At 62.6% G+C, this 192,817-nt stretch carries 168 protein-coding genes, 1 tRNA gene and 3 pseudogenes (1 of these 172 running past the window's edge); 95 read left to right on the top strand and 77 right to left on the bottom strand.

Annotated elements, in window-relative coordinates; translation table 11 throughout:
* From FEM01_RS15745 to FEM01_RS15760, 3 genes are all read left to right on the top strand, one after another.
* Positions 1 to 286 carry the final stretch of a putative bifunctional diguanylate cyclase/phosphodiesterase gene (locus FEM01_RS15745; protein ID WP_138220414.1) on the top strand. Its footprint begins 2,408 nt before the window's first position, so the window shows 286 of its 2,694 coding nt (coding positions 2,409-2,694); its start codon lies beyond the left edge, outside the window; the stop codon is at positions 284 to 286.
* Between the two features lie 169 nt (positions 287 to 455).
* Positions 456 to 1,124 carry a peptide-methionine (S)-S-oxide reductase MsrA gene (msrA, locus tag FEM01_RS15755; RefSeq protein WP_138220415.1) on the top strand — a complete coding sequence of 223 codons (669 nt, stop codon included), beginning with the start codon at positions 456 to 458 and terminating at the stop codon, positions 1,122 to 1,124.
* Between the two features lie 3 nt (positions 1,125 to 1,127).
* Positions 1,128 to 1,742: a glutathione S-transferase gene (locus FEM01_RS15760; RefSeq protein WP_138220416.1), complete on the top strand. Its 615-nt coding sequence runs from the start codon at positions 1,128 to 1,130 to the stop codon at positions 1,740 to 1,742.
* Between the two features lie 210 nt (positions 1,743 to 1,952).
* Here FEM01_RS15760 and creD read toward each other — a convergent pair whose 3' ends face one another.
* From creD to creB, 3 genes are all read right to left on the bottom strand, one after another.
* Positions 1,953 to 3,281, bottom strand: coding sequence for a cell envelope integrity protein CreD (gene creD / locus FEM01_RS15765; protein ID WP_138220417.1), 1,329 nt, complete (start codon positions 3,279 to 3,281; stop codon positions 1,953 to 1,955).
* A gap of 110 nt (positions 3,282 to 3,391) precedes the next feature.
* A complete protein-coding gene (creC, locus tag FEM01_RS15770; protein WP_138220418.1) occupies positions 3,392 to 4,828 on the bottom strand; it encodes a two-component system sensor histidine kinase CreC in 1,437 nt (478 codons plus the stop codon).
* Positions 4,828 to 5,508, bottom strand: coding sequence for a two-component system response regulator CreB (creB, locus tag FEM01_RS15775; protein WP_138220419.1), 681 nt, complete (start codon positions 5,506 to 5,508; stop codon positions 4,828 to 4,830). The genes creC and creB overlap by 1 nt, the downstream gene beginning before the upstream one ends.
* 359 nt (positions 5,509 to 5,867) lie before the next feature.
* Between creB and glnA the strand changes: the two genes are divergently transcribed.
* The 4 genes from glnA (at position 5,868) to ntrC (ending at position 10,759) form a co-directional block, all read left to right on the top strand.
* On the top strand, positions 5,868 to 7,274 hold the full coding sequence (glnA, locus tag FEM01_RS15780; protein WP_054884259.1) for a type I glutamate--ammonia ligase: 1,407 nt from the start codon (positions 5,868 to 5,870) through the stop codon (positions 7,272 to 7,274).
* Between the two features lie 150 nt (positions 7,275 to 7,424).
* On the top strand, positions 7,425 to 7,973 hold the full coding sequence (aroQ, locus tag FEM01_RS15785) for a gamma subclass chorismate mutase AroQ (RefSeq protein WP_138220420.1): 549 nt from the start codon (positions 7,425 to 7,427) through the stop codon (positions 7,971 to 7,973).
* Positions 7,974 to 8,240: 267 nt separating this feature from the next.
* Positions 8,241 to 9,326, top strand: a complete 1,086-nt coding sequence (gene glnL / locus FEM01_RS15790) for a nitrogen regulation protein NR(II) (RefSeq protein WP_138220421.1) — start codon at positions 8,241 to 8,243, stop codon at positions 9,324 to 9,326.
* Positions 9,323 to 10,759, top strand: coding sequence for a nitrogen regulation protein NR(I) (gene ntrC / locus FEM01_RS15795; RefSeq protein WP_138220422.1), 1,437 nt, complete (start codon positions 9,323 to 9,325; stop codon positions 10,757 to 10,759). The genes glnL and ntrC overlap by 4 nt, the downstream gene beginning before the upstream one ends.
* A 485-nt stretch (positions 10,760 to 11,244) precedes the next feature.
* Here ntrC and FEM01_RS15800 read toward each other — a convergent pair whose 3' ends face one another.
* Positions 11,245 to 11,682 (bottom strand): hypothetical protein, encoded by a 438-nt coding sequence (locus tag FEM01_RS15800; protein WP_138220423.1) that lies wholly within the window; start codon positions 11,680 to 11,682, stop codon positions 11,245 to 11,247.
* Here FEM01_RS15800 and trmL point away from each other — a divergent pair.
* Positions 11,681 to 12,142 carry a tRNA (uridine(34)/cytosine(34)/5-carboxymethylaminomethyluridine(34)-2'-O)-methyltransferase TrmL gene (gene trmL / locus FEM01_RS15805; RefSeq protein WP_138220424.1) on the top strand — a complete coding sequence of 154 codons (462 nt, stop codon included), beginning with the start codon at positions 11,681 to 11,683 and terminating at the stop codon, positions 12,140 to 12,142. The two genes, FEM01_RS15800 and trmL, sit on opposite strands and share 2 nt — an antisense overlap.
* A 61-nt stretch (positions 12,143 to 12,203) precedes the next feature.
* Here the strand turns inward: trmL and secB are convergent, their stop codons facing one another.
* Genes secB through FEM01_RS15820 form a run of 3 tightly spaced genes read right to left on the bottom strand, consistent with a single transcriptional unit; the run spans position 12,204 to position 13,396 of the window.
* The gene (secB, locus tag FEM01_RS15810; RefSeq protein WP_138220425.1) at positions 12,204 to 12,686 is read right to left on the bottom strand and encodes a protein-export chaperone SecB; all 483 of its coding nucleotides are present in this window, start codon (positions 12,684 to 12,686) and stop codon (positions 12,204 to 12,206) included.
* A gap of 40 nt (positions 12,687 to 12,726) precedes the next feature.
* Positions 12,727 to 12,981, bottom strand: coding sequence for a glutaredoxin 3 (gene grxC, locus FEM01_RS15815; protein ID WP_138220426.1), 255 nt, complete (start codon positions 12,979 to 12,981; stop codon positions 12,727 to 12,729).
* 1 nt (position 12,982) lies between these two features.
* A complete protein-coding gene (locus FEM01_RS15820) occupies positions 12,983 to 13,396 on the bottom strand; it encodes a rhodanese-like domain-containing protein (RefSeq protein ID WP_138220427.1) in 414 nt (137 codons plus the stop codon).
* Between the two features lie 207 nt (positions 13,397 to 13,603).
* Between FEM01_RS15820 and gpmI the strand changes: the two genes are divergently transcribed.
* The 4 genes from gpmI (at position 13,604) to FEM01_RS15840 (ending at position 18,782) form a co-directional block, all read left to right on the top strand.
* Positions 13,604 to 15,139 carry a 2,3-bisphosphoglycerate-independent phosphoglycerate mutase gene (gpmI, locus tag FEM01_RS15825; protein WP_138220428.1) on the top strand — a complete coding sequence of 512 codons (1,536 nt, stop codon included), beginning with the start codon at positions 13,604 to 13,606 and terminating at the stop codon, positions 15,137 to 15,139.
* A 148-nt stretch (positions 15,140 to 15,287) separates the two neighbouring features.
* Positions 15,288 to 16,586, top strand: a complete 1,299-nt coding sequence (locus FEM01_RS15830) for a murein hydrolase activator EnvC family protein (RefSeq protein ID WP_138220429.1) — start codon at positions 15,288 to 15,290, stop codon at positions 16,584 to 16,586.
* A gap of 85 nt (positions 16,587 to 16,671) precedes the next feature.
* The gene (locus FEM01_RS15835; RefSeq protein ID WP_138220430.1) at positions 16,672 to 18,006 is read left to right on the top strand and encodes a S41 family peptidase; all 1,335 of its coding nucleotides are present in this window, start codon (positions 16,672 to 16,674) and stop codon (positions 18,004 to 18,006) included.
* An 8-nt stretch (positions 18,007 to 18,014) separates the two neighbouring features.
* Positions 18,015 to 18,782: a divergent polysaccharide deacetylase family protein gene (locus FEM01_RS15840; RefSeq protein WP_138220431.1), complete on the top strand. Its 768-nt coding sequence runs from the start codon at positions 18,015 to 18,017 to the stop codon at positions 18,780 to 18,782.
* A gap of 5 nt (positions 18,783 to 18,787) precedes the next feature.
* On the opposite strand, the gene FEM01_RS15845 is transcribed toward FEM01_RS15840, so the two are convergent.
* From FEM01_RS15845 to FEM01_RS15855, 3 genes are all read right to left on the bottom strand, one after another.
* Positions 18,788 to 23,452, bottom strand: coding sequence for a dermonecrotic toxin domain-containing protein (locus FEM01_RS15845; RefSeq protein ID WP_138220432.1), 4,665 nt, complete (start codon positions 23,450 to 23,452; stop codon positions 18,788 to 18,790).
* Between the two features lie 152 nt (positions 23,453 to 23,604).
* Entirely contained in the window at positions 23,605 to 27,900 is a 4,296-nt protein-coding gene (locus FEM01_RS15850; RefSeq protein WP_346763674.1) for a dermonecrotic toxin domain-containing protein, read from the bottom strand.
* Positions 27,901 to 28,370: 470 nt separating this feature from the next.
* The gene (locus FEM01_RS15855; RefSeq protein WP_240791766.1) at positions 28,371 to 30,317 is read right to left on the bottom strand and encodes a BCCT family transporter; all 1,947 of its coding nucleotides are present in this window, start codon (positions 30,315 to 30,317) and stop codon (positions 28,371 to 28,373) included.
* Between the two features lie 534 nt (positions 30,318 to 30,851).
* Here FEM01_RS15855 and betI point away from each other — a divergent pair.
* The 7 genes from betI (at position 30,852) to trxC (ending at position 42,240) form a co-directional block, all read left to right on the top strand.
* Positions 30,852 to 31,508 (top strand): transcriptional regulator BetI, encoded by a 657-nt coding sequence (gene betI, locus FEM01_RS15860; protein WP_138220435.1) that lies wholly within the window; start codon positions 30,852 to 30,854, stop codon positions 31,506 to 31,508.
* 38 nt (positions 31,509 to 31,546) lie between these two features.
* Positions 31,547 to 33,019, top strand: coding sequence for a betaine-aldehyde dehydrogenase (gene betB / locus FEM01_RS15865; RefSeq protein ID WP_138220436.1), 1,473 nt, complete (start codon positions 31,547 to 31,549; stop codon positions 33,017 to 33,019).
* Positions 33,020 to 33,175: 156 nt separating this feature from the next.
* The gene (gene betA / locus FEM01_RS15870; RefSeq protein WP_138220437.1) at positions 33,176 to 34,867 is read left to right on the top strand and encodes a choline dehydrogenase; all 1,692 of its coding nucleotides are present in this window, start codon (positions 33,176 to 33,178) and stop codon (positions 34,865 to 34,867) included.
* Between the two features lie 265 nt (positions 34,868 to 35,132).
* The gene (locus FEM01_RS15880) at positions 35,133 to 36,875 is read left to right on the top strand and encodes a potassium/proton antiporter (RefSeq protein ID WP_138220438.1); all 1,743 of its coding nucleotides are present in this window, start codon (positions 35,133 to 35,135) and stop codon (positions 36,873 to 36,875) included.
* 35 nt (positions 36,876 to 36,910) lie between these two features.
* Positions 36,911 to 40,216 carry a mechanosensitive channel MscK gene (mscK, locus tag FEM01_RS15885; RefSeq protein WP_138220439.1) on the top strand — a complete coding sequence of 1,102 codons (3,306 nt, stop codon included), beginning with the start codon at positions 36,911 to 36,913 and terminating at the stop codon, positions 40,214 to 40,216.
* 84 nt (positions 40,217 to 40,300) lie between these two features.
* Positions 40,301 to 41,761 (top strand): protein adenylyltransferase SelO, encoded by a 1,461-nt coding sequence (selO, locus tag FEM01_RS15890; RefSeq protein ID WP_138220440.1) that lies wholly within the window; start codon positions 40,301 to 40,303, stop codon positions 41,759 to 41,761.
* A 44-nt stretch (positions 41,762 to 41,805) separates the two neighbouring features.
* Positions 41,806 to 42,240: a thioredoxin TrxC gene (trxC, locus tag FEM01_RS15895; protein ID WP_138220441.1), complete on the top strand. Its 435-nt coding sequence runs from the start codon at positions 41,806 to 41,808 to the stop codon at positions 42,238 to 42,240.
* On the opposite strand, the gene FEM01_RS15900 is transcribed toward trxC, so the two are convergent.
* Both FEM01_RS15900 and FEM01_RS15905 read right to left on the bottom strand, forming a co-directional pair.
* Positions 42,237 to 43,010, bottom strand: coding sequence for a ParA family protein (locus tag FEM01_RS15900; protein WP_138220442.1), 774 nt, complete (start codon positions 43,008 to 43,010; stop codon positions 42,237 to 42,239). The two genes, trxC and FEM01_RS15900, sit on opposite strands and share 4 nt — an antisense overlap.
* A gap of 52 nt (positions 43,011 to 43,062) precedes the next feature.
* Positions 43,063 to 43,968, bottom strand: a complete 906-nt coding sequence (locus FEM01_RS15905; protein WP_138220443.1) for a LysR family transcriptional regulator — start codon at positions 43,966 to 43,968, stop codon at positions 43,063 to 43,065.
* Between the two features lie 122 nt (positions 43,969 to 44,090).
* Between FEM01_RS15905 and FEM01_RS15910 the strand changes: the two genes are divergently transcribed.
* Entirely contained in the window at positions 44,091 to 45,332 is a 1,242-nt protein-coding gene (locus tag FEM01_RS15910; RefSeq protein WP_138220444.1) for an MFS transporter, read from the top strand.
* Between the two features lie 49 nt (positions 45,333 to 45,381).
* Here FEM01_RS15910 and FEM01_RS15915 read toward each other — a convergent pair whose 3' ends face one another.
* From FEM01_RS15915 to pilM, 11 genes are all read right to left on the bottom strand, one after another.
* Positions 45,382 to 45,729 (bottom strand): YgiW/YdeI family stress tolerance OB fold protein, encoded by a 348-nt coding sequence (locus FEM01_RS15915; RefSeq protein WP_138220445.1) that lies wholly within the window; start codon positions 45,727 to 45,729, stop codon positions 45,382 to 45,384.
* Positions 45,730 to 45,870: 141 nt separating this feature from the next.
* The gene (gene hemE / locus FEM01_RS15920) at positions 45,871 to 46,935 is read right to left on the bottom strand and encodes a uroporphyrinogen decarboxylase (protein ID WP_138220446.1); all 1,065 of its coding nucleotides are present in this window, start codon (positions 46,933 to 46,935) and stop codon (positions 45,871 to 45,873) included.
* Positions 46,936 to 47,152: 217 nt separating this feature from the next.
* Positions 47,153 to 48,571: an FAD-dependent oxidoreductase gene (locus tag FEM01_RS15925; protein ID WP_138220447.1), complete on the bottom strand. Its 1,419-nt coding sequence runs from the start codon at positions 48,569 to 48,571 to the stop codon at positions 47,153 to 47,155.
* A 108-nt stretch (positions 48,572 to 48,679) separates the two neighbouring features.
* Positions 48,680 to 53,125, bottom strand: a complete 4,446-nt coding sequence (gene gltB / locus FEM01_RS15930; RefSeq protein WP_138220448.1) for a glutamate synthase large subunit — start codon at positions 53,123 to 53,125, stop codon at positions 48,680 to 48,682.
* Between the two features lie 375 nt (positions 53,126 to 53,500).
* Positions 53,501 to 55,102 carry an AAA family ATPase gene (locus FEM01_RS15935; RefSeq protein ID WP_138220449.1) on the bottom strand — a complete coding sequence of 534 codons (1,602 nt, stop codon included), beginning with the start codon at positions 55,100 to 55,102 and terminating at the stop codon, positions 53,501 to 53,503.
* A gap of 15 nt (positions 55,103 to 55,117) precedes the next feature.
* Positions 55,118 to 56,215: a 3-dehydroquinate synthase gene (gene aroB / locus FEM01_RS15940; protein WP_138220450.1), complete on the bottom strand. Its 1,098-nt coding sequence runs from the start codon at positions 56,213 to 56,215 to the stop codon at positions 55,118 to 55,120.
* Between the two features lie 98 nt (positions 56,216 to 56,313).
* On the bottom strand, positions 56,314 to 56,832 hold the full coding sequence (gene aroK, locus FEM01_RS15945; RefSeq protein ID WP_138220451.1) for a shikimate kinase AroK: 519 nt from the start codon (positions 56,830 to 56,832) through the stop codon (positions 56,314 to 56,316).
* Positions 56,833 to 56,836: 4 nt separating this feature from the next.
* Complete coding sequence (locus tag FEM01_RS15950; protein ID WP_138220452.1) at positions 56,837 to 58,045, bottom strand: type IV pilus secretin PilQ; 1,209 nt, start codon at positions 58,043 to 58,045, stop codon at positions 56,837 to 56,839.
* Entirely contained in the window at positions 58,005 to 59,027 is a 1,023-nt protein-coding gene (locus FEM01_RS15955) for a pilus assembly protein PilP (RefSeq protein ID WP_138220453.1), read from the bottom strand. Before FEM01_RS15955 ends, FEM01_RS15950 begins: the two co-directional genes overlap by 41 nt.
* A complete protein-coding gene (locus tag FEM01_RS15960) occupies positions 59,024 to 59,563 on the bottom strand; it encodes a PilN domain-containing protein (protein WP_138220454.1) in 540 nt (179 codons plus the stop codon). Before FEM01_RS15960 ends, FEM01_RS15955 begins: the two co-directional genes overlap by 4 nt.
* The gene (gene pilM / locus FEM01_RS15965) at positions 59,560 to 60,441 is read right to left on the bottom strand and encodes a type IV pilus biogenesis protein PilM (protein WP_138220456.1); all 882 of its coding nucleotides are present in this window, start codon (positions 60,439 to 60,441) and stop codon (positions 59,560 to 59,562) included. The genes FEM01_RS15960 and pilM overlap by 4 nt, the downstream gene beginning before the upstream one ends.
* A 171-nt stretch (positions 60,442 to 60,612) precedes the next feature.
* On the opposite strand from pilM, the gene FEM01_RS15970 reads away from it, so the two are divergent.
* Complete coding sequence (locus tag FEM01_RS15970; protein ID WP_416780984.1) at positions 60,613 to 63,063, top strand: penicillin-binding protein 1A; 2,451 nt, start codon at positions 60,613 to 60,615, stop codon at positions 63,061 to 63,063.
* 146 nt (positions 63,064 to 63,209) lie between these two features.
* Here the strand turns inward: FEM01_RS15970 and FEM01_RS15975 are convergent, their stop codons facing one another.
* From FEM01_RS15975 to rpmE, 3 genes are all read right to left on the bottom strand, one after another.
* Positions 63,210 to 64,478, bottom strand: a complete 1,269-nt coding sequence (locus FEM01_RS15975; RefSeq protein ID WP_138220458.1) for a malic enzyme-like NAD(P)-binding protein — start codon at positions 64,476 to 64,478, stop codon at positions 63,210 to 63,212.
* A 179-nt stretch (positions 64,479 to 64,657) separates the two neighbouring features.
* Positions 64,658 to 65,479: a thermonuclease family protein gene (locus FEM01_RS15980; RefSeq protein ID WP_138220460.1), complete on the bottom strand. Its 822-nt coding sequence runs from the start codon at positions 65,477 to 65,479 to the stop codon at positions 64,658 to 64,660.
* A gap of 2 nt (positions 65,480 to 65,481) precedes the next feature.
* Positions 65,482 to 65,697 carry a 50S ribosomal protein L31 gene (rpmE, locus tag FEM01_RS15985; protein ID WP_023378219.1) on the bottom strand — a complete coding sequence of 72 codons (216 nt, stop codon included), beginning with the start codon at positions 65,695 to 65,697 and terminating at the stop codon, positions 65,482 to 65,484.
* A gap of 168 nt (positions 65,698 to 65,865) precedes the next feature.
* On the opposite strand from rpmE, the gene FEM01_RS15990 reads away from it, so the two are divergent.
* From FEM01_RS15990 to FEM01_RS16000, 3 genes are all read left to right on the top strand, one after another.
* Positions 65,866 to 68,085, top strand: a complete 2,220-nt coding sequence (locus tag FEM01_RS15990) for a primosomal protein N' (protein WP_138220461.1) — start codon at positions 65,866 to 65,868, stop codon at positions 68,083 to 68,085.
* 189 nt (positions 68,086 to 68,274) lie between these two features.
* On the top strand, positions 68,275 to 70,011 hold the full coding sequence (gene argS, locus FEM01_RS15995; RefSeq protein ID WP_138220462.1) for an arginine--tRNA ligase: 1,737 nt from the start codon (positions 68,275 to 68,277) through the stop codon (positions 70,009 to 70,011).
* A gap of 1 nt (position 70,012) precedes the next feature.
* Positions 70,013 to 70,705 carry an SPOR domain-containing protein gene (locus FEM01_RS16000; protein WP_138220463.1) on the top strand — a complete coding sequence of 231 codons (693 nt, stop codon included), beginning with the start codon at positions 70,013 to 70,015 and terminating at the stop codon, positions 70,703 to 70,705.
* A gap of 195 nt (positions 70,706 to 70,900) precedes the next feature.
* Here FEM01_RS16000 and FEM01_RS16005 read toward each other — a convergent pair whose 3' ends face one another.
* Positions 70,901 to 71,326, bottom strand: a complete 426-nt coding sequence (locus tag FEM01_RS16005; RefSeq protein WP_138220464.1) for an NINE protein — start codon at positions 71,324 to 71,326, stop codon at positions 70,901 to 70,903.
* 157 nt (positions 71,327 to 71,483) lie between these two features.
* Between FEM01_RS16005 and FEM01_RS16010 the strand changes: the two genes are divergently transcribed.
* On the top strand, positions 71,484 to 72,122 hold the full coding sequence (locus FEM01_RS16010) for a C40 family peptidase (protein WP_138220465.1): 639 nt from the start codon (positions 71,484 to 71,486) through the stop codon (positions 72,120 to 72,122).
* Between the two features lie 24 nt (positions 72,123 to 72,146).
* Here the strand turns inward: FEM01_RS16010 and FEM01_RS16015 are convergent, their stop codons facing one another.
* Positions 72,147 to 73,139 carry a type IV pilus twitching motility protein PilT gene (locus FEM01_RS16015; protein ID WP_138220466.1) on the bottom strand — a complete coding sequence of 331 codons (993 nt, stop codon included), beginning with the start codon at positions 73,137 to 73,139 and terminating at the stop codon, positions 72,147 to 72,149.
* Between the two features lie 65 nt (positions 73,140 to 73,204).
* Between FEM01_RS16015 and FEM01_RS16020 the strand changes: the two genes are divergently transcribed.
* The 9 genes from FEM01_RS16020 to FEM01_RS16060 all read left to right on the top strand — a co-directional run bounded on the left by FEM01_RS16020 (position 73,205) and on the right by FEM01_RS16060 (position 79,766).
* The gene (locus FEM01_RS16020; protein WP_138220467.1) at positions 73,205 to 73,891 is read left to right on the top strand and encodes a YggS family pyridoxal phosphate-dependent enzyme; all 687 of its coding nucleotides are present in this window, start codon (positions 73,205 to 73,207) and stop codon (positions 73,889 to 73,891) included.
* Positions 73,892 to 73,929: 38 nt separating this feature from the next.
* Positions 73,930 to 74,748 carry a pyrroline-5-carboxylate reductase gene (gene proC, locus FEM01_RS16025; protein ID WP_138220468.1) on the top strand — a complete coding sequence of 273 codons (819 nt, stop codon included), beginning with the start codon at positions 73,930 to 73,932 and terminating at the stop codon, positions 74,746 to 74,748.
* 11 nt (positions 74,749 to 74,759) lie between these two features.
* Entirely contained in the window at positions 74,760 to 75,350 is a 591-nt protein-coding gene (locus FEM01_RS16030; RefSeq protein WP_138220469.1) for a YggT family protein, read from the top strand.
* Between the two features lie 87 nt (positions 75,351 to 75,437).
* The gene (metX, locus tag FEM01_RS16035; protein ID WP_138220470.1) at positions 75,438 to 76,577 is read left to right on the top strand and encodes a homoserine O-succinyltransferase MetX; all 1,140 of its coding nucleotides are present in this window, start codon (positions 75,438 to 75,440) and stop codon (positions 76,575 to 76,577) included.
* Between the two features lie 7 nt (positions 76,578 to 76,584).
* Entirely contained in the window at positions 76,585 to 77,205 is a 621-nt protein-coding gene (gene metW, locus FEM01_RS16040; protein WP_138220471.1) for a methionine biosynthesis protein MetW, read from the top strand.
* Positions 77,206 to 77,230: 25 nt separating this feature from the next.
* A complete protein-coding gene (locus FEM01_RS16045; RefSeq protein WP_138220472.1) occupies positions 77,231 to 77,665 on the top strand; it encodes a DUF4426 domain-containing protein in 435 nt (144 codons plus the stop codon).
* Entirely contained in the window at positions 77,662 to 78,258 is a 597-nt protein-coding gene (gene rdgB, locus FEM01_RS16050; RefSeq protein ID WP_138220473.1) for an RdgB/HAM1 family non-canonical purine NTP pyrophosphatase, read from the top strand. Before FEM01_RS16045 ends, rdgB begins: the two co-directional genes overlap by 4 nt.
* On the top strand, positions 78,255 to 79,430 hold the full coding sequence (gene hemW, locus FEM01_RS16055) for a radical SAM family heme chaperone HemW (RefSeq protein ID WP_138220474.1): 1,176 nt from the start codon (positions 78,255 to 78,257) through the stop codon (positions 79,428 to 79,430). The genes rdgB and hemW overlap by 4 nt, the downstream gene beginning before the upstream one ends.
* Positions 79,431 to 79,439: 9 nt before the next feature.
* On the top strand, positions 79,440 to 79,766 hold the full coding sequence (locus FEM01_RS16060; protein ID WP_138220475.1) for a DUF3392 family protein: 327 nt from the start codon (positions 79,440 to 79,442) through the stop codon (positions 79,764 to 79,766).
* A gap of 255 nt (positions 79,767 to 80,021) precedes the next feature.
* On the opposite strand, the gene trmB is transcribed toward FEM01_RS16060, so the two are convergent.
* From trmB to FEM01_RS16080, 4 genes are all read right to left on the bottom strand, one after another.
* The gene (gene trmB, locus FEM01_RS16065) at positions 80,022 to 80,744 is read right to left on the bottom strand and encodes a tRNA (guanosine(46)-N7)-methyltransferase TrmB (protein WP_138220476.1); all 723 of its coding nucleotides are present in this window, start codon (positions 80,742 to 80,744) and stop codon (positions 80,022 to 80,024) included.
* Between the two features lie 9 nt (positions 80,745 to 80,753).
* A complete protein-coding gene (locus FEM01_RS16070) occupies positions 80,754 to 81,566 on the bottom strand; it encodes a thiazole synthase (protein WP_138220477.1) in 813 nt (270 codons plus the stop codon).
* A gap of 53 nt (positions 81,567 to 81,619) precedes the next feature.
* Positions 81,620 to 81,820: a sulfur carrier protein ThiS gene (gene thiS, locus FEM01_RS16075; protein ID WP_138220478.1), complete on the bottom strand. Its 201-nt coding sequence runs from the start codon at positions 81,818 to 81,820 to the stop codon at positions 81,620 to 81,622.
* Between the two features lie 103 nt (positions 81,821 to 81,923).
* On the bottom strand, positions 81,924 to 82,295 hold the full coding sequence (locus tag FEM01_RS16080; protein ID WP_138220479.1) for a DUF423 domain-containing protein: 372 nt from the start codon (positions 82,293 to 82,295) through the stop codon (positions 81,924 to 81,926).
* 64 nt (positions 82,296 to 82,359) lie between these two features.
* Here FEM01_RS16080 and mtgA point away from each other — a divergent pair, with 64 nt between their 5' ends.
* On the top strand, positions 82,360 to 83,070 hold the full coding sequence (gene mtgA / locus FEM01_RS16085) for a monofunctional biosynthetic peptidoglycan transglycosylase (RefSeq protein ID WP_138220480.1): 711 nt from the start codon (positions 82,360 to 82,362) through the stop codon (positions 83,068 to 83,070).
* 122 nt (positions 83,071 to 83,192) lie between these two features.
* Here mtgA and rpoH read toward each other — a convergent pair whose 3' ends face one another.
* The 4 genes from rpoH to ftsY form a co-directional block, all read right to left on the bottom strand.
* On the bottom strand, positions 83,193 to 84,047 hold the full coding sequence (rpoH, locus tag FEM01_RS16090) for an RNA polymerase sigma factor RpoH (protein WP_138220481.1): 855 nt from the start codon (positions 84,045 to 84,047) through the stop codon (positions 83,193 to 83,195).
* Between the two features lie 108 nt (positions 84,048 to 84,155).
* Positions 84,156 to 85,184 (bottom strand): permease-like cell division protein FtsX, encoded by a 1,029-nt coding sequence (ftsX, locus tag FEM01_RS16095; RefSeq protein WP_138220482.1) that lies wholly within the window; start codon positions 85,182 to 85,184, stop codon positions 84,156 to 84,158.
* Positions 85,181 to 85,852 (bottom strand): cell division ATP-binding protein FtsE, encoded by a 672-nt coding sequence (gene ftsE, locus FEM01_RS16100; protein WP_011531723.1) that lies wholly within the window; start codon positions 85,850 to 85,852, stop codon positions 85,181 to 85,183. The genes ftsX and ftsE overlap by 4 nt, the downstream gene beginning before the upstream one ends.
* Positions 85,849 to 87,309, bottom strand: a complete 1,461-nt coding sequence (gene ftsY / locus FEM01_RS16105; RefSeq protein ID WP_138220483.1) for a signal recognition particle-docking protein FtsY — start codon at positions 87,307 to 87,309, stop codon at positions 85,849 to 85,851. Before ftsY ends, ftsE begins: the two co-directional genes overlap by 4 nt.
* A 234-nt stretch (positions 87,310 to 87,543) precedes the next feature.
* On the opposite strand from ftsY, the gene FEM01_RS16110 reads away from it, so the two are divergent.
* From FEM01_RS16110 to FEM01_RS16135, 6 genes are all read left to right on the top strand, one after another.
* Entirely contained in the window at positions 87,544 to 88,899 is a 1,356-nt protein-coding gene (locus tag FEM01_RS16110; RefSeq protein ID WP_138220484.1) for a M16 family metallopeptidase, read from the top strand.
* Complete coding sequence (locus FEM01_RS16115) at positions 88,892 to 90,367, top strand: M16 family metallopeptidase (protein WP_138220485.1); 1,476 nt, start codon at positions 88,892 to 88,894, stop codon at positions 90,365 to 90,367. The genes FEM01_RS16110 and FEM01_RS16115 overlap by 8 nt, the downstream gene beginning before the upstream one ends.
* Complete coding sequence (gene rsmD / locus FEM01_RS16120; RefSeq protein WP_138220486.1) at positions 90,367 to 90,960, top strand: 16S rRNA (guanine(966)-N(2))-methyltransferase RsmD; 594 nt, start codon at positions 90,367 to 90,369, stop codon at positions 90,958 to 90,960. Before FEM01_RS16115 ends, rsmD begins: the two co-directional genes overlap by 1 nt.
* A gap of 95 nt (positions 90,961 to 91,055) precedes the next feature.
* The gene (locus FEM01_RS16125; protein ID WP_138220487.1) at positions 91,056 to 92,339 is read left to right on the top strand and encodes a M16 family metallopeptidase; all 1,284 of its coding nucleotides are present in this window, start codon (positions 91,056 to 91,058) and stop codon (positions 92,337 to 92,339) included.
* Positions 92,332 to 93,669, top strand: coding sequence for a M16 family metallopeptidase (locus tag FEM01_RS16130; protein ID WP_138220488.1), 1,338 nt, complete (start codon positions 92,332 to 92,334; stop codon positions 93,667 to 93,669). The genes FEM01_RS16125 and FEM01_RS16130 overlap by 8 nt, the downstream gene beginning before the upstream one ends.
* A gap of 62 nt (positions 93,670 to 93,731) precedes the next feature.
* The gene (locus FEM01_RS16135; RefSeq protein ID WP_138220489.1) at positions 93,732 to 94,724 is read left to right on the top strand and encodes a hydrolase; all 993 of its coding nucleotides are present in this window, start codon (positions 93,732 to 93,734) and stop codon (positions 94,722 to 94,724) included.
* 21 nt (positions 94,725 to 94,745) lie between these two features.
* On the opposite strand, the gene FEM01_RS16140 is transcribed toward FEM01_RS16135, so the two are convergent.
* Positions 94,746 to 95,600 (bottom strand): sulfurtransferase, encoded by an 855-nt coding sequence (locus tag FEM01_RS16140; protein WP_138220490.1) that lies wholly within the window; start codon positions 95,598 to 95,600, stop codon positions 94,746 to 94,748.
* Positions 95,601 to 95,636: 36 nt separating this feature from the next.
* Complete coding sequence (locus FEM01_RS16145; protein ID WP_138220491.1) at positions 95,637 to 96,302, bottom strand: TetR/AcrR family transcriptional regulator; 666 nt, start codon at positions 96,300 to 96,302, stop codon at positions 95,637 to 95,639.
* Between the two features lie 169 nt (positions 96,303 to 96,471).
* On the opposite strand from FEM01_RS16145, the gene FEM01_RS16150 reads away from it, so the two are divergent.
* The 5 genes from FEM01_RS16150 (at position 96,472) to FEM01_RS16170 (ending at position 100,986) form a co-directional block, all read left to right on the top strand.
* The gene (locus FEM01_RS16150) at positions 96,472 to 97,902 is read left to right on the top strand and encodes a coniferyl aldehyde dehydrogenase (protein WP_138220492.1); all 1,431 of its coding nucleotides are present in this window, start codon (positions 96,472 to 96,474) and stop codon (positions 97,900 to 97,902) included.
* 13 nt (positions 97,903 to 97,915) lie between these two features.
* Positions 97,916 to 98,401 (top strand): twin-arginine translocation pathway signal protein, encoded by a 486-nt coding sequence (locus FEM01_RS16155; protein ID WP_138220493.1) that lies wholly within the window; start codon positions 97,916 to 97,918, stop codon positions 98,399 to 98,401.
* A gap of 34 nt (positions 98,402 to 98,435) precedes the next feature.
* Positions 98,436 to 100,034, top strand: coding sequence for a GMC family oxidoreductase (locus FEM01_RS16160; RefSeq protein ID WP_138220494.1), 1,599 nt, complete (start codon positions 98,436 to 98,438; stop codon positions 100,032 to 100,034).
* A 111-nt stretch (positions 100,035 to 100,145) separates the two neighbouring features.
* The gene (coaD, locus tag FEM01_RS16165) at positions 100,146 to 100,625 is read left to right on the top strand and encodes a pantetheine-phosphate adenylyltransferase (RefSeq protein ID WP_138220495.1); all 480 of its coding nucleotides are present in this window, start codon (positions 100,146 to 100,148) and stop codon (positions 100,623 to 100,625) included.
* Between the two features lie 109 nt (positions 100,626 to 100,734).
* The gene (locus FEM01_RS16170) at positions 100,735 to 100,986 is read left to right on the top strand and encodes a YfhL family 4Fe-4S dicluster ferredoxin (protein ID WP_011531711.1); all 252 of its coding nucleotides are present in this window, start codon (positions 100,735 to 100,737) and stop codon (positions 100,984 to 100,986) included.
* Positions 100,987 to 101,071: 85 nt separating this feature from the next.
* On the opposite strand, the gene FEM01_RS16175 is transcribed toward FEM01_RS16170, so the two are convergent.
* The 3 genes from FEM01_RS16175 to FEM01_RS16190 form a co-directional block, all read right to left on the bottom strand.
* Positions 101,072 to 102,376, bottom strand: coding sequence for an OprD family porin (locus FEM01_RS16175; protein ID WP_138220496.1), 1,305 nt, complete (start codon positions 102,374 to 102,376; stop codon positions 101,072 to 101,074).
* A gap of 839 nt (positions 102,377 to 103,215) precedes the next feature.
* On the bottom strand, positions 103,216 to 104,322 hold the full coding sequence (gene aguA, locus FEM01_RS16185) for an agmatine deiminase (RefSeq protein WP_138220497.1): 1,107 nt from the start codon (positions 104,320 to 104,322) through the stop codon (positions 103,216 to 103,218).
* Positions 104,323 to 104,522: 200 nt separating this feature from the next.
* Positions 104,523 to 107,423: an aminotransferase gene (locus tag FEM01_RS16190; RefSeq protein WP_138220498.1), complete on the bottom strand. Its 2,901-nt coding sequence runs from the start codon at positions 107,421 to 107,423 to the stop codon at positions 104,523 to 104,525.
* Positions 107,424 to 107,560: 137 nt separating this feature from the next.
* On the opposite strand from FEM01_RS16190, the gene rfbB reads away from it, so the two are divergent.
* From rfbB to FEM01_RS16225, 7 genes are read left to right on the top strand one after another with little or no spacing between them, the layout of a single operon-like run.
* Positions 107,561 to 108,643 (top strand): dTDP-glucose 4,6-dehydratase, encoded by a 1,083-nt coding sequence (rfbB, locus tag FEM01_RS16195; RefSeq protein WP_138220499.1) that lies wholly within the window; start codon positions 107,561 to 107,563, stop codon positions 108,641 to 108,643.
* Entirely contained in the window at positions 108,640 to 109,515 is an 876-nt protein-coding gene (gene rfbA, locus FEM01_RS16200; protein ID WP_138220500.1) for a glucose-1-phosphate thymidylyltransferase RfbA, read from the top strand. Before rfbB ends, rfbA begins: the two co-directional genes overlap by 4 nt.
* Positions 109,512 to 110,060: a dTDP-4-dehydrorhamnose 3,5-epimerase gene (rfbC, locus tag FEM01_RS16205; RefSeq protein ID WP_138220501.1), complete on the top strand. Its 549-nt coding sequence runs from the start codon at positions 109,512 to 109,514 to the stop codon at positions 110,058 to 110,060. The genes rfbA and rfbC overlap by 4 nt, the downstream gene beginning before the upstream one ends.
* The gene (gene rfbD, locus FEM01_RS16210) at positions 110,057 to 110,917 is read left to right on the top strand and encodes a dTDP-4-dehydrorhamnose reductase (RefSeq protein ID WP_138220502.1); all 861 of its coding nucleotides are present in this window, start codon (positions 110,057 to 110,059) and stop codon (positions 110,915 to 110,917) included. Before rfbC ends, rfbD begins: the two co-directional genes overlap by 4 nt.
* Positions 110,918 to 110,956: 39 nt before the next feature.
* Positions 110,957 to 112,771 carry a sensor histidine kinase gene (locus FEM01_RS16215; RefSeq protein ID WP_138220503.1) on the top strand — a complete coding sequence of 605 codons (1,815 nt, stop codon included), beginning with the start codon at positions 110,957 to 110,959 and terminating at the stop codon, positions 112,769 to 112,771.
* Positions 112,768 to 114,180 (top strand): sigma-54-dependent transcriptional regulator, encoded by a 1,413-nt coding sequence (locus FEM01_RS16220; protein ID WP_138220504.1) that lies wholly within the window; start codon positions 112,768 to 112,770, stop codon positions 114,178 to 114,180. Before FEM01_RS16215 ends, FEM01_RS16220 begins: the two co-directional genes overlap by 4 nt.
* A complete protein-coding gene (locus tag FEM01_RS16225; RefSeq protein ID WP_138220505.1) occupies positions 114,177 to 114,632 on the top strand; it encodes a YiiD C-terminal domain-containing protein in 456 nt (151 codons plus the stop codon). Before FEM01_RS16220 ends, FEM01_RS16225 begins: the two co-directional genes overlap by 4 nt.
* A gap of 68 nt (positions 114,633 to 114,700) precedes the next feature.
* Here the strand turns inward: FEM01_RS16225 and cysQ are convergent, their stop codons facing one another.
* Together cysQ and nudE are read right to left on the bottom strand one after the other, a co-directional pair.
* Positions 114,701 to 115,540 carry a 3'(2'),5'-bisphosphate nucleotidase CysQ gene (gene cysQ / locus FEM01_RS16230; RefSeq protein ID WP_138220506.1) on the bottom strand — a complete coding sequence of 280 codons (840 nt, stop codon included), beginning with the start codon at positions 115,538 to 115,540 and terminating at the stop codon, positions 114,701 to 114,703.
* Positions 115,537 to 116,103, bottom strand: a complete 567-nt coding sequence (gene nudE, locus FEM01_RS16235; RefSeq protein ID WP_138220507.1) for an ADP compounds hydrolase NudE — start codon at positions 116,101 to 116,103, stop codon at positions 115,537 to 115,539. Before nudE ends, cysQ begins: the two co-directional genes overlap by 4 nt.
* Before the next feature lie 64 nt (positions 116,104 to 116,167).
* On the opposite strand from nudE, the gene yrfG reads away from it, so the two are divergent.
* The 13 genes from yrfG (at position 116,168) to FEM01_RS16300 (ending at position 129,824) form a co-directional block, all read left to right on the top strand.
* Positions 116,168 to 116,830, top strand: coding sequence for a GMP/IMP nucleotidase (yrfG, locus tag FEM01_RS16240; RefSeq protein WP_138220508.1), 663 nt, complete (start codon positions 116,168 to 116,170; stop codon positions 116,828 to 116,830).
* Positions 116,831 to 116,999: 169 nt separating this feature from the next.
* Positions 117,000 to 117,827, top strand: coding sequence for a formate dehydrogenase accessory sulfurtransferase FdhD (gene fdhD, locus FEM01_RS16245; protein WP_138220509.1), 828 nt, complete (start codon positions 117,000 to 117,002; stop codon positions 117,825 to 117,827).
* A gap of 8 nt (positions 117,828 to 117,835) precedes the next feature.
* Entirely contained in the window at positions 117,836 to 120,181 is a 2,346-nt protein-coding gene (locus FEM01_RS16250; protein WP_138220510.1) for an FdhF/YdeP family oxidoreductase, read from the top strand.
* 231 nt (positions 120,182 to 120,412) lie between these two features.
* Positions 120,413 to 120,892, top strand: coding sequence for a glycine zipper domain-containing protein (locus FEM01_RS16255; RefSeq protein WP_138220511.1), 480 nt, complete (start codon positions 120,413 to 120,415; stop codon positions 120,890 to 120,892).
* 325 nt (positions 120,893 to 121,217) lie between these two features.
* On the top strand, positions 121,218 to 122,294 hold the full coding sequence (locus FEM01_RS16260) for a methyl-accepting chemotaxis protein (RefSeq protein ID WP_240791764.1): 1,077 nt from the start codon (positions 121,218 to 121,220) through the stop codon (positions 122,292 to 122,294).
* Positions 122,295 to 122,315: 21 nt separating this feature from the next.
* Positions 122,316 to 122,681, top strand: coding sequence for a response regulator (locus FEM01_RS16265; RefSeq protein WP_138220513.1), 366 nt, complete (start codon positions 122,316 to 122,318; stop codon positions 122,679 to 122,681).
* Positions 122,681 to 123,013 carry an STAS domain-containing protein gene (locus tag FEM01_RS16270; RefSeq protein WP_138220514.1) on the top strand — a complete coding sequence of 111 codons (333 nt, stop codon included), beginning with the start codon at positions 122,681 to 122,683 and terminating at the stop codon, positions 123,011 to 123,013. Before FEM01_RS16265 ends, FEM01_RS16270 begins: the two co-directional genes overlap by 1 nt.
* Positions 123,014 to 123,017: 4 nt before the next feature.
* Positions 123,018 to 125,000 (top strand): chemotaxis protein CheA, encoded by a 1,983-nt coding sequence (locus FEM01_RS16275; RefSeq protein ID WP_138220515.1) that lies wholly within the window; start codon positions 123,018 to 123,020, stop codon positions 124,998 to 125,000.
* Positions 124,991 to 126,613, top strand: a complete 1,623-nt coding sequence (locus FEM01_RS16280) for a methyl-accepting chemotaxis protein (RefSeq protein WP_138220516.1) — start codon at positions 124,991 to 124,993, stop codon at positions 126,611 to 126,613. The genes FEM01_RS16275 and FEM01_RS16280 overlap by 10 nt, the downstream gene beginning before the upstream one ends.
* Positions 126,614 to 126,626: 13 nt before the next feature.
* Entirely contained in the window at positions 126,627 to 127,139 is a 513-nt protein-coding gene (locus FEM01_RS16285) for a chemotaxis protein CheW (protein ID WP_138220517.1), read from the top strand.
* A gap of 5 nt (positions 127,140 to 127,144) precedes the next feature.
* The gene (locus FEM01_RS16290) at positions 127,145 to 127,945 is read left to right on the top strand and encodes a CheR family methyltransferase (protein ID WP_171030976.1); all 801 of its coding nucleotides are present in this window, start codon (positions 127,145 to 127,147) and stop codon (positions 127,943 to 127,945) included.
* Entirely contained in the window at positions 127,942 to 129,015 is a 1,074-nt protein-coding gene (locus tag FEM01_RS16295) for a protein-glutamate methylesterase/protein-glutamine glutaminase (RefSeq protein ID WP_138220519.1), read from the top strand. The genes FEM01_RS16290 and FEM01_RS16295 overlap by 4 nt, the downstream gene beginning before the upstream one ends.
* A gap of 155 nt (positions 129,016 to 129,170) precedes the next feature.
* Positions 129,171 to 129,824: a response regulator gene (locus tag FEM01_RS16300; protein WP_138220520.1), complete on the top strand. Its 654-nt coding sequence runs from the start codon at positions 129,171 to 129,173 to the stop codon at positions 129,822 to 129,824.
* On the opposite strand, the gene FEM01_RS16305 is transcribed toward FEM01_RS16300, so the two are convergent.
* From FEM01_RS16305 to hslO, 3 genes are all read right to left on the bottom strand, one after another.
* Positions 129,814 to 130,248: an acyl-CoA thioesterase gene (locus tag FEM01_RS16305; RefSeq protein ID WP_138220521.1), complete on the bottom strand. Its 435-nt coding sequence runs from the start codon at positions 130,246 to 130,248 to the stop codon at positions 129,814 to 129,816. The genes FEM01_RS16300 and FEM01_RS16305 overlap by 11 nt on opposite strands.
* 125 nt (positions 130,249 to 130,373) lie before the next feature.
* Positions 130,374 to 131,921 carry a phosphoenolpyruvate carboxykinase gene (locus FEM01_RS16310; RefSeq protein WP_138220522.1) on the bottom strand — a complete coding sequence of 516 codons (1,548 nt, stop codon included), beginning with the start codon at positions 131,919 to 131,921 and terminating at the stop codon, positions 130,374 to 130,376.
* 179 nt (positions 131,922 to 132,100) lie between these two features.
* Positions 132,101 to 133,003, bottom strand: a complete 903-nt coding sequence (gene hslO, locus FEM01_RS16320; protein WP_138220523.1) for an Hsp33 family molecular chaperone HslO — start codon at positions 133,001 to 133,003, stop codon at positions 132,101 to 132,103.
* 108 nt (positions 133,004 to 133,111) lie between these two features.
* On the opposite strand from hslO, the gene FEM01_RS16325 reads away from it, so the two are divergent.
* Entirely contained in the window at positions 133,112 to 133,912 is an 801-nt protein-coding gene (locus FEM01_RS16325) for a phosphatase PAP2 family protein (RefSeq protein ID WP_138220524.1), read from the top strand.
* 213 nt (positions 133,913 to 134,125) lie between these two features.
* Here the strand turns inward: FEM01_RS16325 and FEM01_RS16330 are convergent, their stop codons facing one another.
* A complete protein-coding gene (locus tag FEM01_RS16330) occupies positions 134,126 to 134,527 on the bottom strand; it encodes an RNA-binding S4 domain-containing protein (RefSeq protein ID WP_138220525.1) in 402 nt (133 codons plus the stop codon).
* 109 nt (positions 134,528 to 134,636) lie between these two features.
* Here FEM01_RS16330 and FEM01_RS16335 point away from each other — a divergent pair, with 109 nt between their 5' ends.
* A complete protein-coding gene (locus tag FEM01_RS16335; RefSeq protein ID WP_138220526.1) occupies positions 134,637 to 135,119 on the top strand; it encodes an ATP-dependent zinc protease family protein in 483 nt (160 codons plus the stop codon).
* Positions 135,116 to 136,021, top strand: coding sequence for a 30S ribosomal protein S6--L-glutamate ligase (rimK, locus tag FEM01_RS16340; RefSeq protein WP_138220527.1), 906 nt, complete (start codon positions 135,116 to 135,118; stop codon positions 136,019 to 136,021). Before FEM01_RS16335 ends, rimK begins: the two co-directional genes overlap by 4 nt.
* A gap of 45 nt (positions 136,022 to 136,066) precedes the next feature.
* Here the strand turns inward: rimK and FEM01_RS16345 are convergent, their stop codons facing one another.
* Together FEM01_RS16345 and ompR are read right to left on the bottom strand one after the other, a co-directional pair.
* Positions 136,067 to 137,380 (bottom strand): ATP-binding protein, encoded by a 1,314-nt coding sequence (locus FEM01_RS16345; RefSeq protein ID WP_138220528.1) that lies wholly within the window; start codon positions 137,378 to 137,380, stop codon positions 136,067 to 136,069.
* Positions 137,381 to 137,498: 118 nt separating this feature from the next.
* The gene (gene ompR / locus FEM01_RS16350) at positions 137,499 to 138,239 is read right to left on the bottom strand and encodes an osmolarity response regulator transcription factor OmpR (RefSeq protein WP_138220529.1); all 741 of its coding nucleotides are present in this window, start codon (positions 138,237 to 138,239) and stop codon (positions 137,499 to 137,501) included.
* Between the two features lie 228 nt (positions 138,240 to 138,467).
* Between ompR and FEM01_RS16355 the strand changes: the two genes are divergently transcribed.
* The 5 genes from FEM01_RS16355 (at position 138,468) to FEM01_RS16375 (ending at position 149,292) form a co-directional block, all read left to right on the top strand.
* On the top strand, positions 138,468 to 140,795 hold the full coding sequence (locus FEM01_RS16355) for a Tex family protein (RefSeq protein ID WP_138220530.1): 2,328 nt from the start codon (positions 138,468 to 138,470) through the stop codon (positions 140,793 to 140,795).
* Positions 140,795 to 141,178, top strand: a complete 384-nt coding sequence (locus FEM01_RS16360; RefSeq protein WP_138220531.1) for a PaaI family thioesterase — start codon at positions 140,795 to 140,797, stop codon at positions 141,176 to 141,178. Before FEM01_RS16355 ends, FEM01_RS16360 begins: the two co-directional genes overlap by 1 nt.
* A gap of 350 nt (positions 141,179 to 141,528) precedes the next feature.
* Positions 141,529 to 143,106, top strand: coding sequence for a glutamate--cysteine ligase (gene gshA / locus FEM01_RS16365; protein ID WP_171030977.1), 1,578 nt, complete (start codon positions 141,529 to 141,531; stop codon positions 143,104 to 143,106).
* Positions 143,106 to 143,741, top strand: coding sequence for a TetR/AcrR family transcriptional regulator (locus tag FEM01_RS16370; RefSeq protein WP_138220533.1), 636 nt, complete (start codon positions 143,106 to 143,108; stop codon positions 143,739 to 143,741). Before gshA ends, FEM01_RS16370 begins: the two co-directional genes overlap by 1 nt.
* Before the next feature lie 82 nt (positions 143,742 to 143,823).
* Positions 143,824 to 149,292 carry a dermonecrotic toxin domain-containing protein gene (locus FEM01_RS16375; protein ID WP_138220534.1) on the top strand — a complete coding sequence of 1,823 codons (5,469 nt, stop codon included), beginning with the start codon at positions 143,824 to 143,826 and terminating at the stop codon, positions 149,290 to 149,292.
* A gap of 44 nt (positions 149,293 to 149,336) precedes the next feature.
* On the opposite strand, the gene FEM01_RS16380 is transcribed toward FEM01_RS16375, so the two are convergent.
* The 8 genes from FEM01_RS16380 to FEM01_RS16415 all read right to left on the bottom strand — a co-directional run bounded on the left by FEM01_RS16380 (position 149,337) and on the right by FEM01_RS16415 (position 156,477).
* Positions 149,337 to 149,552, bottom strand: a complete 216-nt coding sequence (locus FEM01_RS16380) for a TOBE domain-containing protein (protein WP_008095172.1) — start codon at positions 149,550 to 149,552, stop codon at positions 149,337 to 149,339.
* A gap of 32 nt (positions 149,553 to 149,584) precedes the next feature.
* Positions 149,585 to 150,397 (bottom strand): aliphatic sulfonates ABC transporter ATP-binding protein, encoded by an 813-nt coding sequence (gene ssuB / locus FEM01_RS16385; protein ID WP_138220579.1) that lies wholly within the window; start codon positions 150,395 to 150,397, stop codon positions 149,585 to 149,587.
* Positions 150,397 to 151,194, bottom strand: a complete 798-nt coding sequence (ssuC, locus tag FEM01_RS16390; protein ID WP_138220535.1) for an aliphatic sulfonate ABC transporter permease SsuC — start codon at positions 151,192 to 151,194, stop codon at positions 150,397 to 150,399. Before ssuC ends, ssuB begins: the two co-directional genes overlap by 1 nt.
* A gap of 10 nt (positions 151,195 to 151,204) precedes the next feature.
* Complete coding sequence (gene ssuD, locus FEM01_RS16395; protein WP_138220536.1) at positions 151,205 to 152,353, bottom strand: FMNH2-dependent alkanesulfonate monooxygenase; 1,149 nt, start codon at positions 152,351 to 152,353, stop codon at positions 151,205 to 151,207.
* Between the two features lie 61 nt (positions 152,354 to 152,414).
* Positions 152,415 to 153,380, bottom strand: a complete 966-nt coding sequence (locus FEM01_RS16400) for a sulfonate ABC transporter substrate-binding protein (RefSeq protein WP_138220537.1) — start codon at positions 153,378 to 153,380, stop codon at positions 152,415 to 152,417.
* Positions 153,381 to 153,467: 87 nt separating this feature from the next.
* On the bottom strand, positions 153,468 to 154,061 hold the full coding sequence (gene ssuE / locus FEM01_RS16405; protein WP_138220538.1) for an NADPH-dependent FMN reductase: 594 nt from the start codon (positions 154,059 to 154,061) through the stop codon (positions 153,468 to 153,470).
* A 268-nt stretch (positions 154,062 to 154,329) separates the two neighbouring features.
* Positions 154,330 to 154,968, bottom strand: a complete 639-nt coding sequence (locus tag FEM01_RS16410) for a peroxiredoxin (protein WP_138220539.1) — start codon at positions 154,966 to 154,968, stop codon at positions 154,330 to 154,332.
* A gap of 165 nt (positions 154,969 to 155,133) precedes the next feature.
* On the bottom strand, positions 155,134 to 156,477 hold the full coding sequence (locus FEM01_RS16415) for an OprD family outer membrane porin (protein WP_138220540.1): 1,344 nt from the start codon (positions 156,475 to 156,477) through the stop codon (positions 155,134 to 155,136).
* Positions 156,478 to 157,001: 524 nt separating this feature from the next.
* Between FEM01_RS16415 and tauA the strand changes: the two genes are divergently transcribed.
* The 4 genes from tauA (at position 157,002) to tauD (ending at position 160,532) form a co-directional block, all read left to right on the top strand.
* Entirely contained in the window at positions 157,002 to 157,973 is a 972-nt protein-coding gene (gene tauA, locus FEM01_RS16420) for a taurine ABC transporter substrate-binding protein (RefSeq protein ID WP_138220541.1), read from the top strand.
* Positions 157,974 to 157,997: 24 nt separating this feature from the next.
* Positions 157,998 to 158,786, top strand: coding sequence for a taurine ABC transporter ATP-binding subunit (gene tauB, locus FEM01_RS16425; RefSeq protein WP_138220542.1), 789 nt, complete (start codon positions 157,998 to 158,000; stop codon positions 158,784 to 158,786).
* Positions 158,783 to 159,622: a taurine ABC transporter permease TauC gene (tauC, locus tag FEM01_RS16430; protein ID WP_138220543.1), complete on the top strand. Its 840-nt coding sequence runs from the start codon at positions 158,783 to 158,785 to the stop codon at positions 159,620 to 159,622. Before tauB ends, tauC begins: the two co-directional genes overlap by 4 nt.
* A gap of 76 nt (positions 159,623 to 159,698) precedes the next feature.
* Positions 159,699 to 160,532: a taurine dioxygenase gene (gene tauD, locus FEM01_RS16435; RefSeq protein WP_138220544.1), complete on the top strand. Its 834-nt coding sequence runs from the start codon at positions 159,699 to 159,701 to the stop codon at positions 160,530 to 160,532.
* A gap of 57 nt (positions 160,533 to 160,589) precedes the next feature.
* On the opposite strand, the gene betT is transcribed toward tauD, so the two are convergent.
* Entirely contained in the window at positions 160,590 to 162,551 is a 1,962-nt protein-coding gene (gene betT / locus FEM01_RS16440) for a choline transporter BetT (RefSeq protein ID WP_171030981.1), read from the bottom strand.
* Between the two features lie 251 nt (positions 162,552 to 162,802).
* Positions 162,803 to 163,735 carry a serine O-acetyltransferase EpsC gene (gene epsC, locus FEM01_RS16445; RefSeq protein ID WP_138220546.1) on the bottom strand — a complete coding sequence of 311 codons (933 nt, stop codon included), beginning with the start codon at positions 163,733 to 163,735 and terminating at the stop codon, positions 162,803 to 162,805.
* A gap of 301 nt (positions 163,736 to 164,036) precedes the next feature.
* Here epsC and tcyJ point away from each other — a divergent pair, with 301 nt between their 5' ends.
* The 9 genes from tcyJ to FEM01_RS16495 all read left to right on the top strand — a co-directional run bounded on the left by tcyJ (position 164,037) and on the right by FEM01_RS16495 (position 173,087).
* Positions 164,037 to 164,831, top strand: a complete 795-nt coding sequence (gene tcyJ, locus FEM01_RS16450; protein WP_138220547.1) for a cystine ABC transporter substrate-binding protein — start codon at positions 164,037 to 164,039, stop codon at positions 164,829 to 164,831.
* Positions 164,828 to 165,496: a cystine ABC transporter permease gene (gene tcyL / locus FEM01_RS16455; protein ID WP_138220548.1), complete on the top strand. Its 669-nt coding sequence runs from the start codon at positions 164,828 to 164,830 to the stop codon at positions 165,494 to 165,496. The genes tcyJ and tcyL overlap by 4 nt, the downstream gene beginning before the upstream one ends.
* 1 nt (position 165,497) lies before the next feature.
* Positions 165,498 to 166,253: an L-cystine ABC transporter ATP-binding protein TcyN gene (tcyN, locus tag FEM01_RS16460; protein ID WP_138220549.1), complete on the top strand. Its 756-nt coding sequence runs from the start codon at positions 165,498 to 165,500 to the stop codon at positions 166,251 to 166,253.
* A gap of 356 nt (positions 166,254 to 166,609) precedes the next feature.
* Positions 166,610 to 167,851: an SfnB family sulfur acquisition oxidoreductase gene (locus FEM01_RS16470; protein ID WP_138220551.1), complete on the top strand. Its 1,242-nt coding sequence runs from the start codon at positions 166,610 to 166,612 to the stop codon at positions 167,849 to 167,851.
* 128 nt (positions 167,852 to 167,979) lie between these two features.
* Positions 167,980 to 169,161 (top strand): SfnB family sulfur acquisition oxidoreductase, encoded by a 1,182-nt coding sequence (locus FEM01_RS16475; RefSeq protein ID WP_138220552.1) that lies wholly within the window; start codon positions 167,980 to 167,982, stop codon positions 169,159 to 169,161.
* On the top strand, positions 169,161 to 170,549 hold the full coding sequence (locus FEM01_RS16480; RefSeq protein ID WP_138220553.1) for an LLM class flavin-dependent oxidoreductase: 1,389 nt from the start codon (positions 169,161 to 169,163) through the stop codon (positions 170,547 to 170,549). Before FEM01_RS16475 ends, FEM01_RS16480 begins: the two co-directional genes overlap by 1 nt.
* Positions 170,542 to 171,342 (top strand): MetQ/NlpA family ABC transporter substrate-binding protein, encoded by an 801-nt coding sequence (locus tag FEM01_RS16485; protein ID WP_138220554.1) that lies wholly within the window; start codon positions 170,542 to 170,544, stop codon positions 171,340 to 171,342. The genes FEM01_RS16480 and FEM01_RS16485 overlap by 8 nt, the downstream gene beginning before the upstream one ends.
* Position 171,343: 1 nt before the next feature.
* Positions 171,344 to 172,453, top strand: coding sequence for a methionine ABC transporter ATP-binding protein (locus FEM01_RS16490; protein ID WP_138220555.1), 1,110 nt, complete (start codon positions 171,344 to 171,346; stop codon positions 172,451 to 172,453).
* Positions 172,443 to 173,087 (top strand): methionine ABC transporter permease, encoded by a 645-nt coding sequence (locus tag FEM01_RS16495; protein ID WP_138220556.1) that lies wholly within the window; start codon positions 172,443 to 172,445, stop codon positions 173,085 to 173,087. The genes FEM01_RS16490 and FEM01_RS16495 overlap by 11 nt, the downstream gene beginning before the upstream one ends.
* A 160-nt stretch (positions 173,088 to 173,247) precedes the next feature.
* On the opposite strand, the gene dibA is transcribed toward FEM01_RS16495, so the two are convergent.
* Positions 173,248 to 175,143 (bottom strand): phosphodiesterase DibA, encoded by a 1,896-nt coding sequence (dibA, locus tag FEM01_RS16500; protein WP_138220557.1) that lies wholly within the window; start codon positions 175,141 to 175,143, stop codon positions 173,248 to 173,250.
* Between the two features lie 151 nt (positions 175,144 to 175,294).
* Here dibA and desA point away from each other — a divergent pair, with 151 nt between their 5' ends.
* The gene (desA, locus tag FEM01_RS16505) at positions 175,295 to 176,479 is read left to right on the top strand and encodes a delta-9 fatty acid desaturase DesA (protein WP_138220558.1); all 1,185 of its coding nucleotides are present in this window, start codon (positions 175,295 to 175,297) and stop codon (positions 176,477 to 176,479) included.
* Between the two features lie 141 nt (positions 176,480 to 176,620).
* Positions 176,621 to 177,604, top strand: coding sequence for a GGDEF domain-containing protein (locus FEM01_RS16510; RefSeq protein WP_138220580.1), 984 nt, complete (start codon positions 176,621 to 176,623; stop codon positions 177,602 to 177,604).
* Between the two features lie 19 nt (positions 177,605 to 177,623).
* Here the strand turns inward: FEM01_RS16510 and FEM01_RS16515 are convergent, their stop codons facing one another.
* The 3 genes from FEM01_RS16515 to gabD all read right to left on the bottom strand — a co-directional run bounded on the left by FEM01_RS16515 (position 177,624) and on the right by gabD (position 182,012).
* Positions 177,624 to 178,976 carry a response regulator gene (locus FEM01_RS16515; protein ID WP_138220559.1) on the bottom strand — a complete coding sequence of 451 codons (1,353 nt, stop codon included), beginning with the start codon at positions 178,974 to 178,976 and terminating at the stop codon, positions 177,624 to 177,626.
* A 131-nt stretch (positions 178,977 to 179,107) separates the two neighbouring features.
* On the bottom strand, positions 179,108 to 180,385 hold the full coding sequence (gabT, locus tag FEM01_RS16520; protein WP_138220560.1) for a 4-aminobutyrate--2-oxoglutarate transaminase: 1,278 nt from the start codon (positions 180,383 to 180,385) through the stop codon (positions 179,108 to 179,110).
* Between the two features lie 184 nt (positions 180,386 to 180,569).
* The gene (gabD, locus tag FEM01_RS16525) at positions 180,570 to 182,012 is read right to left on the bottom strand and encodes an NADP-dependent succinate-semialdehyde dehydrogenase (RefSeq protein ID WP_138220561.1); all 1,443 of its coding nucleotides are present in this window, start codon (positions 182,010 to 182,012) and stop codon (positions 180,570 to 180,572) included.
* 460 nt (positions 182,013 to 182,472) lie between these two features.
* Between gabD and FEM01_RS16530 the strand changes: the two genes are divergently transcribed.
* A tRNA-Arg gene (locus tag FEM01_RS16530) sits at positions 182,473 to 182,549 on the top strand.
* Between the two features lie 271 nt (positions 182,550 to 182,820).
* On the opposite strand, the gene FEM01_RS16535 is transcribed toward FEM01_RS16530, so the two are convergent.
* From FEM01_RS16535 to FEM01_RS16575, 8 genes and pseudogenes are all read right to left on the bottom strand, one after another.
* On the bottom strand, positions 182,821 to 183,282 hold the full coding sequence (locus FEM01_RS16535) for a hypothetical protein (RefSeq protein ID WP_138220562.1): 462 nt from the start codon (positions 183,280 to 183,282) through the stop codon (positions 182,821 to 182,823).
* A gap of 3 nt (positions 183,283 to 183,285) precedes the next feature.
* Complete coding sequence (locus FEM01_RS16540) at positions 183,286 to 183,534, bottom strand: hypothetical protein (protein ID WP_138220563.1); 249 nt, start codon at positions 183,532 to 183,534, stop codon at positions 183,286 to 183,288.
* 252 nt (positions 183,535 to 183,786) lie between these two features.
* Complete coding sequence (locus tag FEM01_RS16545) at positions 183,787 to 184,134, bottom strand: hypothetical protein (protein WP_138220564.1); 348 nt, start codon at positions 184,132 to 184,134, stop codon at positions 183,787 to 183,789.
* Positions 184,135 to 184,273: 139 nt separating this feature from the next.
* Positions 184,274 to 185,377 (bottom strand): IS5 family transposase, encoded by a 1,104-nt coding sequence (locus FEM01_RS16550; RefSeq protein WP_138220565.1) that lies wholly within the window; start codon positions 185,375 to 185,377, stop codon positions 184,274 to 184,276.
* A 350-nt stretch (positions 185,378 to 185,727) separates the two neighbouring features.
* Positions 185,728 to 185,982, bottom strand: coding sequence for a MafI family immunity protein (locus FEM01_RS16560; protein ID WP_138220567.1), 255 nt, complete (start codon positions 185,980 to 185,982; stop codon positions 185,728 to 185,730).
* 6 nt (positions 185,983 to 185,988) lie between these two features.
* Positions 185,989 to 186,347: pseudogene (locus FEM01_RS24810) on the bottom strand (EndoU domain-containing protein); the annotation flags it as partial.
* Positions 186,348 to 186,371: 24 nt separating this feature from the next.
* Entirely contained in the window at positions 186,372 to 186,665 is a 294-nt protein-coding gene (locus tag FEM01_RS16570; protein WP_138220569.1) for a contact-dependent growth inhibition system immunity protein, read from the bottom strand.
* A 2-nt stretch (positions 186,666 to 186,667) separates the two neighbouring features.
* Complete coding sequence (locus tag FEM01_RS16575; RefSeq protein ID WP_138220570.1) at positions 186,668 to 187,288, bottom strand: RNase A-like domain-containing protein; 621 nt, start codon at positions 187,286 to 187,288, stop codon at positions 186,668 to 186,670.
* Between the two features lie 33 nt (positions 187,289 to 187,321).
* On the opposite strand from FEM01_RS16575, the gene FEM01_RS16580 reads away from it, so the two are divergent.
* Complete coding sequence (locus tag FEM01_RS16580; protein WP_138220571.1) at positions 187,322 to 187,576, top strand: hypothetical protein; 255 nt, start codon at positions 187,322 to 187,324, stop codon at positions 187,574 to 187,576.
* A 74-nt stretch (positions 187,577 to 187,650) separates the two neighbouring features.
* Here FEM01_RS16580 and FEM01_RS16585 read toward each other — a convergent pair.
* A pseudogene (locus tag FEM01_RS16585) lies at positions 187,651 to 187,752 on the bottom strand (transposase domain-containing protein); the annotation flags it as partial.
* Here FEM01_RS16585 and FEM01_RS24185 point away from each other — a divergent pair.
* The 4 genes and pseudogenes from FEM01_RS24185 to FEM01_RS16600 all read left to right on the top strand — a co-directional run bounded on the left by FEM01_RS24185 (position 187,717) and on the right by FEM01_RS16600 (position 189,390).
* Positions 187,717 to 187,878 (top strand): hypothetical protein, encoded by a 162-nt coding sequence (locus tag FEM01_RS24185; protein WP_171030972.1) that lies wholly within the window; start codon positions 187,717 to 187,719, stop codon positions 187,876 to 187,878. The pseudogene FEM01_RS16585 and the gene FEM01_RS24185 sit on opposite strands and share 36 nt — an antisense overlap.
* Before the next feature lie 151 nt (positions 187,879 to 188,029).
* Positions 188,030 to 188,590: an RNA 2'-phosphotransferase gene (locus FEM01_RS16590; RefSeq protein ID WP_138220581.1), complete on the top strand. Its 561-nt coding sequence runs from the start codon at positions 188,030 to 188,032 to the stop codon at positions 188,588 to 188,590.
* Between the two features lie 144 nt (positions 188,591 to 188,734).
* Positions 188,735 to 189,085 (top strand): annotated as a pseudogene (locus FEM01_RS16595) (IS66 family transposase); the annotation flags it as partial.
* Entirely contained in the window at positions 189,082 to 189,390 is a 309-nt protein-coding gene (locus FEM01_RS16600; RefSeq protein ID WP_138220572.1) for a hypothetical protein, read from the top strand. The pseudogene FEM01_RS16595 and the gene FEM01_RS16600, both read left to right, overlap by 4 nt.
* 604 nt (positions 189,391 to 189,994) lie before the next feature.
* Here the strand turns inward: FEM01_RS16600 and FEM01_RS24425 are convergent.
* The 5 genes from FEM01_RS24425 to FEM01_RS16620 form a co-directional block, all read right to left on the bottom strand.
* Positions 189,995 to 190,339 carry a hypothetical protein gene (locus tag FEM01_RS24425; RefSeq protein ID WP_240791765.1) on the bottom strand — a complete coding sequence of 115 codons (345 nt, stop codon included), beginning with the start codon at positions 190,337 to 190,339 and terminating at the stop codon, positions 189,995 to 189,997.
* A 236-nt stretch (positions 190,340 to 190,575) separates the two neighbouring features.
* Positions 190,576 to 190,746 (bottom strand): hypothetical protein, encoded by a 171-nt coding sequence (locus tag FEM01_RS24190; RefSeq protein ID WP_171030978.1) that lies wholly within the window; start codon positions 190,744 to 190,746, stop codon positions 190,576 to 190,578.
* A gap of 619 nt (positions 190,747 to 191,365) precedes the next feature.
* Complete coding sequence (locus FEM01_RS16610; protein ID WP_138220573.1) at positions 191,366 to 191,614, bottom strand: hypothetical protein; 249 nt, start codon at positions 191,612 to 191,614, stop codon at positions 191,366 to 191,368.
* A 285-nt stretch (positions 191,615 to 191,899) separates the two neighbouring features.
* Complete coding sequence (locus FEM01_RS16615; RefSeq protein WP_138220574.1) at positions 191,900 to 192,256, bottom strand: hypothetical protein; 357 nt, start codon at positions 192,254 to 192,256, stop codon at positions 191,900 to 191,902.
* Positions 192,253 to 192,817, bottom strand: a 565-nt coding sequence (locus FEM01_RS16620; RefSeq protein WP_138220575.1) for a cysteine peptidase family C39 domain-containing protein, incomplete at its 5' end; no start/stop codon positions are given. The genes FEM01_RS16615 and FEM01_RS16620, both read right to left, overlap by 4 nt.

Here is a 192,817-nt window from a genome sequence, read left to right on the forward strand (position 1 = left end):
GAGCTACCTGAAGAAGTTTCCGATCGACATCATCAAGATCGACCGCAGCTTCATCAACGAGATCCCCGACAACCAGGACGACATGGAAATCACCTCGGCGGTGGTGGCCATGGCCCACAACCTCAAGCTCAAGGTGGTCGCCGAAGGTATCGAGACCCCCGCGCAATTGGCCTTCCTGCGCCGCCACCGCTGCGACGTCGGCCAGGGCTACCTGTTCGACCGTCCCATTCCCGGGCGCGAACTGAGCGAAAAGCTGCGCCGCTACCCACGTGGCCCACTGGCCTGACAGCGGCGTAAAGCTCGGGCACTATAGAGGCCATTCGGGCCCCTTCGCGGGCAAGCCCGCGCCCACAGGAAGAAGCACTGCACTTGAGGGCAGCGATGACCCTGTGGGAGCGGGCTTGCCCGCGAAGAAGTCCACACCTATCGCACTGAAAAACACAGAGGAAGCGGCCATGGTCCTGCGTTCGGAAATCCTGGTGAACAAAAACGTCATGCCCACTGCGGAGCAGGCCCTGCCTGGCCGCGAAACCCCGATGAGCCTGCCTGAGTTCCACTACGTATTCGAAGGCACGCCGCTGCTCGGCCCCTTCTTCGAAGGCAACATCGACTTCGCCATTTTCGGCCTGGGCTGCTTCTGGGGCGCCGAGCGCCGCTTCTGGCAGCGCGAAGGCGTGGTCAGCACCGCGGTCGGCTATGCCGGTGGCTTCACCCCGAATCCCACTTACGAAGAGGTCTGCTCGGGCCTGACCGGTCACACCGAAGTGGTCCTGGTGGTATTCGACAAGGACCGGGTCAGCTATCACGAGCTGCTGACGATGTTCTGGGAGCTGCACAACCCGACCCAGGGCATGCGCCAGGGCAACGACATCGGCACCCAGTACCGCTCGGCAATCTACTGCACCTCGCCGCAGCAACTGGAAGAGGCCAAGGCCAGCCGCGACGCCTTCCAGGCCGAGTTGAACAAGGCCGGTTTCGGCCAGATCACCACCGAGATCGACCAGGCGCCGACCGTGTACTTCGCCGAGGCCTATCACCAGCAGTACCTGGCCAAGAACCCGAACGGTTACTGCGGCATCGGCGGCACCGGTGTTTGCCTGCCACCTAGCCTGCAAGGTAACTGAGCGATGATCCTGTTCCATTCGCCCTTGTCGCCGTTCGTGCGCAAGGTGATGGTGGTGTTGCACGAGACTGGCCAGCTTGAGCGGGTCACGTTGCAGCCGGTGAATATCAGCCCGGTCAGCGGCGACGAGCAGCTCAACCACGGCAACCCGATCGGCAAGATCCCGGCCCTGCGCCTCGACGACGGCGTTGTGCTGCACGATAGCCGAGTGATCTGCGAGTACCTCGACAGCCAGCACGTCGGCAACCCGCTGCTGCCGCGCGAAGGCTCGGCGCGCTGGCGTCGGCTGACCCTGGCCTCCCAGGCCGATGCGATCATGGATGCCGCCGTCGGCACCCGCTACGAAACCTTCCTGCGCCCGGCTGACAAGCAATGGGACGACTGGGTTCAGGCACAGAGCGAAAAGATCCGCCGTAGCCTGGCCAACCTGGAGCAGGAGCACCTGGCAGAGCTGGCCTCGGGCTTCGACCTTGCCGCCATCGGTGTGGCCTGCGCGCTGGGCTACCTGGACCTGCGCCAGCCGGCGTTTGGATGGCGTGAACGCCAGCCGGGGCTGGCAGCGTGGTATGCCGAGGTGAGCCAGCGGCCGTCGATGCTGGCAACCAACCCGGCCACCTGACCGCGCCACGCCTTCCTGTAGGAGCGGCCTCGTGCCGCGAAAGGGCCGCATAGCGGCCCCAGCTGTTTCAGCTTTTGCGCTAAAAACCTGGGGCCGCTGCGCGGCCCTTTCGCGGCGCAAGGCCGCTCCTACAAAAGCCTCACCTCGGTCTTGCCGGAAACAACTGGCCGATTCTCAGGGCCAACCATCGCCCGATCTCACGATCCTCCCTCATACCCCTCTCCCCACCCGCGACCAGTCCAGCCGGCGGGTCAGCACCATGAACACACCGAGCAGCCCGAAGCACAGCAGCGAGCCCATCAGCAGCGCGTAATCCTCAGCGCTGAGCAATCCGTAGAGCATGCCGTACAGCGCCGCCAGCCCCGCCGCGAAACCCACCCCGCGCCCCAGACTGCGCAGCACGTGACACAGGTAGAAGCCGATCAACAGCACGCAGGCCGAAGCCGATATGCCATACGCCAGGCCAAAGCCCAGGTGCTCGGACAACGACAGCAACAGCAGGTAGAAAAACGCCAGGGCCACGCCCACCAGGATGTACTGCACCGGATGCACGCACAGGTGCTTCAATACCTCGAACAGGAAGAAGCCAGCGAAGGTCAGGGCGATGAACAGCAGCGCGTACTTGATCGCCCGCTCGCTCTTGAGGTACTGGTCCACCGGGTCGACGAAGCTCACGCCAAAACTCGGATCGGTGAACGCCGCGCAACGCTCGACCGTCGTGCACTTGCGCAGGGCCTCCTCCAGGTTGGTGGCGAAGAACGAGGTCTGCCAGTGGGCACTGAAGCCCTTGTCGTCGATGGCCCGACGCGTGGGCAGGAAGTTGCCGACGAAGCTTGGGTGCGGCCAGTTGGCGCGCATGTCCACGGTGCTGGTGCGCCCCACCGGCAACACGTACAACTGGCCGGTGCCTTGCAACGCGAGGTCGAAGCTGTAGCTGAACGCGCGGGCCTGCTGAACATCGAGCGAGGCCAGCGCCACGCGGACTCCGCCTGGCATCCAGTCCAGGCCCGTGCCGGCCTCGAAGGCCAAGCGCTGCTCGTTCAGGCTCAGCTCCAGGTTGTTCTCGATACCGCGGATGTCGCTGATGCCGACCACCAGGTACGGCTTGTCGAAACGGTAGTCGTCGTAATCCTTGTCGATTCCCCAGCGCTCAGGCAGCGTGAAGCGGCCACTGATACGGCTCTTGGCGTGGAACAAGCGGGCTTGGTAGATGCCGCGTGCGCGCAGTTCGGTTTCGACGCCGACATCGGCCTGGAAGGTTTCTGGGAGAAAGTACAGGTTACCGGTGACCGTGGTGGTTTCCTGGGTGCTGTGCCCGTCCTTGTCGATCCAGCGGCGCTCGTACTTGCGATACGGCACCACCACCAGCGGGCCACTGATCTGCTGGGCGAAGGCCGAACTGCGCGCGATATCTTGCAGGACTACGTCACGCAGGCGCTGACGCTCATCGATCAGGCCGCCGATCATCAAGAGTGGAATGAGTAGCAGCAGGATGAGCACGGCGATGATGCCGAGCTTGAATCCGAGGGTTTTGTTCATGGGTAAGGCTCCGTTTGCGATGAGGGCAGTGTCTGCCCGCTGCATGGAGCCTTCGAGGTGGGTGTGTGGGATTTGTGTGGAGAATCAGCCGCGCAGGCGCGCCCATATGCTCATGAGCCTAACCGCCGTGCCGGCAGCCACAACCTGACGCGCACCCCACCCTCGACGTTATCCACCGCCAGCGTCCCGCCATGCAGCTGCATCACCTCGGCGACAAAATTCAGTCCAAGCCCCGTACTCTTGCGCCCAGTGCCGGGCCTTGGCAGCGAATAGAACCGCTCGCTGAGCCGCCCAAGGGCGTACCCGGGGATCGCCTGGCCCTGGTTGAACAGGCTCAGCGCCACCCGCTCGCCCTCGCGCTCCAGCTCGAACAGCAGCTTCCCTCCGGGCGGGGTGAAATCCAGCGCGTTGTCCAGCAGATTGGCCAGCGCCTGGCGCATCAGGAAGGGGTCGCAGCGCAACGAGGTACCCGCCGCGATGCGCTGGTTTACCTGCAATCCAGCGCCGTGGATGCGCGCGGCCTGAGCCAGCAGCAACTCATCCACCAGCCCCGCCAGCGCCACCTGCTGCTCGTCCTCCAGCGCCTGCATCTGCTCGACCCGGGCAAGGTCCAGCAGGCGCTCGATCATCTGCTGCAAGCGCTCGCTCTCGCGCTCGATATTGCCGGCGAAACGCGCCCGCTGCTCGGTCGGCATCTCGCCTTGAAGCAGCTCGCTGGCCCCGCGAATGGCCGCCAACGGGCTCTTCAGCTCATGGGTGAGGGTATGCACGTATCGCTCAACGTAGGCCTTGCCCTCCAGTTGCGTGCGCATGCGCTCCACCGCCTTGGCCAAGTGCGCCAGTTCACCTCCCTTGTAGTAGGGCACCGCAGCCCGCTCACCCTCGCTGACCGCCTGGGCATAGCGCGCCAGCCGGCGCAGCGAGCGCACCAGCCACCACGACAACCCGGCACCGACCAACAGACCCAGGCCGATCAAGCCCAGACCAAGCGTCAGCAGACGCTGTTCGGAGCGGTCGATGTAGGGCTGCAACGAGCGGTTGGGCTTGGCCACCGTCACCACACCGATGATCTGCCCATCGTCGAGGATCGGCGCCGCCACGTGCATCACCGAGGTGCTCTCGTCATCCGCCACGCTGCGAGTGGAACGCGCGCCGTACTGGCCACGCAGGGTCAGGTAGACGTCGTTCCACTTCGAATAGTCCTGGCCCAGGTCCTGCCCGCTGGAGTCCAGCAGCACGATGCCGTGGGCATCGGTGACGTAGATACGGTGGCTGACCTCGGTTTTGGCCAGGCCCCAGATCTGTGCACCAGGGCTGCGCAGGCCGTAGGCCTTGAGCACCTCGGGCAAGCGGCTTTGCCCCAGCGTGCCGTGCTTGACGTCATCGTGGAGGATTTCAGCCAGCAGGTTGGCGGTGTCCACCAGGGTCTCTTCCGAGGACTGACGCACCACCGGGCGGATTTGCTCGCGCACGGTGTTGAGCAAGAAGTAACCGGCCAGCCCGACGAACAGGAAGTACACCAGAAAGATACGGATGCCCAGGCGCATCAGGCGTGTTCCGGGCTGTAGCTGTAGCCCAGGCCGCGATGAGTCTGGATCGGCTCGGCGTCAGCAGCGACCTGGCGCAGCTTGGCGCGCAGGCTCTTGATGTGGCTGTCGATGGTACGCTCGTAGCCCACATCCGAGGCCACGCCCAGGCCATCGAGCAGTTGCTCGCGGCTGAACACCCGGCGCGGTTGCTCCAGCAGGCATTGCAGCAGGCGGAACTCGTGCCGGGTGAGGGTCAGCGCCTGGCCTTGGTAGCGGATGCGCATCGCCAGGGTGTCGAGCTGGAACGGCGATGACTCACCAGCCGGCTCGGGGCGTGGCGCCATGCGCTTGAGGATGGCGCGCACCCGCGCAGCCACCTCGCGCGGACTGAACGGCTTGACCACATAGTCATCGGCACCGATCTCAAGTCCCAGGACGCGGTCGATCTCAGCGTCCCGAGCACTGAGGAACATCACCGGCACCTCGCTGAAACGGCGCAGTTGGCGGCAGGTCTCGAAGCCGCTGATATCCGGCAGACCGATATCCAGAATCACCAGATCTGCGGGGCGCAGGCGCTGCTGTTCGACGGCAGCACTGCCCAGGCTCACCCAATCGGTGCTGTGACCGTCGGCCTGCAGGGCGTAGACCAGGGTGTCGGCGATGGAAGATTCGTCTTCGACGATGAGGATATGGGGCATGGCATCCGGCCTTGCAGGAGCAAAGCTGGATTTTCAGGGGGATTCGACAAAGGTGGCAAGCAGCGCGCTGCGCGCGGTGTTACCCAGCGCTGTGCCCTCAAACAAAACACGCCACGCACAAGGCGCACCATTTAAGTGCGCATAGCCAAAATAACGCCTCTTAAGTGTGCGTTTTCTCCACGCACCCTCCGCATAGATGCCCGTAAACGCCCCCTTTTATCCCGCACTCGCCATTTTCGGGCACTGGCATGCAATTTGCTCCCTTGTGAGGCAGGTAAGCTTGGCCGACTATCCGCGCCCGGCGACACCCTTTTTCCAGGGCAGCGTTCTGTCGCACCCTAGACCATCCGGAGGACAACATGTCGAAGTCGGTTCAACTCATCAAAGATCATGACGTCAAGTGGATTGATCTGCGTTTCACGGACACCAAAGGCACTCAGCATCACGTGACCATGCCGGCGCGTGATGGCCTGGACGAAGACTTCTTCGAAGTCGGCAAAATGTTCGACGGTTCCTCCATCGCTGGCTGGAAAGGCATCGAAGCATCGGACATGATCCTGATGCCGGTCGACGAAACTGCCGTACTGGACCCGTTCACCGAAGAACCTACCCTGATCATCACCTGCGACATCGTCGACCCGTCGAGCATGCAGGGCTACGATCGCGACCCACGTGCGATCGCCAAGCGCGCCGAAGAGTACCTCAAGAGCACCGGCATCGGTGACACCGTATTCGCAGGTCCAGAGCCAGAGTTCTTCATCTTCGACGAAGTGAAGTTCCAATCCGACATCTCCGGCTCGATGTTCAAGATCTTCTCCGAGCAAGGCTCGTGGATGACTGGCGCTGACGTAGAAGGCGGCAACAAAGGCCACCGCCCAGGCGTCAAAGGCGGCTACTTCCCGGTTCCGCCGTTCGACCACGACCACGAAATCCGTACTGCCATGTGCAACGCACTGGAAGAAATGGGTCAGACCGTCGAAGTTCACCACCACGAAGTGGCAACTGCCGGCCAGAACGAAATCGGCGTCAAGTTCAACACCCTGGTGAAGAAAGCTGACGAAGTACAGGCCCTGAAATACGTCGTGCACAACGTTGCCGACGCCTACGGCCGCACCGCTACCTTCATGCCGAAGCCGCTGTACGGCGACAACGGCTCGGGCATGCACGTGCACATGTCGATCTGGAAAGACGGCAAGAACACCTTCGCAGGCGAAGGCTACGCCGGCCTGTCCGACACCGCCCTGTACTTCATCGGCGGTATCATCAAGCACGGTAAGGCCCTGAACGGCTTCACCAACCCGTCGACCAACTCCTACAAGCGTCTGGTCCCAGGCTTCGAAGCCCCGGTCATGCTGGCCTACTCGGCCCGCAACCGTTCCGCCTCGATCCGTATTCCATACGTCGGCAGCCCGAAAGCGCGTCGTATCGAAGCCCGCTTCCCGGACCCATCGGCCAACCCGTACCTGGCCTTCGCAGCCCTGCTGATGGCTGGTCTGGACGGTATCCAGAACAAGATCCACCCAGGCGATGCTGCCGACAAGAACCTGTACGACCTGCCGCCTGAAGAGGCCAAGGACATCCCGCAGGTTTGCGGCAGCCTGAAAGAGGCCCTGGAAGAGCTGGACAAAGGCCGTGCGTTCCTGACCAAAGGCGGCGTGTTCTCCGACGACTTCATCGATGCCTTCATCGAGCTGAAGAGCGAAGAAGAAATCAAGGTCCGCACCTTCGTGCACCCGCTGGAATACGAGCTGTACTACAGCTGCTGATCCCATCGGCGCCTGGCGCCGGTGACATCAGAAAGACGGCCTTCTTCGGAAGGCCGTTTTTATTTGTACCTACCCGCGTTTCAGAAACTGCCTACAAGCAGTTCCCACACCAGCGCCCACACTCAGACCTCCCAGCACAAGGAGATCTGCATGTCTGCCTGCCACGCCCTACGCGCGCTTTGCCTGCCCCTGCTACTGGGCAGTTGCAGCGCCTCGACAGCACCGCACAATGAACTGCTGCCACTGCTCGTCGCCATCGAGCAACGTCTGGAACTGGCACGCTCGGTCGCCCACCACAAATGGGAACACGCCTTAGCCGTGGATGCTCCAGCGCGCGAACAACAGGTGCTCGCACAGGTTCGCCGCGCCGCCCCCGACTACGGCCTGAGTCCCGAACGCGCCGAAACCTTCTTCGCCGACCAGATCGAAGCCAACAAGCTCGTGCAATACGCCCTGCTCGATCGCTGGGCAGCGCGCGGTCAGAACAGCCTGTCGAGCACACGCGACCTGACCCATGAACTGCGCCCGCGACTGGACAGTTTGCAGTTCACCCTGCTCAACGAGCTGGCAGCATTGGACCGCCAGCCGCCAGCGGACTGCCCGCGCGCACTCGCCAACGCACTGATTCGGCGCACCCAGGACCCGCTGCGCCACCTGGCCCTGATCCGCGCCACCGGACAGCTGTGCAAAAAACATTGAGGCCGGCAATGCTCTATATTGGTGCATGAAAATCACCAAGCACTCAGGGTGCACACCAAAAAGGGTCGCATGAAACGATAAACCCATGAATCTTGGTCCGAATTTGCGCATTTCGAGGGGTTTATCAGGAAATTCCGCTTCTTTTCGGAGCCTTGGTTTGTTTCTTGCATTTTTTCTGTGAAGAGACTGGCATCAGCGGATTCACCGCATGCGCGGCATTGGCCGCGCCATTGCCTAGCAAGCGCCAAAAGAGGTCAACGACGCCTTATGACCATCAGCGATGCACAGCACCGTCTGCTTCTGGACAACCTGACCACGGCCACGCTCCTGCTCAACGCCGAGCTACGCCTGGAATACATGAACCCGGCGGCCGAGATGCTGCTGGCCGTGAGCGGCCAGCGCAGCCACGGGCAGTTCATCAGTGAACTGTTCACCGAGTCTGCCGAGGCGCTCAATTCACTGCGCCAGGCGGTCGAGCAGGCTCACCCGTTCACCAAGCGCGAAGCCCAGTTGACCTCGCTCACCGGCCAGTCGATCACCGTCGACTACGCCGTCACGCCGATCCTGCATCAAGGCCAGACCCTGTTGTTGCTGGAAGTCCACCCGCGTGATCGCCTGCTGCGCATCACCAAGGAAGAGGCACAGCTGAGCAAGCAGGAAACCACCAAGATGCTGGTGCGCGGCCTGGCCCACGAAATAAAGAACCCGCTGGGCGGCATTCGCGGCGCGGCGCAACTGCTATCGCGGGAATTGCCCAACGACGGCCTGCGCGACTACACCAACGTGATCATCGAGGAGGCCGACCGCCTGCGTAACCTGGTCGACCGCATGCTCGGCTCCAACAAACTCCCCTCGCTGGCCATGACCAACATCCATGAGGTGCTGGAGCGTGTGTGCAGCCTGGTCGAGGCCGAAACCCAGGGCGGCATCACCTTGGTGCGTGATTACGACCCAAGCCTGCCCGACGTGCTGATCGACCGCGAGCAGATGATCCAGGCGGTGCTCAACATCGTGCGTAACGCCATGCAGGCGATCAGCGGGCAGAACGAACTGCGCCTGGGCCGCATCACCCTGCGCAGCCGCGCGGTGCGCCAGTTCACCATCGGCCATGTGCGCCATCGCCTGGTCGCCCGCGTCGAGCTGATCGACAACGGGCCAGGAATCGCGCCGGAACTGCAAGACACCCTCTTCTATCCCATGGTCAGTGGTCGCCCGGACGGTACCGGGCTGGGCCTGGCCATCACCCAGAACATCATCAGCCAGCACCAGGGGTTGATCGAGTGTGAAAGCCACCCCGGCCACACCACCTTCTCGATCTTCCTGCCGCTGGAACAAGGAGCCAACGCCTCATGAGCCGCAGTGAAACCGTCTGGATCGTCGATGATGATCGCTCTATCCGCTGGGTGCTGGAAAAAGCCCTGCAACAAGAGGGCATGAACACCCAGAGCTTCGACAGTGCCGATGGCGTCATGGGCCGCCTGGCTCGCCAGCAGCCGGATGTGATCATCTCTGACATCCGCATGCCCGGTGCCAGCGGGCTCGACCTGCTGGCGCAGATCCGCGAGCATCACCCGCGTCTGCCGGTCATCATCATGACCGCCCACTCGGATCTGGATAGCGCCGTGGCGTCGTACCAAGGCGGCGCCTTCGAGTACCTGCCCAAGCCGTTCGACGTGGATGAGGCAGTATCGCTGGTCAAGCGCGCCAACCAGCACGCCCAGGAACAACAGGCCCTGGAAGTACCCCAGGCGTTGACCCGCACCCCCGAGATCATCGGCGAGGCGCCGGCGATGCAGGAGGTGTTCCGTGCCATCGGCCGCCTGAGCCACTCCAACATCACCGTGCTGATCAACGGCGAGTCGGGCACCGGTAAGGAGCTGGTGGCTCACGCCCTGCACCGCCACAGTCCCCGTGCGGCCTCGCCGTTCATCGCCTTGAACATGGCGGCGATCCCCAAGGACCTAATGGAGTCCGAGCTGTTCGGCCATGAAAAAGGCGCCTTCACCGGCGCGGCCAACCTGCGTCGCGGTCGATTCGAGCAGGCCGACGGCGGTACGTTGTTCCTCGACGAGATCGGCGACATGCCAGCCGACACCCAGACCCGCCTGCTGCGGGTATTGGCTGACGGCGAGTTCTACCGCGTAGGCGGCCATGTGCCGGTCAAGGTGGATGTGCGCATCATCGCCGCGACCCATCAGAACCTCGAATCACTGGTGCAGGCCGGCAAGTTCCGTGAAGACTTGTTCCACCGTCTGAACGTGATCCGCATCCATATCCCGCGCCTGGCTGATCGCCGCGAGGACATCCCGGCCCTCGCCCGTCATTTCCTGGGCCGCGCCGCCCAGGAACTGGCCGTCGAGCCCAAGCTGCTCAAGCCGGAAACCGAAGAGTTCATCCGCAACCTGCCGTGGCCTGGCAACGTACGCCAGTTGGAGAACACCTGCCGCTGGATCACCGTGATGGCCTCCAGCCGTGAAGTGTTGGTGGGCGACCTGCCACCGGAACTGCTCAACCTGCCGTCGGATGCCGCGCCTGTGACCAACTGGGAACAGGCCCTGCGCCAGTGGGCTGACCAGGCCCTGGCACGCGGCCAGTCGAGCCTGCTCGACAGCGCCGTACCCAGCTTCGAACGCATCATGATCGAGACCGCGCTCAAGCACACCGCAGGCCGGCGTCGCGACGCCGCCGTGCTGCTGGGTTGGGGGCGCAATACCCTGACGCGCAAGATCAAGGAGCTGGGGATGAAGGTCGATGGCGCCGATGACGATGAGGGCGACGAGCACTGATTCTCAGCGTTCAGCTGCCTGAACTGGCCATTCGCGGGTAAACCCGCTTCCACAAGACTGCGCAGCATCTGTGGGAGCGGGTTTACCCGCGATGCGTTTAAAGGGCCCTTGATTCACCCTCCGATGCACCGATCCTGTGCCTTCTGCACCTTGCGAAGGCATAAATCCCCTCGAAACCCGGCCAAATCCCCCTCAAAGCCCTGTGTTTCCGGGTTTTTCAAAACTGGCACGCCCCCTGCAATAGGTATTGTATCTCCAGTTTCGGGGGCCTCGGTACAGGCAGGCCGGGATATCCCCCTCTTTAATTCGTAGCGACACCCGCTTCGGGGACCTTGGTACAGGCAGGCCAGGAAATCCCCTTTTTATTCGCAGCCATGCAGCAGCTTCGGGGACCCTGGTACAGGCAGGCCGGGTGATCCCCCTTTTATTCCCAGCGGTATCCGCCTTTGGGGACCTCGGTACAGGCAGGCCGGGACTCCCCTCTTTTATTCGTGCAGGCGCACCTGCACCTTCCAACGCCCCGCGTCCTCTGCACCGGCCCACTCGCCACGCAGGGGACGCGCGGCCACCAGGGTCAGCAGCAAGCCCTTCTCACTCTTCTGCAAGCGCCATCCCACCGGTTTGCCCTGCAACATCAGTTGCCCACGCTGGGGCTTGCCTGAGGCCTGGAACAGCACAGCCACGCTACCCTCGACATTCTCACCATGCAGTTGCGGCTGTTCGTTGAACCACAGGTCCAAGCCGTCCTGCACCACCGCCACCTGTTCGAGCGCACGTTCCTGTGGCACGGTCAGGCGACCTATCATCAGGCCGACCATCACCCCGACGATAGCCAGCGACAGGATCATCCGCGGGAAGGCCTTCGATCGCACGTCCGCTTCGGGGGTAGAATGCTCGTCATCTTCACGCTTGGAGCCGTGCATGTTTCACGTCATCCTCTTTCAACCTGAAATTCCGCCGAATACCGGCAACATCATTCGCCTCTGCGCCAACAGCGGCTGCGCCCTGCACCTGATCGAACCGATCAGTTTCGAGCTGGACGACAAGCGCCTGCGCCGTGCGGGCCTGGACTACCACGAGTATGCCACGCTCAAGCGCCACGAAAGCCTGGCCGGATGCCTGGAAAGCCTGGGCAACCCGCGCCTGTTCGCATTCACCACAAAGGGCTCGCACCCATTCAACGAGGCGGCCTACAAGCCGGGCGACGCGTTCCTGTTCGGCCCTGAAAGCCGCGGCCTGCCGGCCGAGGTCCTGGACAGCCTGCCAGCCGAACAGCGCCTGCGCCTGCCAATGCGGCCAGGCTGCCGGAGCCTGAACCTGTCCAATACCGTGGCGGTGACCGTTTACGAAGCCTGGCGACAGAACGGCTTTGCCGGGAGCTGAGGGTTAACCACCGAACAACAAAAAAGCGCCTCGAGGGGCGCTTTTTCGTGTCCGGCAAACGTTACTGCACGGTTGGCGCTTCGCCAGCCTCCTGCATGCGCTGCATCTCTTGCGCGTACAGGGCGTCGAAGTTGACCGGCGACAGCATCAGGGCCGGGAACGAACCACGGGTCACCAGGCTGTCCAGGGTCTCGCGGGCGTAAGGGAACAGGATGTTCGGGCAGAACGCACCCAGGGTGTGGCTCATCGAAGCTGCGTCCAGGCCTGCGATCAGGAAGATGCCAGCCTGTTGCACTTCGGCGATGAACGCCACTTCGTCACCGTTCTTGACGGTCACCGACAGGGTCAGCACCACTTCATGGAAGTCGCCTTCCAGGGCTTTCTGGCGGGTGTTCAGGTCCAGCGAAACGCTCGGTTCCCACTGCTGGCGGAAGATCTGCGGGCTTTTCGGAGCCTCGAACGACAGGTCGCGCACGTAGATGCGCTGCAGGGAAAATTGAGGAGCGTTCGCGTCGGCTGCGCCGTTGTTCTGTTGATCAGTCATGGCAGATCCTTTTCCTAATGTTCTTGAATGCAGAGCGAATTCAGGCCGCCAGCAGCGCGTCGAGCTTACCCGCGCGCTCCAGGGCATAGAGGTCATCGCAACCACCGACGTGCGTACTGCCGATCCAGATCTGCGGTACCGAAGTGCGGCCGGCCTTCTGGCTCATTTCGGCGCGCACCTGGGGTTTACCGTCGACCTTGATCTCTTCGAACGCCACGCCTTTGCTCTGGAGCAGGTGTTTGGCGCGCATGCAGTAGGGGCAGTAGTCGCTGGAGTAGACGATGACGGGCTTCATATCACTTCACCAGGGGCAGGTTATCGGCTTTCCAGCTGGACACGCCACCGCTGAGCTTGGCAGCGGTGTAGCCAGCCTTGAGCAGTTCGCGACAAAGGGTGCCGGACTGCTGGCCCATTGCGTCGACGACGATCAGGGTCTTTTCCTTGTGTTTTTCCAGCTCAGCCATGCGGCTGACCAGCTTGTCCTGCGGGATGTTCAGCGCGCCGACGATGTGCCCAGCAGAGAATTCCTTGGACGGGCGGACATCGATCACCACGGCCTTGTCGGCGTTGACCAGCGCGGTCAGCTGGCCGGTGCTCAGGCTCTGGCCGCCACGACGCACTTCGTTGACCAGCAACAGGACCAGAAGAACGACGAAGATCGCCACCAGAATGAAGTGATCTGTCGCGAATTGAATCAGGTGAGCAACCATCGGCGGTGTTCCAGGCGATTGAAAATGGCGGCCAGTATACACAGCCCCTTATGACCACCAAAGCCCGCCAGGGCGCCCATGAACCCGGCTGCATGGCGCAAGTCCGAGTGCGCCGGTCGGGCAATGGGGAGGAATATTCGCCGCAGGTGGCGTATTTGCCCTAAAATGCGTGTCTTTATCATCTTTGAACAACCGTGAGTTTGATTGATGACGAGCACGCCTAAACCTCTGGTCCTGATCATCCTGGATGGCTTCGGTCACAGCGAAAAACCCGAATACAACGCCATCTATGCCGCCAACACACCGGTCTACGACCGCCTGCGCGCGACCCAGCCGCATGGGCTGATCTCCGGTTCCGGCATGGATGTCGGCCTGCCAGACGGGCAGATGGGCAACTCAGAAGTCGGTCACATGAACCTCGGCGCCGGGCGCGTGGTATACCAGGACTTCACCCGCGTCACCAAGGCCATCCGCGACGGCGAGTTCTTCGAAAATCCCGTGCTCACTGACGCTGTGGACAAGGCCGTGGGTGCCGGCAAGGCCGTGCACATCCTGGGTCTGCTCTCCGAAGGCGGCGTGCACAGCCACCAGGACCACCTGGTCGCCATGGCCGAACTGGCTGCGCAACGTGGCGCCGAGAAAATCTACCTGCACGCCTTCCTGGATGGCCGCGACACGCCACCACGCAGCGCCCAGTCGTCGATCGAGCTGCTCGACGCGACCTTCGCCAAGCTTGGCAAGGGCCGCATCGCCAGCCTCATCGGCCGCTACTACGCCATGGACCGCGACAACCGCTGGGACCGCGTGCAGGCCGCCTACGACCTGATCGTCGACAGCGCTGCCGAGTACACCGCAGACAGCGCCCTGGCGGGCCTCGAAGCCGCCTACGCGCGTGATGAGAGCGACGAATTCGTCAAAGCCACGCGCATTGGCGAGGCGGTGAAGGTCGAGGACGGTGACGCCGTGGTCTTCATGAACTTCCGCGCCGACCGTGCCCGCGAGCTTTCGCGCGTGTTCGTCGAGGCCGATTTCAACGAATTCCCGCGTGCGCGTCTGCCCAAGCTCGCCGCCTACATCGGTCTGACCCAGTACTCAGCCAAGATCCCGGCGCCCGCCGCCTTCGCCCCGGCCAGCCTGGACAACGTGCTCGGCGAATACCTGGCCAAGCACGGCAAGACCCAGCTGCGCATCGCCGAGACCGAGAAGTACGCCCACGTGACGTTCTTTTTCTCGGGTGGTCGCGAAGAGCCGTTCCCCGGCGAGGAGCGCATTCTGATCCCATCGCCGAAAGTCGCCACCTACGACCTGCAACCGCAGATGAACGCACCCGAGGTCACTGACCGCATCGTCGAGGCCATCGAGCAGCAGCGCTTCGACGTGATCGTGGTCAACTACGCCAACGGCGACATGGTCGGCCACACTGGCGTGTTCGAAGCGGCCGTCAAGGCGGTCGAGGCCCTCGACACCTGCGTCGGGCGCATCGTCGAAGCATTGGCCAAGGTCGATGGCGAGGCACTGATCACCGCAGACCACGGCAACGTCGAGCAGATGGAAGACGAGTGCACCGGCCAGGCACACACCGCCCACACCACCGAGCCGGTGCCGTTCATCTACGTCGGCAAGCGCCCGCTCAAGGTCCGCGAAGGCGGTGTGCTGGCCGATGTCGCCCCGACCATGCTCAAGTTGCTGGGCCTGGAGAAACCGGCCGAAATGACCGGCACCTCGATTCTGGTCGATCTTTAAGCGGCAAGCTGCAAGCTGCGAGTGAAGCGCACCCGGCTTTTTCTTGCAGCTTGCCGCTCGCAGCTTGCCGCTTGTACTACTAAGCGTTTTTTTTGCCGCGACGGGCGGGCATACTAGGCCAGTCTCCATCCCTGGTACGCCCAACCCCATGCTTCGCGCCCTCTTCCTACTCGCCTTGTCATGCCTGCTCGCCCCGGCCTTCGCTGCCGACGAGCGCGCACAGACCCAGCAACAGCTGGACGCCACCCGCCAGGACATCGCCGAGCTGAAAAAAATGCTGGGCAAGCTCCAGGAGGAAAAGTCTGGCGTACAAAAAGACCTCAAGACCACCGAGACCGATATCGGCAACCTCGAGAAACAGGTGGAGGTACTGCAACAAGAACTAAAAAAGACCGAGGGCGAGCTGGAGCGCCTTGATCACGAGAAAAAAAAACTCCAGAGCGCCCGCGTTGAACAACAACGCCTGATCGCCATCCAGGCACGCGCGGCCTACCAGAACAATGGACGCGAGGAATACCTCAAGCTGCTGCTCAACCAGCAGAACCCCGAGAAGTTCGCCCGCACCCTGACCTACTACGACTACCTGAGCAAAGCCCGTACCGAGCAACTACGCACGTTCAACGAAACCCTGCGCCAGTTGGCCAACGTCGAGCAGGACATTGGCCAGCAGCAGACGCAATTGCTCACCCAGCGTGCCGACCTCGACAGCCGCCGTCAGGCGCTCGAAGCCGAACGCGCGAAACGCCAGCAGGTACTGGCCAAGCTCAACAGCGATTTGCAGGCGCGCGACCAGAAGTTGCAGGCCCGCGAGCAGGACCAGGCCGAGCTTGCCCAGGTGCTCAAGACCATCGAGGAAACCCTCGCCCGCCAGGCGCGCGAGGCCGAGCAAGCACGCCAACGCGCGCTGCTGGCCAAGCAGGAAGAAGAACAGCGGCGCAAGGCCCAAGCCCTGGCCGCCGCCCGCGACGATGCGCCCGAAGAGGCCCCGAAAAAGGCCCGCTCCACGCTCGGCCCAGTGGTTTCCAGCGACGGCGCCAGCTACGGCGGTGCATTTTCTGCGGCCCGCGGAAAACTTCCATGGCCCGTCAATGGTCGACTACTGGCACGTTTCGGTGATGCGCGCGGTAGCGATGCACGGGCCAAATGGGATGGCGTGATGATCAGCGCCAGCGCCGGCACTCAAGTACACGCCGTACACGGTGGGCGCGTGGTATTCGCCGACTGGTTGCGTGGCGCCGGACTTCTGGTCATTCTCGACCATGGCAACGGTTACCTGAGCCTGTACGGGCACAACCAAAGCCTGCTCAAGCGTGCCGGCGACGTGGTCAAGGCCGGCGAGGCCATCTCCACCGTCGGTGACAGCGGCGGCCAGGATTCCGCTGGCCTGTACTTCGCGATTCGCCAGCAAGGCCGGCCTACCGACCCTGCGCAATGGTGCCGGGGTTAGGCACCGACTACTTTTACGGCGCGCCGTCACACACCGCGCCGATGCTCCGGCAAGGAGCGCCAACAGGATCAGGAGTTCGTTCGACATGCTGCACTCGCCCCGCCTTACCCAGCTGGCCCTGACCATCGCCCTGGTCATCGGCGCGCCCCTGGCCACTGCCGCCGAGCCGGCCAAGCCAGCCGTTGCCGCCAAGCCGGCGGCGGTCCCGGCCACCGAGGTGACCGCCAAGGCGCCGCTGCCGCTCGAAGAGCTGCGCACTTTCGCCGAGGTCATGGACCGCATCAAGGCGGCGTACGTCGAGCCTGTGGATGACAAGACCCTGCTGGAAAACGCCATCAAGGGCATGCTCAGCAACCTTGACCCGCACTCGGCCTACCTGGGCCCAGAAGACTTCCAAGAGTTGCAGGAAAGCACCAGTGGCGAATTCGGCGGCCTGGGCATCGAAGTGGGCATGGAAGACGGCTTCGTCAAGGTCGTTTCGCCGATCGACGACACTCCCGCGTCGCGCGCCGGCATCGAGGCCGGCGACCTGATCGTCAAGATCAACGGTGCCCCGACACGCGGCCAGACCATGACCGAAGCGGTCGACAAGATGCGCGGCAAGATCGGCGAGAAGATCACCCTGACCCTGGTACGTGACGGCGGCACCCCGTTCGATGTGACCCTCGCCCGCGCGGTGATCCAGGTCAAGAGCGTGAAGAGCCAACTGCTGGAGAACGACTACGGCTATATCCGTATCACCCAGTTCCAGGTCAAGACCGGCGACGAAGTAGGCAAGGCCCTGGCCAAGCTGCGCAAGGACAACGGCAAGAAACTGCGCGGCGTGGTGCTGGACCTGCGCAACAACCCCGGCGGCGTGTTGCAGGCGGCGGTAGAAGTGGCTGACCACTTCCTCACCAAGGGCCTGATCGTCTACACCAAGGGCCGTATCGCCAACTCCGAACTGCGCTTCTCGGCCGATCCGGCCGACGCCAGCGAAGGCGTGCCGCTGGTGGTGCTGATCAACGGCGGTAGCGCCTCGGCCTCGGAAATCGTCGCCGGCGCCCTGCAAGACCAGAAGCGCGCGGTGCTCATGGGTACCGACAGCTTCGGCAAGGGCTCGGTGCAAACCGTGCTGCCACTAGCCAATGACCGTGCGCTTAAACTCACCACCGCCCTGTACTTCACCCCTAACGGCCGCTCGATCCAGGCCCAGGGCATCGTGCCGGACATCGAGGTGCGCCCAGCCAAGCTCACCGCCGAGGCCGACACCGAGAACTTCAAGGAAGCCGACCTGCAAGGGCACTTGGGCAACGGCAATGGCGGCGCCGACCGCCCGACCGGCAGCACCAAGCGCAAGGAACGCCCACAGGACAACGACTTCCAGCTCAGCCAGGCCCTGAGCCTGCTCAAGGGCTTGAACATCACCAAGGGCGACTGATACTCCCCATGCGTTATCTGTTGTGTCTGCTGTGCTGCCTGTTGGCCGGCGTCGCGCAAGCGGCCCCGGCCAGCAAGGCCTACATGAGCATCATCATTGACGACCTAGGCCAGAATACCGAGCGCGACGCACGCACCCTGGCACTGCCGGGGCCGGTTACCCTGGCAATCATGCCCGATACCCCGCATGCCACGGATTTCGCTCGCCAGGCCCACAAGGCCGGCAAGACGGTGATCCTGCACATGCCCATGGATCCGGCCACCGGCCCCTACGCCTGGCACCCCGAGTTACCCTTGCCGGAACTGGCGAGCCGACTGGACGCAGCATTGGCCAAGGTGCCCTATGCCGCCGGCATCAACAACCACATGGGCAGCCGCATGACCTCACAACGCGAGGCCATGGCGTGGTTGATGAGTGAGCTGCAACGCCGCAAGCTGTTCTTCGTCGACAGTCGTACCAGTGCCTCCACGGTGGCCGGCGCCCAGGCCCAAGCTGTGGGCCTGGCGCACGTCTCCCGCGATGTCTTCCTGGACGACGAACGTACGGTCGAGGCCATCGACCGCCAGTTGCGTCTAGGCGTCGAACTGGCGCGGCAGCAGGGCTCGGCCGTACTGATCGGCCACCCCTACCCCCAGACGCTGCAAGTACTGGAGCGTGCGCTGCCTCGGCTGAAGGCTGAAGGGATCGAACTGGTGAGTATTGCGCAAATGATTGCCGAGCGTGCCAATCAGGCCATGCCTGCCCATGGCAAGCATGGCCGCTATAGCAATCGCTAGGCACCTCAGTCGAACGGGATGATGCCTTCGGCCTGCTCCAGGGTGAGCTTGCCTCGGTGCACCCTTACGCCACTGCCGGGTTGGCTGCTATGGCGTCGCTGACCCCAGGTTTTCAAATGGCCAACGGTAAATTCCCGTGCCAGGGCATCATCCGTAGCCACATGGAAGTGCGCTGCCCAGATACTTCGCCCTTTGGTGTCTCCAGGCTGCATCAAACGCTGGATTTCATACTCGTCGAACTTCGTGTGGTTAGCCATGGACCGACGCTCTACGTAACGCACCTTGAGCAGTTTCTGGTCATGCAGAAAACGCAGGGCTTCGGCAGTCGGGTATTTGGTATTGGTGTACAACGTGATCAGCTTCAACTGTTTCTCAGCGTTCAGCTTATCTGCTGCGGCCTCCAGGCTTTTGATCAACGCAGGATTGGCGTTTTCCTCATTGAGCCTAACCGACTCACGGTTGAGCTTTTTCATCTGCTGGTCGAAAAGCTTGATGATCAGCGAGGCCTTGATATCGTTATTGACATAATCAGCCGCCTTGAGCACGAGTGCGTCATTTTCATCCAGCAAGCGTTGCACTTGCATGGCCGTATCGTCGGATAGACCTTCAGGCTCAAGCGGGACTGCCGGTTCCTGACGCTCCTGCCACTCGCCATCACGCCAATCGAAGATGGCAGATACGCTCCGATCGACCGGATCAAGCACTTCAAGCAGGCGCTCCCCCTCTACCTCCCGCTCGGTACCGATCAGAAGCTGCCCTTCGGCGTTGCGCACTATCTGCTGGTGCTCATGCGTGACAGCGTAGGCAACCCGCCTAGGCGTAACTACACCACCCTCTTGCTCCTGGATCGCATCGACCAAACGCGTGCCCGCATCGAGTTTGAGCTTTTCCAGCTCGATGAAATAACCTTCCAGAATTTGAAAGTCAACGAGCTCAGCGTCTTCGTTGACAATACCGCTGTAGTTGAGCAGGGCTGCGGTGTATTCGTCCCAGGCCTCCTGAAGGATGGAAATGCGGTCTTCGACCGACAAGTTGGTGAAATCAAGTTCGCCATGCGCACCTGCCGCATTACGCAGGGCAGTTCCGATCAGTTCATCACGGAGTTGGGCGATACGGCGCTGGCCCATAGGTGCATCGAGGTGCAGGGCCAAGTCTGCAATCACCGTTGCCTGATGATAGCGCAACTGCACAGTGCTGACTCTGCGCTCCTTGGTCAGCTCTGCCGCAGTCACGATCTTCGTATTGCCCAACTTGATCTGTAGATCAGCAGGCGTGTCGCTCAATAGCACATCCAGGTTCTCGGACGCTTTAAGCATGCGATCCTGGAAGGCCCTCATGTTCTCTAGTTTCTGGCGATAAAGGCCATAGGCCTCACGCACCTCGCCTATCGGCTGCCCCTCCAGGCGCTGCTGTAGATCAAAATACTCCTGGTAGTCAATCAGCTCGGTCAGCTCATTGAAAATTAAATGGTTGTTGGCAATTTGCCGGCTCTGACTGTCCTTTTTCCGCGCCACCAACTGCTCATCCAGGCCGACTCGAAAACGTGTGAACTTGGGCTCTTTTAGCCGCTCATAACTCGTCAGCAGTTGTGCATCAAGAGATACATTCCCCTCGATCAGATGAACTGCCTGATCGCGCTTGGCAAGCAGCTGAGCACTGTCTTGGGCGAGACGCTCATCGTAGAGGGCCACCATCGCCACCGAATTATCCAGCGCCTGCCCCTGACCTAGCGACGCTTGCTTGGCCTGCTCTCTGCTCCGCAACGCTTTTAGATTGGAGACTTGCCCTTGCAACTTGAGTACTGCAGGGGATAGCGCGTCGAACTGGTCCGCGTTGCTCCGGATTTGATCAGCGAGCCGGTCGGTTTCTTGTATCAGATTCTCATAACGCTCTTTAAGTCTCGCACGCGCATCGCGTCTTGGCGGCATGCCTCCCGCGAGACGCAGCGAACCATCCACTCGCCAGACACCCGTCGTCGAGGTCAACCACGGCCCGTATCCGCCTTTACCATCCTGCACGCGCACGCCCTCATCAGACACCTCGACGGGATAGGCATACCCTGTCATGGTTGCATACAACTGACCGTCGATCAGGTACAAGCCCGCGTTATCACCGGTGGTCAGCAATGCCGATTGGGACAGCTCAACCCCCGAGCGCATGGCCAGCAGGGCCTGTCGCTGCGCAGGGGGTATCCAGTTGAGCCCTTGGTTGCCACGCCAAGAAAGATCGAGCTGGCGCCCCGGCAATTCCATCAGCGCGCCAACGGTGGCGGCAGGCTCAGTGCGCGGCAACACCGACATTTCGGCGAAGGCACCGCGCTGGGCGGCTCGCCCCTCGAACGCAGAGGCCTCCACAGGTCTGGCGCCACCCTCGACGGGGATGTTGGGTTGTCGGAGGTGCAGCAAACTCATGCCCAGGTTTAAGAGCAAATCCACCACCGCCGCCGATCGATTGAATTCGTTTTGTCGCTCAAGCGCTTGTAGGTCACTTTGCAGCGAGCCCAGCAACTGCGCCAGCCACGCCACGCTGGCCACCGGGCCGCTCAGCACCTGGGTCACGACATCAAACAGCAGCCAGGCCCCTTCGGTAAGTGTCTCCCAGCGCCGTTCTGCGTTGGACGTGGACTGCATGTCCGCGATCTCCACCAGCAAGTCGCGGTTAGCGTCGTAGAGTCTTGCGTCAAGGTCGCGGATCCAGTACTGCACGTGAATCACGGGTGGCTCGGGGCGCTCGGGCAATGCGTAAGGATCGATGCCAATGCTGCTCAGGTGCGGCTCGCTGAAGCCGCCGCGGTCATAAATATGGCGAACCTGCGGATCCATCCAATCCAGGATGCTGTCCTGCAACAGCGGAGACTGCTGAATGTGCTCGAGCAATGCGCCCAAACTTGCGTACTGGCGAAGCGTGTCCTGCTTGTACAGCGGTCGATACAGCAGCACCAGACGAGGCTCAGCGCAGTACAGCAAATACATGCCACGCACCTGCTCATGCCGCGTGGACTGCGGCTGACGCTTGAACGCCAGGGGTATTAGGACCACACGCGGCGATAACGAGTCCTGATGACCGTTGCAGAAATCAACCACCGCCTGCAGACCATCATCGGTGATTTTGCCGTTGAGCTTGGCTGTAAGGGCGCTGAACCACAAGCTGCTGCGCCACTCCCTGGCAAAGCGCTGTAGCCGCAGCGGACGATGCTGCGGGTCATCCAAGTGTTCGGCGACATACACCGGGTAAGTACCGCCAATATCGACCTGACTTACCAAGCGCCTGGCGGCATCGGCATCCAGCCATGCAGGCCCGGCCTCGCCGTTGGCATGACGAATACGTGAAATCGAAGCATTTTTTAGCGCGCCAAGATTGCCGATGGCGAACTCGGTCAGGCTTTTTTCGCCCACGATTTCGATGGGCTCACCACCACCGCTCCCCCCCCCGGATCCGCCAGGCATACCGTGCGCCACGAAGAACTCGAGCATCAGGTCATCGGGCGACGTTTCTTCGTTGTAGTCAAGACGCATCCGGTCGACCAAACGCTGCCTGGCGTAGTGCTGCAAGCTATGCACCCCATCCAACGCAGCAACGCCGTCAGCGTCCAGATTAGCGATTGCCAGCTGATGCAATGCGTACTGGTAAGCGAAGCTGTCACGGCTTGAGCCGGCACTTATCCCCGGGGGCACATGGACCGCTGGAGTATCGTCGGGGTAAGCCGCGAACCACTGCGCCGGGTCGCTCAATTGGGCGAACAGCCGCTCAAGTGCGGCAACGTCGACCAAGCGCCCGTAGCACACCTGCTCGACCTGGGTGAACATAGTCTCCAGCAACAACGCGGCTTGCTGTGCGAACACATCACCCTCGACCGGGAACGCCTGCCAAGCCATTTCATCGAACCGGTAGTTGAGAGCCAATTCGTTGCGCAGGGCCACGGCGAAGGCGCTCATCGACTCAAACCTGCGCACCGTTCCCGAGGGAGCGCACCACAACACCACCTGACGCTCGTCCCACTCACCGGTTACCAGCAAATGGCAGAGCATGTGGTCCCAACGCTCATCACCCGCCTTGAGGCTGGCCTGCACGAAACTCACCGGCGGCTGATCGCTGCCGCCACGCAGCACGCCACGGATACAAGCCTGCTCCTGCGCATCCAGGCCCTGCAAAGACAAACCACGCAACAGAGACGTCCTCAACAACAGCTGGATCCAACGGTCTCGGCTGACACCCGCTTCACCGATTCCTTTCCAGTAATCGAGTTGCGCGTTGCAGAAGTGTTGCGGCAATTGCTCGATCAACGCATTGAGCGATGCGCTCAGGTCAGGGAGCTGGCGCGTATCCAGAGCATGTGTGGAACCGTAGAAGCGGTAGGGCTCGACTAAGCCGAGGTTGTGATGACGCCCTTGCACAGGCTGCAGGTCAACGCTGTAGCTCTGTAGAAAGCCTTGGAGTAGCCAGTCGACGATTGGCTGTGTGGTCCAGTAGGGCGTCGAAGGGTCGGGACTGTCTAACATGAACACATCGGCAGAGGGCAGGGTCGGCTGCGCGAAAGCGAGCCATGGCAGTTCCGCCTGCAAGGCCTTGAGCAACTGTTCGCTGGCGACTTGGCGCAGCGTGGGGCGAGCGCTGAAATGCAACGCAACTGCTCGGTTGAAATCAAATGTAGGGGCGCTGGAAGTAGGCATGCGTATGCTCCTGATTGATGAACAGCCAGCATCACGCTCCAGTTCGCGCTTCAGGTGTTACATATTGCATGCAGAATCGAAAAGGCCCTGCTTGTGGCAGGGCCTTCTTCCAGGGCTTATCACGTGTACACACGCCCAAACAACTGGCTGAATCAGGCTGGGCTGTTCCACAGCTCAGCGAACACAGCCTGCGCCTGCGTCAAACGGCCTCGATGCAACCGCTCGCCACGCTCAGCCAGTGCCTGAGCATCCTGCCAACCCATGAAACGCTGCTCCCACGTTTTCAGATGACCTGCGGTGAACGCCGCCGGCAGCGCATCGTGAGTTGCAAAATGAAAGTGCGCAGCCCAGATGATCTTGCCGGGCTTACCGCCCGGAGCGCCGCGCAGTTGGATCGAATATTCGTCCATGGCTGAACCGTCCTTGAGCAGTTGGCGATTACCTTTGCTCTTGATCAGCAACCGTTTTTGTTCGTGCAAGTAGAGCAAGCCGTCCGCTTCAGGGTAAGGCGTGTTGGCATAAGCCTTGACCAACAGGTCCTGACGCCGCTGCGGCCAACTGCCCAGAACCTCGACCAGTTTTTTGTGGGAGAAACCGCCTTCTTCGGCCAAGGCACCAGCAAGCCTTTCGAGACGATCAATATGATCGTCAACCGTGTTTTTCAGGTCGCGAATGTTCAGGCCTTGGCGGGTGAGTGCCTCCAGTCTCTGCTCCAGCGGTTTATCCAGGGCAAGCTCATCGAGCGCTTGCTTGACCAATTCCGCCCGAGCACCGTCGGGAACCACGGGGACCGGCACACGCTCGATCCAGACCCCCTCCACCAGGTCGAAGCGTTTGAGCACGGCATGCTCAAACGTTCGACCGGCTACCTCGACAACAGGGACACCATCGACATCGACCTCGCGACCTATGGCAATCTGGCCATCGCGGCCATACACCACGCGTTGCTGGGACTGTTCGATGGGATAAGGACGACGCTGGGGCGCCAAGGGGACTCGGCTTTCCAACGCCCGTGTCGCGTCGATCAGCATGGCATTGGCCGACTGCTTCAACGCCTTCATATCCCGCTCGAAGGCCTCCAGCATTGCCAGGTCAACGAACGCACCCCCCTCACGCTTGATGTCGATGGCGTTGATGATCGCGGTGCTGTACTCATCCCACGCCACCTGCAACACTTCGATCCGGTCGGCTGCCGACAGATTGCTCAACGGCAGTTGCGCGTGGGCATTGGAGGCGACACTCAGCGCTGGGCTCATCAGCCGCTCGCGATAGCCCAGCAGCGTCTCGTATGCCCCTTCCTGCTCAAGCCCTAGGGACAGTTCCATGTGGTAAGCAGCCAGTTCGAAGATCATGTCTTGCGTCGTGATCGTACGGTTCGCGATCCAATCGCCGAGGGTAACGGCCTGACCATTACCCTCGGCGGCCGGGACCATTACATGATTTTCAGGCACCTGCACGATGTACTCATCCAACACGGCACTGGCTTCGACCATTTGCTGGCTAAACTCGGCGGCTAAGGGCAAATGCCGCTTGTACTCCATGTAGAGATCCCGCACCTCGCTGATCCGATGGCCGTGGATCGCTTTTTCGAGGCGAAGTAGCTCAGGGGAATCGGCAATCGTCGCCAGCCGCGCGATTATATTGTTGCCGTATCTGACGATCTCGACGCACGAATCCAGTCGCAACGCCGCCAGCATCTCTTTCGAGTGACGAGAAACAAGCGCAGGATGCCGGGTTTTCAACTCGATCGCGCTATCAAGCCGCGTGATCAATTGCTTGTTCTGGTCGATCAACTCCCTTAGCGCTTTCACGTAATTCAGTGTTGCCTCTCGGTATTCAGCCTGCTTGCCGGCGATACGTCCCTGGACATCTGCTACCAACTGAGCACGTTGCTCGGCTTTCTCATCCGGCAACTGACTGAACCTGTCCAGCAGGGCGGCGAGCCTATCGAGCTCAGTTGTCAACTGCTGGATCTTGAGTTGCAGCCCCTGGGTTACCGGATGGCGCGCCTGCAAATCCTTGATCTGCGCATAGCAATCACTCAGCACGCGGTCAAATTGCCCTTGCGGCGCACCCCGTACGCGCCGCCCAGAACCACCAAACAGGAAGCCATCGGCCCTGACACGCCAAACGCCATCATCCACCAGCAGCGGGCCTGGTTCTCCGTGCGGACCAACGATGCGTCGCCCATGATCGTCATGCAACACCTGGTAGGACTTACCGCCGATCACGACATAAAACCGATCGCCCACACGCGCAAGACCGTTGGCCCGAATAGCATTCGTCAAATCAACGTTCGCCACGTAGGGCTCCAGAGTCTTGCTTTGTGCGGCAGGCCCCTGCCCCCAGCCATGGCCTTGCGAAACAGGACCTACCTGCTCGTAGAGCGAGCCAATGGTCTGACTCAAAGCGAATTCAGCCTGGGTCAAGGGTAGAGTGGCCAGGTCACCACGCGGGATGGCCCTGTAGACCGACTCGCCATGCAATACCCGACTGGGGGCGGCAACCTCAGGCTGGCGTTCGTGCAACAACGCCATTGCCACGGCCACGGCGACGTTCGCGCCCAGCAGCGTATCGGAAACACCACGCTCGGCATCGGAGGTTCTTTCGAGAAATGGCGAGAGCAAGCCCACCAAAGCGGCCACGCGCCCTAACAGCCCCGGCAACACGGGTGCGGCCAAGTCGAAGCACAGCCAGCCGAACTGCTTCAGCACTGCCCAGCGATGCTCTGCGTTGGACACCGACTGCCGATCCGCCAGTTCGACCACCGCAGCCCGCTTGCTGGCGAACATGCGCACGTCGATATCGGCCAAATAAGGGTTGAGCCTCAACCTTGGTGGCTCAACGCGCCCAGGCAGGATCGACGTGTCGAAAATCGGTCGATGCAAGTGTGGTTCGAGAAAACCGCCATTGGCATAGATGGCGCGCGCGTCTTCAGGTAACCAGGCCAGCACGCTGTCCTGCAACTCTCCAGGCTGGCTTACGGCAGCCATCAGTCCCGCTTGATCGTTGAACTGCAACAGTGTGCGTTGCGCATACAGCGGCCGATACAGCAACACCACCGACGGTTGTTTCAGCACGATTGCGTACATGCAGGCCACCGTGTCCAGTTGCGGGCGGTCTGACTGCGCCTGAAAGGCCAGTGGGGCGATATCCACATTCTCCTTCAAGTCCCTTGCGCTGCGGCAAAACTCCGCCAGCGCAGACCAGGCACTTTCGCTCAATTGGCCCTCGACCTTCGCCTTCAGGGCATCGAACAACAAGCCCGAGCGCCATTCGCGACCAAACAGCTGAGCGCGCAAGAGGAGTGTGCTGGGCTCATTGAGCACTTCGGCAGCGTGTTGCGGATAGGTACCGCCAATATCCACCTGTTCGATCAGCCGCGTGATGTAGACCGGGTTCATCCAGTCCATGATTTCCTGTTCCTGCCGGTGCCTGATGCCACTGACGACACCGCCAGAGAGGGCGTCCAGATGGCCGATGGCAAGCTCGGTAAGGGTCATGCTGCCCGCATCCTTGAGCGTGACAGGCAATTCTGGGTCCACAGAGGGATCAGGGATGGACACCGAGAGAATCAGGTCGTCCGGGAAGTAGTTGGCTTCGACCGGGTAGTCGGCAAGCAGCTGTTCACGCAGCCGACGCGCCGCATAGGCATGCAGATCTTCCAGATCACCCAGGGAGCTCTGCCCCTTGCTCAGCGCCTGCTCGATCGACGCATCCAGTAAAGCCTGCTGATACTCGAAGCGGTCACGACTGCTGGCGGTGAGCAGCCACTCGGGCAAGGCTGCGGCTGCGCCGATGGGGGCAGAGCGGTCCTCGTTGAGGAACAGTCGCGAGGGGTCACTCAACATCCCCATCACCGCTTCCAGCTCGGCACCGTCGGCCAATGCCGACAACTGAACACCCTCGATATCTTCAAGTAGCAGGTTCAGCAACATGCCTGATTGCTGCATGAAGACATCACCGTCCAAGGCACAACGGCGCCACGTGAGCTTGTCGAACCGGCAACCCCGTGCAAGAGACTCATGCAGGGCCGCGCTCAACGCAGCCAGATCGCCGAAGACGCTGATCGCGCCAGCAGGCGTACACCACAGGATCAGCTTGCGTTCGTCGCGCTCGGCCTCGATCAGCAAGTCCCCCGGCATGAACACCTGCTCGCTGTCGTCAGCGTCCCAGGAAAACGTCAGCGCACTGACTTCAATCCCGGTCCTGCCGAGCAGCACCTCGTTCAAGTAAGAGCGCTCGTCATCCTCCAGCCTGGCCCGCTTGACGCTATCGGCCAAGGTCATGCGCAGCGCCTGCTGCATCCAGCGGTGCCGGCCAACGCCATGCTCATCGGGGTTCGGGCGGGCCTCGGCGTTCCAATAGTCGAGTTGCGCTCGCTGAAAAGCCTCGATCAGCGACGCCAGGATGTCATCGAAAACCGCATTCATTTCAGACAAGCGCATGTTCAAGGCCTGCAAGCCACTGTGCTCGACCACTTCGTCGAGGCCCTTGGCGGGTGCCCCGGTACTCAGGTATTGCGACTCAGTGAATGCCGTAGCCCGGCCTTGCACCAGCCCGTCAAGTAGCACAGAGCCCAAGCCCTGGAGCTCGATCTTGTCATCACGGATGAAGGCCACGCTGAAGCCTGCGACTGAGTCGATCTCGGGAAAATACGTGGGTAACTGCGGATAGCGCTCGACGAGCGCCTGGAATAGTTTGGCATCGAGCACCTGGCGCAACGTCGGGCGAGTTGCGAACTGCAGGGCGATAGCGTCTCTGAGCGTGAGGGTGGCAGGGTTTTCGGTGGGAAGGGTCATGCGCTTGGCTCCAGCCAGATAAAGAAGCCAGTACCTTGTGCAACCCTGCCACCGAACAGGTGCTACATAAGTCTTCACCTGCCAGGCACGCTACCTGGCAGGTGAAAGGTGCATCCTCAGCTGTACACGCGCCCCAGCAACTGTCGGTGGCTTTCGAACTGATCCAACACATCGCGCACGATCTGCTCGCGGGTAAAGCCCATCAGGTCGTACTCCTGACTGCCATCGTGCAGGTACACCTCGGCGCGGTAGAAGCGCTGGCGCACTTCAGGCTCGCCTTCGACCGGCGCCTCGCTCGGCGCAGCCAGGTAACCGTCTAGGCTGGCTTCATAGACGAACGGGTTGCCCTCCTCCATCAGCACCCGCAGGCCCATCATGCTGCGCGCCTGACCAACCCGGGTTTCCACTTCGAAGCCCAGGGTGCGCAACTGTTCCGCCGCCTCCTTGAGCGCAGGGCTGACCTGCTTGTCCATGAAGCGCTGTACCACTGCCTGGGTCGGCTGCAAGTCGAGCTGGCTCAGGCGCTCGCTGAAACCGCGCCGGCCACGCGCGGCCAACTCGGCGCGCTCGCTTTCGACGGCGACGTCCTGCTTCATGGCCTTCATCAGGCCGAACATGAACAGCACCAGCACCACCGAGAACGGCAAGCCGGCCAGCACCACCATGGTCTGCATGGCCTCGAAGTTGCCGGCGAACAGCAGGCCAATGGTCACCAAAGTGATCACCACCGACCAGAACACCACCATCCAGTGCGGGGCGTCTTCGTCCACCTGGCCGCCTTTGCACGACAAGTTGGCCATCATCACAGCGCCGGAATCGGCTGGGGTGAGGAACAGCACGAAGCCCACGAATACCGCCACACCAATCACGATCTTGGCGGCTGGGAAGTACTCCAGCAATTGGTAGATCGACATCGACGGCTGTTCGAGCGCGGTCTTGCCCAACTCCACCGCCCCTTGGTTGATCACCAGGTCCAGCGCGGTGTTGCCGAAGATCGACAGCCACGCCAGGGTGAAGCCCAGCGGGATCAACAGCACGCCGCTAACCAGCTGGCGCACGGTACGACCCTTGGAGATACGCGCGATGAACATGCCCACGAACGGGCCCCAGGAAATCCACCAGGCCCAGTAGAACACGGTCCACAGACCCAGCCAGCGCTCGGACTTGTCGCCCGAGCCTTCGTATACGTAGAGGTCGAAGGTCTTGAGCACCAGGCCGTTGAGGTAATCGCCGATGTTCTGCACGAAACCATTGAACAGGTGCAGGGTGTTGCCGGCTAGCAGGACGAAGATCAGCAGACCGCTGAAGAGCAGGATATTCAGGTTGGACAGGCGACGAATGCCGTTCTCCACACCCGACACCGCCGCCACGGTGGCAACGCCGGCCATCATCAGGATCACCACCAGCAGGTTGGTCTTGCTGTGGTCCATACCGAACAGGTATTCCAGGCCTGAGGCCACCTGCATCGAACCAATACCCAGGTTGGTCACCAGGCCCAGCAGGGTCACGAACATGCCGAAGATGTCCACGGCATGCCCGGCACCGCCTTTGACCCAACGCTCACCGACCAGCGGATACAGCGCCGAACGCAATGCCAGCGGCTGGTTATGGCGATAAGCGAAGTAGCCCACGGCCAGGCCTACCAGGGCGTAGATCGCCCAGCCGTGCAGACCCCAGTGCAGGAAGGTCAGTTGCAGGCCCTGACGCGCAGCTTCGAGGCTGGCGGGCGTGCCCTCGGGCGGATTGAAGTAGTGATCCAGCGGTTCGGATGCACCGAAGTACAGCAGCGAGATACCAATACCGGAAGAGAACAGCATGCCGGCCCAGGCGCCGTAGCTGAAATCGGGGGTGTCGTCCTTGCCGCCAAGCTTGAGCTTGCCGAAATCGGAGAAGGCCAAGTAGATGACGAACAGCAGGTAACCGCAGATCACCAGCATGTAGTACCAGCCGAACGTGCGCGTCAGCCACTTCTGGGCAACGCCAAGCACTTGGCCTGCGGTTTCGGGTACAGCGATCAGCAAGGCAGTCAGAACAAGGATCATCATCGCCGAGGTGAAGAACACCACGCGATTGACCCGTACCCGCTCGGCGGGGGGCTTAGTCAGGGAGGCAGAACTCATTGCACGAATGCTCCGGGGAGTGCGGCAGTGGAGGCTAATCAGTCTTTTCCCGAGCAATTGGTGCCATAGCCCCACTGCTACAGGTGTTATAAAAGCACCCTGAAAACCGTGATCCCGAATAGAACGCTGCAAAAAAACCAGACCGGAGGACTGCCGCGATGCCGCACCCTGCATCAACAGTGCGCGCATTCGCCACAGCCACCTGGCCCGCTCCAAGGGCCGACCGCGCAGTCGATGACCGCTCGGCAGAATCTGTCATTCGCAGCGCCCGTGCCCGTCAACGCCTTGTATTCCGGGGGTTACGCGATTTTCCGGGGTGCCAATCCGTGTCCCTTTGACCGCCTGAAAAACTGTCAATGGCACAAATTGTCGCAGAGCTTATTCTTTATTGATTGAACGTTCAATCAAAACAAAATAGACTGGTCTTCGCCGAGTCAGCCGCTGGTCGTCTGCTCGCAGGCCTGAGGAGAAAGCAAGATGCCCAAGGTCGGTATGCAACCCATCCGCCGCCAGCAGTTGATCGAAGCCACCCTGCAGGCGGTCGATCAGGTCGGACTGGGAGATGCCAGCATTGCGCTGATTGCCCGTTTGGCCGGTGTGTCGAACGGCATCATCAGTCACTACTTTCAGGACAAGAACGGCCTGATCGCAGCGACGATGGGCTACATCATGAGCATGCTCAACGAGGGCGTGGCCGCACGCCGCCAGGCCCTGACGGACGACAGCCCGCGCGCCCACCTGAAAGTGATCATCGAGGGCAACTTCGATGCCAGCCAGGTGAATGGCCCGGCGATGAAAACCTGGCTGGCCTTCTGGGCCTCCAGCATGCACCAGCCGGCTTTGCACAGGTTGCAGCGGATCAACGATCACCGCTTGTACTCCAACCTGTGCTGCCAGTTCCGCCGCGCCTTGCCGCTCTACCATGCGCGCAAGGCCGCCCGCGGCCTGGCAGCCTTGATCGACGGACTCTGGTTGCGTGGCGCCTTGTCGGGTGATGAGTTCGACACCGATCAGGCGATACGCATCGCTTACGAATACATGGATCTACAACTGGCTAAACAGCACACCCTGGGCACTCATGGCCAGGCCGCTGATTCAACGCGCACGGCGAACGCCAACCCGGCAGGAGCCTGACGCGCCAGCCAACCACTCACTGCACTTGCGAGGACACTATGGCCCGTTTCGGAACGCAAAAACTCTACATTGATGGTGCTTACGTCGACGCTGGCAGCGACGCCACCTTCGAAGCCATCAACCCGGCCACCGGCGAAGTCCTCGCCCATGTGCAGCGTGCGACCCAAGCCGACGTCGAGAAGGCCGTCGAAAGCGCCGAGCGCGGCCAAAAAGTCTGGGCAGCGATGACCGCCATGCAGCGTTCGCGCATTCTGCGCCGCGCCGTCGACATCCTGCGTGAGCGCAACGACGAGCTGGCCATGCTGGAAACCCTGGACACCGGCAAGGCGTACTCCGAAACCCGTTATGTCGACATCGTCACCGGCGCCGATGTGCTTGAGTACTACGCAGGCCTGGTGCCGGCCATCGAAGGCGAGCAGATCCCGCTGCGCGAATCCTCCTTCGTCTACACCCGCCGCGAGCCGCTGGGCGTGACCGTGGGTATCGGCGCCTGGAACTACCCGATCCAGATCGCCCTGTGGAAGTCCGCCCCGGCGCTTGCCGCCGGCAACGCGATGATCTTCAAGCCGTCGGAAGTCACCTCGCTGACCACCCTGAAACTGGCCGAGATCTACACCGAAGCTGGCCTGCCGAACGGCGTATTCAACGTCCTGACCGGCAGCGGCCGTGAAGTCGGCACCTGGCTGACCGAGCACCCACGCATCGAGAAGGTTTCCTTCACCGGCGGCACCACCACCGGCAAGAAAGTCATGGCCAGCGCCTCGAGCTCGTCGCTCAAGGAAGTCACCATGGAACTGGGCGGCAAGTCGCCGCTGATCATCTGCGACGACGCCGACCTGGACAAGGCCGCCGACATCGCCATGATGGCCAACTTCTACAGCTCCGGCCAGGTCTGCACCAACGGCACCCGCGTGTTCGTACCGGCGACCATGAAAGCGGCATTCGAAGCCAAGATCGCCGAGCGTGTAGCGCGTATCCGCGCGGGCAACCCGGAAGACGAGAACACCAACTTCGGCCCGCTGGTCAGCTTCGCCCACATGGAAAACGTGCTGGGCTACATCGCCAAGGGCAAGGCAGAAGGTGCCCGCGTGCTGTGCGGCGGCGAGCGCCTGAGCGAAGGTGACTTCGCCAAGGGCGCCTTCGTGGCCCCGACCGTGTTCACCGACTGCACCGACGACATGACCATCGTCAAGGAAGAGATTTTCGGGCCGGTGATGAGCATCCTCAGCTACGAGACCGAGGAAGAAGTCATCCGCCGTGCCAATGACACCGAATACGGCCTGGCCGCGGGTGTGTGCACCAACGACATCACCCGCGCCCACCGCATCATCCACAAGCTCGAAGCCGGCATCTGCTGGATCAACGCCTGGGGTGAATCGCCGGCAGAAATGCCGGTCGGTGGCTACAAGCAGTCCGGCGTCGGTCGCGAGAACGGCATCAGCTCGCTGGCTCAGTACACGCGCATCAAATCGGTCCAGGTCGAACTGGGCGGCTACTCGTCGGTCTTCTGACAGACCGCTGCAAGCCGCTAGCTTCAAGCTGCAAGAAAGAGCCGGTCGGCGTCAGGCCACCGGCCCTTGCAGCTCCAATCCATCGCGAGCTTCACCTGGCTGCTTTTTCTTGCAGCTTGTCGCCCGAAACTCGCCGCTGCTTCCGGAGGAAGCCTCATGGAATACGATTACATCATCGTCGGTGCCGGTTCCGCCGGTAACACCCTGGCCACCCGCCTGACCGAAGACGCAGGCGTCAAGGTCCTGCTGCTGGAAGCCGGTGGCCCCGACTACCGCTTCGACTTCCGCACCCAGATGCCAGCCGCGCTGGCCTTCCCGCTGCAAGGCCGGCGCTACAACTGGGCCTACGAGACCGACCCTGAGCCGTTCATGGACGGCCGCCGCATGGAATGTGGCCGTGGCAAGGGCCTGGGCGGCTCCTCGCTGATCAACGGCATGTGCTACATCCGCGGCAACGCCATGGACTTCGACGGCTGGGCAGAGCTGCCAGGCCTGGAAGACTGGACCTACCTGGACTGCCTGCCGTACTTCCGCAAAGCGGAAACCCGAGACATCGGCCCGAACGACTATCACGGCGGCGACGGCCCAGTCAGCGTGGCCACGCCGAAAGCCGGCAACAACCCGCTGTTCCACGCCATGGTCGAAGCTGGTGTACAGGCCGGCTACCCGCGCACCGAAGACCTCAACGGCTACCAGCAGGAAGGTTTCGGCCCGATGGACCGTTCGGTGACCAAGAACGGCCGCCGCTCCAGCACCGCCCGAGGCTACCTGGATCAGGCCAAGAAACGCCCGAACCTGACCATCGTCACCCACGCCCTGACCGACCGTATCCTGTTCGACGGCAAACGCGCCGTTGGCGTGACCTATCTGGTCGGTGACAGCGAGGAGCGCATCGAAGCCCGCGCGCGCAAGGAAGTCATCGTCAGCTCCGGGGCCATCGCGTCGCCGCAGTTGCTGCAACGCTCCGGCGTTGGTCCGCGCGCCCTGCTCGAAAGCCTCGACATCCCGGTGGTCCACGACCTGCCCGGTGTTGGCGAGAACCTGCAGGACCATCTGGAGCTGTACCTGCAGTACGCCTGCACCCAGCCGGTGTCGCTGTATCCTTCGCTGCTGTGGTGGAACCAGCCGGCCATCGGCGCCGAGTGGCTGTTCAACGGCACCGGTATCGGCGCCAGCAACCAGTTCGAGGCAGGCGGCTTCATCCGTACTCGCCCCGAGTTCAAGTGGCCAAACATCCAGTACCACTTCCTGCCGGTCGCGATTAACTACAACGGCTCCAACGGCGTGAAGGAGCACGGCTTCCAGGCGCACATGGGTTCGATGCGCTCGCCTGCCCGTGGGCGTATCCAGGCCAAGTCGAAGGATCCGCGCCAGCACCCAAGCATCCTGTTCAACTACATGTCCACCGAACAGGACTGGCAGGAATTCCGTGACGGCATCCGTCTGACCCGCGAGATCATGGCCCAGCCGGCGCTGGATCCGTACCGTGGCCGCGAGATCAGCCCAGGCGAGCACGTGCAAACGGACGAAGAACTGGACAAGTTCATCCGCGAGCATGCCGAAACCGCTTTCCACCCATCCTGCTCGTGCAAGATGGGCACCGACGACATGGCCGTGGTCGATGGTGAAGGTCGCGTGCATGGCATGCAGGGTCTGCGTGTCGTCGATGCCTCGATCATGCCGCTGATCATCACCGGTAACCTCAACGCCACCACGATCATGATCGCCGAGAAGATTTCGGACAAGATTCGTGGCCGCAAGCCGCTGCCACGCAGCACGGCCAAGTACTACGTGGCAGGTGATGCACCGGTGAAGGGCAAGCCGATGCGTGAGGTGAAGCAGGCGTAAGCCTGTACTGGCCTCTTCGCGGGCAAGCCCGCTCCCACAGGGACTGCACTGCCCTTGAGGCCAGTGGTATTCCGGTGGGAGCGGGCTTGCCCGCGAAAGGGCCCACTCCGGCAACACAAGAAAAGGCACCCTTCGGGGTGCCTTTTTTCATATGCAGAAACGCTTTACAGCCTGCCAATTCATCAGGTTAGAATCGATTGGCACGCGACCTGCTAGTTCATCTTTGCAGGTCGTCACCCCCCGCGATGTATCGGAGTAATTGCCCTTGGATGCGAGCACCATCAACAGCCTGTTCCTGATCGGCGCACTGCTGGTCGGAGCAAGTATTCTGGTCAGCTCGCTGTCATCGCGCCTGGGCATCCCCATTCTCGTCATCATCCTCGCCGTCGGCATGGTCGCCGGGGTGGACGGTGGCGGCATCATCTTCAACAACTACCCGACCGCCTACTTGGTGGGTAACTTGGCCTTGGCCGTAATCCTGCTGGACGGCGGCCTGCGCACCCGGGTAGCGAGCTTTCGCGTCGCCCTGTGGCCAGCCCTGTCGCTGGCCACGGTTGGCGTGCTGATCACCACCGGGCTGACGGGCATGATCGCCGCCTGGCTGTTCAACCTGAGCCTGATCCAAGGCCTGCTGATCGGCGCCATCGTCGGTTCCACCGACGCGGCGGCAGTGTTCTCGCTGCTCGGCGGCAAGGGCCTGAACGAGCGGGTCACCGCGACGCTTGAGATCGAATCGGGCAGCAACGACCCAATGGCGGTATTTCTCACCGTCACCCTGATCGACATGATCGCCAGCGGCCAGACCGGCCTGCACTGGAGTTTGCTCACCCACCTGGTTCGCGAGTTCGGCATCGGCAGCCTGCTGGGCCTGGGCGGCGGCTGGCTGATGCTGCAACTGGTCAACCGTATCAACCTGGCGGGCGGGCTGTACCCGATCCTGGTCGTGGCGGGCGGGCTGGTGGTGTTTTCGCTGACCAACGCCCTGCACGGCAGCGGCTTCCTGGCCGTGTACCTATGCGGCCTGGTGCTGGGCAACAAGCCGATCCGCAGCCGTCACGGCATCCTGCATATGCTCGATGGCATGGCCTGGCTGGCGCAGATCGGCATGTTCCTGGTGCTGGGCCTGCTGGTCACGCCCCATGACCTGCTGCCCATCGCTGTCCCCGCGCTGTGCCTGGCCCTGTGGATGATTCTGGTGGCGCGCCCACTTTCGGTGGTCGCGGCGCTGTTGCCGTTCAAAGCGTTCCATGGCCGCGAGAAAGCCTTCATCAGTTGGGTAGGCCTGCGCGGCGCGGTGCCGATCATTCTCGCAGTGTTCCCGTTGATGGCCGGCCTACCGGACGCGCAGCTGTTCTTCAACCTGGCGTTCTTCATCGTGCTGATCTCGCTGCTGGTGCAAGGCACCAGCCTGCCGTGGATGGCCAAGCTGCTGAAGGTCACCGTACCGCCGGACCCGGCGCCGATCTCGCGCTCCGCACTGGAGGTGCACATCACCAGCGAGTGGGAGCTGTTCGTCTATCGCCTGGGCGCCGAAAAGTGGTGCATCGGCGCCGCCCTGCGCGAGCTGAAAATGCCCGAAGGCACGCGGATTGCCGCGCTGTTTCGCGGTGAGCAGCTGTTGCACCCTTCGGGCAGCACGGTGCTGGAGGTCGGCGACATGCTCTGCGTGATCGGCCACGAACACAACCTGCCGGCACTGGGCAAGCTGTTCAGCCAGGCGCCACAGCGCGGCCTGGACCTGCGCTTCTTCGGCGACTTCGTGCTCGAAGGCGATGCCGAGTTGGGTGCGGTGGCCACCCTGTATGGCCTGAAACTCGATGGCCTGGACGCGAAAATGCCGCTTGCGCAGTTCATCCGACAAAAGGTCGGAGGCGCTCCAGTGGTAGGCGATCAGATCGAATGGCACGGCACGATCTGGACGGTCGCGGTCATGGACGGGAACAAGATCCAGAAAGTCGGCGTCAGATTCCCCGAAGGAACCCGGCCAAGCCCTGGGTTGTTCCTCTAAACTCCGATTGGCCTTGTCGTACAAGAATGCTGCCTATGTCCCTGCGCGTTTATTGCCACGCAGCCCTGCTTGGGCTGTGCCTGACCCTGTCGTTCGCCGCCACCGCGGCGCAGGTCCCGACTACCCCTGGCATCCAGAACAGCCTCGACAAGATCGCCGAGCGCAAACTCCCTGAAGCCGAACAGAAAGCCGTGCAGCAGGTGCTGGAACAGACCCTGGCACTGCTGTCGAGCAAGGAAGACAGCGAGCAGAAGCTCGCCGACCTCAAGCAGCAGTTGGCCGGTGCGCCACAACAGATCCGCGAAAGCCAGCGCGAGCTGATCAAGCTCAAGGGCGCGGTCAGCGTACCGGTGACCCAGCGCTACGCCAGCCTCAACGTGCCGCAACTGGAGCAGATGCTCAGCGAGCGCAGCACCCAGCAAGGCGAGCTGCAAAAAGCCCTGACCGATGCCAACAGCCTGATCATCAACGCCCAGACCCGCCCAGAGCGCGCCCAGGCCGAGATCAGCGCTAACCAGACGCGCATCCAGCAAATCAACAACAGCCTCAAGTCCGGCAAGGACAATGGCAAGCCGCTGACCAGCGACCTGCGCAACCAGCTCAACGCCGAGCAAGCCTCGCTCAACGCCCTGACCCTGCTGCGCCGCCAGGAGTTGGCCGGCAACAGCCTGCTGCAAGACCTAGGCAACGCCCAGCACGACCTGCTGATTGAGCGTGCCGCGCGTCTGGAACAAGAAATCCAGGACTTGCAGACGCTGATCAACGACAAGCGCCTGGCCCAGTCGCAACAGACCGTCACACAGCAATCGCTGGAAGCGCAAAAGGCTGGCGGCAGCACCCTGCTGGCCAATGAAAGCGCGGCCAACCTCAAGCTCTCCGACTACTTGCTCAAAAGCACCGACCGCCTCAACGAACTGACCCAACAGAACCTCAAGGCCAAGCAGCAACTCGACAGCCTGAGCCAGGCCGACCAGGCGCTGGATGAGCAGATCAACGTGCTCAAGGGCAGCCTGCTGCTATCCAAGATCCTCTACAAGCAGAAACAGGCCCTTCCGCACCTGAAACTGGACCGTGACCTGGCCGACCAGATCGCCGACATCCGCCTGTACCAGTTCGAGATCAACCAACAGCGCGAACAAATGAGCAGCCCGTCCAGCTATGTCGACAAGCTGCTGGCCGCCCAGCCCCAGGAAGATGCCACGCCAGCGTTGCGCAAAGCCCTGCTGGAAGTGGCGATCACCCGCAGCGACCTGCTCGAACGGCTGAACCGCGAGCTGTCGGCCCTGCTCAACGAGTCGATCACCCTGCAACTGAACCAGAAACAACTGCTCGGCACAGCGCAGAACCTGCGCACCACGCTTGAAGAGCAGATGTTCTGGATTCCCAGCAACAAGCCACTGGACTGGGAATGGCTCAGCTACGTGCCGCAACGCCTGGCTGATCAGGTCGCCAGTCTGCCGTGGGGCTCGGGAGTCAGCGAAGTAGCCGATGGACTGATTCAGCGGCCGCTGCTGTTCCTGCCGCTGCTGCTAGTGATCGGCGCACTGCTTTGGCGGCGCAAGGCGCTGTACCGGCGCCTGGGCAAGGTCCACCAGGACATCGGCCACTTCAAGCGCGACAGCCAGTGGCACACGCCCCAGGCGATTCTCATCAACATCCTGCTGGCCATGCCGCTGGCCCTGGCCCTGGCCCTGGGCAGCTACGCCCTGCAAATCGACGCCCGCGGACAAAACGCCAACCTCGGTGCGGCGCTGTGGCAACTGGCCCAAGCCTGGCTGGTGTTCTACACCGCCTACCGCATCCTCGCCCCCGGCGGGGTCGCCGAGATCCACTTCCGCTGGCACAAGCCGCAGGTCGAATTCCTACGTGCCTGGGTGCGCCGGTTGGGGACCGTGGTCATGGCCCTGGTGGGCGTGGTGGCCGTGGCCGAACATCAGCCTTCGGCGCTGGCCGACGACGTGCTGGGCATCGGCGTAGTACTCGCTTGCTACGCCCTGATGGCCTGGTTGCTGAGCCGCCTGCTGCTGAGCAGCCCGGCGCACCGCAATACCTCGCTGTTCCGCAAGGCGGTCGGGGTGGCCTTTACCGCATTGCCCATCGCGCTGTTCGTGGCGGTGTGCTTCGGCTACTACTACACCGCGCTCAAGCTCACCGACCGGCTCATCTACACCCTGTACCTGCTGCTGTTCTGGCTGGTGATCGAGGCGGCCTTCGTGCGCGGCCTGTCGGTCGCAGCGCGGCGCCTGGCCTACCAACGCGCCCTGAGCAAGCGTCAGGCGGCCAAGGAAGGGCTCGATGGCGAAGTGGTGGTCGAAGAGCCGACGCTGGACATCGAACAAGTCAACCAGCAGTCGCTACGCCTGATCCGCCTGGCCTTGCTGGGTGGCTTCATCGGCGGGCTGTACTGGGTGTGGGCAGACCTGATCACGGTGTTCGCCTACCTGAACAACATCACCCTCTACGAATACACCAGCGGTACAGGCGCGGCGGCCAGCATGGTGCCGATCAGCCTGGGCGACCTGCTCGGCGCACTGGTGATCGCCGGCATCACCATGGCCTTGGCCAGCAACCTGCCGGGCCTGCTCGAGGTGCTGGTGCTGTCGCGCCTGAACCTGGCCCAGGGCAGCGCCTACGCGATCACCACGTTGTTGTCCTATGTGATCGCCGGGGTGGGCATCGTCAGCACCCTGGCCACCCTCGGCGTCAGCTGGGACAAGCTGCAATGGCTGGTGGCGGCATTGTCACTGGGCCTGGGCTTCGGCATGCAGGAGATCTTCGCCAACTTCATTTCCGGCATCATGATCCTGTTCGAGCGCCCGGTACGCATCGGCGACACCATCACTATCGGCAATTTGTCCGGCACGGTGAGCCGTATCCGCATCCGCGCCACCACCATTACCGACTTCGACCGCAAGGACATCATCGTCCCCAACAAGACCTTCATCACCGGCCAATTGATCAACTGGTCGCTGACCGACACAGTCACCCGGGTCACGCTGAAGCTGGGCATCGACTACGGCTCGGACCTGGACCTGGTCCGCGACCTGCTGCTCAAGGGCGCCCACGAAAATCCACGGGTACTCAAGGACCCGGAGCCGATCGTGTACTTCCTGAACTTCGGCGAAAGCTCACTGGACCATGAGCTGCGCATGCATGTGCGCGACCTGGGCGACCGCAACCCGACCCTGGATGAGCTGAACCGCTACATCAATCGCGAGTTCAAGGCCCACGACATCAAGATCTCAGTGCGCCAGGTGGAGGTATTCCTGATGGATACCAAGAACGGCAAGCAGCAGTTGATCCCCATGGACGGCAAGCCTGATAGCACACCTGGGGCCTGAAACGCCTCGAATACTTTATTCTGTGGTCATTCCGCGCGAGGGGCCTTACCGCCAGCCCTTGGCATCGATTTCCAGGAGCAGCCCGTGACGACCCTCGACCACCTGACCTTCGACAACCGCTTCGCCCGCCTGGGCGATACGTTCTCCACCGAGGTTCTGCCCGACCCCATCGCCGAACCGCGACTAGTGGTCGCCAGCGAGGCCGCCATGCGGCTGCTCGACCTCGACCCAGCCGAAGCCGAACTACCGGTCTTCGCCGAGCTGTTCAGCGGCCACAAGCTGTGGGCCGAGGCCGAGCCTCGGGCAATGGTCTATTCCGGCCATCAGTTCGGCGCGTACAACCCACGCCTGGGCGATGGCCGCGGCCTGTTGCTGGGCGAGGTGGTCAATGACCTGGGCGAGCACTGGGACCTGCACCTCAAGGGCGCAGGCCAGACGCCTTACTCGCGTATGGGTGACGGCCGTGCGGTGCTGCGCTCCTCAATCCGCGAATTTCTCGCCAGCGAGGCGCTGCACGCCCTGGGCATCCCCAGCAGCCGCGCCCTGTGCGTGATCGGCTCAAGCACCCCGGTGTGGCGCGAAACCCGTGAAAGCGCCGCCATGCTGCTGCGCCTGGCCCAGAGCCACGTGCGCTTCGGCCACTTCGAATACTTCTACTACACCAAGCAGCCCGAGCAGCAGCGCGTGCTGCTCGAGCATGTGCTGCAACAGCATTACCCCGAATGCCTGGATGCCGAGCAGCCGTTCCTGGCCATGTTCCGCACCATCGTCGAGCGCAACGCCGAGTTGGTCGCGCGTTGGCAGGCCTATGGTTTCTGCCATGGGGTGATGAATACCGACAACATGTCGATCCTTGGCATCACCTTCGACTTCGGTCCCTACGCCTTCCTCGACGACTTCGACGCTAACTTCATCTGCAACCACTCCGACGACCGTGGCCGCTACAGCTACGCCAACCAGGTGCCGATTGCCCACTGGAACCTCAGCGCCCTGGCCCAGGCGCTGACCACAGTGATCGAGGTGGAGCCACTCAAGCGCACGCTGGAGCTGTTCCTGCCGCTGTACCAGGCCCACTACCTTGACCTGATGCGCCGTCGCCTGGGTTTGACCTGCGCCGAGGACGACGACATGGCGCTGGTCGAGCGCCTGTTGCAACGCATGCAGAGCGGCGGCGTGGACTACACCTTGTTCTTCCGTCGTCTGGGCGATCAGCCGGTGGCGGAGGCGTTGCAGCAGGTGCGCAATGACTTTATCGACTTGGCCGGCTTCGATGCCTGGGGCGCCGAATACCTGGCCCGTTGCCAGCGCGAGCCGGGTAACGCCGAAGGCCGGCGCGCGCGCATGCATGCGGTCAACCCGCTGTACATCCTGCGCAACTACCTGGCCCAAAAAGCCATCGAGGCCGCAGAAGGTGGTGACTACAGCGAGGTACGGCGACTGCATCAGGTGTTGAGCAAGCCGTTCGAAGAGCAGGACGGCATGCAGGCGTATGCCGAGCGGCCGCCTGAGTGGGGCAAGCACCTGGAGATCAGCTGTTCATCCTGAATCCTGGGGCTGCGCAACAACCCCAACATTATCAAGGAGATAAAATGTCCAACCCCCTGGTAATCCCCTGCCCCCACTGCAACGGCCTGAGCCGACTGCCCGCCGACCGCCTGGGTGACAGCCCAAAGTGCGGTCGCTGCAAGCAAGACATGCTGCTAACCCGCCCGTTCGACCTTAGCCAAGGCAACTACAGCGCCCAGATCAAGGGCGACCTGCCACTGCTGCTGGATGTCTGGGCCGACTGGTGCGGCCCATGCAAGAGCTTCGCGCCGGTGTTCGAGCAAGCCGCCCGCCAACTCACCGGCCGCTGCCGCCTGGCCAAGCTCGACAGCGAAGCCAACCGCAACCTGGCAGGAGAACTGGGCATCCGCTCGATCCCCAGTCTGATCCTGTTTAAAAATGGCCGCGAAGTGAGCCGCCAGGCCGGCGCGTTGCCACTCCCGTCATTGCTGGAGTGGCTGCTCGGGCAGGGAGTCTAGGCGCTACGTTCGAGCAGATCGTGCAGTTCAACGAACTGCTGCGTCAGCTTGTGCCGGGGTTCCAGGTGGATCAGCGGCAGGCTGGCATGGTGGGATTCGCGCATCTTCACCGAACTCCCCAGGTACACCGGCAGTACCGGCAAGCCTTCGGCCAGCAGTTCGTCGAGCATTTGTTGCGGCAGGCTAGCCCGCGACTGGAACTGGTTGACCACGATGCCTTCGACGACCAACTCGTCGTTGTGATCTTCCTTGAGCTCGTCGATCTCAGCCAGCAGGCCATACAGTGCCTGACGGGAAAAACTGTCGCAATCGAAGGGAATTAGCACGCGATCAGCGGCAATCAGCGCAGAAACCGCATAGAAATTCAGCGCAGGTGGCGTGTCGATGTAGATCCGATCGTAATCGTCGTCGAGCGCTTCGAGCAGTTTGCGCAGCTTGTTGATCTTATGCTTGGCCTCAAGCTTGGGCTGTAGGTCAGCCAGCTCCGGTGTGGCGGTGACGACATGCAGATTGTCGAACGGGGTTTCGTAGATATCGACCGTGTTCTTCTTGGCGAACGGCCCGCTGGACAACGACTGCTTGAAGAAATCGGCGATGCCCATGGGGATATCGTCGCCAGTGAGCCCCGTCAGGTACTGGGTCGAGTTGGCCTGGGCATCCAGGTCGATCAGCAGGGTCCGATAGCCTTCGCTGGCACTCACCGCGGCCAGGTTGCAGGCAATGCTCGACTTGCCCACGCCACCTTTCTGATTGAATACCACGCGCCGCATGATTGACCTCCGTGTTTCAACGAATGCCCGAGTATGTGACCAGTGCTGCGGTTTAGCCAGCACCTTCGGGCATTTCCAGAGCCGCCAGCAGCTCGACGAACGCACGGGCCATAGCCGATGCCGACGCCTCACGGCGCACCAGCCAGACCGCCGTCATTGCCTCCTCGTCCAACAGCGTGCGGTACACCACGCCCTCGATGCGCATGCGCTGGAACGACGCCGGTAGCACCGACACCCCAAGCCCTGCCGACACCAGGCCGATAATCGTCATTGCCTCACCGGCCTCCTGGGCGAAGTGCGGGCTGAAGCCTGCCTGGCGCGCCAAATGCAGCAATTGCGCATGCAGACCACTGCCGTAGCTACGCGGGAAGAACACGAACGGCTCATGTGCCAGTGCCTGCATGTACAGCCCTTGCGCGCTACCAGCTGCCAACGGATGCGAGGCGTTCAGCACTGCTACCAGCGGCTCGCGGAACAGTTCGGTACAACGGATGCCAGCCGGCAAAGGCATCGGACGCATCAAACCGACTTCGATGGATTCGTCGAACACCGCCTCCACCACCTCACGGCTGCTCATTTCCTTGAGGTTCAGGTGCACCGAAGGGTAGCGCTGGCGGAACGCGTGAATCGCCCGGGGAATACGCGAGGTGAACGGCGCCGACGAGGTGAAGCCGATCTTCATCTCACCCAGCTCACCCAATTGCGCGCGGCGCGCCACGTCGGCCGCCTTCTCTACCTGCGCCAGCACCTGGCGGGCTTCCTCAAGGAACAGCCGCCCGGCCTCGCTGAGTTCGACGCGACGGTTGGTACGCTCGAACAAGCGGGCACCCAGCTCCTGCTCCAGGGCCTGGATCTGCTGACTCAACGGTGGTTGTGAGATGCCCAGTTGCTGGGCCGCGCGGCCAAAGTGCAGCTCCTCGGCCACGGCAATGAAGTAACGCAGGTGACGCAGCTCCATGATTGGCTCCGAACAAGTCGTATAACGTCTTAAACAGGTCGAACAATATATTGGATCTAATCATTAGCCAGCTATATGCTTTTTTCATCGCAGCACCGGCCCCGCGCCCGAGGTACCCTTTCGTGAGAACCGCCGCAGCCCCCTTTGCCCCCGAACCCGAACCTGCCGTGAACGACAGCTGGATCGAAAAAGGCACCCCCGCCTTCATGAAGACCGTACTGGCGCTGTTCAGCGGCGGTTTCGCCACCTTTGCCCTGCTCTACTGCGTACAGCCGATGATGCCGCTGCTGTCGCAGGAGTTCGCCATCAACGCAGCCCAGAGCAGCCTGGTGCTGTCGGTATCCACCGCCATGCTCGCCATCGGTCTGCTGATCACCGGGCCTATTTCCGACCGTATCGGGCGCAAGCCGGTGATGGTCTTCGCGCTGCTGTGCGCGGCGTTGTCGACCCTGGCCAGCGCGGTGATGCCAAGCTGGGAACTGGTGCTGGCCACGCGCGCCTTGGTAGGCCTTTCGCTGAGCGGCCTGGCGGCAGTCGCGATGACCTACCTGAGCGAAGAGATCCACCCACAGCACATCGGCCTGGCCATGGGCTTGTACATTGGCGGCAATGCCATCGGCGGGATGAGCGGACGGCTGATCAGCGGCGTGCTGATCGACTTCGTCAGCTGGCACACCGCGATGCTGGTGATTGGCGGCCTGGCGCTGGTAGCCGCGCTGGTGTTCTGGAAGGTGCTGCCCGAATCGCGCAATTTCCGCGCCCAGGCCATGAACCCACGCAGCCTGCTGGATGGCTTCGTGATGCACTTCAAGGATGCCGGGCTCCCATGGCTGTTCCTCGAAGCATTCCTGCTGATGGGCGCCTTCGTCACGCTGTTCAACTACATCGGCTACCGCCTGTTGGCTGGCCCTTACCACATGAACCAGGCGCTGGTCGGGCTGCTGTCGGTGGTCTACCTGTCGGGTATCTACAGCTCGGCCCAGGTCGGCGCACTGGCCGATAAGCTGGGTCGGCGCAAGGTGTTCTGGGCCAGTATCGTGGTAATGGCTGGCGGCCTGCTGATGACAATGACCAACCCGCTAACGCTGATCATCCTTGGCATGCTGGTGTTCACCTTCGGCTTCTTCGGCGCGCATTCGGTAGCCAGTAGCTGGATCGGACGCCGGGCCTTCAAGGCCAAGGGGCAGGCCTCATCGCTCTACCTGTTCTGCTATTACGCAGGATCTAGCGTGGCGGGGACCGCCGGCGGGATGTTCTGGCACCAGTGGGGCTGGAACGGTATCGGGCTGTTCATCGGCAGCTTGCTGGCCGTGGCGTTGGCAGTAGCCGTGCATCTGAGTCGATTGGCGCCGAAGTCGGCATAAGGCATTCGCGGTGCTCCGGCATTGCGACCACCGCGACTAGGCCCTCGGATCAGTTGATGATCTCGACAATATCCACATCCACTTCACGGCTCATCAAGTGCTTCTCCACCTCACCGGTCAGCTTGACGCGGGTCTTCTCGTTAAACGGCGTGGGTGGCAAGTCTTCATCGTCGATCTCGACGGTGATGGTGCCGGTGTTGTCCTTGAACTCGTACTTGTCGTCGTTGTTGATCTTCTTGGTGACGAAGCCTTGCAGCACGACCGGGGTATCGTCGGCAGCGTCGTTGGCCGCAGCGACGGTGGTCACGGCCTGGGCGCCAGGGCCGGTGTAGCCGGCAGCCAGGGCGGCCGTGCTGAACAGCGGGGCGAGGATCAGGGGCAGGTAACGGGCTTTCATGATGATCGGGTCCTGTTTGCGTTTTGATGCGCCCAGATTACCGACGATCGCTGAATTCAAACTTAATCCAAACAAACGCGGGACCAGCCCGCTTCCACGCCTGTACGTGGAAGCGGGCTGGTCCCGCGATAGGTAAGCGGTTTACCCGTGGTACTGCGCCGACAGCTCGTGCACGGCGTTGATGAACACGCCAGCGTGCTCAGGGTCGACTTCCGGCGTGATGCCGTGGCCGAGGTTGAACACATGGCCGCTGCCGTTGCCGTAGCTGGCCAGGATACGCGCCACTTCCTTGCGGATAGCCTCGGGCTTGGCGTACAACACGGTCGGGTCCATGTTGCCCTGCAAGGCCACCTTGTCACCGACGCGGCGGCGCGCATCGCCGATCTCGCAGGTCCAGTCCAGGCCCAAGGCGTCGGCGCCGGCTTCGGCGATGCTTTCCAGCCACAGGCCACCGTTCTTGGTGAACAGGATGACTGGCACCTTGCGCCCTTCGTGCTCGCGGATCAGGCCGCTGACGATCTTGCGCATATAGTTAAGCGAGAACTCCTGATAAGCCGCCGCCGACAGGTTGCCACCCCAGGTGTCGAAGATCTGCACCGCCTGCGCGCCCGCCAGGATCTGGCCGTTGAGGTAGCTGGTGACCGACTGGGCCAGCTTATCCAGCAGCAAGTGCAGGGCTTCGGGGTTGTCGTAGGCCATGGCCTTGGTCTTGCGGAAGTCCTTCGACGAACCGCCCTCGACCATATAGGTGGCCAGGGTCCAGGGGCTGCCGGAGAAGCCAATCAGCGGCACGCGGCCATTGAGTTCGCGGCGGATGGTGCTGACCGCGTCCATGACGTAGCCCAAGTCCTTCTGCGGATCGGGGATCGGCAGTGCCTCGATATCCGCCAGGGTGCTGACGACCTTCTTGAAACGCGGGCCTTCGCCGGTTTCAAAATACAGGCCCTGACCCATGGCATCGGGGATGGTGAGGATGTCCGAGAACAGAATCGCCGCATCCAGCGGGTAGCGCTCCAGCGGCTGCAAGGTGACCTCGCAGGCGAACTGCGGGTTCATGCACAGGCTCATGAAGTCACCCGCCTTGGCACGGCTGGCGCGGTACTCCGGCAAGTAGCGGCCGGCCTGGCGCATCATCCAGACTGGGGTGACGTCTACGGGTTGCTTGAGCAGCGCGCGCAGGAAACGATCGTTCTTCAGGGCAGTCATGTCGGCATCCGGAAAAAAAGTGCGGGCATTTTCTCAGACGCAGACGCAAAAGGCACGGCCAAGGCCATGCGTTTTGTCTATTGGGTGCCGTAGATCAAACGATCTTGTATACAAAAAATGGCTTTGGGGGCCGCTTCGCAGCCCTTTCGCGGCACCAGGCCGCTCCTACAGGGGTAGGACCGGCCCGAAAGGGCTGCAAGGCAGCCCGCAGGATGGATCAGACTTCGAGGTAATCCAGGATGCCTTCGGCAGCGTTACGCCCTTCGAAGATCGCCGTCACCACCAGGTCCGAACCGCGCACCATGTCGCCACCCGCGAAGATTTTCGGGTTGCTGGTCTGGTGCTTGAACTTGCCCTTCTCCGGCGCCACCACGCGGCCTTGGCTGTCCAGCTGGATACCGTGCTGCTCGAACCATGGCGCCGGGCTTGGACGGAAACCGAAGGCGATGACCACGGCGTCGGCCGGCAGGATCTCCTCGGAGCCTGGGATCGGCTCGGGGCTGCGACGGCCACGGGCATCCGGCTCGCCCAGGCGCGTTTCGACCACCTTGACGCCTTCGACCTTGTCTTCACCGACGATGGCGATGGGCTGGCGGTTGTAGAGGAACTTAACGCCTTCTTCCTTGGCGTTCTTCACCTCTTTGCGCGAGCCCGGCATGTTGGCTTCGTCGCGGCGATAAGCACAGGTCACCGACTTGGCGCCCTGACGGATTGAGGTGCGGTTGCAGTCCATGGCGGTGTCGCCGCCGCCCAGTACCACGACCTTCTTGCCCTGCATGTCGACGAAATCTTCCGGCGACTTCTCGAAACCGAGGTTGCGGTTGACGTTGGCGATCAGGAAGTCCAGTGCGTCGTGCACACCCGGCAGGTCCTCACCTGGGAAGCCACCTTTCATGTAGGTGTAGGTGCCCATGCCCATGAACACGGCATCGTATTCAGCGAGCAGTTGCTCCATGCTGATGTCCTTGCCCACCTCGGTGTTCAGGCGGAACTCGATGCCCATGCCGGTGAAGACTTCGCGGCGATTGCTCAGCACGGTCTTTTCCAGCTTGAACTCGGGGATGCCGAAGGTCAGCAGGCCACCGATCTCGGGGTTCTTGTCGAACACCACCGGGGTCACCCCGGCACGCACCAGCACATCGGCGCAGCCCAGGCCCGCAGGGCCGGCACCGATGATCGCGACACGCTTGCCGGTCGGCTTGACCTTGGACATGTCCGGGCGCCAGCCCATGGCGAACGCGGTGTCGGTGATGTACTTCTCGACCGAGCCGATGGTCACCGCACCGAAACCATCGTTCAGCGTACAAGCCCCCTCGCACAGGCGGTCTTGCGGGCACACGCGACCACAGACTTCCGGCAGGGTGTTGGTCTGATGGGACAGCTCGGCCGCTGCCAGGATGTTGCCTTCGGAGACCAGCTTCAACCAGTTGGGGATGAAGTTGTGGACCGGACACTTCCATTCGCAATACGGGTTACCGCAGCCCAGGCAACGGTGCGCCTGCTCGGCGGACTGCTGCGGCTTGAACGGTTCGTAGATCTCGACGAACTCTTTCTTACGCTGGCGCAGCAGCTTTTTCTTCGGGTCCTTACGGCCCACTTCGATGAACTGGAAGTCGTTACTCAGACGTTCAGCCATTTTTTCAAAACCTCTTAACAGCAGCTGCGAGCTACAAGCTGCAAGCCGCAAGACGATCACTTAAGCCGGGCAGGCCCCGCGCACGGGGCTTGCCACTTGCAGCTGCTTTTACTGCGGGTTGGCACGGGTGCTGGACAGCAGTTGCTTCAGATTGGCCGCCTTGGGCTTGACCAGCCAGAAACGTCGCACGTAGTCGTCCAGGTTCTCGAAGAGCTCACGCCCCCACGCGCTGCCAGTCTCTTCCACATACTCGCCCAGGACCCGCGCCAGGTGGCTGCGGTAGGCTTCCATCGCCTCACCACTGATGCGCTGGATTTCCACCAGCTCATGGTTGAGTTTGTCGACGAAGGTGTTGTCCATATCGAGCACGTAGGCGAAACCGCCCGTCATGCCAGAACCGAAGTTGTAACCGGTCTTGCCCAGGACGCAGACAAAGCCGCCGGTCATGTATTCGCAGCAGTGATCGCCGGTGCCCTCGACTACAGCGTGGGCGCCGGAGTTACGCACAGCGAAGCGCTCGCCAGCGGTGCCGGCGGCGAACAGCTTGCCACCGGTGGCACCGTACAGGCAGGTGTTGCCGACGATGGCGCTGTGCTGGGTTTCGAACGGGCTACCGGCAGGTGGCACGATGGTCAGCTTGCCACCGGTCATGCCCTTGCCGACGTAGTCGTTGGCGTCGCCTTCCAGGTGCAGGTTCAGGCCACCGGCGTTCCACACGCCGAAGCTCTGGCCCGCGGTGCCCTTGAAGCGGAAGGTGATCGGCGCAGCGGCCATGCCCTGGTTGCCGTGCAGCTTGGCGATTTCGCCCGAGATGCGCGCACCGATGGAACGGTCGCAGTTGCAGATGTCGAGGTTGAACTCGCCACCGGCCATGTCACGGATGGCTGGCAGCGCCATCTCGACCATTTTCTCGGCCAGCTCGCCCTGGTCGAACGGCGGGTTCTTGTCCACCTCGCAGAACTGCGGCTTGTCAGCCGGAATGTGCGCGCTGCCCAGCAGCGGGCTGAGGTCCAGGTACTGCTGACGCTCGGTGTCGCCCGGCAGCACGTCGAGCAGGTCGGTGCGACCGATCAGCTCGCCGAGGCTGCGTACACCCAGCTTGGCCAGCCACTCACGGGTCTCTTCGGCGACGAAGGTGAAGAAGTTGATCACCATGTCGACAGTGCCGATGTAGTGGTCCTTGCGCAGCTTGTCGTTCTGGGTAGCGACGCCGGTGGCGCAGTTGTTCAGGTGACAGATACGCAGGTACTTGCAGCCCAGGGCGATCATTGGCGCGGTGCCGAAGCCGAAGCTCTCGGCGCCGAGGATGGCCGCCTTGATCACGTCCAGGCCGGTTTTCAGTCCGCCGTCGGTCTGTACCCGCACCTTGCCGCGCAGGTCGTTGCCGCGCAGGGTCTGGTGGGTCTCGGCCAGGCCCAGCTCCCACGGTGCGCCCGCGTACTTGATCGAGGTCAGTGGCGAAGCGCCAGTGCCACCGTCGTAGCCGGAGATGGTGATCAGGTCGGCGTAGGCCTTGGCCACGCCAGCGGCGATGGTGCCTACGCCAGCTTCAGCGACCAGCTTGACCGAAACCAGCGCCTGCGGGTTGACCTGCTTGAGGTCGAAGATCAGCTGGGACAGGTCTTCGATCGAGTAGATGTCGTGGTGCGGCGGTGGCGAGATCAGGGTCACGCCCGGCACCGCGTAGCGCAGCTTGGCGATCAGGCCGTTGACCTTGCCGCCTGGCAGCTGGCCGCCTTCACCGGGCTTGGCACCCTGGGCGACCTTGATCTGCAACACCTCAGCGTTGACCAGGTATTCCGGGGTCACACCGAAGCGGCCGGTCGCGACTTGCTTGATTTTCGAGCTGCGGATGGTGCCGTAGCGCGATGGGTCTTCACCGCCCTCACCGGAGTTCGAGCGCGCGCCGATGCGGTTCATCGCCTCGGCCAGTGCTTCGTGAGCCTCGGGAGACAACGCGCCCAGCGAGATACCGGCGGAGTCGAAGCGCTTGAGGATCGCCTCCAGCGGCTCGACTTGATCCAGGGCCAGCGGCTGGTCGGCGACCTTGACCTTGAGCAGGTCGCGGATCATCGACACCGGGCGCTGGTCAACCAGCGTGGTGTATTCCTTGAACTTGGCGTAGTCGCCCTGCTGCACGGCGGCTTGCAGGGTATTGACCACATCCGGGTTGTAGGCGTGGTATTCGCCACCGTGGACGAACTTCAGCAGCCCGCCTTGCTGGATCGGCTTGCGCGCGCTCCAGGCTTCAGCTGCCAGCAGCTTCTGATCGCTTTCCAGGTCGACGAAACGCGCGCCCTTGATGCGGCTCGGAACGCCACGGAAGCTCAGCGCGACCACTTCTTCGGACAGGCCGATGGCTTCGAACAGCTGCGCGCCACGGTACGAGGCGATGGTGGAGATACCCATCTTCGACAGGATCTTCAGCAGGCCTTTGGAAATACCTTTGCGGTAGTACTTGAAGACCTCGTCCAGGTCACCCAGCACTTCGCCAGTGCGGATCAGATCGGCCAGCACTTCGTAGGCCAAATACGGGTAAACCGCCGAAGCACCGAAGCCCAGCAACACCGCGAAGTGGTGCGGGTCGCGTGCGGTGGCGGTCTCGACCAGGATGTTGCTGTCGCAACGCAGGCCCTGCTCGGTCAGGCGGTGGTGCACTGCACCGACGGCCAGCGAGGCGTGTACCGGCAGCTTGCCAGGGGCGATGTAGCGGTCGCTCAGTACCAGTTGGGTCTTGCCGCTGCGCACAGCCTCTTCGGCCTGATCGGCGATGTTGCGGATGGCCGCTTCCAGGCCGACGCTCTCATCGTAGTTGAGGTCGATCAGTTGACGGTCGAAGCCTTCGCGCTCCAGGTTCATCAGCGAACGCCACTTGGCGGGCGAGATGACCGGCGAGCTGAGGATTACCCGCGAAGCATGCTCGGGAGACTCCTGGAAGATATTGCGCTCAGCCCCCAGGCAGATTTCCAGCGACATCACGATCGCTTCGCGCAGCGGGTCGATCGGTGGGTTGGTCACCTGGGCGAACTGCTGGCGGAAGAAGTCGTACGGCGAACGTACGCGCTGCGACAGCACAGCCATCGGCGTGTCGTCACCCATCGAGCCGACTGCTTCCTGGCCCTGCTCACCCAACGGGCGCAACACCTGGTCACGCTCCTCGAAGGTGACCTGGAACATCTTCATGTACTGCTTGAGCTGGTCAGCGTCGTAGCTGGCCACGCCCTGGTCGTCGGTCAGGCTCGCCTGGATACGCGTGGCGTGCTGACGCAGCCAGCGCTTGTACGGGTGGCGCGACTTCAGGCGGTTGTCGATGGCATCGGTGTCGAGGATCTGGCCGGTCTCGGTGTCGACCGCAAAGATCTGGCCTGGACCAACACGGCCTTTGGCAATGACGTCTTCAGGCTTGTAGTCCCACACGCCGATTTCCGACGCCAGGGTGATGTAGCCGTTCTTGGTGGTGACCCAACGCGCCGGGCGCAGGCCATTGCGGTCAAGCAGGCATACCGCATGGCGACCTTCGGTCATGACGATACCGGCCGGGCCATCCCACGGTTCCATGTGCATGGAGTTGTATTCGTAGAAGGCGCGCAGGTCGGCGTCCATGGTCTCGACGTTCTGCCAGGCAGGCGGAACCAACATGCGCACGCCACGGAACAGGTCGATGCCGCCGGTGACCATCAACTCGAGCATGTTGTCCATGCTCGAAGAGTCGGAGCCGACGCGGTTGACCAACGGGCCAAGCTCTTCGAGGTCGGGGATCAGGTCGTTGGCGAACTTGGTGCGACGGGCCATGGCCCAGTTGCGGTTGCCAGTGATGGTGTTGATCTCGCCGTTGTGGGCGAGGAAGCGGAACGGCTGCGCCAGCGGCCACTTCGGCAGGGTGTTGGTAGAGAAGCGCTGGTGGAACACGCAAATCGCGGTTTGCAGGCGCTCGTCACCGAGGTCTGGATAGAAGGCCGCGAGATCGCGCGGCATCATCAGGCCTTTGTAGATGATGGTCTTGTGCGAGAAGCTGCAGATGTAGTGGTCGGCGTCGTGGGCGTTGGCCACGGACGAGCGGCGACGGGCACTGAACAGCTTGATCGCGAATTCCTGATCGCTCAGCCCTTCACCGCCGATGAACACCTGCTCGATCTGCGGCAGGCGCTCCAGCGCCAGGCGACCGAGGACGCTGGTGTCGATCGGGACCTTGCGCCAGCCGACCAGCTTCAGGCCAGCATTGACGATCTCGCGGTCCATGTTGGCGCGGGCGGCTTCGGCTTTGACCGGGTCCTGGTTGAAGAACACCATGCCAACGGCGTACTGCTTAGGCAGTTCGACGGCAAAATGCTCCTGGGCCACGGCACGCAGGAATTGATCGGGCTTCTGCATGAGCAGACCGCAACCGTCGCCGGTCTTGCCGTCGGCGTTGATGCCACCACGGTGGGTCATGCAGGTCAGTGCCTGCATGGCGGTTTGCAGAAGGTGGTGACTCGGCTCGCCCGCCATGTGGGCGATCAGGCCGAAACCACAGTTGTCCTTGAATTCTTCGGGATGGTACAGACCTGTTTTCATAGACACTTTCTCACCAGGTTCACCTCTCAACCGGAGGCAAATCTCTTTTTTAACAACCACTTACCATCCACGCCGATCAAACGCCAGCTTTTTTGCGGTGGCCATGGAAAACCATTGTTGCACAGCGACAGTGATGCCCACAAATTTTCATGTCTCATTACTGAAAATTTATGTCGCAATTTTGAATGTTTTTGCGCCATGCGCCGTGATAGCGGCTTGGCATGAGTCTGAAGCGTTTCAGCCATGACTGCAATGGAAGGCTTGTGGCCGGCAGTCTGGGACAGAAAAGCCTGCCGCGCTCAGGCGCAGCAGGCTAGTTGAAAGCTAGAAGTCGCTCAGCAACTGGGCGGCGGGGGTAATGCCGCCCGGAAGGTATCAGCGGGCCGTGGCCAGCTCTTGTTGGACGCTGCCGACGGTACGTGGCCAAGGTTTACCAGCCTGGACCTTGGCTGGCAAGTTCTTGATTGCCGCAGCGGCTGCATCGCGGTTGGCGAAATTACCATAAGTGACCACATACAGGGGCTTGCCCTGCAGGTTCTTGCGGAAGTAGCGATAGTCGCCACCCTGCGCCTTGACGAACGCCTGAGCCGACGCCTCGGAGCTGGTACCGAATACCTGAACCACATAGTTGCCGGCTTTCTGGCCGGCATACCAGCTGCTGTTGCCCGCCCCGCCAGCGCTGGCACTCTCAACCGATTTGGCCGCAGGTTTCGCACTGGCGACTTGGGTCGGCACGGCAACGGGCTTGGCAGGTGCAACCGGCTTGGCTGGCTGAGTGGCGACGTTTTTCTGAGCAGGCGCCACCGTCACGGGCTGCGCCGGAGCAGGGGCCGCGCTAGCCGAGGCACCCTCGGGCGGTGCGATGGTGGTCACGGTCGGCGGAACGGCTGCCGAGGGCGCAGCCGGTTGCAGGGCAGTGTTGCCTGCCGGGCTGCTTTCCTCACCCTCACCCATGCCTGCGGCCTGGGCCAGCGGTTCGCGCATGACCGGCTGCGACTGACCGACCAACGGCAGCGGCATCGGCTGCGACGAGCCAGAAAATTCGATGGCTGGAGCGCCGCTGCCCTGCTGCCCGAGCGGCAGTTGGGCCTGGGCGGCTGGCGCCTCGGTCGGCGCCTTGTCACCCTTCTTGGGCATCAGAACCGCTGCACCAACGGCGACCACGACCACAGCGGACAACGCAAGCACGTGTTTCTTAGGCATTTTGAACCCCATGGATGGTCGCTTGGCCGTGGTACGGCTGGCGATCATGGCTTCGATCAAAGTGTCGCGAGCGACCTGGTTGATGGTCCCAGGCCACCCGTCGGAGTTTTCGTGGATATCGACGATCTGCTCGCGAGTGAACACCTCGATGCCCCGGCCCGCGCCATCCAGACGCTGCTCCAGGTACTCGCGGGTTTCTTCCTCGCTGTAGGGGGCCAGCTCGATGATGTGGAAACGCTCCTCATCGATGTTGATCTCCTCCAGCCCTGCGATCAGCGATGGCTCGCCGAACAGGAACACATGCGGACGCCCCTCGGCGACGCCAGCCGCCAACTCCAGCAACGCTTGGAGTGCCGACTCGTCGAGTTGTTCCGCATCGTCCACCAGCAAATAGACTTCTTGGCCGGTCAGCGCCAGTTGCACCACCTGCGAAAGGATCGCCTGTACCTCGGGCTCAGCCACGTTCAGTGACTGCGCCACCTGGCCCAGTACACTGGCAGCATCCGAAGCGCCGCGGGCCGATACCACCACGCTCTGCACCGACTGCTTGTTGGTACTGGCCACCAAGGCCTGGCGCAGCAGGGTCTTGCCGCTGCCAACGGGACCGGTGACCACCAGCATCAGCTGACTGTAGCGCGCCAGGTGATGCAACTGCCCCAACACGGGCTTGCGCTGGGCGGGGAAGAACTTGAAACCGGGCACCCGGGGGGCGAACGGATCGTGGGTCAGTTGATAGTGTTCGAGGAACGCCTCATCGGCATGCAGAGTGCTCATTGCGTTGTCACAACCTCAAAGCTGGGCCACGATCGCGCGGTAGTCCGCCGTCAGCGTGGCCTGAAGAATCTCTTTCGGATAGTCGTCGGTGACGACGGCCTCACCCATCTGGCGTAACAGCACCAGACGCAGACGCCCGTCGAGCACTTTCTTGTCGACCGCCATGTGCTCCATGAAATGCGCCGGGGTCATTTCCTGTGGTGGCACCACCGGCAATCCTGCGTCCTGCAGCAGGCGAATTCCGCGATCACGCGCCGGCTGGTCGATCCAGCCCAGACGCATGGACATCTCCAAGGCCATCACCGTGCCAGCCGCTACGGCTTCGCCGTGCAGCCAGACGCCATAGCCCATGTGGGTCTCGATGGCATGGCCAAAGGTATGACCAAGGTTGAGCGTGGCACGTACGCCCGACTCGCGCTCATCGGCGCCGACCACTGCGGCCTTGGCTGCGCAAGAGCGGCGGATCGCCTCGGTCAGCGCGACAGGCTCCAAGGTACGCAGGGCACGCATATTGTCTTCGAGCCAGCCGAGGAACGGTTTGTCGCAAATCAGCCCGTACTTGATGACCTCGGCAAGACCCGCAGACAGCTCGCGCTCGGGCAGGGTCTTGAGGCTGGCGGTGTCGATCAGCACCGCATTGGGCTGGTAGAAAGCACCGACCATGTTCTTGCCCAATGGGTGGTTGATACCGGTCTTGCCGCCCACCGACGAATCGACCTGCGACAGCAACGTGGTCGGCACCTGGATGAAATCGACACCGCGCTGATAGCACGCGGCGGCGAAACCGGCCATGTCACCGATGACCCCTCCCCCGAGGGCGACAACGGTGGTACGCCGGTCGTGACGAGCGGTCAGCAGCGCATCGAAGATCAGTTGAAGGGTTTCCCAGTTCTTGTGCGCCTCGCCGTCGGGCAGCACCACAGGCAGCACGTTATAAGCACCCAGGGTCTTGGCAAGGCGCTCCAGGTACAGGGGGGCGACGGTCTCGTTGGAGACAATGGCGACCTGCCGACCGGCGATATGCGGCTTGAGCAGCTCAGGTTGGTCCAGCAGCCCTTCGCCAATATAGATCGGGTAGCTGCGCTCGCCCAGGTCGACCTTTAGTGTCTGCATGTATCCCCACAATGTACTTGGGCACAGTGCTGACGCTGCAGCACTGCGCGGTGACGTTCAACCCAGCTCGGCATTGGTCGCCGAGGATAGACCCCGGCTTAGCGGGGCGGCAACTGCTGCAAACGCTCGAGAATGTCGAGTACGACCATGCGTGGCGGCCGTTCGTCGGTTTCCACCACCAGGTCGGCAATCTCCCGATAAAGCGGGTCGCGCGCCTCCAGCAGGGCACGCAGGGTGGCCTCTGGATTTGCAGTGCGCAGCAAAGGCCGGTTGCGGTCGCGGGCCGTACGCCCGACCTGCTGCTCGACCGAGGCGTGCAGGTAGATCACCCGCCCACCCGCGTGCAATGCAGCGCGGTTCGCCTCGCGCATGACGGCGCCACCTCCGGTGGCCAGCACAACGCCATCCAACGCACAAAGTTCGGCGATCATCGCCTGCTCGCGGTCGCGAAAGCCCGGCTCGCCCTCTCTGTCGAAGATCCACGGGATATTGGCGCCGGTTCGCAGCTCGATTTCCTTGTCGGAATCCTTGAACAGCAGGCGCAGCTCTTTGGCCAACAGGCGCCCGATGGTGCTCTTTCCAGCGCCCATGGGCCCTACAAGTATCAAATTTCGCACAGAATCAACGACTCACAGCAATCGCCTGGTCATTCATGATACGCGGAGTCAGGAAGACCAGCAGCTCAGATTTTTTCTCTTGTAATGCATCGCGTCGAAACAGCCGCCCAACATACGGCAGATCGCCGAAAAATGGCACCTTGTCGATCACTTTGTTCTGCGACGTCGAGTACACGCCACCAATCACAATGGTCTGCCCATCGGTGACTCGCACCTTGGCATTGACCTCGTTCTTGCGAATCGGCGGGACGTTGTTCAGTGCATTGACGAAATCGGGCTCATCCTTGGTCACCCGCACCTGCATCACCACCTTGCCATCCGGCGTGATCTGCGGGGTCACTTCCAGCGACAACGAAGCCTCGCGAAAGGAGATGGAGGTGGCGCCGCTCTTGCTGGTTTCCTGGTAAGGCACCTCGGTGCCTTTGAGGATCCGTGCGGTTTCCTTGTCGGCGGTGACCACCTTGGGCTGCGAGATGATTTCGCCATGACCACTCTTTTCCATGGCACTGAGTTCAAGGTCGAGCAAGATGTCGCTGCGCAAAAGCCCCACCCCCAGGCTGGACGTGGCACGCTCAACACCCAGGTCAACGAATACATCCTCGCCCAGGCGGGCGCCCTCCTTGTACAGCTCAGGCCCCCAGCGCACGCCCAGCACCCGTTCGTAATCGATACTCGCCTCGACGATCCGCGCCTCGATCATGACCTGACGAACGGGCATGTCCAGTTGCGTCACCAGGGCGCGTATCTGGGCAAGCCGCCTCGCGGGCTGCGCGAGCACCAGGGTGTTGGTCCGGACGTCCACACCGACACTGCCACGGCCGGACAGAATGCCGTCATCGGCCAGGTTCGCCAGGAGCAGCTCCGCCAGCTCTGCGGCCTTGGCGTGGTGGATGGCGATCAATTCACGCTGCAATGGCTCATGCGCCAGTTGATCGCCCTGCTCAACAAGTTCGGCAAGTGGCGCCACCACCATCACGCTGCCCTCCACACGACGCCCAAGCCCTTTGCTACCGAGAACCAGGTCGAGCGCCTGCACCCAAGGCACCGCGTCCAGGCGCAATGTGATACGCCCCTGCACCGCGTCGCTGGCCACCAAATTGATGCCGCCAAAGTCGGCCAATACCTGTAGCACCGAACGGACCTCGACGTCCTGAAAATTCAGCGATATGGGCTCATCCTGAATGGGCCCTGCCGAAGCCAGACACGCGCTCATCCACACCGCTATCGCGCCCCCGATCAAACACTGCTTCACCCTCATCCATGACCTCCGCAGGCGCTCGCTCGTCGAGCGCCAAAAACCTCGAACGTTCCTGCCAAGCACCGGCGAGGTACACGCGTTCACGTACCTCCATGCGCTGTGCATCGACATGTACTACCCGCCCTTCGTCGCGGCCCAGGCGCTGCCCTTGCCGAATCCGATGCAAACGCCCACCGGCGAGCACCAACGCCTGGTGAATCCCGCCACGGGAAAGGCTGCCGACCATCTGCAACTGCTCCAGGGCGATGCCTGAGAGCCCCGCCTCGGCCCCCGCCACCGACCAAGGCCTGAACGGGTCGAATGACGAAACCTCGACCGCCGCCCGTGCAGGCTCATCGGCCAGCGAGGCCGGCGGCGCCAGCGCCTGGCTGGCACCGTAGGCATGTACCCGGATCTGTGCGCTGACCCAGTCGCTGCCATCGCCCCTGGCGGTCAACTTCAAATCGGCGATCTCCAGCAATCGCAGTTGCCCCGTCCACGTCTGCAACCAGGCGCGTAGCGATGGATAACGCCCGCCTACCTGCAATGCCAACGGCATCTGCCAGTAGCTGTCGGCCGGCCTCTGCACGTCCAGCACGTCGACAGCCTCGAAGACCAGCCCATGCTCATGCCCGGAGATGGCCAACTGATCGAGCAGCTCACTCATGCCTTCCCCGGCATCCAAACGCCAAAGCCCCTCCTGCAACTGTTGCCGGACATCGATCAGGGTGGCGCGCTCAACATCAAGCGCCGCAACCTGCAGCTCAAGGGCCGTCAACGCCGTCTGCGCCTGATCTGCCTGCAACAGCGCCGCTCGATAGCCCTGCTCCAGACCGCGCAGGCTCACCCCCCAAGCCAGCCCTGCCACCGCCATGACGACACTCAGCAAGGCCGCCACGCGCAAGGCCCGCGAACAGGCGAACAGCCCGCCCCAATTGATATTGGGCAAGCCGCTCATGACCAGTCGACCGGCAAGCGAGCCAGTAACAGGAACTCATCGCCACTCGCCTGGCGACGCAGGAAAACCAGCTCAAGATCACGCGCCACACCCAACGCTTCCAGGTCGCGCATCAGCTGCGCCACACTCGAGGCCGATGCCGCAAGGCCTGCGATACGCAGGCGATCGTCCTTCACACTGATTTCACCGAGCCGGGCACCGCCCGGCATGGCCCGTTCTACACCTGACAACAATTGCCAAAGCACGCTCTGCCCCTTGCGCAAGCGCGACAGTTGCTGCAACTGCGCGAACACCTCGGCATGTGCGCGGCGCAACCGCTGCGTGGCCTCAGGCACATCGCCAAGAGCCTGCGATTGAGCCTGATAACCGGCCGTAAGCGTGGATTGCCGCGCCAGTCGCTCACGCGCCCACTGATCGAGCACCACCATGCACGCCAGCGCCAGGACCAGCGTAGCGACCAAGCTCAAATGAAAGCGGCGCAACGCACTTGCCCGGCGACGTTCGCGCCAAGGCATCAGGTTCATGCGCAGGTTCATCGCAAACCTCCCAGCGCCAGCCCGCACGCCAGCGCCATCGAGGCGTGCAGTGCAGGCTCAGGACCCGCCGCGCCAACCCCCGGCAAGCACGCCAGGTGGCATGGCAGACTCAGCCGCCGGCTCAACTGCGCAGCGTATTCAGCATTGGCAGCACCTCCAGCCAGCATCAGCGCATCGACCCCGATCAGGTCCTGGCCAGGCGCCAGCAACGCCGCCACCTCGTCAAACCAGCCGCTGGAATCAGCCTGCGACCACTGCCGGCATTGCGCAACCGGCCCCTGCGACCAACAGTGCAGCGCCAACCGGTCGCTTTCGATATGCAGCAAGGCCGTACGTGGCGAGCGCCGCGCCATGACTCGGCGCAAGGCGAAGCTGTCCACTTCCACGGCGACTACCTCGAGCCCGGCCTGGGCAAACAGCTGCTCCAGCGGGTCGAGCTGACTCTGCCGACACGCGGCAATCAACACCTCGACCTTGTCCGCGGCCCGCGGTGCAGGCCCGATCAATTGAAAGTCCAGGGCAAGGTCATCAAGGGGAAATGGAAACAATTGCTCCGCCTCGGTCAGCAGTTGCCCTTCCAGGTCTTGCTCGCTGATGCCGCGTGGCAACTGCGCGACCTTGCAGATTACCTGCGCCGCAGGCAGTGCCAGTGCGACCCGGCGCTGGCGCGATCCGCAGCGCCGCCGAGCCTCACCTAACGCGCGCACCAGCGAAGGGTTGTCGTCGAAGCGCAAGGCGCCATCGGGCAACGGCTCGCAGGCCCAGCCGACGACACGCGCCTGCCCGCGCTGACGGCGCATATGAAGCATTCTTACCGCGCCGCAGGCAATATCTACCCCCAGCAGTGAACCGACATCCCTGCCAAATCGTCCAATCATGACGTTCCCTTCCTGGCCATCCGAGCCTGTGCAATTACCCCACGAGCGGTCGGGGCGTCGCCCCGGCCGGTCACCCGGAGGAGCGAAAAATGCTTATAATGCCCAGCGTTTTTTCCTGTCCGCTGGCCTCGCGTGCAATCCACTCCTCAACCTGGACACCCAAAAGCCTTGATACGCCTGCTGAAGTTCTTCTGGTGGTCTTTCGTCGCAGTTATCTGCGCGCTCGTACTCGGTGTGAGCGGTGCGTTTCTGTATCTTAGCCCCAACCTCCCGTCGGTCGATTCGCTCAGAAGCGTCCAGTTGCAAATCCCCTTGAGGGTCTATAGCAGCGACGGCAAGCTGATTGCCGAGTTCGGCGAAATGCGCCGCTCTCCAATCAAATTCCAGGAAATTCCCCCACAGTTCATACAGGCGCTTCTGTCAGCCGAGGACGATAATTTCCTCAATCACTACGGTGTCGACCCCAGCAGCCTGATGCGGGCGGCCTCGCAGTTGCTCAAGTCCGGGCACATCCAGACCGGCGGCAGCACCATCACCATGCAGGTGGCGAAGAACTTCTTCCTGACCAGCGAACGCAGCTTCTCGCGCAAGACCAACGAAATCCTGCTGGCCCTGCAGATCGAACGCGAGCTGACCAAGGACGAGATCCTCGAGCTCTACGTCAACAAGATCTACCTGGGCAACCGTGCCTACGGTATCGACGCGGCGGCGCAGGTGTACTACGGCAAGTCGATCCGCGACGTCAGCCTGGCGCAGATGGCGATGATCGCAGGCCTGCCCAAGGCTCCTTCGCGCTTCAACCCGTTGGCCAACCCCATTCGCGCCAAGGAGCGTCGCGACTGGATCCTGGGGCGCATGTACAAGCTGGGCAAGATTGATGAGGCCAGCTACCAAGCAGCCCTCGCCGAACCGCTGAACGCCAGCTACCACGTGCCCACGCCAGAAGTGAATGCCCCCTACGTCGCCGAGATGGCGCGTGCCGAAATGGTCGGCCGCTACGGCAGCGAGGCTTACACCGAAGGCTTGCGCGTCACCACCACGGTGCCGAGCGACATGCAGCAGATGGCCAACGACGCGGTGCTCAACGGCCTCTCCGAATACGACGAGCGGCATGGCTACCGTGGCCCGGAGGCGCGCTTCCCAGGCAAGACCCGCGCTGCCTGGCTGCAAGAGCTGGGCAAGCAGCGCCCACTGGGCGGCCTGGAGCCGGCCATCGTCACCCAGGTCGACAAGACCGGCCTGAAGGTCATGACCCGCACCGGCCAGGAAGAAAGCGTCGCCTGGGACACCATGAAGTGGGCTCGCCCGTACCTGAACACCAATGCACAGGGCCGCACGCCGCAGTCACCGGCCGACGTCGCCCAAGTGGGTGACTTGGTGCGCCTGCAACGCTTACCTGAGGGCACGCTGAAGTTCAGCCAGGTACCTGCGGCGCAGAGTGCGCTGGTCACTCTCGATCCTTACGACGGTGCGATCCGCGCGCTGGTTGGTGGGTTCTCGTTCGAGCAAAGCAACTACAACCGCGCCACCCAGGCCAAGCGCCAGCCAGGCTCGAGCTTCAAACCTTTCGTCTACAGCGCCGCACTGGATAACGGCTACACCGCCGCCAGCCTGGTCAACGATGCACCGATCGTGTTCGTCGATGAGTACCTGGACAAAGTCTGGCGTCCGAAGAACGACACCAACACCTTCCTCGGCCCGATTCGCATGCGCGAAGCGCTGTACAAATCACGCAACCTGGTTTCGATCCGCCTGTTGCAGGCCATGGGCGTAGATAGCACGATCGACTACATCGCCAAGTTCGGCTTCAACAAGCAGGACCTGCCGCGCAACCTGTCGCTAGCACTGGGCACCGCCACGCTGACGCCGATGGAAATCGCCACTGGCTGGAGCACCTTCGCCAACGGTGGCTACAAGATCAACCCGTACCTGATCCAGCGCGTGGAGAGCCGTAGCGGCGAGACACTGTTCACCGCCAACCCGCCACGCGTCCCGCAAGGCGCTCAGGACCAGGCCGGCCTTGCCGCCCCGGAACAGTCCATCAGCGTTGCCCCCATGCCAGGCGAAGCGCCTTCGGCCCTGGGTCAGGTCGCCCCAGCAGCACAGGCACCAGCGGTGGCCGAGCGCATCATCGATGGCCGCACCACTTATATCCTCACCAGCATGCTGCAGGACGTGATCAAGCGCGGCACCGGCCGCCGCGCCATGGCGCTGGGCCGCAGCGACCTAGCCGGCAAGACCGGCACCACCAACGAGTCCAAGGATGCCTGGTTCTCCGGTTACAACGCCGACTACATGACTACCGTATGGGTAGGCTTCGACCAGCCGGAAAGCCTCGGTCGCCGCGAATATGGCGGCACCGTGGCGCTGCCGATCTGGATGAACTTCATGGGCGCGGCGCTCAAGGGCAAGCCTGAGCATGCCCCGGCTGAGCCAGAAGGCATTCTCAGCCTGCGAGTCGACCCGGTCAGTGGCCGCGCCGCCACCCCGAGCACGCCGAACGCCTACTTCGAGCTGTTCAAGGCCGAAGACTCGCCGCCGTCGGTGGACGAGCTGGGCAATGGCGCAGCACCGGGCAGCCCTCTGCCGGCAGATGAATCCGCGCCTATGGATCTGTTCTGATAGCAGCAAGTTTCGAGCGGCAAGCGGATCTGCGTCCGGCCTTGCGCAGGTGCAACGGCAGACATCGAACGGCTTGTCGCTTGAAGCTCGAAACTGAAGCAAAAAAAAACCGGCTCATATGAGCCGGTTCTTTTTTGCGTGCTGTATTAGCCGTTGAACACGTCATCCACGCTCTTGAGCGGGTAGTGCTTCGGATACGGCAGGGTAGCCACGCCGGATTCGATGGCGGCCTTGGCCACAGCGTCGGAAACGACGGTGATCAGGCGAGCGTCCAGCGGCTTCGGAATGATGTACTCACGGCCAAATTCCAGACCTTCGACGCCATACGCTTCGCAAACTTCCTTCGGAACCGGCAGCTTGGCTAGGTCTTTCAGAGCGATGGCCGCGGCGATCTTCATTTCTTCGTTGATGCGCTTGGCGCGAACGTCCAGAGCACCGCGGAAGATGAATGGGAAGCCGAGTACGTTGTTGACCTGGTTCGGGTAGTCCGAACGACCGGTAGCCATGATCACGTCGCTGCGAGTGGCGTGGGCCAGCTCAGGAGCGATTTCCGGGTCCGGGTTCGAGCAGGCGAACACGATCGGGTTGGCAGCCATCGACTTAAGGCCTTCTGCGCTCAGCAGGTTCGGGCCGGACAGGCCAACGAACACATCGGCGCCGTCGAGGGCGTCAGCCAGGGTGCGCTTATCGGTGGCGTGGGCGAACTGGGCCTTGTATTGGTTCAGGTCGTCACGGCCAGCGTGGATCACACCGCTGCGGTCGATCATGAAGATGTTCTCGACCTTGGCGCCCATGCTGACCAGCAGCTTCATGCAGGAGATGGCCGCAGCGCCAGCACCCAGGCAGACGATCTTGGCGTCTTCGAGTGTCTTGCCGGCGATTTCCAGGGCGTTGATCATGCCGGCTGCGGTAACGATGGCGGTACCGTGCTGGTCATCGTGGAAGACCGGGATGTCACACTGCTCGATCAGGGTGCGCTCGATCTCGAAGCACTCAGGTGCTTTGATGTCTTCGAGGTTGATGCCACCGAAGGTGATGGAGATGCGACGCACGGTGTCGATGAAGGCTTGCGGGCTTTCCGATTCGACTTCGATATCAAAAACATCGATGCCGGCGAAACGCTTGAACAGAACACCCTTGCCTTCCATGACCGGCTTCGAGGCCAGCGGGCCCAGGTCACCCAGACCCAGAATCGCGGTACCGTCGGAGATCACCGCAACCAGGTTGCCTTTGCCGGTGTATTTGTAGGCCAACTCTGCATCACGGCCAATTTCGCGCACAGGCTCGGCGACGCCTGGGCTGTAGGCCAGGGCGAGGTCGCGGGCGGTGGCGGTGGGCTTGGTGAGCTCGACGCTCAGTTTCCCTGGACGGGGCTGAGCATGGTATTCGAGAGCGGCGGTTTTCAGGTCTGACATGATGGGCATTCCGCTGTTTACTGTTCTGACGGACCGCCGAGGATACGCAAAGTGCCGGAGGGCGACAAGACTGCCCGGTCACGAGTGTCAAGGCCTTTGGCCTACGACTTTACGCTAAAACCCACGGGGTTTTGGAAAGGCAAGTGTGTACAATTAGGAAGCTAAATGTCTACAACTATTTAACCAGAAACCGGCGTCAACATGCTCGGATCGGTCAATGGCAACAGCCAGCGTCGCTGCCCAGGCGTGAGGCCACCTTTTCGGGAACGGTCCACCACCCAACCACGCGCCTCGACCTGGCGTCCCTTGAGGTTATCCACAAAGCCTGGAGGAAAGTGGCGACGCAGACGAGCGGGGATGTTCAGCACCACAGCGCCATCCAGTTCAAGCCAGATACCGCCACGATTAGCCTCGACCTTGCTTATTTTGCCGCTTATCACTGCAAAGCCGGCTTGATCGAGGCGCCGCGCGGAGCGCACCGGTGATTGGCGCCACAGCCCTTTGCGGGCTTGCCGGGCCTGTCGCTCGGCCTGCTGCTGGCAGGCGGACAAACGCACATTTGGCGCGACCGCAACCCGGTAGCCCAGCCCCTCGCTGAGCAGTTGTGCTTCGAGATTGTTGCCAGTCCGGCTGTAGATATGCGCCAGGGTCCGGCCATACTTGTCCTTGGACTGCGCTCCGGGCACCAGGCCTAACTTGCCGTCACTGGCCTTGACCAAGGCTTGCAAGCGTTGCCTGGCGGCCTCGGCGTAAGGCTCTGCAACACGCCCATTGCGACCAAGCTCCGGGGCATTGATGCCGATCAGGCGCACGCTGCGCCCATCGACCAGCCGAATGGTATCGCCATCGACCACCTGTCGCACCGCCACCGGCTGGGCGCGCTCGGGGAGCGGACAGAAGGCCTGCGCCTGTGCCTGCCAGATCGCGCCCATAAAAAAGGCGCCCACAAGGAGCGCCTTTTCTTGCAACAGTGCGAACCTCAAGAGATTCGCCATGCGCATGATTACTTCTTGGTACCGAACATACCGAAGCGATCGGCGAACTTCTGTACGCGACCACCGGTGTCCAGGACTTTTTGCTTGCCAGTGTAGAACGGGTGGCACTGGGAGCAAACGTCGATCGCCAGCGGCTTGGCCAAGGTCGAACGGGTTTCGAATTTGTTGCCGCAGCTGCAGGTGACTGCAACTACTTCGTAGTTCGGATGAATATCTGCTTTCATGGTCACTTCCTCGAGCTGCGTGCCGCCACCCAACACCATTGTTGAATACCGCACGTAATTAGGCGGCGAATAATACCAGAGCACAGCCGCAGCGCAAGTTGTCGCTTGCACCGACCGTCGTCTGCTAGGCTCGCCGGATTGCCGAAATGCCCTCCAGAGACCTTCCGCGTGTCCGACGTCATCCTGCGCCTTGCCCTACCCTCGCCCCTGCGTCGCCTGTTCGACTACCGGGCGCCGGCAAGCCTGGCGCGCCAGCCCCTGACGCCCGGCATGCGCATTCGCGTGCCGTTCGGGCGCCGCGAGATGATCGGCGTGCTGGTGGAAGTGGCGCAACAAAGTGAAGTGCCCGCCGACAAGCTCAAGCCGGCCATTGCCCTGCTCGACCCGGTCTCGCCGATCCCGCCAGCGCTGTTCAAGCTGTGCCTGTGGACCGCCCAGTATTACCAGCACAGCCTTGGCGACACACTGAACTGGGCCCTGCCAACCCTGCTGCGCCAGGGCGAGGCGGCCGAAGCCCGGCAGGAGCGTTTCTGGCACGTGACCCCAGGCGCACGCCTGGAAGACCCGCGCATCGCCCGTGCCCCGCGCCAGCGCGAAGCCCTCAAGACCCTGTCGCAGCACCCGCATGGGGTGGCCCACAGCCTGCTGGGCAAACTGGGCCTGAACAAGGACAGCCTCGACCTGCTGTTGGCCAAGGAGCTGGTCAACATCGAAGTGCGCCGTCATTTGCCGGCGGCGCGCCACGAGCATTGGCTGGCACAGCCGGAATTGCCGCTCAATGAAGAGCAGCGCGCGGCATTCGAGGCCGTGCGCTCAGGCTTTGGCGCTTTTCACGCGTTCCTGCTCGCGGGCGTCACCGGCAGCGGTAAGACCGAGGTCTACCTGCAACTGATCCGCGAAACCCTGGAGGCCGGCAAGCAGGCGCTGATCCTAATCCCGGAGATCAACCTCGGCCCGCAGACCCTGCAACGTTTCGAGCAGCGCTTCAACGCACGCATCGCCTTGCTGCACTCGGCGGTCGCCGACCGCGAGCGCCTGGATGCCTGGCTCGCGGCCCGTGACGGCGAGGCGGACATCATCATCGGCACTCGCTCGGCCTTGTTCACGCCAATGAAGAACCCCGGCCTGATCATCATCGACGAAGAACACGACGGCTCTTATAAACAGCAGGAAGGTCTGCGCTACCACGCCCGTGACCTGGCGGTGGTGCGCGCGCACCAGGAAGGCATCCCGATCCTGCTGGGCTCGGCCACCCCTTCGCTGGAAAGCCTGCACAACGCCCACACTGGCCGCTACGGCCTGCTGCGCATGAACCAACGTGCCGGTGGCGCCCGAGCGCCGCGCTTCCTGCGTCTGGACGTGCGCAGCCTGCCGCTGGACAGCGGTATCAGCGGCCCGCTGCAACAGGCCATTCGCCAGACCCTCGAGGCCGGCCAGCAAGTGCTGGTGTTCCTTAACCGCCGCGGCTTCGCCCCGACCCTGCTATGCCATGATTGCGGCTGGCTGTCCGAATGCCCACGCTGCGACGCACGCATGACGGTACACCAACGCTCGGCGGTGCTGCGCTGCCACCACTGTGGCTACGACGAACACCTGCCGCTGCAATGCCCGCAATGCGCCCACGTCGACCTGCGCCCAGTGGGCGCCGGCACCGAACGCGCCGAAGAGCGGCTCAAGGTACTGTTTCCCGACTACCCGATCCTGCGTGTCGATCGCGACAGCACCTCGCGCAAGGACGCCATGCACAACCTGTTCACCACCATTCAGCGCGGCCAGCCGAGCATCCTGGTGGGCACGCAGATGCTGGCCAAGGGTCACCACTTCCCCCGAGTCACCCTGGTGGCCATCCTCGATGCCGACGGCGGGCTGTTCTCCGGCGATTTTCGTGCAGGCGAGCGCATGGCCCAACTCATCGTCCAGGTCGCAGGCCGCGCTGGGCGGGCCGAAGAACCAGGCAAGGTGATCGTACAGACCCATCTGGCGGACCATCCCCTGCTGGTTCAGTTGACCGAACAAGGCTACTTCGCCTTCGCCGAGCAAGCGCTGAGCGAGCGCCGTGCAGCCGGCCTGCCGCCATTCGCCCATCTGGCCCTACTCCGTGCCGATGCGCACAAACCGGACCAGGCCGAAGGCTTCCTCGACGAAGCCTGCGCGGCAGCTGAGCGCCTGCTGAACGAACAGGCGCTGCACGGCATCGAACTGCTGGGCCCAGTGCCAGCCCCCATGGAACGCCGAGCAGGGCGGTTTCGCGCACAACTATTGCTCCAGGCCAATGCCCGGGCGCAGCTGCATCGACTGATCAGTGCATGGTTGCTAGTGTTGGAGCAAATGCCATCCGGACGACAGGTGCGCTGGTCGCTGGATGTCGACCCGGTGGACCTTTATTGAGCTGCAAGCCGCAAGCTCCAAGCATCAAGCCACAGCGGCCCTGCGCTGGATCGACTACTTGTCGCTTGCAGCTCGTAGCTTGTAGCTCGCTGAAAGGTTGGCAACCCGTCCCCGGCAACGGATAATGCCCAGTTTTTCCACCTGCGCATCGAAGCGCCCCACCGCGCTTGCGGTCGAAAAGAGATCCCCATGAAAGACACCATTCGCCAGCTGATCCAGCAAGCCCTCACCCAACTCGTCAACGACGGCGTACTGCCTGAAGGGCTGGCGCCGGCGATCCAGGTGGAAAACGCCCGGGACAAGACCCACGGCGACTTCGCCAGCAACATCGCCATGATGCTGGCCAAGCCGGCCGGCATGAAGCCGCGCGAGCTGGCGGAAAAGCTCATCAACGCCCTGCCGGCCAGCGCCGACGTGAGCAAGGTCGAGATCGCCGGCCCCGGCTTCCTGAACTTCTTCCAGAACACCGACGCCCTGGCCAACCGCCTGGACGCTGCCCTGGCAGACGGCCACCTGGGTGTGCGCAAGGCCGGCCCTGCGCAAAAAGTGGTGATCGATATGTCGGCACCGAACCTGGCCAAGGAGATGCACGTCGGCCACCTGCGCTCGACCATCATCGGCGACAGCGTCGCCCGTGTGCTGGAGTTCCTCGGCGATGACGTCATCCGCCAGAACCACGTAGGCGACTGGGGCACCCAGTTCGGCATGCTGCTGGCCTACCTCGAAGAAAACCCGATCACCAGCGATGAGCTGTCGGACCTGGAGAACTTCTACCGCGCCGCCAAGAAACGCTTCGACGAGTCAGAAGCCTTCGCTACCCGCGCCCGTGGCCTAGTGGTCAAGCTGCAAGCCGGCGACCCGGAGTGCATGGCGCTGTGGACGCGCTTCAAGGACATCTCGCTGTCCCACTGCCAAAAGACCTACGAACTGCTCAACGTCAAGCTGAGCATGGCCGACGTGATGGGCGAGAGCGCCTACAACGACGACCTGGCCAACGTGGTCGCCGACCTCAAGGCCAAGGGCCTGCTGGTCGAAGATCAGGGCGCACAATGCGTGTTCCTCGAGGAATTCAAGAACAGCGAAGGCGAGCCCCTGCCGGTGATCGTGCAGAAGGCCGACGGCGGCTACCTGTACGCCACCACCGACCTGGCGGCGGTGCGCTACCGTAGCAACACGCTAAAGGCCGACCGCGCCCTGTACTTCGTCGACCAGCGCCAGGCATTGCACTTCAACCAGGTGTTCGAAGTCGCGCGCCGCGCAGGCTTCGTCGGCCATCCAATGCAGATGGAGCACATGGGCTTCGGCACCATGAACGGCGCCGATGGCCGTCCGTTCAAGACCCGTGACGGCGGCACCGTGAAGCTGATCGACCTGCTCAATGAGGCCAAGGATCGCGCCTACGCGCTGGTCAAGGAGAAGAACCCAGGCTTGGCCGAGCAAGAGCTGCGCCGCATCGGCGAAGTGGTAGGCATCGGCGCGGTCAAGTACGCCGACCTGTCCAAGCACCGTACCAGCGATTACAGCTTCAACTTCGAGCTGATGCTCAACTTCGAAGGCAACACCGCGCCGTACCTGCTGTATGCCTACACCCGTGTGGCGGGTGTATTCCGCAAGCTCGGCAAGGGCTTCGACGAGGTCGACGGCAGCATCGTGCTGCAAGCCGCCCACGAACAGGATTTGGCCGCGCGTCTGGCGCAGTTCGGCGAAATCCTGAACAACGTCGCCGAAAAAGGCACCCCGCACGTCCTGTGCAGCTACCTGTACGACCTCGCCGGTCTGTTCTCCAGCTTCTACGAGAACTGCCCGATCCTGTCCGCCGAAACCCCGCAACAGCAGCAGAGCCGCCTGCGCCTGGCCGCCCTGACCGGCCGGACCCTCAAGCAGGGCCTGGAGCTGCTGGGCCTGGAAACCCTGGAGCGCATGTAAGTTGGCTGCGAAGAAAAAGCCCGCACCCAAGCGCGGCGCCAGCCGCCACCAGCCGCCCGCCAAGCAGCCGATCCCCGGCTGGGTGTGGCTGGCGGTCGGCCTGACCGTCGGCGCCTTCATCGTCTTCCTGATGAAGCTCGAACCCGGTGGCGGTGATATCAAGCGCACCAAGCCCGAGCAACAGAAGCCGGAGAAAGTCGCCGAGGCGAGCAAGAACACCACCCCGACACCGCAGCAGCCGGTGAAGCCGAAGTATGACTTCTATACCCTGCTGCCCGAGTCGGAAGTGATCGTGCCGCCAGAGGCCGTACCGGAGAAGACCCCACCGGTGCCGGCGGTGCCAACCACGCCTGTCACCCCGGCAGAGGCGGCCAAGATCGACACCGCCCGCGCCCAGGCTGCGCTGATGGGTGAAACGCCACCACCGGCGCCCCCGGTGATCAAGCCGGCAGCCACCACCCAGTTCTTCCTGCAGGCCGGCTCGTTCCGCAAGCAGGCCGACGCCGACAAGGTCCGCGCGCAGATCATCCTGCTCGGCCAAGCCGTCAAGGTCGAGTCGGGGACGGTCAAGGAAGAGACCTGGTACCGCGTGATGGTCGGCCCGTTCAGCAATCGCGAACAGCTGACCGTGGCGCAAAAACAACTGGCCGGTGCAGGCTTCAGCAACCTGCTGCTGCAACAGCGCCGCCCCTGACGGGCGGCAAGCTGCAAACCCTAAGCAGCAAGTCGTAAGCTGCAAGCTGCCAGAAAAAGCAGTGGGCGTTCGCGACTAATTCCCGTCAGTTAAGCCTGTGTTGCAGTAGTTGGGGCCGCAAAGCGGCCCCCATTGGCTTAACGGACTCGCATTAGGCCTACGCGACCCGCTTTTTCTTGAAGCTTGCCGCTTGCCTTAGGCCCTACGCCGCTCGGCGTTGACCAGAGACACCTGGCTGTTCAGGGTCCAGAAGTCGTACAGCACCCCCAGCAGGAACACACCACCGGTACACAGGTAAATCAGCGCGCTGATCCACTTGCCCTGGTACAGGCGATGCACGCCGAACACCCCCAGGAACGTCAGCAGCACCCATGCCAGGCTGTAGTCGACACTGCCAGACTGGAAACGCATGTCCGCCTCGCGGTCCATCGACGGGATCAGGAACAGGTCGATCAGCCAGCCAATCCCCAACAGCCCGAGGGTGAAGAACCAGATCGTCCCAGTGATGGGCTTGCCGTAGTAGAAGCGGTGCGCTCCGGTGAAGCCGAAAATCCACAGCAAGTACCCTAGTACCTTGCTGTGCGTGTCATTGACTGCCCCACCCTTTTGATAACCATTCATTCGAAGCCCTCGTGGGATAGCTGAAAATTTTCTAACGGAAAATGTGACTTTTCCGTTTCCACCCGACATATGGTACGCGCCCACACGACCAACGGATCAGAAATTGATCAAAAAGCTGTTATAAAGTTGCGCGCCAACACTTATAAGAGCTTCAACTATGCCGCCTTTCTTCAAGACATGGCTGACCCTCTGCCTACTTTTGCCCCTGGCCGCCCACGCCACCAACCGTGAGCAACGTCTTCCCAGCGGTTTCACCGGCTACACCAGCAATGCCGATGCCTCGGTGAAACGCTCCCCGCTCCATTACCGCAACACCACCGTGCAGGCGCGCCCTAGCAACGCTGCCCGCCAGCAGGCGCAGCAGGCTGTGGCCATGTCACCCAAGCAGAGCAGCCAAGTGCTCAGCCGCGCGGTGAACGTACTCGGCACCCCTTACCGTTGGGGTGGCAGCAGCCCGAAGAAGGGTTTCGACTGTAGCGGGCTGGTCAAGTACGCCTTCAATGACGTGGCCAATGTCGACCTGCCGCGCACTTCCAACGCCATGGCTCAAGGCCAAGGCGTCAAAGTGGCCCGTGGCGACCTCAAACCAGGCGACCTGATCTTCTTCAACATCAAGAGCCGCCGGGTGAACCACGTCGCCATCTACCTAGGCAACGACCGCTTTATCCATGCGCCGCGTACCGGCAAGCGAGTGAGCATCGACAGCCTGGAGAAACCGTACTGGCAGAAGCACTACGTAGTTGCCAAACGTGTACTGCCCAAAGACCAACAGGCGCTGAACCTGGCCAAGCGCTGACGCAGCAGGGGCGCCTGCATCGCGCTACTCGATCACCCCTTGTTCCCGCAGCGCCTGCATCGCGGCCTGCAGCGTTATCATCCCCTGCCCCGCCCCTGTCTGCATCAGCGAAGGAACCTGGGCCATGCGCCCTTCGCGGATCAGATTGCGCACAGCAGGCGTCGCTACCAACACTTCGCGTGCCGCCACACGCCCGCCGCCCTTGCGCTTCAACAACACTTGCGCCACCACCAGGCGCAGCGCCTCGGCGAGCATCGCGCGCACCAGCGGTTTCTCCTCGGCAGCGAACACGTCCACCAAACGATCCACGCAGCTCACCGCCGAGCGTGTGTGCACGGTCGCCAGTACCAGGTGGCCGGTTTCAGCCGCGCGCAGCGCCAGGCGAATGCTCGGCAGATCACGTAACTCACCGATCATGATCACATCCGGGTCCTGACGCAGAGCGCTGCGCAGGCCGTGGGCAAAGCTACGGCAGTCACGGCCGATCTCGCGCTGGTTGAGCAGGCTGCGCCGCCCCGCGTGGAGGAACTCGACCGGGTCTTCCAGGGTGACGATGTGTTGCGCGCAGCGCTCGTTAAGGCGGTCGAGGAGCGCGGCCAGGGTACTGGACTTGCCACTGCCCGTCGGGCCGCCCACCAGGACCAAGCCGTCCTGACACCTCGCAAGAGCGTCGGACACTTGCTCCAGGCCCAACGCCTCGACACTTGGAATACCTGCCGGGATCAACCGCAGGCAAGCGCCTGGACCATTGCGTTGGCGAAACAGGTTCAGGCGCGAACGCCCCACCCCAGGCAAATCCAGCGCCAAGTCCAACTCATCGCCCCTCGCCCATTGCTCACGCTGCGCGCCATCGAGCAGCGCGCCCAGCCCGTGCTCCAAGGCATGGGCGGTGAGCGCCGGCAGCTCCAGGCGGTGTAGCTCTCCGTCCACACGTAGCAGTGGCGGCTCACCAGCCGCCAAGTGCAGGTCGCTGGCGCCGGCCGTCAGGGCTCGGGCCAGCAAGTCGGTCACATCCATGAGACTCCCCAAGCGCTAGCAAGCAGGTAGAATGCCGCAGACTCCAAAGCCGCCGGCGATGATCCATGTCCACCCTAGCAGACAACATTTGCGCCATTTCCGCCCGTATCCAAAGGGCAGCCGAGGTTGCCGGGCGCGACCCGGCCAGCATTCAGTTGCTGGCCGTGAGCAAGACCAAGCCCGCCAGCGCCATTCGCGAGGTCCATGCCGCTGGCGTGCGTGACTTCGGGGAAAATTACCTACAAGAAGCGCTGACAAAACAGCAGGCGCTGCGCGACCTACCCTTGATCTGGCACTTCATCGGCCCCATCCAGTCGAACAAGACCAAGGCCATCGCCGAGCATTTCGATTGGGTACATTCCGTGGACCGCCTGAAGATCGCCCAACGCCTCTCCGAGCAGCGCCCCGCCGGCCTGGCGCCTCTGAACATCTGCTTGCAGGTGAACGTCAGCGGCGAAGACAGCAAGTCCGGCTGCGCACCCGCCGACCTGCCTTCATTGGCGCAGGCCGTCAACGCCCTGCCGGGCCTGCGCCTGCGCGGGCTGATGGCCATCCCTGAACCGACCGAGGACCGCGCCGCACAGGAAGCGGCGTTCGCCACCCTGCGCCACCTGCAAGCACAACTCGACCTCGGCCTGGACACGCTGTCGATGGGCATGAGCCACGACCTGGAGGCCGCCATCGCCCAAGGTGCGACCTGGGTACGTATCGGCACCGCCTTGTTCGGGGCCCGCGATTACGGCCCACGCTGATCCATGCTTAACTCCACCTTTCCCCTCAAGGACCTGACATGAGCAAGACTCGTATTGCCTTTATCGGCGCCGGCAACATGGCCGCCAGCCTGATCGGCGGCCTGCGCGCCCAGGGCCTGGATGCCTCGCAGATCCGCGCCAGCGATCCAGGTGCCGAAACCCGCGCTCGCATTCAGGCCGAACACGGCATCGAAACCTTCGACAACAATGCACAGGCCATCGAGGGCGCCGACGTGATCGTGCTGGCGGTCAAGCCACAGGTAATGAAGGCGGTCTGCCAAGCGCTGCAGCCTAGCCTCAAGGCCAGCCAACTGGTGGTGTCCATCGCTGCCGGGATCACCTGCGCGAGCCTACAGGCCTGGCTGGGCGCAGTACCGGTGGTGCGCTGCATGCCCAATACCCCGGCGCTGCTGCGCCAAGGCGTGAGCGGGCTGTACGCCACCGGCGAAGTGTCTGCCCCGCAGCGCGAACAGGCCAGTGAGCTGCTCTCGGCCGTCGGCACGGCGCTGTGGCTGGATGCAGAACCACAACTGGACGCTGTCACCGCCGTCTCCGGCAGTGGCCCGGCTTACTTCTTCCTGCTCATCGAAGCCATGACTGCCGCTGGCGAAAAACTCGGTCTGCCGCGTGAAACCGCTTCGCAACTCACCCTGCAAACCGCCCTGGGCGCTGCCCGCATGGCCGTAGCCAGCGATGTCGAGGCTGCGGAGCTGCGCCGCCGCGTCACCTCGCCAGCTGGCACCACGGAAGCGGCGATCACCTCGTTCCAGGCCAACGGCTTCGAGGCAATCGTCGAGCAGGCACTGCAAGCCGCTGCCCGCCGCTCGGCGGAGCTGGCCGAACAACTGGGCAAATAAGGAGCCGCTGAATGAATGCACTGTCTGGCGCCGCGATTTTCGTGGTGCAAACCCTGGTCAGTCTGTACCTGGTGATCGTCCTGTTGCGCTTCGTGCTGCAACTGGTCAAGGCCGACTTCTACAACCCGCTCAGCCAGTTCGCCGTGCGCGCCACCCAGCCGCTGCTCAAGCCGCTGCGGCGGGTCATTCCGAGCATCGCAGGGCTGGATACCTCCTCGCTGTTGCTGTCGATCATCATCCAGGCACTGCTGATGGCCTTCGTCCTGATGGTCACCTACGGCACCTTCGGCGATATCCTGCATTTGCTGATGTGGGCGATCCTGGGCATCACCTCGCTGTTCCTGAAGATCTTCTGGGTCGCGATGATCGTGATGGTGATCGTCTCGTGGGTCGCGCCCAATAGCCACAACCCCGCCGCCGAGCTGGCCTACCAGATCAGCGAACCGGTGCTGGCACCGTTCCGCCGCCTGGTGCCGAACTTGGGCGGCATGGATATTTCGCCGATCTTCGCCTTCATCGCCATCCAGGTGATCCAGTCGTTCCTGATGCCGCAACTGGCCGCCTACGCCGGCATGCCACAAGAGCTGTGGCGGATGATCTGACCCACCGCTTCCCTGCGGCAAGCCATTGCTTGCCGCAGGGGGTAGCGCTCTTTAGACTTACGCCTCCGTCAAGCGTGAGCAGGGTCGATGTCCACTGTCTTTCCCGAAGATTCCGTCGGTCTGGTAACCCCCCAGATCGCCCGGTTCGATGAACCGTTGGCCCTGGCCTGTGGCCGCTCGCTGGCCTCGTACGAACTCATCTACGAAACCTATGGCCAGCTGAACGCCAACGCCAGCAACGCCGTGCTGATCTGCCATGCGCTGTCCGGCCATCACCATGCCGCCGGCTACCATGCCCCCACCGACCGCAAGCCGGGCTGGTGGGACAGCTGCATCGGCCCGGGCAAGCCGATCGACACCAACCGCTTCTTCGTGGTCAGCCTGAACAACCTCGGCGGCTGCAACGGCAGTACCGGCCCGAGCAGCCTCAACCCGGCTACCGGCAAGCCCTACGGAGCCGATTTCCCGGTGCTCACGGTCGAAGACTGGGTCCATAGCCAGGCACGCCTGGCCGATCGCCTGGGCATCCACACCTGGGCCGCCATCGTTGGCGGAAGCCTCGGCGGCATGCAGGCATTGCAGTGGACCATCACCTACCCTGACCGGGTGCGCTACTGCGTGGACATCGCCTCGGCCCCCAAGCTGTCGGCACAGAACATCGCCTTCAACGAAGTGGCGCGCCAGGCCATCCTCACCGACCCCGAATTCCACGGCGGCTCGTTCCAGGATCAGGGCGTGATCCCCAAGCGCGGCCTGATGCTGGCACGGATGGTCGGCCACATCACCTACCTGTCGGATGACTCGATGGGTGAAAAATTCGGTCGCGAACTCAAGAGCGACAAGCTCAACTACGACTTCCACAGCGTCGAATTCCAGGTCGAGAGCTATCTGCGCTACCAGGGCGAGGAGTTTTCCGGCCGCTTCGATGCCAACACCTACCTGCTGATGACCAAGGCGCTGGACTACTTCGATCCGGCCGCCGCCCACGCCGGCGACCTGGCGGCGACCCTGGCCCACGTCAAGGCGGATTACTGCATCATGTCGTTCACCACCGACTGGCGCTTCTCGCCGGCCCGTTCGCGGGAGATCGTCGATGCGCTGATGGCGGCACGCAAGAATGTCTGCTACCTGGAAATCGACTCCCCTTACGGCCACGACGCCTTCCTCATCCCGACCCCGCGCTACATGCAGGGTTTCGCGAACTACATGAACCGCATCAGCGTCTGAGGACCCCATGAGAGCCGACCTGGAAATCATCCACGACTGGATCCCCGCCGGCAGCCGGGTACTCGACCTGGGCTGCGGTAACGGCGAATTGCTCGCCTCGCTGCGAGATCGCAAGAACGTCACCGGCTATGGCCTGGAGATCGACGCCGACAACATCGCAGAATGCGTGGCCAAGGGCGTCAACGTGATCGAGCAGGACCTCGACAAAGGCCTGGGCAACTTCGCCAGCAACAGCTTCGATGTGGTGGTGATGACGCAGGCCCTGCAAGCGGTGGAATACCCTGACCGCATTCTCGACGAAATGCTGCGCGTAGGCCGCCAGTGCATCATCACCTTCCCCAATTTCGGGCACTGGCGCTGCCGCTGGTACCTGGCGACCAAGGGGCGCATGCCGGTCTCCGACTTCATGCCGTACACTTGGTACAACACGCCGAACATCCACTTCTGCACCTTCGAAGACTTCGAGAACCTGTGCCACGCACGCAACGCCAAGGTCCTCGACCGCCTGGCTGTGGACCACTTGCACCGCAATGGATTGGGCGGCCGGCTTTGGCCTAATCTTCTAGGGGAAATCGGTATCTATCGGGTCAGCAGCCCGGGCCTGCAGGAGCACCAGCTCGCGGTCTGACCACCCGCAACGGAGGAAAGGCATCATGCGTCGTCTCGCCCTGTTTCTGATCAGCCTGTGCCTGGCCCTGCCGGTACTGGCCACCGACGCCGCAAGGCCCGAACGCAAGGCCGTGTTCGGCGATGTGACGGTCCACTACAGCGCCTTCACCTCAAGCATGCTCCAGCCGGATATCGCCGCCACCACGGGCCTGACCCGCAGCAAGAACCAGGGCGTCCTCAATATTGCCGTGCTCAAAGCCGGCAAGCCGGGCGTGGCGGTGGTCAGCGGCATCGTCAAGGACCTCACCGGGCGCAGCAGCCCGCTGTCGTTCAGGCAGATCACCGAGCAGGGCTCGGTGTACTACGTAGCCCAGTTCAAGATCGAACAGGCCCAGACGCTGATCTTCGACCTGAATGTCGAGACCGGCGGGGTCAGCCATAAACTCAGCTTCAACCAGGAAGTGTTCCCAGGCGAATGATGAACCTTACGCAACTCGTGCTGGCCAGCCATAACGCCGGCAAACTCAAGGAACTACAGGCCATGCTCGGCCAGTCCGTGCAACTGCGTTCGATCGGTGAATTCAGCCAGGTCGAGCCGGAAGAAACCGGCCTGTCGTTCGTCGAGAACGCCATCCTCAAGGCCCGCAATGCCGCGCGCATCTCCGGCCTGCCAGCGCTGGCCGACGATTCGGGCCTGGCGGTGGACGCGCTGGGTGGCGCACCCGGCATCTACTCGGCGCGCTACGCTGACGGCAAGGGCGACGCGGCGAACAACGCCAAGCTGCTCGAGGCGCTCAAAGACGTACCGCCTGCACAACGTGGTGCCCAGTTCGTGTGTGTCCTGGCACTGGTACGCCATGCCGACGATCCGCTGCCAATCCTCTGCGAAGGTCTGTGGCACGGCAGTATCCTGTTCGAGGCCAGCGGTGAGCACGGCTTCGGCTACGACCCGCTGTTCTGGGTCCCAGAGCGTAACTGCTCCAGCGCCGACCTGGCCCCGGCCGACAAGAACCAGCTCAGCCACCGCGCCCGCGCCATGGCCCTGCTGCGTCAACGCCTGGGCATGGCATGACCGTAAAGCCCTCGCACACCACGGGCGTGATCTTGCCCGAGCTTCCACCGCTGTCGCTGTACATCCATATTCCCTGGTGCGTGCGCAAATGCCCGTATTGCGACTTCAACTCGCACCAGGCCGGGCCGAACCTGCCGGAAGACGAATACGTCGACGCTCTGCTCGCCGACCTGGACCAGGAGCTGCCTGCGGTCCAGGGGCGTGCGATCAGCACGATCTTCTTCGGCGGCGGCACCCCAAGCCTGTTCAGCGCCGCAGCCCTTGGCCGCCTATTGCAGGGTGTCGAGCGGCGTATCCGATTCGCAACCGACATCGAGATCACCCTCGAAGCCAACCCTGGCACGTTCGAGCAGGAGAAATTCAAAGCCTACCGGCAGACCGGCATCAATCGCCTGTCCATTGGCGTGCAGAGTTTCCAACCCGCCAAGCTGCAAAAGCTCGGACGCATCCACAACGGCGACGAAGCGGTGCGCGCGGCAGGCATGGCCCGCGCAGCCGGTTTCGACAATTTCAACCTCGACCTGATGCACGGCCTGCCCGAGCAGTCGCTGGACGACGCCCTGGGCGACCTGCGTCAAGCCATCGACCTGGGGCCGACCCACTTGTCGTGGTACCAGCTGACCCTGGAGCCTAATACCGTGTTCTGGAGCCAGCCACCGGAACTGCCCGAGGATGACATCCTCTGGGACATCCAGGAGGCGGGCCAGGCGCTGATGGCCGCGCAAGGCTATCGCCAGTACGAGGTGTCGGCCTACGCCCAGTCCGGGCGCGCCGCACGCCACAACCTCAACTACTGGCGCTTCGGCGACTTCATCGGTATCGGCGCCGGGGCCCATGGCAAGCTGTCGTTCCCGGATGGGCGCATCCTGCGCACCTGGAAAACCCGCCTACCCAAGGATTACCTGAACCCGGCCAAACCGTTCAAAGCGGGCGAAAAGCTGCTGCCTACCGACGAATTGCCGTTCGAATTTCTAATGAACGTGCTGCGCCTGACCGACGGCGCAGAGGCCGAGCTGTTCACCCGACGCACCGGCCTGCCACTGGCGCAACTGGCCCAGGCACGCCGCGCTGCCGAACAAAAGGGCCTTTTGCAGGTCGAACCGGATCGTCTGGCGGCCACGCCTCGCGGCCAGCTGTTCCTCAACGATTTGCTGCAGTATTTCTTGAATTAAGGATGACCCATGGACCTGGTACTTGACCTGCTCTCGACCGTTTCCCGCTGGAGCCGCAGCAACCTGTCGGAAATCTCGCTGGCCCTGGTAGGCTGCCTGCTGGTGCTGTTCGGCACCGACATCAAAAGCTGGGTCGAAGCGCGCCTGGGCGGCTTGGCCGGGGCCTTGCGCGTACCGTTCATGGCCCTGCTGGTGATGATTGGCAGTGGTGCGGCACTGATCTATGCCACGCCCTGGGTGATACGTGGACTCAGCCAGTTCAATAACTATGCGTTGGCACCGGTGTTGTTGGTGGTGCTGGTATTGATTGGCGTGGTGGCAGATCGGCGCGGCTGAGCACTCGCCAAAAGCCGCCCCGGCGAACCAGGGCGGCCCTCACTTTATCGAGCCCTAGTGGGCGTCAAAGTTGATGCGGGATATTTCACTTTGACGTAGCGGCAGGGCGGTTCTAGCATTCCAGTCGCGAAGGCTCTCCAGTAAAGCTGAAGACCGCAGGCCAAGGACTCGTAACCCGAAGCCTGCATAAAAAACCGCCCTTTCAGGCGGTTTTTTTCGCCCGCAGTTTCGCAGGCCCGGCAAACGAGAGCGGTCTTAGTCCACCTTCTCAAACTTCAGGTCCCATACGCCATGCCCAAGGCGCTCGCCACGGCGTTCGAACTTAGTGATCGGGCGCTCTTGCGGACGTGGCACATAGGCGCCATCTGCCGCCTGATTGCGGTAGCCCGGGGCCACCTTCATCACTTCCAGCATGTGCTCGGCATACGGCTCCCAGTCGGTGGCCATGTGGAACACGCCGCCAACCTTGAGCTTGCTGCGCACCAGTTCGGCGAACGCCGGCTGGACGATACGGCGCTTATGGTGACGCGCCTTGTGCCAAGGATCAGGGAAGAACAGCATCAGCCGATCAAGGCTGTTGTCGGCCACGCAGCGGTTGAGCACTTCGATGGCGTCACAGTCGTACACTCGCAGGTTCTGCAGCCCCTGGGTGAGCACACCATTGAGCAGTGCGCCGACACCAGGGCGGTGCACTTCCACACCGATGAAGTCCAGCTCAGGCGAGGCCGCCGCCATTTCCAGCAGCGAGTGCCCCATGCCAAAGCCAATTTCAAGAGTGCGCGGCGCCGAACGACCGAACACCTGGTCGTAGTCGACTGGGCTGTCGGCCAGTGGCAGGATGAACAGCGGGCCGCCCTGCTCCAGGCCGCGCTGCTGGCCTTCGGTCATGCGCCCGGCACGCATGACGAAACTCTTGATGCGGCGGTGCGGGCGCTCTTCGCCGTCGGCGGTGATCGGCGTTTCTTGCGATTCAGTCATCGGGGGCTCTTACTTGATCAGACCTTCCAGCGGCGAAGACGCGCTGGCATAGAGTTTCTTCGGCATACGCCCGGCGAGGTACGCCATGCGGCCGGCGAGAATCGCGTGCTTCATGGCCTCGGCCATCAGCACCGGTTGCTGTGCATGGGCGATCGCCGAGTTCATCAGCACCGCTTCGCAGCCCATCTCCATGGCGATGGTCGCATCGGAGGCGGTACCCACGCCGGCATCGACCAGCACCGGAACTTTCGATTCTTCAAGGATGATCTGCAGGTTATACGGGTTGCAGATCCCGAGGCCCGTGCCGATCAGGCCGGCCAACGGCATCACCGCGATACAGCCAGCTTCGGCCAGCTGACGGGCGATGATCGGATCGTCGCTGGTGTAGACCATCACGTCGAAGCCATCTTTGACCAGCACTTCGGCGGCCTTGAGGGTTTCGATCACGTTGGGGAACAGAGTTTTCTGGTCAGCCAGCACTTCCAGCTTCACCAGGGTGCGGGTTTCATGGGACTTGTGCCCATCGAGCAGCTCACGGGCCAGGCGACAGGTACGTACCGCCTCAACGGCATCGAAGCAACCTGCGGTGTTCGGCAGGATGGTGTACTTGTCGGGCGAGAGCACATCGAGCAGGTTCGGCTCGCCCGCATTCTGACCGAGGTTGGTACGGCGCACGGCGACGGTGACGATCTCGGCACCCGAAGCCTCGGTGGCCAGACGAGTTTCTTCCATGTCACGGTATTTACCGGTGCCCACCAGCAGACGCGACTGGAAAGTGCGCCCGGCCAGGACGAAAGGCTTGTCGCTGCGAACGTTGCTCATCGATGTTCCTCTGGAAAGGTTACGGGGCTTGCGGGGGACTTGCCGGGGCGCGCTCAACCGCCGCCAATGGCGTGGACCACTTCGACCTGGTCGCCTTCGCGCAACGGCGTGCTCTCGTGCTGGCTACGCGGCACGATGTCCAGATTCAGTTCCACCGCCACGCGGCGACCAGCCAGCTCAAGCCGGGCCAGCAAGGCCGCGACGCTTTCGCCCGCAGGCAGCTCGTAAGGTTCACCGTTCAGTTGAATGCGCATGCGCACGGCCACCATTGTTCTTTGGGGGCCCGCATTCTAGCCCCGATCCGCCTTGCAACCCAAGGGCGATCCACGCCATTAGTCGCGATTGTGGACCGCTAAGTCAGCCCAGCCGCCAGGCGGCCAGGCCCAAGCACAACCAGCCCGCGAGAAAACACAGGCCGCCCAGGGGCGTGATGATGCCCAGCTTGCTGATGCCGGTGAGCGTAAGCAGGTACAGGCTGCCCGAGAACAGCAGAATGCCCACGGCGAACAGCCCGCCGGCCCAACCGACCAGCCGACCGGGCAAATGCGCGGCGAGTACGGCCACCCCGAAGATGGCCAGGGCGTGCACCAGTTGGTAGGTGACGCCGGTATGGAAGATCGCCAGGTAGTCGGCCGTCAGACGGTTTTTCAAGCCATGGGCAGCGAACGCGCCCAGGGCCACACCGGTAAAGCCGAAGAACGCGGCAAGCATCAGGAAGCTACGAAGCATGGGACGACTCCTCGAGAGGGGTCTGTATAATGGCCCGTTCCATCCGTCGGGCCAAGCCATCACCATGCTGTCATCTATCCTGCGTCGCTTAACCCGCGCCCTGCTCTGGTTCGCTGCCGGCAGCATTGCCGTGGTCCTGGTGCTACGCTGGGTGCCGCCGCCGGGCACGGCCTTGATGGTCGAGCGCAAGGTTCAATCATGGGTCAGCGGCGAGCCAATCGACCTGCAACGCGACTGGACCCCGTGGGATGCTATCTCCGACGAATTGAAAGTGGCGGTGATCGCCGGCGAAGACCAGAAATTCGCCAGCCACTGGGGGTTCGATATTCCTGCGATCCAGGCGGCGCTGGCCTACAACGAGCGTGGCGGGAAGATTCGCGGCGCCAGCACGCTGACCCAACAAGTGGCCAAGAACCTGTTCCTGTGGTCGGGCCGCAGTTGGCTGCGCAAAGGACTGGAGGCTTGGTTTACGGCCTTGCTGGAACTGCTCTGGTCCAAAGAGCGGATACTTGAGGTCTACCTCAATAGCGCCGAATGGGGCAAAGGTGTGTTCGGCGCCCAAGCAGCGGCACGTTATCACTTTGGTGTGGATGCCAGCCGCCTGACACGCCAGCAGGCCGCCCAACTGGCGGCGGTGCTGCCCAGCCCGATCAAGTGGAGCGCAAGCCGGCCTAGTGCGTACGTGGCCAGCCGCGCAGGCTGGATCCGGCGGCAGATGAGCCAGTTGGGTGGGCCGAGCTACCTGATGCAATTGGACACCTCGCGCAGGCCCTAGGCTGGGATGCATAACACCGCTGAACCGGTGCGAGCCGGCCAACGCCTTAGCCCTCCAGCAACACAAAAGCCGCCGTCTCTTGCGAGAACAGCGGCTTTTTTGTTCCAGCCAGGCGGGGTCGATCAGATCGTGATCAGCGCCTTGACCTTGTTCATCGCGTTTTTCTCAAGCTGGCGAATACGCTCGGCAGAAACGCTGTATTTCTCGGCCAACTCGTGCAACGTCGCCTTCTCTTCAGCCAACCAGCGCTGGTAAAGAATGTCGCGGCTGCGCTCATCCAGACCTTGCAGGGCTTCATGCAGGTTGCTGGTGGAGTTGTCGCTCCAATCAGCATCTTCCAACTGCAGCGCCGGGTCGTAACGGTGGTCCTCCAGGTAGTGCGCAGGAGACTGGAAGGCACTGTCGTCGTCCGCTTCGGCGGCCGGGTCAAAGGCCATGTCCTGGCCACTCAGGCGGCTTTCCATCTCACGCACTTCGCGGGGCTCCACGCCCAGGCTTTCCGCCACACGATGCACTTCGTCGTTGTTCAGCCAGGCCAGACGCTTCTTCTGGCTGCGCAGGTTGAAGAACAGCTTGCGCTGGGCCTTGGTGGTCGCCACCTTGACGATGCGCCAGTTGCGCAGAATAAATTCGTGGATCTCGGCCTTGATCCAGTGCACCGCGAAGGACACCAGACGCACACCCATTTCCGGGTTGAAACGTTTGACCGCCTTCATCAGGCCAACGTTGCCTTCCTGGATCAGGTCGGCCTGAGCCAGCCCGTAACCCGCATAGCTACGGGCGATGTGTACGACAAAACGCAGGTGAGCCATCACCATTTGCCGAGCGGCTTCAAGGTCCTGCTCGTAATAGAGACGCTCGGCCAGATCACGCTCCTGCTCGGGCGACAGCAACGGAATGCTGTTGACCGTGTGCACATAGGCTTCCAGGTTTGCACCGGGAACCAGGGCATAGGCAGGCTGCAACGATGTGGTCATTCAAGTACCTCCGGCTTACAGACTCGTGCCTTGTGGGCACTGCCAACATAGACCCGGAACCGTGAATTAAGTTCCTGCATGAAAAAAGTCAATGCTGGCAAAAAAACATTATCGCGGGGCCAGCTCGTTCAGGTGGCGAGCCACTGCGATCCATGCACCGATATACCCCAACAACACCGCCCCGATCAAGAGCGACAGACCATCGGAGCCCGGCACCCCGCCCAAGGCGAAGTCGCTGCCATACAGCCCCGAAAGCCCGATTACCGCGTCGTTGAGCCAGTTCAGGCCGAACGCGAGAATGCCCCATGCCAAAATGCCAGCCCCCAGACCATACAGGGCGCCCATGTAAAGGAATGGCCTGCGCACATAGCTGTCGGTGCCGCCCACCAGCTTGATCACTTCGATCTCGACGCGGCGGTTCTCGATGTGCAGGCGAATGGTGTTACCAATGACCAACAGCAATGCCGAAATCAGCATCACCGCCAGACCGAACACAAAGCGGTCACCCAGCTTGAGGATCGCCGCCAGACGCTCGACCCACAGCAAGTCGAGCTGCGCCGCATCGACCTTTGGCAACTCCGCCAGGCGCTGACGCAAGGCTTCCAGGGCAGGTTTGTCGACCTCGGTCGGCGTCACCACCACCACGCCAGGCAGCGGATTGTCCGGCAGCTCGCGCAACGCCTCACCCAGGCCAGATTGCTGCTGGAATGCTTCGAGTGCCTGCTCGCGGCTGATGTACTGAGCGTCGGCCACCCCCGGCATGCCCTTGATCTCGTCGCGCAGGGCCTGGCCATCGCGGCCACTGGCGTCGAGTTTGAGGTACAGCGAGATCTGCGCGGCGCGCTGCCAGGAGCCGCCGAGCTTCTCGACATTCTTGAGCAGCAGCGACAGGCCCATGGGCATGCTCAGCGCCACTGCCATGACCAGACAGGTGAAGAAACTGCCGATCGGTTGCTTGCCCAGGCGCCGCAAGCTGTCGGCCAGGCTGGCGCGATGGCTTTCCAGCCAGGCGTGCAGCAGGGTACGAAAATCCGGGCCATCGTCGTCGTGATCGCCGCGTTTTTTCTTTGCTGGCGCAGCTTCGGCGGCCTTGGGCGCTACGCGCTCGGAAACCTTGGGTGTACGTGTGGTGCTCATTGCCCGGCCTCCCCATCGCCGATCAAGCGGCCGCGTTGCAGCGTCAGCATGCGGTGGCGCATGCGCGCGATCAGCGCCAGGTCATGACTGGCGATCAATACGGTGGTACCCAGCCGGTTGATGTCCTCGAACACGCCCATGATCTCGGCAGCCAGACGCGGGTCGAGGTTACCGGTGGGTTCATCGGCCAACAGCAAGGCCGGCTGGTGCACGATGGCACGGGCGATGCCCACGCGCTGTTGCTGGCCCGTGGACAGGTCGGCCGGGAACAGCTCGCCCTTGTCGCTCAGCGATACACGCTCGAGCGCCGAGTCCACGCGCTTGGCGATTTCGGCCTTGGACAGGCCGAGAATCTGCAACGGCAAGGCAATATTGTTGAACACCGTGCGGTCGAACAGTAACTGGTGGTTCTGGAACACCACGCCGATCTGCCGCCGCAGGAACGGGATCTGCGCGTTGCTGATCTGACCCAGGTCCTGGCCTGCCAGCAGCAACTTGCCGCTGGTCGGACGTTCCATGGCCAGCAGCAGGCGCAACAGGGTGCTCTTGCCGGCACCCGAGTGACCGGTGACGAACAGGAACTCGCCACGGCGCGCTCGGAAACTCAGCTCGTGCAGGCCGACGTGCCCGTTGGGGTAACGCTTGGCGACCTGTTCGAATCGGATCATGCAGGCTCCCGCTCGGCGAACAACGCCTTGACGAAGGGTTCGGCCTCGAAGGTGCGCAGGTCATCGATACCCTCGCCGACACCAATGAAGCGGATCGGGATATTGAACTGCTTGGCCAGGGCGAAGATCACCCCGCCCTTGGCCGTACCATCGAGCTTGGTCAAGGCAAGGCCGGTCAACTCCACGCTCTGGTTGAAATACTTGGCCTGGCTGATGGCGTTCTGGCCGGTACCGGCATCAAGCACCAGCAGTACTTCGTGGGGTGCGTCGGCATCGAGCTTGCCGATCACTCGGCGGACCTTTTTCAGCTCTTCCATCAGGTTGTCCTTGGTGTGCAGGCGACCGGCGGTATCGGCGATCAGCACATCGATGTTGCGGGCCTTGGCGGCCTGCACGGCATCGAAGATCACCGAGGCCGAATCGGCGCCAGTGTGCTGGGCGATCACCGGGATCTGGTTGCGCTCGCCCCACACCTGCAACTGCTCCACCGCCGCCGCGCGGAAGGTGTCACCTGCGGCCAGCATGACCTTCTTGCCTTCAAGCTGAAGCTTTTTGGCCATCTTGCCGATGGTGGTGGTCTTGCCGGCGCCATTCACGCCCACCACCAGAATCACGTAGGGCTTGCTCTGCGCCTCGATCTTCAACGGCTGCTCCACCGGGCGCAGCAGCGCGGCCAACTCATCCTGCAACGACTGGTACAGCGCACCGGCATCGGCCAGCTGCTTGCGGGCGACCTTCTGCGTGAGGTTCTGGACGATGGCTGAGGTGGCCTCGACGCCCACGTCGGCGGTCAGCAGACGGGTCTCGATTTCATCCAGCAGGTCGTCGTCGATGGTCTTCTTGCCCAGGAACAGGCTGGCCATGCCTTCGCCGATACTGGCGCTGGTCTTCGACAGCCCCTGCTTGAGGCGCGCGAAGAAGCCCGGCTTGGCCGGCTCTACCGCGCTCGCCACAGGCACTGGTGCGACCTGCGCGGGCGCTGCGACGGGCGGTTCCTGAGCCGGCTTTGGCTCGGCCACTGGCGCGACCACCGGTTCAGGGACAGGTGCGAGCACGGCCTCAGGGGCCGAGCGCTCGGGAATCACTGGCGGGGCCTTGGGCTCCAGGTCCGGCACCAAGGCGACCGGTTCCTCGGCCACTGGCAGAACCAGATTGCTCACCGGTACGGCCGGAACCTCGGCAATCGGCGCTACCACCGGTTCAGGCGCAGGTTCAGCTGCCGGCATTGCTGGCGCTACCGGCTCGGGCGACACCTGGACCGGCGCCTCGAGCGGCGCTTGGGCCGAAGCGGGCGGCTCGACGGGAGCCTGCGGCGCAGCCTGTTCTAGGGCCTGGGCTTCAGGGGGTTGCGGCTGTTCGGCGACAGGTTGCTCCGGTTTCTTGCGAAACCAGCTGAACAGGCCTTTCTTTTCACCGGCCGGGGCCGGCGCTTTCTTGTCGTCGTTGGAACCAAACATGGAAGACGGCTATCTCAGGGTGGCGATGAGCCATTAGCGGCGCATCGGGAATTCTCACTTACGCAGAACAGACTACTGTGTAACCGGCTGGTTCATGCGCAACGTTTTGTCGTTAAGAGCCTGCAGGCCAGAACGGCGACAGGCATGGTCGCCAGGCAACCGGATCAGTATCCTAGCACCTCCTGGCCCGCCGACGCTAAACCCAAGCGGGCCGCCGAACAGGTTGAACACTGTATGAATGCTCTAGCCCGCCGCGCCGCTGGCCTGTTGCTCGGCTCGTTGTGCCTGCCACTGGCGGCCTTCGCCGCCGATGTGCAACCCACCCACGAATTCATGCTCGACAACGGCCTTAAAGTGATCGTGCGCGAGGACCACCGTGCCCCGGTGGTGGTTTCGCAGATCTGGTACAAGGTCGGCTCCAGCTACGAGACGCCGGGCCAGACCGGCTTGTCCCATGCCCTTGAGCACATGATGTTCAAGGGCAGCGACAAGGTCGGCCCCGGCGAAGCCTCGCGCATCCTGCGCGACCTCGGTGCCGAGGAAAACGCGTTCACCAGCGACGACTACACCGCCTACTACCAAGTGCTGGCCCGCGACCGCCTGCCGGTGGCTTTCGAACTCGAAGCCGACCGCATGGCCAGCCTGCGCCTGCCTGCCGACGAGTTCAGTCGCGAAATCGAGGTCATCAAGGAAGAACGCCGCCTGCGCACTGATGATCAGCCCAGCGCCAAGGCTTTCGAGCTGTTCCGCGCCATGGCCTATCCGGCCAGCGGCTACCACACCCCGACCATCGGCTGGATGGCTGATCTCGAACGCATGAAAGTCGAGGAGCTGCGCCACTGGTATGAAACCTGGTACGCCCCGAACAACGCGACGCTCGTGGTGGTCGGCGATGTCACCCCCGACGAGGTGAAAACCCTGGCGCAGAAGTATTTCGGCGCTATCGCACGACGTACCCTTGCCCCCAGCAAGCTGCCGCTGGAACTGGCCGAGCCCGGTCAGCGCCAGCTCACCCTGCACGTGCGCACGCAACTGCCGAGCCTGATCTACGGTTTCAACGTTCCGGCCATGGCCACCGCCAAGGATCCGCGCACCGTCAATGCCCTGCGTCTGATCTCGGCGTTGCTCGACGGCGGCTACAGCGCACGCATGCCGGCACGCCTGGAGCGTGGCCAGGAGTTGGTGGCCGGGGCGTCGTCCAGCTATAACGCGTTCACCCGTGGCGACAGCCTCTTCCTGATCTCCGCCACCCCCAACGTGCAGAAACACAAAACCCTCGTCGACGTCGAAAAAGGCGTGTGGCAGTTGCTCGACGAACTCAAGACCACCCCACCGACCGCCGAAGAGTTGGAGCGCGTGCGCGCCCAGGTCATCGCCGGCCTGGTCTACGACCGTGACTCCATCAGCAGCCAGGCCACCACCATCGGCCAGTTGGAGACCGTGGGCCTGTCGTGGAAGCTCATCGACAACGAACTTGACGACCTCAAGCGCGTCACCCCACAGGACATCCAGGATGCCGCCCGCACCTACTTCACCCGCGAACGCCTGAGCGTTGCCCACGTACTGCCCGAGGAGTCCGCTGATGAGTGATCGCAGCGCACCGCGCTACACCCTGTTCGGCCTTGCGATCATCGCGCTGGTGGTGGCCATCGCCGTGCTGCTCGCACGTCCGGCCCAATCCGAAACCGCCGCACGCCCGGCCAATTCGCTGCAATCGCTGGCTGAGCTGGACGGCAAGGCCCCCAGCCGGCGCCAGTTGAACATTCAGCACTGGACCACTGCCGAAGGCGCCCGCGTACTGTTCGTCGAAGCCCACGAATTGCCGATGTTCGACCTGCGCCTGACCTTCGCTGCCGGCAGCAGCCAGGACGGCGGAAGCCCCGGCCTGGCGACCCTGACCAACGCCATGCTCAACGAAGGCGTGGCCGGCAAGGATGTCACCGCCATCGCCGAAGGGTTCGAGGGCTTGGGCGCGGACTTTGGCAACGGCTCCTACCGCGACATGGCCGTCGCCTCGCTGCGCAGCCTCAGCGCCGCCGACAAGCGCGAGCCGGCGCTCAAACTGTTCACCGACGTGGTCGGCAAGCCGACCTTCCCGCAAGAGGCGCTGGCCCGCATCAAGAACCAGTTGCTGGCTGGCTTCGAGTACGAGAAGCAGAACCCGGGCAAGATCGGTAGCAAGGCGCTGTTCGCCAAGCTGTACGGCGAGCACCCCTACGCCCACCCCAGCGATGGCACCGCACAAAGCCTCCCCGGCATCACCCTGGAGCAGCTGCGCGCCTTCCACGCCAAGGCCTACGCCGCCGGCAACACGGTGATTGCCCTGGTCGGCGACCTCAGCCGCGACGAAGCCGAGGCCATCGCCGCCCAGGTGTCCGCCGGCCTGCCCAAAGGCCAGGCCCTTGCCAAGCCCGTGCAGCCAGTCGAGCCCAAACCGGGCGCCACCCACATCGACTTCCCGAGCAAGCAGACCCACCTGATGCTGGCCGAGCTGGGCATCGACCGTAACGATCCAGACTGGGCGGCCCTTTCGCTGGGCAACCAGATCCTCGGCGGCGGCGCCTTCGGCACACGCCTTATGAGCGAAGTCCGCGAAAAACGCGGCCTCACCTACGGTGTGTACTCGGTATTCAGCCCGATGCAGGTACGCGGCCCGTTCATGATCAACCTGCAGACCCGCGCCGAGTTGAGCGAAGGCACCCTCACGCTGGTCAAGGACATCCTCACCGACTACCTGAAGACCGGCCCGACGCAACAGGAGCTGGATGACGCCAAGCGCGAACTGGCCGGTAGCTTCCCGCTTTCTAACGCCAGCAACTCGAGCATCGTCGGTCAGCTCGGCGCCATCGGTTTCTACAACCTGCCCCTGAGCTGGCTGGAAGACTTCATGCAGCAATCCCAGGCGCTGACCGTCGAGCAGGTGAAAGCGGCCATGAACAAACACCTGGCGGCCGACAAGCTGGTGATCGTCACCGTTGGCCCGAAGGTCGAGCAAAAGCCGCTGCCAGCCCCCACTGACAAACCCGCCGAGCAACCCCTCGGCGTTCCGGAGCACTGATGGCCAGACCGTCCACACCCACCCACGCCCCTAGCAAAGGGGCCGGGCACCTGCGCATCATCGCCGGCGAATGGCGCAGCCGCCGCCTGGCGGTGCCCGAGGGCGAAGGCCTGCGCCCGACCCCCGACCGCGTGCGCGAAACCCTGTTCAACTGGCTGGCGCCCTACATCGAAGGCGCCCAGGTACTCGACGCCTTCAGCGGCAGCGGTGCACTGGTACTCGAAGCCCTGTCGCGCGGGGCAGAGAATGCCGTGGCCTTGGACAGCAATCCCGCAGCCATCGCCAACCTCAAGCACAACCTCGAATTGCTGCGCTGCCCGCGCGGGCAAATTCTGCAGACCGATGCACTGCGCTACCTGCAAGGCCCGACCAAGCAGCAGTTCGACGTGGTGTTCCTCGACCCGCCGTTCCACCAGGACCTGCTGGCCAACACCTGCAACCTGTTGGAGCAGGGGCTGTGGCTACGCGAACAGGCGTGGATCTACACCGAGAGCGAGGCCGCCCCTTCGTCGCTGGCGATGCCCGGCAACTGGCGCCTGCACCGCGAGAAAAAGACCGGCCAAGTGCACTACGCACTGTGGCAGCGCGGCTAACATCTCGCGCACAGCCTGCGGATAGATAGTTACCGCAGGCTATCCCCCTGCATGACTGAGACTGCCTTCCGGTTTCCAATCGGAGCGCTCCAGTCATGCCCACCCTCCCTCCTTCGGTGCAGTGCTTCACCCTGAGCAATGGCCTACGGGTCTACCTGCGCGAGGACCACCGCGCCCCGCTGATCAGCGCACAACTGTGGTACCACGTTGGCGCCAGCCATGAAACACCCGGCCAGACGGGCATTTCGCACCTGCTCGAACACTTGATGTTCGAGGGCAGCAGTAAACTCGCACCGGGCGAGTACTCGACCTTGATGACCCGCATCGGCGCCGAACCGAACGCGTTCACCACCCATGACGCGACCGTCTACCCGCTGACACTGCCCGCCAATCGCCTTGAAATCGGCCTCGAAGCCATGGCCGACGCGATGGCTAGCGCGAAGCTGGACCCCGCGCCATTCGGCCGCGAACGCAACGTGGTGATCGCCGAACGGCGCAGCGACATCGACAACTACCCGCTGGCGCGGGCCTTGGAACAGCACACCATCCTGGCCCATGGCAGCAGCCGTTACGCCAATCCGGTCATCGGTCATCTGGCCGACCTGCAACAGTTCACCGAAGCCAACGCCCGCGCCTGGTATCAGGCCTGGTACCGCCCCAACAACGCGAGCCTGGCGGTGGCCGGCGCCATCGACCTGGGTCATTTACGTAGCCTGGTGCAGCGCCACTTCGCAGCGATTGCAGCAGCGCCCTTACCGCCAACCCGTGCGCCACGAGCGGACATCGACCTTGCTCGACGCAGCCAGACCCTGCGCCAAGCAGGCCTGCGCAGTGGCGTGCTGATGAGTTTCAACGTACCCAGCCACTGCACGGCCGCCAGTGCGGAGCTAACCCTCGCGCTAAGCCTGATACCGGACCTGCTCGGCGAAGGCCGCAGTGCTCGCCTCAAACGCCGGCTGATCTATCAAACACCGTTGCTGCAAGCCTTGTCGTGCCAATACGACCCTCTCAAGCGGGGTGACACGTTGCTGCATGTCTACGCCTTCACTGCCGACACCACCACGCCAGAGGCGGCTGCCGAGCGCCTTCTCGACGAGATCGAGGCACTGGGGCGAAGCGCGCCGTTGCCCGAAGAGCTGGAGCGCGCCAAGGCTCGCCTGCGCGCAAGACAGGTATTTGCCAGGGACGATATCGCCGACCAGGCGCACGCCATCGGCCAGCGCGCCGCCATCGGCCTGGCCCCTGCCCTGATGGACCACGAACAGCAAGCCGTGGAGGCCGTAAGCGCCGAACAGGTGCGCCAGGCGGCAGCGCTGTACCTCACCGCCCAGCGCGTCACCATCACCTTCATGCACGACGAGAACGACGCCGATGAATGACCTCAACGTCCCAAGCCGCCTGCTGAGCGCCCAGGGCCTGGACCTGGATGAGCCCCTGCAGATCGCCACCCAGGTCCAGTCATGGAAGACCCAGGCCAATACCCGCGTCCGGTTCGTCGAGTCGCATGGGCTGCCGATGGTCGATCTGGTCCTGCGCTTTCGCGCCGGCAGCGTCCAGGATGGTCCCCAGAGCGGTCTGGCAGCACTGACGCTTTACAACCTCGACAAAGGCAGCGCCGGCCTGAGCGCCGACGAGCATGCCCTGCGCCTTGAACGGCTTGGAGCAGTAGTCGATAAGCGCGTGCGCCTGGATTACGCACAGTTGAGCCTACGCAGCCTAAGCAGCCCGGACCTGCTGGTCCCCGCAATGGCCTTGTTCACGGACCTGGCTGCCCGCCCCGACTTCCCGGCCCTGGCGCTGGAAACCGTCAAAAGCCAGTTGCTCGCCAATCACGCCAGCCTCCGGACCCACACGCAATCCAGGGTGAGCAGCGAAATCTACCGGCATCTGTTCAAGGGGCACCCCTACGGCATTCCCGAAGGCAGCACCCCAGAGAGCGTTGCCGCCATCGATACCGACAACCTTCGGGCCTTCCATCGAAAAGCTTTTTCGGCCAACAACCTGGAAATGGTCATGGTCGGCGACCTGTCGCGCGCGCAAGCCGAGGCGATCGCCGAACAGATCAGCCAAGCCCTGCCACAGAACTGGGCGGCGATCGAGTTGCCCGCTCCGCCACCCGCACAGCCGGCCAGAATTCACATTGAACAGAGCGGCGCGGGCAACACGTTGGCGATGGCCCTGCCACTTTCGATACCGGTGAATACACCGGATTACCTGAGGCTGGTGCTGGCCAACGAGGTACTCGGCAGCGGCCCGGAAAGTCGCCTGATGCAGGTGCTGCGACAGCGCCATGGCCTGACCTACAATATCTCGTCACATCTGGTCCCATTGCAGACCGGTGGGCTGCTGCTGATCCAGTGGGAGGTGGCCTCGGCACACGTCGATGCCTCGCTCGCGCTGGTACGCCAGACCTTGGAAGCCTTCTACCAGCAAGGTCCCACGCTGGCCGAGCTGCACTTCGCCCGCCAGCAAATCGCCGGCCAGTGGGTACGCGGTGTCGCGCAGAACCAACGCCTGGCCAGCATACTGGCTGAACAGGCTCAATTGGGCCTGGCCGATGACTACCTGAACACCTACCTGCCATGCCTGGGCGCAATCGATACCCGGGAGGTGCGCGAGCTGACCCAATTCAACGTCGACCTGACCCGCCAGGTCGTAGCCAGCGTTGGCCCGGCCGTTGCGCAAATGCCCCTGCCATCGACCGACTAATACGCAGGTACAGTGGCGGTGTTTCATGGCACTCTAGGCGTGCACATCAAGAGTCGCCCAGCATGCCCAGCCTCACCGCCACGTTCCGCCCGGCCATCGGCCTGTCCAACCCGCATCTGCAGACCTTATGGGGGCCGCTGTGGCGCAAGTTACCCGCGCTCGAACGTACCCGTGAACGCCTGTGGCTGGGCGACGGCGACTTTATCGACCTCGACTGGCACGGACCTCATCAACCCGACGCGCCCTTGGTCGTGGTGCTGCATGGGTTGACCGGCTCGTCCAACTCGCCTTACGTCAAAGGTCTGCAACAGGCGCTGCACAGCCAGGGTTGGGCGAGCGTCGCGGTGAACTGGCGCGGCTGCTCGGGCGAGCCGAACAGGTTGGCGCGTAGCTACCACTCCGGCGCCAGCGACGACCTGGCCGAAATCCTCACCCACCTGCGCGCCCAGCGGCCGCTGGCACCGCTGTACGCGGTCGGCTATTCGCTGGGGGGCAATGTACTGCTCAAGTACCTGGGAGAAAGTGGTTCGGCCAGCCAGCTGCAAGCTGCCGTGGCAGTGTCGGTGCCGTTTCGCCTGGATCAGTGCGCCGACCGCATCGGACAGGGTTTCTCGAAGGTCTATCAGGCGCATTTCATGCGCGAGATGCTCACTTATGTCCAGGTCAAGCAACGCCACTTGCGCGCCCAGGGCCAACACGAGCGGCTGGCCGAACTCGAACGCCTGGGCCCGCTGCGCAACCTGCGCACGTTCTGGGACTTCGACGGCAAGGTCACGGCCCCGCTCAATGGTTTCAGCGATGCTCACGATTATTACCGGCGCGCCTCAAGTCGTTATTACCTGGGCGAGAACCGCACGCCGACGCTGATCATTCAGTCCAGCGATGACCCGTTCGTGTTCGACCATAGCCTGCCCACAGCCGATGAACTGGCGCCACAGACCCAGTTCGAGTTGCACCGTCGCGGCGGGCATGTCGGGTTCGTCGAGGGCAGCCTGCGCAATCCAGGGTATTACCTGGAGCGGCGCATCCCACAGTGGCTGGTGCAAGGGCTCTAGCCACGCGCCGGGCGCTACCGCTCAGTCGCCGGTCGCCACCGTATGCGCCGGATCATTGATCCACTCACTCCAGGACCCCGCATACAAGCGCCCCAACGGATACCCGGCCAACGCCAGGGCGAACAGGTTGTGACAGGCAGTCACCCCGGAACCGCAGTACGCCACCAATTGCTCCGGCGCACGACCGGCAAGCGTTGCCGCGAAACGCTGCTGCAACTGGGCAACCGGCAAGAAGCGGCCATCCACGCCCAGGTTGTCGGTGAACGCCGCACACTGCGCCCCGGGGATATGCCCGGCTACCGGGTCGATTGGCTCGACCTCACCACGAAAACGCGGCAGGGCCCGGGCATCGAGCAGGGTCAGTGCCGGATCGTCCAAGCGCTTGGCCAGATGCCGGGCATCGATCAACATCGTCATGTCTGGCGCGCCGCTGAAATTGCCCTCGCGCTTGGGCGGCGGGTCCAGGCTCAGCGGCAGGTGCGCCGCGTGCCAGGCCTTGAGGCCACCGTCCAGAATAGACACTGCGCTGCGCTTGCCCAGCCACATCAGCAGCCACCAGGCGCGGGCCGCGAAAGCGCCGGGTCCATCGTCGTACAGCACCACTTCACTGTCGTTATCCACGCCCCACTCGCGCAGGCGCTCAACCAACCGCTTGGGCTCCGGCAGCGGGTGCCGACCAGTGTGCCCCTTGATCACGGGCCCACTCAGGTCACGTTCCAGGTCGGCGAAATGCGCACCGGCAATATGCCCCAAGGCATAGCTGCGCTGGCCGTAGTCGACATCCTCCAGGGCAAAGCGACAATCGAGGACCACCAGACCCGGCGCGTCCAGACGCTCGGCCAGCTGTTGCGGGGTGATCAGTTGCGCAAGGGGCATGACAATCTCCTGATGGTTGCTTGCGAAGGCGCAGGCTTAACGCTCCAACGCCTGGTTGAACGGTACGTGGAACTCGCCACACAAGGCGTCTACCGCCGCACGCGAGGTGGGGGTGACGAAACCCTGCTCCAGCACCAGTACTTGATAGACGCCACGCTTGAACGCTTCTTCCCCCAAGTGCGCCGAGTGCTCGCGGGTGGTGCTGAGAAAACGCACCCAGGAGGTCAGTACGATCCAGGCGTTGATGGTCAGCGATTCGATCTGCGCAGCGTCCATCGCCAGGATGCCGGCCTCGACGAACCCCCGGTATATCGCCTGGCCCTGCTGCAAGCAGCGCTGCGAGAAGCGCCGGTAACGCCCTGCGAGTTCGGGGTCGCTGTCCAGCAAGTGCTCCAGGTCGCGGTGCAGGAAACGGTAGTTCCACATCGCCGCCAGCAACGCCTTCAAGTAGAAGCGCTTGTCCTCGACGGTGATCGGGCGGCCCTGGGGCGGGCGCAGAAAGCTGTCGACCAACGCCTCGTACTGACTGAACAGCACGGCGATGATCGCCTGCTTGTTGGGGAAGTGGTAGTACAGGTTGCCGGGCGAGATTTCCAGGTGCGCGGCAATGTGATTGGTGCTGACGCTTCGCTCGCCCTGCTGGTTGAACAGCTCCAGGCTGCTCTGCACGATGCGCTCTTGGGTCTTCATGCGCGGGGCCATGCTCAGCTCCAGTCTCCGGGCTTCATAAAGATGGGCGCATCATACGATCTGCGGCCGGGGGCGTCAGGTCAAAGCTGCGCAAATGTCCGCTGATCTGGCACAAAAAGCGCTCACGGGATGACGAATTAGAGTATAGGCTCTATTCATTCTTCACCCCGGTGCCCACGCCATGACCTCGACTGCCCACCTGCCTGTACGCTCTTCGGACCTCGCCGTTGAAACGGTGTTCGCCGAACAGCGCCAGGCTTTCGCCCGCCACCCCATGCCACCCGCCGCGCAGCGTCGGCAGTGGCTGAAAAGCCTGCGCGAGGCGCTGCTGGACGGGCAGCAGGCCCTAATCGAGGCCATCGATGCTGATTTTCAGGGGCGCAGCCGCGACGAAACCCTACTGGCCGAGCTACTGCCGTCGGTGCAAGGGCTACGCCACGCCGAACGCCATCTGCAACGCTGGATGCGCCCAGCCCGGCGCCGCGCAGGGCTGGCCTTCCAGCCCGCCCGTGCGCGGGTGGAGTACCAGCCGCTGGGTGTGGTGGGGATCATCGTGCCGTGGAACTACCCGTTGTTCCTGGCCATCGGCCCACTCACCTGCGCCCTGGCGGCTGGTAATCGGGTGATGCTCAAACTCAGCGAAGCCACGCCGGCCACCGGCGAAGCGCTCAAGGCACTGCTGGGGACGGTATTCCCGCAAGACCTGGTCAGCGTGGTCCTCGGAGACGTGGCGGTGGGCCAGGCCTTCGCTCGCCTGCCGTTCGATCACCTGCTGTTCACCGGCGCCACCGGCATTGGTCGACAGGTGATGCTGGCAGCGGCGCAGAACCTTACCCCGGTCACCCTTGAATTGGGTGGCAAGTCCCCGGCCATCGTCTCGCAGGATGTCCCACTGGCCACGGTCGCCGAGCGTATCGCCTTCGGCAAGACCCTCAATGCCGGGCAGACCTGCGTCGCCCCAGATTATGTACTAGTGCCCCGTGAGCGCCTGGGCGCGTTTGCCGAGGCCTACCGCCAGGCCGTGCAGCGGCTTTACCCGCGCATCGCCGACAATCCCGACTACAGCGCGATCATCAACCCGCGCCAGCACGAGCGCCTGCAACGCCTGCTGGACGATGCCCGTGAGCAGGGCGCCGAGGTGCTCGATCTGTACCCACACGAAGTCCGCCAGGGAAGGCGCCTGCCCCCGCACCTGTTGCTGGACGTCCACCCCCGTATGCAGGTCATGCAGGAAGAAATCTTCGGCCCGCTGTTGCCGCTGGTGCCCTATGACCACCTCGACCAGGCGCTGGACTACATCAACCAACGCCCTCGCCCCTTGGCGCTGTACTACTTTGGCTACGACCGCAGCGAGCAAGCGCGGGTGCTACGCGACACCCATTCTGGCGGTGTCTGCCTCAACGATACCCTGCTGCACGTGGCCCAGGACGACTTGCCGTTCGGCGGCATCGGCCCTTCCGGCATGGGCCACTACCACGGACGCGAAGGCTTCCAGACCTTCAGCAACGCCAAGGCGGTCCTGGCCAAGCAGCGCCTGAACGCTGCACGGCTGATCTACCCCCCCTACGGCCGAGCCTTGCAGCGCCTGGTGCACAAGCTGTTCATCCGTTGAGCGGGGGGACTTCATGCAACGACGCGAATTACTCAAGTTCGGCCTCGGCGCAAGCCTGTTCCTTGGCACAGCCAGCCTGGCCGGCTGCACCCGGCAGACGCCTGCCAACGGCTATCACGTCCTGCGCGACGATGACCTGCCGCTGTTGCAGGCGCTGATCCCGGTGCTGCTGGCCGGCACCCAGGCGACACCACACACGGTATTGGAAAGCCTGGACGGCAAACTCGCGGCACTGTCGCCAGCGATGCTCAGGCTCACCCGGCAGTTGTTCGACGTGCTCAGCCTGCCGTTGACCCGCGGTCCGCTGACCGGCGTATGGGGTCGCTGGAGTGCAGCCAGCCATGCCGATATCGAAGCGTTTCTGGCGCGCTGGCGCAGCAGCTCGCTGAGCCTGTTGCGCCAAGGCCATGCCTCGCTGCTGCAACTGCTGCAGATGGCCTGGTATGAACGCCCCGAGTCCTGGGCGGCCTGCGGCTACCCCGGCCCGCCGAAGATCTGAGCCCACGCACGACGTCCACTGCACGAGGAAACCGATGCCCGTCCCAGACCCGTTTCGCCAAGGCCTCGAACGAGGCTGGACCACCCATGATGGCTCACGCCTGGAACACGACCTAATCCTGGAAACCGACGTCGCAGTCATCGGCAGCGGCGCAGGCGGCGCCACCACGGCTGAAACCCTCAGCGCCGCCGGCCTGAAGGTGCTGCTGATCGAAGAAGGCCCGCTGAAAACCAGCAGCGACTTCGACCTGCAGGAAAGCCACGCCTACGCCGCGCTGTACCAGGAAGGGCTTGGCCGGCTGAGCAAGGACGGCGCCATCACCATCCTGCAAGGCCGGGCCGTGGGTGGCACCACCCTGGTCAACTGGACTTCGAGCTTTCGCACGCCCCCACAAACCCTTGAGCACTGGGCGCGCGAACACAGCGTCAAAGGGCTGGACACCGCGAGCATGGCCCCGTGGTTCGAGCGCCTGGAACAGCGCCTGGGCATCAGCCCCTGGGCCGTGCCACCGAACGCCAACAACGAGGTACTGCGCCGCGGTTGCGAAGCCCTCGGCCATCGTTGGGCGGTGATTCCGCGCAACGTACGGGGTTGCTGGAACTTGGGCTATTGCGGCATGGGCTGCCCGGTGAACGCCAAGCAATCGATGCTGGTCACCAGTATTCCAGCCACCCTCGATCAAGGTGGCGAATTGCTCTACCTGGCGCGCGCGGTGCGTTTCAGCCATGACGGCGAGCGCATCGCGCAGCTGCACTGCCAAGCCCTGGACGCCCGTGGCGTGCACCCCACTGGACGGCAGATAAATGTCCGCGCCCGCCACTATGTACTGGCCGGCGGGGGCATCAACAGCCCCGCCCTGCTGCTGCGCTCACAGGCGCCGGACCCGCACCAACGCGTGGGCAAGCGCACGTTCCTGCACTTGGTAAACTTCAGCGCTGCACAGTTCGACATGCGGATCGACCCGTACTATGGCGCACCGCAATCGATCTACAGCGACCAGTTCCAGTGGCAAGACGGGGTCACCGGCGCAGTCGGCTACAAGCTTGAGGTGCCGCCACTGCACCCCGCCCTGGCCAGTACGTTGCTGGGCGGCCATGGTCAGGACAATGCCCTGCGCATGAGCGAACTGCCGCATACCCATGTGATGCTGGCACTACTGCGCGATGGCTTTCACCCACACAGCCAGGGCGGCCAGGTAGAACTGCGTGACGACGGCTCGCCAGTGCTCGACTATCCGATCACCGACTACCTGCGCGATGGCCTGCGCCGGGCCTGGCACAGCATGGCGCAGATCCAGTTCGCCGCCGGTGCCCGCCAGGTACTGCCACTGCATGGCGATGCCCGCTTCACCGGCGACCCTGGCCAGGCCCGGACGATGATCGACAGCCTGGTTCTGGAAACGTTTCGCATGCGCCTGGGCAGCGCCCATGTGATGGGCGGCTGCGCCCTCGGCGAAGACCCGCGCCAGGCCGTGTGCGACAGTCTGGGCCGGCACCACCAGTTGGCCAATCTGTCGATTCACGATGGCTCGCTGTTCCCCACCAGCATCGGCGCCAATCCCCAGTTATCGGTGTACGCGTTGGCCGCACGGCTCAGCGACGCGCTGGCCAACCGCCTGGCACCGGGGGCATGACAGCCGGCGCAGGCCCTGTCTATAGTGCCATCAGCCGGCCGGATGGCTTGGCCGGGCGCAGGCGCTGCGCTACCATCCGAGTCCCCAACGCACTCCAGCCAGGATGACGCGATGAACCGAGTGTTGTACCCGGGTACTTTCGACCCCATTACCAAAGGTCATGGCGACCTGGTAGAACGCGCCTCGCGGCTGTTCGATCATGTGATCATCGCCGTGGCGGCCAGCCCTAAGAAGAATCCGCTGTTCCCACTGGAACAACGGGTCGCACTGGCCCGCGAGGTCACCAAGCACCTGCCCAATGTCGAAGTCATCGGCTTCTCCACCCTGCTGGCGCATTTCGCCAAGGAACAGGGTGCCAACGTATTCCTGCGCGGCCTGCGCGCGGTGTCCGACTTCGAGTACGAATTCCAACTGGCCAACATGAACCGCCAGCTCGCCCCGGATGTGGAGAGCCTGTTCCTCACCCCATCGGAGCGCTATTCGTTCATTTCCTCGACCCTAGTGCGTGAGATCGCGGCACTGGGCGGTGACATCACCAAGTTCGTCCACCCGGCCGTGGCCGACGCGCTGACCGAGCGCTTTCACAAGTAGCGTTGGTGGCCAGGCTGTCGCGCCCGCGTGCACTGCGGGCGCGAATACGGCACAATTGCGCCCATCGCTTTGAAACATGCCCGGGCCCGATGCCCCGGCCGGAGTCTCCATGTCCCTGATCATCACCGACGATTGCATCAACTGCGACGTCTGCGAACCCGAGTGCCCGAACGCCGCCATCTCGCAAGGCGAAGAGATCTATGTGATCGACCCCAATCTCTGCACCCAATGCGTGGGCCACTACGACGAACCCCAGTGCCAGCAGGTCTGCCCGGTCGACTGCATCCCTCTGGATGAGGCGCACCCGGAAACCGAAGACGAACTGATGGCCAAGTACCGCCGGATCACCGGCAAGGCCTGATCGGCCTGCACCGGTCCTCTGAACGCCCTGCCCTAAATGAACAGCCCCGGACTATGCCGGGGCTGTTGCAGACGCCAGGTCAGAATCAGAAGATGCTGATCGGGTACTCGACGAACACGCGGACTTCGTTGCCGTCATCGAAGTAGCCATTCTGCTGGACGGCATTGTTGGTGCGCACGAACGAGCTACGCAGCTTGACCGACAGGTCCTTGGCCGGGCCTTCCTGGACGACGTAGCGCAGTTGGTTGAAGATCTCGCGCTCCTTGCCTTCGCCAAAACCGTGGGTGTTGATGTTGTCACCCACGACGTAGGCCACTTTGTAGGTCAGGCCCGGCAGGCCGAAGGCGCCGAAGTCCAGACCGTAGCCCAGCTGCCAGGAACGCTCGTCCTCGGCGTTGAAGTCAGACCAGTAGGAGTTGGCCAGGTAGATGGTCGAACCACCGTCGCTGGTGCCCCATGGCTGGTTCTGGTAGCCGCCGTAGTTGTAGCCGGTGCTGCCGGTGCTGCGCTGGTGCGCCAGGGTCAGCGAGTGCGGGCCGAAGGCGTAGGTGGCCGCCAGGCTCCAGATGGTGTTGTGGTCACCGGTCAGGCTGGCCTTCTCGACGAACTTCTTGTTGATGTCGGTCTTGTAACCGTTGAAGTCCAAGGTCAGGGACTGATCGCTGGCGATCGGGAACACGTAGTTCAGGCCCAGGTAGTGCTTCTTCATCACGTCTTCGTTGTTCGCGGTGTACAGCGAAGCGGTGAAGTTGTCGGTGACTTTGTAGCTACCGCCGAACACGCTGATCGCCTTCAGGTGGCCACTGTCACGGCCTTCGGCGCTCTTGCGTGCTTCCTGGGTGAAACGACCGGCGTTCAGCTCAAGGCCCTTGATCTCCTTGGAGGTGATCAGGGTACCGGTGAAGCTTTCTGGCAGCAGGCGGCCGTCGTCGTAGTTCAGCACCGGCAGGGCTGGCATCTGGTCACCGTACTTGAGCACGGTGTTGGAGATGCGGAACTTCACCGCTGCACCGGCGCGCGCCAGGTCATGCGGGCTGCTGGCGTTGCTGTCGGCGTTGGTGGTGTTGTATGGCTTGAAGAAGTCCACACCCGCGCCACCGTTGTGGCCCTTGCCGCCGTCCAGGCGCACGGCGTACAGGCCGAAGGCGTCGACGCCCACACCGACGGTGCCTTGGGTGAAGCCGGAGGAGAAGGTCCCGATGAAGCCCTGACCCCATTCGATCTGATCGTCGGTCCGGTGCTTCTTGTCACGGTTGATGTACGCATTGCGCAACAGGACGCTGGCATGGCTGTCCTCGACGAAGCCATTGCTCTGGGCCTGCTCATTGGCCTGTGCCTGGGTCGCGGCGATCATCGCCAGGGCGACCAGGCTGATCCTGGTTTTCAACATTGTTTGTTTTCCTTATTACTTGATCAAAAACGCACTGCCTAATAACGCCAGGAACCAACGCCCCTTCGTAGGTTCGACGCTATGCGGATCCGGGCTGCAGGGCCGCAGACTGTCTGTGACGGGCCTTACAGCCGCATGGCCAGGTCATGGCCAGCAGGCGCGAAGGCCGAATCCTATCCGCGCGTGATCATTCATGTCAAAAAATCGTGAAATGCAGGTTGATATAACCAAAAACGAGGGGCATCGCAGTGCAATTCAACCTGTGAGTGCCGGGAGTCAGCGCAATTTTTCTCTTTCGCGTTTCTCGGAAAAAACCGCACAACGATCATAGACACCTGACAGATCCCATCAGGCAGGCGGTATAGGGAAGTACCGCGAACAGGGCGGCCAGAGGCCGCAAACGAAAACGCCACCGCAGATGCGGTGGCGCTTTTCATGACAACGACGGTGTCCCGGTCAGTGCCACACAGCCAGCAGAGCTTCAAGCTCGGCATCGCTGATCAGGCCTTGGGGGTATCGCCCGTTGAGCAGACGTCGTGGGTCGGTCGTCCTGACCCGGATGCTTCCATGATGTTTCAGCCACTGCGCCAAAACGTCGAGCGATTCTTGGTTCACCGCGGAGGGGGGGGTCGCCGACTCACTTGCTGCATTCATTTCCACACGCACTCCCTAGGCCCGTGAGCGGCTAACTTACGTAAGGTTTGTTACAGAACGGCGTAGACCTATCCCTCTGAAACACAATGAAAAAACAATACAAGAGATGTGCCACCTCGCGCGTCAGCCGTCGTCGCCCACAAAAAAGCCCGTCACAAGGACGGGCTGCTCAGCTATTTAAGGGCTTAACGCGTGATCGGCGCCGGTTGCTGCTGCGTCAGGCAATGAATGTTGCCGCCACCGAGCAACAGTTCACGCCCCGGAATCATCACCACCTCATGATCCGGGAAAACCTTCGCCAGGATCGCTCTGGCCTCTGCGTCTGCTGGGTCGTCGAAGCTCGGCGCGATGATCCCGCCATTGACGATCAGGAAGTTGACGTAGGAGCCCGCCAGACGCACCGAGGGGTCGCGCGCCTGGCTGCCGACCACGTGGTCGACACCGGCACATTCGGCTTCGGTCGCGAACAGAGGGCCCGGAATCGGCATCTTGTGCACCACGAACTCGCGGCCCTTGGCGTCCCGGCTGTTTTTCAGCACTTCGTACGCAGCATGGCAGCGTGCGTAGTTGGGGTCGTTGGAATCATCGGTCCAGGCCAGTAACACTTCTCCAGGGCTCACGTAACAGCAGAAGTTGTCGACGTGACCGTCGGTTTCGTCGTTGTACAAGCCATCGGGCAGCCAGACGATGGTTTCCACCGCCAGGTGCTCGCGCAGCACATCCTCGATCTGCTCGCGGGTCAGGTGCGGGTTGCGGTTGCGGTTGAGCAAGCACTCTTCGGTGGTGATCAGCGTGCCTTCGCCGTCGACGTGGATCGAGCCACCCTCCAGGACGAAGCCTTCGGTCTGGTAGCGCGGCACGCGTTCCATTTCCATGACCTTGGCGGCCAGCTCTGCGTCACGGTTCCACGGTGCGTAGAGGCCTCCGTCGAAACCGCCCCAGGCGTTGAAGCCCCAGTCCACGCCACGCACTTCGCCGTGGTCGTTGATCACGAAGGTCGGGCCGGTGTCGCGCACCCACGCGTCATCGCTGCTGATCTCGACCACACGGATGTTCGGTAGGTCGAGCTGACGACGGGCATTCTCGTATTGGCCAGCCGACACCGCCACGGTGACCGGCTCGAAGCGCGCGATTGCCTTGGCCAGGGTCACATGGGCGGCCTGCGCCGGCTTGCCACCCAAGCGCCAGTTGTCCGGGCGCTCAGGCCAGACCATCCACACTTGGGTCTGGGGCGCCCATTCGGCCGGCATGTGGAAGCCATCGGCGCGCGGGGTCGAGTGGAGGGTCTTCATGGGTAACCTCTGCAAAGGCCCGGGGCCAGCGGCGCCAGGTCGTTGAACGAATGGGGGCAGGCCCGCCAGTATAGGTGGCGTGGCGTTGACATGATATTACAATCGATAAATATCGACTTTAAACCCGTAATAGAAAAATATTTGCTTATAAAAAAGCCGAGATATCGATAACAATCGATATCTCGGCTTCATACGCTAGGTCAAAGCCCTTCTGCCAGGATCCGCTCCACACTGTCGACGAAGTAGTCCACGCTGGCCCGCGTGGTGCACATCGGCGGTTTGATCTTGAGGATGTTCAGGTAATCACCCGTCGGCTGCATGAAAATACCCAGCTCACGCAGGCGGTTGCACAGCGCGGTGGTTTCCTCGGTGGCAGGCTCCAGGGTCTGCCGGTCGCGCACCAGTTCCAGGCCAAGGTAGAAACCCGAACCATGCGCGGCACCCGCCAACGGATAGGTATCGACCAGCGCTTGCAGGCGCGCCTTGAAATAGCGTCCCACGTCGCGGGCGTTGTCCCACAGTCCTTCGTCGCGCATCACATCCAGCACCGCCATACCGATTCGGCAGCTCACCGGGCTGCCGCCGGCCGACGAGAAGAAGTAGCCCTCGGCCTCCAGTGCCTCGGCGATCTCGCGGCGGGTAATCACCGCGCCCAAGGGCTGGCCGTTGCCCATGCCCTTGGCCATGGTAATGATGTCAGGCACTACGCCCTGCTCTTCGAAACCCCAGAAATACTCACCCAGACGTCCATAGCCCACCTGCACTTCATCGGCGATGCACACGCCGCCGCGTTCACGCACCTTGGCGTACGCCTGGCGCAGGTAGCCGGCCGGCAACGAAATGCCACCGGCATTGCCATACACCGGCTCGCAGATCATGCCAGCCAACTGACGGCCACGGGCATCGAGGTCGGCCAGCTTGGCGTCGACATCGCGCAAGTAGTCCGCGGCGCTCTCGGCGCCCCGGAATCGACCACGGAAGGTGTTCGGCGCCTCCACCGGGTGCACCCAGTCCGGGCGCGTCTCCAAGGCCTGGGGGTTGTCGGCGATGGAGGTGGAGATCGCATCAGTGGCCACCGACCAACCGTGATAGGCCTCCAGCACGCTGAGCAGGTCACGTCCGCCGCTGTAGGCCCACGCCAGGCGGATCGCCAGGTCATTGGCCTCAGTGCCACTGTTTACCAGGAACACGCGGTCGAAACCGTCTGGCGCGACCTCCAGCAGGCGCTCGGAGAACTCGGCGATGGCGGCATAGTGAAAGCGCGAGTTGGTGTTGAGCAACGACCACTGGCGCGCAGACTCAGCAACCATGCGTGGATGACCGTGACCGAGTACGGCCACGTTGTTGAGCATGTCCAAGTATGAACGTCCCTGCATGTCGATCAGGTAGTTACGCCAACCGCGCTCGATATGCGGTGGCTGGGCGTAATAGTGCTTCTGCGAACGAGCAAAGCTTGCCTCGCGACGCGCCAGCAAGGCTTGTGCATCGGCCAGCGGCTCAGCATCGCAATCAAACCCCAGCAACGGCGCGGGCGATGGGCACAGCGCCAGCCACGCCTGGGCATGCGACGGTTTGGCGAAGAACGGCGGCCGTGCATCGGCGCTCAGGCATAGCTGCACGCGCAGCAAGCCACAGGCAGCGCCCAGGGCTTGACCAGGCGCGAGCGCCTGATCATCGGCCGGCGCCTCTTCCAGACCATCGAGCCACAGGCTCCAGGACGCGGTGCGCAGGCAGCCGCGCCGATCATCCACACGCTGCCAGACCCCGGCCTGCGGCGCCTGCAAACGCGTGCCGGGCAGCAGTTGCAGTTCGACGCCCAAGGCGCAGGTGGCGGGCTCTTCGGGACGATCGATATGGGTCTGCGACAGACGATACTGAGCATACAGGCTGCTGGACGGAGCCGGCTGTGCGGCCAGCTGGCGTTGGTCGAAGCCCGGTTGCTCCCAGTTGCCGGCCTCGCACAGCGGGCTGAGTACGCCAAGGTCGACGCGCCTGACAGGCTGCCCCAGCAGCGTCGGCAACAACGGTTGGCAAGCGCTGAAATCGGCTTGCGCCGGTGTCTGGCCCGCCGCCTGAAGGATCGCCGTCTCCATCAGTGCGGCGGGCACCGCGCAGGCGGTGTCGAAAATGTCCCACTCATGCGCGAGGTTGTCGCGGGTGTACTGATTGTGCGGGTCGATCGCCAGTTGCTGCTCGCTGCTGAGCACCAACACCGCCGCGCGCAGTTGCACCAGCGGCCAGAGCGCGAGCAGTTCGGCTTCGTGCAACGGGTTGACGGCCTGGTATGCCGCGACCGTCGGCAGGATCCGCAGTGGATCGCCTTCGGCATGGTGCAGCAAGGCCGAGCAGGTGACGGAGAGATCGGCGATGCGCCAGGTACGTACCAGATCACCGAAGTCGATCACCCCACGCACCTGCCACTCGCGTTGGGCATCGCGTGCCCAAACCACGTTGTCATCGGTGATATCCAGGTGCACCGCCTGGCTGGGCAGCGCTGCGATCAACGGCTCCAGACGCTGCGCGGCTTGCTCGGCGAGCCGCGTGACCTGCTGCTGGCGCGTAGGGTCGCGCAGCACCGGCAGCAAGTGCTGGACCAGCGCCAACGCGTGCCGTGGATCCCATTGCAGGGTGCGCTCCAGGCCCGGGTGATCGAAACCTGACAGCGCTTTGCCGATGCGTGCGCACAATGCGCCGAACTCGGCCATCACCGCCGTCGGCATATGCCCCAGGCGGGTCAGCGGCTCGCCTTCGATGTAGTCGAGCAGGCGAATCCGCAGAGGCTGGCCGTCGATCTCCAGCGCCAGCAGGGCAGCGCCATCGCGTGCAGGGCGCACGGCCGGAGCCGGCACTGCACGCTCGCGCAGGTAGGCCAACGCCGCATGCTGGGCCTGAAGTTCGACCTCGGCATAACTGCCGTGGCAGGCCTTGAGCACATAGCGCCCCTGTTCACTGTCGACCAGGAAGTTCAGGTCCTGCTGGCTGCCCAGCGCCTGCAAACGCCCTTGCAAATCGTAATGCGATCGCAGCAAGGCATGGGCCTGAGCTTCGCCGAGCGAAGGACGGGGCTGGCTGGAGCGCTGGATCAGGGTACTTAGGGGCATTGCAGGGGACCTCGGTTTTTTTGCTTATATCGCCATTACTGCGGCCGATAAACAAGTACCCTGCCGTGCTGACAGGCGTTGACCCCTGTCGGCAAGCTACGCTATAGCGATCACTTCTTTCGTAAAGGCACCCGCACATGCGCATTCTCGTTACCGGCGGCGCCGGATTCATCGGCTCTGCGGTGGTCCGTCACGTCATCGAAAATACCGAGCATGAGGTCCTCAACCTCGACAAACTGACCTACGCGGGCAACCTGCAGTCGCTGCTGCCTATCGCCAGCAACAACCGCTATGAATTCGTACAAGCCGACATCGCCGATCAGTCAGTGGTCAGTGCCGTGCTGCAACGTTTCCAGCCCGACGCGATCATGCACCTGGCCGCCGAGTCCCATGTAGACCGCTCCATCGACGGCCCGGCAGCGTTCATCCAGACCAACATCGTCGGCACCTATGCGCTGCTCGAGAGTACCCGTCAGTGGTGGAGCGCGTTGCCGCCAGAGCGGCGCGAGGCTTTCCGCTTCCATCACATTTCGACCGACGAGGTCTACGGCGACCTGCACGGTGTCGACGACTTGTTCACCGAAACCACTCCTTACGCCCCCAGCTCGCCCTATTCGGCCAGCAAAGCGGCCTCTGACCACCTGGTCCGCGCCTGGCATCGTACCTATGGCCTGCCGGTGCTGATCACCAACTGCTCGAACAACTACGGCCCCTACCACTTCCCAGAGAAGCTCATCCCGCTGATGATCCTCAACGCCCTGGCCGGCAAGCCGCTGCCCGTCTACGGCAATGGCCAGCAAGTGCGTGACTGGCTGTACGTAGAGGACCACGCCCGCGCCCTGCTCAAGGTGGTCAGCGAAGGCAAGGTCGGCGAGACATACAACATCGGCGGCCACAACGAGCAGAAAAACCTCGATGTGGTGCATACGCTGTGCGAACTGCTCGAAGAGCTGGCCCCTGCTCACCCGCCAGGCGTCGTGCACTACCGCGACCTGATCACCTATGTGCAGGACCGGCCCGGGCATGACCTGCGATACGCTATCGATGCCAGCAAGATCGAGCGCGAGTTGGGCTGGACGCCCCATGAAACTTTCTTCACAGGACTGCGCAAGACCGTCGAGTGGTACCTGGCCAATCTAGACTGGTGCAAGCACGTCCAGGATGGCAGCTACCAGGGCGAACGGCTGGGCAACTCCGACTTCAAGGACCTGATTGCATGACAAAAGGTATCGTTCTGGCCGGCGGCTCCGGCACCCGGCTGCACCCGATCACCCTCGGGGTCTCCAAGCAACTGCTGCCGATCTACGACAAGCCGATGATCTACTACCCGATCTCGGTGCTGATGCTGGCCGGCATCCGCGACATCCTGCTGATTTCCACCCCCCAGGACCTGCCGCAGTATCGCCAGCTGTTCGGCGACGGTAGCCAGTTTGGTATCCGCGTCAGCTATGCCGAGCAGCCGTCGCCTGATGGCTTGGCGCAAGCGTTCCTGATCGGTGAAGCGTTCATCGGCGATGACGACGTGTGCCTAATACTGGGCGACAACATCTTCCACGGCCAAGGTTTTACCGAGCAATTGCAACGCGCCGCCAGACAGCCAAGCGGCGCCACGGTGTTTGGCTACTGGGTCAAGGATCCTGAGCGCTTTGGGGTGATCGAATACGACGCCGAGGGCCGCGCACTGTCGATCGAGGAGAAACCGCAAGTGCCGAAGTCCAGTTATGCCGTGACCGGTCTGTACTTCTACGACAACGACGTGGTGCAAATCGCCAAGGGAATCCGCCCTTCGGCACGCGGCGAACTGGAAATCACCGACGTCAACAATGCCTACCTCAAGCGTGGCGACCTACGTGTCGAACGTTTTGGCCGTGGCTTCGCCTGGCTCGACACTGGCACCCACGAGAGCTTGCTGGAAGCCTCGCAATACGTGCAAACGATCGAGAACCGCCAGGGGCTGAAAGTCGCCTGCCTGGAAGAGATCGCGTTCCAGAAGGGCTGGATCGATCGCGCTAGCCTGTTGGCCAAGGCCGAGGGACTGAAAAAGACAGGATACGGCCAATATTTGCGCAAGTTGGCTGAAGAGACTCCATGAACATCGTAAGCACCGCTATTCCCGACGTACTGATCATCGAACCCAAAGTGTTCGGCGACAGCCGTGGGTTCTTCTACGAAAGCTTCAATGCACGTGCATTCGCCGAACACACCGACGTGAAAGTCGAGTTCGTCCAGGACAACCACTCGCGCTCGCAGCGCGGGGTGTTGCGCGGCCTGCACTACCAATTGCAAAACCCGCAAGGCAAGTTGGTGCGCGTGGTGCAAGGTGAAGTGCTGGACGTGGCCGTGGACATTCGCCGCCACTCACCGACGTTCGGTCAGTGGGTGGCCGAGCGCCTGTCCGCCGACAACCATCGCCAACTGTGGATCCCCGCCGGGTTCGCCCACGGTTTCGTGGTGCTCAGCGAGTCGGCCGAGTTCCTCTACAAAACCACCGACTACTACAACCCCACGGCGGAGCGCAGCATTCGCTGGGACGACCCGCAACTGGCCATCGACTGGCAACTGGGCGGGCTGCAACCGCAACTGTCAGCCAAGGACCAGGCCGCCGTGCTGCTCGCCGACGCGGAGCTGTTCCCATGAGAATCCTGGTCTGCGGCCATCACGGCCAGCTCGCCCAGGCCCTGGGCGGCGGGCTCTCGGGGCTAGGTGAAGTGCTGCTGCACGGCCGCGAGCAACTGGACCTAGCGCAACCGGAGCGGTTGCGCAGCCCCCTGCGCGACCTGGCCCCGGACCTGATCATCAACGCCGCCGCCTATACCGCAGTGGATCAGGCCGAAAGCGAACCCGCGCAGGCCTTCGCGGTGAATGCCGAGGCCCCTCGGGTCCTCGCCGAAGAGGCTGCGCGGCTGGGCGTGCCGCTGATCCACTACTCCACCGACTACGTGTTCGACGGCGCCAAAGGCGCGCCTTACGTCGAAGACGACACGCCCAATCCGCTGGGAGTCTATGGCCAGAGCAAGCTGGCCGGCGAACAGGCGATCCGGGGCGTGGCCGGCGAGCACTTGATCCTGCGTACCAGCTGGGTCTATTCGCGGTACGGACGCAACTTCCTGCTGACCATGCAGCGCCTGCTGCAAGAGCGTGCGCAACTGCGCGTGGTGAATGACCAGATCGGCGCGCCGACCTGGGCTGGCACCCTCGCCACCAGCACCCGCGCGCTGGTGCAACGTTGGCAGGCCGGCGATCCGGGCGAATGGGGCACCTACCATCTGTGTGCGCAAGGCCAGACCTCCTGGTTCGGCTTCGCCCAGGCCATCGGCGAGCAACTCAAGGCCCGCGGCCTGCCCTGCGCGGAACTACTGCCAATCCCCTCCAGCGACTACCCGACCCCAGCCCGGCGCCCACTCGACTCACGCCTGGACTGCGCCAAGCTGGCCCGGCACTGGCAAGTCAGCCAGCCGCACTGGCAACAGGCGCTGATCGACTGCCTCAAGTAGCGCATAATTGCGCCAGACTTTTCTGGCGCAGCCTACGCGATGATCCCAAAACCAACGCCTCCCCGCCGTCCCCGCTGGCGCAGCCTCGCGCTGCTGGCCCTGTGCCTGGCCCCGCTACTGTGGCCCCTGCACCATCTGGCCGAGCGCTACTACCAGGACGAACTGGCCTCGCAGAACCGCCAGACTCTCGACCTCTACGTCGCCAACCTGCTGGGCACGCTGCACCGCTACGAGACACTGCCGCAGATTCTCGGCGACCTACCGGCCCTACGTGGCGCCCTGGCCGATCCGTTCAAGCTCGAAGCGGTGACCAACGCCAACCGTCTGCTCAAGGACATCACCCACCAGACCGGTGCCGAAGTGATGTACCTGATGGACGTCAGCGGCAACACCCTGGCGGCCTCGAACTGGGACAAGCAAGACAGCTTCGTCGGTCGCAACTTCGCCTTCCGCCCGTACTTCAACGAAGCCATGGCCGGCCATCTGGGGCGTTTCTTCGGCCAGGGCACCACCTCGGCCAAGCGCGGCTATTTCTTCGCTGCCGCAGTGCGCGACCGCGAGCGGGTGATTGGCGTTCTGGTGGTCAAGGTCGACCTGGACCATACCGAAACCCTCTGGGGGCGCACCCCCGAGCAACTGCTGCTGACCGACCAGAACGGCGTGGTAGTGCTCACCTCACGCCCGGACTGGCGATTCCGCGCCACCCGCGCGCTGACCGAAGCCGAGCGCCAGGCAATCATTGCCATCCAGCCCTACCCGACCCAAGCCCCGCAACCGCTGAGCCTCCCCCCTGATGCGTGGATCTCGCAGACCCGCGACATCAAGGAGACCGGCTGGCAGGTGAGTATCCTTGCCCCGCGCATCCTGGTGGACCGCTCGGTGCAGACGGTCATGGCCATCGGTGCTGGCGCGCTCCTGGTCAGCATGCTGCTGGCAGGCCTGGTGATGCAGCGCAGGCGCCACTACATCGACCGTATCGACTTCGAAGCACGCGCCCGACACGAGCTGGAAAAGCGCGTGATCGAGCGTACCGCCGACCTCGAAGGCCTCAACACACGCCTCAAGAGCGCCGTGCTGGAGCGCGAGAATGCCCAGCAGGAGCTGGTACGTGCCCAAGACGAGTTGGTCCAGGCCGGCAAGCTGTCGGTGCTGGGCACCATGTCGGCAAGCATCAGCCACGAACTCAACCAGCCACTGGCGGCGATCCGCAGCTACGCCGAGAACGCCGAGATCCTACTCGACCATCAGCGGACCGAGGATGTGCGCGGCAACCTCAAGCTGATCGGTGAACTGACCGGTCGCATGGCCTCGATCATTGCCCATCTGCGCGCCTTCGCCCGCCGCGACCGGCATGCACCGGAAAGCGTCGCCCTGCAGCCAGCGCTGGAAGATGCCCTGGCACTGCTGGCCAAGCGCCGTCGGGCGATGGCGGTGGAGTTGGTCCGCGACCTGCCCGAAGCCACCCTATGGGTCCAGGCCGGCGAAACGCGGCTACGCCAGGTGCTGGGCAACCTGCTGGCCAATGCCCTCGATGCGCTCACCGAGAAAGCCAACCCACGCAAGCTGTGGCTCAGTGCCGAACGCCACGAAGACTGCGTCTACCTGTACATACGCGACAACGGCCCAGGTTTCAGTCGCCAGGCCCTCGAGCATGCCAAAGAGCCATTTTTCACCACCAAGACCCGCACCCAGGGCTTGGGCCTCGGGCTGGCCATCTGCGAAAGCCTGATGCGCGCCTTGGGCGGTGAGCTGCTGCTGGCCAACCACCCGGAAGGCGGCGCCCTATTGACCCTGCAACTGCGCGTGGCCAAGCCCGGTGCCAACCTGCAATCTTCGGAGGACACCTCGGCATGACAACCGAGACACAGATCGACAGCCGCGCCCAGGTGATCCTGGTCGATGACGACCCGCACCTGCGCCAGGCCCTGAGCCAGACCCTGGACCTGGCTGGCCTCAAGGTAGTGACGCTGGCCGACGCCCAGGGCCTGGCCGAACGCATCGAGAGCGATTGGCCAGGCGTGGTGGTCAGCGATATCCGCATGCCCGGTATCGATGGCCTGCAATTGCTCGAACAACTGCACGCCCGCGACAACGAGTTGCCGGTGCTGCTGATCACCGGTCACGGCGACGTGCCGCTGGCGGTGCAGGCGATGCGCGCCGGTGCCTACGATTTCCTGGAAAAACCCTTCGCCACCGACGCCTTGCTCGACAGCGTGCGCCGCGCCCTGGCCTTGCGCCGCCTGGTGCTGGACAACCGCAGCTTGCGCCTGGCCCTGAGCGACCGCCAGCAACTGTCGACCCGGCTGGTGGGCCAGTCGCCATCGATGCAGCGCCTGCGCGAGCAGATCGGTGCCCTGGCCGGTACCCGCGCCGATGTGCTGATCCTGGGCGAAACCGGCGCCGGCAAGGAAGTGGTGGCCCGCGCACTGCACGATTTGTCGAGCCGACGCGACGGCCCGTTCGTGGCAATCAATGCTGGCGCCCTGGCAGAGTCGGTGGTCGAAAGCGAGCTGTTCGGGCATGAGCCGGGGGCCTTCACCGGGGCGCAGAAACGCCGCATCGGCAAGTTCGAGTTCGCCAATGGCGGCACCTTGTTCCTCGACGAAATTGAGAGCATGAGCCTGGACGTGCAGGTCAAGCTGCTGCGCCTGTTGCAGGAACGCGTGGTCGAGCGCCTGGGTGGCAATCAGCTGATCCCGCTGGATATCCGCATTGTCGCCGCGACCAAGGAAGACCTGCGCCAGGCCGCCGATCAAGGGCGCTTCCGTGCCGACCTCTACTACCGCCTGAACGTGGCTCCGCTGCGTATTCCGGCCCTGCGCGAGCGCGGCGACGACATTCTGGTGCTGTTCCAGCACTTCGCTGACGCCGCCAGCCAGCGCCACTGCCTGCCCCCCCACAGCCTGCAACCGGCCCAACGCGCGATGCTGATGCGCCACGCCTGGCCGGGCAACGTGCGGGAACTGCAAAATGCCGCCGAGCGCTTCGCCCTGGGCCTGGAACTGGCCCTGGATGGCCAGGCGCCAGCAGCCAGCGTCGAAGTCTCCACGCCGATCTCTAGCGGTAACCTCAGCGAACAAGTCGAACGTTTCGAGCGCTCGCTGATCGCCGCCGAGTTGGCCCAGCCGCATGGCTCGATGCGCAGCCTGGCCGAAGCGCTGGGCATCCCACGCAAGACCTTGCACGACAAGCTACGCAAGCACGGCCTGAGCTTCGACGGCGCCAGCGGCGGGCATGATGACCACGAGGAGCCGCGCCCATGAGCCGCGACAGCCAATACCTGCAATCGGTGCTGCACCACGACATTCCCCTGACCCGCGAGATGGGCCTGCAAGTACTCGACTGGCACGACCAGTGCCTGCGCCTGCAACTGCCGCTGGCACCCAACGTCAACCACAAGTGCACCATGTTCGGTGGCAGCCTGTATTGTGGCGCGGTGCTGGTGGGTTGGGGCTGGCTGCACCTGCGCCTGCGCGAGCTGGGGATCGATGACGGGCATATCGTCATTCAGGAGGGGCAGATCAGCTACCCGCTGCCAGTCACCGGCACCGCAGTAGCACGCTGCCCGGCACCGGACCAGAACGCCTGGGAACGGTTCCTGGCGATGTACCAGCGCCGTGGTCGGGCGCGACTGACACTGGAAACGCTGGTGAGTAACGAAGGCAGTGACCAGGCGGCGGTGAAGTTCATCGGGCAGTACGTGCTGCACCGCTGAGCAAGGCAGTGCCGCCGCTGCCAGCCACCGCGTTGGGTGCTTCGCTGCTCAAGCTGTTTCTACAGGCATCACGCCCTGTCGCACATCCGCACGCTGAGCGCCACCAATGCCTGCCGCCAAGCGGCCGCTGCGGGCAGCGCCAGGAAGAACGGATTGAGCAACGATTCGCGCGGTGGATAACGAAACGCCTGGCCATCCAGGCCGATCACTTCGCCGCCGGCCCCTTCCAGCACCCCTTGTGCCGCCGCGGTGTCCCACTGCGACGTCGGCGCCAAGCGCGGATAGCAATCGGCGGCCCCTTCAGCCAACCAGCAGAACTTCAGCGAACTGCCGATATTGGCCAGTTCCAGTTCGCCCACTGCACCACTCAACCCCTCCAGCAAGGCTTCTTGCTGTGGGCTGGAATGGCGACGGCTGGCAACCACGGTGAAGCGCTCACCGCTGGGGGGCACATTACGCACCTGGATCGGCTGCATACCCGCATCGCGCTCGGCACGCCAGGCCCCAAGCGTACGGCCGCCGAAGTAGCAGCGCCCGTTGGTGGGCATCGCCACCACACCAAACACCACCTCGCCGCGCTCGACCAGCGCGATATTCACGGTGAACTCCTCGCTCCCCGCGATGAACTCCTTGGTGCCGTCCAGTGGGTCGACCAACCACCAGCGTTGCCAACCCTCGCGCACGCTGAGCGGGATATCGCAATCCTCCTCCGACAGCACTGGAATCTGCGGCGCCATGGCCTGCAACCCGTCGGCGATAACGCGGTGGGCAGCCAGATCGGCGGCGGTCACCGGCGACTCGTCGGCCTTGTTGGTCACCGCCACGTCGGCGCGCCAGAACGGCAGGATCGCATCGCCCGCCGATTGGGCAAGCTTCACCACTTCGTGCATCAGTTGCAGATCATTCATACGCTCAACACCCCACGCAGGATCAGTAAGTCGCGGGCCAGGTACAACGCCGCCAATGCCCGGCCTTCGCTGAACTGCGGGTGCATGGCCAGGGCAGACAGCTCGCGCAGGTTGACCTTGTCGACGCGCATCGGCTCAGGCTCGTCACCCTCCAGGCGCGCTTCGTACAAGTCGGTGGCCAACACCACCTGGATCTTCTGGCTCATGTAACCAGGCGACAGCGACAGCTCGGTCAGGTGCTCCAGCTGACGCGCACCGAAACCGGCCTCTTCCTTGAGTTCGCGATCGGCAGCGGCCAATACGTCCTCGCCCGGCTCGATCAAGCCCTTGGGCAGCGACAGTTCATAGGCGTCTGTACCCCCGCAATACTCCTCGACCAGCACCGCATGCTCGGCATCGAGCATCGCCACCACCATCACCGCGCCATAACCGGTGCCACTACCGACCAAGCGCTCGTAGGTGCGCTCGTTGCCATTGGCAAAGCGCAACTGCACGGCCTCGACCCGGAACAGGCGACTGCTGGCGACGATCTCTCGACTGAGGACGGTGGGTTTCTGGCGCATGGGACAGCTCCTTGGCGTGAACGGGTTACTATACCGTGGCTTGCCGACTGATCGAGAGTTTCCCATGCCCGTTCTTCCCTGGTCTGCCATCGACACCGTCCTGCTGGACATGGACGGCACCCTGCTCGACCTGCACTACGACAACCGCTTCTGGCTGGAACACCTGCCCCAGCGCTACGCCGAGCTGCACGGCGTCAGCCGGGCCATGGCCGAACTCGAGCTGCAACCGCTGTTCGAGCAGCATGCCGGCACCCTCAACTGGTACTGCCTGGATTTCTGGAGCCGTGAGCTGCGCTTGCCGATCCGCGAACTCAAGCAAGAGATCGCCGACCTGATCGCCCTGCGCCCCGACGCCGACACCTTCCTGGCCGCCATCGCCCAGGCCGGCAAGCGGGTGGTGATGATCACCAACGCACACCGTGATTCGCTCTCGCTGAAGCTGGAGCGGGTGGAATTAGCGCCATATTTCGAGCGGTTGATCAGCTCGCACGACTACGGCTATCCGAAAGAGAGCCCAGCGTTCTGGGACGCCCTGCAAGCGGACATCGGCTTCGACCCGGCACGCAGCCTGTTCATCGACGACACCTTGGCGATCCTGCGCAGCGCACGGCGCTACGGGGTCGCGCATCTGCTGGCGGTGAAACAACCCGATAGCCGAGGGGCACTGCGCGACACCCAGGAGTTCGCAGCGGTGGACGATTACCGCGCGCTGCTGGCAGGCCTGTAGCGCGCCGCAGACGGAATTCGAGGGGGGCGAACGTCTAGGCCAGCTGCGTTCGGCCCGCCGCACTGCGACCCATCGACGCGGTCTATCACGGCATAGATGCTAGCGATTAGACGCCATCGGCCTGCCCGCCTAGGCTTGGGAGGTTGAAAAGCCGCCGGTATGCGCCCCGATGAACAGCAAGCCACAGGCTGGCGCGACAGCCTCGCCAAGCGCCCTGCCCGCTGCCAGCAATACCTACGCCTACGCCCAACTCAGCGACGCGGCGGGTGACAGCACGCCCCTGGCCGAAGAAGTGGCCCTGGCCATCGTCTACAACGGCCTGAACCAGGCGGTGATGCTGGTCAGCCCCACCGATCTCGAAGACTTCGCGGTGGGCTTTAGTGTCGGCAGCGGCATCGTCAGCGGCACCGACGAAATCTATGACGTAAAACTGTCCGGCAGCGGTGCTGCGCTGTACGCCGACCTCGAGATCTCCAGCCGTGCGTTCTGGAACCTCAAGGACCAGCGCCGCCAGTTGGCTGGCACCAGCGGCTGCGGCCTGTGTGGGGTCCAAGCCATCGAGCAAGCCCTGCCGGCGCTTGCCGCGCTACCCGGCGGGCCCTTGCCCCCGGCGCACTGGCTCGACGACTTGCGCCAGCGCATCGATGCCTTCCAGCCGCTCGGCCAGCATTGCGGCGCCGTGCATGCGGCGCTGTTCATGGACCGCGACGGACAGTTACAGCTGGGTCGCGAAGACATTGGCCGGCACAACGCCCTGGACAAGCTGATCGGTGCCCTGCTGCGCCAACGCATCGACACCACAGGCGGCCTGGCGATCGTCACCAGCCGTTGCAGCCTGGAACTGATCCAGAAAGTGCTGCGCGCCGGCATCCAGACCCTGGTCAGCCTCTCGGCGCCCACCGGGCTTGCCTTGCAATGGGCACGCAAACACAACCTCAACCTCATCCATCTGCCCAAACACAGTGCACCGCGGGTCTTCAGCCCCGCAGCGGAGTAAAGACCCCCGTGACCTCCTACGCAAAACTTCCAGACAATGCCCCCGCCTCCCCACCTCGCTACAAGCCCTACGCTGGCCCTGCCGGTGGCTGGGGCGCGCTGCGCAGCGTGGCCAAGGCCTGGGTCGGCAGCGATAACGCGCTGAAGAACATCCGCGCCCTGCTCAAAACCAACCAGAACGGTGGCTTCGACTGCCCCGGCTGCGCCTGGGGCGACTCGCCCGAAAGCGGCATGGTCAAGTTCTGCGAGAACGGTGCCAAGGCGGTCAACTGGGAAGCTACCAAGCGTCGGGTGGACGCGGCGTTCTTCGCTCGCTACAGCGTCAGCGCACTGCGCGAACAGAGCGACTACTGGCTCGAATACCAGGGCCGCCTGACCGAGCCGATGGTCTACGACCCCACCACAGACCGCTACCAGCCCATCGACTGGGACGCCGCCTTCGCCCTGATCGCCCGGCACCTGAACGACCTGTCGAGCCCAGACCAGGCCGAGTTCTACACCTCTGGCCGGGCCAGCAACGAGGCCGCCTATCTCTACCAATTGTTCGTGCGCGCCTATGGCACCAACAACTTCCCCGATTGCTCGAACATGTGCCACGAGGCCAGCGGTGTGGCCTTGGGCCAGAGCATCGGCGTAGGCAAGGGCACGGTCACCTATGATGACTTCGAGCATGCCGACACGATCTTCGTGTGGGGCCAGAACCCTGGCACCAACCACCCGCGCATGCTCGACCCACTGCGCGATGCGGTGAAACGCGGTGCCCAGGTGGTGTGCGTCAACCCGCTCAAGGAACGCGGCTTGGAGCGTTTCCAGCATCCGCAGAACCCGCTGGAGATGCTTACCAACACCGACCGGCCGACCAATACCGCGTTCCTGCGCCCGGCGCTGGGCGGCGACATGGCGCTGCTGCGTGGCATGGCCAAGTTCCTGCTGCGCTGGGAGCGTGACGCCCAGGCCAAGGGCGAGCCCGCGATTTTCGACCACGTGTTCATCGCCGAGCACGGCCATGGGGTGAACGAGTACCTGGCGGTGGTCGATGCGACTCCGTGGGAACAGATCCAGGCGCAATCGGGCCTGCCCCTGGCCGACATCGAGCTGGCGGCGCGCATGTACTGCAAAGGCAAGCGCGTCATCATGTGCTGGGCCATGGGTATCACCCAGCACCGCCACTCGGTCCCCACCATTCAGGAAATCGTCAACCTGCAAATGTTGCGCGGCAACATTGGCGTGCCTGGCGCAGGCCTTTGCCCTGTGCGCGGCCACAGCAACGTGCAGGGCGACCGCACCATGGGCATCAACGAACGCCCACCGGCGCTGCTGCTCGACGCCATCGAGAAACGCTTTGGCTTCCAGGTGCCGCGCCACAACGGCCACAACACGGTCGAGGCGATCCACGCCATGCTCGAAGGCAGGGCCAAGGTGTTCATCGGGCTGGGCGGTAACTTCGCCCAAGCCACCCCCGATACCGAACGCACCGCCCAGGCACTGCGCAACTGCGCGCTGACCGTACACATCAGCACCAAGCTCAACCGCAGCCACCTGATCCACGGCAAGCAAGCGCTGATCCTGCCGTGCCTGGGGCGTACCGATATCGACCTGCAGGACGACGGCCCGCAGGCCGTGACCGTGGAAGACTCGTTCAGCATGGTCCACGCCTCCAACGGGCAACTCAAGCCACTGTCGCGCCAGATGCGCTCCGAGCCTGCCGTGGTGGCTGGGATCGCCGCTGCCACTCTGGGCAAGCGCCCGGTGGACTGGCACTGGCTGGTGGCCGACTACGACCGCATCCGCGACCTGATCGCCGACACCATCCCAGGTTTCGCCGATTTCAATCAGCGCCTGAACCTGCCGGGTGGTTTCTACCTGGGTAACAGCGCCGGCAGCCGCCAATGGAAGACCACCACTGGCCGCGCCAATTTCAAGGCCAACCTGCTGCCGGACAGCCTGCTCGACGCGCGCGTACGCGCCAGCGGCCAGCTGCCGGACCTGATCATGCAGTCGATGCGCTCGCACGATCAGTACAACACCACCATCTATGGCATGGACGACCGCTACCGGGGCGTACGCGGGCAACGCAACGTGTTGTTCGCCAACGAAGCCGACATCATCCGCCTGGGCTTCCAGCCGGGGCAGAAGGTCGATATCGTCTCGCTGTGGGGCGATGAGCACGTGCGTCGGGTATACGGTTTCACGTTGCTGGCATTTGATATTCCGGCCGGCCAGGCAGCGGCCTACTACCCCGAGGTCAACCCGCTGGTGCCGCTGGAAAGCGTCGGCGATGGCAGCCACACACCGACCTCGAAGTTCATCGCCATCAAGCTCGAACGAGCGCAGGACGACGGCCGGATCATCTGATCTGCCGTTACGACGCAGCAGGCCTGAGCCTTGCGCAAAAAAAAAGCCCTGTTCCGCAATGGTTCAGGGCTTTGTCATAAATACCTCAGACAGCCGAAAATCGCGAAAGTTTCATACATAATTCAATAACTTAGAGAATTGTGTACAACTCGTGCTACTCGTCGGATTTCCATTGCCAGGCGCCTCGGGCGGCCTCAAATTCCGCTTCGTCATCCCTATGAGGCTCTCTCGATGAAGAAGTACTCCTCGATTCTGTTGTTGTCTTTCAGCTTGCTCAGCGGCGTTGCCATGGCAGGCGGCACCACCGAGGCCGGCATTGGCGGCGCACTGGGTGGGGTACTCGGTTCGGTAGTGGGTAACTCGATCGGTGGCAGCACCGGCGGTGCCATCGGTGCCGGCCTGGGTGGCGCGGCAGGCGGTGCCTTGGGCGCCGACAAGCGCCAGCGTGGCGAGGCCGCCCTGGGTGGCGCCTTGGGCGCGGCGGGCGGCAACGTGGTCGGCCGCTCGGTGGGCGGCACCACCGGTAGCTACATCGGTGCAGCAGCTGGCGGTGGCGCTGGCGGCGCATTGGGTAACTACATGGGCAACAAAGCCGACGAAGATGAGCGCCACGATGATCGCCGCTACCGTCGCGGCTACGATGATCGCCGTCACTATGACCGTGGCCATCACTACGGCCATCGCAAGCACAAACGTCACTGGCGCGACTGATAGTCCCGCCCGCCTGCGGCACTTAGCGCAGGCGGGCGTAGACCCTGCAAGGCAAATAGCCACTACACCGTTACCTTAATCCATACTCCTAACCCCTAAGCACCCTCCTCAGCCTTTCCCGGCCCAGGCGACATTCGCCACACTCCACGGCCAATGGCGTCCCGCGCGCTCAAGCCTGACCGCTCAATCAACAATCTTCGTCGGCTCGGCGCGACACCCTCACGTGACCGACAAGTCGGATTAGGGGCCGTCCCGATTTTGACGTCAAAACTCAGGCCGTACCATCTGCGCTCGTAACCTGAAAAAGGCGCGCAGGGCAATGGGGATGTATCTCGTCATATGGATTGGCACAGCAGTCTGCGCGACCGCACTGCTGACAGGGCTTACCGAGTTGGGCCTGATTGCGACCGTCGGCATCTTGCTCGCGACCCTGACACTGCGCCCACGCCGCCAGCCCAGCGTGCCCCTTGCCGCGCCTCAAGACGCGGCCCCGGAGCAGCCAGATCAAGCGCTTTCGCGCCTGTTGCCCGAGGCTGCCCCCGCTTGGCTCGACGGCCTCGAGCAGAGCCGAGCCTTGGTCGCCAGCAACATCGGCGGGCTGCTGGAGCGTTTCGCAGCCATCCACCAACGCGTCGGCGCTTCGTTGGAAGCTGCCGAACGGGTGGTCGCTCAGGATGGCGTCGGCGAAGGTCTACGCCAAAGCACCGAACAATTGCACCAGGTCACCGACGCCTTCAGCCAACGCGGCCAACGCCAGAACGCGGTGCTCGAGAGCATCAGCCACCTGGGCAGCTACACCGGTCAACTGCAAGCCATGGCCCGGCATGTGCAGGAAATTGCCAGCCAAACCAACCTGCTCGCCCTCAACGCCGCCATCGAAGCCGCCCGTGCCGGCGAGAACGGCCGTGGCTTCTCAGTGGTGGCCGACGAGGTGCGCAAGCTTTCGCAACTGTCGGCAACGACTGGGCAATCGATGGACCTGAAAGTCGGCGAAATCAACCACGCCATCCAGGCCAGTATCGAGTCGGCGCAAACCCTCAACCAACAGGATCAGGCCGACCTGACGCGCCTTCAAGCGCTGCTAGACGGTGTGATCGACGGGCTTGGCGGCAACCTCTCGGCCTTGGATCACACCTCCCGCGCCCTACAGCAGGACGCCCGCACGACCCAACAGGACATTCAGGCGATCATGGTCAACCTGCAATTCCAGGACCGCGTCGACCAGATGCTCGACCACGTGCGCATCGATCTGCACGAACTGCTCCAGGCCATCGATCAAGACCCGCGCCAGCTCGACGACATTCAGGCCTGGCTGCGCCGTCAACGCGAGCGCTTCACCACTGCCGAAGAACGCAATGGCCAGAACGGCCAGGCACAAGCCGCCGAACTCACCTTTTTCTAACTTACCCCAGGACTCTGCACCATGGCCAAGACCATTCTGATCGTCGACGACTCAGCTTCCATGCGCCAATTGGTGCGCATCAGCCTCGCAGCGGCAGGCCACACGGTCATCGAGGCCTGCGACGGCCAGGACGCACTGGCCAAGCTCACCGGCCAGAAGGTCAACCTGATCATCAGCGACGTGAACATGCCCAACCTCGACGGTATCGGCTTGGTCAAGGCGCTCAAGGCGCGCAACGAATACCGCTTCACGCCGATCATGATGCTCACCACCGAAAGCGAGCAGAGCAAGAAGGCACAAGGCCAGGCAGCCGGTGCCAAGGCCTGGATGGTCAAGCCCTTCCAACCCCAGCAGTTGTTGGCTGCCGTAGAAAAGCTGGTCGGCTGATGGCCCACCTCACGCTGCACCCCGCCGACACCGATGCGCCAGCGCGGCTGTGCCTGGAGGGCGACCTGACCATCTTCGAGGCGCGCGACACCCACGCGGCCCTGCTGGCGCTGCTGGCCGAACAACAAGGGCCGTGGAGCCTCGACCTGAGTGCCTTGGGCGAGGTCGACAGCGCTGGCCTGCAACTGCTGTTGGCGCTGGCCAAAAGCCTGGGCGGCGAATCCCAGCCACTGCCGGTCGTTGCGCTGACACCCGAGGTCGGCGCGCTGCTGGAGTTGCTGCGGCCCCACGAGCTGCTGATCCCCTCTCAACGCTCCGCCTGCGCAGGATGACCCCATGCTCGATGCCGAACAGTGGCAGCAGTTGCTCCAGGGCTTTCTAGACGAGGCCGACGACCTGCTCAAGGAGGCCGAGGACTGCTTGCTGGTGCTCGAACGCAGCCCCGCTGACAGCGAAGCGATCAACGCGCTGTTTCGCGCGGTCCACACCCTGAAGGGCTCGGCGGGGATCTTCTCGCTCGAACCCCTAGTAGCGCTGGCCCACCATCTGGAGAACCTGCTGATGCAGGTCCGCGATGGCCAGCGTAGCCTGGATGACCAGCTGACCTCACTGATGCTGCAGTGCATGGACGAACTGAACGTCATGTTGCGCAGCATCGACCTGCAATCAGCCACCCTGGCCGCGCATAACCCTCGCCAGGCAGAACTGCTGAACGCGTTGCAAGCCGCTGGCGAAAGCCCGGCAACCTCAAGCAGCACGTGCAGTACCTGGCAGCTGTCGCTGCGCCTGGATGGCGACCTGCTGCGCAACGGCTTCGACCCCTGTGCCTTCATTCGCTACCTGACGCGGTTGGGCGAGGTGCAGGCCTTGCAGACCCTGACCCACGCGTTGCCGACGCTGCAAGAGATGGACCCCGAGCACTGCTACCTGGGCTTCGAGATCACCTTGAGCAGCCCGGCCAGCCGCGAAACGTTAGAGGATGTCTTCAGCCTCGCTGACGGGTTCTACAGCCTGGAACTCAGCTGCACGCCGTCCTCGGACACGTCACCGGCCATACCTCGCCCGACAGCGCAAACGTTAGCGCCCACCGCCAAGGCGGACGAACCGCGCGCCGTGCAAGGCGGCACGACCCTGGTCAAGGTCGCCGCGCACAAGCTCGACGAGCTGATCAACCTGGTCGGCGAGTTGGTCATCAGCACCGCCGGTGCGCACATGCAGGCCATGCGCAGCGGCGACAGCGACTGCATCGAGCGGGTACAGGCGGTGCACCAGCACGTCGAGCAGATCCGTGAACGCGCCCTGAAGCTGCGCATGGTCGAGATCGGCGAAACCTTCAACCGCTTCCACCGCGTCGTGCGCGACGTCAGCCTGACACTCAACAAGCAGATCCAGCTGCATTTGCGCGGCGGCGACACCGAGCTGGACAAGACCCTGATCGACCGCATTGCCGACCCGCTGATCCACCTGGTACGCAATGCCATCGACCACGGGATCGAAGCGGCCGATCAGCGCCTGGCCGCTGGCAAGCCCGCGCAAGGCACCCTGAGCCTGACCGCCGGTCACGATTCCGGAATGATCGTACTGGAAATCCAGGATGACGGGCGCGGGCTGGACACCGCGCGGATCCGCGACAAAGCCATTGCCCGTGGCATGCTCGATGCCGACAGCAACCTGTCCGACAGCGATATCCACATGCTCATCTTCGAGCCGGGCTTTTCCACCGCCGAGCAGGTTTCCAACCTGTCGGGGCGCGGGGTCGGCATGGACGTGGTGCGCAGCGCCATCGACGAGCTACGCGGGACCATCGAAATCGAGTCGCAGGCAGGCCAGGGCTGCCTGTTCCGCATACGCCTGCCGCTGACCTTGGCGATCATCGACGGCTTCCTCGTCGGTGCCGGGGCCGAGCGTTTCGTCATCCCGCTGGACATGATCACTGAATGCATGGAGGCGCCGGCTGATAGCAGCGGCCCTCTGAACCTGCGCGGCAAGCCGCTGCCGTGTATCGACCTGGCCACCCATTTCGCGCTGGGCCCACCTGCGCTCAGTCGCCGCAACATCGTGGTGGTCAGCCAAGGCCGACAGCAGGTCGGGCTGATCGTCGACCACTTGTTCGGCGAGCTGCAAACCGTGATCAAGCCGCTGGGGCAATTGTTCCGCCATCTCAACGGCATCAGTGGCTCGACCATTCTCGGCTCAGGGCAGGTCGCCCTGATTCTGGATATCGCCAGCCTGTTCCGCGACCTGCAACAACGTAGCGAACCCAAGCATCGGCCCTCAGCGACAATACCTTCCCTTTCCGGAGACAAGCTATGCAGTTGATCAGCAACATGAAGATCGGAGCCCGCCTGACCTTGGGCTTCATCGTGGTCGTGGCGCTGACAGCCGTGATCGGTGTCATCGGCATCCGCAACCTCGATCAGGTCGACCAGCTCTCGGACCGCATGTACGACGTCGACATCCAAGGCCTGAGCGCTCTGCAAAACGCCAATATCCAGCTGGTCACCGCTGGACGTGCGGTGCGTCAGAGCTTGCTGGCGGTCACCCGCGAGGGGCGTGACCTGGCCGCCGCCGATGCACGCAACGCCCTGGAAAAGACTCGCGACTTGCTCGAACAAGCCAAGGGTTATCACATCACGGGACAAGGCAAAGCCGATATTGAGCACATCGCCGCGCGCCTGCAGGATTACGCCAATACCGCCAACCTGGTGCTGGCCACCCACCAGCAATCGGACCAGTTGCAAACCCCGACCTCGGCACTTGAGCTGCTGCCACGCATCATTGCTGGGGCCAACGAGCTAGACAAACTGATGGGCACCGCCAGCCAGAACAAGCAAGCGCGCTCGAGTCAGGCCAACGACGAAATCACGGCCATCGCCGACCGCTCGAAGACGCAGATGATCGTGCTGGTGCTAGTCTCCACGCTGACAGGCTTGCTGATCGGCATCCTCGTCACACGCAGCATCACCCGCCCGCTCAGCGGCGCGGTAGAGGCCGCCAACCGCATGGCCGGTGGCGACCTGAGCCAGGACCTGGTGGTCAACCGCCGCGACGAAACCGGGCAACTGCTGGGCGCGATGCAGAACATGACAGTGCGCCTGCGCAGCATCCTCGGTGACGTGCGCAGCGCTGCAGACGCATTGTCGTCGGCCTCTGCCGAAGTCAGCTCGACCTCCCAGTCGCTCAGCCAGGCCGCCGTAGAGCAGGCCGCCAGCGTCGAGCAGACCAGCGCCTCGATCGAGCAGATGTCCGCGTCCATTGCCCAGAACACCGAAAGCGCCAAGCTGACCGACAGCATCGCCGGCAAGGCGTCCAGCGACGCCGGCCAAGGCGGCAACGCGGTCGGCGACACGGTGCTGGCGATGAAGCAGATCGCAGACAAGATCGGCATCATCGACGACATCGCCTACCAGACCAACCTGCTGGCCCTCAATGCCGCCATCGAAGCGGCACGTGCCGGCGAGCATGGCAAAGGCTTCGCGGTGGTCGCTGCGGAAGTGCGCAAGCTCGCCGAGCGCAGCCAGGTCGCCGCGCAGGAGATTGGCCAGGTGGCCTCAAGCAGCGTGCAACTGGCCGAGAAGGCCGGCGTCCTGCTGGGCGAAATCGTGCCCAACATCCAGCGTACTTCTGACCTGGTCCAGGAAATCACCGCTGCCTCGCAGGAGCAGAGCAGCGCCGCCGGCCAGATCAACATTGCCATGGGCCAGATGAACCAGATCACCCAGCAGAACGCATCGGCTTCCGAAGAGCTGGCCGCCACAGCTGAAGAGATGAATGCCCAAGCCGGTCAGTTGCAGGAGCTGATCGCGTTCTTCCGCTTCGAACAGGATGGTTCGGTGCGCCTCCAACGGCCGCTCGACAGCTCACCGAGCGAGCACCTGCCGGCGGTGCGCAAGGTCAGCCTCGACGACAGCCAGTTCGTCAACTTCAGCTGACCGAGGCACCGCCATGACCGCTATGTCAGCTCCTCTCGCCAGCCTGCCCGAAGCGCAAAGCATCCAGCACCTGAGTTTTCGCGTGCGCCAGGCAGGCTATGCCCTGCCGATCGATCTGGTGCGCGAAATCATCGAGTACGCCGAAGTCACTCGGGTACCGATGATGCCCGACTACATACATGGTGTGATCAACCTGCGTGGCAATGTCGTGCCGGTCCTCGACCTGGCGGCACGTTTTGGCCTGACGCGCACCGAGCCGGGCAACCGGACCTGCATCGTGATCACCGAACTGCACCTGGAGGAAGCCAGCCAGCGGCTGGGGCTGGTGGTCGATGCCGTGGACGCCGTGCACGACATCGACCCACGCGAGGTCCTGCCGCCACCGCCGTTCGGGGCACAGATCCGTGCCGACTTCATCGCCGGCATGGCACAGCAGGACCAGCGCTTCCTGATCATCCTGAACCTGCTGCAAGTGTTGTCCACACAGGACCTGCTCAACCTCGCCCAAGCCAGGGGGGGCGACTGAAGCTCATGCTGCAGCTCCCCAAGCTGGGCGAGGCCCAGTTCCAACAATTGCAACGCCTGATGCACGACGCGTCGGGCATTCACCTGGCGGACAACAAGCGCACCCTGGTGGCTGGGCGCCTCATGCGTCGGCTACGGCACTTCCAGTTCACCCACTACGACCAGTACCTGGCGTTGATCGCCGACCCCGCGCATCAGCGCGAACGGCGCTTGGTGGTGGACCTGTTGACCACCAACGAAACGTACTTTTTCCGCGAGCACCCGCACTTCGAATTCCTCGGCCAGTGGCTGGAGCGCCAGCGCACCCCGCAGCGCTTGTGGAGCGCCGCCTGCTCGTCAGGCGAAGAACCCTATAGCCTGGCCATGGTCGCCGCCGAGCATGCCCGCGTCGATTGGTCGATCGTGGCCAGCGACCTGAGCCAGAGCATGCTCGCCCAGGCCGAGCGCGCGATCTACAGCATGGACCAGAGCCGCTATTTCCCACCGGGCTGGCTACGTCGGCACTGTCAATGCGGTGTGGGCGAGATGCAGGGGCGCATGCGCATCCAGGCCAATCTGCGCTCGCGCGTGCATTTTCGCGAAGTCAACGTGATCCGGCCGTTGCCCGATGACTTGGGTACCTTCGACGTGATCTTCCTGCGCAACTTGCTGATCTACTTCGAGCCTGCGCAAAAACAGGACATCGTGCGGCGCATGGTTGGCCAGCTGCGCGTCGGCGGCCTGTTGTTCATCGGGCACGCCGAAAGCATCCACGGCTTCGACCTGCCGCTGCGCCTGGCACAACCGTCGGTGTTCGAGCGGGTATGAACAACCACAACAAAGAACCGATCCGCGTATTCATCGTCGACGACTCGGCACTGGTCCGCCAGGTGCTGACCCAGTTGCTGGAAAAGCATGCGCACCTTCGCGTCATTGGCATGGCCGCCGACCCGTTGTACGCCATCGAGAAAATGCGCAAGGAATGGCCCGACGTTCTGATCCTCGACTTGGAAATGCCGCGCATGGACGGGCTGACCTTCCTGCGTCAAGTCATGGCAGAACGCGCGACCCCGACGCTGATTTGCTCAAGCCTCACCGAGCCCGGCACGGCAATGTTGGAGCAGGCCCTGAAGGCCGGTGCCGCCGGCGTGTTCACCAAGGCCAAGCTGGGGCTGCGCAAGGGCCTGGAAGACCTTGAAAACGAACTGGTGCGCAGTGTCGAGCACGCCGCACGACAAGCCCCTGCGCGCGTGCCTGCGAGCAAGCCAGTCGATGAAAAAAAAACTCCCCTCACTACGACGTGCGGTCTCAAAAATCCAGAGCGAATCGTTACACTTGGCTGTTCTACGGGCGGTACCCTGGCGCTGGAGCACATCCTCAAACGCTTGCCGGAAAACTGCCCAGGCATTGTGATCGTTCAGCACATGCCGGAAAAATTCACCGCCGATTTCGCACGCAGGCTCAACAGCCTGTGCCAGATCGAGGTACGCGAAGCCAGGCATCTGGACCGCGTGCACAGCGGGTTGGCACTACTCGCGCCAGGCGGCCTGCACATGCAGCTCAAGCGCAGTGGCGCACATTTTGTGGTCGAGGTGCTCGACGGCCCGGCGGTCAACCGCCACAAGCCATCCGTAGACGTTCTGTTTCGCTCTGTCGCACGTCATGCAGGGAGCCATGCGCTAGGGATCATCATGACCGGCATGGGGGATGACGGTGCGCGCGGCTTGCTCGCCATGCGCGAACAAGGTGCCAGTACCGTGGCGCAGGACGAGGCAAGCTGCGTGGTATTCGGCATGCCCAAGGAAGCTATCAGGTTGGGGGCTGCGCAGCGGGTCGAACCGTTGCAGCGCTTGCCTGTGCTGATCAGCCAATTCGCCGAACCAGAAGACTCGCGATGAGGGAGATCGTGCAGTGCGGTTCGAGCAACCGATTCGTGCCACATGCATTCGTCGATTTCGCAAGTAAGCACGCGGACAGCAGGTGGATGTCCGCAGCGTATGGCGCTACCCGCTGTCATTACGCTTCCACAATTTTGCAAGACAGGTTACAGCCTATGCGTTGCCGTGTACTCCTTGCTGACGACTCGCCGCTGTTCAGAGCAGGCCTGCGAGCGTTGCTCGAACAAAAAAAAGAATATGTCGTCGTCGGCGAAGCGGGTGACAGCCTGGGTACGGTCGCACTGGCCGAGCAGTTCAAGCCGGAGTTGATCCTGCTCGATGTCGAGCTTGCCTCGGCGAATGAACAGACCCTGCATGAACTCGCCCTGCGCGCGCCAGAAAGCGCGGTGCTGATGCTGTCCTCGCGCTCGGAACTGGATTTCGTGATGAAATGCCTGCGCCAAGGCGCCCAAGGCTTTCTACTCAAGAGCGCAACGGTGCTCGAGCTGGAGCTGGCCCTGCAATCCTTGCAAGCCGGCGGGCAGTACCTGTGCTCAGCCGTGCTGCCGCTGGTCATCGGCCAGGCCGTCAAACAGAGCCGCCACCGCAAGATCAACAATCAGACCATGCAGCTGACCGCCCGCCAGCTGGAGATCCTGCGCTTGATCGCACGCGGCGAAACCACGCGCTCCATCGCCGAAGGCCTTGGCCTGAGCATCAAGACGGTAGAGGCGCACCGTTCGCAGATCATGCACCGCCTGCAAATCCGTGACGTGCCCGGCCTGGTGCTGTTCGCCGTGCGCGAAGGCATCATCTGCCTCAACGATTGAGTGACAGCCCCGCCAGGATCAGGCGCAAGGTTTCAGGCAACACCACCGGCCTTGCACTGCTGCGCTCGATGAAAACCTGAACCACCGTCCCCGCCGCGCAAGCCTCGGCGTCTCCAGGACGGTATAGGGCCAGGCGAAACTCTACGGTACTGCCCACCAGGCGGGTCACGCCCAAGCCCACTTCGAGCACGTCGGGAAAGCCGGGTAGCGCAAAGAAGTCGGCTGTCGAACTGACCACGAACGCCGCCAGCTCACCGTCACGCAGGTCCAGTTCGGCCTGCTCGACGAGAAATGCCTGGATCGCGGTTTCGAAGAAGCCGTGCACCGTGGAGCCTGCCAGATGACCGTTGAGGCCGTTGTCCTGGGGACGCGTGAGGATCGGGTGGAAATGCGAGAAGGCAGAGCGTTGCGGGGATTCGGTCATGGGGCCTACCTGATCGGTCCTGAGCATGTCCGAGCAGCATCCCATACTGCTCGCAGCACGCCTACTCCCCTGAAAAACCAAAAAGCCGCCCCGAGGGGCGGCTTTCGATCCGAACCGGTGACCGATTACAGCTGCGGGCCAGCGGCCTTGATCGCGTCGGAGACGTCGAACTTCTTGAAGTTCTCGGTGAACAGCTTGGCCAGGCCTTTGGCGGCCTCGTCGTAGGCTGCTTTGTCCGCCCAGGTGTTACGTGGGTTGAGCAGCTCGGTCTCGACGCCCGGCACGGCTTTTGGCACGTCCAGGTTGATGATGTCCAGGTGCTCGGTCTCGGCACCGACCAGCGCACCGCTCTGGATGGCAGCGATCACGCCACGGGTGGTCGGGATGCTGAAGCGCTTGCCAACGCCGTAGCCACCGCCGGTCCAGCCAGTGTTGACCAGGTAGACCTTGGAGCCGAACGCGTTGATACGCTTGATCAGCAGCTCAGCGTACTCGCCGGCTGGGCGCGGGAAGAACGGTGCGCCGAAGCAGGTGGAGAAGGTCGACTTGATGCCGCCGCCCGAACCCATTTCGGTGGAACCGACCAGCGCGGTGTAGCCGGACAGGAAGTGGTAAGCCGCCTGCTCGTTGTTCAGGATCGACACCGGAGGCAGTACACCGGTCAGGTCGCAGGTCAGGAAGATCACTGCGTTCGGCTCGCCACCCAGGTTGGCTTCGGCGCGCTTGGCGACGTGCTCCAGTGGGTAGGCGGCGCGGCTGTTCTGGGTCAGGCTGACATCGGCGTAGTCGGCGTGCTTGTCCGCATCGAGTACGACGTTTTCCAGCACGGCACCGTGCTTGATGGCTTTCCAGATGACCGGCTCGTTCTTCTCGGACAGGTCGATGCACTTGGCGTAGCAGCCACCTTCCATGTTGAAGACGACGCCTTCGCCCCAACCGTGCTCGTCGTCACCGATCAGGTAACGGCTTTCGTCGGCCGAAAGGGTGGTCTTGCCGGTGCCCGACAGGCCGAAGAACAGGGTCACATCGCCCTCTTCGCCGATGTTGGCAGCGCAGTGCATCGGCAGCACGTCGGCGGACGGCAGCAGGAAGTTCTGCACCGAGAACATGGCTTTCTTCATTTCACCGGCATAACGCATGCCGGCGATCAGCACCTTCTTCTGAGCGAAGTTGATGATGACGCAGCCATCGGAGTTGGTACCGTCACGCTCAGGCTCGCACACGAAGTTGGCGACGTTGAGGATCTGCCACTGGTCGCGACCGGCCGGGTTGAACTGGCCTTGCTCCGGGTTGATGAACAGGCAACGACCGAACAGGTTCTGCCAGGCAGTCTGGGTGGTCATCTTCACCGGCAGGTAGTGCTCGGCGGCAGCCCCTACGTGAACGTAGGAAACGAAGTGATCCTGGGCGTTGTTGAACGCCTCGACGCGGTTCCACAGGGCATCGAACTTGTCAGCCGGGAACTTGCGGTTGATCGGGCCCCAGGCAATGGCGTCCTGGGTGGACGGTTCTTCGACGATGAAACGGTCGGCCGGTGAACGGCCCGTACGGTGACCGGTTTCGACTACCAGTGCGCCAGTATCGGCCAGCACGCCTTCACCGCGGGACAGCGCTTCTTTTACCAGCTCATCGACGCTCAGGTCGGTGTACACGGTGTTGTTGGCTTGCGTCATGAGATACCCCATCCGGCCCGAGGCCGAGTGCTCCAAACGTTTTGTAGTAGCTTTGAAAAAACTACTACAGCGAAAAAAGTGGCCGGATTATGCCAGAAACGCCCAAAAAAAGTAGGCCCCTCCTGTCAGAACTGCGTTTTTGCGCAATTCGACAGGAGATTCCCCTGTGCTTTAACGTTTCAGTGACGAGTTTCTGACGCCGAGTCCGTGCCACCACCGGCAAACAGTTGCGCGACATCGCTCGCATCGAACATATAGCGCTCGTTGCAGAACTGGCAGTCGATCTCGACCGTGCCGCCGCACTCCTCGACCAACGCCTTGGCGTCGGGCTCGCCAAGACTGACCAGGGCATTGCCGGAACGTTCGCGCGAGCAACTGCACTTGAAGCGCAGCGGCTGAATATCAAACAGGCGAACGGCGTCTTCGTGATAGAGGCGGTGCAACACCGTTTCGTTGTCCAGGCCGAGCAATTCTTCGGTCTTCACCGTGTTGGCCAGGGCTTTGACGTGGGCCCAGCTTTCATCGCGCTCCTCACTGTCGCGCTGACGGTCAGCGGGCAGTTGCTGCACCAGTAGGCCGCGTGCGCGTGCGCCATCGGCGGCCAGGGCGATGCAGGTATTGACCTGCTGCGACATGACGAAGTAATTGGTGAAGCACTCCGACAGGTCCTTGCCGTCGAGTTCGACAGTGCCCTGATAACGCTGGCCATTGACCGGGATGATAGTCAGCACCAAATGCCCACCTGGCATCAGGTCGGCAAGGGTTGCATCGGCCTTGATCTGCTCGGCTTCATAACGCGCCAGGCCGCGAATGTCGTGCTCACTGGTGCATTCGATCGCCAGCAGCGGCACCGGCCCCTGGGATTGAGCCTGCAGGATCAGCAGGCCATCGAACTTCAAGGTGCCGACCAACAGTGCAGCGGCAGCCATCAACTCGCCGAGCAACTGGCGCACGGCCTGTGGGTAGTCGTGCTTGGCCAGTACCTCGGCGTAGCTGCTTTCCAGCGCGACCATCTCGCCGCGAACATCGCGGTCGTCGAAGATGAAACGTTGGGTGAAATCAGTATCTGGCAAGTCGCTCATGGTTGTCTGGCTATCTGAAAATAATGACAAAATAATTACAGGTGGCTAAGAAGCCCCCTGCAGAGCGCTTTTTAGGCGCCCAAACCCTTTAGGACATCGAGGTATCTTATGGACAATCGACCACTGTTCCAAGCGAAGTGGTCCTGGGGACCCCTGGCAGCCTGCACGCTGCTACCCATCGCGTTACTGTGTTTCTGGTTATGGCCCATTGGCCAGATCCTGTGCCTGACATTCGACGAATGGCTGTTCCGCACGCTCAATGCGCCGCTGGCCGACAACGTGGTCTGGCGCAGCATCTGGGCGATCGGCAGCCTGCGTCCGTTCGACATCCTGGTCGGTTTGCTGATGCTGTCGCTGCTGGTTCGCGGCGACTGGGTGTTCAAGGCGGTGCAGGTGCGTCAGGCGTTTTTCGGTTTCCTGGTCACGCTACTGCTCTTAGTGGTGATTCGCGCGCTGTTTTCCAAGTGGGTCGGGGCAATGGGCTGGCAACACCAGAGCCCATCGATGAATTTCGATGACGCCGTGCACCTGAGCGACTACTACCCCAACCTGGAAGCCAAGTGGGAACTCAAGGACCGTTCCGGGCAGAGTTTCCCCGGTGACCACGCCTCGGTCCTGCTGATCTGGGCGCTGTACATGAGCCTGTTCAGTCGCCGTCTGGTGCAACACCTGGTTACCTGGGCACTGGCGTTCGTGTTCATGATGCCGCGCCTGGTGGCCGGCGCCCACTGGGGCCAGGACGACTACATCGGCGGCCTGCTGATGGCCATCCTGGCCTTGGGCTGGAGCTGCCATACACCGCTGGCGGCCAATGCCAGCCGGGCCTTGATACGCTGGACCGCGCCGTTGTTCCGCTTGCTCGGCAAGTTGCCGTTGATCGGGCGCATGAGCGTCATGCGCGCAGCTTGATCCCCTGATCGCGGGGTAAGCCCACAGATTTCAGCATCACGCGCCCCCTGTAGGAGCGGCCTTGTGCCGCGAAGGGGCGCGCAGCGCCCCCCTCTATGTTTGCATGAAGCTGAAATCCTGGGGCTGCTTCGCACCCCTTCGCGGCACTAGGCCGCTCCTACACCTGCTCGCCCAATCAAAGCGTTGTGAGGTATTCCATATACCGCCATGGCATCACTCGAAACTGCCGTGCAGTTGGTGAATCTGGCGCCGCTGCTTCTTGTTCGGCCGCCCATCGGTGGTCATCCCCAAGGCCCCAGCCTTGCGCAACTCTGCTGCCTGCTCACGGCGCTTCACGCTTTCCGGCGTTTCCTCGTATAGCGCCTGCGCCTCGGGCGCACCGCGACGCACTACCGACAACGCCTTGACCACCACGGTACGCTCGTCGAACCCAGTGCGCAGCACGTACTCGTCCCCTACCCGCGGCTCCTTGCCAGGCTTGCAGCGTTCACCACGCCAGTGCACCTTACCGCTCTCGATGGCGGCCTTGGCCAAAGCACGGGTCTTGTAGAAGCGCGCCGCCCATAGCCATTTGTCCAGGCGGACCTTGTCGTCATCGTCAGACTTTTGTGCCATGGTTTTTCCTCGAATGCTGTCTGTCACAGAACTGTACTACCGTCACTGACGGATGCAAAAAATCCAGGCCGTGATTACAGTTCACCTCCTCATCCGCAGGGCGCGCTTCGTGAAGACATTTGACCACCTGACTGTGATCGGCCTGCGCGAGTGGGTCGCCTTGCCAGACCTCGGTGTCGCCGGCCTGCGCGCCAAGATCGACACCGGGGCCAGTACTTCCAGCCTGCACGCCACCGAGATCGAACCGTTCATGCGCGATGGCGAGCGCTGGGTGCGTTTCACTGCGCACCTGGGCACGGTGGTGCAGTTGCGCCATCGCCGTTGCGAAGCCCCGCTGGTGACCATGAAAACCATCAAAAGCTCCAATGGCCACGCCCAGACCCGCTACGTGATCCGCACTCCGCTGGCGCTGGGCAACCGGGTCTGGGAGGTGGAGTTCACCCTGGCCTGCCGCAAGAGCATGCGCTACCGCCTGTTGCTTGGATCGAAGGCCTTGGTCCACGGTCAACTGGTAGTCAACCCAGGCGTGAAGTACGTCCAGGACAAACCGGCCTTCCCGGCCACCCTTTCCCCTGTCACAGGTGCTGCATGAAGATCGCTGTGCTTTCGCGCAATCCGCGTCTGTATTCCACCCGCCGCCTGGTCGAGGCAGGCACCCAACGGGGCCACGAAATGGTGGTGATCGATACGCTCCGGGCCTACATGAACATCGCCAGCCACAAGCCACAGATCCACTACCGTGGCAAACCGCTGGAAGGCTTCGATGCCGTCATCCCGCGCATCGGTGCTTCGGTCACGTTCTACGGCTGTGCAGTTCTACGCCAGTTCGAGATGATGGGCGTCTATCCACTCAATGAGTCGGTGGCCATCGCCCGCTCCCGCGACAAACTGCGCTCACTGCAATTGCTGTCACGGCGCGGTATCGGCCTGCCGATCACAGGCTTCGCACACTCGCCGGACGACATTCCCGACCTGATTCAAATGGTCAACGGCGCACCGCTGGTGATCAAGGTGCTCGAAGGCACCCAGGGCATCGGCGTGGTGCTGTGCGAAACCACCAAGGCGGCCGAATCGGTGATCGAGGCCTTCATGGGCCTGAAGCAGAACATCATGGTGCAGGAATACATCCAGGAGGCCGGCGGCGCCGACATTCGCTGCTTCGTGGTCGGCGACAAGGTCATCGCCTCGATGAAGCGCCAGGCCAAGCCGGGCGAGTTTCGCTCCAACCTGCACCGCGGTGGCGTGGCCAGCCTGATCAAGATAACCCCCGAAGAGCGCATGACCGCCATCCGCGCCGCCAAGGTCATGGGGCTGAGCGTTGCCGGCGTGGATATCCTGCGCTCCAACCACGGGCCGCTGGTGATGGAGGTGAACTCGTCACCGGGACTCGAGGGAATCGAAGTGACCACCGGCAAGGATGTTGCCGGCATGATCATCGAACACTTGGAAAAGAACGGTGGACCGAATCAGACCCGTACCAAGGGTAAAGGCTGACGGCGCTCGCGGGGCAAGTCGTATCGACGCCCCGCGTGCTCGGCCCTAGACGGCATCGCGCGGTAACAACAGCCCCAACGGCAAGCGCACCCGCGCCTCGATCCCTCCACCGGAACGGTTGCGCAACTCAACATTGCCGCCATGCTGCGCGGCAATGCGCTTGACGATTGCCAGCCCCAGCCCGGTACCCTTGCCGCCACGGGCCCGATCACCACGGATGAACGGGTTGAAGATGGTCTCCAACTCCGACTCATCGATCCCGGTGCCACGGTCCAGCACGCTGAGCACCACGTACGGCGCACCCTGCTCGCCAGACACATAGGCCGCCACCTCAACCCCCTTACCGGCATGGTGCAGGGCGTTGCCAATCAGGTTGCCGAGCATACGCTTGAGCGACACCCTGCGCAGCGGGAAGGGCGGAATCGGCTCCAGGCACAGGCGTACCCGCTCCTCGGGCTGGTTATACGGGGCGACCACGTCGCGGATCAGTTCGTTAAGATCGACCTCTTCCACCGGTTCGTCGCGTCCATCGCGGATGAACGCCAGGAACTGGTCAAGGATCGCATCCATGTCCTCGATGTCGCGCACCATGTCGTCGCTGAGGTCGCTGTCGTTGCCCATCAACGACAGCGACAGGCGCAAGCGGGTCAACGGTGTGCGCAAGTCGTGGGACACTCCCGCCAGCATCAATTCACGCTCGCGCCCAGCCTGCTCGACGTCCTCGGCCATCTGGTTGAACGCACGGTACACCTCTGTCATTTCGCTGGGGGTGTCGCTGATCGGCAGGCGAACGCTGCGCCCCTGGCCCAGTTGGCGGGCGGCAAATACCAGGCGCTTGAGCGGTTGGTTGAGTTGGCGCACGAAAATCCAGGCCGACGCGGTGGACAACAGGCCAATGGCCAGGAACCAGCCCAGCACGTTCCAGATTTTCTGCCCACGCAGCGGATGTGGGTACAGCGGCACTTTCAGCCAACCCGGCCCCAGGCTTGGGGCGTTGACCCACAAAGCCGGTGGCGCATGAATACGCAAACGCACCTCGGTGTCTTCGCCAAGCTCGGCCTGCATCTGGCGCTGGTAGATCTCGCTGTACGGCCAGTGCTGTTCACCTTCGGGCACTCCCGAGCCGGTCACCCGAATCAGCCCCGCCGCCTCGGCAATCTGGTCGCGGTTGCTTTCATCCGCCGCCCAGTAGGCACGCAGCGTCAACGCGACGCCGTGGCTGTACTGCCGATCGACCAGCACGTCCTCGTTCATCAGCAGGTACACCAGCGTCAGCGCCTTGGAGAACAACACGACGATGAGCACCAGCCATAAGGTGCGGGCGAAGAAGCTTTGCGGGAACCAGAGAGGGGTTTTCATCGTTGCCAACTACTGCGCTGCGAAGGTGGAGTCGCCCACCGAAATGTACCGACCGCCACACATGCAAACAGGGCGACCCACTGGAGCCGCCCTGCCACACCGTAGCGAGCCGACGGGCTTACTTGCTGGCGTTTCCATCCGGCACGAAGACATAGCCCACGCCCCAAACGGTCTGGATGTAGCGCGGCTTGGAGGGGTCAGGCTCGATCATCCGGCGCAGGCGCGAGATCTGCACGTCGATGGAGCGCTCCAGGGCGTCCCACTCGCGGCCACGGGCCAGGTTCATCAGCTTGTCGCGGGTCAGCGGCTCGCGGGCGTGCATCACCAGCGCCTTGAGCACGGCGAACTCGCCGGTGGTCAGCATGTGCACTTCGTCGCCACGCTTCAGTTCGCGGGTGGCCAGCGACAGCGCGTAGTCGCCGAAGGTGACGGTTTCTTCCTCGCTGCCCGGGGCGCCCGGTACGCTCGGCGCCTGGCGGCGGAGCACGGCCTTGACCCGGGCCACCAACTCGTCGGGGTTGAACGGTTTGGCGAGATAGTCGTCCGCCCCCAGCTCAAGCCCTTTGATACGGCTGAGTTCATCGCCCTTGGCGGTGAGCATGATGATCGGGATCTGGTTGTTCGAGGCGCGCAGGCGCTTGCACGCAGACAGGCCGTCTTCGCCCGGCAACATCAGGTCGAGCACCACCAGGTTGAAGACTTCACGGGCCAGCAGACGGTCCATCTGCTCGACGTTGGGCACCGTGCGCACGCGGTAGCCTTTGCTGGTGAAGAAACGGTCCAGCAGGCTGCTCAAGCCCGGATCATCGTCGACGATGAGAATCTTTTCGCCTTCAGCGTTGTTTGCAGTGCTGGTCATGAATCACTCCTCTAGGATCGCCGCGCATTATGGCGTAGCCACTGCTGCGCGTGCCGTGTGCATTGTTAGCAGATTTTTCCCGCGGTGCCACTTCCACGCCGCAAAGGGCTGGCGCAGCGCCATCACCGCAACCCCGGCACGATGGGTATAATGCGCCGCTTTGATCCAGCGCCGCCGGCGCCCGAGCCCGCTGCGCACCTTCGTATTCACAATTGTCAGGTGGTTTACATGGACAGCATCAACAGCCGTATCGCCGAGGAACTGGGTGTACGCCCACAGCAGGTCGAGGCGGCCGTGGGCCTGTTGGACGAAGGCTCGACCGTGCCCTTCATCGCCCGTTACCGCAAGGAAGTGACCGGCAGCCTGGACGACACGCAGCTGCGCCACCTGGAAGAGCGCCTGCGCTACCTGCGCGAACTCGACGAGCGCCGCGCCAGTATCCTGGCCAGCATCGACGAACAGGGCAAGCTCACCCCGGAGCTGGCCCGCGAGATCAAGCTTGCCGACACCAAGACCCGCCTCGAAGACCTTTACCTGCCCTACAAGCAAAAACGCCGCACCAAGGGCCAGATCGCCCTGGAAGCGGGCCTTGGCGAGTTGGCCGACGGCCTGTTCAACGATCCGCAACTGACCCCGGAAAGTGAAGCTGCGCGTTTCGTCGATGCCGAAAAAGGCATAGCTGACGTTAAAGCCGCCCTCGAAGGCGCCAAGTACATCCTCATGGAGCGCTTCGCCGAAGACGCCGCCCTGCTCGACAAGCTGCGTGGTTTCCTCAAGCAGGAAGCGGTGCTCAGCGCCCGTGTGGTAGCCGGCAAGGAAGAGGAAGGCGCCAAGTTCCGCGACTACTTCGCGCATGACGAACTGCTGCGCAACGCCCCGTCACACCGCGCCCTGGCGATCTTCCGTGGGCGCAACGAAGGCGTGCTGAGCGCCTCGCTCAAAGTCGGCGAAGAGTTGCCCGGCACACTGCACCCCTGCGAGCTGATGATCGCCAACCATGTGGGGATCGAGAACCGCAACCGTGCGGCCGACAAGTGGCTAGGCGAGGTGGTCCGCTGGACCTGGAAGGTCAAGCTGTACACCCACCTTGAGACCGACCTGTTCGGCGAACTGCGCGACAACGCCGAAGGCGAGGCGATCAACGTCTTCGCCCACAACCTGCACGACCTGCTGCTCGCCGCGCCCGCCGGCCCCCGCGCAACGCTGGGCTTCGACCCAGGCCTGCGGACCGGCTGCAAGGTGGCGGTGGTCGATGCCACCGGCAAGCTGCTGGACCATGCCACGGTCTACCCGCACGCGCCCAAGAACGACTGGGACCGCACCCTTTCGATCCTCGCCGCGCTGTGCGCCAAGCACTCGGTCGAACTGATCGCCATCGGCAACGGCACCGCCAGCCGTGAAAGCGACAAGCTGATCGGCGAACTGGTCAAAAAATATCCAGCGCTGAAAGTCACCAAGGTCATGGTCTCCGAGGCCGGCGCCTCGGTGTATTCGGCATCCGAGCTGGCTGCCCGTGAATTCCCCGACCTGGACGTATCGATCCGTGGCGCGGTGTCGATTGCCCGTCGTTTGCAGGACCCGCTGGCCGAGTTGGTGAAGATCGACCCAAAATCCATCGGCGTGGGCCAATACCAGCATGATGTGTCTCAGGTGAAGCTGGCGCGAGGCCTGGACGCTGTAGTCGAGGACTGTGTGAACGCCGTGGGCGTGGACGTCAACACAGCCTCGGTGGCGCTGCTGACGCGCATCTCGGGCCTGAACGCCACCCTGGCGCAGAATATCGTCGCGCACCGTGACGCCAACGGTCCGTTCGCCACCCGCGCAGCACTGAAAAAAGTCAGCCGCCTGGGCGAGAAGACCTTCGAGCAGGCCGCAGGATTCCTGCGCGTGATGAACGGCGACAACCCGCTCGATGCCTCGGCCGTGCACCCCGAGGCCTACCCGCTGGTACAGCGCATCGCCGCCGATACCCAGCGCGACATCCGCTCGCTGATCGGCGACAGCAGCTTCCTCAAGCGCCTGGACCCGAAAACGTTCACCGACGAGACGTTCGGCCTGCCGACCGTTACCGACATCCTGCAGGAACTCGACAAGCCAGGCCGCGACCCGCGCCCGGAGTTCAAGACCGCGACCTTCCAGGACGGCGTCGAAGACCTCAAGGACCTGGAGCCGGGCATGATCCTCGAAGGCGTGGTGACCAACGTCACCAATTTCGGCGCTTTCGTCGACATCGGCGTGCATCAGGACGGCTTGGTGCACATCTCGGCGCTGTCGGAGAAGTTCGTCAAAGACCCGCGTGAAGCGGTCAAGGCCGGCGACGTGGTCAAGGTCAAGGTCATGGAAGTGGATATCCCGCGCAAGCGCGTGGGTCTGTCGATGCGCATGAGCGACACTCCCGGCGAGAAGGTCGAGGGTAACCGTGGCGGCACTCGCGGTGGCAACGCTGGCAATCGCCAACCACAGGCGCAACGCCCGCGTGAAACCGCCACCGCCGCGCCGGCCAACAATGCCATGGCCGCGCTGTTCGCCAATGCCAAGCAGTTGAAGAAGAAGTAATGGACGTTCCGAAGGAATACGTCGAGAGCGCCTTCAGCCAGTTGCTGGGCTGCCGCCTGCAACGCCTGGACAGCGGCGTGGCCGAGGTTGCCCTGGCGCTGACGCCGCAGTTGCGCAACCGCGGGCAAAAGCTACATGGCGGGGCGATCTTCAGCCTGGTCGACATCACCATGGGCCTGGCCTGCTCGGCCAGCCATGGTTTCGACCAGCAAAGCGTGACCATCGAGTGCAAGATCAACTACCTGCGCGCGGTCAGCGAAGGCGAAGTGACCTGCATCGCCCAGGTGCTGCACGCCGGGCGCCGCACACTGGTAGTCGACGCTGACGTGTTTCAGGGCGACAAGCGGGTGGCCAAGGCGCAGGGAACCTTCGCGGTTCTCTAGCTGCCAGAGGCCCATCTGCGGTATTTTCGACGCCATGCTGCACGCCTGATCACAGGGCAAGCCCTAAAGCCAGTCAGTTAAGCCAATTGGGGCTGCTTTGCAGCCCTTCGCGGGTAAACCCGCTCCCACAGGTTCTGCGCTCAACTCAAGTGCGGCGCGGTCCCTGAGGGGGCGGGTTTACCCGCGAAGGGGCGCAACGCGGCCCCAATGAACCTTAACTGGCTTGCCCTCGATCGGATGCGACGGAACCGCGTAAACCAGGCGACAACGCCAGTTCCTTTTCCAACTACCCTTGTAGACCGTCACCTCCACCCCCATATTGGGGCGACTGACGCGTGAAGGAATCCATCTTGAGCGACCTCCTCAACCGCCGCCTGAGCCTGCTCGGCGACAATATCGACCTGCTCAAGCAGTGCCTGCACGGCATTGAGCGCGAATGCCTACGCGTGACCGACGAAGGTCGCCTGGCCCAGACCCCGCACCCCGAAGCCCTGGGTTCGGCGCTGACCAACGAGCAGATCACCACCGACTATTCCGAGTCGCTGCTGGAGTTCATCACTCCAGCACTGGCAGACCCGGCCCAGGTGCTCGAGAACCTCGAACAGATCCACCGCTTCGTCTACACCAAGCTTGGCGACGAATACCTGTGGAGCCCGTCGATGCCCTGCGCGCTGCCGGCCGAAGAGGACATCCCGATCGCCGAGTACGGCACATCGAACATCGGCAAGCTCAAGCACGTGTACCGCAAGGGCCTGGCCCTGCGCTACGGCCGCACCATGCAGTGCATCGCCGGCATCCATTACAACTTCTCGCTGCCCGAAGCGCTATGGCCCCTGCTGCGCCAAGCCGAGGGCAGCGAGCAGGACGTGCGCGACTACCAGTCCTCGGCCTACATCGCGCTGATCCGCAACTTCCGCCGCTACAGCTGGCTTCTGATGTACCTGTTCGGCGCATCGCCCGCCCTGGACAAAGGCTTCCTGCGCGGGCGTGCGCACCAGCTCGAGGAGCTGGACGCCGAGACGCTCTACCTGCCCTACGCCACCAGCCTGCGCATGAGCGACCTGGGCTACCAGAGCAACGCCCAGGCGGGCCTCACGCCCTGCTACAACGACCTCGCCAGCTACACCGACAGCCTGCGCAAGGCCGTGGGCACGCCCTACCCGCCTTACGTGGAGGTCGGCACGCACAAGGATGGCGAGTGGGTACAGCTGAACACCAACATCCTGCAGATCGAGAACGAGTACTACTCGAACATCCGCCCCAAGCGGGTCACCTACACCGGCGAGCGACCAATCCAGGCGCTGACCGCCCGTGGCGTGCAGTACGTCGAGGTACGCTGCCTGGACATCAACCCGTTCCTGCCGGTGGGCATCGACCTCACCGAGGCGCGCTTCCTCGACGCGTTTCTGCTGTTCTGCGCCCTGGAGCAAAGCCCCGCGCTGGAAAACGGTGAATGCGGCCAGTGCACCCACAACTTCCTCACCGTGGTCAAGGAAGGCCGGCGCCCAGGCCTTGAGCTACAGCGTGATGGCCAGCCAGTCGCACTCAAGCAGTGGGCCAGCGAACTGATCGGGCGTATCGGCCAGCTGGCCGAACTGCTCGACCGTGCCCAAGGCAGCGACGCCCACGCCAGGGCCCTGGCAGCGCAACAGGCCAAGGTCGATGACGCCGCGCTCACGCCCTCCGCCCAGGTGTTGGCACGCATGACCGAACACGACGAGACCTTCGTGCAGTTCTCGCTGCGCCAGAGCCGTCTGCACGCCGAGACCTTCCGTGAGCAACCGCTGAGCGTCGAGCAGCAACAGGCCTTCGAGACCCTGGCCCGCGAGTCGCTGGCCAAGCAAACGGAGCTGGAGCAGGAGGAAGTCGGTGATTTCGACCTGTTCGTCGGTGCCTATCAGGCCAGTATCCTGGCCATCAGCAACTGATGAACCGTCCCGTCACCTCGCGCAAACCGCGCGCCAGCAGCCAGGCCAGGATCGATGCGATCCTGGCGGCGGCGCGCGAGCTACTGGCCGGGCAAGGGGTGGCAGGCTTGTCGATCTACAGCGTCGCCGAGCGAGCACAGATTCCACCGTCGTCGGTGTATCACTTCTTTGCGAGCGTACCCGCCCTGCTGGAGGCACTGACTGCCGATGTGCACCGGGCCTTCCGCGAGGCTTTGAGTGCGCCGATCGACAACACAGCGTTCGATACCTGGCACGGCCTGTCGCGGCTGATCGAACAGCGCATGCTGGCCATCTACAACGAAGACGCCGCCGCACGGCAGTTGATCCTTGCCCAGCATGGACTGAGCGAGGTGGTGCAGGCCGACCGCCAGCACGACATGGAACTCGGTGAGCTGATGCACAGCCTGTTCGCACAGCACTTCGACTTGCCCACGATGCCGCGTGACGTCGATGTGTTCGCCCTGGCCATGGAACTGAGCGACCGCGTCTACGCCCGCTCCATGCAGCTGTTCGAGCAGATCACGCCGCGCATGGCAGAAGAAGGCATGCGCGTGTTCGAAGCCTACCTGTCACTTTACCTACCGCCCTTCCTACCCCTGCGCCGTAACAACTGAGCATATATTTCTACCGCCTTCTGGCGCGCCCGAATCTCTTCAATGGTGGCTCCACCCACCGTCCTTGAAGGGATCATCATCCATGCCCTCGGCAGAATCCAACCCGCTCGACCTCAAGACACTCGCCATCAACGACGACACCGTCCTGCGCCCGCAACTGGCCGGCAAGGGCAACCTGCTCGCCGCCGTTCGCCAACCCTTGCAGGACAGCGCCAGTCAACTGCGTCGCCTGTTCAATCTAGCGCCCAGCCTGCGCCAGACGCTGCACGACAAGCTGCAAACCCATCTGCAGATGGACCCGACCCATTGCGGCCTGCGCCACGCGGACAGCCAAGTGACCCTGCTGACGTTCGCCGCCCGCCTCATGGCCAGTCCAGTGGCGGCCAATGCCTTCATGGGCTGGTCGACCTGGGGTTTCGCCGACACCCAAGCACAAGCTCGCATGAGCGCCGCGGACTGGGCAAGAGAGCTTGGCCCGCGGGTGACTGGCACGAACTTGCAGGCCCAGCGCGATTACTGGGAAGCACGCATGCCGGGCACTTTCGTTTCACGCCACGCCCACGCCTGCGAGCTGTTGCGCCAGCATTTCAGCAACAGCCTGAACCTGGCCTACGGACTGGGTAGCTTGGATACCCAGCGCTGGCTGCAAGGCCGAGAAGCTGCGCCGAACTATGCGCAGTTGCAGTGGCGACTCCCAGCAGGCACCAAGCTGACCAGTACGTTCGCCCTGCTGATCGCCCCGCAGACAGGGCAAACGGGCTGGCTGGCCTACCTACCGTCGCTGTCCACCCATGTGCTGGCATTCGATGACCTAAAGCGCTTGCGCAGTTGGGTGTTCGAAAACCGCTTCACGTTCTGGTCAGACCCGCGCTCGCCCCTCACCGATGGCAGCCTGGACGATGTGCTGATCACCGAACTGCAAACCGACGGCTTCGCGGCCCTGATAGAAGAAACCCAGCGCCAGCAGCAGGAGATCGCCGACCATCATCTGCACCAGATCTGCCTGCAAAGCGAAACCGGCCCGCTGGACTGGTCAACGCTGCAAGCCTGGGAAGCGCAACGCCAGGAAATCGTTCGCCAGAACATATCTGCCACGCTTGAGACCAGCATCGAAGAGGTGATGGCCAACGATAGCGCACTGGCGGAGGAAGAGATCCATTTTGCCTGTCTGCCCACGCACCTGCCCGTCGGATGGCGCGAGCAGCAGGTCGAGCGCCAGGAGGCCCTGCTGGAGGCGCATCTCGACGGGGAAAGTGATCCTTCGTCGACCAAGCTCAGCGCGCTGCGTGAGCATCAGACCGCGCTGGACCAACTGCAGGACGCACAGGACATCGACCTGCTCGAACTGGCCGAGCCAGTGACCGCTGATAGCCTGCAAGCGCACCTTGCGCCGATCAACCAGCGCCTGGTTCAGGCCTTACTGCTCGAAGCCCGTATACAGCATGCACTGGGCGAGCTGTCCGACGCTCATCTGGAGTGGGTCGAACAGCTCGTCGAGAGACCTGGGCAAAGCCTGCAACGCTCTGTGCAAGCCTGCGCCCTGGAACTGGTCAGCGGCGACCGTACATGGCCACTGAACGGCTACATGACATTCCGTGCATTGCCTGAGGAAGACGAGGAAGATCCGCTGCAATCGGTGCTGCTATACCGTCCAGGGCAACGCGGCGGGCTGATGGCCTTCGAAGACGAAGCGGCCCTTGTCCACAGCCTGCAACTGACCTTGCACGGTGCCTGGCCCGATGCGCTGTTGGAAACAGCCACGCTCGACGACACACAGCTGCAGGCGCTACTCACCCAAGATACACCGCTGGCCTTCAATCATCCGGTCATCGTCTCGGACTTCATGGAGCATTGCGTAGGGGCCATCGTCACCGCGTTGCCTGCCGAGACGTCCCGGGAACTCGCCCGACAGCGCCTGTGTGTCAGCGAAAACCGCGCCAGGGCCGTTGCCTTCGCGCGCTTGGCGCAAGCCAACCGCAGCAGCCATATTCAGGAACAACTCGCGCCGTTGCAGCACCTCGGCACCGAGCAACTCGCGGAGCTGGCGACCGAGGTCGACTCGCTACGAAGCGCGCTGCATGCCTCTGCCGACTTGCTCACTTGGAGCCTGCCATCGCGCAGTCAGTTCACCCTGCACTTGTTGAATGACCATTTACGCAAAGCGTTCGGCGTACCGGCTATACCACGGATCACCTTGGACATTGCTGACAGCGTCACGCTGAAGAAAGTGGTGAGCGGCCAGTCGGGAATGGGTGCAGCGTCCAGAGATGTACCAGTCTTCAGTGAGACGCGCCATGATATTGCCCTGGAGGCTTTCATGCTGACGGCGCTGGATGACAGCCGCCGCTTGAGGCTGGCCAATGCCAAGGTCAAGTTGGACCCAGCGAATCCCGTCCTGGAGCGCGAGCTCACGTCAGCCTACTTGGCATCGCTGATCACCGAGCTGGATACCGCCGGCCGCTATGAGACGCGCATCGTCAATGCCTACCTGGGCTTCGCGCAAGAGACGGCCTGGCAGGCGCAATGGCGCCAGGAAACCTTGCGCAGGCCTTACGAGCATCGCCTGCGGCTGTTGGCTCTGAGCAGGCCGAGCACTCTCGACGCCGATGGCCAGCGACTGCTGGAAACATTCTGCCGCGAGCAGGTCGATGCCAGCGTGGCCAGAACAATCACCTACCACACCCTTGAACTAAGGCCGGGCATTGCCGCCGACGGCTCCACCGATCGAGTGGGGTTGTCTGGCATCACGGTCATCAATGAAGAGCACACCCCAGTGCTGTTGTACCTGCCAGAGGCACCCAATGGCCAGGTGATCAGCCAGTACCCCAGCCCTGGCGAGGCATGCGAGGCACTGCAAGACATGGCGCTGGATCCGCAGATGGCCCGCTATCTGGCGGACAAGACCCAGTCCGGCACTCCTGGCGAGAACGAAAAGTACATCGAGATGGCCTTGGCAAATGGCTTCAGGTCGTTCATCGCGCTGGGCTCAACCCGCACTGAAAGCTTGCCAACCTATGAGTCTCGCCTGGAGATGGGTGAGCTGCTGCGCAGTCATCGCGACTCATCGCGCAGCCAGGCCGATATGGCCTTGGCGGCGCCGGAGGTATTCGACCATTACTTCTTCCTCGGCCTGAGGTTGGCGCTCGGCATGGTGCCCGGCGCAGGTACGGCCTTATCGCTCTACGACGGCTGGCAGGCGGCGACCGCGGCAGTCAAGGCGTTCGGCAATGGCAGTACTGAAGCAGGCCTGCAACACCTGGTCAGCCTGTTGCAGTCGCTGAGCGACGCCATCCTCACCCTCGCCCCCTTGGCGAGCAACCCTGGCCAGCCTGCAAGCACGGCGCACCTGCTGACACGCCAACGCCAACGCCAGACGCTGCTCACGCCAGTGAGCGAGGTGCGCAAGACACCCCCCAGCCCGTTCATCGGCTATGAAGCCGAACTGCCAGCCGGCCCGATGCTGCGCTCCACACTGGCACAAGGGGCAGGCGTGTTCGAACACACCGCCACCCAACAACACTACATCCTACGCAGCAATACCTGGTATGCCGTCGATTGGGACCCTACCTACGCCACCTGGCGGCTCAAGCCCCAGGGCCTACGCACCTATCGCCAACCGGTGCGGCTGAGTGAGCAAGGTGCGTGGGAGACGCCGGGCAGGCTCAACGGGCTGCTGGTCGATAACGGTCTGCAAGGAGGGGGCGGCGTGCTGACCACACTATACGACCAGGGCATCGCCTACTGGCGCCAGCTACTGCGCCGCCAGCCCCGGCAACTGACCGGAATTGAACTGGCGCACGACATCAATGACGAGTTGGTACGCATCAGAGCGCGCTTGAAAACCAAGCACGCGAACTACCGCTCCGCGCTTCAAGCGGTGGTCGAGGGCGCACATCCGGACGATGCACAGCGGGTGGCGCTTGCCGGGGCCCGCCAGCAGTTGAGTGATGAGTTCGAACGTAGCATCGAATTCAACTCGCGCAGCATTGCTCGGCTGCAAGAGCAACGCGCGACCCTGAAAAGAACGGATTACGCCACCTTCAAATCATTGTGCGAGGCGAATATCAGTGAGATGAGCGAGGCACAGATGCATATTGCATCGGACCGCCTGGTCCTCAGCACGCGGCAGAGCGAGCTCGCAAGCAACGCATTACAGGCCCTGCAAGACACTATACCGTCGGCGACCACGCGCAAGCGCGTGACACAGGACAGCCTGCTTGCGAATCAGGAGGTGATCGCAACCCTCACGGAAATAGAACGCTTGGCAATCCGCCATCACGCGAGGTGCAAGACCTTGCAGGGTAAAGCCCTGACTGAATACCTCCAGAGGGTCTCGAAAACTGGGTTGACGCTGGATATCACCAATGCCCAATTGCTCAGGGCGTCATTCCTGTCGATGACATTGCTCCATGCAAATGCCGTTGAGCATTTCCAGGCAAGTGCATTCCTGACGCATTTCATAGAGCACGGCGCCGTATTGCAAAATACGCTCTACAGTCACCTTGCTCTGCCTAAAGCCAATCTCAGTCGGCCCCAGGAGCGCAACTTCCTCAGCAGTGCGCAACGCCAATATGCGCGCTTCCTGAGCCACCTCACAGCTTGGGAGGACAACTTCCATGACTTGCTGGCGCCCAATGAAGTTCTGGCGTTACGCCAGCTACTGCGCAAGATTGGAGAGGAAATCGAGGCCACACTCGACAGGGCAGCAGCCACCGCCGCACGCCAACGCCCAGCCACTCGGCCCGGTCCCGCTGTCAGCCGGCCACGTCTGTTCGAAACGGTGGAAGGGCCGATGATCGGCCGCGAGCACGTCGAGGGCGGACAGCTCAGCATGCGTATCAACCAGCCGCACTCCGATCGACCACATCGCATCTACGTCAGGAACGAGGCAAACCTGTGGCAGCCCTCCACGCCAGAACGCGCAGCCCCGACCGAGACACTGCAGCAACTCGTCGACTCCGCGACTGCGCGGCTGGACGATCTTCCAAAGCAGCAGGCCAAGTTACGTCAATACCAGACGCCTGAAGCCATTCCCGTCGACTTGGAGGACATCGCTCAGGGGCACGCCGAACAACTGCGCTTCATCGCCGGCCAAGTCCGGCGCAAAGCCGGTAGCGCGATCACAGCCGAACAGCACGCACTCACACAGCGACTGGACGCTGCCGCCGGGCACATGCAGACGCTGGGCCGTCAGTTGCGCACCGCGCAGACCAAGGCAACTGGCAAGCCAACGGTCGGACACCTGCATTATCTGCTGGAGCAACAGGCGGTGGAGGTGGCCTGGTCGCGTATCTTGAAGCCAAAGCTCGACCGCCAGGGCAATCCTGCCGAGTACCTGGAGGAGTACCTGGTTCGTGATCGCGCGACCCAATCGCCCCTGTGGTACGCGCACTTCCACTTCCGCAAACGGCCCACACAAGGCTTCAACCGGCTCGAAGCCGGTCATCTGAAGCTTGCAAGCGAGCGCGACCTGGGTGCAGGCGCGTGGCGTGGCAGCATGAGCGAAACGCAAGCTAACCAGCTGTTCGGCAACCTGCGTCCGCCGGCGTAAGGTGACATTCCCCTGGGCGGCTGAGCAGCCCAGGGGAATCAGTCTTACAGCTTGGCAATCGACACTTCGGTGGATTTGACGAAGGCGATGACTTCGCTGCCCACCTGCAACTCCAGCTCTTTCACCGAGCGGGTGGTGATCACCGAAGTGACGATACCGGAGGCGGTCTGTACGTCGATTTCCGACAGTACCGGACCTTCGAGGATTTCCTTCACGGTGCCTTTGAACTGGTTGCGCACGTTGATGGCTTTGATGGTCATGGTGTGGTTCCTTCTCTATTGGCTTCGGGGGTTCAGTGGGCCCAACGCAATTGCGTGGGCAAAGGGGCTACAGGTTCCGGCTCGGGCGGGGTGCCCGGCGCGGACAGAACACGGTTGAGCACTTCGCTTTCCAGCGCGGCCAGGCGGTGCGAACCACGCGCCCGGGGTCGGGGCAGGTCGACCGAGAGGTCCAGGCCAACGGCGCCGTCCTCGATCAAAATCACCCGGTCGGCCACGGCGACAGCCTCACTGACATCGTGGGTGACCAGCAGCACGGTGAAGCCATGCTGGCGCCACAGGCGCTCGATCAGTTGCTGCATCTCGATACGGGTCAGGGCATCCAGCGCACCCAGCGGTTCGTCCAGCAGCAGCAGGCGCGGCTGATGGATCAGCGCACGGGCCAGGGCCACGCGCTGCTTCTGGCCACCCGACAACGCGGCCGGCCATTCGTCGGCGCGATCCGCCAGGCCGACGGCTTCCAGAGCATCCAGCGCACGCTTGCGCCAGTCGCCGGACAAGCCCAGGCCGACGTTATCGATCACCTTCTTCCAAGGCAGCAGGCGGGCGTCCTGGAACATCAGGCGGGTTTCCTCGCGGGCATCGGCCAGCGCCGCTGCACCGGCCAACAGCTCGCCGGCGCTGGGCTGGTCGAGGCCAGCCAACAGACGCAGCAAGGTGCTCTTGCCGCAGCCACTGCGCCCGACGATGGCCACGAACTGCCCGGCCGGGATGTGCAGGTCGATACCACGCAACACGTCACGCTGACCGAAGGTCTTGCGCAGGCCGTTGGCGGCCAACGGGATGCCTCGCAGCAGGCGCGGCGGCTGTTCCTTGAGCACGGTCATCATGCGCCCTCCTTCTTCGCCACCTGGTACGCCGGGTGCCAGCGCAGCCACACACGTTCCAGGCCACGGGCGGCCAGGTCGGCCAGTTTGCCGAGCACGGCGTACAGCACGATGGCCAGTACCACCACATCGGTTTGCAGGAACTCACGGGCGTTCATGGCCAGGTAGCCAATGCCGGCGCTGGCCGAAATGGTCTCGGCGACGATCAGGGTCAGCCACATGAAGCCCAGGGCAAAGCGCACGCCCACCAGGATCGAAGGCAGCGCCCCCGGCAGGATCACCTGGCGGAACAGCGAGAAGCCCGACAGCCCATAGCTGCGCGCCATCTCCACCAGCGCCGGATCGACGTTGCGAATGCCGTGGTAGGTGTTGAGGTAGATCGGGAACAGGGTCCCCAGCGCCACCAGGAAGATCTTCGCTGACTCATCGATACCGAACCACAGGATCACCAGCGGGATCAGCGCCAGGTGCGGCACGTTGCGAATCATCTGCACCGAGCTGTCGAGCAGGCGTTCGCCCCAGTTCGACAACCCGGTGATGAAGCCCAGCAACAGGCCGATGCTGCCGCCGATCAGAAAGCCCACACCGGCCCGCCAGCCGCTGATGGCCAAGTGGGTCCAGATATCGCCGCTGCGCACCAGCTCGATGCCGGCGCTGACCACCGCGCTCGGCGCTGGCAGGATGCGGGTCGATAGCCAGCCCACGCTGACCGCCAGTTGCCATACCGCCAGCAACAGCAGTGGCAGGGCCCACGGCGCCAGGCGCTTGGGCCAGGTGGTTGAAGTTGCACGACTCATGACCCGGTCCTCAGCTCTGCGACACGGCTTTAGGCAAAATATCGTTGGCGACCATCTCGCCGAACGGGCTCACATAACCGCCTGTCTTGGGTTGCTCGGGACGATTGACGTCCAGGTGCGGGAACAGCAGCTCGGCCACGCGGTACGACTCTTCCAGGTGCGGGTAGCCGGAGAAGATGAAGGTATCGATGCCCAGGGCTGCGTATTCCTTGACCCGCGCGGCGACGGTCGGGCCATCGCCAACCAGCGCGGTACCGGCACCACCGCGCACCAGACCGACGCCGGCCCACAGGTTGGGGCTGACTTCGAGTTTGTCGCGATTGCCGTTGTGCAATGCGGCCATGCGCTGCTGGCCCACCGAGTCGAAGCGCGCCAGCGATGCCTGGGCACGCGCGATGGTGTCGTCGTCCAGGTGCGAGATCAGCTTGTCGGCGGCGGCCCAGGCCTCTTCGTTGGTTTCGCGCACGATCACATGCAGGCGGATGCCGAAGCGCACTTCGCGGCCTTGGGCGGCGGCTTTCTCACGCACCTGGGCGATTTTTTCGGCCACGGCCGCTGGCGGCTCGCCCCAGGTCAGGTACAGCTCGACCTGTTCGGCGGCCAGGTCCTGCGCGGCGTCAGACGAGCCGCCGAAGTACAGCGGCGGGCGCGGTTGCTGGATCGGCGGGTAGAGCAGTTTGGCGCCCTTCACCTGGATATGCTTGCCATCGTAGTCGACCACTTCGCCTTCCAGCACCTTGCGCCAGATGCGGGTGAACTCGACGGAGGCTTCGTAGCGTTCCTGATGGTTCAGGTGCAGACCGTCACCGGCCAGCTCGTCCGGGTCGCCACCGGTCACCAGATTGAACAGTGCACGACCGTTGGACAGCCGGTCCAGGGTAGCGGCCTGGCGCGCAGCCACGGTCGGCGAAATGATGCCGGGGCGCAACGCCACCAGGAATTTCAGGCGTTCGGTCACCGGGATCAGTGAGGCGGCGACCAGCCAGGAGTCCTCGCAGGAACGTCCAGTGGGGATCAGCACGCCACCGAAACCGAGGCGGTCAGCGGCTTGTGCGATCTGCGACAAGTAGCCGTGGTCGACGGCGCGGGCGCCTTCGTTGGTGCCCAGGTACTTGCCGTCACCGTGGGTGGGAAGAAACCAGAAGATGTTCAGGCTCATTGGAGTTGTCTCCTCAAGGGTGGCTCAAGGCCGGGGCCGCGCCCCGGCGCTGGCGAAGGGTTCAAGGCGCGCTGGCGACCTTGGCCGGGGGTGTCCAGATCACGTCCTTGATGCTCAAGGGCTTGGGAATCAGCTTTAGGGCCTGGAAGGTGTCGGCGATCTTCTGCTGCGCAGCGATGACCTCGGGGGTCAGTGGAGCGGCACCGTAGCCTTGGCGCTTCACCGACGTGAGGGTGATGTCAGCGGGCAGGCCCAACAGTGGCGCGACCTGCGCGGTGACCTGCTGCGGGTTGGCCTGGGACCACTGGCCCACGGCGCGCACTTCATCGATCAGCGCACTGACCACCGCCGGGTGCTGGGTCGCGTAGCTGCGCGTGGCCAGGTAGAACTGGTGGTTATCCACCAGGCCCTTGCCGTCACGCAGGGTGCGCGCCTGGAGTTGCTGTTCGGCGGCAGCCTGATACGGGTCCCAGATCACCCAGGCGTCGACACTGCCACGCTCAAAGGCGGCGCGAGCGTCGGCCGGCGGCAGGTACACAGGCTGGATATCGCTGTACTTCAGGCCCGCGTCCTCCAGGGCGCGCACCAGCAGGTAGTGCACGTTGGAGCCTTTGTTCAGGGCGACTTTCTTGCCCTTGAGTTCTTTTACCGACTGGATGCTCGAGCCCTTCGGCAACAGAATCGCCTCGCTGTGCGGGGCAGGCGGCTCATAGGCGACGTAGAGCAGATCGGCGCCAGCAGCCTGGGCGAATACCGGTGGCGTCTCACCGGTTACGCCGAAGTCGATGGAACCGACGTTGAGGCCTTCGAGCAGTTGCGGGCCACCGGGGAACTCGGTCCATTGCACGTCGATGCCCTGGGCTTTGAGGCGCTGTTCCAGCGAGCCTTTGGCCTTGAGCAGCACTAGGGTGCCGTATTTCTGGTAACCGATGCGCAGGCTCTCGGCCTGGGCTTGGGTGATGGCGCCGAAGGACACAGCCGCCGCAAACAGGGCGACCAGACCGCGACGCAAGAAGACTGTGCGCATGGCGCTCTCCTGTGCGAGTGGGTTCGGGTAGCACCTGCTTGCCTCGTTGACGGGCGAGTAAGGTGGAAAAACAGTGAAGCGGGTGGCTCAGATGCTCCAGCGGGCACTGAGCAGGCGTTCGTTGAGCACGCCCGGTGCGACCGGTTTGGGTCGGCGGGCCAGCGCGCTGTGGAAGGTTTCCAGCGAATCCAGCAGGCGCTGCTCCAGCGCCGGGGCAAGTTGCGCGGGCGTGCGCCCTTCGCCATAGGCGATCTGGCTGTCGTCGGCGAAGATCCCTTGCAGGGTCTCCTGCGCCTTGAGTGCCGACAGCACCGGCTTGAGGGCGTAATCCACGGCGAGCATGTGGGCGATGCTGCCGCCAGTGGCGATGGGCAGCACGACCTTGTGCTCCAGGGCGCGCTCAGGCAGCAGGTCAAGCAGGGTCTTCAGGGCACCGGCGAACGATGCCTTGTACACGGGCGTTGCGACCAGCAGGCCATCGGCCTGGGCGACCAGTTCATTGAAATGGCGCACCTGCGGGCTGTCGAAGCGCGCGTGGAGCAAATCTTCGGCACTGAACTCGCGCACCTGGAAGGTCACCACCTCCACGCCACGCTCTTGCAGCCAGTCGCGCGAATGTTCGAGCAACACGCCGGAGCGTGAACGAAGGCTGGGGCTACCACCGACAGAAACAACCAACATTGAAAGCGCTTCCTTCGATTCGTTTGCAGGGCCGCGAGGGGTTGGCCCCGCTGGATGGAACTGACATTAACAGCTCATCACATATATCTAGAAATCATATTTTTTCATTTGTTTATTCTTTTTTGAGCTATTAGCTGCAAGCTGTAAGCTGCAAGAAAAAGCAGGGCAGCTTGCCGCTTGCCGCTCAACACTTACCGCTCAAAAAAAAGGCCGTCGAAACGGCCCGAAAATCCCTGCTATGGCTAAGAGCACTACAACGAGGAATACATCAACGGTTCGGTTGCGGGGTCAGCCGCAGATACGGTTTCACTGCCCGGTAGCCTTTCGGGAAGCGCTGCTTGATTTCGTCTTCATCCTTGAGCGACGGCACGATCACCACCTCGTCGCCGTCCTGCCAGTTGCCTGGCGTGGCGACCTTGTAGTTGTCGGTCAGTTGCAGCGAGTCGATCACCCGCAGGATTTCATTGAAGTTGCGCCCGGTGCTGGCCGGATAGGTGATCGTCAGGCGTACCTTCTTGTTCGGGTCGATGACGAACAGCGAGCGCACGGTCAGGGTGTCGCTGGCATTGGGGTGGATCAGATCGTACAGGTCGGACACCTTGCGATCGGCGTCGGCGATGATCGGGAAGTTGACCACGGTGTTCTGGGTCTCGTTGATGTCATCGATCCACTTGTGGTGCGAATCCACCGGGTCCACCGACAGGGCGATGGCTTTCACGCCGCGCTTGGCGAAGTCGTCCTTGAGCTTGGCGGTCAGGCCCAGCTCGGTGGTGCACACCGGGGTGAAGTCGGCCGGGTGAGAGAACAGCACGCCCCAGCTGTTGCCCAGCCATTCGTGGAAGCGGATCTTGCCGACGCTGGAATCCTGTTCGAAATCGGGGGCGATGTCGCCGAGTTTGAGGCTCATGGAAGCGGCTCCTGTGCTGTGTCTGGCCTGTGTGGGTTCAATGTGCCTGCTTTTGCATTGGAACAAAAAGAATAAATATCGATTTATTTATAACTGAAAGACATACAAAATCGCAGACACAAAAAAGCCTCGCACTAGGCGAGGCTCTTTGTGTGCGGCTACGACTTACAGGAAGCTGTAAGTGTAGTTCACGATGAAGCGGGTTTGGTCCTGGTCGCGAGTGAACTCGTTACCCGAACCACCGCTCCCGCGATAGACACCTTGACGCAGACTGAAGCCCAAGCCCTTCAGAGTACCTTCCTGAATGGTGTAGTCGACACGAGCGTCGCGCTCCCATTCATTGTAGGTGCCTTGACCGGAGCGATAACGAATGTCGTCACCACGCAGGTAGGAAATCGACGCTTTCAGGCCTGGAATACCCAGACCCGCGAAGTCATACGCATACTGGCCGAAGTTGGTGTTCTCACCAGCACGGGCAAACTGGTTGATCATGCTGTCGGTGAACAGGTAGAAGCTGGCACCACCTGCACCTTCGGAGGTGCCGCTACCGTTGACCAGGCTACCTTGGTTCAGCCAGACGAAACCGCCGTCATCGCCAACTTGCTGACGCCCAACCAGGAACGAGTGACCGCCCAGGGTGTAGGTGAACATGGCGGACCAGGTCTTGTTGTCGACCTCGCCAGTGTTCTTCGCGTAGCCATTGTTGTTGTTGAAGTTATAGGTCGCGTCATTGCCATTCTTGCCATCGCTGCTGCTATCGAAGTAGCGCAGGTCGGTCTTGAACGACTGGTTGTCAGCGATCTTGAAGACATGGGTCGCACCCAGGAAGTGCTGCTTGTAGAAGTCTTCCAGGTTCGAGTAGTAGTACTGCAGGGTCAGGTCTGGAGTGAGCTTGTAGTCCAGGCCGCCGTAGCGGAACTTGTTACTTTCGGCAGTAGCACCGTTCACCGACAGGCCGGTACGGTTGCTCGAAGCGCGACCCATTGCGTGGGTCAGCTGACCGGCGTTGATGGTCAGGTTGTCGATTTCTTTCGAGCTGATGGTGCCGCCTTCGAAGGTCTGCGGCAGCAGGCGACCATCGTTGGAAACCAGAATTGGCAGGTTCGGCGCGAGTGCGCTACCGAAGTGAGCCTCGGTCTTCGAGAAGCGAGCCTTGGCATTGGCACCGAAGCGAGCCCACTGATTGGCCGAGCCTTTGCCGTCATCCGGGAAGAAACCACCTTTGTGGTAACCCTGGCCACCATCCAGATGAATACCCCACAGCGCCTGCGCGTCAACGCCAAAGCCTACAGTGCCTTGAGTGAAGCCGGAGATGTAGTCGACTTTGAAGCCTTGACCGCTTTCGCGCTGGTCACGACGCGGGGTCGCCGGGCTTTCACGGACGTTGTTGTCGAAATACATGGTGCGCGAGCTCAGGGACAGCTTGCTGTCCTCGATGAAACCGGCAGCGCCTGCTTGTTGGGCGAGAACCCCCAGTGCCACGGCCAGGGCCAGGCTGGACTTGTACATGCTTTGCTCCTCTACGTTCTAATTTTTGTGCGTCTCAAGCGGCAGGATCTGAGCCCCACTCACCCGGATTGGCGATTTGGACCAAAGCGTGACTTGTTAGTCAACCGCTGACGGTCGAAACACGACCTTGGTCTAAGCCGCCACCTGCGCTACAGGATAATGACAATCCTATAAATCCAAAATGACCGTTTTATGAATCTGTAAGACTATTACGGAATAACTTTGGAACCTTTACTGCCTAAAGTTGTATCGACGTGGCCAATCATACCTTTAGGTTATGTAAAAACGTTTGCCTCCCGTCAACGCCCCGCGCTCGGCCTTGAGCAGGGCGCGAGAGACTAGCAGGTTCGCCGGGATATGCCACCGCAAGAGATCGGATGACCGACAAAGCCCACCGGCAACCGCGCGCCCGACACGCGCACCGATTGGCTTTAAGCTAATGCAAAAAAGTTATTTATTTTAGATTTCTTAGATCATTTAGCCTTCTCGTCAACCCACCCCTAGTGCCTGACGAGAGGTTCACCATGATCCCGCACGCTCCGCTGCGCCTGTTCGCCGCCCTGACCCTCGCCAGCACCAGCTGGTTCGCCCAGGCCGCCGATTTGACCGTCGCTTACCAGACCACCGTCGACCCCGCCAAGGTTGCCCAGGTGGACGGTGACTACGAGAAAGCCAGCAAGGCCAGCATCGACTGGCGCAAGTTCGACAACGGCGCCGACGTGATCACCGCCGTTGCCAGCGGCGACGTACAGATCGGCTACCTAGGCTCCAGCCCCCTGGCCGCCGCCGCTACCCGCAAGCTGCCCGTCGAGACCTTCCTCATTGCCACCCAGATCGGGGCCGGCGAGGCGCTGGTGGCGCGTGACAGCATCAAGACCCCGCAGGACCTGATCGGCAAGAAAGTCGCCGTGCCCTTCGTTTCCACCGGCCACTACAGCCTGCTGGCCGCGCTCAAGGCATGGAACATCGACCCCGCCAAGGTGCAGATCCTCAACCTGGCGCCACCAGCGATCATTGCCGCCTGGAAGCGCGGCGACATCGACGCCACCTACGTTTGGGACCCCGCCCTGGGCGTGGCCAAGGAAAACGGCAAGGTGCTGATCACCTCCGGCGAGCTGGCCAAGAAAGGCGCCCCTACCTTCGATGCCTGGATCGTGCGCAAGGACTTCGCCGCCAAGCACCCCGACGTGGTCAAGGCCTTCGCCAAGGTGACCCTGGACGCCTACGCCGACTACCGCAAGGACCCGAACGCCTGGCTGGCCAACCCAGACAACGTCGCCAAGCTGGCCAAGCTGTCCGGCGCCAAGCCGGCTGACATTCCGGTACTGCTGCAAGGCAACGTGTACCCACTGGCCGCCGATCAGGCCAGCGCCCTCGGCGCCCCGACCACCCAGGCGCTGACCGACACCGCCACCTTCCTCAAGCAACAGGGCAAGGTCGATTCGGTCCTGCCGGACTACTCGCCCTACGTCAGCAAGCAATACCTGCCCAACTAAGCCTCGCAGCGACCGGAGCCCGTCATGGCCTTGCTCGAACTGGAGCGCATCAGCGCACAGTACCCCGGCGCCAGTACCCCAGTGCTGGCCGACATCAACCTTTCGTTGGGACCACGCCAACTGCTGGTGGCCCTCGGGCCTTCCGGCAGCGGCAAGACCTCGTTGCTCAACCTGATCGCCGGTTTCGTCGCCCCCAGCGGCGGACGCATCACCCTCGACGGCGTACCAGTGCAAGGGCCGGGCGCCGAGCGTGGCGTGGTGTTCCAGGACGATGCCTTGCTGCCCTGGCAAGACGTGCTGGGCAACGTCGCCTTCGGCCTGGCACTGGCCGGCGTGCCGCGCGCCCAGCGTGAGGCCAAGGCCCGCGAGATGCTCGCGCTGGTCGACCTCGAAGGCTTCGCCACGCGGCACATCTGGCAGCTCTCGGGTGGGCAGAAACAGCGCGTGGGCCTGGCCCGGGCGCTGGCCGCCGACCCGCGTGTGCTGCTGATGGACGAACCGTTCGGCGCCCTCGACGCCTTTACCCGCGAGCAGATGCAGCAATTGCTGCTGCAAGTCTGGCAGCGTACGGCCAAGCCTGTGTTCCTGATCACCCACGACATCGAAGAAGCGGTGTTCCTGGCCAGCGAACTGGTGTTGCTGGCACCTAACCCCGGGCGCGTGGTCGAGCGTCTGCAACTGGACTTCGGCCAGCGCTACGCCGCTGGCGAGCCCGCCCGGGCGATCAAGTCCGACCCGCGTTTCATCGAAACCCGCGAGCACGTGCTGGCCCGCGTGTTTTCCCAACGGCAAAGCCAGCAGGAGCCCGCATGAGCAGCCTGGACCTGCCGGTCGCCGGCAAGCGCGATACCCATTCCCGCCCCACCCTGAAGGTGCGCCGCCACCTGCCTACGCGGTGGATCAGCGCACTGACCCTGGCCGCGCTAGTGTCGGCTTGGTGGCTGGTGACCGCTGCCGGCTGGATCGAACCGCTGTTTCTACCCTCGCCCGCCGACATCGCCAGCAAGGGCTGGACCCTGCTGACCCAAGGCTACATGGACGCCAGCCTCTGGCAGCACCTTGGCGCAAGCCTGGGCCGCATCGGCCTAGCGTTGGTGGCCGCGACCCTCAGCGCCATCCCGGTGGGCATCGCCATCGGCTACAACCGCGTGGCGCGCGGCATTCTCGACCCGCTGATCGAGTTCTACCGGCCGATCCCGCCGCTGGCCTACCTGCCGCTGATCGTGATCTGGTGCGGCATCGGCGAGCTGTCGAAGGTACTGCTGATTTATCTCGCGATCTTCGCCCCGGTCGCCATCGCCACCGCCACCGGCGTGCGCACCGTCGACCCGGCCAAGCTGCGCGCGGCGCAGTCGCTGGGGGCAAGCAAGGCCCAGTTGATTCGCCACGTGATCCTGCCCAGCGCCCTGCCCGACATCCTCACGGGCATCCGCATCGGCCTGGGGGTGGGTTGGTCGACGCTGGTGGCCGCCGAATTGATCGCCGCCACCAGCGGCCTGGGCTTCATGGTGCAGTCGGCGGCGCAGTTTCTGGTCACCGACGTGGTGGTGCTGGGGATCCTGCTCATCGCCTTGATCGCCTTTGCCCTGGAAATGGGCCTGCGCGCGCTGCAACGCAAGCTGGTGCCCTGGCACGGGCAAAGCCACTGAGCCTTTTCACGACCAATGTAGGAGCGGCCTCGTGCCGCTCCTACACGGATCTGCACAACTTCATACGAGACCGACCATGAGCCTGACCATCACCCCCCTCAGCCCGGCCCTCGGCGCGCAGATCAGCGGCGTGGACCTCAGCCGCCAGATCACCGCCGAGCAGCGTGACGCCATCGAGCAGGCGTTGCTCCAGCATCAGGTACTGTTCTTGCGCGACCAGCCGATCACCCCCGAGCAGCAGGCCCGTTTCGCCGCCCGCTTCGGTGACCTGCATATCCACCCGATCTACCCCAACGTGCCGGACACGCCACAGGTGCTGATCCTCGACACCGCAGTCACCGACGTGCGCGACAACGCCGTCTGGCATACCGATGTGACCTTCCTGCCGACCCCGGCGCTGGGCGCGGTGCTGAGCGCCAAGCAACTGCCGGCGTATGGCGGCGATACCCTGTGGGCCAGCGGCATCGCAGCGTTCGAGGCGTTGTCGGCGCCGTTGCGCGGGCTGCTCGACGGGCTCACCGCTACCCACGACTTCACCAAGTCGTTCCCGCTGGAGCGCTTCGGCAGCACTCCCGAAGACCTCGCGCGCTGGGAGGCCACCCGACGCAACAATCCGCCACTGTCACACCCGGTAGTGCGCACCCATCCGGTCAGCGGGCGCAAGGCGCTGTTCGTCAACGAAGGGTTCACCACGCGCATCAATGAACTGAGCGAGCTGGAAGGCGAGGCCTTGCTCAAACTGCTGTTCGCCCATGCCACTCGGCCGGAGTTCAGTATCCGCTGGCGTTGGCAGGAGAACGACGTGGCGTTCTGGGACAACCGCGTGACCCAGCATTTCGCGGTGGATGACTATCGGCCGAACCGGCGCGTGATGCACCGGGCGACCATTCTGGGAGATGCACCTTTCTAAAGTGCTTTCCTGCACTGGCCTCTTCGCGGGCTTGCCCGCGAAGAATCCAACGACTATCTACCTGACCAGATGCAGGAACTGCATGTGCCGCTCGTACTGGTCGAGGATGTCATTGATGATCTGCTCCTTGCTGTAGCCCACCAGGTCGTAGTTCTGGCTGCCTTCAGACAGATGCACCTCGGCCCGGTAATAGCGCCGGTTCTTCAGCTCCTGGGTGCCCAATCCACCCAAGGCGAATGACGGGGTGAAGTACCCACGCATCTGCACCTGGTAGATGAACGGCTGCTCTTCGCCATGCCCGACCTTGAGACTGACATTGTCATGGCTCGGGTCGTCCTGGGTCACCAGCACCAGCCCCTTCTGCTCGAACACCTCACGCACATCGGCAATCGCCGGGCGCACCACGTCGTCCATGAAACGGTACACCTCGTCGCGTGACGGGAAGTGCACCGCCTGGCTCAGGCGCTGGCGCCAGCCGCCACGACCACGGCGCGACTGGGCGAACGGTGCCAGCGAGTGCATCTGCGCAATCTGCCGCTGGCCCTCCAGGTAGAAGGCCTTGTGCAGCCCCCACATCATGCACAGCAGGATCAGCGAGAACGGCAGCGAAGTCAGCACCACCGCCGACTTGAGCGAGTCGATACTGCCGGCGAACAGTAAGCCGCTGGTGATCAGCGCGGTCATCGCGCCCCAGAAGATGCGCAGCCAGTTCGGCCCGTCTTCATCGGCCCCACCGCCTTTGGCCGAGAGCGTCGACAGCACCACCGTGCCGGAGTCGGCGGAGGTGACGAAGAACACGAAGCTGATGAACACCGTCACAGCAATCACCGTCTTGCTCCACGGGTAGGTTTCCAGCAGCAGGTACAGGCTCATCGACGGGTTATCCAGAGCCGACTGGCCCAGCGCCGCCATGCCATGGTTGATCACCTGGTCCAGGGCGCTGTTACCGAAGATCGACATCCACGCCAGGGTGAAGCCCAACGGAATCAGCAGCACGCCGAAGACGAACTCGCGGATGGTGCGCCCACGCGAGATACGCGCGATGAATAGCCCCACGAACGGCGCCCAGGCAATCCACCAAGCCCAGTAGAACACCGTCCAGCCGCCCAGCCAGTCGCGGTTCTCGCCATAGGCGTACACGTCGAAGCTCTTGCGTGGCAGCGCGCCGAGGTAGTCGCCAAGGTTCTGGATCAGGGTGTTGAACAGGTGCTGGGTGGGCCCCGCGAACAGCACGAACAGCAGCAACGCGCAGGCCAGAAACAGGTTGATGTCGCTCATCACCCGCACGCCCTTCTCGACCCCGGCCACTGCCACGGCCACCGCCGCGCCCATCATCAAGGTGATCAGAATCACCTGCACCCACTGGCTGTGGCTAATGCCGAAAAGGTAATCCAGGCCGGCGTTCAGGTGCAGCACACCAAAGCCCATGTCCGCGCCCAGCCCGAACACCGTGGCGATGATGCCGAAGCCATCCACCGCGTAGCCAATCGGCCCGTTGATGCGCTTGCCGATCAGCGGATACAGCGCCGAGCGCAGCGCCAGTGGCAGGTTGTGGCGATAGGCGAAGTAGGCCAGCGCCATGCCGACGAAGGCGAACACGCCCCAGCCATGCAGGCCCCAATGCAGAAACAGGATCTGCATCGCCTGACGCCCGGCCTCAGCCGTGCCCGCCTCGCCCTGGGGCGGCTGGAGCATATGGGTGAGCGGCTCGGAAACACAGAAGAAGAACAACGTGATGCTGATGCCAGCGGCGAACAGCATGCCGGCCCAGGACAGGTAGCTGAACTCGGGTTCGTCATGATCGGCGCCGAGTTTGATCTTGCCGTAGCCCGACAGCGCGGTGACCACCACGAACACCAGGTACAAGGTCATGGCCAGCATGTAGTACCAGCCGACCGTGTTGGCCGCCCAGTTCTGCGCCGCCAGCAGCCACTCGCCGGAGGCTTGCGGGAAGGCGATGACCACTAGGCCGAACAGCAGGATGAAGGTTGCCGCGAAGTAGAACACCGGAGGGTTCATGCGGATCTTGCCATTGGCAAGGACAGGGGTCGGTGCACTCATCGGCGGCGCACCTCGTCGAAGGACGTGAGGTTCGGATTGAACGGGTTCAGCAAAGGCGATTCCTCCTTTTGAACACCGGCAATGGACCAGCGTTTTTCGTTGAACAAGCGTTCAAGTTAAACATGGAATGGATTTCAATGCGAACCGGGGCGCTGATCGGCACCCGCCAGTACCAGCCTCTTGGCGGTACTGGCGCCCCATGATTCAGGTCACTGCTTGTCCTGGCAATCCAATTGCAGATTGGCCTGGGTAATGTTGCTCTGGGCCGGCACGCTACGGGTCAGCCACACGTTGCCGCCGATGGTCGAGCCCTGCCCGATGGTGATCCGCCCCAGGATAGTGGCGCCGGCATAGATCACCACGTCGTCCTCGACGATCGGATGCCGCGCCAGGCCCTTGTGCAGCGTGCCCGACTCGTCGCTGGGGAAGCGCTTGGCGCCTAACGTCACCGCCTGATAGATGCGTACCCGCTCGCCGATGATCGCCGTCTCGCCGATGACCACACCCGTGCCATGGTCGATGAAGAAGCTCTGACCAATCTGCGCGCCAGGGTGAATGTCGATACCGGTGGCCGAGTGCGCCAGCTCCGAGCTGATCCGCGCCAGCAGCGGCAAGCCGGCGCGATACAAGTGATGAGCCAGGCGGTGATGGATGATCGCCAGGATACCGGGGTAGCACAGCAGCACTTCGTCGACGCTGCGCGCGGCGGGGTCGCCGTGGTAGGCGGCGAGCACGTCGGTGTCCAGCAGCACGCGCAGGCCCGGCAGGGCAGCGGCGAAGTCCTGGATCAAGCGCAGGGCGTGGGCGTCGACATCCACGACGTCGGTCTTGCCGTGGCGGGCAGCGTAGCGCAGCTCCAGGCGCGCCTGGCCCAGCAACGCGGTGAGCGCCGCGTCGAGGGTGTGCCCGACGTAGAAGTCCTCACTTTCCTCGCGCAGGTCCACCGGGCCCAGGCGCATCGGAAACAGCGCACCGCACAGTTGTTCGAGAATCTGACGCAGCGCCTCGCGCGAGGGCAACTCGCGCCCGCCCTGCTCGCCAGTGCTGCGCCCATTACGGGTGCGCCACTGTTCGCGAGCACTGCGCAGGCCACTGACGATGCTGGGCAACTGCCAGTGCCCGGTTGATGGTTGTTCGCTCACGGTGTTCTCCTGGCCTATTGTTTTCGCCTGGACCGGCCCTTTCGCGGGCCAGCACTGGCTACATGCCTTGCACGATACGCCAAATCCCCCTCTTGGAAAAAACAACGCTTTATTCCATCCTGCACTAAGTCAGGCATAAGCCACGCTGACGGGTCGTCGATTCCTGACTACCCTCAACCCTGCCACGGGATGGCAATGAGCAGCCACGGAATAACCACCGGATTTTTTATTATTTCCAGGCCTATACGGCTCAGTCTTATAGTTGCCACCCACCACTTTCACCACAAGCGCGGGGCCACACATGACCAGATTCGCCAAACCTCTTCTCAACGCCAGCCTCGCACTGCTGCTGAGCGCCGGCCTGCTGAGCCAGGCGTCTGCCGGCGAGCAGCTCAAGACTATCCAGGAAAAGGGCGTGATCAACGTCGGCCTCGAAGGCACCTACCCACCGTTCAGCTACCAGGACGAAAACGGCAAGCTGGCCGGCTTCGAAGTCGAGCTATCGGAACTGCTGGCCAAGGAACTGGGGGTCAAGGCCAAGATTCAGCCGACCAAGTGGGACGGTATCCTCGCCGCACTCGACTCCAAGCGCCTGGACGTGGTGATCAACCAGGTCACCATCTCCGAGGAGCGCAAGAAGAAGTACGACTTCTCCACGCCCTATACCATCTCCGGCATCCAGGCGCTGATCCTGAAGAAAAAGGCCGACCAGCTGAATATCCAGAAGGCCGCGGACCTGGCGGGCAAGAAGGTCGGCGTGGGCTTGGGCACCAACTACGAGCAATGGGTGAAGAAGGACGTCCCGCAAGCCGAGGTGCGCACCTATGAAGACGACCCGAGCAAATTCGCCGACCTGCGCAACGGCCGCATCGACGCCATCCTGATCGACCGCCTGGCCGCGCTGGAATACGCCCAGAAAGCCAAGGACACCCAGCTGGCCGGCGACGCCTTCTCGCGCCTGGAAAGCGGCGTAGCCCTGCGCAAGGGCGAACCTGAACTGCTGGCGGCCATCGACACGGCGCTGGACAAGCTCAAGGCTGACGGCAGCCTGGCCAAGCTGTCCGAGAAATACTTCGGTGCCGATGTCACCAAATGATTCCTGAAACCCTGCAACTTGTTGTCGACTCCGCGCCCTTCCTGCTCAAGGGCGCGGGCTACACGGTGCTGCTCAGTGTCGGCGGCATGTTCTTCGGCCTGCTGCTGGGCTTCGCCCTGGCGCTGATGCGTTTGTCGAAGATCCTGCCGCTGAACTGGCTGGCGCGCATCTATGTGTCGTTCTTCCGTGGCACGCCGCTGCTGGTGCAGCTGTTCGTGATCTATTTCGGGCTACCGCAGATCGGTGTCGAACTCGACCCGATCCCGGCCTCGCTGATTGGCCTGTCATTGAACATGGCCGCGTACATCTGCGAAATCCTGCGCGCCGCGATCGCCTCGATCGACCGTGGCCAATGGGAAGCCGCCGCCAGCATCGGCATGACCCGCACCCAGGCGATGCGCCGCGCGATCTTGCCCCAGGCCCTGCGTACCGCGCTGCCGCCGCTGGGCAACAGCTTCATCTCACTGGTCAAGGACACCGCCCTGGCAGCCACCATCCAGGTGCCCGAGCTGTTCCGTCAGGCGCAATTGATCACGGCGCGCACCTTCGAGGTGTTCACCATGTACGTGGCGGTTGCGGTGGTCTACTGGATCCTCTGCAGCATCCTCGCGCACTTCCAGAACCGCATGGAAGCGCGAGTCAACCAGCACGACCAGGAGCACTGAGATGATCGTAGTAGAAGGCCTGACCAAGCAGTTCAAGGGCCAGACCGTGCTCAACGGCATCGACCTGACCGTGCAGCCCGGTGAAGTAGTGGCCATCATCGGCCCAAGCGGCTCGGGCAAGACCACGTTCCTGCGCTGCCTGAACCTGCTGGAAACCCCTGACGCCGGGCGGATCCAGATCGGCGATATCAGCATCGATGCCAACCGCCCACTGGGCAATCAGCAAGGGGCGATTCGCCGCCTGCGCCAGCAGGCCGGTTTCGTGTTCCAGAACTTCAACCTGTTCCCCCATCGCACGGCCCTGGAGAACATCATCGAGGGGCCGGTGATCGTCAAAAAGACCCCTCGCGACCAAGCAGTGGCGCTGGGTCGTCGGCTGCTGGCCAAGGTCGGTCTGGCAGGCCGTGACGATGCCTACCCACGGCGCCTGTCCGGTGGCCAGCAGCAACGGGTGGCCATCGCCCGGGCGCTGGCCATGGAGCCGGAGGTGATCTTGTTCGACGAGCCCACCTCAGCGCTGGACCCGGAGTTGGTCGGTGAGGTGCTGGCGACCATCCGCGGGCTGGCTGAGGAGAAGCGCACCATGCTCATCGTCACCCACGAGATGAGCTTCGCCCGCGATGTCGCCAACCGGGTGATCTTCTTCGACAAGGGCGTGATCGTCGAACAGGGCGAGGCCAAGGCGTTGTTCGCCAACCCGCAGCAGGAGCGCACGCGGCAATTCCTCAGCAAGTTCCTGGGCACCGCTGCGCTTTGACCCTCCTGCACAACCCGCTGTATCTGTAGGAGCGGCCTTGTGTCGCGAAAGGGCTGCGTAGCAGCCCCAGGATCTCGGCCACGGCACATATCGTCGGGGGCGCTCCTACAGGATCGTGCAAAGCCAGAATCCAGCGCAGCACCTGATCAACCCGACTTCTATTCATATTCCAAAGAGTTAGTTCATAAAATCTATATAAGCCATTAGGGTATATAGACCGGACCACCGGACCAGCAATCGTCCGTCGCCACCACCCCAGCGACGCCAACTATTTTGTGAGGTTCAGGAATGGTCAGGATCACAATCACCCCAGTGCGTAACGCCAGGGCATTGAGTGCAGCCAAGGAGCGGCACTGATGTCCAGCCAACCAACTACCCCCCTCGACAGCGATATCGACAGCTCGCCCCTGCTGCTGCCGGCCAAGGTGCTGCGCAGCGACGCCGAGGCCCTGCAAGCCGCCCGTGAGCTGGCCGAGCTGGCCCGCGAGCAGGCCGCCCGCCGCGATCAACAACGCAAGCTACCGTGGGCCGAGATCGAACAGTTCACCCGCAGTGGCCTGGGCAGCATCAGTATTCCCAAAGCCTATGGGGGCCCACAGGTTTCCTTCGAGACCACCGCCGAAGTGTTCCGCCTGATCAGCGCCGCAGACCCCGCGCTCGGGCAGATCCCGCAAAACCATTTCGGCATCCTGCAACTGGTACGCCTGACCGCGACCGAAGCGCAGAAGCAAGCCATCTTCGGCTCGGTGCTCGACGGCTGGCGCATCGGCAATGCCGGCCCCGAGCGCGGCACCAAGGACACCCTGACGCTCAAGGCACGCATCACCCGCGAGGGCGACAGCTACCGCATCAGCGGCGAGAAGTTCTACTCCACCGGCGCCCTCTATGCCCATTGGGTGGCCGTCAAAGCCCTCGACGACGACGGCCGCCAACGCCTGGCGTTCGTACGTCGGGGTAGCCCGGGGCTGCGCATCGTCGACGACTGGTCGGGCTTCGGCCAACGCACCACCGCCAGCGGCACGGTGCTGCTGGACCAGGTGCCAGTGGACGCCGAACTGGTGCTCGACAACTGGCGCCAGCGCGATGTGCCGAATATCCAGGGCGCCTCATCGCAACTGGTGCAAGCGGCCATCGACGCAGGCATCGCTGAGGCGGCCATCAACGACACGATCCGCTTCGTGCGGGAAAAGTCCAGGCCGTGGATCGATGCCAATGTCGAGCGCGCCAGCGACGACCCTTATGTGATCGCCGATATCGGCCGCCTGAAGCTCGACTTGCACGCCGCCGAAGCGCTGCTGCGCAAGGCCGCACGCGTGCTCGACGAGGTCGACGCCGGCCCCATCGATGCCGCCGCTGCGGCGCGTGCCTCGATCGCCGTGGCCGAAGCCAAGGTACTGACCACCGAAATCGCCCTGCAAGCGAGCGAAAAGCTCTTTGAGCTGGCCGGCAGCCGCGCCAGCCTGGCCGAGTTCAATCTCGACCGGCACTGGCGCAATGCCCGGGTGCACACCCTGCACGACCCGGTGCGCTGGAAGTATCACGCGGTCGGCGCCTATTACCTCAACGGCACCCTGCCCGCTCGCCATTCCTGGATCTGATTTCGGCACTGGGGCTGCTTTGCAGCCCTTTCGCGGCACTAGACCGCTCCTACAACCGCGATTCCTTGTAGGAGCGGCCTAGTGCCGCGAAAGGGCCGCAACGCGGCCCCATGGCCCCGGAGAACCCCATGACAGCAACCCTTATCACCAGCGACTACCAAGCGCTTGACGTCGCTGATCAGCTCGCCCAACAACTGTCCCGCGACAGCGCCATCCGCGACCGCGAGCGCCGCCTGCCCCACGCCGAACTGGACCATTTCGTGCACACCGGCCTATGGGGCATCAGCGTGCCCAAGGCCCACGGCGGCGCCGGTGTATCCAGCGCCACTCTGGCCAAGGTGGTCGCCCGCATCGCCCAGGCCGACGCCTCGATCGGGCAGATCCCGCAGAACCACTTCTACGCCCTGGAAGTGCTGCGAGTGAACGGCAGCGCCGAGCAGCAGCGCCGGCTGTACGCCGAGGTGCTCGCAGGCAAACGCTTCGGCAACGCCCTGGCCGAGATCGGCACCAAGACCGCCGCCGACCGCACTACGCGCCTGACCCGCGACGGCGACGGTTTTCGCATCAATGGCCGCAAGTTCTACTGCACCGGCGCGCTCTATGCACAGCGCATCCCCACCCTGGTGATTGGCGAGCACGAGGTCCAGTACCTGGCTTACGTACCCGCCGACAGCCAAGGCGTGCAGGTAATCGACGACTGGAGCGGCTTCGGCCAGCGCACCACTGGCAGTGGCTCGGTGCTGTTCGACAACGTGGCGGTGGCCGCTGCGGACGTGGTGCCGTTCTCCAGTGCGTTCGAGCGCCCCACCACCGTTGGCCCACTGGCGCAGATCCTCCATGCCGCCATCGACACCGGTATCGCCCGCGCGGCCTTCGAAGATGCCCTGCATTTCGTGCGCACCCGCAGCCGGCCTTGGGTCGACGCGGGTCTTGATAAAGCCAGCGACGATCCGCTGACCCTCAAGAGCTTTGGTCACCTGGCCATCCGCCTGCACGCCGCCGAGGCGCTGCTTGAACGCGCTGGCGAAATCCTCGACATCGCCCAGCGCGACAGTAATGCCGATACCGTTGCCGCCGCGTCCATCGCCGTGGCCGAGGCCCGTGCGATCAGCACCGAGATCTCCCTGGCCGCCGGCACCACGCTGTTCGAACTGGCCGGCAGCCAGGCCACCCTGGCCGAGCACAACCTCGACCGCCACTGGCGCAATGCGCGGGTACATACCCTGCACGATCCGGTGCGCTGGAAGTACCACGCCATCGGCAACTACTACCTCAACGACGAGAAGCCGCCACGCCGGGGGACGATCTGATGGCCAAGCAGATCCTGCTCAATGCCTTCAACATGAATTGCATCGGGCATATCAACCACGGCCTGTGGACCCACCCGCGCGACACCTCGACCCAGTACAAGACCCTCGCCTACTGGACCGACCTGGCACGCCTGCTGGAGCGTGGGCTGTTCGACGGCTTGTTCATCGCCGACATCGTCGGCACCTACGACATCTATGGCCAGTCGCTTGACGTGACCCTGAAAGAGTCGATCCAGCTGCCGGTCAACGACCCACTGTTGCTGGTCTCGGCCATGGCCGCCGTCACCGAACACCTGGGCTTCGGCCTCACCGCCAACCTCACCTACGAGGCGCCCTACCTGTTTGCCCGGCGCCTCTCGACCCTCGACCACCTGAGCAACGGCCGGGTGGGCTGGAACATCGTCACCGGTTATCTCGACAGCGCCGCCCGCGCCATGGGCCTGAGCGAACAGCCCGAGCATGACCGGCGCTACGACCAGGCCGACGAGTACCTGCAAGTGCTGTACAAGCTGCTCGAAGGCAGTTGGGACGATGACGCCGTGGTCGCCGACCGCACCCAACGGGTGTATGCCCGGCCAGACAAAGTGCGCAAGGTCACCCACCAGGGCCCGTTCTACACGGTCGAGGGCTACCACCTGTGCGAGCCTTCGCCCCAGCGCACACCGGTGCTGTTCCAGGCCGGCAGCTCGACGCGCGGGCTGAGCTTCGCTGGCGCACATGCCGAGTGCGTGTTCATCAGCGGCCAGAACAAGGCCGCCACCCGCGCCCAGGTCGACAAGGTGCGCGCCGCGGCCGCAGCCGCAGGCCGTGACCCGCAGGCGATCAAGGTGTTCATGGGCATCACGGTGATCGTCGCCGCCACCGAGCAGCAAGCCCAGGCACTGCATGCAGAGTACCTGCGCCACGCCAGCCCCGAAGCGGGCGTGGCGCACTTCGCCGCCTCCACCGGCATCGATTTCGCCGCCTTCGAACTCGACGAGCCGATCGGCTTCAGCCAGGGCAACGCGATCCAGTCCGCCACCCGCCAGTTGCAGGACAACGCCTGGACCCGCCGCCGCTTGCTCGAACAGCACGCCTTGGGCGGCCGTTACGTGACCCTGGTCGGCTCACCTGAGCAAGTCGCCGAACAACTGATCGGCTGGATCGACGACACCGGCCTGGACGGCTTCAACCTGACCCGCACCGTCACCCCGGAAAGCTTCGAAGCCTTCATCGACCTGGTGGTACCGCAACTGCAACGCCGTGGCCGCTACAAAACCGCCTACAGCCAAGGCACGCTGCGCGAAAAACTCTTCGCCAGTGACCACCCGTACCTGCCTGCCGAACACCCCGGCTCGGCCTATCGCACTGACCACACTGCCCCGACTGGAGCCCTGCACCATGCTTGAGAAATTGTTTCGGCCCGTCGCGGCCATCGCCCTGGGCCTCGGCCTGTCCGCCGCCGCGCTGGCCGCCGAGCCGCTGAAAATCGGCACCACCGCCGCTTTCGCCATCCCGCTGGAAGCAGCCGTGGAAGAGGCCCACAAGCAAGGCCTGGAGGTAAAGCTGATCGAATTCAGCGACTGGATCGCGCCCAACGTCAGCCTCAACAGCGGCGATATCGACGTGAACTACTTCCAGCACATCCCGTTCCTGGAAAACGCCAAGGCCGCTGCCGGATTCGACCTCGTGCCATATGCCCCAGGCATCATCAACAACGTCGGCCTGTACTCGAAAAAGTACAAGCGCTTCGCCGAGCTGCCCGAGGGCGCCAGCGTGGCCATCGCCAACGACCCGATCAACAGTGGTCGCGGCCTGCAACTGCTGGCCAAGGCGGGCCTGATCAGCCTCAAACCCGGCGTCGGCTACAAGGCCACCGAGGACGACATCGTCGCCAACCCGAAGAAGATCAAGATTCTCCAGGTCGAGGCCGTGCAGCTGGTGCGTGCCTACGATGACGCTGACCTGGTGCAGGGCTACCCGGCCTACATCCGCCTGGCCAACACCTTCGACGCCACCTCGGCACTGCTGTTCGATGGCCTGGAGAACAAGGAATACGTGATCCAGTTCGTCATTCGTCCGCAAGAAAAGAACGACCCGCGCCTGGCCAAGTTCGTCGATATCTACCAGCACTCTCCCGTCGTGCGCGCCGCCCTGGACAAGGCCCACGGCAAGCTCTACCAGGCCGGCTGGGAAGGCTGAAATGAGCCAGGCCAGCGCCCTTCGGGCGCCCTCCCCGCACAGCGCACCGGCAAAAGCGACCGGGCAGGCCCTGCGCCCGGAGGTCAATGAAGCCCATGTGCGCTTCATCGGCCTGGGCAAGACCTACCCAGGTCAAACGCAACCGGCCTTGCACGGCATCGACCTGAACATCCGCCGTGGCGAGATCTTCGGCATCATCGGCCGCAGCGGTGCTGGCAAGTCGTCGCTGCTGCGCACCATCAACCGCCTGGAGCAACCCAGCCAGGGCCGGGTGCTGATCGACCAGGTGGACATCGCGCCGTTCGACGAGGACCGCCTGGTGGCCCTGCGCCGACACATCGGCATGATCTTCCAGCACTTCAACCTGATGTCGGCCAAGACCGTGTGGCAGAACGTCGAATTGCCGCTGAAGGTGGCCGGCGTGCCCAAGGCCGAACGCCAGCGCAAGGTCCGCGAGTTGCTGGAGCTGGTGGGCCTGGCACAAAAGCATCACGTCTACCCCGCGCAGCTTTCCGGTGGGCAGAAGCAGCGTGTCGGCATCGCCCGGGCCTTGGTCCATGATCCTGAGATCCTGCTGTGCGATGAAGCCACCTCGGCGCTCGACCCGGAGACCACCGCCTCGATCCTCGAGTTGCTGCGCGACATCAACCAGCGCCTGGGCCTGACCGTGGTGCTGATCACCCACGAAATGGCGGTGATCCGCGACATCTGCCAGCGCGTGGTGGTACTCGAACGTGGCGAAGTGGTCGAGCAAGGCGAGGTCTGGCAGGTGTTCGGTGCACCGCGCCACGCGGTCACCCAGACCTTGCTGGCGCCGCTGCGGGCCAAGCTTCCGGCGAGTTTGCAGGCCAGCCTGCGGGCTAGTCCGATCAGCCAGGATGCGGCGCTCGTGCTGCGCCTGAGCGTGCTCGGCGAACCCGAACTGAGCAGTCTGTTCAGTGCGCTGGGCGGCCAAGTACGGCTGCTCCAGGGCGGCGTCGAGACCATCGGCGACCACGCCCTCGGGCAATTGATCCTATCGGTACGCGGCTCGCCGCTGGATACCCATCAACTGCTGCAACGGGCCCGCCACTGGGCCACGGATGTGGAGGTACTTGGCCATGTGGATTGATCGACTGCTGCAAGGCTTGCTCGACACCTTGCTGATGGTCGGCGTGTCGTCGCTGATCGCGTTGCTGGTCGGGGTGCCGATGGCGGTGCTGCTGGTCACCAGTGGCAAGGGCGGCATCTTCGAAGCCCCGGTGCTGAACCGGGTACTGGGCGCCATCGTCAACCTGTTCCGCTCGATCCCGTTCCTGATCCTGATGGTCGCGCTGATCCCCTTCACACGCCTGGTGGTTGGCACCACCTACGGCGTGTGGGCGGCGGTGGTGCCGCTGACCATCGCCGCCACGCCGTTCTTCGCGCGCATAGCCGAAGTCAGCCTACGTGAGGTCGACCACGGTTTGATCGAAGCGGCCCAGGCCATGGGCTGTCGACGCTGGCACATTGTCTGGCACGTGCTGCTGCCCGAAGCCCTGCCGGGGATCGTCGGCGGCTTCACCATCACCTTGGTGACCCTGATCAACTCCTCGGCCATGGCCGGAGCGATCGGCGCCGGGGGGCTTGGGGACATTGCCTACCGCTACGGCTACCAGCGCTTCGACAGCCAGATCATGCTGACGGTGATCGTCATGCTGGTGGCGTTGGTGGCGGTGATCCAGTTGGGGGGGGATCGGTTGGCCAAGGGGTTGAACAAGCGCTGATTTAACACGGCCTTTGTGGAAGCGGGCTTGCCGGAGTGCCGGACTAACGCGAAGCAGGCGACTCGGTGGATGGCACCGGCTTTGCCGGTGTTCGCGGCACAAGGCCGCTCCTACAGGTGCAGCGCTGGATTCTGGCTTTGCGCAATTCTGTGGGAGATCCTCAGCCCCAGTGCAGCTCCTGCGCCGGCACCGGCCGTCCGAACCAATACCCCTGCCCCAGCTGGCACTGTTGCTCCAGCAGAAAACGCGCCTGCTCGGCCTGTTCGATGCCCTCGGCATGTACCTGCATGCCCATGCTGCGGGCCAGGGCGATGATCACCCGGACGATGGCCACATCATCCTCGTCATGTGGCAGCCCGGCGACGAAGCCCTGGTCGATCTTGAGCTTCTGCACCGGCATGCGCTTGAGGCGTAGCAACGACGAATAGCCGGTGCCGAAGTCATCGATGGCCAGGTTCAGGCCCAACTCGCGCAGGCGGTGAAGTTGCTCCAGCGCCACTTCCGGGTCTTCCATCACGGCGCTTTCGGTCACCTCAATTTCCAGTAACGCCGGGGCCAGGCCAGTCTCGTGCAACACGTCGGCCACCTGGCGGTACAGCTCGTGCTGGCCGAACAGGCGGCTGGAGATGTTCACCGCCACGAAGTCGAGCTGCTTGCCCTCGGCCTGCCACTGGACCATCTGCTGGCACGCCTGGCGCAGCACCCACGCGTCGATTTCGGCGATCAGCCCGGTGCGCTCGGCGACCGGAATGAAGTCGCCCGGCGGCACCAGCCCACGCTGGGGATGCTGCCAGCGCACCAGTGCCTCGACACCGATCATGCGGGCATTGAACAGGTCATGCACAGGCTGGAAGAACACCCGCAGTTCATCCTGCTCCAGCGCCCGGCGCAACTCGCCAGCGGTTTCCACGCGCTGCTGGGCGTGCGCGGTCAGCTCTTCGGTGTACAAGGCATAGCAGGCGCGGCCACTGCTCTTGGCCTTGAACAACGCCGAGTCCGCATTGCGCAGCAGTTGCTCGCCACTGAGCGCATCGCTTGGGAACAGGCTGATGCCGATGCTGACACTGATGAACAGTCGATGATCATCGCAGTTGAATGGCTCGCGCAGGCGCTCGATGATGCTCTGCGCCAGCTTGCCGGCCTGGCCCACCTGCTGGCAGTTCTCGGCCAGCACCCCGAACTCGTCGCCGCCCAGGCGCGCCAGCGTCACACTGTTACCCAACGCCTCGCGCAGGCGCTCGCCCACCCGCTTGAGCAACTGGTCGCCGATGGGGTGGCCGAGCCCATCGTTGATGCTCTGGAAATGGTCGAGATCCAGCAGCAGCAAGGCGCAGCCACGCTTGTTGGCCTGAGCCGTCGCCAGGGCTTGCTCCAGGCGGTCGCTGAACAGCAGGCGATTGGGCAACCCGGTCAACGGGTCGTGGTGGGCCAGATAGGCCAGTTCCTGCTCGCTGTGCTTGATCGCACTGATGTCGCTGAACACCGCCACGTAATGGCTCAGCTCGCCATTGTCGTCGCGGATGGCGCGGATCGTCTGCCACTGGGGGTAGATTTCGCCGCTTTTGCGGCGGTTCCAGATCTCGCCGCTCCATTCGCCCGTAGCGTGGAGCGTGGCGTAGATCTGCTGATAGAACGACGCGCCGTGACGACCAGACTTGAATTTGCTCGGGCGCTGGCCGATGACCTCGTCCTGCTGGTAGCCGGTGATGCGCATGAACGCCCGGTTGACGTGCACGATCAGACCGTGGCGGTCGGTCACCAGGACACCTTCCAAGGTACTGTCGAATACCGCTGCGGCCATGCGCAGGCGCTCGCGGTCCGCGCTGCGCAGGCGGGCACCGATGCCGATGAACGTGAGCAGCCGCACACGCGAGACGAAGATCAGCGCAGCACTGAGCAGCACCCACACCACCACGTTGATCTGCCGCCCTACGGTCAGCGCCAGTGGATCTTCGGACATGCTCTGCAACACAAGCTCCGACAGCCCCAGCCAGAGGATCGAAAGCACCACGTAGAGCGCAGCCATGCGCAAGGCGTCGCGAACGGAAACAGACATGTCGGGTGGATGAGCCCATGGAAAAGGAAGGGGGATTATAAAGGCTGAATCATCCTGTGACTTCTTAGCAAAAAGCGCGACTGGTTTTATTTCCCTGCCAAGGGATAATAACCGGCGATTTTCCCCTGTGTTTCCGAGGGTCTTCATAAGCATGTGGTACTACGGTCTGCTCGATCTGTCGGCCTGGCAACTGGTCGGCGTCACCCTGCTGATGACTCACCTGACCATCGTCAGCGTGACCATCTATCTGCACCGCTATTCGGCACACCGCGCGCTGGAGCTGAACGCGGGCCTCAAGCATTTCTTCCGGTTCTGGCTGTGGCTCACCACGGCGCAGAACACCCGCGAGTGGACCGCCGTACACCGCAAGCACCACGCCAAGTGTGAAACCCCGGATGACCCGCACAGCCCTGTGCACAAGGGCCTGGGCACCGTACTGCGCAAAGGCGCCGAGCTGTACCGTGAAGAGGCCCGCAACGCAGAGACGCTGCGCATCTACGGCAAGAACTGCCCGGACGACTGGGTCGAGCGCAATGTCTACTCGCGCTACAAGCTCGGCGGGATCGCGCTGATGGCCGTCATCGACCTGCTGCTGTTCGGCACCATCGGCATCACCATCTGGGCCGTGCAGATGGCCTGGATCCCGTTCTGGGCCGCAGGCGTGGTCAACGGCCTGGGCCACGCGGTAGGTTATCGCAACTTCGAGTGCCGCGACGCCGCCACCAACCTGGTGCCCTGGGGCATCCTCATCGGTGGTGAAGAGCTGCACAACAATCACCACACCTACCCCAACTCGGCCAAGCTGTCGGTGCGCCGCTGGGAGTTCGACATGGGCTGGATGTGGATCCGCCTGTTGAGCCTGCTGCACCTGGCCAAGGTGCAACGGGTCGCGCCCATCGCCCACCGCGTCGAGGGCAAGGCGTCGTTGGACATGGACACGGCCATGGCCATCCTCAACAACCGTTTCCAGATCATGGCGCAATACCGCAAGCTGGTGATCGGCCCGCTGGTGAAACAGGAGCTGGGCAAGGTAGACGCCTCGGTGCGTCACCGTTTCCGCCGGGCCAAGCGCCTGCTGTCGCGCGAGACCAGCCTGCTGCAGGACCGTCATCACGTGCGTATCGAGTCGATCCTGGCCCACAGCCAGGCGCTCACGACCATCTATGAGAAACGCCTGGCCCTGCAACAGATCTGGGCCCGCACCAGCGCCAACGGCCACGACATGCTCGCGGCCATGAAAGACTGGGTGCACGAGGCCGAGGCCAGCGGTATCCAGTCTCTGCGCGAGTTCGCCGCACAGCTCAAAACCTACTCGCTGCGCCCCACCGGGGTGTAACCGCCGTTGATCGGCATGCTCCGCTGCGGGGCATGCCGCTCGGAACTTCCCGCCTGAGATACGACTCCAACTCGGCATATCGCCTAGCGTGGCGGGCCGGACCGTGGCCGCACGCCCTTCGTCGAGAAACGCTCCGTGCTCATGGCCAAAGACCACCCACACACTGCCAGTCCGCGCCCCGAAGCGGCCCAGACCCTGCTCGCCTTGCTCCACGCCCAAGGTGAGGTGGCGCGGCTGAGCGAGCGCGAACAGCTGTATTCCTCGCTGCTCGACAGCGTCAATGCCGTACTGTGGGCCTTCGACTGGGAGACCCGCCAGGTGCTGTATGTCAGCCCAGCCTTCGAGCGCATCTTCGGCCGCCCGGCCAGCCTGGTGCTGGCCGACTACAACGAGTGGCGCGACGCGATCTACCCGGACGATCTGGAGTACGCCGAGCGCAGCCTGGCCCAGGTGCTGGTCAAAGGTACGGTCGAGGACCGCGAGTACCGTATTCTCAACGCCAACGGCGAGGTGCGCTGGCTAAGCGACAAGTGCTACATCAACCAGCAACGCGAAGGCGACTCGCGGGTGATCATCGTCGGCATCGCTGAAGACATCACCGAGAAAAAGCAGCTTGAAGGCGAGTTGCAACGCTTGGCCACCACTGACGTACTGACACAAAGCAGCAACCGCCGTCACTTCTTCGAATGCGCCCAGCAAGCGTTCGACAATGCGCGCGAAGACGGCACGCCGCTGGCCTTCCTGCTGCTGGACATCGATGACTTCAAGCAGATCAACGACAGCTACGGCCACCAGGAAGGCGACCAAGTGCTGCAGCGTATTGCCGACAGCGGCAAGGCGGTGCTGCGGCGTGGCGACCTGTTCGGGCGTATTGGCGGCGAGGAATTCGCTGCGGTATTCCCTGGCTGCACTGCGCAGGTGGCCGAGCAGATCGCCGAACGCCTACAGCGCGAGATCCAGCGCCTGAGTTTCAGTCACGGGCAGCAGACCTACGGGGTAACCGTCAGCCAGGGCCTGACCGGGCTCAATGACCAGGACGAGGCGTTGGACAGCTTGTTCGCCCGCGCCGATGCGGCGATGTACCAAGCCAAGCGGCAGGGGAAGAACCAGATCGTCCTGGGCTGAGGGCGATGGGCTGCAACGCTCACACCTGCTTGCCCTCAGCCTCCCCTGGCGCCGCCTCGACCGGCACCTCAGCCATCTCCGGCGTTCCTGCCTGCGCCAACCGCGCAGCCTCTTCTTCAACGGCCAGCCTGGCCTTGGCCGCCTCTTCCTCGGCCACCGCATGGGGGTCGACCTTGCGCAGGCGTGTCAGCTCCGGCAGACCGATCTTGAGCAGCCGCGCCGTCTTGCTACTGGCCACCTTCTCCAACCCTTCGCTGGGTTTCAGACGCGCCAACTGACCGGCCAGGTTCATTGCCAGGATCTCGCGGGAATACACCCCGCCACCCAACTGGTACACCGCTGCGATCAGCTCACGCAGGCTCAGCGGCAAGCGCCAGCGGGTACGCAAGGCCGAGCCAAATGGTGCTCCGAACTCGTTGAGCGACAGCTGGACCTGATCCTCGTCCAGCTCGCCACCTGCCAGCCGCCATTCCTGCAGGGTGCGCAACACCGCCAGGTCGCCCAGGCAATGCAGCAGCCCCGCGCAATAACAGCGCCCTTCGTCCACTTCCAGCTGGCGCGCCAAGGTGCGGCTGTAGTCGGCCGTGCGCAGCGAGAGGTTCCAGTAATGCGCGGCATGCTGCGACAACAAGGGGTCGCTCAGGCGCGCGCTGCGCTTGAGGGTCAACCCCAGGATCAAATTCATGCTTTGGGTACTGCCTAGCTTGTTCAACGCCTGCAACAGGGTTTGCACAGGGGCCTCGCGGTGCAGCGCGGCGCTGTTGGCTGCGGCGATCAAGACGCCGGTAATCTGCGGGTCGCCGCTGATCTCTTGCTCAAGCACCTTGAGGTTCAGGCCCTGGGGATTGAGCGCACGCTTGATCGCCACCTGCACATCGGCGAACAACGGGCCGCCGTCGGCGGTAGCGCGGCGTTGCTCAAGAAAACCCGATAGCTTCACGCCCGGCGCCAACGCCGGGACCGGGCAGGCGACAGACTCGCCCACCTCCAGCAGCAAGCCCTCCAGGCGCTTGCGCAGGTTGTCCATATCCAACGGCTTGCTCAGATACGCCGTGGGGTGCAGCGGCAATGCCTCACGTACGCTGGCGCTGTCGGTACGGTTGCTGAGCAGGATGAACGGCAAGGCAGCGTGCTCACCGCTGGTGCGCACCTTGCGCAGCAGGTCCAGGCCATCGACGCCGGACAGTTCACGGGCAGCGATGATCAAATCAGGCTGGGTAGCCAACGCGCTAACGGCCTCGGAGCCATCGGCACAGACCCGTAGCCGAGCGTCGCAACGTACGCTCAGCAGCATTTCCCTGAGCATGTCACGCACCCACGGATCGCCTTCGGCGATCAGCACGCAAGGGGGTACAGGGTCGGCGGCGCTCATGGCGTTTCTCCAGTTATGACGCGCGATCCGTCGCAGCTTCCTCAGATTCCTCGTACAACATTAGCGCCAGTTGCCCTCAAACAGTTAAAAAAAAACCCGCCGAGGCGGGTTTTTTTCAGAAGCGCATCACATCAAGCAAGTTCAGCGAAGCACTCTTCGATAATGGCCAGGCCCTTATCCAGCAGTGCGTCTTCGGCGGTCAGCGGAACCAGAATACGCAGGACGTTGCCGTAGGTGCCGCACGACAGCAGGATCAGACCCTTGTCACGTGCCTTGGCCACGACTTGGGCAACGGCAGCGGCGTTCGGGGTGTGGGTGCCTTTCTCGAAGACTTCCACGGCGATCATCGAGCCCAGACCACGGACGTCGCCGATGATCGGGTGCTTCTTCTGGATTTCACGCAGGCCAGCGGTCAGGTGCTCACCAACAGCCTTGCTGCGGTCCAGCAGCTTCTCTTCCTCGAATACGTCGATGACGGCCAGGGCCGCGGCGCAAGCGATCGGGGAACCGGCGTAAGTGCCGCCCAGGCCGCCCGGGGCGATGGCGTCCATGTACTCGGCCTTGCCGCACACACCGGCCAGCGGGAAGCCGCCAGCGATGGACTTGGCGAAGGTGGTCAGGTCAGGCGCGACACCCATCTGCTCCATGGCGAAGAAGGTGCCAGTACGACCTGCACCGGTCTGCACTTCGTCGGCGATCAGCAGGATACCGTGCTGGTCGCACAGCGCGCGCAGGCGCTTCATCAGCTCTTTCGGCGCAGGCAGGAAGCCGCCTTCGCCCTGTACCGGCTCGAGGATGATCGCGGCGATGTCGCGTGGCTCGGCGTCATTCTTGAAGATGCGCTCGACCGAGGCGATGGCGTCGTCAACGCTGACACCGTGCAGCTCGCTCGGGAACAGCGCGCGGAAGATGCCGCCTGGCATCAGGCCCATGCCCGCGGAGTACGGCACGACCTTGCCGGTCAGGCCCAGGGTCATCATGGTGCGACCGTGGTAGCCGCCAGTGAAGGCGATCACGCCGGCACGGCCAGTGGCGGCACGGGCAATCTTCACAGCGTTTTCAACGGCTTCGGAGCCGGTGGACACCAGCAGGGTCTTCTTGTCGAAGTCGCCTGGGACCAGCTTGTTGATCTTCTCGCACAGCTCGACGTAAGGCTCGTAGGCCAGTACCTGGAAGCAGGTGTGGCTGACTTTGGTCAGCTGTTGTTGAACAGCAGCAACCACTTTCGGGTGCAGGTGGCCGGTGTTCAGTACTGCGATGCCGCCAGCGAAGTCGATCAGTTCGCGGCCTTCAACGTCGATCACCGTCGAGTTCTTCGCGCTTTCAACGAAGATCGGGTGAATTTGGCCAACACCACGTGGGACGGCGGCGACACGGCGTTGCATCAAGGATTCGTTGGTCTTGCTCATAATGCCCTCATTCGCGCCGACGCTGACGGCGCTTTTATTCGGGGGTGGCTGGAAGGTTCGCGAACAGTATTCGTTGATCGACTGCCGTGAACGCCCTGGCCACCAGGTACTGCGGTGTCAAAAAGACCAGCGAGACGTCGCTCTCGCGCCCCGCTGGCAGAGGTAAAACCTGTTCAGTGCCGGATCAGATGCTCAGGCACAGGTATTTGATTTCGAGGTAGTCCTCGATGCCGTACTTGGAACCTTCGCGGCCCAGGCCCGACGCCTTGATACCACCGAACGGCGCCACTTCGTTGGAGATCAGGCCGGTGTTGATACCCACCATGCCGTATTCCAGGGCTTCGGCGACACGGAACACTCGGCTCATGTCACGGGCATAGAAGTACGAGGCCAGGCCGAACTCGGTGTCGTTGGACATGGCGATGACTTCGGCCTCGTCCTTGAAGCGGAACAGCGGCGCCAGTGGGCCGAAGGTCTCTTCCTTGGCGACAGCGGCGGTTTTTGGCACATCGACCAGAATGGTCGGCTCGAAGAAGTTGCCTTCGATCAGCTTGCCACCGGACAGCACCTTGGCGCCTTTGGAGACGGCGTCTTCGATGTGTTCCTGAACCTTGGCCACAGCCTTGCCGTCGATCAGCGGGCCAGTGGTGGTGCCTTCTTCCAGGCCGTTACCGATCTTGAGCTTGGCCACGGCAGCCTTGAGCTTCTCGGCGAACGCGTCGTAGACGCCGTCCTGCACGTAGATACGGTTGGCGCAGACGCAGGTCTGGCCGTTGTTGCGGTACTTGGAGATGATCGCGCCTTCGACAGCCTTGTCCAGGTCGGCGTCGTCGAACACGATGAACGGCGCGTTGCCGCCCAGTTCCAGGGAAACCTTCTTGATGTCCTTGGCGCATTCTTCCATCAGCTGGCGGCCGATTTCGGTGGAGCCGGTGAAGGACAGCTTGCGCACCAGGGAGTTGCCGGTCAGTTCGGAGCCGACTTCGCCAGCGCTGCCGGTGATCACGCTCAGCACGCCAGCCGGGATGCCGGCGCGGGTGGCCAGTTCGACCAGGGCCAGGGCCGAGTATGGGGTCTGCGAAGCAGGCTTGAGCACCATGGTGCAACCGGCAGCCAGGGCCGGGCCGGCTTTACGGGTGATCATCGCGGCTGGGAAGTTCCAGGGGGTGATGGCGGCCGTAACGCCGATCGGCTGCTTGATGACGATCAGGCGCTTGTCCGGCTGGTGGCCTGGGATGACATCGCCATAGACGCGCTTGGCTTCTTCGGCGAACCACTCGATGAACGAAGCGGCGTAGGCGATCTCGCCCTTGGCTTCGGCCAGCGGCTTGCCTTGCTCGGTGGTCATCAGGCGGGCCAGGTCGTCCTGGTGCTCGATCATCAGCTCGAACCAGCGACGCAGCTTGCCAGCACGCTCTTTGGCGGTCAGTGCACGCCAGGCCGGCAGGGCCTTGTCGGCGGCTTCGATGGCGCGGCGGGTTTCGGCGGCGCCCATCTTCGGCACCGTACCGATGACTTCACCTGTGGCCGGGTTGGTCACCTTGATGGTCTGACCGTTGTCCGCATCCAGCCACTCACCGTTGATGAAGGCTTGCTGGCGGAACAACTGAGCGTCTTTGAGCTGCATGTCGGCTTCCCTTTACTGCGAATTATTGATTGTTGAAAAGGCGCCGCCAAAAGGCGGCGGCCGTCAGGAATTCGTGCACCAGGGTGTTCGACGCCTGGGTGCCGAGCGTTTGAAATCTCAAACGGAATGCTAAGCGGCTGCTGGGGGGTTGGACAATAGGCTGTTCGAAAAAAAGAACGAATGGTTGAACACCCCGTCTGAAATCCCCGCTTCGGCCCTTCGCGGGCAAGCCAGCCAGGAGGCATGAGGAGGTTAGACGCAGAGGCAAATCTTGCGTTCGATCCTGCGTTGGCTCAGCCTCATCTTGCGCCACGCTCTCGGGAGACCGCGAGAGCACACCTATCTTTAGACCCCATCGCCGCCACCCAGGCCTGCCCCATCAGCCGGCTTGTACGGGAGAAAAAGGCTACAGATCAAGGCGATGGACGCCACAGGAACAGATGGGTATGATGCGCCCCGTGCACTCGTAGCTCAGCTGGATAGAGTACTGCCCTCCGAAGGCAGGGGTCGTGGGTTCGAATCCCGCCGAGTGCGCCACCTCCCCCCCTCGTATCACCGCCCTTCAAATGTCTGGATCAAGCGCGTCTGCCGCAGGTTTTTCTGCGCCTGTCAGATGGAACGCAAGCGCCACTTTCTCAGCATCGCTGATATATGTGCGCCACTATATTTTGCGCACAATATAAACTCGCAAACGTTTATTGCGCGATTTCTGATCTTCTGCCGTCAGACGGTTTCCAAACGCCTTTGCAAGCAGCGAGTCACGCGCACCGATGAGGCCTAGCGGTTGCGCAGACTGCCCAGGCACTGCCTAAAAAGGCGCCTCGCCCCCTGGCATGTCGGCATGCGCCGCCAGCACCGCCTCAAGAGGCGCCTGTTTGCCACCCAGGGTGCCGTGCACGAGATTGAGCCAGATCACCGACACCGCCACCTGCCCTTTACCAAGCCAGTTACGCTCCAGATTGGCAGCGAGCACCTTCTGGCCCAGGGCGTAGAACGGTTGGGTATCGACGTCTCCCTGCGCCTTGGCCCTGCACAGTTCATAGGCAAAGCGTCGCGGAGATTGAGTGAGGCGTTTGTCAGTCGGAACACCCTGATGCTGCTCATACGCCGAGATACCCTCGGCATAACGTTGGGCAAGCACGCACAGCGCCAGGTATTCGTCCAGAAACGCGGTCTGCAAACCTGCCTTGCCCCAGTTGGAGAGGGTGGCGGACTTGAGCATCCAGTCACAGGCTTGAGCAAAGCGCAGCGTCTGTTGCGCTTCCTGCATCGCCTAGGCACCGAGGCTGCGGTACTTGTGCAGGCGAGCCATATGCAGATCGAAATCGCTGCCAAAGTCGTCCTGCCTGGAGATGGCCAGGTCAATTCTGTCCAACAACCCCGGCATGTAAGGCTGGACGAGCTCATAACAGCCAACCAGCCAACCAGAGAAGATGCTGTCCATCAGATGACAGGCGACATTACCCAGCGCCACCCCGTCGTCCGGGTCTTCCTGCAACAGCAGCAAGCTCACTTCCAGCACATGCTTCTTTTTTTGACCATGTCCAAAACAGGCATAGCGTCTAGGGAAACTCCGAGCAAGTTACCCACCAGCCGGAAATGGACGGCTTGGAGATGCCGAAAACCCCGATTTTCAGCCGCTGATTATTGGAAAACCAAGGCATAGCCTTGGTTTTCTGCCCTCACGGGCGCACCTCTCCCGCAGCAGGCAATAGTAACTTGCTCGGAGTTTCCCTAGTGGAGTACGCGGTGTCGTACTCGCTTTTGCCCCATTTTAAACGTTACGCAACGTCCACCATCGGCAGCTGACCTCTGGCTCAAATATCACTCTGGCTTCCGAAATCGACTCGCAAATATCAAATACAACATGAACTCCAGCCCCAGAACCATCCCGCACCAGCTCAATCGATTTGACATTTTCCGAAGAAACAACTGCCAGCTCTTGCATAGAAAGCCTCAGTACCATCTGGAAAGACTTCATCACAGCACTAAAAGACACATCAACTTCAATCTCACTATTTTTTGATTTTTTTGTATACCGACATAGAGCCAAGGTAGGATCAACCTCCACAGGTTCCATACCAAACTCCTCCAAAAAGTCATTTGCATCTGGAAACTTCATTACAACCTCCTCAGTGAAGCGGTATCACTGCGCTGAGTTTACGAGTTCCGTCATCAAGAACTTGGAATGTACTTTGAAAATTAGCAGCCTTACCCGATGGCCCTATAAACAAAGATTCTCTAAGAGGGTGTAGACAAAATCAAGTAGTAAGCCGACGAGCCAGCATACGAGCCTCAGCCAGCCATACCCATGCCGCACTTACATCGAGCAAACGATCATGGTGCATGATCAGCCGCCTGGCTCGCTCATTCCATGCGTGAGTTCTTTCCACTACCCAGCGTTTGGGCATAACCACAAAACCACTCGTTGCTGGTGCTGGCGCGAACAGGTCGCCTTGTTCTGAATGCCATTTCCCGGTACGGCGATTATTCGGTCCTCTTATGACCTGTACCTGGACAGCATGAATGTCCTGCGTCCGCTGTGCCCACTTTCCGGCGTAGGCACTGTCAACGAACAGAGTATTCACGGATGGGTACTTGCCCATCGAGGATGTCACCGCGTCGTCCGCCGCGTCTCGATCCTGCACGCTGGCTGCACTGATACTCACTGCCAAGAGCAAGCCCAGGGTATCAACGACCAGACTTCGCTTGCGCCCTTTGACCTTTTTGCCGGCGTCGTACCCACTTTCTCCGCCTTGGGGAGAGCTACGAGTTGACTGGGAATCGAGAACAGCGGCTGACGGCTTTTCATCACGATCCATCCGCTCTCGCCACTGGGCACGAAGCCGGTCGTGCATTTGCTCAAACTTGCCCTGAGCGCTCCACCGTCGAAAGGTCTTGTAGACGTTGTCCCAATGCGGAAACTCGTGAGGCAGCATTCGCCATGAGCATCCCGTGCGCACGACATAACAGCACGCTTCCAAAAGCGTCCTTCGGGAGTGACGAGGCGGCACGCCACGGCCTCCCGAGACTTCAAACAAATCAGCGACCAGCGTCCATTCTGCGTCCGTCAGACAACTGGGGTAGCGCTGTTCCGGCAACTGGCGCCGGTGGGCCTCGGTGTAACCATAAGACTTACGAGGCTCGGATGGCTGGAAGCTACCTTTGGCTCGTTCCTTTATACGAACGATCCCGGCCAGCTTGAGCACTTTGGCAAAGGTGTCGGGATGAGCGGTGATGCCTGTTTCGGCATGGAATGCTTTCGCCAGTTCGGCTTGGCTGGAATAGGGCTGCGTATGAGCGAGTCTGGTCAGCAGAGGGTAATGCTGCGCAGCGATTACGGGCGGGCGTCCGGTTTTAGGCATGGTGCAATGCTGTGTAGGCAAGGGGCAAGCAGCTTACTTTATTTTGTCTACACCCTCTTAAAGGATCGTCGAAACCTCGCACAGTTGCTTTTACGTCAATTCCGGCCTCTCTAGCTGCTGCTATACGGGTGTTATCCATACTCGTCAGCTTTCCATCGGGCATTTTCACCACATCGAAAGGATCACCTTTCCAACCATTGGCTCGCATACTTTGAACCAGGTTGTCGTAGGTATATTGAGTGCCACTAACTCGATCCGCCTTACTGAACGACACTGTGTTCTGTGAGAAACGAATATCACCAGCCGCATGAGACGTAGCATTTCCTGCTGCTTTTGCACCAATAGTAAATCTATGACTTCAAGCCCTTCAGATGCTTGAATGGCCCTTCTTCTAAAGATAACCCCATACCCAAGGCCAATTGAATAGCCTCGGTATACTCCTCATCACTTATAGATACATCATATTCGCAAATATGGTCACACAAAATCTCGAAAGCCAGACTCTCTTCATTATATCCGACATAATCTAATGTTCCCTGAAGCAGCGTAGAATCTAGCCGCCCCTGGAATCGCTCTCCAAATTTGACAATACGATCAGCGTACATAGAGACCTACTTTATGGGCTTATAGGTTGGAATTGGTGCATTGTCGGGAAAGGCCGTGACCACCTTGCCCGTAGCTGGCTGGTAAACAACACGCATACGAACTCCGTCACGCACTTCATAAGCAACCCATTTGGCAGGATCGCCTTTGCTTGTATAAATCCCGCCAGTTCCTGTTTGGGCGTACCACTTGGTATTAGGAGACGTCGCAATGTCGCCAACCTCGTGAACTATTTTATCTGCCGACCAACTCCGAGGGAAAACTGTCTTCCCTGGTTGACCTGGCCACATATGGCCACCACTTTCAGGCTTATCGCCATACAAAATATGTTTTTTGCTTCAGGGGAAAGAACATCGACATAATCCTTTCTAGTCGCTTTTGCACCAACTTATTATTTCTCTAAGAAAGCAGCCCGCACCATCAACAACCAATTTGCGTATGTCAGGCCTTCGGATTCGGGCTCAAAGAAACATCCAACTTTAGCAATCATAATCTCGCGACAAGCATCTTCAGGAAGATTAAGAGCAATCAATTGGTCAAGCTCACCAGCCCCCGCGAGCAACCTCTCACGAGATTCACTATTAGTAATTTCATGAATCACCTCACTGCTATTACTGAACTCTTCAGGCCAGTCTTGATGAAAATAGCAACCTAATAACTGACCGATAACGCTGTAATTTTTCATACTCATGGCACCGTAGGGAATCCTGTAAGAATTTTATATCCTGTTGAAATTTTCGAATCACGCACAAGTATTACCCTGACCGAATTTGCATCTACTGCACCGGACGCGCCGCGAGCAACAGATATTCCAACAGGGTTTGATAGCGTATGGTCAAGTCTCAAGCGGTTTGCGCTTCCAGAAAGCCAGTTCGCAATTTCTGTTCGCTTCATATCCAAGGTTTGTGAAACGGCCTTTTCAGCAACTGTTCGATCATAAAAAGATGACGAGCCAGTAATTTTAGGCTCCGCCGAAAGACGGCTTAACAACTGTGCCTCTGATTGCCCGACATGCTTTGCAAGCAAGTGCCCACCAGCTGCCTCATGAGCTGCAAGTCCACCACCTGGAACAATTGGGCTAACTGCCTTCCCAGCTTCTTTTGCACCCGAAGCCACCCAGCGCCCCGACACCCACTTGACCGCCACCCCACCCAATTCAGCAGTCAAAATGCCAGTGGTCGCGTCAAACAGGAACTCGCCCGTACCCTGCGGCCCCTTGGCCTGAGCCTCGTCAATGGCCCGCTCGATGCCTTGGGCTGGGATATCACTGGTGGCCCAAGCGTAGCCTGCACTGGCGCTGTCCAGCAAGCCAGCCCACACCCCTTGCACGGTGTCGATTGGATGCTGGGCGACCTGCGAAAGTGTATCGACTGCCTTGCCCGGCCAGCTAACCGCCTCGCGCATGTAACCAAGGCCCATTTCCGAGGCGACGAAGCCAAGCTCCCTGGCGGGCGCATACCCGGCGTAGGTGACATCGGCCTGATCGACTTGCTGGGCGGCGAAATAGTCGTCGAATATTGCCTTGCGATATTTCTCCTCCGGCCAACCGCCGTCTTTGAACGCCTGAAGCTGAATCTCGCGCGCATGGTTTTTTGATCAAGCTCGCGTGCCCGGCCCAGTGCATCAAGTGCGATCCATGAACCCCACCTATCACATGATGGGGCAACAGGTTACCGTGGCATCTCTGGCGAGCAGTTCCACGGCAGCAGCGCCTCGTACTCCTCTACCGACGAGGCATGCGGCAACCGCTCCAGTACGTGGCGCAGCCACGTATTCAGGTAGCGGCGTTGCCAGAGCTGGCCCGGCTGCTGTCGAACAAACTCGAAGAGCTGTTTGGTCAGCAGCAGGAAACCACTGTCCGTAAGCGTGGCCCGACTCCGGCAACAGATAGCCGGTAGATAGCAGCCAGATAGCACAAAGGAAGCAGCTCACGATGCAAGTTGATGCAGCAGTGATGCAGGCAGGCATGCGGCAGATATGTGGCAGACATGATGCACCGATGATACAAACCACGGCCAATCAATGAATGATTTTGAGGCGTTAAGCAGGATGAATACCAAGCAACTCAACGAGACCAGCAAATTTCTTAGCTATGTTCTCAGGCATGAACCACACGCCATCGGCTTGCAGCTAGACAACGAGGGCTGGGCAGATGTCGAATCCTTGATAGCCGGTGCCGCTAAAGATGGGCGAATTTTAGATATTGCCCTGATTCAGGCTGTCGTCAGCAGCAGCGATAAAAAGCGTTTCAGTCTCTCGGATGATGGCCTGCGCATCCGCGCCGTACAAGGTCACTCAACTGCTAGTGTGAGCCTTCAGCACGTCGAGAAAGAGCCTCCAGAGTTTCTCTACCACGGCACCGCCACACGCTTCCTGGAATCGATCCGGCAGCAAGGATTGATCGCAGGCTCTCGCCACCATGTGCACCTGTCGCAGGACATAACTACGGCTATTACTGTTGGGCAGCGCTATGGAAAGCCTGTGGTACTAAAAATTGAAGCCCTAAGGATGCACCAACAGGGCTTCAAATTCTTTCAGGCAGAGAATGGGGTTTGGTTAACCGCACATGTAGAAACCAGATTCATAAGTCAACATATCGATGACCTATAATCTGACGACTCCTTCTTAGCCGCCTCAAGCCAATCAGAGAAAATCTGATAAGACCTATTCTCCCAAGGCAACGCTTTGAGATTGGAGTAGTCATATATTCTCACCGGCGGATCACCTGAAAAATCCGCCCCGTCAAAACATGCCAAAACAACCCACCCGTCCACACCGCAAAGTGTGCTGGGCAAGGCCGTGCACTATCTGGCGAACAACTGGAGCCGGTTGGAACGGTATGTCGAAGCGGGCCACTTACCAATCGACAACAACCTGGCAGAGCGTGCGATCAAGCCGTTTGTCATTGGGCGAAAGGCATGGCTGTTCAGTGACACGCCCAAGGGCGCCACGGCCAGTGCGCATATCTACAGCTTGGTTGAGACCGCCAAGGTCAACGGCCAGGAGCCCTATACGTGGCTGCGCCACGTACTGGAGCGGTTGCCGCATGCACAGTCGGTTGCCGACTATGAAGCACTATTACCGTGGAATTGGAGAGCATCATGAGTATTGATATCACCCATCTGACGGCTGATGAGTTGGTCGAACTGAACCATCAAATTATCGAGCGTCTGAAGATGCTGGAGACGTTGGAAACACATAAATCAATGATGCAACTCCATTCAGGAGCACGGGTCAGCTTCGAGTCCCCTGCCGGTGAACGGATTGTGGGAACGGTTATGAAGTTCAACCGCAAGACCGTGACGGTGGTAACCGATGCAGGGCGCCGCTGGAATGTCTCGCCACATTTATTGGCTCTGATCAAAAATGTAGTGTCGGGGAAGGTCGTGGATATTCGGCCCCAAAAATAGAAGCTCCGTGTCTATCTTGAGCGCCATATCTGGGTATGTAGTGTTTGTGGATCGCATACAGTCGTCCTGCCTGGAGATGGCCAGGTCAATTCTGTCCAACAACCCCGGCATGTAAGGCTGGACGAGTTCATAACAGCCAACCAGCCAACCAGCCAACCAGAGAAGATGCTGTCCATCAGATGACAGGCGACATTACCCAGCGCCACCCCGTCGTCCGGCTCTTCCTGCAACAGCAGCAAGCTCACTTCCAGCACGTGCTTCTTTTTTTGACCATGCCCANCTCTTCCTGCAACAGCAGCAAGCTCACTTCCAGCACGTGCTTCTTTTTTTGACCATGCCCAAAACAGGCATAGCGTTTAGGCCCTTTTTCATTCACATAAACAAGCAAAAAGGGGACAGATCTCTTATCCAGAATTACGCCTCGCCCTGCCCTGACCTCATAACTGAACTCACAGTCCGAACAAGATCTGCCTCAGCGCATGTTGTTCTTCCATGGTTGAGTCATCAGAAAAAATCTTGTCAGATGTTACAACCTTGAAAAATTTAACGCCCTCATACACTTTAAACCCTTGGCTTTCCAACAATGAAACGCAGGAGCGCTTATCTACACCCACCCGCTCCCAGAAGAGACTACCCAGCCACATCGTGCTGCCAATCGCCTCAATATACCCTTGCCTAGCACGTTACGACCAGGATTCCCTGACGTATCAATTTCCATTTGATCCAAGGGAGGAGGTAAACCATTCGATTTCATCGGAAGACCGAAAAGCGAGCGACCCGCGCATTCATACTCTAGAGGGTCTGTGGCGTTCTGCCAAAAATCATAGTCGATATCAGAAACCCATGCCTGAATAAAACCTTGCACACCGAAAATAGGCGCTAATTCCTCTTGCAACTCAGCATTATCATGACCTTCTAATTCTTCCAGCACCAAAAAGCAATAACCCATTGCTGGCAGCAGTCCGAATCGGAGACCATACCCACCTGACACCAAGCCACTAGGCCATGACTTTTTCTTCAGTATTTACTTTTCAAGTTTCTTGACATCAATCTTGGTTCCCTGCAAAAAAAATTCTACAGGAGAGAAAAGTTTACTTAAAACCTGCTCAACCAAAACCAGCATCTGCAAGCCACTGATCGAATCGATATCAAAAACAAACTTGAATCGTTTCAATTCCTAAAATCTCACCTAAATTCTCTAATAACCACTTTGACATCATAGTCACGGCCAAATTGGATAAGTGACTTGGCAGCGGCCGAATCACCAGGCTGAACGTGCAGATCAAGCACCATGCTTGCTGGCATACCGTCCACTTTTGCGCCAGTTGTCCCCAAATCGATAATATGATCTTGCATACGGCCTAACCACGTACTGCCTGTCGTATCGACTCACCAGCGTCTTACCCTTCTGGAAATCAACAAGCGGGAAATATCCGTTTCGTTCGGCACCGACGTTATACCAGTCGCACTGCTGTGGATGCCCAGTTTTAGCAAGGTGCAACTCAATTTCTAACCACGGGATGAGGCCTAGCGGTTGCGCAGACTGCCAACGCACTGCCTGTAAAGGCACCTCGACCCGGGCAGTTTGCACCGCTAGCCCACCATTTCGTTCAAGAACCGAAGCCCATCTTCATCGCGAACTGCATAGACACTTTCGTACTGAAAGGAAAAAATAAAATAACATTGGTTTTTTTCAGACAAATCAGTCAAAAAACGCTTAATGTCGCTCGATCCTTGCGCAAGAGAGTCCACCGGACAATGGAATGCCCCCTGACCCCCACAGCCCAACTTACGCTTACTCCCTCAGTTACAACCTGCTCCAGCTCATGGCACTTACGAAATACAAAATACGTGTTGGAGGCACCCAAGTTCCCTGATAGATCATCATTATCGATGCAGACCTCAGCCCCCACCCCCGATAAAACCGACCCAATCTCCTGCATGGAAGTGCCAGTCGCGATTTCAAGGCTCATGGTTATTGCCATTTCGAAACCTCAATCACCTTGAACTCTCCATTTTTCATGAGATATAGCGTCTTCAAATCTGCCACGGGTTTAAGACTCAAGGCATCGCCTACCTGATTGATAGTCAGCGGAGAGTCAGCCAGATTAATCACTACACTGCTGGCTTGTTTTTTGACCTTGTCATTAATGGTCATCAACACAGAGCCAACACTGCCCGTTCTCGGAGATGCAACATCAGCCAGTTCTCCATTGATCCGCAAATCTGGATTGGCACCTTTTTACCCGTATTAGCTAGTTGCTCTACATCATAGTCAGCGTTAGCAAGAATTTTGGCGGCCTAATTTTGACGTTCAATTGATCGAGCCCTATCTGGACTTGCATTCTTTGGCGGCAGTTCTGGCTCGCCCTTCAACGAGCCAATCTTGGGCAATCCGGTAGTACCGGCCTCAGCACCTGTAATTGCGCTAGTTGAGTTCGGATTCTTCGTGGATGCCTCTTTTGCACCATCTTTACACCAACCTGTCAATAAAGCCCATCAAAAACCGTCACTCTTCGTCCCAAAAATTCCCTGGCGGCGCATACTCACCATCCTTCAAGACAACACACCACCCGAAGTTCGTATAAAACATTTCTAGCCCAATGATTTTATAAACATCAGGCTCAATTTCCCTCAAGGTAATCAGACTGTTCGCATAGTGAGTATATTGCCCTCCGCCACCCGCAACAGCTCTTAACTCCAACTCATTACGATCCCATTCAGATACGAGTCCGGATGCCTCAGGAACAGTATCCGAAAAAGAAATCTCAAATTCTTTAGATATTTTGCACAAGCAAGGAATTCGCGCCTGCCTGAGCAATTGCTCAGTGTGCATATTTTTTGGGAAGCTAATATTTAATTTCATTTCAAAGCACTCCGAGGAACAACAACCTCACCCGAAAAATTTCTTTCGAAGGTACTAACAGGACTGAAATACTGCTTACCATGCGGGTCACGAATAGCTACAACAGAAATGCCATTTCTAGTTGTAACCCCATCCACCACAACAAAATGGGAAAAACCAGAGCCTGTCGCATTGTCAACAACTCGAACAACTACCGGAGTTCCATTTGAGGTATACCTAGTCAAATCAGCGACATTTCTGTTCCCAAAGGCACTTGCAGGAACACCTTCAGACTTCATCAGGCTAGCAACATCCTGAGCAAAAATTCCTTTTTCAGAGGGCGGGAGCTTTTGGATAAGAGTGCCTACATCAACTTCCTTGCCCAACGTATTCAGAACCATCCCACAAGAGTTGTGACCGCAAGTAGGCACAGGTCCTTGATTCACGACCAGACGATCACCGCCTCTCGGTATCGCATCATCAAGCAACGGATTTCTAGCGCCCGTGCCTGCAACTTCTCCAGCCGTCCCTGTCGCTTTTGCCCCCGAAGCCACCCAGCGCCCCGACACCCACTTGACCGCC

Origin of the sequence: Pseudomonas mosselii (genome assembly GCF_005796105.1) — a bacterium.
Lineage (GTDB): Bacteria > Pseudomonadota > Gammaproteobacteria > Pseudomonadales > Pseudomonadaceae > Aquipseudomonas > Aquipseudomonas mosselii_C.

Bases quoted from the DNA above. Each gene is read 5' to 3' on its own strand.
- msrA (WP_138220415.1), top strand. From the start codon at position 456: ATGGTCCTGCGTTCGGAAATCCTGGTGAACAAAAACGTCATGCCCACT.
- FEM01_RS15760 (WP_138220416.1), top strand. From the start codon at position 1,128: ATGATCCTGTTCCATTCGCCCTTGTCGCCGTTCGTGCGCAAGGTGATG.
- creD (WP_138220417.1), bottom strand. From the start codon at position 3,281: ATGAACAAAACCCTCGGATTCAAGCTCGGCATCATCGCCGTGCTCATC.
- creC (WP_138220418.1), bottom strand. From the start codon at position 4,828: ATGCGCCTGGGCATCCGTATCTTTCTGGTGTACTTCCTGTTCGTCGGG.
- creB (WP_138220419.1), bottom strand. From the start codon at position 5,508: ATGCCCCATATCCTCATCGTCGAAGACGAATCTTCCATCGCCGACACC.
- glnA (WP_054884259.1), top strand. From the start codon at position 5,868: ATGTCGAAGTCGGTTCAACTCATCAAAGATCATGACGTCAAGTGGATT.
- aroQ (WP_138220420.1), top strand. From the start codon at position 7,425: ATGTCTGCCTGCCACGCCCTACGCGCGCTTTGCCTGCCCCTGCTACTG.
- glnL (WP_138220421.1), top strand. From the start codon at position 8,241: ATGACCATCAGCGATGCACAGCACCGTCTGCTTCTGGACAACCTGACC.
- ntrC (WP_138220422.1), top strand. From the start codon at position 9,323: ATGAGCCGCAGTGAAACCGTCTGGATCGTCGATGATGATCGCTCTATC.
- trmL (WP_138220424.1), top strand. From the start codon at position 11,681: ATGTTTCACGTCATCCTCTTTCAACCTGAAATTCCGCCGAATACCGGC.
- FEM01_RS15800 (WP_138220423.1), bottom strand. From the start codon at position 11,682: ATGCACGGCTCCAAGCGTGAAGATGACGAGCATTCTACCCCCGAAGCG.
- secB (WP_138220425.1), bottom strand. From the start codon at position 12,686: ATGACTGATCAACAGAACAACGGCGCAGCCGACGCGAACGCTCCTCAA.
- grxC (WP_138220426.1), bottom strand. From the start codon at position 12,981: ATGAAGCCCGTCATCGTCTACTCCAGCGACTACTGCCCCTACTGCATG.
- FEM01_RS15820 (WP_138220427.1), bottom strand. From the start codon at position 13,396: ATGGTTGCTCACCTGATTCAATTCGCGACAGATCACTTCATTCTGGTG.
- gpmI (WP_138220428.1), top strand. From the start codon at position 13,604: ATGACGAGCACGCCTAAACCTCTGGTCCTGATCATCCTGGATGGCTTC.
- FEM01_RS15830 (WP_138220429.1), top strand. From the start codon at position 15,288: ATGCTTCGCGCCCTCTTCCTACTCGCCTTGTCATGCCTGCTCGCCCCG.
- FEM01_RS15835 (WP_138220430.1), top strand. From the start codon at position 16,672: ATGCTGCACTCGCCCCGCCTTACCCAGCTGGCCCTGACCATCGCCCTG.
- FEM01_RS15840 (WP_138220431.1), top strand. From the start codon at position 18,015: ATGCGTTATCTGTTGTGTCTGCTGTGCTGCCTGTTGGCCGGCGTCGCG.
- FEM01_RS15845 (WP_138220432.1), bottom strand. From the start codon at position 23,452: ATGCCTACTTCCAGCGCCCCTACATTTGATTTCAACCGAGCAGTTGCG.
- FEM01_RS15850 (WP_346763674.1), bottom strand. From the start codon at position 27,900: ATGCGCTTGTCTGAAATGAATGCGGTTTTCGATGACATCCTGGCGTCG.
- betI (WP_138220435.1), top strand. From the start codon at position 30,852: ATGCCCAAGGTCGGTATGCAACCCATCCGCCGCCAGCAGTTGATCGAA.
- betB (WP_138220436.1), top strand. From the start codon at position 31,547: ATGGCCCGTTTCGGAACGCAAAAACTCTACATTGATGGTGCTTACGTC.
- betA (WP_138220437.1), top strand. From the start codon at position 33,176: ATGGAATACGATTACATCATCGTCGGTGCCGGTTCCGCCGGTAACACC.
- mscK (WP_138220439.1), top strand. From the start codon at position 36,911: ATGTCCCTGCGCGTTTATTGCCACGCAGCCCTGCTTGGGCTGTGCCTG.
- trxC (WP_138220441.1), top strand. From the start codon at position 41,806: ATGTCCAACCCCCTGGTAATCCCCTGCCCCCACTGCAACGGCCTGAGC.
- FEM01_RS15900 (WP_138220442.1), bottom strand. From the start codon at position 43,010: ATGCGGCGCGTGGTATTCAATCAGAAAGGTGGCGTGGGCAAGTCGAGC.
- FEM01_RS15905 (WP_138220443.1), bottom strand. From the start codon at position 43,968: ATGGAGCTGCGTCACCTGCGTTACTTCATTGCCGTGGCCGAGGAGCTG.
- FEM01_RS15915 (WP_138220445.1), bottom strand. From the start codon at position 45,729: ATGAAAGCCCGTTACCTGCCCCTGATCCTCGCCCCGCTGTTCAGCACG.
- hemE (WP_138220446.1), bottom strand. From the start codon at position 46,935: ATGACTGCCCTGAAGAACGATCGTTTCCTGCGCGCGCTGCTCAAGCAA.
- FEM01_RS15925 (WP_138220447.1), bottom strand. From the start codon at position 48,571: ATGGCTGAACGTCTGAGTAACGACTTCCAGTTCATCGAAGTGGGCCGT.
- gltB (WP_138220448.1), bottom strand. From the start codon at position 53,125: ATGAAAACAGGTCTGTACCATCCCGAAGAATTCAAGGACAACTGTGGT.
- FEM01_RS15935 (WP_138220449.1), bottom strand. From the start codon at position 55,102: ATGAGCACTCTGCATGCCGATGAGGCGTTCCTCGAACACTATCAACTG.
- aroB (WP_138220450.1), bottom strand. From the start codon at position 56,215: ATGCAGACACTAAAGGTCGACCTGGGCGAGCGCAGCTACCCGATCTAT.
- FEM01_RS15950 (WP_138220452.1), bottom strand. From the start codon at position 58,045: ATGAGCGCGTGTCTGGCTTCGGCAGGGCCCATTCAGGATGAGCCCATA.
- FEM01_RS15955 (WP_138220453.1), bottom strand. From the start codon at position 59,027: ATGAGCGGCTTGCCCAATATCAATTGGGGCGGGCTGTTCGCCTGTTCG.
- FEM01_RS15960 (WP_138220454.1), bottom strand. From the start codon at position 59,563: ATGAACCTGCGCATGAACCTGATGCCTTGGCGCGAACGTCGCCGGGCA.
- pilM (WP_138220456.1), bottom strand. From the start codon at position 60,441: ATGATTGGACGATTTGGCAGGGATGTCGGTTCACTGCTGGGGGTAGAT.
- FEM01_RS15975 (WP_138220458.1), bottom strand. From the start codon at position 64,478: ATGTCAGACCTGAAAACCGCCGCTCTCGAATACCATGCTCAGCCCCGT.
- FEM01_RS15980 (WP_138220460.1), bottom strand. From the start codon at position 65,479: ATGCGCATGGCGAATCTCTTGAGGTTCGCACTGTTGCAAGAAAAGGCG.
- rpmE (WP_023378219.1), bottom strand. From the start codon at position 65,697: ATGAAAGCAGATATTCATCCGAACTACGAAGTAGTTGCAGTCACCTGC.
- argS (WP_138220462.1), top strand. From the start codon at position 68,275: ATGAAAGACACCATTCGCCAGCTGATCCAGCAAGCCCTCACCCAACTC.
- FEM01_RS16005 (WP_138220464.1), bottom strand. From the start codon at position 71,326: ATGAATGGTTATCAAAAGGGTGGGGCAGTCAATGACACGCACAGCAAG.
- FEM01_RS16010 (WP_138220465.1), top strand. From the start codon at position 71,484: ATGCCGCCTTTCTTCAAGACATGGCTGACCCTCTGCCTACTTTTGCCC.
- FEM01_RS16015 (WP_138220466.1), bottom strand. From the start codon at position 73,139: ATGGATGTGACCGACTTGCTGGCCCGAGCCCTGACGGCCGGCGCCAGC.
- FEM01_RS16020 (WP_138220467.1), top strand. From the start codon at position 73,205: ATGTCCACCCTAGCAGACAACATTTGCGCCATTTCCGCCCGTATCCAA.
- proC (WP_138220468.1), top strand. From the start codon at position 73,930: ATGAGCAAGACTCGTATTGCCTTTATCGGCGCCGGCAACATGGCCGCC.
- FEM01_RS16030 (WP_138220469.1), top strand. From the start codon at position 74,760: ATGAATGCACTGTCTGGCGCCGCGATTTTCGTGGTGCAAACCCTGGTC.
- metX (WP_138220470.1), top strand. From the start codon at position 75,438: ATGTCCACTGTCTTTCCCGAAGATTCCGTCGGTCTGGTAACCCCCCAG.
- metW (WP_138220471.1), top strand. From the start codon at position 76,585: ATGAGAGCCGACCTGGAAATCATCCACGACTGGATCCCCGCCGGCAGC.
- FEM01_RS16045 (WP_138220472.1), top strand. From the start codon at position 77,231: ATGCGTCGTCTCGCCCTGTTTCTGATCAGCCTGTGCCTGGCCCTGCCG.
- rdgB (WP_138220473.1), top strand. From the start codon at position 77,662: ATGATGAACCTTACGCAACTCGTGCTGGCCAGCCATAACGCCGGCAAA.
- hemW (WP_138220474.1), top strand. From the start codon at position 78,255: ATGACCGTAAAGCCCTCGCACACCACGGGCGTGATCTTGCCCGAGCTT.
- FEM01_RS16060 (WP_138220475.1), top strand. From the start codon at position 79,440: ATGGACCTGGTACTTGACCTGCTCTCGACCGTTTCCCGCTGGAGCCGC.
- trmB (WP_138220476.1), bottom strand. From the start codon at position 80,744: ATGACTGAATCGCAAGAAACGCCGATCACCGCCGACGGCGAAGAGCGC.
- FEM01_RS16070 (WP_138220477.1), bottom strand. From the start codon at position 81,566: ATGAGCAACGTTCGCAGCGACAAGCCTTTCGTCCTGGCCGGGCGCACT.
- thiS (WP_138220478.1), bottom strand. From the start codon at position 81,820: ATGCGCATTCAACTGAACGGTGAACCTTACGAGCTGCCTGCGGGCGAA.
- FEM01_RS16080 (WP_138220479.1), bottom strand. From the start codon at position 82,295: ATGCTTCGTAGCTTCCTGATGCTTGCCGCGTTCTTCGGCTTTACCGGT.
- mtgA (WP_138220480.1), top strand. From the start codon at position 82,360: ATGCTGTCATCTATCCTGCGTCGCTTAACCCGCGCCCTGCTCTGGTTC.
- rpoH (WP_138220481.1), bottom strand. From the start codon at position 84,047: ATGACCACATCGTTGCAGCCTGCCTATGCCCTGGTTCCCGGTGCAAAC.
- ftsX (WP_138220482.1), bottom strand. From the start codon at position 85,184: ATGAGCACCACACGTACACCCAAGGTTTCCGAGCGCGTAGCGCCCAAG.
- ftsE (WP_011531723.1), bottom strand. From the start codon at position 85,852: ATGATCCGATTCGAACAGGTCGCCAAGCGTTACCCCAACGGGCACGTC.
- ftsY (WP_138220483.1), bottom strand. From the start codon at position 87,309: ATGTTTGGTTCCAACGACGACAAGAAAGCGCCGGCCCCGGCCGGTGAA.
- FEM01_RS16110 (WP_138220484.1), top strand. From the start codon at position 87,544: ATGAATGCTCTAGCCCGCCGCGCCGCTGGCCTGTTGCTCGGCTCGTTG.
- FEM01_RS16115 (WP_138220485.1), top strand. From the start codon at position 88,892: ATGAGTGATCGCAGCGCACCGCGCTACACCCTGTTCGGCCTTGCGATC.
- rsmD (WP_138220486.1), top strand. From the start codon at position 90,367: ATGGCCAGACCGTCCACACCCACCCACGCCCCTAGCAAAGGGGCCGGG.
- FEM01_RS16125 (WP_138220487.1), top strand. From the start codon at position 91,056: ATGCCCACCCTCCCTCCTTCGGTGCAGTGCTTCACCCTGAGCAATGGC.
- FEM01_RS16130 (WP_138220488.1), top strand. From the start codon at position 92,332: ATGAATGACCTCAACGTCCCAAGCCGCCTGCTGAGCGCCCAGGGCCTG.
- FEM01_RS16135 (WP_138220489.1), top strand. From the start codon at position 93,732: ATGCCCAGCCTCACCGCCACGTTCCGCCCGGCCATCGGCCTGTCCAAC.
- FEM01_RS16140 (WP_138220490.1), bottom strand. From the start codon at position 95,600: ATGCCCCTTGCGCAACTGATCACCCCGCAACAGCTGGCCGAGCGTCTG.
- FEM01_RS16145 (WP_138220491.1), bottom strand. From the start codon at position 96,302: ATGGCCCCGCGCATGAAGACCCAAGAGCGCATCGTGCAGAGCAGCCTG.
- FEM01_RS16150 (WP_138220492.1), top strand. From the start codon at position 96,472: ATGACCTCGACTGCCCACCTGCCTGTACGCTCTTCGGACCTCGCCGTT.
- FEM01_RS16155 (WP_138220493.1), top strand. From the start codon at position 97,916: ATGCAACGACGCGAATTACTCAAGTTCGGCCTCGGCGCAAGCCTGTTC.
- FEM01_RS16160 (WP_138220494.1), top strand. From the start codon at position 98,436: ATGCCCGTCCCAGACCCGTTTCGCCAAGGCCTCGAACGAGGCTGGACC.
- coaD (WP_138220495.1), top strand. From the start codon at position 100,146: ATGAACCGAGTGTTGTACCCGGGTACTTTCGACCCCATTACCAAAGGT.
- FEM01_RS16170 (WP_011531711.1), top strand. From the start codon at position 100,735: ATGTCCCTGATCATCACCGACGATTGCATCAACTGCGACGTCTGCGAA.
- FEM01_RS16175 (WP_138220496.1), bottom strand. From the start codon at position 102,376: ATGTTGAAAACCAGGATCAGCCTGGTCGCCCTGGCGATGATCGCCGCG.
- aguA (WP_138220497.1), bottom strand. From the start codon at position 104,322: ATGAAGACCCTCCACTCGACCCCGCGCGCCGATGGCTTCCACATGCCG.
- FEM01_RS16190 (WP_138220498.1), bottom strand. From the start codon at position 107,423: ATGCCCCTAAGTACCCTGATCCAGCGCTCCAGCCAGCCCCGTCCTTCG.
- rfbB (WP_138220499.1), top strand. From the start codon at position 107,561: ATGCGCATTCTCGTTACCGGCGGCGCCGGATTCATCGGCTCTGCGGTG.
- rfbA (WP_138220500.1), top strand. From the start codon at position 108,640: ATGACAAAAGGTATCGTTCTGGCCGGCGGCTCCGGCACCCGGCTGCAC.
- rfbC (WP_138220501.1), top strand. From the start codon at position 109,512: ATGAACATCGTAAGCACCGCTATTCCCGACGTACTGATCATCGAACCC.
- rfbD (WP_138220502.1), top strand. From the start codon at position 110,057: ATGAGAATCCTGGTCTGCGGCCATCACGGCCAGCTCGCCCAGGCCCTG.
- FEM01_RS16215 (WP_138220503.1), top strand. From the start codon at position 110,957: ATGATCCCAAAACCAACGCCTCCCCGCCGTCCCCGCTGGCGCAGCCTC.
- FEM01_RS16220 (WP_138220504.1), top strand. From the start codon at position 112,768: ATGACAACCGAGACACAGATCGACAGCCGCGCCCAGGTGATCCTGGTC.
- FEM01_RS16225 (WP_138220505.1), top strand. From the start codon at position 114,177: ATGAGCCGCGACAGCCAATACCTGCAATCGGTGCTGCACCACGACATT.
- cysQ (WP_138220506.1), bottom strand. From the start codon at position 115,540: ATGAATGATCTGCAACTGATGCACGAAGTGGTGAAGCTTGCCCAATCG.
- nudE (WP_138220507.1), bottom strand. From the start codon at position 116,103: ATGCGCCAGAAACCCACCGTCCTCAGTCGAGAGATCGTCGCCAGCAGT.
- yrfG (WP_138220508.1), top strand. From the start codon at position 116,168: ATGCCCGTTCTTCCCTGGTCTGCCATCGACACCGTCCTGCTGGACATG.
- fdhD (WP_138220509.1), top strand. From the start codon at position 117,000: ATGAACAGCAAGCCACAGGCTGGCGCGACAGCCTCGCCAAGCGCCCTG.
- FEM01_RS16255 (WP_138220511.1), top strand. From the start codon at position 120,413: ATGAAGAAGTACTCCTCGATTCTGTTGTTGTCTTTCAGCTTGCTCAGC.
- FEM01_RS16260 (WP_240791764.1), top strand. From the start codon at position 121,218: ATGTATCTCGTCATATGGATTGGCACAGCAGTCTGCGCGACCGCACTG.
- FEM01_RS16265 (WP_138220513.1), top strand. From the start codon at position 122,316: ATGGCCAAGACCATTCTGATCGTCGACGACTCAGCTTCCATGCGCCAA.
- FEM01_RS16270 (WP_138220514.1), top strand. From the start codon at position 122,681: ATGGCCCACCTCACGCTGCACCCCGCCGACACCGATGCGCCAGCGCGG.
- FEM01_RS16275 (WP_138220515.1), top strand. From the start codon at position 123,018: ATGCTCGATGCCGAACAGTGGCAGCAGTTGCTCCAGGGCTTTCTAGAC.
- FEM01_RS16280 (WP_138220516.1), top strand. From the start codon at position 124,991: ATGCAGTTGATCAGCAACATGAAGATCGGAGCCCGCCTGACCTTGGGC.
- FEM01_RS16285 (WP_138220517.1), top strand. From the start codon at position 126,627: ATGACCGCTATGTCAGCTCCTCTCGCCAGCCTGCCCGAAGCGCAAAGC.
- FEM01_RS16290 (WP_171030976.1), top strand. From the start codon at position 127,145: ATGCTGCAGCTCCCCAAGCTGGGCGAGGCCCAGTTCCAACAATTGCAA.
- FEM01_RS16295 (WP_138220519.1), top strand. From the start codon at position 127,942: ATGAACAACCACAACAAAGAACCGATCCGCGTATTCATCGTCGACGAC.
- FEM01_RS16300 (WP_138220520.1), top strand. From the start codon at position 129,171: ATGCGTTGCCGTGTACTCCTTGCTGACGACTCGCCGCTGTTCAGAGCA.
- FEM01_RS16305 (WP_138220521.1), bottom strand. From the start codon at position 130,248: ATGACCGAATCCCCGCAACGCTCTGCCTTCTCGCATTTCCACCCGATC.
- FEM01_RS16310 (WP_138220522.1), bottom strand. From the start codon at position 131,921: ATGACGCAAGCCAACAACACCGTGTACACCGACCTGAGCGTCGATGAG.
- hslO (WP_138220523.1), bottom strand. From the start codon at position 133,003: ATGAGCGACTTGCCAGATACTGATTTCACCCAACGTTTCATCTTCGAC.
- FEM01_RS16325 (WP_138220524.1), top strand. From the start codon at position 133,112: ATGGACAATCGACCACTGTTCCAAGCGAAGTGGTCCTGGGGACCCCTG.
- FEM01_RS16330 (WP_138220525.1), bottom strand. From the start codon at position 134,527: ATGGCACAAAAGTCTGACGATGACGACAAGGTCCGCCTGGACAAATGG.
- rimK (WP_138220527.1), top strand. From the start codon at position 135,116: ATGAAGATCGCTGTGCTTTCGCGCAATCCGCGTCTGTATTCCACCCGC.
- FEM01_RS16345 (WP_138220528.1), bottom strand. From the start codon at position 137,380: ATGAAAACCCCTCTCTGGTTCCCGCAAAGCTTCTTCGCCCGCACCTTA.
- ompR (WP_138220529.1), bottom strand. From the start codon at position 138,239: ATGACCAGCACTGCAAACAACGCTGAAGGCGAAAAGATTCTCATCGTC.
- FEM01_RS16355 (WP_138220530.1), top strand. From the start codon at position 138,468: ATGGACAGCATCAACAGCCGTATCGCCGAGGAACTGGGTGTACGCCCA.
- FEM01_RS16360 (WP_138220531.1), top strand. From the start codon at position 140,795: ATGGACGTTCCGAAGGAATACGTCGAGAGCGCCTTCAGCCAGTTGCTG.
- FEM01_RS16370 (WP_138220533.1), top strand. From the start codon at position 143,106: ATGAACCGTCCCGTCACCTCGCGCAAACCGCGCGCCAGCAGCCAGGCC.
- FEM01_RS16375 (WP_138220534.1), top strand. From the start codon at position 143,824: ATGCCCTCGGCAGAATCCAACCCGCTCGACCTCAAGACACTCGCCATC.
- FEM01_RS16380 (WP_008095172.1), bottom strand. From the start codon at position 149,552: ATGACCATCAAAGCCATCAACGTGCGCAACCAGTTCAAAGGCACCGTG.
- ssuB (WP_138220579.1), bottom strand. From the start codon at position 150,397: ATGACCGTGCTCAAGGAACAGCCGCCGCGCCTGCTGCGAGGCATCCCG.
- ssuC (WP_138220535.1), bottom strand. From the start codon at position 151,194: ATGAGTCGTGCAACTTCAACCACCTGGCCCAAGCGCCTGGCGCCGTGG.
- ssuD (WP_138220536.1), bottom strand. From the start codon at position 152,353: ATGAGCCTGAACATCTTCTGGTTTCTTCCCACCCACGGTGACGGCAAG.
- FEM01_RS16400 (WP_138220537.1), bottom strand. From the start codon at position 153,380: ATGCGCACAGTCTTCTTGCGTCGCGGTCTGGTCGCCCTGTTTGCGGCG.
- ssuE (WP_138220538.1), bottom strand. From the start codon at position 154,061: ATGTTGGTTGTTTCTGTCGGTGGTAGCCCCAGCCTTCGTTCACGCTCC.
- FEM01_RS16410 (WP_138220539.1), bottom strand. From the start codon at position 154,968: ATGAGCCTCAAACTCGGCGACATCGCCCCCGATTTCGAACAGGATTCC.
- FEM01_RS16415 (WP_138220540.1), bottom strand. From the start codon at position 156,477: ATGTACAAGTCCAGCCTGGCCCTGGCCGTGGCACTGGGGGTTCTCGCC.
- tauA (WP_138220541.1), top strand. From the start codon at position 157,002: ATGATCCCGCACGCTCCGCTGCGCCTGTTCGCCGCCCTGACCCTCGCC.
- tauB (WP_138220542.1), top strand. From the start codon at position 157,998: ATGGCCTTGCTCGAACTGGAGCGCATCAGCGCACAGTACCCCGGCGCC.
- tauC (WP_138220543.1), top strand. From the start codon at position 158,783: ATGAGCAGCCTGGACCTGCCGGTCGCCGGCAAGCGCGATACCCATTCC.
- tauD (WP_138220544.1), top strand. From the start codon at position 159,699: ATGAGCCTGACCATCACCCCCCTCAGCCCGGCCCTCGGCGCGCAGATC.
- betT (WP_171030981.1), bottom strand. From the start codon at position 162,551: ATGAACCCTCCGGTGTTCTACTTCGCGGCAACCTTCATCCTGCTGTTC.
- tcyJ (WP_138220547.1), top strand. From the start codon at position 164,037: ATGACCAGATTCGCCAAACCTCTTCTCAACGCCAGCCTCGCACTGCTG.
- tcyL (WP_138220548.1), top strand. From the start codon at position 164,828: ATGATTCCTGAAACCCTGCAACTTGTTGTCGACTCCGCGCCCTTCCTG.
- tcyN (WP_138220549.1), top strand. From the start codon at position 165,498: ATGATCGTAGTAGAAGGCCTGACCAAGCAGTTCAAGGGCCAGACCGTG.
- FEM01_RS16470 (WP_138220551.1), top strand. From the start codon at position 166,610: ATGTCCAGCCAACCAACTACCCCCCTCGACAGCGATATCGACAGCTCG.
- FEM01_RS16475 (WP_138220552.1), top strand. From the start codon at position 167,980: ATGACAGCAACCCTTATCACCAGCGACTACCAAGCGCTTGACGTCGCT.
- FEM01_RS16480 (WP_138220553.1), top strand. From the start codon at position 169,161: ATGGCCAAGCAGATCCTGCTCAATGCCTTCAACATGAATTGCATCGGG.
- FEM01_RS16485 (WP_138220554.1), top strand. From the start codon at position 170,542: ATGCTTGAGAAATTGTTTCGGCCCGTCGCGGCCATCGCCCTGGGCCTC.
- FEM01_RS16490 (WP_138220555.1), top strand. From the start codon at position 171,344: ATGAGCCAGGCCAGCGCCCTTCGGGCGCCCTCCCCGCACAGCGCACCG.
- FEM01_RS16495 (WP_138220556.1), top strand. From the start codon at position 172,443: ATGTGGATTGATCGACTGCTGCAAGGCTTGCTCGACACCTTGCTGATG.
- dibA (WP_138220557.1), bottom strand. From the start codon at position 175,143: ATGTCTGTTTCCGTTCGCGACGCCTTGCGCATGGCTGCGCTCTACGTG.
- desA (WP_138220558.1), top strand. From the start codon at position 175,295: ATGTGGTACTACGGTCTGCTCGATCTGTCGGCCTGGCAACTGGTCGGC.
- FEM01_RS16510 (WP_138220580.1), top strand. From the start codon at position 176,621: ATGGCCAAAGACCACCCACACACTGCCAGTCCGCGCCCCGAAGCGGCC.
- FEM01_RS16515 (WP_138220559.1), bottom strand. From the start codon at position 178,976: ATGAGCGCCGCCGACCCTGTACCCCCTTGCGTGCTGATCGCCGAAGGC.
- gabT (WP_138220560.1), bottom strand. From the start codon at position 180,385: ATGAGCAAGACCAACGAATCCTTGATGCAACGCCGTGTCGCCGCCGTC.
- gabD (WP_138220561.1), bottom strand. From the start codon at position 182,012: ATGCAGCTCAAAGACGCTCAGTTGTTCCGCCAGCAAGCCTTCATCAAC.
- FEM01_RS16535 (WP_138220562.1), bottom strand. From the start codon at position 183,282: ATGCAGGAAGCGCAACAGACGCTGCGCTTTGCTCAAGCCTGTGACTGG.
- FEM01_RS16545 (WP_138220564.1), bottom strand. From the start codon at position 184,134: ATGAAGTTTCCAGATGCAAATGACTTTTTGGAGGAGTTTGGTATGGAA.
- FEM01_RS16550 (WP_138220565.1), bottom strand. From the start codon at position 185,377: ATGCCTAAAACCGGACGCCCGCCCGTAATCGCTGCGCAGCATTACCCT.
- FEM01_RS16560 (WP_138220567.1), bottom strand. From the start codon at position 185,982: ATGTACGCTGATCGTATTGTCAAATTTGGAGAGCGATTCCAGGGGCGG.
- FEM01_RS16570 (WP_138220569.1), bottom strand. From the start codon at position 186,665: ATGAAAAATTACAGCGTTATCGGTCAGTTATTAGGTTGCTATTTTCAT.
- FEM01_RS16580 (WP_138220571.1), top strand. From the start codon at position 187,322: ATGCTGGGCGACCTGCGAAAGTGTATCGACTGCCTTGCCCGGCCAGCT.
- FEM01_RS24185 (WP_171030972.1), top strand. From the start codon at position 187,717: ATGCGGCAACCGCTCCAGTACGTGGCGCAGCCACGTATTCAGGTAGCG.
- FEM01_RS16590 (WP_138220581.1), top strand. From the start codon at position 188,030: ATGAATACCAAGCAACTCAACGAGACCAGCAAATTTCTTAGCTATGTT.
- FEM01_RS16600 (WP_138220572.1), top strand. From the start codon at position 189,082: ATGAGTATTGATATCACCCATCTGACGGCTGATGAGTTGGTCGAACTG.
- FEM01_RS24425 (WP_240791765.1), bottom strand. From the start codon at position 190,339: ATGGGTTATTGCTTTTTGGTGCTGGAAGAATTAGAAGGTCATGATAAT.
- FEM01_RS24190 (WP_171030978.1), bottom strand. From the start codon at position 190,746: ATGCAAGATCATATTATCGATTTGGGGACAACTGGCGCAAAAGTGGAC.
- FEM01_RS16615 (WP_138220574.1), bottom strand. From the start codon at position 192,256: ATGAAATTAAATATTAGCTTCCCAAAAAATATGCACACTGAGCAATTG.